186 protein-coding genes, 5 tRNA genes and 2 pseudogenes (1 of these 193 cut by a window edge) are annotated in these 230,686 nt (G+C 41.9%); 107 read left to right on the top strand and 86 right to left on the bottom strand.

Features of this window, described 5'->3' with window-relative positions; all coding sequences use genetic code 11:
• A protein-coding gene (locus D0S24_RS11710; RefSeq protein ID WP_251795779.1) for a TonB-dependent receptor crosses the window boundary here: on the top strand, positions 1–492 show its 3' portion. The gene continues 1,572 nt to the left of window position 1, outside the view; only the last 492 of its 2,064 coding nucleotides appear in the window; the start codon falls outside the window, past its left edge; the stop codon is at positions 490–492.
• A gap of 13 nt (positions 493–505) precedes the next feature.
• Positions 506–1,369, top strand: coding sequence for a hypothetical protein (locus tag D0S24_RS11705; RefSeq protein ID WP_117020050.1), 864 nt, complete (start codon positions 506–508; stop codon positions 1,367–1,369).
• 69 nt (positions 1,370–1,438) lie between these two features.
• Here D0S24_RS11705 and nagB read toward each other — a convergent pair whose 3' ends face one another.
• Entirely contained in the window at positions 1,439–3,367 is a 1,929-nt protein-coding gene (gene nagB / locus D0S24_RS11700; RefSeq protein WP_117020049.1) for a glucosamine-6-phosphate deaminase, read from the bottom strand.
• 318 nt (positions 3,368–3,685) lie between these two features.
• Between nagB and uxuA the strand changes: the two genes are divergently transcribed.
• Positions 3,686–4,879 (top strand): mannonate dehydratase, encoded by a 1,194-nt coding sequence (gene uxuA, locus D0S24_RS11695; protein ID WP_220377756.1) that lies wholly within the window; start codon positions 3,686–3,688, stop codon positions 4,877–4,879.
• A gap of 111 nt (positions 4,880–4,990) precedes the next feature.
• Here the strand turns inward: uxuA and D0S24_RS11690 are convergent, their stop codons facing one another.
• Entirely contained in the window at positions 4,991–5,659 is a 669-nt protein-coding gene (locus D0S24_RS11690) for a bifunctional 4-hydroxy-2-oxoglutarate aldolase/2-dehydro-3-deoxy-phosphogluconate aldolase (protein WP_117020048.1), read from the bottom strand.
• Between the two features lie 14 nt (positions 5,660–5,673).
• On the bottom strand, positions 5,674–6,696 hold the full coding sequence (locus tag D0S24_RS11685; protein ID WP_117020047.1) for a sugar kinase: 1,023 nt from the start codon (positions 6,694–6,696) through the stop codon (positions 5,674–5,676).
• 445 nt (positions 6,697–7,141) lie between these two features.
• Between D0S24_RS11685 and D0S24_RS11680 the strand changes: the two genes are divergently transcribed.
• From D0S24_RS11680 to D0S24_RS11645, 8 genes are all read left to right on the top strand, one after another.
• A complete protein-coding gene (locus D0S24_RS11680; protein ID WP_251795778.1) occupies positions 7,142–7,873 on the top strand; it encodes a prolyl oligopeptidase family serine peptidase in 732 nt (243 codons plus the stop codon).
• A gap of 300 nt (positions 7,874–8,173) precedes the next feature.
• Positions 8,174–10,228 (top strand): thioredoxin domain-containing protein, encoded by a 2,055-nt coding sequence (locus D0S24_RS11675; RefSeq protein ID WP_251795777.1) that lies wholly within the window; start codon positions 8,174–8,176, stop codon positions 10,226–10,228.
• A 196-nt stretch (positions 10,229–10,424) separates the two neighbouring features.
• Positions 10,425–12,143, top strand: coding sequence for a GMC family oxidoreductase (locus D0S24_RS11670; protein ID WP_117020044.1), 1,719 nt, complete (start codon positions 10,425–10,427; stop codon positions 12,141–12,143).
• A 4-nt stretch (positions 12,144–12,147) separates the two neighbouring features.
• The gene (locus D0S24_RS11665; protein WP_117020043.1) at positions 12,148–12,855 is read left to right on the top strand and encodes a gluconate 2-dehydrogenase subunit 3 family protein; all 708 of its coding nucleotides are present in this window, start codon (positions 12,148–12,150) and stop codon (positions 12,853–12,855) included.
• 40 nt (positions 12,856–12,895) lie between these two features.
• Complete coding sequence (locus D0S24_RS11660) at positions 12,896–13,729, top strand: sugar phosphate isomerase/epimerase (RefSeq protein ID WP_117020042.1); 834 nt, start codon at positions 12,896–12,898, stop codon at positions 13,727–13,729.
• A gap of 314 nt (positions 13,730–14,043) precedes the next feature.
• A complete protein-coding gene (locus D0S24_RS11655) occupies positions 14,044–15,765 on the top strand; it encodes a GMC family oxidoreductase (RefSeq protein WP_117020041.1) in 1,722 nt (573 codons plus the stop codon).
• Positions 15,766–15,768: 3 nt separating this feature from the next.
• Positions 15,769–16,488: a gluconate 2-dehydrogenase subunit 3 family protein gene (locus D0S24_RS11650; RefSeq protein WP_117020040.1), complete on the top strand. Its 720-nt coding sequence runs from the start codon at positions 15,769–15,771 to the stop codon at positions 16,486–16,488.
• 331 nt (positions 16,489–16,819) lie between these two features.
• Positions 16,820–17,566, top strand: a complete 747-nt coding sequence (locus tag D0S24_RS11645; RefSeq protein ID WP_251795776.1) for a M15 family metallopeptidase — start codon at positions 16,820–16,822, stop codon at positions 17,564–17,566.
• A 103-nt stretch (positions 17,567–17,669) separates the two neighbouring features.
• On the opposite strand, the gene D0S24_RS11640 is transcribed toward D0S24_RS11645, so the two are convergent.
• The 5 genes and pseudogenes from D0S24_RS11640 to tsaD all read right to left on the bottom strand — a co-directional run bounded on the left by D0S24_RS11640 (position 17,670) and on the right by tsaD (position 21,838).
• The gene (locus tag D0S24_RS11640; RefSeq protein WP_117020039.1) at positions 17,670–18,848 is read right to left on the bottom strand and encodes a THUMP-like domain-containing protein; all 1,179 of its coding nucleotides are present in this window, start codon (positions 18,846–18,848) and stop codon (positions 17,670–17,672) included.
• Positions 18,849–18,855: 7 nt separating this feature from the next.
• A pseudogene (locus D0S24_RS21350) lies at positions 18,856–19,017 on the bottom strand (AI-2E family transporter); the annotation flags it as partial.
• A 38-nt stretch (positions 19,018–19,055) separates the two neighbouring features.
• Positions 19,056–19,706, bottom strand: a complete 651-nt coding sequence (locus tag D0S24_RS11630; protein WP_117020038.1) for a DUF4159 domain-containing protein — start codon at positions 19,704–19,706, stop codon at positions 19,056–19,058.
• Positions 19,707–20,017: 311 nt separating this feature from the next.
• A complete protein-coding gene (locus tag D0S24_RS11625; protein WP_117020037.1) occupies positions 20,018–20,722 on the bottom strand; it encodes a 16S rRNA (uracil(1498)-N(3))-methyltransferase in 705 nt (234 codons plus the stop codon).
• 90 nt (positions 20,723–20,812) lie between these two features.
• Complete coding sequence (gene tsaD, locus D0S24_RS11620; protein WP_117020036.1) at positions 20,813–21,838, bottom strand: tRNA (adenosine(37)-N6)-threonylcarbamoyltransferase complex transferase subunit TsaD; 1,026 nt, start codon at positions 21,836–21,838, stop codon at positions 20,813–20,815.
• A 108-nt stretch (positions 21,839–21,946) separates the two neighbouring features.
• Here tsaD and D0S24_RS11615 point away from each other — a divergent pair, with 108 nt between their 5' ends.
• The 4 genes from D0S24_RS11615 to D0S24_RS11600 all read left to right on the top strand — a co-directional run bounded on the left by D0S24_RS11615 (position 21,947) and on the right by D0S24_RS11600 (position 29,386).
• Positions 21,947–26,251, top strand: a complete 4,305-nt coding sequence (locus D0S24_RS11615) for a translocation/assembly module TamB domain-containing protein (protein ID WP_251795775.1) — start codon at positions 21,947–21,949, stop codon at positions 26,249–26,251.
• 184 nt (positions 26,252–26,435) lie between these two features.
• On the top strand, positions 26,436–27,422 hold the full coding sequence (pfkA, locus tag D0S24_RS11610) for a 6-phosphofructokinase (RefSeq protein ID WP_117020035.1): 987 nt from the start codon (positions 26,436–26,438) through the stop codon (positions 27,420–27,422).
• A 23-nt stretch (positions 27,423–27,445) separates the two neighbouring features.
• Complete coding sequence (gene gap / locus D0S24_RS11605; RefSeq protein ID WP_117020034.1) at positions 27,446–28,447, top strand: type I glyceraldehyde-3-phosphate dehydrogenase; 1,002 nt, start codon at positions 27,446–27,448, stop codon at positions 28,445–28,447.
• A gap of 84 nt (positions 28,448–28,531) precedes the next feature.
• On the top strand, positions 28,532–29,386 hold the full coding sequence (locus D0S24_RS11600) for an N-acetylglucosamine kinase (RefSeq protein WP_117020033.1): 855 nt from the start codon (positions 28,532–28,534) through the stop codon (positions 29,384–29,386).
• Here the strand turns inward: D0S24_RS11600 and D0S24_RS11595 are convergent.
• The 3 genes from D0S24_RS11595 to D0S24_RS11585 are packed head-to-tail and all read right to left on the bottom strand — an operon-like array spanning position 29,376 to position 31,328.
• Positions 29,376–29,756: a RidA family protein gene (locus D0S24_RS11595; protein WP_117020032.1), complete on the bottom strand. Its 381-nt coding sequence runs from the start codon at positions 29,754–29,756 to the stop codon at positions 29,376–29,378. The genes D0S24_RS11600 and D0S24_RS11595 overlap by 11 nt on opposite strands.
• Before the next feature lie 18 nt (positions 29,757–29,774).
• The gene (locus D0S24_RS11590) at positions 29,775–30,554 is read right to left on the bottom strand and encodes a hypothetical protein (protein WP_117020031.1); all 780 of its coding nucleotides are present in this window, start codon (positions 30,552–30,554) and stop codon (positions 29,775–29,777) included.
• A 60-nt stretch (positions 30,555–30,614) separates the two neighbouring features.
• Positions 30,615–31,328 carry a bifunctional 2-polyprenyl-6-hydroxyphenol methylase/3-demethylubiquinol 3-O-methyltransferase UbiG gene (locus D0S24_RS11585; RefSeq protein WP_117020030.1) on the bottom strand — a complete coding sequence of 238 codons (714 nt, stop codon included), beginning with the start codon at positions 31,326–31,328 and terminating at the stop codon, positions 30,615–30,617.
• Between the two features lie 63 nt (positions 31,329–31,391).
• On the opposite strand from D0S24_RS11585, the gene D0S24_RS11580 reads away from it, so the two are divergent.
• Together D0S24_RS11580 and D0S24_RS11575 are read left to right on the top strand one after the other, a co-directional pair.
• Entirely contained in the window at positions 31,392–31,883 is a 492-nt protein-coding gene (locus tag D0S24_RS11580) for a YkgJ family cysteine cluster protein (protein WP_117020029.1), read from the top strand.
• A 224-nt stretch (positions 31,884–32,107) separates the two neighbouring features.
• Positions 32,108–32,959 (top strand): sterol desaturase family protein, encoded by an 852-nt coding sequence (locus D0S24_RS11575; protein ID WP_117020028.1) that lies wholly within the window; start codon positions 32,108–32,110, stop codon positions 32,957–32,959.
• Here D0S24_RS11575 and D0S24_RS11570 read toward each other — a convergent pair.
• A complete protein-coding gene (locus D0S24_RS11570; protein ID WP_117020027.1) occupies positions 32,950–34,197 on the bottom strand; it encodes an exo-beta-N-acetylmuramidase NamZ domain-containing protein in 1,248 nt (415 codons plus the stop codon). The genes D0S24_RS11575 and D0S24_RS11570 overlap by 10 nt on opposite strands.
• Positions 34,198–34,200: 3 nt before the next feature.
• Here D0S24_RS11570 and D0S24_RS11565 point away from each other — a divergent pair, with 3 nt between their 5' ends.
• The 4 genes from D0S24_RS11565 (at position 34,201) to D0S24_RS11550 (ending at position 38,267) form a co-directional block, all read left to right on the top strand.
• Entirely contained in the window at positions 34,201–35,442 is a 1,242-nt protein-coding gene (locus tag D0S24_RS11565) for an ABC transporter permease (RefSeq protein WP_117020026.1), read from the top strand.
• A 71-nt stretch (positions 35,443–35,513) separates the two neighbouring features.
• Complete coding sequence (locus D0S24_RS11560) at positions 35,514–36,293, top strand: aldose 1-epimerase (RefSeq protein WP_117020025.1); 780 nt, start codon at positions 35,514–35,516, stop codon at positions 36,291–36,293.
• A 10-nt stretch (positions 36,294–36,303) separates the two neighbouring features.
• Positions 36,304–36,936 carry a Crp/Fnr family transcriptional regulator gene (locus D0S24_RS11555; protein WP_117020024.1) on the top strand — a complete coding sequence of 211 codons (633 nt, stop codon included), beginning with the start codon at positions 36,304–36,306 and terminating at the stop codon, positions 36,934–36,936.
• A 152-nt stretch (positions 36,937–37,088) separates the two neighbouring features.
• Positions 37,089–38,267, top strand: a complete 1,179-nt coding sequence (locus D0S24_RS11550) for a cytochrome-c peroxidase (protein WP_251795774.1) — start codon at positions 37,089–37,091, stop codon at positions 38,265–38,267.
• A gap of 18 nt (positions 38,268–38,285) precedes the next feature.
• Here D0S24_RS11550 and D0S24_RS11545 read toward each other — a convergent pair whose 3' ends face one another.
• Entirely contained in the window at positions 38,286–39,164 is an 879-nt protein-coding gene (locus D0S24_RS11545) for a DUF1080 domain-containing protein (RefSeq protein WP_117020022.1), read from the bottom strand.
• 305 nt (positions 39,165–39,469) lie between these two features.
• Between D0S24_RS11545 and D0S24_RS11540 the strand changes: the two genes are divergently transcribed.
• The 3 genes from D0S24_RS11540 to D0S24_RS21345 all read left to right on the top strand — a co-directional run bounded on the left by D0S24_RS11540 (position 39,470) and on the right by D0S24_RS21345 (position 43,010).
• Positions 39,470–41,194 (top strand): SulP family inorganic anion transporter, encoded by a 1,725-nt coding sequence (locus D0S24_RS11540; protein WP_117020021.1) that lies wholly within the window; start codon positions 39,470–39,472, stop codon positions 41,192–41,194.
• 206 nt (positions 41,195–41,400) lie between these two features.
• Complete coding sequence (locus D0S24_RS11535; RefSeq protein ID WP_117020020.1) at positions 41,401–42,810, top strand: rhodanese-like domain-containing protein; 1,410 nt, start codon at positions 41,401–41,403, stop codon at positions 42,808–42,810.
• A 71-nt stretch (positions 42,811–42,881) separates the two neighbouring features.
• The gene (locus D0S24_RS21345; RefSeq protein ID WP_258922833.1) at positions 42,882–43,010 is read left to right on the top strand and encodes a hypothetical protein; all 129 of its coding nucleotides are present in this window, start codon (positions 42,882–42,884) and stop codon (positions 43,008–43,010) included.
• Between the two features lie 215 nt (positions 43,011–43,225).
• Here the strand turns inward: D0S24_RS21345 and D0S24_RS11530 are convergent, their stop codons facing one another.
• The 12 genes from D0S24_RS11530 to D0S24_RS11475 form a co-directional block, all read right to left on the bottom strand.
• A complete protein-coding gene (locus tag D0S24_RS11530; protein WP_117020019.1) occupies positions 43,226–44,605 on the bottom strand; it encodes an exonuclease domain-containing protein in 1,380 nt (459 codons plus the stop codon).
• A 396-nt stretch (positions 44,606–45,001) separates the two neighbouring features.
• The gene (locus D0S24_RS11525; RefSeq protein ID WP_220377755.1) at positions 45,002–46,567 is read right to left on the bottom strand and encodes a hypothetical protein; all 1,566 of its coding nucleotides are present in this window, start codon (positions 46,565–46,567) and stop codon (positions 45,002–45,004) included.
• Between the two features lie 11 nt (positions 46,568–46,578).
• Complete coding sequence (locus D0S24_RS11520) at positions 46,579–47,979, bottom strand: neutral/alkaline non-lysosomal ceramidase N-terminal domain-containing protein (protein ID WP_117020018.1); 1,401 nt, start codon at positions 47,977–47,979, stop codon at positions 46,579–46,581.
• 8 nt (positions 47,980–47,987) lie between these two features.
• Positions 47,988–49,067 (bottom strand): exo-alpha-sialidase, encoded by a 1,080-nt coding sequence (locus tag D0S24_RS11515; protein ID WP_220377754.1) that lies wholly within the window; start codon positions 49,065–49,067, stop codon positions 47,988–47,990.
• A 45-nt stretch (positions 49,068–49,112) separates the two neighbouring features.
• Complete coding sequence (locus tag D0S24_RS11510) at positions 49,113–50,069, bottom strand: alpha/beta hydrolase (protein ID WP_117020016.1); 957 nt, start codon at positions 50,067–50,069, stop codon at positions 49,113–49,115.
• Positions 50,070–50,073: 4 nt separating this feature from the next.
• Positions 50,074–50,499: a carboxylesterase family protein gene (locus D0S24_RS11505; protein WP_181938076.1), complete on the bottom strand. Its 426-nt coding sequence runs from the start codon at positions 50,497–50,499 to the stop codon at positions 50,074–50,076.
• Between the two features lie 12 nt (positions 50,500–50,511).
• On the bottom strand, positions 50,512–51,792 hold the full coding sequence (locus D0S24_RS11500) for an MFS transporter (protein WP_117020239.1): 1,281 nt from the start codon (positions 51,790–51,792) through the stop codon (positions 50,512–50,514).
• A 16-nt stretch (positions 51,793–51,808) separates the two neighbouring features.
• On the bottom strand, positions 51,809–52,699 hold the full coding sequence (locus D0S24_RS11495; protein ID WP_117020015.1) for a bile acid:sodium symporter family protein: 891 nt from the start codon (positions 52,697–52,699) through the stop codon (positions 51,809–51,811).
• A gap of 823 nt (positions 52,700–53,522) precedes the next feature.
• Positions 53,523–54,554 carry a polysaccharide deacetylase family protein gene (locus D0S24_RS11490; protein WP_220377753.1) on the bottom strand — a complete coding sequence of 344 codons (1,032 nt, stop codon included), beginning with the start codon at positions 54,552–54,554 and terminating at the stop codon, positions 53,523–53,525.
• Between the two features lie 16 nt (positions 54,555–54,570).
• A complete protein-coding gene (locus tag D0S24_RS11485; protein WP_117020013.1) occupies positions 54,571–55,488 on the bottom strand; it encodes an alpha/beta hydrolase in 918 nt (305 codons plus the stop codon).
• Positions 55,475–56,860 carry a PhoPQ-activated pathogenicity-related family protein gene (locus tag D0S24_RS11480; RefSeq protein WP_117020012.1) on the bottom strand — a complete coding sequence of 462 codons (1,386 nt, stop codon included), beginning with the start codon at positions 56,858–56,860 and terminating at the stop codon, positions 55,475–55,477. The genes D0S24_RS11485 and D0S24_RS11480 overlap by 14 nt, the downstream gene beginning before the upstream one ends.
• A 32-nt stretch (positions 56,861–56,892) precedes the next feature.
• Complete coding sequence (locus D0S24_RS11475) at positions 56,893–58,179, bottom strand: hypothetical protein (RefSeq protein WP_220377752.1); 1,287 nt, start codon at positions 58,177–58,179, stop codon at positions 56,893–56,895.
• A 304-nt stretch (positions 58,180–58,483) separates the two neighbouring features.
• Here D0S24_RS11475 and D0S24_RS11465 point away from each other — a divergent pair, with 304 nt between their 5' ends.
• The 7 genes from D0S24_RS11465 (at position 58,484) to D0S24_RS11435 (ending at position 75,595) form a co-directional block, all read left to right on the top strand.
• A complete protein-coding gene (locus D0S24_RS11465) occupies positions 58,484–59,434 on the top strand; it encodes a PKD domain-containing protein (protein ID WP_117020010.1) in 951 nt (316 codons plus the stop codon).
• Between the two features lie 51 nt (positions 59,435–59,485).
• Positions 59,486–62,884: a SusC/RagA family TonB-linked outer membrane protein gene (locus D0S24_RS11460; protein ID WP_117020009.1), complete on the top strand. Its 3,399-nt coding sequence runs from the start codon at positions 59,486–59,488 to the stop codon at positions 62,882–62,884.
• A gap of 15 nt (positions 62,885–62,899) precedes the next feature.
• Entirely contained in the window at positions 62,900–64,555 is a 1,656-nt protein-coding gene (locus D0S24_RS11455) for a SusD/RagB family nutrient-binding outer membrane lipoprotein (RefSeq protein WP_220377751.1), read from the top strand.
• 647 nt (positions 64,556–65,202) lie between these two features.
• Positions 65,203–66,474, top strand: a complete 1,272-nt coding sequence (locus D0S24_RS11450; RefSeq protein WP_117020007.1) for a hypothetical protein — start codon at positions 65,203–65,205, stop codon at positions 66,472–66,474.
• 537 nt (positions 66,475–67,011) lie between these two features.
• Complete coding sequence (locus tag D0S24_RS11445) at positions 67,012–70,137, top strand: TonB-dependent receptor (protein WP_117020006.1); 3,126 nt, start codon at positions 67,012–67,014, stop codon at positions 70,135–70,137.
• Positions 70,138–70,182: 45 nt separating this feature from the next.
• On the top strand, positions 70,183–71,628 hold the full coding sequence (locus D0S24_RS11440) for a RagB/SusD family nutrient uptake outer membrane protein (RefSeq protein WP_117020005.1): 1,446 nt from the start codon (positions 70,183–70,185) through the stop codon (positions 71,626–71,628).
• 556 nt (positions 71,629–72,184) lie between these two features.
• A complete protein-coding gene (locus D0S24_RS11435) occupies positions 72,185–75,595 on the top strand; it encodes a VCBS repeat-containing protein (protein ID WP_117020004.1) in 3,411 nt (1,136 codons plus the stop codon).
• Between the two features lie 216 nt (positions 75,596–75,811).
• On the opposite strand, the gene D0S24_RS11430 is transcribed toward D0S24_RS11435, so the two are convergent.
• Positions 75,812–76,660: an AraC family transcriptional regulator gene (locus D0S24_RS11430; protein WP_117020003.1), complete on the bottom strand. Its 849-nt coding sequence runs from the start codon at positions 76,658–76,660 to the stop codon at positions 75,812–75,814.
• A gap of 299 nt (positions 76,661–76,959) precedes the next feature.
• Between D0S24_RS11430 and D0S24_RS21340 the strand changes: the two genes are divergently transcribed.
• The 4 genes from D0S24_RS21340 (at position 76,960) to D0S24_RS11415 (ending at position 81,603) form a co-directional block, all read left to right on the top strand.
• Positions 76,960–77,094: a hypothetical protein gene (locus tag D0S24_RS21340; protein WP_258922832.1), complete on the top strand. Its 135-nt coding sequence runs from the start codon at positions 76,960–76,962 to the stop codon at positions 77,092–77,094.
• 27 nt (positions 77,095–77,121) lie between these two features.
• A complete protein-coding gene (locus D0S24_RS11425; protein WP_117020002.1) occupies positions 77,122–78,045 on the top strand; it encodes a dihydrodipicolinate synthase family protein in 924 nt (307 codons plus the stop codon).
• Between the two features lie 352 nt (positions 78,046–78,397).
• Positions 78,398–79,831 carry a PHP domain-containing protein gene (locus D0S24_RS11420; protein WP_117020001.1) on the top strand — a complete coding sequence of 478 codons (1,434 nt, stop codon included), beginning with the start codon at positions 78,398–78,400 and terminating at the stop codon, positions 79,829–79,831.
• Positions 79,828–81,603, top strand: coding sequence for a TIM-barrel domain-containing protein (locus tag D0S24_RS11415; protein WP_220377750.1), 1,776 nt, complete (start codon positions 79,828–79,830; stop codon positions 81,601–81,603). Before D0S24_RS11420 ends, D0S24_RS11415 begins: the two co-directional genes overlap by 4 nt.
• Before the next feature lie 40 nt (positions 81,604–81,643).
• Here D0S24_RS11415 and D0S24_RS11410 read toward each other — a convergent pair whose 3' ends face one another.
• Both D0S24_RS11410 and D0S24_RS11405 read right to left on the bottom strand, forming a co-directional pair.
• A complete protein-coding gene (locus D0S24_RS11410; protein ID WP_117019999.1) occupies positions 81,644–82,519 on the bottom strand; it encodes a glycerophosphodiester phosphodiesterase family protein in 876 nt (291 codons plus the stop codon).
• 462 nt (positions 82,520–82,981) lie between these two features.
• Entirely contained in the window at positions 82,982–84,226 is a 1,245-nt protein-coding gene (locus D0S24_RS11405) for a DUF5103 domain-containing protein (protein ID WP_117019998.1), read from the bottom strand.
• A gap of 149 nt (positions 84,227–84,375) precedes the next feature.
• On the opposite strand from D0S24_RS11405, the gene D0S24_RS11400 reads away from it, so the two are divergent.
• From D0S24_RS11400 to D0S24_RS11365, 8 genes are all read left to right on the top strand, one after another.
• Positions 84,376–85,728, top strand: coding sequence for a Na(+)-translocating NADH-quinone reductase subunit A (locus tag D0S24_RS11400; protein ID WP_117019997.1), 1,353 nt, complete (start codon positions 84,376–84,378; stop codon positions 85,726–85,728).
• Positions 85,729–85,731: 3 nt separating this feature from the next.
• Positions 85,732–87,000, top strand: coding sequence for an NADH:ubiquinone reductase (Na(+)-transporting) subunit B (locus D0S24_RS11395; RefSeq protein ID WP_117019996.1), 1,269 nt, complete (start codon positions 85,732–85,734; stop codon positions 86,998–87,000).
• Positions 87,001–87,002: 2 nt separating this feature from the next.
• Entirely contained in the window at positions 87,003–87,755 is a 753-nt protein-coding gene (locus D0S24_RS11390; RefSeq protein ID WP_117019995.1) for a Na(+)-translocating NADH-quinone reductase subunit C, read from the top strand.
• 3 nt (positions 87,756–87,758) lie between these two features.
• Positions 87,759–88,406, top strand: a complete 648-nt coding sequence (locus D0S24_RS11385) for an NADH:ubiquinone reductase (Na(+)-transporting) subunit D (RefSeq protein ID WP_072863479.1) — start codon at positions 87,759–87,761, stop codon at positions 88,404–88,406.
• Positions 88,407–88,430: 24 nt separating this feature from the next.
• Positions 88,431–89,177 carry an NADH:ubiquinone reductase (Na(+)-transporting) subunit E gene (nqrE, locus tag D0S24_RS11380; RefSeq protein ID WP_117019994.1) on the top strand — a complete coding sequence of 249 codons (747 nt, stop codon included), beginning with the start codon at positions 88,431–88,433 and terminating at the stop codon, positions 89,175–89,177.
• 2 nt (positions 89,178–89,179) lie between these two features.
• Complete coding sequence (gene nqrF / locus D0S24_RS11375; RefSeq protein WP_117019993.1) at positions 89,180–90,487, top strand: NADH:ubiquinone reductase (Na(+)-transporting) subunit F; 1,308 nt, start codon at positions 89,180–89,182, stop codon at positions 90,485–90,487.
• 109 nt (positions 90,488–90,596) lie between these two features.
• The gene (locus D0S24_RS11370; RefSeq protein WP_117019992.1) at positions 90,597–90,956 is read left to right on the top strand and encodes a Na(+)-translocating NADH-quinone reductase subunit F; all 360 of its coding nucleotides are present in this window, start codon (positions 90,597–90,599) and stop codon (positions 90,954–90,956) included.
• Positions 90,934–91,965, top strand: a complete 1,032-nt coding sequence (locus tag D0S24_RS11365) for an FAD:protein FMN transferase (RefSeq protein WP_117019991.1) — start codon at positions 90,934–90,936, stop codon at positions 91,963–91,965. The genes D0S24_RS11370 and D0S24_RS11365 overlap by 23 nt, the downstream gene beginning before the upstream one ends.
• Position 91,966: 1 nt before the next feature.
• Here D0S24_RS11365 and D0S24_RS11360 read toward each other — a convergent pair whose 3' ends face one another.
• The 3 genes from D0S24_RS11360 to gpmI form a co-directional block, all read right to left on the bottom strand.
• Positions 91,967–92,731, bottom strand: a complete 765-nt coding sequence (locus D0S24_RS11360; protein WP_117019990.1) for a class I SAM-dependent methyltransferase — start codon at positions 92,729–92,731, stop codon at positions 91,967–91,969.
• A gap of 166 nt (positions 92,732–92,897) precedes the next feature.
• Complete coding sequence (gene map / locus D0S24_RS11355) at positions 92,898–93,716, bottom strand: type I methionyl aminopeptidase (protein ID WP_117019989.1); 819 nt, start codon at positions 93,714–93,716, stop codon at positions 92,898–92,900.
• Positions 93,717–93,793: 77 nt separating this feature from the next.
• Complete coding sequence (gpmI, locus tag D0S24_RS11350) at positions 93,794–95,311, bottom strand: 2,3-bisphosphoglycerate-independent phosphoglycerate mutase (protein WP_117019988.1); 1,518 nt, start codon at positions 95,309–95,311, stop codon at positions 93,794–93,796.
• A 366-nt stretch (positions 95,312–95,677) separates the two neighbouring features.
• On the opposite strand from gpmI, the gene D0S24_RS11345 reads away from it, so the two are divergent.
• Positions 95,678–96,073 carry an ankyrin repeat domain-containing protein gene (locus D0S24_RS11345; protein ID WP_117019987.1) on the top strand — a complete coding sequence of 132 codons (396 nt, stop codon included), beginning with the start codon at positions 95,678–95,680 and terminating at the stop codon, positions 96,071–96,073.
• A 108-nt stretch (positions 96,074–96,181) separates the two neighbouring features.
• Here the strand turns inward: D0S24_RS11345 and D0S24_RS21090 are convergent, their stop codons facing one another.
• The 8 genes from D0S24_RS21090 to pepE all read right to left on the bottom strand — a co-directional run bounded on the left by D0S24_RS21090 (position 96,182) and on the right by pepE (position 110,293).
• Positions 96,182–96,349, bottom strand: coding sequence for a DUF6747 family protein (locus tag D0S24_RS21090; protein ID WP_181938075.1), 168 nt, complete (start codon positions 96,347–96,349; stop codon positions 96,182–96,184).
• 124 nt (positions 96,350–96,473) lie between these two features.
• Positions 96,474–97,241 carry a M48 family metalloprotease gene (locus D0S24_RS11340; protein ID WP_117019986.1) on the bottom strand — a complete coding sequence of 256 codons (768 nt, stop codon included), beginning with the start codon at positions 97,239–97,241 and terminating at the stop codon, positions 96,474–96,476.
• Between the two features lie 987 nt (positions 97,242–98,228).
• Positions 98,229–98,963 carry a M15 family metallopeptidase gene (locus D0S24_RS11335; protein ID WP_117019985.1) on the bottom strand — a complete coding sequence of 245 codons (735 nt, stop codon included), beginning with the start codon at positions 98,961–98,963 and terminating at the stop codon, positions 98,229–98,231.
• 417 nt (positions 98,964–99,380) lie between these two features.
• Positions 99,381–100,550, bottom strand: coding sequence for a gliding motility-associated C-terminal domain-containing protein (locus tag D0S24_RS11330; RefSeq protein ID WP_251795773.1), 1,170 nt, complete (start codon positions 100,548–100,550; stop codon positions 99,381–99,383).
• A gap of 9 nt (positions 100,551–100,559) precedes the next feature.
• A complete protein-coding gene (locus D0S24_RS20925; protein ID WP_220377749.1) occupies positions 100,560–105,164 on the bottom strand; it encodes a hypothetical protein in 4,605 nt (1,534 codons plus the stop codon).
• A gap of 374 nt (positions 105,165–105,538) precedes the next feature.
• Positions 105,539–106,687, bottom strand: coding sequence for a gliding motility-associated C-terminal domain-containing protein (locus D0S24_RS11310; RefSeq protein WP_117019984.1), 1,149 nt, complete (start codon positions 106,685–106,687; stop codon positions 105,539–105,541).
• Between the two features lies 1 nt (position 106,688).
• The gene (locus D0S24_RS11305) at positions 106,689–109,412 is read right to left on the bottom strand and encodes a hypothetical protein (protein ID WP_117019983.1); all 2,724 of its coding nucleotides are present in this window, start codon (positions 109,410–109,412) and stop codon (positions 106,689–106,691) included.
• Positions 109,413–109,600: 188 nt separating this feature from the next.
• Positions 109,601–110,293 carry a dipeptidase PepE gene (gene pepE, locus D0S24_RS11300; RefSeq protein WP_117019982.1) on the bottom strand — a complete coding sequence of 231 codons (693 nt, stop codon included), beginning with the start codon at positions 110,291–110,293 and terminating at the stop codon, positions 109,601–109,603.
• A gap of 486 nt (positions 110,294–110,779) precedes the next feature.
• Here pepE and D0S24_RS11290 point away from each other — a divergent pair, with 486 nt between their 5' ends.
• The 6 genes from D0S24_RS11290 to D0S24_RS11265 all read left to right on the top strand — a co-directional run bounded on the left by D0S24_RS11290 (position 110,780) and on the right by D0S24_RS11265 (position 118,348).
• Entirely contained in the window at positions 110,780–111,541 is a 762-nt protein-coding gene (locus tag D0S24_RS11290; RefSeq protein ID WP_117019980.1) for a carboxypeptidase-like regulatory domain-containing protein, read from the top strand.
• Between the two features lie 467 nt (positions 111,542–112,008).
• Positions 112,009–112,809: a carboxypeptidase-like regulatory domain-containing protein gene (locus D0S24_RS11285; RefSeq protein WP_251795772.1), complete on the top strand. Its 801-nt coding sequence runs from the start codon at positions 112,009–112,011 to the stop codon at positions 112,807–112,809.
• 713 nt (positions 112,810–113,522) lie between these two features.
• Positions 113,523–114,032 (top strand): DUF6702 family protein, encoded by a 510-nt coding sequence (locus tag D0S24_RS11280; RefSeq protein WP_117019978.1) that lies wholly within the window; start codon positions 113,523–113,525, stop codon positions 114,030–114,032.
• A gap of 67 nt (positions 114,033–114,099) precedes the next feature.
• A complete protein-coding gene (locus D0S24_RS11275; protein ID WP_408912546.1) occupies positions 114,100–116,400 on the top strand; it encodes a M1 family metallopeptidase in 2,301 nt (766 codons plus the stop codon).
• 1,110 nt (positions 116,401–117,510) lie between these two features.
• On the top strand, positions 117,511–117,792 hold the full coding sequence (locus D0S24_RS11270) for a twin-arginine translocase TatA/TatE family subunit (protein WP_072863443.1): 282 nt from the start codon (positions 117,511–117,513) through the stop codon (positions 117,790–117,792).
• Between the two features lies 1 nt (position 117,793).
• A complete protein-coding gene (locus tag D0S24_RS11265) occupies positions 117,794–118,348 on the top strand; it encodes a phosphatase PAP2 family protein (RefSeq protein ID WP_117019976.1) in 555 nt (184 codons plus the stop codon).
• Positions 118,349–118,481: 133 nt separating this feature from the next.
• Here the strand turns inward: D0S24_RS11265 and D0S24_RS11260 are convergent, their stop codons facing one another.
• The gene (locus D0S24_RS11260; RefSeq protein ID WP_117019975.1) at positions 118,482–119,123 is read right to left on the bottom strand and encodes an O-methyltransferase; all 642 of its coding nucleotides are present in this window, start codon (positions 119,121–119,123) and stop codon (positions 118,482–118,484) included.
• A gap of 304 nt (positions 119,124–119,427) precedes the next feature.
• Here D0S24_RS11260 and kynU point away from each other — a divergent pair, with 304 nt between their 5' ends.
• Both kynU and D0S24_RS11250 read left to right on the top strand, forming a co-directional pair.
• Positions 119,428–120,699: a kynureninase gene (gene kynU / locus D0S24_RS11255; RefSeq protein WP_117019974.1), complete on the top strand. Its 1,272-nt coding sequence runs from the start codon at positions 119,428–119,430 to the stop codon at positions 120,697–120,699.
• 90 nt (positions 120,700–120,789) lie between these two features.
• On the top strand, positions 120,790–121,938 hold the full coding sequence (locus tag D0S24_RS11250; RefSeq protein WP_117019973.1) for an MFS transporter: 1,149 nt from the start codon (positions 120,790–120,792) through the stop codon (positions 121,936–121,938).
• Between the two features lie 26 nt (positions 121,939–121,964).
• Here D0S24_RS11250 and D0S24_RS11245 read toward each other — a convergent pair whose 3' ends face one another.
• Positions 121,965–122,651 (bottom strand): hypothetical protein, encoded by a 687-nt coding sequence (locus tag D0S24_RS11245; protein ID WP_117019972.1) that lies wholly within the window; start codon positions 122,649–122,651, stop codon positions 121,965–121,967.
• Between the two features lie 389 nt (positions 122,652–123,040).
• Between D0S24_RS11245 and D0S24_RS11240 the strand changes: the two genes are divergently transcribed.
• Both D0S24_RS11240 and D0S24_RS11230 read left to right on the top strand, forming a co-directional pair.
• Entirely contained in the window at positions 123,041–123,589 is a 549-nt protein-coding gene (locus D0S24_RS11240; protein ID WP_117019971.1) for a ClpP family protease, read from the top strand.
• Positions 123,590–123,895: 306 nt separating this feature from the next.
• Positions 123,896–125,260 carry an NAD(P)/FAD-dependent oxidoreductase gene (locus D0S24_RS11230; RefSeq protein WP_117019969.1) on the top strand — a complete coding sequence of 455 codons (1,365 nt, stop codon included), beginning with the start codon at positions 123,896–123,898 and terminating at the stop codon, positions 125,258–125,260.
• A gap of 58 nt (positions 125,261–125,318) precedes the next feature.
• Here the strand turns inward: D0S24_RS11230 and D0S24_RS11225 are convergent, their stop codons facing one another.
• Together D0S24_RS11225 and D0S24_RS11220 are read right to left on the bottom strand one after the other, a co-directional pair.
• On the bottom strand, positions 125,319–126,098 hold the full coding sequence (locus D0S24_RS11225; RefSeq protein ID WP_117019968.1) for a zinc ribbon domain-containing protein: 780 nt from the start codon (positions 126,096–126,098) through the stop codon (positions 125,319–125,321).
• A gap of 2 nt (positions 126,099–126,100) precedes the next feature.
• Positions 126,101–127,195 carry a Nif3-like dinuclear metal center hexameric protein gene (locus D0S24_RS11220; RefSeq protein WP_117019967.1) on the bottom strand — a complete coding sequence of 365 codons (1,095 nt, stop codon included), beginning with the start codon at positions 127,193–127,195 and terminating at the stop codon, positions 126,101–126,103.
• Positions 127,196–127,244: 49 nt separating this feature from the next.
• On the opposite strand from D0S24_RS11220, the gene lpxK reads away from it, so the two are divergent.
• Positions 127,245–128,246, top strand: coding sequence for a tetraacyldisaccharide 4'-kinase (gene lpxK / locus D0S24_RS11215; protein ID WP_117020235.1), 1,002 nt, complete (start codon positions 127,245–127,247; stop codon positions 128,244–128,246).
• Here the strand turns inward: lpxK and D0S24_RS11210 are convergent.
• From D0S24_RS11210 to D0S24_RS11165, 10 genes are all read right to left on the bottom strand, one after another.
• A complete protein-coding gene (locus D0S24_RS11210; protein ID WP_251795771.1) occupies positions 128,243–130,441 on the bottom strand; it encodes a response regulator in 2,199 nt (732 codons plus the stop codon). The genes lpxK and D0S24_RS11210 overlap by 4 nt on opposite strands.
• Before the next feature lie 23 nt (positions 130,442–130,464).
• Positions 130,465–131,475: a type I glyceraldehyde-3-phosphate dehydrogenase gene (gene gap, locus D0S24_RS11205; protein ID WP_117019965.1), complete on the bottom strand. Its 1,011-nt coding sequence runs from the start codon at positions 131,473–131,475 to the stop codon at positions 130,465–130,467.
• 69 nt (positions 131,476–131,544) lie between these two features.
• Positions 131,545–132,420: a lipoyl synthase gene (lipA, locus tag D0S24_RS11200; protein WP_117019964.1), complete on the bottom strand. Its 876-nt coding sequence runs from the start codon at positions 132,418–132,420 to the stop codon at positions 131,545–131,547.
• A 152-nt stretch (positions 132,421–132,572) separates the two neighbouring features.
• Complete coding sequence (locus D0S24_RS11195; protein WP_117019963.1) at positions 132,573–133,139, bottom strand: RNA polymerase sigma factor; 567 nt, start codon at positions 133,137–133,139, stop codon at positions 132,573–132,575.
• 36 nt (positions 133,140–133,175) lie between these two features.
• Positions 133,176–133,379, bottom strand: coding sequence for a membrane or secreted protein (locus D0S24_RS11190; protein ID WP_117020234.1), 204 nt, complete (start codon positions 133,377–133,379; stop codon positions 133,176–133,178).
• Between the two features lie 77 nt (positions 133,380–133,456).
• The gene (locus D0S24_RS11185) at positions 133,457–134,215 is read right to left on the bottom strand and encodes an anti-sigma factor domain-containing protein (RefSeq protein WP_117019962.1); all 759 of its coding nucleotides are present in this window, start codon (positions 134,213–134,215) and stop codon (positions 133,457–133,459) included.
• 84 nt (positions 134,216–134,299) lie between these two features.
• Complete coding sequence (locus D0S24_RS11180; protein WP_117019961.1) at positions 134,300–134,869, bottom strand: RNA polymerase sigma factor; 570 nt, start codon at positions 134,867–134,869, stop codon at positions 134,300–134,302.
• Between the two features lie 198 nt (positions 134,870–135,067).
• Positions 135,068–136,084 carry a UDP-N-acetylmuramate dehydrogenase gene (gene murB / locus D0S24_RS11175; protein ID WP_117019960.1) on the bottom strand — a complete coding sequence of 339 codons (1,017 nt, stop codon included), beginning with the start codon at positions 136,082–136,084 and terminating at the stop codon, positions 135,068–135,070.
• Entirely contained in the window at positions 136,084–137,274 is a 1,191-nt protein-coding gene (locus D0S24_RS11170) for a pyridoxal phosphate-dependent aminotransferase (RefSeq protein ID WP_117019959.1), read from the bottom strand. Before D0S24_RS11170 ends, murB begins: the two co-directional genes overlap by 1 nt.
• A gap of 256 nt (positions 137,275–137,530) precedes the next feature.
• Positions 137,531–137,917 carry a DUF1573 domain-containing protein gene (locus tag D0S24_RS11165; protein ID WP_117019958.1) on the bottom strand — a complete coding sequence of 129 codons (387 nt, stop codon included), beginning with the start codon at positions 137,915–137,917 and terminating at the stop codon, positions 137,531–137,533.
• A 198-nt stretch (positions 137,918–138,115) separates the two neighbouring features.
• On the opposite strand from D0S24_RS11165, the gene D0S24_RS11160 reads away from it, so the two are divergent.
• From D0S24_RS11160 to D0S24_RS11110, 11 genes are all read left to right on the top strand, one after another.
• The gene (locus D0S24_RS11160) at positions 138,116–140,746 is read left to right on the top strand and encodes a valine--tRNA ligase (protein WP_117020233.1); all 2,631 of its coding nucleotides are present in this window, start codon (positions 138,116–138,118) and stop codon (positions 140,744–140,746) included.
• A gap of 436 nt (positions 140,747–141,182) precedes the next feature.
• Positions 141,183–142,199 carry a Gfo/Idh/MocA family oxidoreductase gene (locus D0S24_RS11155; RefSeq protein WP_117019957.1) on the top strand — a complete coding sequence of 339 codons (1,017 nt, stop codon included), beginning with the start codon at positions 141,183–141,185 and terminating at the stop codon, positions 142,197–142,199.
• A 199-nt stretch (positions 142,200–142,398) separates the two neighbouring features.
• Positions 142,399–143,160, top strand: a complete 762-nt coding sequence (locus D0S24_RS11150) for a CDP-alcohol phosphatidyltransferase family protein (protein WP_117019956.1) — start codon at positions 142,399–142,401, stop codon at positions 143,158–143,160.
• 342 nt (positions 143,161–143,502) lie between these two features.
• A complete protein-coding gene (locus D0S24_RS11145) occupies positions 143,503–144,570 on the top strand; it encodes a substrate-binding domain-containing protein (protein ID WP_117019955.1) in 1,068 nt (355 codons plus the stop codon).
• A gap of 66 nt (positions 144,571–144,636) precedes the next feature.
• Positions 144,637–145,710: a PmoA family protein gene (locus D0S24_RS11140; RefSeq protein WP_117019954.1), complete on the top strand. Its 1,074-nt coding sequence runs from the start codon at positions 144,637–144,639 to the stop codon at positions 145,708–145,710.
• Between the two features lie 58 nt (positions 145,711–145,768).
• Positions 145,769–147,121, top strand: coding sequence for a Gfo/Idh/MocA family protein (locus tag D0S24_RS11135; RefSeq protein ID WP_117019953.1), 1,353 nt, complete (start codon positions 145,769–145,771; stop codon positions 147,119–147,121).
• A 10-nt stretch (positions 147,122–147,131) separates the two neighbouring features.
• Positions 147,132–148,124: a Gfo/Idh/MocA family oxidoreductase gene (locus D0S24_RS11130; RefSeq protein WP_117019952.1), complete on the top strand. Its 993-nt coding sequence runs from the start codon at positions 147,132–147,134 to the stop codon at positions 148,122–148,124.
• Positions 148,124–148,951, top strand: coding sequence for a DUF1080 domain-containing protein (locus tag D0S24_RS11125; protein ID WP_117019951.1), 828 nt, complete (start codon positions 148,124–148,126; stop codon positions 148,949–148,951). Before D0S24_RS11130 ends, D0S24_RS11125 begins: the two co-directional genes overlap by 1 nt.
• Positions 148,952–149,050: 99 nt before the next feature.
• Positions 149,051–150,220 carry an N-acetylglucosamine-6-phosphate deacetylase gene (locus tag D0S24_RS11120; protein ID WP_181938074.1) on the top strand — a complete coding sequence of 390 codons (1,170 nt, stop codon included), beginning with the start codon at positions 149,051–149,053 and terminating at the stop codon, positions 150,218–150,220.
• Positions 150,221–150,300: 80 nt separating this feature from the next.
• Positions 150,301–151,542 (top strand): Nramp family divalent metal transporter, encoded by a 1,242-nt coding sequence (locus D0S24_RS11115; RefSeq protein ID WP_117019949.1) that lies wholly within the window; start codon positions 150,301–150,303, stop codon positions 151,540–151,542.
• A 9-nt stretch (positions 151,543–151,551) separates the two neighbouring features.
• The gene (locus tag D0S24_RS11110; protein ID WP_220377748.1) at positions 151,552–152,319 is read left to right on the top strand and encodes a glucosamine-6-phosphate deaminase; all 768 of its coding nucleotides are present in this window, start codon (positions 151,552–151,554) and stop codon (positions 152,317–152,319) included.
• Positions 152,320–152,335: 16 nt separating this feature from the next.
• Here D0S24_RS11110 and D0S24_RS11105 read toward each other — a convergent pair whose 3' ends face one another.
• On the bottom strand, positions 152,336–152,680 hold the full coding sequence (locus D0S24_RS11105) for a HopJ type III effector protein (RefSeq protein ID WP_117019948.1): 345 nt from the start codon (positions 152,678–152,680) through the stop codon (positions 152,336–152,338).
• Between the two features lie 144 nt (positions 152,681–152,824).
• Here D0S24_RS11105 and D0S24_RS11100 point away from each other — a divergent pair, with 144 nt between their 5' ends.
• On the top strand, positions 152,825–153,412 hold the full coding sequence (locus tag D0S24_RS11100) for a hypothetical protein (protein ID WP_181938073.1): 588 nt from the start codon (positions 152,825–152,827) through the stop codon (positions 153,410–153,412).
• A 109-nt stretch (positions 153,413–153,521) separates the two neighbouring features.
• A complete protein-coding gene (locus D0S24_RS11095) occupies positions 153,522–155,093 on the top strand; it encodes an SDR family oxidoreductase (RefSeq protein WP_117019947.1) in 1,572 nt (523 codons plus the stop codon).
• A 9-nt stretch (positions 155,094–155,102) separates the two neighbouring features.
• On the opposite strand, the gene D0S24_RS11090 is transcribed toward D0S24_RS11095, so the two are convergent.
• Positions 155,103–156,251 (bottom strand): hypothetical protein, encoded by a 1,149-nt coding sequence (locus tag D0S24_RS11090; protein ID WP_117019946.1) that lies wholly within the window; start codon positions 156,249–156,251, stop codon positions 155,103–155,105.
• A 128-nt stretch (positions 156,252–156,379) separates the two neighbouring features.
• The gene (locus D0S24_RS11085) at positions 156,380–157,921 is read right to left on the bottom strand and encodes a vanadium-dependent haloperoxidase (protein ID WP_251795770.1); all 1,542 of its coding nucleotides are present in this window, start codon (positions 157,919–157,921) and stop codon (positions 156,380–156,382) included.
• Between the two features lie 42 nt (positions 157,922–157,963).
• On the opposite strand from D0S24_RS11085, the gene D0S24_RS11080 reads away from it, so the two are divergent.
• Positions 157,964–158,695, top strand: a complete 732-nt coding sequence (locus D0S24_RS11080; protein WP_117019944.1) for a LytTR family DNA-binding domain-containing protein — start codon at positions 157,964–157,966, stop codon at positions 158,693–158,695.
• On the opposite strand, the gene D0S24_RS11075 is transcribed toward D0S24_RS11080, so the two are convergent.
• From D0S24_RS11075 to rsfS, 7 genes are all read right to left on the bottom strand, one after another.
• Positions 158,670–161,312 carry an ATP-binding protein gene (locus D0S24_RS11075; RefSeq protein ID WP_117019943.1) on the bottom strand — a complete coding sequence of 881 codons (2,643 nt, stop codon included), beginning with the start codon at positions 161,310–161,312 and terminating at the stop codon, positions 158,670–158,672. The two genes, D0S24_RS11080 and D0S24_RS11075, sit on opposite strands and share 26 nt — an antisense overlap.
• A gap of 153 nt (positions 161,313–161,465) precedes the next feature.
• Positions 161,466–161,735: an acyl-CoA-binding protein gene (locus D0S24_RS11070; RefSeq protein ID WP_117019942.1), complete on the bottom strand. Its 270-nt coding sequence runs from the start codon at positions 161,733–161,735 to the stop codon at positions 161,466–161,468.
• Positions 161,725–162,399, bottom strand: a complete 675-nt coding sequence (locus D0S24_RS11065; RefSeq protein WP_117019941.1) for a phosphatidylserine decarboxylase family protein — start codon at positions 162,397–162,399, stop codon at positions 161,725–161,727. Before D0S24_RS11065 ends, D0S24_RS11070 begins: the two co-directional genes overlap by 11 nt.
• Positions 162,389–163,192 (bottom strand): phosphatidate cytidylyltransferase, encoded by an 804-nt coding sequence (locus tag D0S24_RS11060; RefSeq protein WP_117019940.1) that lies wholly within the window; start codon positions 163,190–163,192, stop codon positions 162,389–162,391. The genes D0S24_RS11065 and D0S24_RS11060 overlap by 11 nt, the downstream gene beginning before the upstream one ends.
• A gap of 1 nt (position 163,193) precedes the next feature.
• Entirely contained in the window at positions 163,194–163,805 is a 612-nt protein-coding gene (locus D0S24_RS11055) for an LUD domain-containing protein (protein ID WP_117019939.1), read from the bottom strand.
• A gap of 60 nt (positions 163,806–163,865) precedes the next feature.
• Positions 163,866–165,863 (bottom strand): ATP-dependent zinc metalloprotease FtsH, encoded by a 1,998-nt coding sequence (gene ftsH / locus D0S24_RS11050; protein WP_117019938.1) that lies wholly within the window; start codon positions 165,861–165,863, stop codon positions 163,866–163,868.
• Between the two features lie 126 nt (positions 165,864–165,989).
• Entirely contained in the window at positions 165,990–166,367 is a 378-nt protein-coding gene (rsfS, locus tag D0S24_RS11045; RefSeq protein WP_117019937.1) for a ribosome silencing factor, read from the bottom strand.
• 93 nt (positions 166,368–166,460) lie between these two features.
• On the opposite strand from rsfS, the gene D0S24_RS11040 reads away from it, so the two are divergent.
• On the top strand, positions 166,461–167,192 hold the full coding sequence (locus tag D0S24_RS11040; RefSeq protein WP_117019936.1) for a biotin--[acetyl-CoA-carboxylase] ligase: 732 nt from the start codon (positions 166,461–166,463) through the stop codon (positions 167,190–167,192).
• Between the two features lie 36 nt (positions 167,193–167,228).
• On the opposite strand, the gene D0S24_RS11035 is transcribed toward D0S24_RS11040, so the two are convergent.
• Both D0S24_RS11035 and pyrE read right to left on the bottom strand, forming a co-directional pair.
• Entirely contained in the window at positions 167,229–167,621 is a 393-nt protein-coding gene (locus tag D0S24_RS11035) for an SRPBCC family protein (RefSeq protein WP_117019935.1), read from the bottom strand.
• A 3-nt stretch (positions 167,622–167,624) separates the two neighbouring features.
• Entirely contained in the window at positions 167,625–168,266 is a 642-nt protein-coding gene (gene pyrE, locus D0S24_RS11030) for an orotate phosphoribosyltransferase (RefSeq protein WP_117019934.1), read from the bottom strand.
• A gap of 7 nt (positions 168,267–168,273) precedes the next feature.
• Between pyrE and D0S24_RS11025 the strand changes: the two genes are divergently transcribed.
• On the top strand, positions 168,274–168,861 hold the full coding sequence (locus tag D0S24_RS11025; RefSeq protein ID WP_117020230.1) for an NUDIX hydrolase: 588 nt from the start codon (positions 168,274–168,276) through the stop codon (positions 168,859–168,861).
• A gap of 7 nt (positions 168,862–168,868) precedes the next feature.
• On the opposite strand, the gene D0S24_RS11020 is transcribed toward D0S24_RS11025, so the two are convergent.
• The 5 genes from D0S24_RS11020 to D0S24_RS11000 all read right to left on the bottom strand — a co-directional run bounded on the left by D0S24_RS11020 (position 168,869) and on the right by D0S24_RS11000 (position 175,128).
• Positions 168,869–170,614 (bottom strand): M14 family metallopeptidase, encoded by a 1,746-nt coding sequence (locus D0S24_RS11020; protein ID WP_117019933.1) that lies wholly within the window; start codon positions 170,612–170,614, stop codon positions 168,869–168,871.
• 141 nt (positions 170,615–170,755) lie between these two features.
• Positions 170,756–171,166, bottom strand: a complete 411-nt coding sequence (locus D0S24_RS11015) for a two-component system response regulator (RefSeq protein ID WP_117019932.1) — start codon at positions 171,164–171,166, stop codon at positions 170,756–170,758.
• Positions 171,153–173,003 (bottom strand): PAS domain-containing protein, encoded by a 1,851-nt coding sequence (locus D0S24_RS11010; protein ID WP_117019931.1) that lies wholly within the window; start codon positions 173,001–173,003, stop codon positions 171,153–171,155. Before D0S24_RS11010 ends, D0S24_RS11015 begins: the two co-directional genes overlap by 14 nt.
• A gap of 574 nt (positions 173,004–173,577) precedes the next feature.
• Positions 173,578–174,039 carry a pantetheine-phosphate adenylyltransferase gene (coaD, locus tag D0S24_RS11005; protein ID WP_117019930.1) on the bottom strand — a complete coding sequence of 154 codons (462 nt, stop codon included), beginning with the start codon at positions 174,037–174,039 and terminating at the stop codon, positions 173,578–173,580.
• Between the two features lie 105 nt (positions 174,040–174,144).
• Positions 174,145–175,128: a D-alanine--D-alanine ligase gene (locus D0S24_RS11000; RefSeq protein ID WP_117019929.1), complete on the bottom strand. Its 984-nt coding sequence runs from the start codon at positions 175,126–175,128 to the stop codon at positions 174,145–174,147.
• Positions 175,129–175,328: 200 nt separating this feature from the next.
• Here D0S24_RS11000 and D0S24_RS10995 point away from each other — a divergent pair, with 200 nt between their 5' ends.
• The 4 genes from D0S24_RS10995 (at position 175,329) to D0S24_RS10980 (ending at position 178,502) form a co-directional block, all read left to right on the top strand.
• Positions 175,329–175,916: a PASTA domain-containing protein gene (locus tag D0S24_RS10995; RefSeq protein WP_117019928.1), complete on the top strand. Its 588-nt coding sequence runs from the start codon at positions 175,329–175,331 to the stop codon at positions 175,914–175,916.
• Positions 175,917–175,918: 2 nt separating this feature from the next.
• Positions 175,919–176,950 (top strand): RluA family pseudouridine synthase, encoded by a 1,032-nt coding sequence (locus tag D0S24_RS10990; RefSeq protein WP_117019927.1) that lies wholly within the window; start codon positions 175,919–175,921, stop codon positions 176,948–176,950.
• A 356-nt stretch (positions 176,951–177,306) separates the two neighbouring features.
• Entirely contained in the window at positions 177,307–178,068 is a 762-nt protein-coding gene (gene yaaA / locus D0S24_RS10985) for a peroxide stress protein YaaA (protein ID WP_117020229.1), read from the top strand.
• Between the two features lie 71 nt (positions 178,069–178,139).
• Positions 178,140–178,502, top strand: coding sequence for a hypothetical protein (locus D0S24_RS10980; RefSeq protein ID WP_117019926.1), 363 nt, complete (start codon positions 178,140–178,142; stop codon positions 178,500–178,502).
• Between the two features lie 57 nt (positions 178,503–178,559).
• Here the strand turns inward: D0S24_RS10980 and D0S24_RS10975 are convergent, their stop codons facing one another.
• On the bottom strand, positions 178,560–178,688 hold the full coding sequence (locus D0S24_RS10975; RefSeq protein ID WP_117019925.1) for a 30S ribosomal protein THX: 129 nt from the start codon (positions 178,686–178,688) through the stop codon (positions 178,560–178,562).
• 222 nt (positions 178,689–178,910) lie between these two features.
• On the opposite strand from D0S24_RS10975, the gene D0S24_RS10970 reads away from it, so the two are divergent.
• Complete coding sequence (locus tag D0S24_RS10970; RefSeq protein ID WP_117019924.1) at positions 178,911–182,363, top strand: pyruvate carboxylase; 3,453 nt, start codon at positions 178,911–178,913, stop codon at positions 182,361–182,363.
• A gap of 113 nt (positions 182,364–182,476) precedes the next feature.
• Positions 182,477–183,199, top strand: a complete 723-nt coding sequence (locus D0S24_RS10965) for a uracil-DNA glycosylase family protein (RefSeq protein WP_117019923.1) — start codon at positions 182,477–182,479, stop codon at positions 183,197–183,199.
• Positions 183,200–183,244: 45 nt separating this feature from the next.
• Here D0S24_RS10965 and D0S24_RS21085 read toward each other — a convergent pair whose 3' ends face one another.
• The 13 genes from D0S24_RS21085 to D0S24_RS10905 form a co-directional block, all read right to left on the bottom strand.
• Positions 183,245–183,388: a hypothetical protein gene (locus D0S24_RS21085; protein WP_170126368.1), complete on the bottom strand. Its 144-nt coding sequence runs from the start codon at positions 183,386–183,388 to the stop codon at positions 183,245–183,247.
• Positions 183,389–183,483: 95 nt separating this feature from the next.
• Positions 183,484–183,885 (bottom strand): hypothetical protein, encoded by a 402-nt coding sequence (locus tag D0S24_RS10960; RefSeq protein WP_117019922.1) that lies wholly within the window; start codon positions 183,883–183,885, stop codon positions 183,484–183,486.
• Positions 183,886–184,254: 369 nt separating this feature from the next.
• Complete coding sequence (locus D0S24_RS10955) at positions 184,255–184,470, bottom strand: hypothetical protein (RefSeq protein WP_117019921.1); 216 nt, start codon at positions 184,468–184,470, stop codon at positions 184,255–184,257.
• Positions 184,471–184,475: 5 nt separating this feature from the next.
• Entirely contained in the window at positions 184,476–185,240 is a 765-nt protein-coding gene (trpA, locus tag D0S24_RS10950; RefSeq protein ID WP_117019920.1) for a tryptophan synthase subunit alpha, read from the bottom strand.
• A 112-nt stretch (positions 185,241–185,352) separates the two neighbouring features.
• Positions 185,353–186,534, bottom strand: coding sequence for a tryptophan synthase subunit beta (gene trpB, locus D0S24_RS10945; RefSeq protein ID WP_117019919.1), 1,182 nt, complete (start codon positions 186,532–186,534; stop codon positions 185,353–185,355).
• A 165-nt stretch (positions 186,535–186,699) separates the two neighbouring features.
• Positions 186,700–187,350, bottom strand: coding sequence for a phosphoribosylanthranilate isomerase (locus D0S24_RS10940; protein ID WP_117019918.1), 651 nt, complete (start codon positions 187,348–187,350; stop codon positions 186,700–186,702).
• Positions 187,351–187,360: 10 nt separating this feature from the next.
• The gene (gene trpC / locus D0S24_RS10935) at positions 187,361–188,143 is read right to left on the bottom strand and encodes an indole-3-glycerol phosphate synthase TrpC (protein ID WP_117019917.1); all 783 of its coding nucleotides are present in this window, start codon (positions 188,141–188,143) and stop codon (positions 187,361–187,363) included.
• A gap of 37 nt (positions 188,144–188,180) precedes the next feature.
• The gene (trpD, locus tag D0S24_RS10930) at positions 188,181–189,173 is read right to left on the bottom strand and encodes an anthranilate phosphoribosyltransferase (protein WP_117019916.1); all 993 of its coding nucleotides are present in this window, start codon (positions 189,171–189,173) and stop codon (positions 188,181–188,183) included.
• Positions 189,174–189,312: 139 nt separating this feature from the next.
• Positions 189,313–189,942 (bottom strand): aminodeoxychorismate/anthranilate synthase component II, encoded by a 630-nt coding sequence (locus D0S24_RS10925; protein WP_117020228.1) that lies wholly within the window; start codon positions 189,940–189,942, stop codon positions 189,313–189,315.
• 87 nt (positions 189,943–190,029) lie between these two features.
• Entirely contained in the window at positions 190,030–191,427 is a 1,398-nt protein-coding gene (locus D0S24_RS10920; protein WP_117019915.1) for an anthranilate synthase component I family protein, read from the bottom strand.
• 280 nt (positions 191,428–191,707) lie between these two features.
• Positions 191,708–192,286, bottom strand: coding sequence for a YceI family protein (locus D0S24_RS10915; protein WP_117019914.1), 579 nt, complete (start codon positions 192,284–192,286; stop codon positions 191,708–191,710).
• A 38-nt stretch (positions 192,287–192,324) separates the two neighbouring features.
• Entirely contained in the window at positions 192,325–192,957 is a 633-nt protein-coding gene (locus D0S24_RS10910; RefSeq protein ID WP_117019913.1) for an NAD(P)H-dependent oxidoreductase, read from the bottom strand.
• 43 nt (positions 192,958–193,000) lie between these two features.
• The gene (locus tag D0S24_RS10905) at positions 193,001–193,447 is read right to left on the bottom strand and encodes a MarR family winged helix-turn-helix transcriptional regulator (protein ID WP_117019912.1); all 447 of its coding nucleotides are present in this window, start codon (positions 193,445–193,447) and stop codon (positions 193,001–193,003) included.
• Between the two features lie 210 nt (positions 193,448–193,657).
• Here D0S24_RS10905 and D0S24_RS10900 point away from each other — a divergent pair, with 210 nt between their 5' ends.
• The 8 genes and pseudogenes from D0S24_RS10900 to rpsU all read left to right on the top strand — a co-directional run bounded on the left by D0S24_RS10900 (position 193,658) and on the right by rpsU (position 201,124).
• Positions 193,658–193,969, top strand: coding sequence for a rhodanese-like domain-containing protein (locus D0S24_RS10900; protein ID WP_117019911.1), 312 nt, complete (start codon positions 193,658–193,660; stop codon positions 193,967–193,969).
• Positions 193,970–194,071: 102 nt separating this feature from the next.
• A complete protein-coding gene (locus tag D0S24_RS10895; RefSeq protein WP_117019910.1) occupies positions 194,072–195,355 on the top strand; it encodes a DUF2851 family protein in 1,284 nt (427 codons plus the stop codon).
• Between the two features lie 9 nt (positions 195,356–195,364).
• Positions 195,365–195,592 carry a PspC domain-containing protein gene (locus tag D0S24_RS10890; RefSeq protein ID WP_117019909.1) on the top strand — a complete coding sequence of 76 codons (228 nt, stop codon included), beginning with the start codon at positions 195,365–195,367 and terminating at the stop codon, positions 195,590–195,592.
• Between the two features lie 2 nt (positions 195,593–195,594).
• Positions 195,595–196,598 (top strand): annotated as a pseudogene (locus tag D0S24_RS10885) (potassium channel family protein).
• A 97-nt stretch (positions 196,599–196,695) separates the two neighbouring features.
• On the top strand, positions 196,696–198,762 hold the full coding sequence (locus D0S24_RS10880; RefSeq protein WP_117019908.1) for an amino acid carrier protein: 2,067 nt from the start codon (positions 196,696–196,698) through the stop codon (positions 198,760–198,762).
• Between the two features lie 10 nt (positions 198,763–198,772).
• Positions 198,773–199,684, top strand: coding sequence for a helix-hairpin-helix domain-containing protein (locus tag D0S24_RS10875; RefSeq protein WP_117019907.1), 912 nt, complete (start codon positions 198,773–198,775; stop codon positions 199,682–199,684).
• Positions 199,685–199,721: 37 nt separating this feature from the next.
• Positions 199,722–200,861 (top strand): acyl-CoA dehydrogenase family protein, encoded by a 1,140-nt coding sequence (locus D0S24_RS10870; protein ID WP_117020227.1) that lies wholly within the window; start codon positions 199,722–199,724, stop codon positions 200,859–200,861.
• A 68-nt stretch (positions 200,862–200,929) separates the two neighbouring features.
• On the top strand, positions 200,930–201,124 hold the full coding sequence (gene rpsU / locus D0S24_RS10865) for a 30S ribosomal protein S21 (RefSeq protein WP_031444836.1): 195 nt from the start codon (positions 200,930–200,932) through the stop codon (positions 201,122–201,124).
• A gap of 142 nt (positions 201,125–201,266) precedes the next feature.
• On the opposite strand, the gene D0S24_RS21335 is transcribed toward rpsU, so the two are convergent.
• A complete protein-coding gene (locus D0S24_RS21335) occupies positions 201,267–201,389 on the bottom strand; it encodes a hypothetical protein (RefSeq protein ID WP_258922830.1) in 123 nt (40 codons plus the stop codon).
• A gap of 230 nt (positions 201,390–201,619) precedes the next feature.
• Here D0S24_RS21335 and D0S24_RS10860 point away from each other — a divergent pair, with 230 nt between their 5' ends.
• The 17 genes from D0S24_RS10860 (at position 201,620) to D0S24_RS10780 (ending at position 216,828) form a co-directional block, all read left to right on the top strand.
• Entirely contained in the window at positions 201,620–202,513 is an 894-nt protein-coding gene (locus tag D0S24_RS10860) for a tyrosine-type recombinase/integrase (RefSeq protein ID WP_117019906.1), read from the top strand.
• A gap of 40 nt (positions 202,514–202,553) precedes the next feature.
• Entirely contained in the window at positions 202,554–202,856 is a 303-nt protein-coding gene (gene hpf / locus D0S24_RS10855; RefSeq protein ID WP_031444834.1) for a ribosome hibernation-promoting factor, HPF/YfiA family, read from the top strand.
• A 98-nt stretch (positions 202,857–202,954) separates the two neighbouring features.
• A tRNA-Thr gene (locus tag D0S24_RS10850) sits at positions 202,955–203,031 on the top strand.
• A gap of 162 nt (positions 203,032–203,193) precedes the next feature.
• A tRNA-Tyr gene (locus D0S24_RS10845) sits at positions 203,194–203,275 on the top strand.
• Between the two features lie 90 nt (positions 203,276–203,365).
• Positions 203,366–203,438 (top strand) — tRNA-Gly (locus D0S24_RS10840).
• 177 nt (positions 203,439–203,615) lie between these two features.
• Positions 203,616–203,687: transfer RNA gene (locus D0S24_RS10835), tRNA-Thr, on the top strand.
• Positions 203,688–203,741: 54 nt separating this feature from the next.
• On the top strand, positions 203,742–204,929 hold the full coding sequence (gene tuf, locus D0S24_RS10830; protein WP_117019905.1) for an elongation factor Tu: 1,188 nt from the start codon (positions 203,742–203,744) through the stop codon (positions 204,927–204,929).
• Between the two features lie 70 nt (positions 204,930–204,999).
• Positions 205,000–205,072, top strand: a tRNA-Trp gene (locus D0S24_RS10825).
• A gap of 92 nt (positions 205,073–205,164) precedes the next feature.
• Positions 205,165–205,353 carry a preprotein translocase subunit SecE gene (secE, locus tag D0S24_RS10820; RefSeq protein WP_117019904.1) on the top strand — a complete coding sequence of 63 codons (189 nt, stop codon included), beginning with the start codon at positions 205,165–205,167 and terminating at the stop codon, positions 205,351–205,353.
• A gap of 10 nt (positions 205,354–205,363) precedes the next feature.
• Positions 205,364–205,915, top strand: coding sequence for a transcription termination/antitermination protein NusG (nusG, locus tag D0S24_RS10815; RefSeq protein WP_072863294.1), 552 nt, complete (start codon positions 205,364–205,366; stop codon positions 205,913–205,915).
• A gap of 69 nt (positions 205,916–205,984) precedes the next feature.
• Positions 205,985–206,422 carry a 50S ribosomal protein L11 gene (gene rplK, locus D0S24_RS10810; RefSeq protein WP_031444830.1) on the top strand — a complete coding sequence of 146 codons (438 nt, stop codon included), beginning with the start codon at positions 205,985–205,987 and terminating at the stop codon, positions 206,420–206,422.
• Positions 206,423–206,442: 20 nt separating this feature from the next.
• Complete coding sequence (gene rplA, locus D0S24_RS10805; protein ID WP_117019903.1) at positions 206,443–207,132, top strand: 50S ribosomal protein L1; 690 nt, start codon at positions 206,443–206,445, stop codon at positions 207,130–207,132.
• 22 nt (positions 207,133–207,154) lie between these two features.
• Positions 207,155–207,670, top strand: a complete 516-nt coding sequence (rplJ, locus tag D0S24_RS10800; protein ID WP_117019902.1) for a 50S ribosomal protein L10 — start codon at positions 207,155–207,157, stop codon at positions 207,668–207,670.
• Positions 207,671–207,723: 53 nt separating this feature from the next.
• Entirely contained in the window at positions 207,724–208,104 is a 381-nt protein-coding gene (gene rplL / locus D0S24_RS10795; RefSeq protein ID WP_117019901.1) for a 50S ribosomal protein L7/L12, read from the top strand.
• 136 nt (positions 208,105–208,240) lie between these two features.
• Complete coding sequence (gene rpoB, locus D0S24_RS10790) at positions 208,241–212,050, top strand: DNA-directed RNA polymerase subunit beta (protein WP_117019900.1); 3,810 nt, start codon at positions 208,241–208,243, stop codon at positions 212,048–212,050.
• Between the two features lie 62 nt (positions 212,051–212,112).
• Complete coding sequence (rpoC, locus tag D0S24_RS10785; RefSeq protein WP_117019899.1) at positions 212,113–216,411, top strand: DNA-directed RNA polymerase subunit beta'; 4,299 nt, start codon at positions 212,113–212,115, stop codon at positions 216,409–216,411.
• 105 nt (positions 216,412–216,516) lie between these two features.
• Entirely contained in the window at positions 216,517–216,828 is a 312-nt protein-coding gene (locus tag D0S24_RS10780; protein ID WP_031444824.1) for a DUF3467 domain-containing protein, read from the top strand.
• 306 nt (positions 216,829–217,134) lie between these two features.
• On the opposite strand, the gene D0S24_RS10775 is transcribed toward D0S24_RS10780, so the two are convergent.
• Positions 217,135–218,724 (bottom strand): peptide chain release factor 3, encoded by a 1,590-nt coding sequence (locus tag D0S24_RS10775; RefSeq protein WP_117019898.1) that lies wholly within the window; start codon positions 218,722–218,724, stop codon positions 217,135–217,137.
• Positions 218,725–219,226: 502 nt separating this feature from the next.
• On the opposite strand from D0S24_RS10775, the gene D0S24_RS10770 reads away from it, so the two are divergent.
• From D0S24_RS10770 to D0S24_RS10750, 5 genes are all read left to right on the top strand, one after another.
• Entirely contained in the window at positions 219,227–222,883 is a 3,657-nt protein-coding gene (locus D0S24_RS10770) for a gliding motility-associated C-terminal domain-containing protein (RefSeq protein ID WP_117019897.1), read from the top strand.
• A 181-nt stretch (positions 222,884–223,064) separates the two neighbouring features.
• Positions 223,065–224,015, top strand: coding sequence for a type IX secretion system membrane protein PorP/SprF (locus D0S24_RS10765; RefSeq protein ID WP_117020226.1), 951 nt, complete (start codon positions 223,065–223,067; stop codon positions 224,013–224,015).
• 11 nt (positions 224,016–224,026) lie between these two features.
• On the top strand, positions 224,027–225,964 hold the full coding sequence (locus D0S24_RS10760; protein WP_117019896.1) for an OmpA family protein: 1,938 nt from the start codon (positions 224,027–224,029) through the stop codon (positions 225,962–225,964).
• 329 nt (positions 225,965–226,293) lie between these two features.
• Positions 226,294–229,674: a PA14 domain-containing protein gene (locus tag D0S24_RS10755; protein WP_117019895.1), complete on the top strand. Its 3,381-nt coding sequence runs from the start codon at positions 226,294–226,296 to the stop codon at positions 229,672–229,674.
• Between the two features lie 492 nt (positions 229,675–230,166).
• Positions 230,167–230,686, top strand: a 520-nt coding sequence (locus tag D0S24_RS10750) for a hypothetical protein (RefSeq protein WP_147321448.1), incomplete at its 3' end; no start/stop codon positions are given.

The raw sequence follows: 230,686 nt of genomic DNA, 5'->3' as shown, positions 1-230,686 counted from the left end.
ATTGATCCTTCCCTTAGTGTAATGACCATAGGGGCAGAGGGAGTAAAGATCTACAAGAACCTGGAGTATGCCAATTTGCTCAACTCTTCCTTGGATATAGAGTACGCCATTCTACCGGAACTGAAATGGTCCGGATTGATCTCCTATCATCGTGGTACCGACAACAATGGTATCAACATACCCTTTATAAGTCCATTTTCTTACCGATCCGGTCTTCAATTTGATAATAGGTCATTTTCGGTTGCTTTAAGGTTAACCGGAGCTGGAAAACAAATGAATTACAACCCCGAATTCGGGGAAGATCAAACACAGGCCTATACGGTTTGTTCCTTAACCTTTGGCAAGACTTTTAAATTTAACAACGATTCCATGTACGTGAAGTTCGGGGTAGAGAATATTTTTGACGAAAACTACTCCACCTATACCGATTGGAAAAATATCCCAAGAATGGGGCGAAACTTCTTTTTAACACTTTCTTATTCAATTAATTAATAACAATAATCATATGAAAACAATAAATTTTTTTCTAATAATATTTATAGCCGTCATAGGATTGTCATCCTGTTCATCCGATGGGGACGATTCATCAAAAATCGAAGAAAATCCTATGGACGGATATAATTTGTTAACCAATATTGAGGCCAACGGCCATAGTTTGGAACTGTATTCCGAAGGGAGAACCGGTTTTACCACCGGATACAACGAAATTTTTATCCGTATAAAAAATAATGCCGATAATAATTATTATGCCCATCCGGAAATTACATGGATGCCCGTAATGCATATGATGGGTATGAACCATTCCTGTCCCATATCAGAACTAAGTATTTCGGATGGTTACAACACCGTGGCCAAGGGCTATATTGTATTTCAGATGCCTGGCAATGCCGATGAATTTTGGGACATAACCTTTACCTATAAGGTAGGGGGACAGGAATTTTCAGTAACGGAAACCATAGACGTTACAGCACCCAGCAATGGTAAACAAACCGTTGCTACATTTATGGGAAGTGATGATGTTAGGTATGTTCTGGCAATGGTTGAGCCAACGTATCCAGAGGTTGCCGTTAATGATATACGGGCCCAGCTGTTTAAAATGGAAAGTATGGTGAACTTTACGCTTGTGGAAGATTATACGGTAACATTGGATCCACGAATGCCCGGTATGGGCAATCACAGTTCCCCGAACAATGAAGATTTAACCTTCGATGCCGCATCCAAATCCTATAAAGGTAAATTGTCCTTGACCATGACGGGGTATTGGAAACTTAATCTAAAACTGTTGAACAGTACGGGAGAAGTCTTGAAAGGAGAAGATGTTACCGAAGAAAACGACGCCAGTAGTCTATACTTTGAACTGGAATTATAGAAAGGACTGTAAGGACATAAAAAAGGCTACCTATTTGGCAGCCTTTTTTGTATTATAATCTCTTGGTGCTTAAAAATGGTACCTCACAAATGCTTCCATGGCAGCGTAATGTGCCAATCCCAATTCATCGTATTTGGTTGCCGTTTCCTTGTTCCTGTCTTCTGCTCGTTGCCAGAATTCGCGCGAATCCGACCCTTGGAACACCACTCCGTCTTTTTGGGATTGGTGTTTAAAAATTCCGTATCGCTTGGCCAAAACCTGACTTGGGCTCATGGGTACGGCCATTTCAATATCCTCTATATCCCACTCTTGCCATGCTCCACGGTACAGCCATAACCAACAATCCTTCATGTAAGATTTGGTCTTTAATCGTTTTAGGGCCTCAAAAATAATGTCCAGACACACCTTATGGGTACCATGTGGATCTGCCAAATCGCCCGCTGCATAAATTTGGTGCGGTTTAATTTTTTCTATTAGATCCATAGTGATTTTGATATCTTCCTCTCCTGGAGGATTTTTCTCAATGGTACCGGTTTCATAGAAGGGCAGATCGTTAAAATGTATCTGCTCATCGGTAAGTCCAACGTAATAACTCGTGGCCCTGGCCTCACTTCTTCTAATTAGGCCCTTTATGTTCCTTACTTCTTCTATGTCTATTTCACTGGTTTTTTTGTTCTTGATGAACTCGGTAGCCTTTTGGTATATCTCAATGGATTTTTTGTTGTCCAGACCAAAGGAACGGTTATAATCGATCACGAAATCCGAGAAGCGCAGGGCTTCGTCATCTGCCACCGCTATATTTCCGGAAGTCTGATAGGCAACGTGTACTTCATGGCCTTGGTTTTGCAGGCGCATGAACGTACCTCCCATACTAATGATATCATCGTCCGGGTGCGGACTAAAAATAAGTACGCGTTTTTTGGCCGGATTTGCCCTTTCCGGTCTATTGCTATCATCGGCGTTGGGCTTTCCTCCTGGCCAACCGGTAATGGTGTGCTGTAGTTTGTTGAAAATTCTAATGTTGATATCGTAGGCATCCCCAACCTCGGTCAACAGATCGCTCATACCGTTTTCAATATAGTCGGCCTCTGTCAGCATTAATACCGGTTTCTCCAATCTTAGCGCCAGTCCAACAACGGCTTTCTTGATCATTTTCTCATCCCAATCGACCTTTTCAACGATCCACGGGGTATTTACCCTGGTAAGTTTTGAGCAAGATCCTTTGTCAAGGATAAATACACTGTTGGGGTGGTCCTGTAAGTAGGACGCCGGCACCTGCTCTGTTATAGGGCCCTCTACAGAAGCCTTGATGATGGAAGATTTTCCTTCCCCCCAGGCCATGAGGATAACTTGCTTGGCCTGCATTATTTGCTTTATACCAAGAGTGATCGCTGTTTTTGGGGTATTGTTCAGGCCTTGGAAATCTTTACTGGCCGCCACTCTTGTAATATGATCCAAGGTAACGAGTCTGGTTTTGGAATTGGGCAGGGAGCCTGATTCGTTAAAACCTATATGCCCGTTGCCGCCAATTCCCAAAATTTGTAGATCGATGCCGCCCAACGCATCTATTTTGGCCTCGTACTCCTTACAGTAATTGGCAATATCCTTTTTGGATAGGGTTCCGTCCGGAATATGAAAGTTTTCAGGTTCTATATCCACATGATTAAAGAGCAATTCTTTCATGAAGCGCACATAACTTTGTATGGCATCCGGCTCCATAGGATAATACTCGTCCAAATTGAAGGCGATCACATTTTTAAAACTAAGACCTTCTTCCCTGTGCAGGCGGACCAGTTCGGCATACAGCCTTTTTGGCGTGGAACCAGTGGCCAGTCCAAGAATGCACATCTCCTTTGCCTTTTGTTTTTTCTTAATTAACAACCCTATTTCAGCAGCTGCTGCCTTGGACGCAACCTCTGAAGATTCGAAGATGACCGTATTGATTTTTTCAAACCGTTTTTCAAAACTGGTAACCTTGTCGATTTTACTTTTAATCATGGAGAGTTAGATTTTTTTGTTCATTTTTGGTTGAATCGATAAAAGTAGTACAAAGTATTTAAATGCCTAAAAAAGATAAGGAATTTTACGCAAGTTTAAGAATAAAATAGATTTATTGATACAATTTTAATCTTTTCCAAAATGGGCTGTACAATACTTTTAAAATTAATATCTTGGCAAATTATTTGTCCATTAAGTGGAATTTGAATAATCCGTTGCGGGCGGGCATTCCCCGGGGTAGATTTACTATGGGGGGAAGGTGGATTAAAATAATATGGCCGCCATTGGAGTAATGTTTTATGTATAAAAATAATAGTAATGAGTTTGACTTTAGAAAATACGTGGAGATGGTACGGGCCAAAAGACCCTGTTTCCTTATGGGACATTAAGCAGTCCGGGGCAACCGGTGTGGTTACGGCCCTACATCATATTTCCAATGGGGAAATTTGGCCAGTGGACGAAATTAAAAAGAGAAAAGCGGAAATAGAGGCGGTGGGCCTTAGCTGGTCTGTAGTAGAAAGTGTTCCCATACATGAAAATATTAAGACGCGACAAGGCAATTTTCAGAAGTATATTGAAAATTATAAGACCACCATTACCAATTTGGGTTCCTCTGGGATCGATACTATTTGTTATAATTTTATGCCCGTACTGGATTGGACGCGAACCAATCTTGATTTTGAGCTGGAGGACGGATCTACGGCTTTGAGGTTTGAAAAGGACGCTTTTGCGGCCTTTGAACTTTTTTTATTGAAACGTCCCGGGGCAGAAAAATCATATACAATGGAAGAGCGCAAAGCGGCCAAGGCGTACTATGATAAAACTTCGGAAAAGGATAGGAAGAAATTGGTGCAGAATATTATAGCAGGGCTTCCAGGTGCCGAAGAAGGCTATAGTTTAAAGGAGTTCAATGAGATTTTGGCAACCTATGACAATATTGGTGCAAAGGAACTAAAGCAACATCTGTTCTCCTTTTTGCAGAGCATAATTCCAATTGCGGAAAAAGCAGGGGTGCGTATGTGCGTACATCCCGATGATCCTCCATATCCAATTTTGGGATTGCCAAGGGTAGTAAGTACGGAGCAGGATATTCTTGATCTATATAAGGCGGTAGATAGTCCCAACAATGGTCTTACTTTTTGTACCGGATCTTTTGGCGTTAGGGCGGACAATGATTTGGTGGGTATGGTAAAGCGTCTGGGCCACCGGATACATTTCATGCACCTTAGAAGTACGCAGCGCGATGACAAAGGTAATTTTCACGAGGCAGATCATTTGGCCGGGGACGTGGATATGTTCGGAGTGCTAAAGGCCTTGGTGGAAGAACAGCAAAAGAGAAGTGCCGCAGGTAGAAAAGATCTGAGGATGCCCATGCGGCCGGATCACGGCCATAAAATGTTGGACGATCTTAGGAAAAGGACAAACCCGGGATATTCCGCCATAGGAAGGCTTAGGGGGCTGGCAGAGTTGAGGGGACTGGAATTGGGAATAAGGAAATCCCTGTCCCTCTAGGGCCTGTTAAGAGGATCCGAAAAAGATGGGTTCATTAAAAAAACCTCCGATTTTCTCAAAATCGGAGGTTTTTACTATTATAATACGAAACGGATAGGTAAATGAAGGATTCTAGTTCCGTATTCTTTGGATAAGGGCCAGGGTTTCCCTTACGGATTTCTCCAGGCCACTGTAATCCCTGTTCTCCAATATCGTTTTGCTGATGAGGTTGGAACCCATACCTACACAGCTAACCCCTGCATTGAACCATCCCTTTAAATTGGATTCCTCCAGGGTTACGCCACCGGTCGGCATAACACTTGTCCACGGTTGTGGCCCTTTGATGGCCTTTACAAAGTCCGGCCCAAAATTGGCGCCAGGGAATAATTTTATGATTTCACAGCCCAATTCTTCCGCCCTGTTTATTTCCGTTAGCGAGCCGCATCCTGGACTCCATAATACTTTTCTTCTGTTGCAGACCATGGCAATATCTTCGCGCAAGGAAGGGGTTACAATGAAATTGGCACCCATTTGCATATAGAGCGATGCCGCTGCAGCATCGGTTACAGATCCCACGCCAACGGCCATTTCAGGTAATTCCTTAATGACAAATTTGTTCAGTTCGGCAAAGACCTCATGGGCAAAATCCCCACGGGCCGTAAATTCGATTAATCGCGCACCACCATCATAGCAGGCTTTTAATATTTTCTTTCCCAAGTCCACATCCGGATGATAGAACAGGGGCACAAGCCCTGTTTCGTTCATTAATGCGGCTACTTCAATTCTTGAAAATTGTGACATAGAGTGTATTTGTTTTATCTGCTTACTTTTCCTGAGGAATTTCCTCCTGCCAACTGCTCAATTTCTTCAAGGGTAGCCAAGTTGAAATCGCCCGTAATCGTATGTTTAAAACAGCAGGCGGCCGCAGCAAAATCGATTGTTTTTTGATGGTCTATTTTATCTTGTAGGAGCCCGTAAATCAATCCGCCCATAAAGGCATCGCCACTCCCTACCCGGTCCACCACAGGGGTTACCTCCCTGATTTTTGCATAGTGTATTTTTTTGCCGTCATAGAGGATTCCACCTATTTTTTGATGCGATGCATTTACCGAATATCGCAGGGTGGTGGCCACATAACTTAGATTGGGGGAGCCCTTATAAAGCAGGTCGTATAGTTCGGGTAAGGAGTCCATATCCTGATAATCCGGATCTTTCCGATCTAGCCCGGTCATAAAAAAAGCGGTATCCAGATCCCCTAAAATAATATTGCTGTACTTTAATAGTTCGGGCATGATATCTTTTGGCTCTTTCCCGTATTTCCATAATTTGGAACGATAGTTCAAATCGGATGAAATGGTAATTCCCATTTGATGGGCTGCCTTGACCGCTTCCAGGCAAACAGCCGCAGCTTTAGCGGAAATTGCAGGGGTAACCCCGCTCCAATGAAACCAATCGGCATCCGTAAACACGGCTTTCCAATCTATGGTGTTCGGCTCTATTTCTGCAATGGCACTGTTGGCCCTATCATAAACAACCTTGCTTCCCCTGGTACCGGCACCTGTTTCCAAAAAATAAATGCCCAGACGGTTTCCCCCAAACTGTATATTGGTAGTGGCCACCTTGTGCTTTCTAATTTCCTGTAGGGCACATTCACCAATGTCGTTCTTTGGCAAACGGGTAACGAATTCCGCATCAAACCCGTAATTGGCCAGGGATACCGCCACGTTAAACTCTCCACCCCCATAGGTGGCATTAAAATTGGTAGCCTGTGAAAACCTAAGGTGTCTTTCGGTAGATAATCTTAGGAGGATCTCCCCGAAAGTGATCACTTTCTTCATACTTAATTTATTGTTTGCCCGATAAAAGTACCAAAGTAAAACGAAAACCCGAAATGAAAACACTTTTGGATATTTATAACTTTTATTTTATTTTTTGTTTAAGGAATGAGTTCTGACCTTGAATGTTAAATAAAAGTATAAACTGGGGATAAGTTAAATAAAAATGCATCAATTTGCGGCTTTTCACCCAATTTGGAATACGGATTGATATTAAAGATATTTCTGGGATAAGGCCTTTGATGAAGATAGGAAATCCCACCCAAAAACTTAATTGAGAAAATGAAACGAACATTAAGAAATTTATAAATTACTTCACAAAAGGGAATGTTTAAATTTCTTAATGTGGGAACGGAGTGGTTACACACGTTCTCAACCTGCCCGAACAGTCGTTCAGGCGGGTTTTTTAATTAATTTATTGATGAATCGATTACAAAAATTTAAACGTGTGAAAACAATAGTAATACTATTTTGCTGCCTATTTATATTTGAAGGCTGCGCTTCCCAGTCCTCACCGGAACTTATCAATTCCGAAATGGAGGTGGTTACTTCCGAAACCTTGAAATATTATCTGTATTACCCGATGAATTATGAGGTAGATACTGAGGAAAAGTTCCCTCTGTTACTTTTTTTACATGGCGGGGGAGAATCTGGGGGGAATTTAAAATCAGTAAAGCGAAACGGACCTCCTAAATTAATTTCCGGGGGCAAAAAATTTCCATTTCTGATTTTGGCCCCACAGAATCCGGAAGAAAAAATGTGGTGGAATACCAGGGCCGTAAATCAGCTTTTGGATAGCGTTATTGCCACCAACAAGGTGGATCCAAATAGAATATACCTTACAGGTCTTAGCAGGGGTGGGGGTGCGGCTTGGGAAATGGCGGTGCAATATCCCGATAAATTTGCCGCTTTGGCCGTGGTATGTGGAATGACCCCAGTGCCCTATGCCTCATGGATAAATAAAAATATGCCCATTAAGGTCTTTCATGGCGATCAGGATAAGTCGATCCCCATATCGGAATCCATAGAAATGGTGGCCAAATTAAGGGAGATGGGATACCAGGTGGATTTTACTGTTTACGAGGGAGTAGGCCATAATTCTTGGGACAGGGCCTACGGAAATAATGAGCTATACGATTGGTTTTTAGCACAGAAAAAGCAGGATCCGACTAAAAATTAACAGTTTTAAGGGCGTAGAACTTTATTTATTGCTACGATTATTGAAATCAATTGTTGTATTTTTCAAAACTGAACAATGAAGTGATTTAAATTTTTCCGAATTGGCTAAAAAATCGCCGTTTTGTACCCCTATTTTGTCTTTTTTTTGCTCCGTAGCCTAGCTATGCAGCTCAAAAAAACCTTCATATGGGTTCAAAACCATCAATTTTCGCATCAATCCTAAAAGTTTAAATCACTTCAATATTTGTACTTTATGACCCGAAGTATGTGTCTTAGACTTTCTTTTTGCAATCTATTTTTTATGATCTTGTTTTCCTGCTCCGATATAAAAGGCCAGAAAAGCGGGCATAAATATACCAATGACCTGATTAATGAAACCAGTCCTTATTTATTGCAACATGCCCATAATCCTGTAAATTGGAGGCCATGGAGCCCTAGTGCTTTGGAAGAAGCCAAAAAGGAGGATAAGTTGGTATTGGTGAGTGTTGGGTATTCTTCCTGCCATTGGTGCCACGTAATGGAAGAAGAGACCTTCGAGGATGTGGAAGTGGCCAAATTGATGAATGAAAACTTCATAAATATAAAGGTAGATAGGGAGGAAAGACCGGATGTGGACCATGTGTATATGACGGCCCTGCAGTTAATAAAAGGGAGTGGAGGCTGGCCCTTAAATATAATTGCCCTGCCCAACGGTAAGCCAATTTATGGGGGTACTTACCACACCAAGGAACAATGGAGCAAAGTGCTGTCCCAAGTTAGCAAATTATATAAGGATGATCCCAAAAAAGCCAATGACTATGCCGATATGGTGGCCCAAGGAATACAGGAAGTAAATATAATACAGCCAGTCTCCGATTTGGGGAGGTTGACTCCGGAGGCCCTAAAGACCAGTGTTGAAAAATGGAAGGATAATTGGGACCTAAAATGGGGCGGAAACCAAGGGTCTGAGAAATTTATGATCCCCGTTAATCTGGATTTTCTTTTGGATTATGCCGTATTGACCGAGGATGAAGAAGCCCGTGATTTTGTTAAAACCACCTTGGACAGAATGGCCTGGGGAGGTGTGTACGATCATATTGCCGGCGGATTCTATAGGTATAGTACCGATGCGCAATGGAAGGTACCGCATTTTGAAAAAATGCTGTATGACAATGCGCAATTATTGAGCCTTTATTCCAAGGCCTATAAAGTTTATAAGGAACCGATGTATAAAAAAGTGGTGGAAGGGACCATTGCTTTTTTGGATAGGGAGATGAAGCATCCGGATGGCGGCTATTATGCGGCCATTGATGCCGATAGTGATGGTGGGGAAGGTAAATTTTACGTTTGGAAGGAAGAGGAATTAAGGTCCGTTTTGGGATCCGATTTCGATATTTTTGCCAAATATTACAATATTGATCGGTCCAACATTTGGGAAAATGATTCCTATATTCTTTTTAGGACCAGCGGGGACGAAGCATTTATTAAGGAGAATGATATCTCCCAAGAAGAATGGGCGGAGTATCAGGCACAGTGGCATAGGAAAATTTTAAAGGCCCGGGACAAAAGAACCAGGCCCAATACGGACGATAAGATCATTACCTCATGGAACGCCCTGTTGATCAACGGATTTGTGGATGCCTATAATGTTTTTAAGGAAGCTGCCTATTTGGAAAAAGCAGAGGAAGTGTTTCGTTTTATTGAAAAAAATAGTCTGGACAAGGATCAGTTGGTACATACCTACAAAACGGACAGTAAAAAAAGCGATGGATTTTTGGAGGATTATTCCTTTTTGACCAGTGCCTCCTTAAAACTGTACAGTACAACAATGTCCAATTCCTATTTGGACTTTGCCAAGAAAATGAACAAAATGGCACAGTATAAATTTTCGGATGAAAATTCCGGGATGTACAGTTTTAACTCCACCGACGAATTAATTGCAAAAATAATCAAGACCGATGATGGGGTATTGCCTTCGCCCAATTCGGTTATGGCGGAAAATCTGTTTCTTTTGGGACATATAGATTATGATAAGGCGGCCATGTTAAAGTCCAGGTCCATGCTTTCTTCCATGATTTCCGTTTTGGAGGAAAATGCCTATAATTATTCCAAATGGAATTCCCTGTTGTTGAAAACGGCATACCCCTTTTATGAAATTGCTGTCGTAGGCAATGATGCCGGGCAATTATTGGCAGAACTACAATATCATAATTTGCCCAATACGTTAATCGTAGGCAGTAATAAAGATAGTGGAATGCCTTTGTTTAAAGGGCGCTATTCGGATGATGGGACTTATATTTATGTTTGCCAGGACCATACTTGTAAGCTTCCGGTGTCCACTGTCGAAGAGGTTTTGGAACAATTGGAGAATTTTTAAGAAGACCCTCTGTATCCAAGTTTATAGGGAATGGTTTCTATAAACTTTGGGTATCCCGTGTCATTCCCTAAAAATATTTATCAATTACTCCTGATTTTGTGTCAAATTACATGAATTTTCAGGTTGTTCGAATAAAAAATTTTAATTTAATATCATTTTAAACTTATATTGAGCGTCAAAATAAATTCTTTAAAGTATGCAGATAAAAGAAACATCAACTATTTATGATGTGATCATAGTTGGGTCCGGTGCCGGTGGCGGTATGGCCACAAAAGTACTGTCCGAAGCAGGGCTTAAAGTGGCCGTGGTAGAAGCGGGCCCGTTTTTCGACCCTAAAAATCCGGAACAGATTACCCAATTGAAATGGCCATACGAATCTCCTGGGAGAGGAGCAAGTACCACTAGGGCCTTTGGGGAATTTGATGCTGCATATGGCGGTTGGGAAATTGAGGGAGAACCCTATACCCAAAAAAATGGATCAAAATTTTCATGGTTCAGGTCACGTATGCTGGGGGGTAGGACAAATCACTGGGGACGTATTTCCCTACGTTTTAGTCAACGCGATTTTAAACATAAGGATATTGATGGTCTTGGGGAAAACTGGCCTATTGGATACGAAGATGTAAAGCCATATTATGACAAGGTAGACAAGCTTATCGGTGTTTTTGGGTCAAAAGAAGGTTTGGAAAACGAACCGGACGGATTTTTCCTTCCTGCGCCAAAACCTAGATTGCATGAATTGTACTATATAGACGGGGCCAAGAAATCTAATATTCCGGTCATTCCCTCAAGGATGTCCATGGTTACCAAAAAAATAAACAACGATCGAGGGGTGTGTTTTTACTGCGGACAATGCGGTAGGTCTTGTCAGATATATGCCGATTTTTCGGCAGGTAGCTGTTTGATCTTCCCTGCCCAAAAGAACGGGGGCCAGATAGACCTTTTTGTAAACGCCATGGTACGGGAGGTCACTACCAATGAGGAAGGTAAGGCCACGGGGGTGCTTTATATAAACAAGGAGGATCGTAAGGAATATGGGCTAAAGGGAAAAATTGTTGTTCTGGCGGCATCGGCCTGTAGTACCGCAAGAATTCTTTTAAATTCCAAAAGTAAGCAACATCCGGCCGGATTGGGCAACAGCAGTGGTGTGGTAGGGAAGTACCTGCACGATTCCACAGGGGGTGGAATGACAGGGTTTGTCCCTGACCTTATGAACAGAAAGACATACAATGAAGATGGTGTAGGGGGGATGCATGTCTATACGCCTTGGTGGTTGGACAATAAAAATCTCGATTTTGCAAGAGGATATCATATAGAAGTATGGGGAGGAATGGGAATGCCGAGCTACGGGTTCGGATTTAACGCAAATGCCCTCAATGAGTTCTTTGGTGAAAAAGTTGGAGGCTATGGCAATGTACTAAGGGAGGATGTAAAGAAATATTATGGGGCAATGATCGGTTTTGCCGGTCGTGGCGAATCTATTGCTCTGGAAAGCAACTATTGTGAAATTGACCCGGGAAAGGTGGACGAATTTGGGATTCCGATATTGCGCTTTAATTACCAATGGTCCGATCACGAACGTCTACAGGCCAAACATATGCAAGACACCTTTGAGGAAATAATACACAATATGGGGGGACAGGTCTTGGGTAGAAAGGCAGGAGAAGATAGGGATTATGGCCTGCTCAACCCTGGGGAAATAATCCATGAGGTGGGTACCACAAGGATGGGGGACAATCCCAGAACATCGGTGGTCAACAAGTGGGAACAAATGCACGATGTGGACAATGTTTTTATTGTGGATGCGGGACCCTTTGTTTCCCAAGCGGATAAGAACCCTACTTGGACCATCTTGGCCTTGGCCTGGAGAACATCGGATTATATAGTGGAGCAATTGAAAAAACAAAATATCTAGAATTATGGATAGAAGAAAAAGTATAAAATCCATTATCCTTGGTGGTGTAGCAGGAGGATTGGCAATAAATGGATGTAAGCCCGGAACGGAAGGGGAGGCTGGAACCGCAGAGGCCCTGGTACAGGAAGAAAAACATTTTGGGAGGACCCCGGAGGAAAAGGAGTTACTTAAAAAACTTTATGCCGAACAGTTTTTTGATGAACATCAAATGGTTACTCTAGGAGTATTATGTGCCCTGATATTACCTTCCAATGGCACCTATGGTAGTGCTACCGATGCCGGGGTACCCGATTTTATCGAATTCATGGCCAAGGATATCCCTGCTTACCAAACCCCGTTACAAGGCGGTCTCATGTGGTTGGATCACAAGAGCAATAAGGATTACGGAACGGAATTTAAAACGGCTACCGAGGCACAGCAAAAAGAGATTTTGGATGCCATTGCCTTTCCGGACAAGGAAAATCCAACTTACGAGCAACAATTCTTTTCCCTGATCCGCAATTTAACCGTAACGGGATATTATACCTCCAAGGAAGGTATTGAAGATTTGGGCTATAAAGGTAATTCCCCCAACGTTTGGGATGGTGTTCCGGAAGATGTTTTGGCAAAGCACGGCAAATCCTATGACCCCAAATGGTTGGCCAAATGCGTGGATCAAAGCAAACGTAACGACATGGCGGAATGGGATGCCGAAGGAAATTTGTTGACCTAAATTTGTTAAGTTGTAGCCGTTAAAAATAACTTTGGACAAGATGAAAAAATTACAACTACTATGGCTATTTTTAATTGCCTTTATTTTTCTCGAAACCACAAAGGTAACTGCCCAAGAGGTAGGGCTACAACTGTACAGTCTTAGAAATCAGTTTAAGGAAGATATCCCCGGTACCTTAAAATTAATACAGGACTGGGGTATTACCGTTTTGGAGGGAGGCGATTCCTATGGGATGCCAGAGGAGAAGTTTAAGGAATTGCTCGCCAAAAACAAATTGAACGTTGTTAGTGTTGGGGCAGGCTTCGAGGACTTGGCCAATTCCCCCCAAGAGGTGGTGAAGAAGGCCAAAAGTTACGGTGCTTCCTATGTAATGTGTGCATGGATCCCACATGACGGCAACAATTTTGATATCGTGGATACCCAAAAGGCGGTTGCCGTTTTTAATAAGGCGGGTAAGCTATTAAGGGAAAATGGAATACAATTGGCCTATCATGCCCATGGATTTGAGTTTAGGCCCTATAAGGACGGTACCCTATTTGATTATATGGCACAGAATGCCAAATATTTCGATTTTGAAATGGATGTCTATTGGGTACACCATGGAGGGGAGGACCCCTTGAAATTGCTAAGAAAGTATCCATCCAAATTCATTTTATTGCATTTAAAGGATATGGAAAAAGGCACTAAAAAAGATAATACCGGCCATGCAGATGTGGAGACCAATGTGGTTTTGGGAACCGGGGAAGTGGATATAGCCGGTGTTGTGGCCGAAGCCAAAAAATTGGGGATCAAGTATATGTTCATAGAGGACGAGTGTTCCAGGGTTGTAAAACAAGTACCCGAAAGTTTAAAGTATCTGGAAAGTTTAAAATAATCCGGATACCATTTATGGAAATGTATCGTAAAGGCTTCCGAAAGGAGGCCTTTTTGATTTTTTGGCCTAAGTAGGTAGACCTGCCGGCATAACCATCCAACCTATACTGTTCCATGGAATTTTTAACCGCGGATCTGAAGCACTTGTCCGATTGTTTATTATTATGGATTTACCTCTTCTAATAGGATATTATCATTTATTAATGGTTTCATATCAAAATACATGAATTTTAAGGTTGTTTGGACAAAAAATTCTAATTTGACTTCGTTTTAAATATATATTGAAGTTTATAATTAAAATTAATTTATTCCATTATGCAGATAAAAGAATCTTCAGAAATTTATGATGTAATAATTGTTGGTTCGGGCGCAGGTGGCGGTATGGCCACAAAGCAATTGGCAGACGCCGGCCTTAATGTTGCGGTGGTAGAGGCGGGCCCATTTTTTGATCCGGCAGACCCGAAAACCATGAATCAGCTAAAATGGAATTACGAATCTCCCAGAAGGGGAGCCAATACTACTAGGGCATTTGGGGAGTTTGATGCTGCATATGGCGGTTGGGAGATTGAAGGGGAACCTTATACCCGTGAGCCCGGCACCGAGTTTGATTGGTTTCGATCCCATATGCTGGGGGGACGCACAAACCACTGGGGAAGGATTTCCCTGCGTTTTGGACCAAAGGATTTTAAGGGGAAGACCCGGGACGGCCATGGTGAGGACTGGCCTATAGGTTATGAGGATGTAAAGCCGTATTACGACAAGGTAGATAAGCTTATCGGGGTGTTTGGCACCAATGAAGGCTTGGAAAACGATCCGGATGGTTTTTTTCTTCCTCCCCCAAAACCGAGACTGCATGAGCTATTTTATATTAATGGGGCAAAAAAGGCAGGAATACCTACTATTCCGGGTAGACTTTCCATGCTCACCAAAAGAATCAATACGGAACGGGGGGTGTGTTTTTACTGCGGACAATGTTCGCGTTCCTGTTCCGTTTATGCCGATTTCTCATCTGGAAGTTGTCTTATTTTCCCTGCACAAAAAAATGGGGGGCGGATCAAATTGTTCGTCAACTGCGTAGTCAGGGAGGTAACCACCAATGAAGAGGGCAAGGCAACAGGAGTGTCCTACATTAGTAAGGACGATAGAAAGGAGTACCAATTAAAGGCGAGGGTGGTGGTTTTGGCGGCTTCCGCCTGCAGTTCCGCCCGTATTCTTTTGAATTCGAAAAGTAAACAACATCCTAACGGATTGGGAAATAGCAGTGATGTGGTGGGCAAATATCTGCACGACTCCACCGGGGCAAGCAGGGCCGCTTTTGTGCCTGCATTGATGAACAGAAAAGTATCCTATAATGAGGACGGCGTAGGCAGTAACCATGTCTATTCTCCTTGGTGGGGAGATAATTCCAAGTTGGATTTCCCAAGGGGGTATCATATCGAAGTAGGTGGGGGAATGAGGATGCCGGGTTATGGATTTAGTTTTAACCCCAATGAGTTCAATAAGTTCTTTGGGCTCAAGGTGGGTGGTTACGGCGACAGCTTGAGGGATGATGTAAAGAAGTACTACGGTTCCGTATTAGGGGTTGCTGGAAGGGGAGAGGGTATTGCCCGCAAGGAGAATTATTGTGAAATAGACCCTACCACCGTAGATCAATTTGGCATCCCGGTATTGAAGTTTAATTATAAATGGTCCGATTTTGAGAAAAATCAGGCCAAGCATATGCAGGATACCTTTGAGGAAATCTTTCATAATATAGGGGCGGAGCCTTTAGGGGAGAAGCCGGGCAAAGATCGCGATTATGGGCTGGAAGCTCCTGGACGTATTATCCATGAAGTGGGGACCACCAGAATGGGCAATGACCCCAAAACATCGGTCACCAATAAATTCAATCAATTGCACGATGTGGACAATGTCTTTATTGTAGATGCCGGACCATTTACCTCCCAAGCGGACAAGAACTGTACTTGGACCATTTTGGCATTGTCTTGGCGCGCAAGCGATTATATCATTGAACAGTTAAAACAGCAAAATATCTAGACCATGGATAGAAGAAAGAGTATACAGACAATAATTTTTGGTGCGGGCGCATCCGCTCTGGCCTTTCACGGCTGCAAGACAGATGGACCCGATACAGCAAAGGAAGCCATAGCCACTGCGGAAAACACCCCTTATTTTGGACGTACCCCTGAGGAGTTGGAGCTGATTGAAAAACTGAATGCCGAACAGCTCTTTACGGAACATGAAATGGAGACCATAGCGGTATTGAGTACCATTATACTCCCTCCCAAAGAACCTAATGGAGGCCCAATAGAGGCGGAAGTTCCTGAATTTATAGAATTTATGGGCAAGGATATCCCAGAGCTACAGCTGACACTTAAAGGAGGGTTAATGTGGCTGGACCATAGGAGCAATACCGATTTTGGGACCGAATTTAAATTGGCTGCCCTGGATCAGCAAAAACAGATATTGGATGCCATTTGTTATCATGATATAGAAAAACCGTTGGACACGCAACCGCTCGAAATACAATTTTTTTATTTGATGCGCGGATTAACGGTATGTGGCTATTATTCCTCCAAAGTAGGAGTTGCCGAACTGGGCTATAAGGGAAATACCCCCAACGTTTGGGATGGCGTTCCGCAGGATGTTTTGGATCAGCACGGCGTGGCCTACGATCCGGAATGGGTGGCCAAATGCATCGATCAGAGCACTAGAAACGAAATCGCCACCTGGGACGAAAAGGGCAACCTTTTAACTTAAGGACTATAACAATAAACAATGAACAATTAGCAGTGAGCAATGAGCAATGGTCATTGCTTTACTTATTAAAAGTTTAAAGAAGTCCCTATTTCGGGGCTTTTTTGTTTATTAGTGAAACTCAATTTTGAGAAGTCGGTAAGACGCGCTCAAAATTGAAAGTTGAACTAATCCCGCCTTTTTCGGCGGGATCTAGGCTGAATACCTCGACCCTTGGGTCGAATCCTATTATCGGGTTCAGGTCTTGCCCTGAGGTTTAATACCTTTTATTTGGTTTCAATGAAATGAATAGCTTTGTATAACCTATTGTAATATAGTATTAGTGCGGAATAAAATGAATAAAAGTATAGTTGTATGTAGGGGAATGGCCATTTTGGCAATGGCCGTTCTTTTTGGTTGTAAGGAGGTAGCCGTAACCAAGAAAGCAAAGAATACCGTTGAAAAGGAAATAGGGGCAGGGGATTCCTTAAAGATCAATATTGTTAATAAAAATGGGGTGCCAGAACCCAAGTTTAAATCCCTGGACGGTCTGGCCGATACTTTGTTCGTGCGCCTGGCCGATTATAGCGAAGATTTTGAATACGACCTACGTTATGCTACCGAAAATAATTTTTTAAAGGCCAAGGTGTACGATTGCGCCGAATGCTATACGCGGGTCAAAACCGCCAGAGCATTGCTGTTGGCCAATAAAGAATTTATGGACAAAGGATTTAAAATAAAGTTCTTCGATTGTTATCGTCCCAATGATGTACAGTATAAAATGTGGGCCATAGTCCCCAACCCCCAATATGTGGCAAATCCTGTTAAAGGATCCATACATAACAAGGGCGGTGCGGTTGATATTACTTTGGTAACTTTGAACGGGGAGGAGTTGGATATGGGAACCGATTTTGATTTTTTTGGAAAAAGGGCCTATCATGACAATTTGCAGCTGCCCAAACCTATTTTGGATAATAGGTCGTTGCTAAAGGAAACGATGGAAAAATACGGCTTCTGGTCCATTAGAACGGAGTGGTGGCATTACAATTTAGGTACAGCGTCCAATGACAAAGTGGCCAATTTTAAATGGGATTGTGATTAAAGGTGTTTCAATGCTTTCCGGATCTTTTGCGTAATTCTAGGAGTAGTCACTTCGACAGAGCGAAGCATGGGCTCCCGATGGCTAAAGTAGGGTTGACAGGACACTAGATCTTGATGCATTGAACCACTATTTTTTCGCCATCGGGATTGGTGGTGAAAAATAAATAGTCATCCCCCCCATCCTTAATTTTATACTTTTTCCTTATTTCCGATACGCTTATCGGAAAATTTCGAACGGTAATATTTGCTTTTTTAAGCGCTAGTTGTTGTATTCTTTTTTTATTGAAGGGAATGGTCCTGACCACCTTAAATCTCCTGCCCGGAAATTCCGATAGTTGGTTATTTGTGTATAAATGTGAGTGATCATGTAACTTGTACATCTTGAATGTATCCCCCACGGTTTTAAAGCCCCCCGATTTTAGGATGGCCGAATTGGGTTCGTATAAGTATTCCAAGGGATCCGAGTAGGTGGAGAGGACCAATTTTTCATCATTTAGGGAAAAGCTGAACTTTTCCATTGATGATTCACTTAGGTTTACCGTTTTTACCAATACTTCATTTTCATAATCCCGTTCCAATAACCAAAGGATTTCCTTTACCTCATTTTTAACGGCAACAATATGGATTTCCTTAACGAAGCGCAATTCCCTTTGGCCGGCCGACAGGTCTAGAAGCGGAGCGGTTTTTATCATAATTTTTTTCGTCTTTCCCAAAATAATTTCTAGATGATCAGGGACATTCGGCATACAATCAGACAGTAAAAAAACCTTTCCCTTGGCATCATGCCTACGGGAAGGATCTATGAATACCCAATCGAAATCAATGTCCGAGGTTCTTAGAAAATCCATGCCGTCCATGGCATGGCAATATATATTGTCCTTCCCCATAATTTTATAATTATGGGCAGCGATTTCCGAAAGATCCCTGTTTATTTCACAATGGTGTACCTGTTCCATTTTGCTGCTGAAAAAATAACTGTCCACCCCAAAGCCACCGGTCATGTCCAATAATACATTCCCATTTATTAGCCCTGCTTTATACTGGGCAGCGTTTTCAGAGGAAGTCTGTTCTATGTTCAATTTGTTGGGGTAGTAAATATAGGAGGTGCCGTACCAAGTGGGAAGCTTGTCCCTGCACCTGTTCCTAGCTTCTATTTGTTCCACGATCTCCTTGCTGGTTACACCATCAAAATTTAATGGCCTTAACAAAAGGGCCATAAGATCGGTTCTTAAATTTTGAATTATAAAATCTTGAATTTCAGATGTTAGAATATTCTTGTTCAAGGGAGGGTTATAAATTTTTTGTAAGGGACTTTACAATTTTATTCTTGTTAAAAAATTCTTTTAAGACTACTTTTATGGCCGTATTGCAAGGTACCGCTATAATCATTCCCGTAACCCCTAGGAGCAAACCTCCGATAATGATGATCAGAAAAATCTCCAAGGGGTGCGTTTAATATACCTTCCGCAATGGTCTTTGATGTCATACTATTAGCTTTTAAAAGCGTAGGAGATGATATTGGCCCCCATTTGTAAGGCCTTTAAACGGACTTCTTGGGGGTCGTTGTGCACTTCAGGGTCTTCCCATCCGTCCCCGAGATCGCTTTCAAAGGTAAAAAGAAGGATCAGCCGGTTTTGTTCGAAGATACCAAAGGCCTGGGGCCGTTTGCCATCATGTTCATGTATCTTGGGCAAACCATTTGGAAATTGGAATTGTTCCCGAAAAATGGGATGGTCTGCACCCAATTCCGTAAGCTCCTTGTCCGGAAATACTTTGGCGAGTTCTTTGCGCAGATAGGGTTCCATCCCGTAATTATCATCTATGTGCAGAAATCCTCCTGCCAGTAAATAGGTCCTTAGGTTGGCCGCTTCCTCCGCTGAAAAAAAAATATTTCCATGCCCGGTCATATGTACAAATGGGAATTGATAAATATTTGGGCTGCCTACCTCTACTGTTTGCGGCTTGGGGTCCAAGGTAGTCCTAAGTTGTTGATTACAGAATTTTATTAGGTTGGGAAGCCCGGTAGGGTTGGCGTACCAATCGCCTCCGCCCCCGTATTTTAAAACGGCGATTTCCTGCCCCTGTACATTTTCGGTCAAATGAAAATGGAATATCAATAGTATTACAACTAGCTGCTTCATATACACTTGGATAATGGCGGTATTCAAATGTAAGAATATTAACGGGTTCTTAGTACATGACAAAATTCAATTCCGCAAAATTTTCCTCAATTTTCGGCCCCAACCCTAAAGGGTGAAATCGAGGAAAATCAGGCTCCCTTTAGGGCTTGGGGTATAGCTGATTTTCAGAGAAGCCTTGAAAAGACGATTTTTGTCATGTACTAAATAACGGATTCTATAACTAAAATGGCCATGTGTTCCCCTGGAATGTTAAACATGGCCATTCAAAGATTTATTAAAGTCTATATTAACAAGATATGCCCAATGGAGTATTATACATTAAGCATGGCCATGGTGGTACAGGCCACAATGGCCGCAGTTTCCGTACGCAACCTTGTATTTCCCAAGGCAACCGCCCTAAAGCCTTTGTCCATTGCCAATTGGATCTCTTCAGGGGAGAAATCCCCCTCCGGACCAATTAATATGGTGGTATTTTTTTTGGCAGTGGCACAATGGTAAAGTTCTGTTTTATGATCTTCCTCGCAATGTGCAATGTACAGTCCCCCACTCTGGGGTTGGGCCATGTATTCCTTAAAGGAAATGGCAGGATGTAATTGTGGCAGATAGGATTGTAGGGATTGCTTCATGGCAGCATGGACAACCTTTTCCATTCTATCCATTTTAATTACCCTTCTTTCGGAACGTTCACAAATTATGGGTGTAATCTGATGGACCCCTATTTCTGTGGCCTTCTCCAAAAACCACTCGAAACGGTCGTTAAGTTTTGTTGGTGCCACCACCATATGGAGTTGATACGGTTTTTGCGGGACTTGGGTCAGCGAAATTATTTTTGCCCTACATTTTTTATGGTCCGGGATCAAAATCTCGGCTTCAATCCAGAGCCCTTTTCCGTTGGTGACCTGCAAAATATCGCCCGAACTTTTCCGCAATACTTTGGAAATGTGCCGACTTTCATCTGGAGGAAAAATAAATTGGTCCGTTTGCTTATCCAATTCGGGATGGTAGAAAAGTTGCATGCGCTGGTTATGAAATTTACAATTCGTTTATTTTTTTTGGTGTTTACCTATCCCAAACCCATGATTGTCCCTCTTAAACTTTGAACCCTGTTATCGGATCACATATCTCGCCTTGGCGGTAATACTTTGATCTACAAAGTCCAATTCCCTATATTTCAAATAGCCTACAATACCTATCATGGCTGCATTGTCCGTACAATATTCAAATTTAGGGATATAGGTATTCCATCCCCATTTTTCCTCAGCTTTTTTAAGGGCCAATCTAATGCCCGAGTTTGCCGAGACGCCACCACCAATAGCTATTTGTGTTATCCCTGTCTGCTTTACGGCCCTCTTTATTTTATCCATTAGAATATTGATAATGGTATCTTGGATGGAAGCACAGATATCGTTCAGGTTTTCAGCAATAAAATTGGGGTTGTTTTTGGTTTCCCGTTGTATAAAATACAGAATACTGGTCTTTAGACCGCTAAAGCTAAAATTCAATCCGTCCACCTTGGGCTTGGGAAATGGAAAGGCTTTGGGATTTCCCAATTGGGCATATTTGTCTACCAAGGGTCCACCAGGATACGGAAGTCCCAAGATTTTTGCGCTTTTGTCATAGGCTTCCCCCACCGCATCATCCAGGGACTCCCCTAAAATTTCCATATCAAAGAAATCCTTGACCAGTACTATTTGCGTATGTCCTCCACTAATGGTCATTGCTAAAAAGGGGAAGGAGGGCATGCTGTAATTTTCTTCCTCAATAAAGTGCGATAAAATATGGGCCTGCATGTGGTTTACCTCAATTAAGGGAATGTCCAATCCCAAGGACAGGGATTTGGCAAAGGAGGTTCCTACCAATAAAGATCCCATAAGTCCCGGTCCACGTGTAAAAGCTATGGCGGATAACTGTTTTTTATCGATATTTGCTTTGGCTAATGCTTGGTGTACCACAGGGACAATATTTTGTTGGTGCGCCCTTGAGGCGAGTTCGGGAACAACCCCGCCATACTCCTCATGTATTTTTTGCGTGGCCACAATATTGCTTAGTGTCCTATTGCCACACAATACGGCGGCAGAAGTGTCATCGCACGAGGACTCAATGGCTAAAATATAAATAGTTTTATTATCCACTTTGTTTGGAATAAAATTTGAATGTACAAAGGTAAAACATAAAGCCCTATCAAAAAATTAAGAAAAATTCTGGTCAGAGTATTTTTGGTACTCGTTCTTATTTGTGTTTTGGGCAGTGTAATACTTTCATTGCCATTTGTCCAAACCCGTTTTGCCAAGTATGCCACAACCGAGATCAATAAGGAGTTTGGTACCAATATTAATATAGATCGCCTAAGGGTTTCCCTGATTTCCTGGGATACCTCCCTTAAGGGCGTTTATATTGAAGATTACAGAAAGGACACCCTGTTCTATATAGATAATTTAAGTACCTCTATCTTAAACGTACGCAATTTGGTGAACGGTAAACTGGAGTTTGGGGACATTGCCATTGAGCGACTCAATTTTAAGCTTAGTACCTATAAGGATGACAAGAGTACTAACCTTGAGGTGTTTATTGACAAGTTGGACAATAAAAAACCACGTGCGCCCGGGACACCGCCTTTTTATTTTTCTTCGTCCGATGTGGAAATTAGCGATAGTAAATTTAAGCTCATAGACAAGAATAGAGAGACAGAGGAGGTATTGAATTTTGTGGACCTTAATATTTCCGCTTCCGATTTTACCATTGTTGGTCCGGACGTTTCGGCCAATATCCAGAAGATGTCCTTTGGCAGTACTAGGGGAGTGGAGGTAAATGAAATGGCCACTGAGTTCAAATATACCAAACAGCAGATGCGTTTTGATTCCCTGAGCATCAGGACCCCCCAATCCCATATATTGGGCAAAGTGGTATTTGATTACGAACGGGAAGATTTTAAGGATTTTTTGAACAAGGTAAAAATTGATGCCGAGTTTATTGAATCTACCGTGGCCTTGAACGAAGTCAACCTACTTTACAATCAGTTTGGGAGTGATATAATTGTTTCGTTCTCCACTGTTGTTGATGGTGTCCTGAACGATTTGAATACGAACGATTTGTTTTTGACAACCGACAATACGGGGATTCGTGGGGATTTCAATTTCAAGAACCTTTTTACCAAGGACCTCGGTTTTGTTCTAGAGGCAAATATGAAGAATGTTACCTCCAGCTACTATGAACTTCGGGCCTTGCTGCCCAATATCCTGGATGTTCTGCCCTCTTCGATACAGAAATTGGGCCAGTTTACGATTAGGGGCGATGCCCTTATCACCGAATCTTCAATAGATACCAAAGCCAATATTAATACCCTCATTGGAAGTAGTTATGTGGACTTGGAACTTACCGATATTGATCATATAGACGATGCCTCCTACAAAGGTTTTGTCTCCCTTATTAATTTTGACCTAGGAAATTTAATCGAATCCGATAAGGTAGGTATAACAAATCTGGATTTTAATGTGGAGGGCAAGGGAGTGGTCATGGAATATTTAAATACCGAGGTAATAGGGCAGGTGTATTCCATAAATTTCAATGGCTATGACTATAAGGATATCAGCGTATCGGGGATAATCAAGGAACAGCTTTTTGATGGTTCCCTGTTGTGCAGTGACGAAAATATTCAGTTTAGCTTTAAGGGCTTGGCGGATTTTGCGGAAAACAGAAATAATTTCAATTTTATCGCTTCGGTAGATTATGCCGACCTTAAAAAGATACATTTTATAAATGATAGCGTATCCATTTTTAAAGGGGATATCAATATGGATATCACTGGGAATTCCTTGGATAATATTGTAGGGGATATAAAATTCACCAAAACCAATTATCAGAACAAGAACGAAACCTACTACTTTGAAGATTTTAAGGTCTCTTCTTCCTTTGAAAATGACAGCACACGGATTATTGATATTAATTCACCGGATATTATTACGGGTTATTTGAAGGGCAATTTTAAAGTCAGGGAACTCGGCAGGTTGCTGCAAAATTCCTTGGGGAGTATCTACACCAATTACAGACCGTTCAATATATCGGAAAATCAGAGATTGGCATTTAATTTCAAAATTTACAACAAGATTGTGGACGTGTTTTTTCCGGAAGTGAAGTTTGACCCCAATACCTTTATTAGGGGCAATATCATTGCCGATGAAGGGGATTTTAAGTTAACTTTTAAGTCGCCCAGTATTGTGGCCTATGGCAATGAATTGGATAGTATAGACATTAAGATAGATAATAAGAACCCATTGTTCAATACCTACGTCTCCATAGGGGATCTAGCAACGCCCTACTATGATGTAAAGGATTTTAATCTGATCAACACTACCTTAAAGGATACCCTGTTTTTTAGAACGGAATTTAAAGGTGGAAGTGAATATAATGATAGTTACAATCTCAATTTCTACCACACCTTTAACAAGGAGAATAAATCCGTTATTGGTCTAAAAACATCCGATGTAAATTTTAAAGGAAATAAATGGATACTCAACAAGGACGGGAATAACAAGAACAAGGTAATCCTCAATAAAACATTGGATAGTATTACTATTGAGGAAGTGGTAATGAACAATAATGAACAGGAACAAATTAGGTTACGGGGACAGCTGGCGGATTCGACCTATAAGGATATTGAACTTCAGTTCAAGATTGTTACCTTGGGCAAGATTACGCCCTCTATAGATAGTCTTAAGCTGCATGGGGAGGTGAACGGAACTTTGAACGTTTTGCAAAAGGACAACGTTTATCTACCGTCCTCCAATTTGAATATTAAAAATTTTGGGATCAATAATATAACATTGGGGGATTTGGCCATTGGTATAGTGGGCAATAGGGATTTGACAGATTTTGTGGTGAACACCACCTTGGAAGATAATGGTTTCGAGAAGCTCAGTGTGGTAGGGAATATCTCCAATAGGGAAAAGATTCCCCAGGCAAATCTCATAGTAGATTTCAATAAGTTTAATTTAGAGCCCTTCAGTCCTTTGGGAGAGGGGGTAATAACCAATATACGGGGCCTGCTACAGGGAAGCGCCATTATAAAGGGGCCCGTGAACAATCCCAATTGGAGCGGGGTACTGTCTTTGAATGATGCTGGTATTGCCATTCCCTATTTAAATGTGGATTATAGTTTTGCACCGTATTCCAGAGTAAAATTAATGGACCAGACCTTTGATTTTCAGAAGATCAATCTAACCGATGTGGCCATGAATACCAAGGCAACCTTGGATGGTACCATAACCCATAAGTTATTTACGGATTGGAGCCTGGACTTGAATGTAGATACCAATAATGATCGTTTCTTAATACTCAATACCCCATTTAAGGAAGAAGTGTTGTACTACGGTGCCGGGTATTTAAATGGCACTGGAAGGATTTTCGGACCTACCAATGCCCTTACGATCAATGTGGATGGGGAAACCGCTAGGGGGACCTCCTTAAAGATCCCGATAAGTGATGTGGTCAGTGTTGGGGATTTTTCCTTTATCAATTTTGTGGGAAAGAAAGTGGAGGATTTGGATAGGGAACAACGGGTATTAAAAGAGGTAGAAGGCCTGGAGTTGGCCTTTAACCTGGATGTTACCCCGGATGCCGAAGTTGAAATTGTTGTCGATACCAAAACAGGCAGTTCCTTAAAAGGGACAGGTGCGGGAATTTTGTTTATTGAAATCAATACCAACGGAAAATTTAATATGTACGGGGATTTCGTAGTAGTGACGGGGCAGTTTCGCTATAAGTTTGGCGGTATTGTGGATAAGACCTTTAAGGTAAAACCTGGAGGTAATATTACCTGGGAGCGGGAGCCCCTGGCGGCGCAATTGAATATGGAAGCCGTCTATTCCTTAAATGCAAACCCGGCTCCGCTCTTGGACAATCCCGGGTATACCAGACGCATTCCCACCGATGTAGTGGTAAGGTTGACCGGAGAGTTGGAAAGCCCGGTCATAGATTGGAGAATAGAGTTTCCCGGCACCAATTCCATTGTGAAGTCCGAATTGGAATATAGGTTGCAAGATCCTACCATTGCCGAAAAAAATGCTCTTTTTCTTCTGGCACAAGGCTCTTTTGTAAATGAACAGACAGGCATTAACCAACAGGCGGTTACCGGTAACCTCCTTCAATCCGCTTCCGGACTCCTCAACTCCTTATTGTCCGGAGACAATGACAAATTAAATTTTGGATTGTCCTATGAACAAGGTATTCTGGATAGAAGTACGGATATACAGACCGAAAATAGATTGGGGGTAACCCTGTCCACACAGATCAGTGAAAGGGTCCTTTTGAACGGAAGGGTAGGGGTTCCTGTAGGGGGCGTATCGGAAACCGTAGTGGCCGGGGATGTGGAAGTTCAGATTTTGCTGAATGAAGAAGGCACCCTAAGTGCCAAAATATTCAATCGGGAAAATGAAATCCAACAATTTCTGGCAGATCGCCAGGGATATACCCAGGGGGTCGGACTTTCCTATCAAGTGGACTTTGATAGTTTTAAACAGCTCCTACGTAAAATTTTAGGGAAAAATTAAGGTTTTTTTGGTAGTTTCGGATAATCCCGAAACAATCGCTTTTCCTGAGGAATTAATTACGAATTTAACAATTTCCAAGAAATTATTTAACGAAAACGTTGGAGTGCTCCGTTGTTGTCAAATTAAAGCCAAAGTGGGGTATTTATTGAAATAAGTTTGCTAGTTTTGTTTTTTTAAAATTTTTATGGCTTCAGCAATAAAAAAAATTGGTGTATTTACATCAGGGGGAGACTCTCCGGGAATGAATGCTGCCATTAGGGCAGTAGTGCGTACATGTGCCTATTTAAAGGTAGAATGTGTTGGTATCTATAGGGGATATGAAGGCATGATGGAAGGTGATTTTAAGGTAATGGATGCACGTAGTGTCAACAACATTATCAACAAGGGGGGCACCATCCTTAAATCTGCCCGTTGCTTACCTTTTAAGACCAAGGAAGGCCGTCAAATAGCATACGATCAATTGAAGAAGGCAGGTATAGATGCATTCGTAGTTATTGGGGGCGATGGCAGCTTTACAGGTGCTCTGACCTTTAACAAGGAATTTGATTTTCCGGTCATCGGAATCCCGGGAACCATAGACAACGATATATTCGGTACTACCTATACCTTAGGTTTTGATACGGCTTTGAATACAGCCGTAGAGTGCATCGATAAAATTAGGGATACGGCCAGTTCCCACAATAGGCTCTTCTTTGTTGAGGTAATGGGACGGGACGTGGGCCATATTGCCTTGAATGCAGGTGTTGGTGCCGGTGCGGAAGAGATTTTGATCCCAGAGGAAAATCTGGGACTGGAACGATTGTTGGAATCTTTGAAGCGTAGTAAGCAATCCGGTAAATCATCCAGTATTGTGGTGGTGGCTGAAGGCGACAAGACCGGTAAAAATGTATTCGAACTAAAGGAGTACGTGGAAGAGCACCTGCCTATTTATGATGTGCGTGTTTCCGTTTTGGGACATATGCAGAGAGGGGGGGCACCATCCTGTTTTGATCGTGTTTTGGCAAGTAGAATGGGTGTTAAGGCCGTGGAAGCATTATTGGAAGGAAAAACGAACCTGATGGTGGGTATACAGGATAATACGATTACCCTGACACCTATCAGTAAGGCTATAAAAGGACATACAAAAATTGATAAGGAGCTTATGAGGGTTTCCGATATCATGACAACGTAATTTAAACATTAAAATCAATAGAAATGTCAAATTTGAAAATAGGGATTAACGGTTTCGGTAGAATTGGGAGATTGGTCTTCAGGGCTACTGTAGAAAGGGATAATGTAGATGTAGTTGCTATTAACGATTTGCTGGATGTGGAACATCTTGCTTATTTGTTGGAGTATGACTCGGTACATGGTAAATTCAATGGTACCGTTGAGGTAAAGGATGGTAATTTGGTAGTAAATGGCAAAACGGTCAGGATTACTGCCGAAAGGGATCCAAAGAATTTGAAGTGGGATGAGGTTGGTGCCGATATCGTTGCCGAATGTACCGGTATTTTCACTACTTTGGAAACTGCACAATATCATATAGATGGGGGTGCCAAAAAAGTGGTTATATCAGCTCCATCCAGCAATGCCCCTATGTTTGTAATGGGCGTTAACCATAAGGAAGTCAAAGCATCGGACAAGATTGTTTCAAATGCTTCCTGTACTACAAACTGTTTGGCCCCAATGGCAAAAGTATTGAACGATAGCTTTGGTATTGAAGAGGCTTTGATGACTACAGTACACGCTACAACAGCTACCCAAATGACCGTTGATGGTCCTTCCAGAAAGGATTGGAGAGGTGGCAGAAGTGCTCTTTTGAACATTATTCCAGCTTCAACAGGTGCCGCCAAGGCGGTTACCAAGGTAATTCCCGCCTTAGAGGGGAAATTAACGGGAATGGCTTTCCGAGTACCAACTGCCGATGTTTCCGTAGTGGATCTTACGGTGCGTTTGGAGAAGGAGACTTCTTATGATGAGATCAAGAAGGCGTTTAAGAAAGCTTCTGAAGGAGAATTGAAAGGAATTTTAGGATATACGGATGAGGCCGTTGTTTCCCAAGATTTTATTGGGGACGCCAGAACCAGTATTTTTGATGCTGAGGCCGGAATTGAATTGAATTCAAAATTCTTTAAAGTGGTTTCTTGGTATGATAATGAGTCCGGGTATTCCAATAAATTGGTAGACTTAGCGCAATACATCCATAAATTATAGTCTATTAGGGTAATAATAAAAAGAATCCTGAGATTAAGCAATATTTTGTTTATTTTCAGGATTCTTTATTAATAATCTTGTTATATGATATTGATTGTAGATAGTGGTGCAACCAAATCGGATTGGATTGCCTTGGATGGGAAGGGAAAGCAGTTGTTCATGACCCAAACTTTGGGATTAAGTCCTGAAGTATTGACTCGCCCAGTAATCGAAGACCGATTGGCCAATAATTTTGAGCTTTCCAAGAACAGGAAGGATGTTACCCACTTGTACTTTTATGGTGCCGGTTGTGGTACCGATAGGATGAAAAAGTTTTTAACCGAGATTTTTAATGAATTTTTTCCCAATGCCAAGGCAGAGGTAAAGGAAGATACCTATGCGGCCATATTTGCTACCACAAAAGTAGGGCAGCACGCAATTGTCTGTATTTTGGGTACGGGCTCCAATTGCAGCTATTACGACGGTGAGATATTGCACCAAAAGGTTACGTCTTTGGGATATATTCCTATGGATGATGGCAGTGGTAACTTTTTTGGAAGGAAGTTGATAAGGGATTATTACTTTAATAAAATCCCGATGGACCTGGCAACCAAGTTTGCCAAGGAATACAATTTGGATGCCGATGTCATCAAGGAAAATTTGTACAAACAACCCAATCCAAATACCTATTTGGCCACTTTTGCCAGATTCATTGTTGAGAATAAAAATCACCCCTATTGCAGAGGGGTTATAGACAAGGGCTTTCAGCAGTTTGTGAACAACTACATTATGCAGTTTGAATTGGCAACAAAGGTACCCGTAAGCTTTGTGGGCAGTATCGCCTATTACCTACGCGAGGAACTGGCTACCGTAGTAGAAAGAAACGATCTGATTCTAGGCGTTATAAGGCAAAGACCCATTGAAGGCCTGGTGGAATTTCATAAAGCCGCTATTGAATAGCAATCATAGATATTTCAACATTTACAAATTTGGGAAGATTGGCGACTTCTACGGTTTCCCTGGCCGGAGCGGTATCCGCATCAAAATAGGCACCATATACTTCGTTAATTTGTGAAAATTGGTGCATATCCTTTACGAAAATTGATGATTTAACAACATTTTCAAAAGTCATTCCTGCCTCTGCAAGAATGGCTTTTAGATTTTGCATGGACTGTTCGGTTTCTTTTTTGATATCCCCGGACACCAAATCCCCGGTTTTTGGATCAATAGGAATTTGCCCTGAGATATACAAGGTGTTTCCTGCGAGTATGGCTTGGTTGTACGGTCCTATTGGTGCAGGTGCGTTTGTAGTGGTGATTATTTTTTTCATACGTATAAATTTTTGTAATTATTTTCCTCCATTGGCCTTTAGATCAAGGAGGCACTCCGTGCCAAACCCGGGTATCGCCCCATTTTTGGCCGTTAACATTTTGGCCATCCCCCATCCAAATTGGAGTTCTGCCCGCATTAGGCAACTCTGTTCGTTACAATGGCTTTTGGCATCTGGGTCTTCGTGTGCGTTTACAGACGGCGTTCCCAAGTTTACCAATCCAAATAAATGCCCTGCCTCGTGGCTTAAGGTAGCCGCTTCCACGGTTGATGTACTGATCAACGAACTCCTCGAAGCCAAATTTCTAATAGTAGCCTCGTAAATGACCATAGAGGTATTGCGGTATACGGCACCCAGGGTTACCAGATCTTCATTGGGCTTATCGCTACCGGAAGTGGCATCGGTAAAATAGATGTACAGTCCCAGCGTGTCCCCATTATTGTATACGGTCCTATGCTCTTTTTCCAATTCAAATACTTCTTGGATCGAAAGGCTATCCTTTTTGGGAGAGGCCAATTCCTTGTATATAATGCTTATATTATCTTTATGGGAACGCTCGTTCAAAAGGGCTACAAAATTGGAAACGGCTGTTTCAGTAGGGGCAAAATTGGTTACATAGGCAATTTCGATGGCCAAGTTTTTAAAACTGGAGTCGGACAGTAGATCGTTTGCGGAATCGCCCGGACCTTTAAGATTGGCCGTTTTATCTACCTTTAGGACATCACTGTCGTTGGAGTCCTTGGAACAGCCTAGGAACAAGGCCATGATCACCAAAAGTACTACGGATATTTTCTTCATTCTTGTCAGTTTTTATTAAAGGACCCTTACTGTTATGATAACGACAAATATAGCATGGTATTACCCAATTGCGGTAAGTTTGGCCAAATAGTCATAATGCTTTCCTTTGCTTACAAGCTCACAAGTTAAGTTATTTGCATTTGCCGCACGTTGCAAAGTGTTATAATCCAAATACAACCAATCCAAGGGTTCACTTTTCTCGCCTTTATATTCCATTACAAAGGTTACCTCCCCGTAGTAATTCTGGTCATCCGGAATCCAATAGCCCCCGTCCTCATCCTCCTCGAACATGTAAATAATATCGCTGGAATCCAGGAGTATCTGGCCGTTTGGTTTTAAGAGCGATTTTAAATGGGAGAAAAAGGGGTCTATGTTCCTTAATTTCCCCACTATCCCAATGCCGTTCATGAGCATCAGGAGGGTATCGTACTTTTGAAGATTAAAATGCTTAACATCTTGTAATACAGTGTTTTTAATGCCCCTTAGTTTGCAGGTTTCAATAGCTCCGGGAGATTGGTCCAGGGCGGTAACAGGGAAGCCTTTTTTTTGCAAATAGAGGCTGTGGCTGCCCGCTCCGCAGCCAATATCCAGGATATTGCCCTTGCATAGCTTTAGCGCTTTTTGTTCCAAGGGCGGCATTTTCCTAAAGTCCCTAAAGAGGTAGGGGATAGGTATAATATCTTCCTCATCCAATGAGGAATAGGTCTTGATATCTTCGGAATATTTACCGGATTGGTAATCCAAAAGCGCCCTGCCCAAAATGTCCTTAGCCATTTAAATTTGTTATTTACATGCAAATGTGGGACTTTTAACCAACTTTTAAAAGTTTATTCCATAATGGATGAGGTAATTAGGCAACTTCCAAAGTTAGCGCAGGAAAAGCATAATGAAAATAAGAAATTCTTTGGCAGGCTTCGGAAAAAACCGCCAAAGGATCTGGATTATATAATGCAGGACCTGCACGGGGCGGAATTTAGGAGAACCGATTGTTTAAAATGTGCCAATTGTTGCAAGACTACCGGCCCCCTTTTTACCAATGCGGATATAGAGCGTATTGCCAAACATCTCCGTATGAAGCCCCAGAAATTTATAGATCAATTTTTGAGGGTGGACGAGGAGAACGATTATGTACTGCAAAGTGTTCCCTGTACCTTTTTAGGTCCTGATAATTATTGTTCCATTTATGGGGTAAGGCCTAAGGCCTGCCGTGAATTTCCACATACCGATAGGAAAAAGTTCCAGCAAATAAGTAATCTGACCCTACAGAATGTCGCCATTTGTCCGGCTGCATACAATATAGTGGAGGAAATGAAAAAATTAATAAAGTAGGCCAAGGTAAAAATATAGCCTGATGGTCAACGGCCAACTGCATATCGAATCAGTTCATTTTTTTTCACACATAATTACTTAGTTTAAAGATTCTCCAACGCATGTGGTGGGACCCGCCCGTTCCTTAGACAAGGCTTCCAATCTGCCTTTTCGGCAGTCCCGGGTGAGGTAAAATGTAAAATTTCTCGAGATTTTATGTTAAAACTATTTTGTAAATTTAGGCTATGGAAGCCATTTACAACTATTTTGAAACTATCCCTCCCGCGCACCGGAGTATCATATTGGTGTCCGGGATTGCCTTTTTTTGGATATTGGAGTTCATAATTCCCCTGTTTCAATTACAATATAACAAGCTGAGACATGCGGGTACCAATATTTTTTTTACCCTAACGACCATCCTTGTAAATTTTCCTTTGGCCTTTTTGTTGCTGAAAACCAGTGATTGGACCTTGGCCAATAATTTTGGGGTCCTTCAGTGGCTGCCGGTAATCCCATTATGGCTCAAGCTGTTGTTGGGGGTAATGATGCTCGACTTTTTTAGCGCATGGTTGGCCCACTGGGTAGAGCATAAGGTGAAGGTGCTCTGGGGCTTCCACCTGGTCCATCATACCGATCATGAAGTGGATACTACCACTGCCAATAGGCACCATCCGGTAGAAAGCGTGGTCCGATTTGTCTTTACGTGTTTTGGAACCTTTGTGGTAGGTGCGCCGGTAGCCATAATTATGATATATCAGGCCCTATCGGTGGTGCTGTCACAATTTAACCATGCCAATATTTCCTTGCCAAAAAGGATGGATGACATATTGGGTTGGGTCATTGTCTCACCGGATATGCACAAAGTGCACCACCATTATAAATTACCCTATACGGACAGTAATTATGGGAATATATTTTCTATATGGGATCGACTCCTTGGAACCTATATGAAATTGCCCAATAATGAAATTGTATACGGTGTGGATACCTGTCCCAATGCAAAGGAAAATTCCAATATCGGGGCTTTATTGAAAATTCCGTTTAAGCCTTATAAATCGCCAGAAAAAATGGATATAAAATCCACTGGTCAATTGTAGATTAGATATTTGGCCCTTATTTCTTTGAATTGGGCTATATCATTTTGCCAGGTCTTCCTTATTTCTTCTTGGGAAAGTCCGGCCTCGATCTGTTTTTGTAATTCTGTGGTGCCGGCATGTTTGGTAAAGCCACTTGTATTAAAAAATAGGCTCTTGTCCTTGGTGTTCTTGTAGGCATCCAATAGGTAATCCAAATTCACGGTATTCATTTTGGGCGTTTTGGACAAGTCCTTTCCATAACATATTTTATCTTTCTGCTTTGGGTCCTTCGATCCAAAATTAGGAGCAGGGGTATATTTAAAATCATATTGGGTACTGTCCAAAAAGGAGGCGCCATAACGTTGAAACTGAAACTCTGTTCCACGACCTGCATTTACATTGGTACCTTCAAATAATCCCAGGCTGGGATACAGATAAATAGAAGTGATATTGGGAAGGTTGGGGGAGGGCCTGATAGGCAATATGTAATCTTTAGAGTGGTTATAATTTTCCATCGGGATTACCGTCAGGTCCGCTACAACTTTGTTTTCCAGCCAGCCCTCTTTGTTGATCATATTGGCATATTCCCCAATGGTCATCCCATAGACCAAGGGAATATTGGTCATTCCCAAAAAGCCCCTATGTTGGGTCTCCATGCTAGGACCATCCACGTAATGTCCGTTCGGGTTGGGTCTGTCCAAGACAATTATAGGAATATTGTTTTCCGCACACGCCTCCATGACCAATTGCATGGTAGCTATATAGGTGTAGAAACGTACCCCCACATCCTGTATGTCGAACAGAATTACATCTAGATCGCGTAATTGTTCTTTGGAAGGCTTACGGTTTTTTCCATAGAGGGAAATTATGGGGAGTCCTGTTTTATGGTCCTTTCCATCACTTACCTTTTCCCCGGCATCGGCATCACCCCGAAACCCGTGTTCAGGGGCAAATACTTGTTTAATATTGATGTGCTTGGCCAAAAGGGAATCCACAATATGGGTGTAGGACAAGGGTTGGGTATCCTTAAAGAGGACACTGGTCTGATTGGCTACTATTCCAACCCGCTTCCCCTCAAGTAAAGGAAGGTAAGTGGCAATTCTGTTGGCCGCTATGGTTATAGGCAGATCGTTGTCAAGGGTATCCCGCACTACTACCTTGTTGAGTGCTTTATTCTGTGATTTGCCATGGTTTCCACAAGAAGAAAGTGTAAAAACCAATAATAAAACTGTATTTTTGAAAATGGAAAAAACTGCCATAAATTGAATTTAGAATTTTTTATCGCCAAACGCCTTGTTACAGGTAAGGAGCATAAAATTAGTATATCTGCACCAATAATAAAAATAGCTATTGCGGCAATTACATTGGGTGTAATAATGATGTTGGTAGCCATTTCTACGGGAGTGGGTCTTAAGCACAAAATACGGGAAAAGATCGCTGCCTTTAACGGCCACATCCAGATATATAACTATGACAACAACACTTCCGAGGTGTCCATGGTCCCTGTTTCCCTTGATCAGGAATTTTATCCGGAATTTAAATCGGTCAACGGTATAAGGCATATTCAGGGGGTAGCTACCAAGGCAGGGATAATAAGGACCGAAGAGACTTTTGAAGGTATTTTGGCCAAAGGTGTCGGGCCGGATTATAATTGGGCTGTTTTTAAAGAGTTTTTAACGGATGGCGCCCTGCCCAATTTTGGAGGGGAAATCAATGATGGAACATTGATATCCCAGGTGTTGTCCAATCGTTTAAATTTAAAGACGGGCGACTCCTTTATTGCCATTTTTTTTAAGGAGAATGATGCATCCAAAATGCCCAATCAACGTAAATTTACCATAACGGGCATTTACGACAGTGGCTTTGAGGAGTTGGATGGTTCCTATATTTTCATTGACCTTCGGCACATTCAGCACATGAATAAATGGGCCGATAATGAAGTGGGAAACTTTGAAATCTTTGTTGATGATTTTGATGACATGGACAACAAGGCCAAGGAAATTTATGGGAATACCTTATCCAATCTGGATACACAGACCATAAAGGACAAGTATTACAGGATTTTTGAATGGCTTGGTCTTTTCGATTTTAATATAGCATTGATTATAGGTATAATGATCATTGTAGGGGGCATCAATATGATCACCGCCCTGCTCGTTTTAATATTGGAACGGACCCAAATGATCGGTATCTTAAAGGCCTTGGGGTCCTCCAATTGGAGCATACGCAAGATATTCCTGTATAATGCCGCCTATTTGATAGGTGTTGGATTGTTACTGGGCAATATCATTGGATTGGGCATTATTGGGTTGCAGTATAAATTCCGAATGTTCAAATTTCCCAATCCCAAGGAGTATTATATAGATTATATTCCTGTGCACCTGGATGTAGTTACCGTGGTCTTGCTCAACATCGGGGTTTTAATATTATGTCTGTTGATGCTGCTTCTGCCTTCCTATATCATTACTAAAATTTCCCCGGTAAAGGCCATACAGTTCGAATAGAATTTTGTAATTTTTTTAAAATCTGGAATCATTGGAAAAGAGATAACGCTATTCCATAAAAGTAAAAGTAAATGGTACATCTGGAATTACATGATCAAATAGTGAAAATAGATGAAGGGGAATTGGTAGGCTACTCGGTCCTCGGACAGGAGTATATCCACCAAAAAGGTAGTCCGGGATGGCGAAACTCGGACACTGAAATGTTTCCGATTATAGGGCCTACGAACGAAGCCGATTTTAGGGTTACCACCCCAAAAGGTACTGCGGTACAGGATCAACATGGCCTATTGCGGGAAATGGCCTACCAATTGGTTTCCGAATCCAAGACAAAGCTTGTCTTTAATAAAAAATACACTTCGGGCACCCCTATAAAAAACTCCAAATTTCCTGCGAAATCCACCCAAGAATATTTATCATGGCCCTATAGCTTTGAATTTACAAAGTCTTTCGAAATTTTGGAAAACGGTCTAAGAATTCAATTCAAAATTAAGGCAGAAGAAGGAATGCCCTTTATGTTGGGATATCATCCGGCCTTTAAACTAAATTATGATAAAGCCTCCATAAGGACTCCGGATCGTACCATTGGCCTTCAAGAAGTGCTCAATGCGGGCAATAGGGCCTTGCCGGTGATGGACTGTAATTTCCTTACCCTAAGGGATGTTGGAGAGCTTAGTCTAAAAACCGAAGGCTTCGGAAATTTTATGTTGTGGACAGAGGTGCCCAATATGATATGTATAGAACCAATTTCCTTTTATCCCTATGCTGTAGGCCAGAAAGATTTGCACAACGGATTTCAGACTGTAAATGGGTCTGAAAGGATTTTTTCGGTAACAGTTCAACCTAATATTTGAAACGATAGGCATGACGGAAGCATTACAATTACATTATGGTTATCTTTTTGAACCGGAGTTGTTAGAGGAAATAAGGAAAGTAGGTAGTTATAAAAAAGTTAGCCAAGGCCAAACCCTAATGGAAATAGGTGACAATATCAAGTCCATGCCCTTGTTGCTGAGCGGTGCCATTAAGGTTTTAAGGGAAGATGATGAGGGCAATGAACTGTTGTTGTACTTCGTGGAAAAAGGGGATACCTGCGCCATGACTTTTTCTTGTTGTATGGGGAATAGGACTAGTGGAATTAGGGCCGTGGCCGAAACGGATACCGACTTATTGATGATCCCTGTGGCATATCTGGAGATATGGATGGGAAAATACAAATCATGGCAAAAGTTTATATTGGACAGTTATAATGCCCGTATGATGGAGCTTATGGAAACCATAGATACGCTTGCTTTTCTAAGAATGGATGAACGGTTGTTGAAACACTTGCAGGACAAGGCCAAAGTAACCCAGGATGATGTACTATATGCTACCCATCAGGAAATAGCCTACGATCTTCACACTTCGCGAGTGGTGGTATCCCGGTTATTGAAAAAAATGGAAAATGAAGGTAAGATAGCACTTTATCGAAATCAGATAAAGGTGTTGGATCTTTAGTTTTTTATTTTTGCTAATTGCTAATTGCTAATTGCTAATTGCTAATTGCTAATTGCTAATTGCTAATTGCTAATTGCTAATTGCTAATTGCTAATTGCTAATTGCTAATTGGAAGTTTATGTGCTGCACTGGTCTTGATAAATTGAATGTCTATGAAGATTGATTTTTGTAAGTATCTCATGGTGACATCCGTATTTTTGGCGGGTTGTGGTCATGCTCCCGAAAAGAAGGAATTGGATAGGCCCCGGGTTAAGGAGATTGCCAAAGTATCCGCCCTGCCCAAGATTGTAAAAACTCCAATAGGAAATCCAAATTCCGAAGAGAAGGAACTTTTGGGGAAACTGCTTTTCTATGACCCTATCCTTTCCGGTGGCAAGGACATTGCTTGTGCCAGTTGTCACCACCCCACCACCGGGTATGCCGAATTCTTGGACCTGTCCATAGGTGCAAATGGTAAGGGCCTTGGAAGTAAAAGGACATTTAAGGAACCCAATGATATTCCCCAAATGAAAAGGAATTCCCCCACTATTTTAAACACGGCATATAATGGGATACACGGGAAGGATGATTATGAACCGGAAAATGCTCCCATGTTTTGGGACGATCGTGTAAAGAGTCTGGAAAAACAGGCACTCGAACCCATAAAGACTTTGGAGGAAATGAAAGGTTTACATTTTTCAAAGTCCCAAATTTTAGGGGAGGTGGCAGCAAGACTTCAATCCATTCCAGAATACAAAAATCTTTTTGCGGAAGCCTTCGGTGCGGATGCCCCCATAGACAGTATTCATATCGGGATGGCCATTGCCTCTTTTGAAAGAACTTTAGTGGCCAACAATTCCCGGTTCGATCAATATATGGCCGGAGATATAAACGCCATATCCCATTCGGAAAAGGAAGGAATGGAGCTTTTTAAATCCGTTGGTTGCATCAATTGCCATAATGGTCCTATGTTTTCCGATTATAAGTTGCACGTTCTGGGAGTGCCGGAGAACAAGAAGGTTCCGGAACCGGATAGTGGATTCCAGGAAAGTTTCGCATTTAGGACAGCCTCACTTAGAAACCTCCGTTTTACAGCACCTTATATGCACAATGGCAGCTTCCAAAATTTAAAGCAGGTGCTGGAATTCTACGAGGATATTTCCTTTGGGAAAACACGAAATCCCTCCGTATCCAAGGAAATGTTCGATCCCTTGGTAAGGGAACTTCAGCTCAGTGTTAAGGATATGTCCTTGATCATTTCTTTTTTGAATACCCTTAACGATGAAGATTTTGATAAGGAAATTCCCAAAAGAGTTCCCAGTGGGTTGCCAGTGGGTGGAAATATCCAATAGAGGGTTTACGCCTTGTAATTAGTTGTAGTTACAAGCCTCTGGATCGGATTTTATATAATACTTGCTATAGTTGGAAGCTTTGGGGTCCGTACAGCCCTTAAGGTTTTTTAATTCCACTTTTCTAAAGTCTATCGGCTGTCCTTCCGCTTGTAAGGCTATAAAACCTTCCTTTAACAATTTACCGTCGATCTTGATGGCCGGATCATATCGGTTAGCTACACCGCCCCCTATTTGTGGCTTGGTGTATTGCAGTACCTCCTCACCGTTAACTATATGGGTCACAAGGGAATCTCCCAAAACAATGGCCTCGGCGCGTACCCATTGTTCCCCAAAATAGGTCTTGGACGTAGAATTGATACAATGCCTTGGATCTATTTTACCTTCATAAACTACATCTGTTCCCGGGGAACACATGTTTCCGGTGGGCCGTGATTTTCCCTCTTCCAATCCGGCCAAAAATTGCATTTCCACAGAAATGGGCCAATCCTGTTCCTTGGGCATGGTCCTTGGGTCCTGGGAATGGAACATTACCCCACTGTTTTTTATGGTATAACTTGGGGCTCCAGGGTGCAATTCCCCTACAAATCGATACTCTACCACCAAATGATAATAGGAATAGGGAGTGTTGTAATATAGGTGTCCATAACGCTCATTAAAATCGCCCTCATAGTTGTCATAGCGCACTTTTATAATACTGTCTTCCACCCTAAAGGTGTCGCCATAATTGTCCCCAACTTCATAATGGTGAATTTTAGTGGTCCAATCATTTATATCCGTTCCATTGAACAAGGAGATCCATCCTTCGTTTTTTTCTTCTGAAACGGATTTTACCGTGCTGCATTGCCAAAGAAGTAAAGCCGTTATAAGGGCACTTAGGATAGAGCGGATTTTTTGCATGTTCCAGGGTTTTTTGATTTATGGGCACAAGATAAAATATTAAATGATTATTAATACCAACTTATCTAAGTACATGACAAAAATCGTCTTAACAAGGTTTCTCGGAAAATCCGTTTTACCCCAAACCCTAAAGGGAGCCTGATTTTCCTTAATTTCTCCCTTTAGGGTCGGGGTCAAAAATTGAGGAAAATCTTGCGAGATGGAATTTTGTCATGTACTAAACCAACATATATAAAATCTGTAAAGGTTGAAATTCTGTAACCTTCGTTACATAGGAATAAGGTATTTAATACTAAATTTGGTAAATGAGGAGATTTTTACCATTCTTGGACTGGTTTCCACAATATAACAAAAATCTTTTTGGCAAAGATTTGATGGCGGGGATAACCGTGGGTATCATTTTAATTCCCCAAGGTATGGCCTATGCTATGATTGCCGGACTGCCACCGGTATATGGTCTATATGCTTCCTTGTTACCCGTTTTGGTTTACGCTTTGCTGGGGACTTCCAGGAAAATAGCCGTAGGTCCTGTGGCCATGGATTCTTTATTGGTGGCTGCGGGATTGGGGACCCTGGCCATATCAGGTGTGCAAAATTATATTGTAATGGCGTTGCTCCTGTCCTTTATGGTGGGGGCATTTCAGTTGATATTTGGGTTTTTGCGCATGGGCTTTCTGGTAAACTTTATGTCCAGGCCTGTAATTAGTGGATTTACCTCCGCTGCTGCCGTAATCATTATATTTAGTCAATTAAAACACTTGTTGGGAGCGGATATTATTAATAGCAATAAATTTCACCAGTTGGTCATAAATGCTTTTCAACATTTATCGGAAACCAATATGTATGATTTCTCGATCGGGATAACAGGAATTCTGATCATTGCTTCCTTCAAAAAATGGTTCCAAAGATTTCCTGCCATATTATTGGTTGTTGTGCTAAGTACCTTGGTGGTTTACTTTTTTAATTTGGAAGCCTATGACGTCCAGGTGGTAGGAGAAGTACCGGCAGGCCTGCCATCTTTTAACATCCATAATTTTACCATGGAAAAGGTTAGGGAAATATGGCCTATTGCCCTAACATTGGCTTTGGTCGGATATTTGGAAGCTATTTCCATTGGCCGGGCATTTGAAGAAAAAGATAAGGTAGAAACCATAGACCCCAATCAGGAGTTGATAGCTTTGGGGGCCTCAAATATGATAGGTTCATTTTTTCAGTCCTACTCCGTAACCGCAAGTTTTTCCCGTTCGGCCATAAATTACGAGGCAGGTGCCAAAACTACCGTTGCCTCGGTGATCAGTGTTGTTATGGTGGCCATTACGCTATTGTTTCTTACCCCATTATTCTACAATTTGCCAAAGGCGGCACTGGCTTCCATTATTATGGTTTCTGTTTTTGGGTTGATAGACCTTTCCTATCCCAAAAAATTATGGAACCAAAGTAAGGACGAATTTTTTGTATTGTTGGTTACCTTCATAATTACGCTTGGGCTGGGAATTGTAGATGGCATCCTTATCGGGGTGTTAATGTCGTTATTATTGATGGTTTACAGGACCTCCAAACCTCATTTTGCGGTTTTGGGAAATATAAAAGGGTCCGATTATTACAAAAATGTGGATCGTTTTGGGGATGAGGTCCAGATCCGTCCGGACATTCTGATAGTGAGATTCGATTCTGAGCTATATTTTGGGAATTCGGCTTATTTTAAGAGTCAACTATTTAATTTTATCAATGCCAAAGGCCCTTCCTTGAAAGCTGTGATTTTAAATGCTGAGGCCATTAATTATATAGACGCCAGTGCATCGGCCATGTTGATCAAGGTTATTGGAGAAATCCACAATAGGAATATCGGGTTCTATATTTCGGGTGCTACGGGCCCTATTCGAGATATCATATTCAGGAGCGGAATTATCAACTGTCTTCATAAAGAGTATCTTTTTGTAAAGATAAAGGAGGCAGTGGCCTACCATGACGATCCCAATACCATTCCCATGCTTAGGGAAAGGGTAGCGTATCAGAATCAAAGTAACTAAAGTTGCATTCGGGGAGCGCCATATTATTTACCTTTGTCCAAGGGATTTTTAGTTTAAAAATATTTTGATTAATTTTTAATTTGCCTACAAAGAAAAAGGAGTAGGCAATGGGCCCTAACAGTTTAAGGGCCTAACTAAATATCGTTAGGGGAATTGTTCCCTATACCTATTGGGACGGTTAATTTATAACCCATAAAATTAAATAAATGAAAATAGAACAGATTTACACAGGATGTTTGGCGCAGGGGGCGTATTATATAGAAAGTAAGGGAGAGGTTGCCATTATCGACCCCTTGCGCGAGGTGGAACCTTATATAAAGCGGGCCAAAACCGATAAAGCGGATATTAAATATATTTTTGAAACCCATTTTCATGCAGATTTTGTGAGTGGGCACATTACCCTGTCCAAAAAAACGGCTGCGCCCATAGTATATGGTCCCACGGCCAAACCTTCTTTCGATGCCATAATAGCCGAAGATGGTCAGGAATTTAAGCTTGGGGATATCACTATTAAAGCCCTGCATACCCCGGGACATACCATGGAAAGTACCACTTATTTGTTGAGGGATGAAGAGGGGAAGGATTTTGCCATATTTTCTGGGGATACCCTGTTTTTAGGTGACGTAGGCAGGCCGGATTTGGCGCAGAAGGCGGCCAATATGTCCCAAGAAGATCTGGCGGGATTATTGTTCCACAGTCTGAGAAACAAAATTATGCCTTTGGCCGATGATGTGGTGGTTTATCCCGCGCATGGAGCCGGTTCCGCCTGTGGAAAGAATATGATGAAGGAAACCGTCGATACTTTGGGCAATCAAAAGAGAATGAATTATGCGCTACGTGCCAATATGACCAAGGAGGAGTTTGTTAAGGAGGTTACGGAGGGACTATTGCCACCTCCAAAGTATTTTCCTCTAAACGTAAGGATGAACAAAGAAGGTTATGAGGATATTGGGGAAGTATTGGAAAGGGGTACTACCGCTTTATCCCCGGATGCATTTGAAGAGGCGGCCAATGCTACTAACGCGGTAATTTTGGATGTTAGGCATCAGGACGAGTTTGTAAAGGGGTTTGTTCCCCGATCTATCTTTATAGGCTTGGATGGGAGTTTTGCCCCTTGGGTCGGGGCCCTCATTGCCGATACCAAGCAGTCTATTTTACTGGTAGCTCCCGAAGGAAGGGAGGAGGAGGCCATTATAAGGTTGTCCAGGGTTGGTTTTGATGCCACAATAGGATATCTAAAGGGAAGTTTCAAGGCCTGGAAGGATTCGGGAAAGGAATATGATAGCATTACCTCAATTTCCGCCAAGGATTTGAAAGAGACCCTGGATAACAAAGAAGTTCCTGTTTTTGATGTTAGGAAGGAAACCGAATACCTTTCGGAGCATATGGAAAATGCCAACAATACCCCTTTGGATTTTTTAAACGACCATATGGCCCAATTTCCTAAGGAGGATACTTTTTATGTGCATTGTGCAGGAGGATATAGATCGGTTATAGCGGCATCCATTTTAAAAAGTAGGGGCCTTCATAACTTGGTGGATATAGGAGGTGGCTTTGAACAAATAAAGGCTTCGGGATATAAGGTAACCGACTACGTTTGTCCTACTACGCTTTAAAAGTGATATTTATCATATTTTATAGTCCTCTTTGTATATATTTTAGCCTACTATACTTAAAATTAGTACCTATGATATTACAATATTTACCATTAGTAAATTGGAGCAATGGGATTATAATGATTTCCGTTTTTGGCGCTGTTTGTGTTGGTCTGGTTACCGCCGTGTTGATGTTGATGAACAGTGGTAACAAAAAATAGGCCGTAAATATCACTTTTTTTAAACTAAATAATTCCCCGATGCCCGCCCGTATGCCGTTCGGACGGGAATCTGCCTCTGGCTCACCAATCCGCCCGTGCCGGGGACGGGTTCACCTCTCCTTGGGAGAGTCCGCCCGGATCGTTCGGACGGGCCTGCCTTTGCCGGTAGGCAGGGTCAGAACTGCCTTTTCGGGCAGTTCTGGGGGAGGTTAAATTCAAATAGAAAGCGGGGAGAATTGAATGGCCTTGTTCGGGTATTTTCTTAAATACCACGATAAAATCCGTTTGGTATCCATATTTTCCTTTTGTAGTTCCAAAAAATTTTCCAGAGCGTCAATACTATTTATTTGCTCCTGCCGTGGTAGGAATCCATAGCCTTTGTATTTGTTGTCAATAATCAGAACAAAGGCCTCTTCCTTGGGGTTTCGGCCCTTTTCCCTGATTATTAAATTCCGGTATTTGTCCTTCAGGGCATCAATAGCGTTTTGTACTTTAATATTATATTCCATTGGCGATTCCGTTCCCCTGCATATACCATTGCAGTTGGCAATGGTATAATGGGAACAGCTAACAATATTTTCCTGTAAATGACAGAATTTAGGACATAGTCCGAAGTTTTTGCACAGTTCCTCCAAAAGCAATCTACAATCCGTTATGGTATTATAAGTGGATAAGGGGTTCGGGGTCAATTTTAATTTGTTGTATGCCAGATGTCGTATTCCGTTCCTGTCCTCATAGGTAAAAATGCCATATTCCGTTGGCATACGTTTCTGACTCTGATTGTATATAGGAAAATGCTGTTTAATAGCTGCGGATTCCATTAAAAGGGCAATTAGTTCGTTCCCCGATAATTCATAATCAATGTCGTGCGTGGCCTTGCACATTAAAATTTCCTTGTCGGCCTTGTCATAGAAATGGCCTAGTACCCTCTTTTTGATATCAATGGCTTTGCCCACATATATAATGCTTCCCTTTGCGTCTTTAAAATAATAAATACCTGGGGAATTGGGCAGACTTTCAAAAATTTCCTTGGGCAACAAAGGTGGCAAAGTGGCTTCTTGTGAACGCGAATTTAGAAAGGTTTTAAACACTTTTTCAGCGCCTTCGGTCCTCAGTAGTTTTTTGAATAAAATAACTGTGGCTTGGGCGTCTCCCTTGGCCCTATGGCGATCCGTTAGGGGAATATTCAGGGATGTACATAATTTTCCCAAGCTATAGGAGTTTAGGCCGGGGATAAGTTTTCTGGACAGTCGTACCGTACATAATTTTTTGCGGGAAAAATGAATCCCTATATTTTGAAATTCATTTTTGATGACGTTGTAATCAAAATTTACACTGTGGGCCACAAATATGGTGTCCTGCGTTATTTCCAATACCTTTGCAGCTATTTGTGTCCAGGTAGGGGAATGGCGCACCAAATCATTGTCGATACCCGTCAATCCCGTTATAAAGTAGGGAATTTCACATTCCGGGTTTACTAGTGAAGTATATTCATCAATTATTTCATGACCGTCGAATTTGAAAATGGAGATTTCTGTAATCTTATTTCCTTTTATCCCGTTTCCGGTTGTTTCAATGTCAATAATGGTGTACATGTAATCAGGTGCTGGAGGTAACAGAACCATAAAGTTATGGGAAATTGATTAAAAAATGTGATCTCTTTTATTAATTCAATGAAGTGTGGTTTATTGCCCACTCCTGCATGCGGGGTTTTAACTAATTTTGGGACCACTAAAAAACTCCTTCCCCAGAAAGGGGAAGGAACTTTGTATTTGCAACTAAGCCACTTTGGACTAAAAGTACATAGGTTTTGAAAAGCAATAAAATTCCTTGGTAAATTATATTATGGTTAAGCAATTGGCGAATGCTATTCGCTGCGATTATAACTTCTTATTTCTATATTTATTGCCTATTGCCCATTGGCTACAACCTTGGTATAGTATTGTCAAGAACTGTCCGCTTGAGGAGACTTTAGGGGTGTTCTTGCCTGATCAGTCCAATTCCTTAATGACTTCCGCCAGTGCTTTATAAATTATGGGCCCTGTTTCCGGTCCCAAAGAATTTTCTTCCCCATAGGTATCGCTCTCATCATTATAGAGGTAAGGTTTTCCCGTATCCCATTCACTTTTTGGTATGATGTATCCAATTTCATCATTGGAAAGACCTAAATAAAATTTATACTTGTCCTTGATCAAATTTTGGAGTGGCGGTATCTCCATAGGCTGGATGTTAAACTCCCGCCCTTCTGGAGCCTCTATGCCACCATATACAATTTCGGGATATATTTCCCCAGGGATACTTAAGAATAGGGCAGGGCCTATGCGAATGGCGCCCACTTCCGTTCTGGATTTAAAATATTCCGGCATGCCCATTTTTATTAGGCCCATACCACTGGCAATCTTAAAGGTGGTATTGTTCAAAGGTGCATATATGGTTTTGGCCCTCAACGAAATATTGGAATTGGTCAAAGTATCGCCATTTTGTTTTAGGGCCTTAAGGGACATTAGGGCAATTTGATCCCCCAATGCCTTGGCCTTGTCAAAAGTGGGTTCAAAATATTCTTCTCCGGTAAAGGGATCTGGAATGCCCAAGGAGGGGTGCGGTGCCATTAGTCCACCAATGGCTCCCGAAAAATAAATGGTCACCCCGCCCAGTCCTTCATCCATCAATTCCTCTCCATTGTAGACACCATTTTCCATGGCTTCCCGTATATAATGTGGAAAATCCGAGCTGATCAATAAATTCTGGGCCCATAAGGTTTCCGGGTGGTTGGCCCAATTGATAATGGTTCCCATGGTGGTATCGTTTTCGGCATCAAGGACCTGCATTAGATGTATCCCGGTAGCCTTAACAATTGGTTTTCGGGTGTCTTTGATGAGTTTGCCATCTTCCCCGGAAAGATCCTCGGCAAAAACCAATTTGGCCGGACGTAAATTATTGGCGGCCTCGGTAATGGCGGCGACGGTTTGAGATTTGACGTATTCCATCATTTCCGGATTTACTCCCGAATTAAATATGTTTTCACCCCAAATGCCTACAAGATCATTGCTCTCGTGGGTATGTGTGGAGGACAATAGGGTGTAATCTATTCCCAGTTCGGCAGGGATTCGTTTTCTGATGTCGATTACATCGCCATGTAAAAAACCAATGGCGTCCATGGAAATCATGGCTATCCTGCTATTGCCATCATCGATCACCATTACCCGAGACCAAACATCGTCATGCACCCCCTGTGCAGGTTTGGCATTGCTCATTCCTGCTATCCAGTAGGCATCAAATTTCCCATTGTTATTGTTGTCGTTATAGGTGTCGCCTTCATCCATGCTATATTTATTGTTTCCATTGGCATCGTTCCAGGTATCCACAATGGTAGGGGTAATGGGTTTCTTGGAAAATCCGGCCGTAATGGGTTGCGGCGTTTTGTTTTCTATTTTAAGATCGATGGAATAATCTGGATGGCGATCGCGCCAATTGTACATCACAATCGATGCCCCGACCAATAAGACCAAAAGGATAACGATCCCAAATATTTTCAATCCCTTTTTCACAGTTTTCATTGTTAATGGTTTTATAGCTTGGTATGCGTTAGTTCATTGGCCATTTTAAAATTGAGCTCCATTAGGTAATCGCCCATACTTGGCCCGTACCATCCCATTAAGCGCGCTTCATAGGTGTCGTAATAATAATATTTTTGAGGTACGATATAGCCTAAATACTGCCCGTTAAAACTGCTGAGAACGGAATTGTACCCCTGAAGTTCCAGGGCATTTTTTAAATCCAGACCGTATTCCCCACTCAATTCATATGGCAGGGCCAACCAAATGAGATTACTTAGTTTAAGACCTTGTATATGGATAGGGTTCGTCTTAGGCATCAGTTTACTTCCAAGGTAGGGGGAAAGACGTAGGCGGTCCGATATGTACAGGAATTGCAATTTCGGGATTTCTATTTTCGAAGATATAGTGGTCAGATCCATATCTGTCCTATATTCCATTTTGTTCAAGGCCGATAGTGCCGAGTCGGCAAGGGTTTCCCCAATAAATTTGGCTTTTTCGAATTTCTCGCCCAATCCTTGGTTACTGTGGCTTCCTACGGTACCGGCAAAGAAGAGGGCCAGGTCAACACCATTTTCTTCCAAATGGCGCTGAAAGTAGCCTGGATAGTCCCCGGTATATTGTTCGTTGTCGGTGCCAATTACGGTAGCATGGGCTGAAAAAGCGCCAATGGTAGCTTTTTTACCGTTTTCCTGTGTAAATGCTATTAAATCCAGTTTGTCATTGAGCCTACCGGACTCGCCTATGATCCTATTGCGTACCAAATTGGGGACTTTAATATAGCCCGAAGAAAATTGTGAGGGCTGTTTGTCTGCCAAAGCCTGTATAATAAGGGCAGAAAATTTTTGCCCAAGCCACTCCACTACTTCTGGCCGATATTCCCCACCGAAACTTTTGCCCACATACCCGGGCATACAATTGCCAATACTGGAATGGGTGTGGGTAGCCCCAAAAAAAAGCTGTTTTCTGGATATTTTGCCCCTTAGGTTGTCAGTTACTTTTTTAACGACCTCTTCCGGTATTGCCACCAGATCGGCATTGATAAAAACAACGGTTTCATTATTCACTTCAATTGCGATGGCTTTGGCGAAAATGGAATCATGAACAGCCGTTGCTATTTTGCCACTACCATAACCGGCCATTTTAATATTGTTGAATTCGCCTTTGGTGGGGTCCGAAGTACCGCTTATGATCTTTGGGGTTATATTGGTCCTTGCGAATCCGGCAAGCATAGGGCCTTTTGCCTCGGTTTTATTTTTAAAGGCTTCCTCAATATTTTCAATAGTATTCCTGTAATATTCGGTCTCAAAATAGGGTGTGGTATCAATAGTGCTGGTTGCAAAAAAGAAAAGAACCACCAGTAGTAGGATCAGCACCCCTATAACTCTAAGCAATCTGCGAAACCATTTTCCCATTGTAGTTCTCAATTAAGTTTTTGTGGATCCAAAACAATGTATTTCACTGTTTTTCTGTTCCAAGTATATACAATATGGACTTTCCCGTCCGGAGCTTGTATCATGGTTGGGTATGAATATTCTTCCCCTTCCTTATCCGTATTTTCCCTTAAGGGTTCCAGATCCAGGACGCGTTTCCATTTTACACCGTCATTGGACAGGGCCAGGCTCAAAGGTACCCGATCCCCCCAGTTTTTACCGGTAGGATTGTATACCAATAATTGGCGACCATCCTTTAAGCTTACCCCGTCAATACCGGAATTTGGGTTGGGCAATGCCGTGGCCTTCATTTTGCTCCAGCTGCTACCGTAGTCGTTGGACCAATTCTCGGCAATAACCTCATTTTCGGTTCTGCTCAAAAGCTGTAATTTTCCGTTGCCATAATTCAGGACTACAGGCTGTATGGCACCTAATTCTTTGCCATCGTTAAGGGGCGGGGTCTTGGACCAGGTTTTTCCGTTATCCGAACTCAGTTCCAAATGTATCTGCCAACCTGCCCCTTCATCTTCGGTGCTGGATGGGGAAAGTATTTCACCACTTGCCAATTGTATAGGTTGATTTTTTATAGGTCCTAGAATCCCATCTGGAAGTTTTATAGGGTTGGACCAGGTTTTTCCATCGTCCTCAGAGGTCATGTACAGCCCCCACCATTCCGTTGGACTTGGCCCTACCTTGTAAAATAAAAATAGGGGCTGGTCTTTTGGTTTAAAGAGGACCGGGTTCCAACAAGGGTATCTGGAACCATCTTCCTGCACGCCATTTACTACTTCGATAGGGGTAGACCATGAACCAGCTGTTTTGCGGGATACCCATATCCCCACATCGTCGTTCTTTTCTTCGGTACCGCCAAACCAAGAGGAGATAACGGTCCCATTACTTACTTCTACTGTAGAGGCATGGCATTCCGGGGTAAGCGCATCTTCCAATTCATAAATAAATTCCTGCTCTAGAATGGCGGGATGGTTCAAGGGAACCACATCGGGCAGTTTTTCCATTTTTCCTTTACACGATACTACCAACAGGGTACACAATAAAAAAATAAGTCTCATAATGTAGATTTAGATGATTGTTGAACAATTGAAAATTCTGGCCTTTTAGTTTAATGGGATATACTTTTCAAAAAAACGATCCATGTGATATTGGCAGTACGCATTCACTTTTACCGAGGCATCCATAGTATGTGGCCATCCTTTTAGTTTGTGGTAATAGGAAATGGCACCTGCCTTTTGTAAAGTTGCATGCAATATATCCGATTGTTCATAAGGCACCAACTCGTCCAAGGTACCTTGGAAGGTAAGGGTTGGGGGTACTTTTTTGGAGATCAGAAATAAGGGCGAGGCCTTTTTGTACATTTCTGGGGCCTCTTCATAAGATTTGCCTATTAAATATTGGACCGAAGAGGCATTGATGGCCGTTTCATCGGTGAGGTTGGAAGGGCCATAAAAATTTACAACGGCCTGTACATTTGCAGAAATCCCGTTGGTATCCACTTCTTCCGGAGTGTTGGAATAGGCGTTCAGCATGGCCAAATGACCGCCTGCGGATCCCCCTACCAAGGCCACTTTACTGGCATCTATATGGTAATTGGCCGCATTGAGCTTGAGCCACCGAACAGCGTCTTCCACATCGTGGAGCTGTGCAGGAAATTTTGCCACATCCGTTAATCTATATTGAATGGTAGCGGTTACAAAACCCTTTTTTGCGTAACTGCTTAAGTACACCAAATAATCGTGCTTATTTCCTTTTTTCCATGCCCCGCCATGGATGAAAATGATTAGGGGCATAGTTTTTTGTATGTCCTTGGAATGGTAAATATCCAATTTAAGTTGCATGGAGTCCACGGTTTTGTAGACCACATCTTTGTATTCCTGTATATCCTCGGGAAGAGGGAAGTCTTTTTCAATTAACTTTAATGCTCCGGTGGTATAGGCCAACTTTAAAGTGGTATTGCTGGAGTATCCCTTTGGGGGTTCGGATTCATCGTATTGTTTCGCTTTACAGCCCAGCACCAAGATCAGTGTAAATAAGGAAATAAATATATTTTTGATCATGATTTTAAATGTTTTTCAAGGAATATATCTGTATGATATTGAATATATGAGAACACCTTGCCGTAATATATCCTTTATTGGCATAGCTGATCAAATAGTGTAAAACATTGCTTTTCTTTCCTTTTTCCCAAGCACCTCCATGAATAAAAATAATAAGGGGGGCTTCATTTTTTAAGGCCTTAGGGCTATATATATCCAGTTTTAATGCTGTGGTGTCTATGATCTTGTAAACGATATCCTTGTGTACTTCTATGTTTTTCGGTATAGTTACCTTGGTAAGGGTCGGTTCAATGGTCCCTAGGGTATAGGCTACTTTAAGGCCCATGTTATTTGCAAAACCTTCCGGCGGTCGTGAAGGGTCATATTCATTTGTTTTACAGTCAACAAATAATAAAACCATGCATAGGGCAAGTACTGTTCTAATGACCATAATTTACTAACATTAAGCTTCAGATCCCATATTGTTCCCTAAAAACCGTTTAAGTTTTATTGTTTTGTTGTTTACCAGGGGGCTGGCCCAAAATCCGATACTAAAAATAAAACCTAGGGTGATGTACAAAAAGAGCATACCACCTTTTAGGCCAATCAAATCACCCAATGCCCCAACAATGAGGGGTACTACAGCGCCCCCTACAATTCCCGAGCATAATATGCCGGAGAGGGCTCCGTGGTTTTCCCTGACAGAATTTAATGCAAGGGAAAAAATAACGGACCACATGACCGACGCAAAAAAACCTACCAAGGGGAAGGCAAAAACAGCTGTTTGTACAGTGCCGAACAGTGCAGCTGTCAAGCTTAAAATAGCGGCACCAGAGAATATTTTAAGGACCAATTTACTATCCATAAATTTTAATAGGAGCAGTCCTAATATGCAGCCCACCGTCAATAGTCCCCAAAATAATGAAATGGCATTGGCTCCTTCTATTCTGGGATCCAACCCATGGTATTCAGAAAGAAATTGGGACATCCAGTTGGCTACACCTTGTTCTGTACCAACATAGGCGAATAGGCCCATAAAGTATAGGATTACCTTTTTGTTTTTTAGCAGTTCTTTGTTCGTGGCCCAAGTGCCGGCTTTTTCATCTTCATTTTTTTCAACCTTGGGCAATTTTATGGGATATATGAGGATGACCATGATCAATGAGATAATTGCGAATGTCCAGTAAAGGGAAACCCAAGGCAGATTCTCTGGAACTATATTGTGAAATGTATTGATAATTAAATTGGCATTGCCGGGGCCGGAGTAATTTTCCAAGTTAAGTACGAGATAGGAAAATAGGAAGGGACTAATAAAGGAGGCCATTCCAAATGCCAATTGGCCCATTACGGAATTAAAAGCAAAATGATCTTCACCTCCAGCTACTCTAAGTAAGGGGTTTATGGCCACTTGCAACATGGCCATCCCTGAACCAATTAAAAATAAGGACACTAGGGCAATGGGGAAGTTTGGAAAAACAGAAAACAAAATGGCTCCAAAAAAAGACACTAAAAACGCGGCCAAGATTACCCGTTTTTCGCCGTAGCTCTCTACGGCAAGGCCGGAGGGAATGGAAAATACGCCATAAGCGACAAAAAACGCGAACGGCAATAGGGCGGCCATAGTAAGGCTAACCTTGAAATCCGAGATAATATCCGGAATTAAGGGGCCCAATATATTGGTAAGGAACGAAATGACAAAAAAGATAAATAAAATAAGGACAACAATAAATTGATTTCTTCCCATCTTATGTTTATCAGGATTAATTGGTCGAGTCTTTTTCAAGGCCCATTTCATCTTTCACCCCAAGTGGTTTTCTAATAAAAATAATTACAGTGGCCGTAATAAACATCAACAGGCCATATATGGCCGGCACAATGGAGTATTCTGCATTGTTTAGGGCAATGGTTGCCAATGTTATGGCCAGGGTTCCATTTTGGATCCCTGTTTCAATGGATATACTAATGGCCTGTGGCCTGGTTAGCTTAAAAAGTACTGCCATTAAAAACCCTATGGTCATGGTACTCACATTGAGTAATAATGCCGGCAGCCCCGCTTCGCTTAAATAGCTCATAAAAACATCCTTGATACTAATGGTCACTCCAATGATCACCAATACAAATATGAAGGCGGAAGCTATTTTTACAGGCTTCTCCATCTTGTCCGCAAAGGCTTCATATTTATTTTTTATTAGCATGCCAATTCCTACCGGTATAATAACAATTACCAATAATTGTTTTATCATGGTAATGGCATCGACCGAAATGGCCATACTTTCATTCGAAAATTCTTCCAGTGCAAATTGTACAATGAAAGGGATGGTCAAAATCGAAATTATACTGGATACCGCCGTGAGGGAAACGGATAGGGCCAAATCGCCTTTGGCCAAATAGGTCAGCATATTGGATGTTGGTCCCCCGGGGCAGGCGGCCAATAACATAATACCTATGGCGGTAGTTGGGGACAGGCTTAGGGTAATGGCAATAAGGTATCCTATAGTCGGTAACAACAACATCTGGCATACAAGGCCAATAACCATAGCCTTGGGATAGGTAACCACCCGCTTAAAATCCGAAAGGGTCAATGATAGGCCCATTCCGAACATGATAATGATCAATGAAACGGCTAGGATAATTCCAGAGGTAGAATTCATGACAAAAAGGGTTTAAAGTAAATCACTATCATTCTCCCATCATTGGCAGATACACAAATAAAACTTTTTAATAATTATTTTCCTTATTATATTTTATTGGATTTGCATTATAATTTACCAAAAACAAAATATCTGATAATATTTTTGTTAAATAACGTGAGTTCAATATATATTTTGTGTAAAATCAGTTATTTATTTCACACCCGTCCGGTCGAGCGCCCGCCCGCACCGAACGGTCCGTTCGGGCGGGGATCGAGACCTCATTGTAAAGGCATTACAATAAAATAACCTCTCAACTCCTAAATTCTCAATATTAATGATATGAACTGGGCAACGATCGTCACTTCGACAGAGTCCCTTTTCGGGACTCCCGATAATTATCGGGAGAGAAGTCACATATACTGGCCGGGAGCTAGATGTGCGATTTAGCTCATGCTGTATTATTTTAGGGGTATTCGTGAACCTTCGGTTTAGCTTCGCTGAACCTTCGGTTTCTCATATGCATTCGAAATGACCACCTGGATACCTTCGATTTATAACTGAAACCTTTAACTATCCTTCAACCAGTATCATATTTGTTATGTACTTTAAAATCAAATTTTTAAAATTATGTCATTTTATCCGCTTGAAAAATAAAATTCCTAGGGCCTCTAGGAGACAGTAGCAATTTTTTAGTTTACACGAAATCAATGTCTTGCAGTTGTTTTTATGTCGAGCTCACGTTAAATTATGGTGTTGTCAAGTACGTTATTTCTGTTATGGATAAAAGGGGAATACCCTTATTTTTGGGTTGGTTGCCTGTGTTTAACCAGGGCCTTCCCAATTATTTCATGGCATTGAATCGGGTCATAATTTCTTTCCAATTGGTAAAAATTATTTCCTCTTCCTTAAAGAAATTGATGAGATCGGGATCGGCAAAGATTTGTGATTCCCAAACCCTTTGTTGCCATGAACCAGTAATGTCCCTTAGGTTATCGGTTTCTACGGAGGGGTGAAAAATGATCTCTGTAAGTCCGGGTGGCAGCGATTTTATCAAGCTTTTAAAACTTTCCACTTTTTCTTCGTAGGTATCCGCCTTTGGTGCACTGGAAAAAAAGTCCAATTTGGGCAAGGTGTACTCTTCCGACATTTTCACCACGGAATCATCCATAGGATAGCCCTGTGCCCTAAATTCCGCCAGAACGGATGGTACGGATATATCGATAATATTTGCCGGAATGCCGTATTCCTGGGCCACTTTCATGTAGGCCTTTACATAGCTGGGATCGCCGAACAGGGTACCCATATGGGTGTCTATATGGTCTGGCCTATAGCCCCAGGCTATGGATTGTTCAATTTGCGCCCGTATTTCTTTTTCCACCTCCTCGGCAGAGGCATGCTGCACTACTTCGGGAACGCTCCTCCAAAGTTTGTTTTCCGGATCCAATAGTCCAGGGACTTCTGCATCCGGGGTAATGGGACCCCAACGGTGTTTTTTCCATTCACTGGTTAGTGTAAGGTGCAGGCCAATATCCATGGCAGGATTTTCCTTGGCCCAATTGATGAATTCTTCTGCGTTGGCACAGGGAATCATTACGGCAGCGGATTGTATTTCCCCTTTGGTCAACTGTTCCTTGGCGGCAATGTTCGCCTCGGGACACATCCCTATGTCATCTGCATGCAACATGATTACCTTTTTACCGGCAGGCCAGCCCAGTTTTTCGGCCCAGTTTTTTGGATTTACCGGTGCCTCCATTTCCAGGGAGGTGTTGTTAATGGCCTCATCCGCATTTTTTTTCTTTTCCCCACAGCTACTACTTAATAATAGGGTCATACAGAAGCTCAGTGATAATGTGATCGGATAGGATTTTTTCATTTTGATTAAGTTTTATTTATAAATATTTTTTAAACCAGTTAAGTCCATCTCCAAATATGGTATCCAACGGGGCATCCCTATGTTTTGAATCGTACCAGATTATCTCTTTGGGCTCCTTTGCCGCCTTATAGAGCAGGGTACTCATTAATGGAGGTACTATTTCATCATTTTTTGCATTTAACATGAGCAGCGGCCGGGGGGCGATCTGTTTTACAAAGTTCAAAGGCTCAATGAGGCTAACAAAATCTTTTGCTTCCTTGGTAATGGCTTCTCTTTCATACAATAAATTTAGTTGTCCGCCTGCCAATGCCACTATAGGCACTTTTATACGGTCCTCTATTCCACAAAATATAGTACCGGTAATTCCACCTAAACTTATGCCGTAGTATCCAATTCTTTGGGCATCCAGTTCCTTCCTTGTCTCAATAAAGTCGACCGCCCTCCTAAGGTCGAATACGGTCTGGCCAATAATGTCCCTGCTCCAGTGTTTGTATTTTCCGGTAAGGCTAAAGTCGTAAAAATCCCCTTTTCGTTCCCCATGTTGGCTAAAATCGAGCCTGAGCACGGCATACCCATTTTTAAGGAAGAGGTCGTTGCCATAGCTTACGTAATCCACATTTTTGTTGTCCCCCAAGCCGTGCATTAAGATAATTACGGGATGGGGAACGTCCTTATTTTTTGGGATACTTAACAGGCCGGTCACCTTTTGGTCATGGACACTGGTATAGGAAACATGGTAAAGTTTAAAATCTGTAGTATCCTTTAACAGGCTTAGGGAATCTTTAAGCGATATGGCCCTGTCATAGGCGTAATATTCATTTACGGGAAAAGTCGTATTGGTATCATTGGCGTAAATGAACGCAAATAGCAATAATAAAAGCGAGGCGATAATGCCGATAAACCAATATTTACCTTTTTTGTTAAAGAATTTCATCGTCGTCCGCTACATACATTCTGGTACTCTTGGTATATTTTCCTCCGTTGGGATCTGTGTACTCCAAATCGATATAAAAAGCCTTGAAGCCACTTTGAGGAAATGGTACCTGTTGTAAAATATGGTCATGATCTTTGGAATCCAATTGTTTGGAGGTCCATTCTTCATCCCTAAAATCCCTGTCCGAGGAATCTGCGGACCATATGTAGGCGTTTTGAAGCTCATCGGAAGAGGTTTTGACCCTTAGGGTGGCCGATGTCTTATCAGTTGTAAGATCATAGGACAGGGAAGCCTGGGGCGCCTTGTTCAACGCCTTGCCCCAGAATGCACTTAAGGCCCTTAAAGCCTGTTCGCCATCTCCCAGATCATGGCCGGCATTGGGTACATAGTGAATGTAGTTTTCACCGGGAATGTCATCGATATAATTTTTAATGGCATCCACAGGCCAATATTCATCATTGGTCCCTATAAATATTAATTTGGGCATGGTTAAATTGGCCCTGTAGGAATAGGGATCCACCATTTGCGTTATGGCCTTTCCATCCTCTGTACCCACCGTTTGGGGAATTTCCAGTTTAATGTAGTCATTGATCTGTATACTGTATTCGTTCCAGGCCGTAATTTGGTAATCCAGGCTAACGGGCATATTTAAAACATCGATTACCATTGGAGCGATCGTTTCCACTCTCTTGTCGTTTGCACCGGTCAGCCATGTGGTCCACCCTCTTTTGGACGCTCCGGTAACCGTAAATCGAGTAACCTCTTTCTGAAGATTTTTGCTGGTGAATTCCTGTACGGCATCCATGGCCCTTACGGCACTTTTTACCATGGGAAACAATAGGGGCCAGGTGGGGTCTTTATCATTTTTGTAATTGTGCAGGGTGAAGGATATGAGTGCATCTTCCGTAAGGCCATCATATAGCGGTTGGTTGGGCACCTGTCTTACAATGGCCACTATGGCCCTGTTCTTTTGGGCCACCTGGGCAAAACTGATGGATTTTTTATCTTCTTCATTGGAAGACCAATTGGGGATCCCTTCTTTTATACTTCCTCCGGTTATCAAAAGTAGGGCCCCGTCATGGGCAACTTCCTTGGGCACCAAAACGGTAAGTTCGTGTGTCCAGACATCTTCCCTCCATTTTTGGGAGGTAAGCAATAGCTCATAGGCCGTTACATCGCCAATGGGATAATCCTCCTTAAGTTCCCACTTAAAGGTTTGGTCCTCATTGTTCAAGTAACTTTGCAGGGCGTTGGTGGGAGTTATTTCAGCTACGGCCGGGGCAACGTTTTCCACTAGTTTCTTTGGGCTGTCCTTGCAGGAGAATATAAATAGCAAGGAAATGGATAAAAAAATAGAAGCCAATTTTTCCATATGTAGATATTTATTGTTTTTTTGTTATTGTATTATTTATTGGGTTTTGGACTGTTCTGGATTAGGGTCAATAAATCCTTGATTAGGATTTCAGCTGTTCTTTCCCCTAGGCTGGTTTTACTTACATAGGTATATTTTTTAAAACTGTTAAAATCTTCTTTGGTCAATATATACCCAAAGGCGTCGTTGGTCAATCCAAAAAGGAATGGATGTTCCGTGGGCATGTTTCTTTTTAAATAATATCCTATATTGGGCAAGGCTTCCCCTGGTATGGTCAGGATTTGCGCCGTTCCAATATTTATTAGGTTAAGGGTGGTATTGATAAAGCGATCCGAATCGCTCATTTTTAAAGGCGAATTATTTAAAATGTAGCGCATCATTTCCGAATCTATCGGGAATTGGGCCTGGGCGGAGGTACAAAAGAGTACCGGGTCTTCTTGGATTTCGGCCTCCGATAAAATCCTCAGGGCCTCATCTGCCAGAAGGTTTCCTATGCGTTTACATTCCTCCCAATCATTGGCCTCCTTATTATTGTCCTTTCTATTGTCTGCCGTTACCATGCCCCCTTGGGCACCGTTCATGAAAAGGGCCATCCCACCTGCCTTGGTTTCAATCCTATCATAAAGTGGGCCTATAAGGTCAGGACTAAGTATTCCTTGATCGTTGCCAATTACCTCTGGATGAATGGCATAGTTTACCAATGTTACTATGGGCAGGTCTTTATTTTTTCCTTTGGTACCAAGGGCCTGTATGATACCGCACCTTGGATCGTACAGATCCGGGGCGTAATAATTGTAGGCTATTTTTCCTTTTGCTTCGCCTACCGCAATCTTTAATTTGGCGGGTTCCAAATTGGCGGAGGCTTCGTTTACAGCATCCGCAATTTGGGTAACGCACCAGTCAAGATATTTTAAATCTGCCGCATAATTGCCCTTTTCGTCCGGGAAGGCATAGGCGTCGGGAGCGCTATGGGTATGTGTGGCCCCTATGAGTATATTGTTGAACGGAATGTCCCTGATCAATTTTCTGGCCCTATTGCCTAGTGCCGCAGGCCATCCTAAATTATCGATATTGACAATGGCTATTTTTTCCGTCCCTTTTTCCAGTACCATGGCCCTAACATAAAGTTCCCCTTTTTTTTCAGTAGCGGGTTTGGGGGTCCCTACGCCGCCGGAAACCAAAATAAGCGGGTGAGGGGTAATAATTCTTTTGGCCGCGCCGGCCTTTAGTTGCTGCGAATGGATACTTATGGAAACTAAAAAGAAAAGGATTTGCAGTAGCAACTTTGGCTTACAAAAATTGTAAGAAATATGTTCCATAAATTTTCACATTTAAATGTTAAAAAATGCTCCTATTATGCATGCATAAAACTTAATAAGAATATTGACTTGTTTTACAAAAATATATTTATTTTCTTAAATCGAGGGTTAATATTTAATGTATATTTAATAATATATCTGAATTGTTTTGAAAAATTTAAACATATTTTTGGTAATAGTGCATTCAAAAGGTTCTAATATTAACATATCGTTAACTGGAGGTTATCAAGTTGGTAACAAGATATTGGTAAATGGTAATTTTTGATCTTTGACTGCAAAAAAAACTAACTAAAAACTGTTGTTTATGACTAAAAAGAATCTAATACTGTTGTATGGAGTTTTATTTTCGATGCTGCTATCCCTGTCTTCCTGTAGCTCAGATGATAGTTCCAGTACGGAAGATATTCCTTTTACCGCTGATATTTTTCAGAGTACGGTAGGAAAAAAAGTAGCCTTCCAGGGGTTGACCAATAATGCCGTTTCATGGACATGGGATTTTGGGGATGGCACTACAAGTACAGAAAAGAATCCTGTTCATAACTACGCGGCAGCCGGGTATTATGAAACAAAATTAACAGCTACTGCCGAGGATGGGACAACCTTAACCAAGGAGATGAGGATTGGAATCGAGATAACACCTTATGTATTGCTAACCGGTGGACCTTTGGCGGAAAATGGTAAAACATGGAGGATTTCCAGTATCCATTCATCGGGGGATTATTTTGCCAATGCCGATGCGGAACTGACCGCCTATGAAGAAGCGCCAAAACCGCTTCCTTCCGGTATATTTGGCTCAGGATTGGGATTGGGCGAGGTCTATCAGGATGAGTATACCTTTCATTATGATGGGGGCTATTCTATGGATATAAAAGATGGGGCGGCCTTTAGTGGCTTGGTGTATCAATTCTTGACGACAGGAGGGGCTGGAATTAAAAATCCAAGTATCAACCAAGATTTTGGCCTTTGTACAGGTCTGTATACTCCTGAGGAGGATGCCACTTTTACTTATGAAGAAGGTGCTGATTTAACTGTTGGATCCGTATATGGTCCTGGAGGGGCTTTAACCTACAATGGAGTTACTACGCTAAGCTTTTCTGGAACCATGTTTTTTGGTATTATAGATTATGAGAGAAGGGTAATTGTCCAAGAGGTTAAGGAAAATACAATGAGAGCGGTCATGTTTGTATCTGCCTCCCCAGATTATGCGCCACTCAATACCCACGCACTTGTGCTGACCTTTGAAGTGGTTCAATAGTCTTTATAATGGATAATCAATCATAAAAATAACTAACTACAATATAATTTTATGAACACATATTTAAAAAACAACATACGGATTGTAGGGCAATTGTTCCTGATGCTGCTAGTTTTGGGAACTACCTCCGCAACGGCACAATCCGCACAACATACGGTATCGGGGAATGTAACGTCCTCTGAAGACGGAATGCCTTTGCCAGGGGTAAGTATAGTATTACAAGGTACTACCCAAGGGGTGTCTGCGGATTTTGATGGCAATTACAGTATTAATGTCCCCAATGGAAATGGAGTATTGGTCTATTCCTATTTAGGTTTTGAGACACAGGAAGTGGCGGTCAATGGAAGAACTTCCATTAGCATTGCCCTAGTGCCCGGTGCCCAGGCCCTGGATGAGGTGGTGGTAACGGCCCTGGGTATTAAAAGGGAGGATAAATCCTTAGGATATTCGGTAGAAAATGTAGCTGGGGAGGAGCTGACCAGGGTGGCCCAGGAGAACGTCTTAAATTCCTTGTCCGGTAAGGTGGCCGGTGTTACCCTAAACTCTACGGGAGGTACAGGTTCTTCCGTGAGTATGGTGATACGTGGTGCCATTTCCCTGAGTTCCGACAACCAGCCATTATTTGTGATAGATGGGGTTCCGGTATCCAATTCCTTGAACAATATAGGGGGGTTTGGTAATGATAACCGTGTGGATTATGGAAATGCCGTGTCGGATTTGGATCCCAATAGTATTGAGGATGTCAGTATCCTAAAAGGACCCAGTGCTGCAGCTTTGTACGGTTCCCGAGCAGGTAATGGGGTGGTGTTGATTACTACCAAAAAGGCAAAGGATAATGAAAAGATGAAAGTTTCCTTTACCACCAATACGGTATTTGATGTTCCCTATAGGTTTTTGGATCAACAAACTAGGTTTGCGTCCGGGTATTTTTCCTTCTCCCCTGAATCGCAGGGGGGTAGTTACCTCATGCCGGATGTAGCGCTGACCGGGGGCAATGGAGGTCCGGAATTGGATAAGGGCTATTTTGCGGTACAATGGAATGCGCCTTTGGATGCCAATGGCGTTCCAATTCCTACCGAATTGAAATCCTATCCCAATAACGTTAAGAATTTTGTGCAGACCGGAATTACAACAACCAACAGTCTGGAGATCAGCAATAGTACCAAGGTTATGAATTACAGAATGGGGGTGACCAATATGCAAAATACGGGCTTGGTACCCAATTCCGACGTCAACAGGAATAGCTTTTCCCTGTCGGCCTCCTCTAACTTGAACGACAAATTAATTTTCAGTACCAATGTAAATGTGGTACATAGTTTTGCCGATAACCGGCCTGCTTCCAACAGGGGTGCCAATCCCCTGCAATGGGCATATTCCACTCCTGGCAATATTGATCTGGGCCTGTTGAGGGATTATGATCTACCTGGAACGGACGTATTGACCTTGGCCCCGGGCTATAATAACCCTTATTTTCTGGCCTATGGGGTAAACAACAGCTACTCCCGTTATAGGATCTATGGAAATATGGTAATGGACTGGAATATTTCGCCTTCCTTTAAAATAAGGAGCAGTTATAACTTAAATACGTATAATCAGACCCAGGAGACCAAAATGTCGCCCGGATACAGTGGGGAAACGAACAATGGTACCTATGGTATTTCCAAGACCGATGGGGTGGAGACCAACGTAGACCTATTGGCTACCTTTACCAAGGATCTGGGCGCTTTCGATTTCAGTATTTCCGGGGGCGGGAACTTGATGTACCAAAAGAATACGGGGCTTAATAATTCGGCCGCATCCAGGGTCGGACTTGTGGTTCCGGATCTTTTTACGGTTTCCAATATTGCCCCAACGGCGCTTAATTATTCCAGTTTTATGAGTGAAAGGGGAATTAATAGTGTCTATGCCCTAGGGAATTTTGGGTTTATGGATATGCTGTATCTGGATGTTTCCGCAAGGAACGACTGGTCCAGTACCCTGCCGGTGGACAATAGATCTTATTTCTATCCCTCTGCCTCTTTAAGTTTTCTCCTAAGTGAGGTAATAGATATTCCCAAGGTAGACCTATTTAAACTGAGAGGTGGTTGGGCAAGAGTGGGTAACGATACAAATCCTTATCAGTTAGGGGCCTATTACAACAATGCCGGTCAATGGGAAAATGCAGTATTATATTCGGCTCCCGGGAGCTTGAGTACACCCACCCTGGAGCCGGAAGAGGCCACTTCACAGGAGTTGGGATTGGATTTGACCATGTTCAATAATAGATTCCGGTTTGAAGGCACCTATTATACAGTGGAAAACAAAAATCAGATTGTACCCAGTATCCCCATTCCGGGGTCTTCTGGATACAATAGCGTGAGCATTAATGCAGGGGTATTGGAAAGTAAGGGTTATGAACTGTCCTTGGGCATTACGCCCATTAGAACTGAAAATTGGAACTGGGATCTAAATTTGAATTATACCACCAATGAATCCAAAGTTATTGCCCTGGCCCCAGGGGTAGATTATATTGAATTATGGAGCGAGAACAAAAGTGTGTCCAGAGCATATGTGGCCAATCCGGCTACGGGCGAGGACGGTTTGGTAGGAAATATTTATTCTCCAAGAAAACTTAGGGTAACCGATACCAATTCTCCTTATTTTGGATATCCATTGATTGATGGGGATGAAGGGGAGTTTCTTCCACAGGAGGAACGTGTAAAAGTTGGAAATTATAATCCCGATTTTGTTATGGGTCTGCAATCCAGTCTTACCTATAAAAACTTTTCCTTAAACCTTACCTTCGATTGGCGTTCGGGAGGAGAATATATGTCACAGACTTCCAGGTACATGGTGGAGGATGGCTATGGTCAACAGCTTTTGGATAATTTGGTGAATCCCGGAATAGCCGAGGCCGGACCCGAATTGAAGCAATGGGTTTTGGATAATGCCGATCAATTGATGTTCGGGGATGATTTTTACCCCGTGGGCGGAACTCCCGGAGAAGGTGGGTTTCCTGAAACTTTTGGCGGAAGTGTTGTCTATGATGGTGCATTTTATCCCGGAGTGTTGGGATATCATGATGAGAACGGTAATTTTATATTGGAAAGTGAGAATTTGGGAGAAGACGGAACTATATTTTTCCCTTTTGCAGCGTCACATCCATGGGAATTTGGAACCCAACATATGTTCGAAGCAGATTATATTAAGTTAAGGGAAATCTCCTTAAGCTATAGTTTGCCCAGTAAACTTCTGGATAGAACAGGATTGGACAATATTAGCTTGTCCGTATATAGCCGTAATATTATGTTGTGGACCAAGGATTCTGCTTTTGGTGTTGATCCGGAAAGGGCATTTCAGGCAGAATCGGGAAGGGATAAACGCGGAACACAATTTAAGCAAGGCATAGAGCGCTATAATGTGGACCCCTGGGTAGTTCCCGTCGGATTTAAAATTGGTATAACATTTTAATAAAAAACTAAGATCATGATGTATCAGATAAAAAGTAAAATGGCCATAATGGTTTTGGGGCTTACCGTATTGGTTTCTTGCCATGGCCTAGAGGATTTGAACGAAAATCCCAATCAAATTGGTTCGGAAAATGTGGATCCCAATCTGTTGGTGGGGACAGTAATCTCAGGCACGGCCAAGAATGTGGTAGGTTTGGGATTTGGGGACATTGCGGGGGTGATGCAACATACCCAAAAAGATGGTTGGTCCAGTGGCCACAATGCCTATGATTGGAACAATCGTTCCCACAGTTGGAACGGATATTATAGCTTGTTGACCAACAACAAAACTTTGATAGAAAAGGCGGAAGCCGATAATCTGGAATTCCATATTGGTGTTGGGTTGGTGATGAAGGCTTATTTGTTCGGCATGATTACGGATCTATGGGGGGATGCTCCTTATTCCGAAGCCCTTAGGGGAGATGAGGGAGCTGAATTTTTTGATGCGGCCTTTGATGACCAGAAAGATATTTATTTGGGGATTTTGACCGACTTGGGCAGGGCCAATACCCTTCTGTCCAAGAACCAGAGTGAATACTTTAGCATACAAGCCGATCAGGACGTGCTTTTTGGTGGGGATGTTGCCAAATGGAGAAAATTTGCCAATTCTTTGGCCCTTAGGTACTATATGCGCATATCGGACAAAGAACCCGGTCTGGCAGCGGATGGCATTGGCAGGATAACCTCCAATCCGGGACAGTACCCTTTAATCTTAAATGCTGCCGATGATGCGGCAATGGCTTATGTAGGCAATACCGTAAATGATTCCTGGCCTACCAATACAGCTTTCGATGACGATCCCCAGGGAGCATATTTCAGGATAAAAATGGCCAAGACCTTGGTGGATGCCTTACAGGATTTGGACGATCCCAGATTAGGGGTATGGGCCAATAAAATTGAAACACCCTTGGTTTTGGCCGTAGGCGAACCGGAGGATACCGATGAGATTAGGGATGGGGAACGATATGTGGGCCAAAAATTGGTAGACGACCACTTGGAAATTGTAGGTGTTCCGGTGGATTTCGATAAGGAATATGTGGGAATACCAACAGCTATTCCTTTTGGACCAGCCTTTAATTTAAAAAAGGATGCTACACAGGCTTTGTACAATGCCAGTGTTTCACAACTTAATGATATTTACAAGGCCGCCAATGGGCCTTTATTAAAGGCCCGTTTGATTTCTGCCGCCGAGGTTCATTTTATCTTGGCGGAAGCAGCTCTCAAAGGTTGGGCTGGCGGAGGTCCGGAGAGCCATTATAACCAAGGAATTAGGCAGTCTATGGAAGCCTGGGGAGTTGGGGACCAGTATGATGATTATATTTTGGGTGCTCCTTATGGGGGGCTGGAAGATATTATGGAGCAAAAGTGGATCGCCAGTTGGTCCGCGGCTACCGAAGCTTGGTTCGATTATAGAAGAACCGGGCTGCCCGATCTTCAAACAGGTCCGTCATCAAAACGTGCCGCATTGCCCCTGCGTTTCTATTATCACATAGATGAAATAGACAACAATACACAAAATGCCGAGGCCGCTATAAGTAAATTGGAAACCACCCCATTTAAAGGGGAAGATGTTAGCAATAACAGCGCCTGGTCTAAAATGTGGTTGCTTCAGGGTACAGGAAAACCGTATTAGTGTTAAGTTAACCGTGAAATGACTTCTCAACTCCTCGCCCGAACGGGCGCTCGAAGAGACGATAGATTGTCCGGTCGAGCGGAGTCGAGACCTATATTCAATTACAAAACATACGTAACATAACATTAGTTAATTTTTATTCGAGTTAGTTTAGCAATTTTATAGGAGGCATTCCATAAGGTCTGCCTCTTATTATTAGGTATATATTTTAATGCATGATAGAAATCGACCTTTCTAGGTTTCTCTGAAAATCAGCTTTTCCCCCAGCCCTAAAGCCTGCCTGTCCGGTAGGCAGGGGAGCCTGATTTTCCTCGATTTCTCCCCTGCCCGACTATTTCGTTCCCGTCCGTACCGGAACGGGCGGACAGGCGGGCTTTAGGGTCGGGGCCGAAAATTGAGGAAAATCATGCGGAATTAAATTTTGTCATGTACTAAGATATTTTTTAATTAATTTTTTATTGAACTCATCTTGACTTTTTGTTTTCAACCGAAAAGTTATGCTTTTGTGCCCTAATAAAGGCTTTTTGGATCAGCATAGCAGCGCTACGGTGAGAGAAAAAGACAAAATTAGGGTGCAAAATGATGATTTTGCAGGTAATAGAAAAAGTCAAGATGAGTTCATCGGATAACTACAAAATTTTAAAGGTGTGAAAACTAAAAAAATAGGAATTCAAGTATTGATAGTAGCCATGTCTCTGGCCACTGCCTGGGCCATTCGGGGCCAGTTTGGACATGAACAGGGTGCCGCTTGGGCAGGAGCAATAGGGGGGCTGGCCTTGGTAATCGTTTCCGGCAGAAAAGACTGGTACAACAAAATGATGTTGGTGGCTTTGGCATCCGCCATAGGTTGGGGAGCCGGGGGAATGATCAGTTATGGCAGGGTAGTAGGCTATGGTTTCGCGGATAACTTTGTCAATGCATATTACGGCCTGGGAATGCTCTTCGTTATTGGAGGTTTATTTGGTTTATTGGGTGGCGGCCTGGTAGGGCTTACCTTGGATTCTACAAAAGAAAATAGGGTAAGGTGGGGTGCGTTGCTTTCGCAAATGACGGTAGGGGGAATTATAAGTTATTACTTCCTAATAGAGCAGATCGGCTTTAAAATGACACCTCCGAGATCGGAGGCCTGGGCACTTTGTTTTGGTGCCGGATTGGCCATGTTATGGTATATGGCCAGGGAAAAGAGAAATTCAGCCATTAGGGTGGCCTTTTACGCTATGTTGGGCGGGGGTATTGGTTTTAGCTTTGGTAATTTTTTACAGGTACTTGGAAATACTTGGCAGATTCCTTTTAATATGTGGAATGTTATGGAATATTGTATCGGTTTTTGTGGCGGTACGGGAATGGCCTATGGAGTGTTCAGTTCCAAGTGGCCTAAAGAAATTCCAAGGGCAACAAAGTGGGAAAACTGGTCCGCCCTATTCATTGTGGTGCTTTTTATTCCCTTGATCGTTTACAGGGAATCCTTGACCTACGCCCATATTGCCAAACGTTTGGAGAAACTGCCCAATATAGAATCCATTGCCTCCACAAGCACTATAATGGTCCTTTTGGTATTGTTGGCAATGGTGCTATCCATCCTTTTTAGATTTAAAAAAGAAGAATTCTCCCAAAAGGATGTTATGGCTACCTTTTTTATCATGCTCATAGCATACACCTTTATGAGTTATGCTGTTACAGGGATTTTTGGAGGGGAAATGCACCTTAACCATCATCTTTATGTATTGAACATAATATTGATTTTTGCTTTGCTGCATGCCAATGGTTTCCAGTTCCCTTATGTGGAAATGGATAAGGTAACTCCTAAAAGATGGCTTGCCTATTTGTTTATCGTGCTTGGGGTACTGGCAATTCTGGCGTTGATTGCCATAAGCGTACATGGCGACATGGGGGATAGGGATAGATTTCCAATGGATTAGGACTTGTACGGTCCGGTCTTAGGATATAATAGGTTGGGAACTCTTCCCTTAAAAGCTATACCAATATAATTTCTAGTTAAAGCTTAAAATCAGCCTAGCGTTTTTTGGTTCGTTTTTTATTCATCAGTTTGGCTATGTTTTTTATTGGTATTCATGAATGCTCTGCATTTGGGCGATGCAAAAAATGAACAGAAGATGATTTTGGGCTGGCAAATTCTATCTTTTTCCAATTCACACACAACTTTTGAGATTGATCCTTAAAAACACCAAACCGGGGCAGGATTCGGAAAAATTCTTCTATGGGCACAGCCTTGGAAGGATAAAAAAATATTTATATGCACTGGTGCAACCAATGTTTCTTTTTACTACCTTAGATTTATACTATTTGTACAACTGTTGTAATATACCTCAATGTAAATTTTGTGTTATTAATATGTAAAATCATCATTGTTCGATGATATTTTTAATGATGCGCTTAAACGTTTTACTACATTAGTATACTTGAAAAATGAAACCAACTAACGAATTAAACTGTAGATGAAAAAACAAGAACACTTGGTATTTTCCTTCTATTTGCAAAAATGGAGGAATGTAAGTTTTTTACCAAAAAATGCAATGAAGCACTTTTTGTTGCTTAGCACCCTTCTCTTTGGTTTGGGTGCCCACGAAGGATGGGCCAATGCATCCAATTCCTTGGATGCCGAAGTACAGGATCCCATTACGGTGAGTGGAAATATCACCGATTCCGAAGGTACCCCACTGTCCGGGGCCTCCATACAGGAAAAGAATACCAGTAATGGTGCCATTGCCGATTTTGATGGCAATTACACTATAGAGGTAAGTTCCAGTAATGCCATATTGGTGTTTTCCTACTTAGGGATGCAGACAATGGAAAGGTCCGTTGGACAAGATACCAATATTGACATCCAGCTGCAGGAGGATGCCAATTTTCTGGATGAGGTAGTCGTTGTTGGTTATGGTACAACGGCCAAGAAGGATCTTACCGGAGCTATTTCTTCCGTTAAAGGGGACGATTTTAGGAATTTACCGGTCTCAGGGGTTGATGAGGCCTTGCAGGGAAGAATGGCCGGTGTTCAGGTAGTGCCCAATGGTGGTGCTCCTGGAGGGTCTGTGGCCGTAAGGATTCGCGGTACCGGTACGGTGAACAATGCAGATCCCCTATATGTTGTTGATGGAATCGCTACTGCAAATATCAATGGGATCAATCCCAACGATATTGAGTCCATCGAAGTTTTAAAGGATGCTTCCGCCTCGGCCATTTATGGTACAAGGGCAGCTAACGGGGTTGTCATCGTAACTACACGAAAAGGAAAATCGGGAAAGTTGAATATGAATGTTGATGTGTATTCCGGTTTTTCCAATGTGGTTAAGACCCTAGATGTATTGGATGCACCCACTTTGGCGGAAATAAAGAGGGAGCGTTACGCCAATGACGATATTCCGGTAAACCCCATTTGGCAGGATCCACAATACCAAACACAACTTACCGATTGGCAGGATGCCGTTTTTTCAACGGGCATGACCCAGAATGTGGACCTCAATATTAGTGGGGGGAACGAAAATTCAACTTTTTTGTTTGGCTTGGGTTATTATAATGAGGAAGGGATCATTGAAAGATCTGCTGCCGATAGGATCAGCCTAAGGATCAATTCGGACCATACGGTAAAGAAGTGGTTAAAAATAGGGCAGACCATGTCCTTGTCCTCAAGGACCACCACTGGTTTCAATACAACTTCCGCACAAAATGGATTAATTTGGAGCGCCATACGTTTTCACCCAGGATTACCTATCAAGGATAGCGATGGTAAGTATAGTTCCAATCAAATAAGTGGCGAATTCGGAGATATCAACAATCCCATTTTTGAGATCGAAAGATTGGATGCCGATGATCGTACAACGCGTTTGCTTACCAGTATTTCCCCTGAAGTTTCATTGACCAGCGACTTAAAATTAAAGGCGAATTTTGCAGTGGATGCCTCGGTTAGGGACAGGAGAAGTTTTAATTCGCAAGTGCTGGATCAGATCAGGACCACCACCGAAAACAATGCCAGTAGAAACTACGACGAGGAATTTTCGTTTTTAATGGAATATTTCCTGACCTATGATAAAATATTTGGGGATCATAGAGTAGGAGTTGTTGCGGGGTATACCCAGCAATCATTTGATTATCAAGGATTTTTTGCGAGTTCCAAAAATTTACCGGACGAAGATCCCAGCCAGCGCCTTCTTGGATCAGGGGAATTGAACGGAAATGGGGAATATAAGGCACATGACGGACTGGAATCTATTTTCGGTCGACTTAATTACTCTTATTTGGATAGATACATACTTACGGCAACAGTAAGGTCCGACGAATCCTCAAAATTTGCTGAAGGAAACAGGACCGGTGTTTTTCCCGCCTTTTCTTTGGGCTGGAGGGTATCCGAGGAACCCTTTTTTGATGTTTCTTTTATGGATAATTTAAAAGTAACCGGTGGCTGGGGAGAATTGGGAAATCAGAATATAGATAGACTACAATACTTGGCAAGAATTGGCCGTGGACAAAGATATTCCCTTGGTTTGGACGGTAGCGTTGATGTAGTAGGGGCCAACCAGGTAAGTTATGCCAATGAGGACATTAGCTGGGAAACGGTAAGGATGACCAACTTCGGTATCGATATGGGCTTTTTGGGCAATAGATTGACCTCCAATTTTAATTATTTCATAAAGGATACGGAGGATATGTTGCTTAGACCTCCTGTAATCGGTTCCCAAGGTAGTAACCCTTCCCCTTTTCTAAATATTGGACAGGTAAGGAACAAAGGTCTGGAAATGGAATTGAACTGGCAAGATTCCAAGGGAGATTTTGGATATAGCATAGGGGCCAATGCTTCCTTTGTTAAAAATGAAGTAGTAAGATTGGTCAGTGGTACTTTTTTGGGATCCCCATTATACGGAAGGCCCAATCAGGAAATTGTGCGCACCTATGAAGGAAATCCAATTGGTACTTTTTTTGGATGGCGGGCAGATGGCCTTTTTCAGACCCAAGCAGAAATTGATAGCCACGCGACACAACCTGGAGCCGTTCCTGGCGACGTTCGTTTTATCGATATAAATAATGATAATGTAATAGATGATAAGGATAGGGAAATTATTGGAAGTCCACATCCCAAAATGACCTATGGTATAAATGCCAGTGCAAATTACAAAGGTTTTGATCTTACCATGTTCTTTTTAGGCGTTGCCGGAGTGGAAATTTATAATGCCGACAGAATGCAGGGCTTGGATGCCAGTTATCCCTTTAATCTTTACTCGGACATTACCGGTAGATGGACAGGGCCGGGTACGAGCAATGAGATCCCAAGGGTTTCTACTTTACGCACCAATTTAAATCATAGGACATCCGATCTGTTTATTGAAAAAGGAGATTTTTTAAGGTTGAAAAACCTTACCGTGGGCTATACCATACCCTCGGATATTACCGATAAAATTGGATTATCCCGATTGAGGTTCTATGTCACCGGACAAAATGTCTTTACCATCACCGGCTACTCAGGCTTTGATCCCGAATTGGGTATAACGGAAGGGAATCAATTAAATGTGGATTATGCCCAGTACCCGCAGGCTAGAACATATTTATTGGGAGCCAATATTGGTTTTTAACCCATTGTTAAATATTCAATTTAATAAATAGAAAATATAGAAATCATGATAAAGATTATAAAAACCAGATACATACTTCCTTTGGCGTGTTTGTCGCTCTTGGTTATTGGCTGTGATAGGGATATTCTAGATACCACTGCCTATGGGGAATCCACGTCGGCAACCTTTTGGCGCAATGCGGAAGATGCGGTAGCAGCGGCAAATGCTATGTACACACTCTTGCGTGAGGAAGATTCCTATGGCCATAACGAAAATGTATTCGACAATTGTGCCGATGATATTTTTAGGGCCGGGGACCACGGTTATGAAGAAGCCATGGAGAACTTTACTCTGGATGCCAGTAACAATGGTGTAAGGGCAGGCTGGAAAAATAAATATGAGATGATCAACAGGGCCAATGCGGTCCTTATTAATGTTCCCGGAATTGAAGGCATGGACGAGGCCTTAAAAAATAGGGTGTTGGGTGAGGCACATTTTATAAGGGCATTCGGGTACTGGAGATTTTCAGTGATCTATGGTGGAGTTCCACTTATACTTGAGGATAATATTATTGAGAGTAATTTTAATGTTCCAAAAGCGACCCTTGCCGAGGTACAGGCCCAGATAGAATCGGATCTTATTGCTGCGGTAGGTCTGTTACCGCCCACACATACCAGTGAAAATCTGGGAAGGCCAAATAAAGGGTCCGCCAATGGGCTTTTGGCAAAGCTGTATTTATATCAGGAAAATTTTGAGGGCACCATTACAGCAGGAACTGAGGTCATTAACGGACCTTATCCGCTGGCACCAAATTTCAGGGATAATTTTACCCCGGCAACAGAGAACAATCCCGAGATGCTCTTCGCGGCACAGGGCTCGGATTGGGTAGATAATCCCCAATATTTTGTAACTCCAAGGCCATGGGGCGGTTGGGATTTCCATAACCCGGTACAAAACGTAGTGGATGAGTTTGAAGACGGGGACCCACGCTTGGAGTATTCAATTTTTAAACCGGGCGATATGGTGCAAAGAGGCCCTGAATTAACGGAATTTACGGCAGATTTGACCCAGACCGGATTTAGTCTGTCCAAATTTACCACCTTTAACGAGGACGGAAGTTTAAGTAACCAGGCCAATGTGCCTATCCTAAGATCTGCAGATGTCTATTTATTGGTGGCGGAAGCAAAGATCAGAAAAGATGGCCCAGGCGCAGGGGATGATGAAATCAATGCGGTTCGCGATAGGGTTGGTTTATTGCCCGTGGATAATGCCGGAATGCCGGAATTGATCCATGAGCGGCGGGTAGAGTTGCTCGGTGAAAACCAACGGCATCAAGACCTTATGAGATGGGATAAGGCCGGAATTGTGGATATAGTGGAGATTTATGGGGAAGATAGGGGGCAATTTGATCCACCAAGAGTCTTTGTTAGGCCCAAACATTACTACTTTCCAATCCCACAGAACGAAATAGATCTTAGTAATGGGGTGTTGATACAGAATCCAGGTTATTGAGATAGAGGTAATGCTTTGTGCAAGTAGATGATGCCCGTATTTGTATATTAGGAAGGGCGCAACTTGTTAATTGGAACCATACCTGTACTGACAGATTTTCTTTTAAGGGGTGTTCCCTTTCAAGATTGTCTGTCAGTATTTTTTAATAGGAATAGGTAGAATAAAGGGGAAATGACAGCCTATATCCTTGGACCGATGGTTTTGTTCATTTCGATTCCTGGATATAATCTTTGACCTTAGATATAATATATCCAGAGTTTGATTATTGTTTAAGTGCTCATAACAAGCATAATCAATTGTGAATAAGATGATTGTCATTTCGACAGAGTGAGGAACGAACGACGAGAAATCCCATTGTAGTGGGATTCCTCCTCGTACCTCGTTCGGAATGAAGGATCTTTTATGATATTATTTTAGAACTATTTGAAAACAATATTTATAAAATCGAACTTAGCATAATTTAAGTACATTGTAGTTTTTATTGGTTGAAGCCGAGTGTCGTGCCAAAACGGTAATTGTAAGGACTACCACATTTTTAAAATAATATTAGTAGATAATGAAAAGGATTAGTGTCATTTTAGGTTTTAGCTTTTTACTTTTTGGCTGTGGGGATAAAAAAGGGAAACCGGAATCGGATAATGGAGGCCAAAAAGATACCGAAGCCCTATTTACGCTTTTGGGCCCCAATGAGACCAATGTAAATTTTATTAATGTCATTAACGAAAGCCCTACCGTAAATGGGGTGCTTTATGAATATCTTTATAATGGGGGCGGAGTGGCCGTAGGGGATTTGAACAATGATGAACTTCCCGATATTTATTTTATTTCCAACCTATATTCCAACAAACTTTTTATAAATAAGGGGAATCTGTCTTTTGAGGAAACCACCGTGGTATCGCAAGTGAAGGGGGCAAACGGTTTTCCTACCGGAGTTACCATGGTAGATATAAATGCGGATGGACTTTTGGATATCTATGTCTGTAAGTCTGGAGACTATAAAAACTTGGATCAAAGGCGGAACGAGCTTTATGTGAACAAGGGAAATAATGGGGATGGCATACCAGTGTTTGAGGAAGAAGCCCACAAATATGGATTGGACCTTCCACATTATTCTACCCAGGCCGCTTTTTTTGATTATGACAGGGACGGGGATTTGGATATGTTCCTTATCAATCATGGCATTGAGCCCGCCGATGTTGAGCCCAATATTGGCACCTTGTTGAATAGAAAATCGGATTACAGTAGTGAACGCTTATTTAGAAATGACAATGGTAAATATATAGATGTCTCCGAGGACAGTGGTATTGTAAACAACTCCATAGGTTTTGGTCTGGGAATTGCCATAGGGGATCTAAACAATGACCAATGGCCGGATATATTGGTCGGCCACGATTACTCGGAAAAGGACCACCTGTATCTAAACCGGAAGGATGGTACTTTTGAGGAGGTCATCCTACAGGCCACCAACCATATTTCCAATTTCTCTATGGGCAACGATATAGGGGATATAAACAATGATGGTCTGCTCGATTTTATTTCGGTGGATATGGTGTCCAACAACAATTATGACCTCAAGACCAGTATGAGCGGCATGAGCATTAAAAGGTTTCAGGACATAGTGGACCAAGGCCTGCACCATCAATATATGTTCAATTCCTTGCAGTTGAACAATGGAAATTTTAAGGAAAATGGTGTTCCCGCATATTCGGAAATAGGCCAGTATGCCGGAATATCGAACACCAACTGGAGTTGGGCCCCTCTTTTATTTGATATGGATAACGATGGTTGGCAAGACGTTTTTGTATCCAATGGCATATTACGGTCCTTTAGAAACAACGATTTTGTGATTTATAAACGGAAAAGGGTAGATCAGCTTTATAAGGACCTTGAAATCCATAAGAATAGGGATTCCCTAATTAAGACCTATTATGACGATGTTTTGGCCAGAATGCCGGAAAAGAAGGAGGTAAACCTGTTATATCTCAACAACAGGGATTTTACATTTTCCTTAATGAACGAGGCATGGCAATTAAATGCTCCTAGCTGTACTAATGGAGCTGTTTATGTAGATCTTGATAACGATGGCGACATGGATATCATTGGAAATAATATTAATGATCCCGCCTTTGTTTACAGGAACAATGCCCGGGAGTTGGCATCCAAAAACAATTATCTAAAGATAAAATTAAAAGGGCCGGAAAAAAATACGTTTGGGATCGGTGCCAGGGTAACCGTTGGGACCAACCAGGAAGAGCAGACCAAAGAACAGTATCTGACCAGGGGGTTTCAATCCTCGGTAAGCGAAATTTTACATTTTGGAGTGGGGTCGGCGGAAAACATCAAAAATTTGATTGTTCTCTGGCCCGATGGAAAAACCCAGTCGCTTAGCGGGGTACCTGTCAATCAGCAATTGATTTTGAATTATACGGATGCCTCCGTTCCCACTAGTCCGATAAAGGAGGAAGTTGCCAAGCCTATTTTTCATGATGTCGCAAATAGGGTACAGCCCAATTATAAGCATATGGAGAATAAATTTGACGATTTTGGGAGGGAAAGTCTGTTGCCCCACAAATTTTCGGAAAGCGGTCCATCCCTTGCTATCGGCGATGTTAATAAAGACGGATTGGACGATTTTTATGTTGGCGGGGCAAAGGGCCAAGCGGGAGAATTATTTTTTCAACAACAAAATGGAAGCTTTACCTCTGTTCAACAGACCCTTTGGGCAAAGGATAGGGACCATGAGGATGTTTCCTCGATCTTCTTCGATGCCGATGGGGATGGGGATCTGGACCTATATGTGGTTTCGGGAGGTAATGAAGAAATGGAACAAGATGGGTATTATAGGGACCGCCTCTATGAAAATACGGGTAATGGCGAATTTGTTAACAATGACAATGCCCTGCCCAATGATCTTGTCAGTGGATCCTGCGTTAAAGCCGCGGATTTCGACAATGATGGGGATTTGGACCTCTTTATAGGCGGGAAACTGGTTCCAGGCAAATATCCGCTCCCTGCCAACAGTTATCTCTTGAGAAATGAGAGTAGTGACGGAAATGTAAAGTTCGTCAACGTAACCGAGGAACTGGCTCCTTTTATGAATCAATTGGGAATGGTTTCGGATGCGGAATGGTTGGATTTGGACAATGACAAGAATTTGGATCTCGTTATTGTAGGGGAATGGACGCCCATAATGATCATTAAAAATACGGGAAAGAAGTTTTTGGACCTTACCGGCCAGTCTGGATTGGAAAACAATATCGGTTGGTGGTTTAGTGTAGCTTCGGCCGATTTTGACCAAGATGGCGATAGGGATTTTATAGTGGGAAATTTAGGGTTGAACTATAAATATAAGGCTTCTCCGGAAGCACCTTTTGAGGTGTACGCCAGGGATTTTGATAAGAACGGCAGTTTGGATATTGTGCTTAGTTATCAGGAAAAGGGAGTGGCCTACCCCTTGCGGGGAAGGGAATGTACCTCAAATCAGATGCCTTTTATCAAAGAAAAATTCCCTAGCTACCATGATTTTGGAATGGCGGATCTGTCTACGGTATATGGGGCTGCAGAGTTAAAGAAGGCTACCCACTATAAGGCCACGACCTTTGGGACGACCTATGTTGAGAATTTGGGAAATTTTAAGTTCAAAACGCATGATCTGAAGGGATTGGCACAATTTTCCTCCGTTAATAGTATTTTGATCGAGGATTTTGATAGGGATGGTCATTTGGATGCCCTATTATCGGGCAATTTGTATCAGTCCGAAGTGGAAACCCCAAGGAACGATGCCGGTTACGGCGCTTTTCTAAAAGGCAATGGAAAGGGGCAGTTTACAACACTTCATCCAAATGAAAGCGGTTTATTGATAAGGGGAGACGTGAAAAACGCAGGATTGCTCAACTCCAAAACAGGAACCGGCAAATGGATAGTATTTGCAAAAAATGGAGAGGAATTGCAGTTCCTTGGTTATTAAAGTAGATGCTAGATATTAGATGCTAGATATTGGATTGAGACATTTCAACATTCAAACTTTCAACTTTATAACATTGAACATTGAACTTTTTCCCTGCCTATTCGTTAGATAAGGTTTCCATTTTACCTCTCCTTTGGAGAGGTCGGGACTGCCTTTTCGGCAGTTCCGGGTGAGGCCGAACAATTAGGATTCCTGGAACGTTTGTGGGGCAAGGTACTACCTAAAGGTCTTTCTGTAATCAGAAGGGGTTTTGCCCATGATGTGCTTAAAGTAGTGGTTAAAATTGGCCAGATTGTTGTACCCGCTTTCAAAACAGATCTGGGTTATCTGTTTATCGGTTTCCGCCAGCAATTTCGCCGCTATGCCTACCCTGACACTTTTTACATATTCCATAAAGGTAAGATCGGTCTTCTTTTTGAAATACCTGCAAAATGAACTGGGAGCCATATTCAATACGGCAGCGGCTTCTTCCAATTTAACGCCTTCCTGTATGTTTTGAAAGACATATTCGTAGACCTTGTTTATTTTATCTAGGTTTTTGGAGAAGACGGCAGAACTGTTATTGGGATTGGAAAGGTTTTCCCGCTCATCCACCTGTAATAGAAAATTAAATATTTTGAGCATTTCAATATAATATTCCAAACCCTCCAATTGTGTCATGCGCTCTAGGCTTTGCCTAATATGGCTGTCATTTTCCAGCTTAAAACGCAGTCCTGTGCTCGACTGTTTCAAAAGATCTACAACGAGTTCCAGCTCGGGCATCTTAAAAAAGTCGGAGTTAATAATGTCTTCCGAAAAGTGGGTAACAATACAAAATGGATCATTTCCTTTTTCAAAATCCAAAGCCTCCCAACAGTGGGGCAAATTGGGTCCAAGGAGCACCAGATCGCCTTTTTCGAATCCGGAGATGTTGTCGCCAACAATTCTCCTACCAGATCCCGAGGTAATAAAGTTTAATTCAAAGTTCCTGTGCGAATGTATTCTGGCATTAGATGCCAAGGGTAATTTTCTTGATATAAATGAATGCTTATTGGGTACAAATATTTTTTCAAAAATAAATTCCATGGCTTGGTATATTGACAATATTGGACTAATATAATTAAATTATTCAGAATTAAGGTTAAAATATAATGTAATTAAAACAATATTATAGTGGCATGGGTTTTTAAATTGGGTTTATTTTGTTAGAGTGTCAAACTGAGGCAGCAGTAGGACCAATTACCGGATCAACAGATTTGTTGATCAAATATAAATTCATGAACAACCTAATAACCAACCATTATGAAATTAATGATTACAACTTTTGGTCCCTTGGTAGGTATTGCCATTGTTTAATGTTGATCCCTTAAATATACAATTATGAAATGAGCATGACAAAATTTGGTCGCCAGCCCGAAAGATTCATTCTGGCGGGCAGACCCAAATGCAGATATGCGAATTACACCCGCCTGTCCGCCCGTTCCGGTACGGACGGGAACGATTTAGTCGGGCAGGTATGACTGCTAAAAAACAATATATATCTACATATGAAATTGGCTATAAAAGGAATAATACCTCCCATGGTTACCCCCTTGCTCGAGAATAAGGAACTGGACCTTTTGGGTTTAAAAAATTTAATACATCATCTAATACATGGCGGTGTACATGGCATTTTTATTTTGGGGACTACAGGGGAAGGCCCTAGTCTTGGTTACGCCCTTAGGAAACAGCTCATATCCGAAACCTGTAAATTGGTAAATAAAAAAGTGCCGGTATTGGTAGGGATTACCGATACCTCTTTTGACGGGACTATGGAAATAGCGGACCATGCCAAAAAAGAGGGTGCGGACGCCCTCGTAGTGGCCCCTCCCTATTACTTCCCGATAGCCCAGGAAGAAATGGCGGATTATCTGGAAAGTTTGGTACCAAAGCTGCCACTGCCGTTTATGCTGTACAATATGCCGAGTTGTACAAAACTTCATTTGTCCATAGCCGTTGTTAAGAGGGCAAAGGAATTAGGGGCCATTGGCATAAAGGATAGCTCGGGAGACCTTACCTATCTGTATATGCTCATCGATGAATTTAAGAACGATCCTTCCTTTTCCATAATTGCAGGAACCGAGCTGTTTTTGCCAGAGACTATAATGAACGGTGGCCATGGTTCGGTAGCAGGGGGAGCCAACTTTTTTCCAAGGCTATTTGTAGATTTGTACGAGGCCGCATTGGATCAAAACTTGGAGAAAATAAAATTGTTAAGGGAAAAATTGATTATGGTACACCAGACCATTTATGAGGTAGGGGAGTATTCCTCTAGACATATAAAGGGTACCAAAGCGGCTTTGATGGCCCTGGGCATTTGTCAAGACCATATTGCCGAGCCATTGGAACGGTTCACCGAGGAGCAAAGGAATAAGGTAAAAGGGTATGTAGCCTTATTTAATTATAAGAATGAGTATAATACGGTGCATTAAAAGTTCTACATGGAGCTATTATCATACCGCTTTAGCTTATAAAAGTATTTTTGCCAATAGCCAATAGCCAATAGCCAATAGCCAATAGCCAATAGCCAATAGCCAATAGCCAATAGCCAATAGCCATGAGTAAAAAAAAATTTAGCTAACTGCTTACAGCATATGGCCTAAAGCATTCTGAGAGCAATAAGCCAATAGCCAATCAGCAAGAGGTATTGAATTAAGGGTTTTGATTGTGGCCAATTGCTTTCCCCCAATATCGTTTGTCAAGGAATAAAATTCCTTTCCGAAACGTATGTACTAATAGTAATTAGTGGCTTGGTAAAAGGGTTTATATAGAAATCCCCAAATAATGGATAAAACTAAAATTTTTGTTGCAGTTCCGATTTTGATTATCGCTTTTCTGGCACTTTTTTTCCATTTGGATATACATATTATTGATGCCCTTAGCCTGAAACCCATTCCCGAATACGATGTCCATATCCCAATAGTGAGACTGCTTTTTGAGCCTTTATTGGGGTTGTTGCTCTATTTTAATAGGGCTATTTACCCCCTTCAGGAATTGCCAATTGCCTTAATATGGATATTGGGTCTGTATACTTGCTTGGGTATGACCAGGATATTTATAGTGGCAGCTCCTTTCCGAAGGCAGGCCGCATTGAGGTTTTTGGGAAACCTCCCTTTGTTGATCGGTATTTGTTTTTCAATTTTTATAGTTATCCTCTTCATTCCATTGCCCAATAATACCATTGTAAACAATACTTCCAATGAAATACTGCTAACCACCCACGCCCATACCGAATACAGTCATGACGGCCTAATCTCACAAGAAGAAATGTGGGCATGGCACAAAAGGAATGGATTTGATGCCTTTTTTATAACGGATCATGCCAATCATAAAAAAACATTGGACTTCGCCACCCTACAAAGAAATGGGCAATTTCCCATAGCACCTTTAATCATGGTGGGCCAAGAACATTCGGGATCCAATCATATGAGCCTGTTGGGGCTCAAAGGAACATTTGGGACCAAGGATAAGGAGGATTCCCTTATAGTGGATCTAACGCATAGATACGGAGGGGCCGTAATAATAAATCATTGGTTTGACGGGAAGGGAAATGATAAGGAGTTTTATAAGGATCTGGGGGCCGATGGTTTTGAAATTGAAAATGTGGGCAAGGAGCTTTATTACGACAGGACCCTGTTTAAGGAGCTTAAAAAATTCTGTGAGGACCATAAGCTCCTAATGCTCGGCGGACTCGATTTTCACGGTTACGGTAGGGCCTGTGGCATTTGGAATGCCTTCCAAATTCCCCATTGGCATCAAATGGATCCGGAAGAAAAGGAAAAATCCATTTTAGGGATAATAAGGGATAGGGACCAAACTAAGGTAAGGGTTCTTATGTACCAAGATAGACCCTTTTATACAGAAGATAATTTGTGGTTCCAACCCTTTCTTACTTTGATGAATTATTTTAGGACGCTGAATTCCTGGCAAGTATTATCTTGGACTTTATGGTTGGTCTTGTTCCAATTACTTTGGAATTACAGAAAGGAACATTTTATTACATTCCATAAAGGAATGGCCTTGGCAGGAATGCTAGGGGCCCTGTTTTTACTTGCCCTGGGCCTCTATTATAGGTTTCGGGGAAATGCGGTGAGGGGCTATAGTGAGGTGTTTGCAGAATATAGTTCCCTATTACTTGCCATAGGTGCTATTTTTATGGCCTACTCGCTTTTGGCGATTTATTTTAGATACTTTCTAAAAAGGAAGCAAATAAATTGAAAAGAAAGGGGCTAAAGATCGTTGTTTGGATGTTGGCCACCTTAGGTATCGCCTCCTATTTTTATTGGATTTTACCTGTTTGGGGAATACCTTTCAATGGTCAGCGCCACGGAAATCCGCCTTTGACCCCGCCCTGGGCCTTGGAATGTTGGCTTTGGGAAGATGATATCAATACTTCGGATTATGTGGACGAATTATTGGCCGGGTATAGGGAAAATGATATTCCGGTGAGAACCATTATTTTGGATAGTCCCTGGTCTTTGCGCTATAATGATTTTGAAATTGATACCAATCTTTATAAAAAACCGGACCAATGGTTTAAAAAGCTTCAGGACAATGGGTATAGGGTAGTGCTTTGGATGACCTCTATGGTGAATAGTTCAAGTAAGGATACGCATCTAAAGGATTCCAAGGATTGGTATAAGGAGGCAATGGGCAAGGGTTTCCTGGCAAAATCCGATAAGCCCAATAAATGGTGGAAAGGTGAGGGCGGTTTTATAGATTATACCAATGACAATGCTATGGAATGGTGGCGGGGGCTGCAGCAAAATGTTTTTGATCTGGGCATAGATGGCTGGAAACTGGACGGCACCGCAACCCTATTTTGGAACCAACTTGGCCCAATACCAATATTTTACAAGAGGACATCTAAGGGAATTATGACCACCAGAACCTATATGGACCACTATTACAGGGACGAATACAAGCATGGGCTTGCCCAAAACCCGGAGTTCGTTACACTCTCCCGTTCCATAGACCGTGGGTTCCATCCTGAGGGCTTTTCGCCCATTGACGCCTCCCCCATAAATTGGGTGGGCGATCAGGAACACAAATGGGTTACGGATGAAATGATTTTGGAGGAAGGGGATGAAAAAATGGACATCGCTTTGGAAGGCATCCAAGGTTTTGAATCGGCCATACGGAATATCCTAAAAAGTGCCGATCTGGGCTACAATATAATAGGATCTGACGTAGCAGGATTCTCAGGAAAAACAATTCCTCCGCGACTTTATATGCGTTGGACGCAATTCTCCACTTTTTGTGGCCTGTTTATGAACGGTGGGCATGGGGAAAGGCGACTTTGGAAGCGAACAGCCGAGGAACTGGAGGTGATACGAAAGTTTTCCTGGTTGCATACGGAGCTGGTACCCTATATGTACCACTATGTGGTAACGGCCCATAACGGAGGCAGAAGATTGCAGACCCCTTTAAAAAAAGGGAAGTACCACTATATGTTCGGGGACGATTTTCTGGTGGCCCCAATATATAGGGATTCCAAAACCAGGACCATTGCCCTGCCCAAAGGTCAGTGGAGGTATTTTTTTAACGATAAGGAACTTATTGATGGTGAGGATGATATTGTAAAGGAATTTCCAATGGATGAATTTCCGGTCTATATAAAGGAAGGAGCCATTGTTCCTATGGATATTAAGCGCTCCTATACCGGATTGGGAAATGGGGGGTCGGAGGGTTTTACCACCATCTTAATGTATCCCAAAGGGGAAAATAGCTTTGTCTATCACCATGTGGATACTGTGGGGGAGACTGCCATTTCTTATGAAACAACGGAGGGTGTTTTGAGGCTTTCCCTAGAGGGGACAAAATTCTCGCATCTATTTAGAATCCATGCCAATAGGGCCCCGGAAAAAATCACCTTGGATGGACATCTATTGGAAAAAGGACGTCAATGGGAGTTTAATTCCCAAAAGAACAAGCTTATCATCAAAAGCGGAAAGGAATATGCGAAAGGGAATTATGAGATTATTTTCTGATTTTTTTCCAAGCAAATCCAAAAACCTTCGCGACATTAAATTATCGGTGTAATTTTTTGGCCCTAAGATAGTTTAGAAGCTCCTCCGGTAAATCGGTTTGTACTACGTTTACGTATTTATGGGACATAAGGGCATCAAAACCTGAATTTTTCTCCTGGCCTTCCATGCTATCATATTTGCCCAAAGCATTGATCCATACCCTATATCCGGATTTTATCAGTCGGCGCATGGTTCGGTCCTTATAATAGCTTTCATCGATATGTATAATGGAAATATCATCTAATTTCCTTATAGCCCTGATATCCTTTCTGGAATAGGCCCTGGGCATTATTTTAATGTCCTTGTTCAATTTTTGGTACTGGGTAGTCTCCGGATAATCATAGAGGAAGAACAAGATCTGGTCTTCCATTCCGTATTTTTCTATTAAGGCGAAAGTTTGTCTTACGGATGCCTCGCCCTCCAATTTAAAATCTACATCCAATAACATCTTGCCTTTGGTCAACTGCAGCACCTCTTCAAAAGTAGGTATTTGTTCATCTGTAATATCATTGCCGAACTGAAGTCTGAACGCTTTGAGCTCTGCAAGGGTAAAATCATCAATTTTTCCTGTACCATTGGTCGTTCTGTCAATTGTCCTGTCGTGCATAATCACCAGTTCGCCGTCCTTACTTTTTCGAATATCAATTTCTACGATATCTACCCCTATACGGATACTTTCGGCTATGGCCGCCAAAGAATTTTCAGGGTAGTTGGGATTGGTGGCCCTATGGGCGGCAACGAGGACCCTTTCCGGATGGTTGGTGTAATCATTAAGAATATGTTCAAGTTTGGTCTCTTGGGCCAGGGAGCTTAGCCCTAAGAGAAGAAAAAGGATGCAAATGGTTTTGTTCCAAGTGGGGTAAAGACTACTTTTCATTACAAATTATAAGTTAGGGATTGCTGTAATCAATGGGAGTGCAATATAATAAGATTTTTTGTTTACACGTTTAAGCTAATGTTAATATCTGTTTTACGTGAGTTCGATCTATATTTAATTATTAATTGGTTATTCATGATAATTTTGTCCGGTCGAGCGCAGTCGAGACCTCATTGTAAAAGCATTACAGTAAAATAACCTCTCGACTCCCCGCTACCATTGACACCTTTTTCAAGAATATTAATGATATGAATTCGGTAACGGTAGTCACTTCGACAGAGTCCCTTTTCGGGACGACGAGAAGTCACACATACTGGCCGAGTGCTTGATTTTCCTCAATTTCCCCCCTTTAGGGTCGGGGTCTGAAATTGAGGAAAATCTTGCGGAATAGAATTTTGTAATGCCCTAAGCCAAAGGATTATGAAGTTAATGCGGGGTTTAAGGAAAGGGGTTGAACAATGTTCAATTGGTAATGGAACGCGAGTTTGTGGAACCAACTCCAATAATGCTATCGTAGATATCTCCAAAATTCCGATAATATACTAAGATGAGGTAGTTGTTTTCCGTAAAATGAAAATTCCCTGAAATAGTGTTCAGGTCAATAATACCTTCATTATTTTTCAGTACATATTTGTAGTTATAAAACCCTTGTTTCATTTTTATAACGGCCTCCAAATTTCCTGTGCCCTCATTATAGGTCATTTTATTCTCCCCGTCCAGGGCATAATTATTGTATTTTCCAAATATATATACATCGTTCAGGCCAATTTTTTCAGTGTAGGGCAAGGTAAAATGGATATAACTGTATTCGGCCTCCCTGGAACTGTCCTCTCCCTGCAGGGTTCTGACCACAAAATCGCCATTAACATCGGGGTAATAGGTATAGGGCCGGTCGTCCCTGAAATAATCCGTAAATAAATAATGGTGGTATAGATCTGTAAGTTCTATTCTGGAAATTGAGGAACTTGGCGCCCTAAGGTCTTTGGTGTCAAAATTAAAATACTCATTGCCACCAAAAAAACTGGTTTCCTTATCATATTTGTACACGAGTTCCGATCCAAGTATGAACTGTGGGCTTATATTGGTAATTGTTGTGGGCCACAGGTGGTTTTGTATGATGGCAACCTTTACTTCCTTATTGGGGTTAACCAATTTTATCTGATTGGCATTTATGGTAAACTGCACGACTTGTTTTTCATTTAGGTAGTTGAAATCCCTGGAACGTTTTACTACGGCCCCTACGGTTACCCTATCCTCATATACAATAAATCTTCTGGAAAATTGAAGCTCATTATAGCCATTGTAAATTTCCAGTACATAATTGCCACTGACTTTTAAACCGGTATTATCATTGGGTATGGAAAGTTTATAATTGGAATAGGGTTGCAGTGTGGAGTAACTGTTTGAATAATCCACTATCCGTTCATTGTCCATTCCGTCTAGATATTGCGATTTTAAAAGGGAAGAGGGCGTCCAGTCATAGTCGCAATGCACAATCTTGTAATAGTAGTCCTGTTCGTTGGCCAAAAGGTCATCAAACTCCAAATAAATAGGACTTCCCAAGTTTACGACCGGAAATTGGTCATCTGTACCACCCTTAAATATGATGGTTTTGATATTTGTTGGAGGATTTATTTCCATCTGCACCTGGGCAGAGGCAAAATGACAGGAAATGAACAGTATAAGGGAATAAAGATTCAATCTCATTTGGCAATATTTTCACGTAAAGATAGGCAAAAACCAGGCCTAAATAGTTAAGCTTGGTTTAATCTCTAAATTTATAAGGATTAATTATGAAAACTTTTTATTAAGTAGTAAATTTGCTCGAAATTTTGATAACCTAAGGTCTACTAAATATGTCTAAAGACATCCGAATTAAAAAAGGCTTGAACATTAATCTTATTGGTGACGCGGAAAAGACTACTTCCAAAGCTGTTTTAAGTAATGTTTATGCAATTAATCTTCAGGATTTTCACGGAATTACACCTAAATTATTAGTTAAGCAAGGCGCAGAAGTAAAGGCGGGAGAGCCACTTTTTTACAACAAAAATGTGGAGGATATGCTTTTTGTTTCTCCGGTAAGCGGAGAATTGATCGAGGTAGTGAGAGGGGCGAGAAGAAAAATTTTAACCTTGAAAATATTGGCGGACAAAAGCCAGGAATTTGTGTCGCATACGCCCTTATCCCCCAAAAGTGCCAAAGCAGGGGAGGTTATAGCCTTGCTTTTAAAATCGGGCTGCTGGCCTTTTATCAAGCAAAGGCCCTATGATATTATCGCAAACCCGAGCGTTACGCCCAAGTCCATCTTCATTTCGGCATATGTTACCAGCCCCTTGGCAGCCGATCTGGATTATGCGTTAAAGGGAAAGGAAAATGAAATACAGGCGGCAATTACGGCCCTGGGCAAGTTAACGCCCGGAAAGGTACATGTCTCCATAGCTAAAGGTGGACAGTCTATTTTTTCCAAGGTGGAAGGTGCGGAAATCCATAAGGTTTCCGGTCCCCATCCGGCAGGTTTGGTAGGTACCCAGATCAATAAAATAGACCCTATCAATAAAGGTGAGGTGGTTTGGACCATTGCACCGCAAGATCTTGTTGTAATAGGGGAGCTTTTGCTAACGGGAAGGTACAATCCCGAAAGGGTCGTGGCCCTGGTAGGTTCCAGTGTCAAGGCCCCAAAATATTACACCACCAAAATAGGTTCCGAAATTGCTACCTTTCTTTATGCCAGCGGTGTGAATGCCGAAAATTTCAGGGTGATCAACGGGGATGTCCTTACGGGTTCCAAAACAAGGCCGGACGGCTATTTAGGGTATTATAACAATACCGTGTCGGTAATTCCAGAAGGGGATGATTATGAATTTTTTGGATGGAACAAACCGGTATTCAACAAGGTATCCTCTACCAGGGCCTTGACCTTTTCTTGGTTGCAGCCTAAAAAGAAATACGATTTGGATACCAATACCAATGGGGAACACAGGGCATTTGTGGTAACCGGATTGTATGAAGAGGTTTTTCCAATGGATATTTACCCTTTACAACTTCTAAAGGCATGTATGGTGAAGGACTTGGATGAAATGGAACAGTTGGGTCTGTACGAAGTGGCACCCGAAGATTTTTCCCTTACGGAATTTATTTGCATCTCTAAACAACCCCATCAACAGATTATAAGGGAAGGGTTGGATTTATTATATAAAGAAATAGGATAAAAGATGAGCTTAAAAAGTAATTTACATAATCTAAAGGAGAAGTACAAGGGTAAAAAAATGGCCCCGGCATTCAATGCCATCCATACTTTTTTGTATGCTCCCAATGAAACTACACATTCCGGTTCCCATGTACGTGCAGTGGACGATTTAAAGCGTACGATGAACACAGTGATCATGGCTTTGGTGCCCGTGCTTATTTTCGGGATATTCAATGCCGGTTATCAGCACTATGCAGCCGTAGATGCGGCCAACGGTGTAGTGAGGCAAGTTTCCCTTTTTGGAAACTTCCTAACTTGGGAGAACTTTATAATGGGGGCATGGACCGTGCTGCCATTGGTAATCGTATCCTATGCCGTTGGACTGGCCGTGGAATTTTTGTTTGCCGTAATCAAGGGCCATGAGGTAGAGGAAGGCTATTTGGTTACCGGTATGTTGGTGCCCTTGATAGTGCCTATTGATACCCCCTTGTGGATGTTGGCTGTGGCCGTAGTATTTGGAGTGGTGATCGGGAAGGAAGTTTTTGGAGGTACGGGAATGAATATTTTGAACCCGGCACTTACCATTAGGGCATTTTTATTCTTTGCCTACCCTACCTGGATGAGTGGGGATAAGGTTTGGGTGCATCAGGCGGTAGACTTGGCCGGTGGTCCCGATGCCATTTCCGGGGAAACCATTTTGGGTTATTTGGCACAAAACAAGGGGGCCGAAATGTCCTATTCCGTCTCGGATATGTTTTTTGGGTTTATCCCGGGATCCGTGGGGGAGACCTCTACAATTCTTATTCTGTTGGGCGGACTTTTCCTGATCTTTAGTAAGATAGCCAGCTGGAGGATCATGGTGAGTGCCGTAATAGGGGCCCTTGTAATGGGACTTATCTTTAATGGAGTGGTCGATGCGGGCTGGATAACCGAGACAAGCAAATTCTACGGATTGATGAGTTTTGCCTTTTGGCAACATTTGATCGTTGGTGGTCTGGCCTTTGGTATTGTGTACATGGCAACCGACCCGGTTACAGGTGCCCAGACCAATAGGGGGAAATGGTTTTATGGATTTTTTATAGGATTTATTTCAGTATTGATCAGAGTGTTCAACCCTGCTTATCCGGAAGGCGTATTCTTGGCAATTTTGTTGATGAACGTTTTTGCCCCAACAATAGATCACTATGTGGTTAGGGGAAATATAAATAAGAGAATGAAACGTGCTAAGAACGCTACTATTTTGCCTAGTGACGGTGAAGGAAAAGCACAGGAATTAAAAGCAGAAACAGTATAATCATGGCAGTTAATACAGATAAAAATAGTTACACCGTTATTTTTGCCGCCGTTATGGTGGTCATAGTAGGGTCTCTTTTGGCATTTTTTGCCTCCTCCCTTAGTGAAAAGATCCAGGAGAACGAGCGACTGGAAAAACAGCAGAATATTCTTTATGCCATGGGTGTAAATGATAATGTGGACGAAGGAAGCGTAAATTTTGTTTCTACCGATAAGGTGGCCGATGAATTCAAAAAATATATCAAGGAACAATTGGTTATCGAAGGGGATAAGATTACAAAGGATGACAATGCTTACCTCATCGATCTTAAGAAGCAGGAAACAGAGGCAAAAGCCGGTAAAACAAGAAAGTTACCTTTATTTATTGGTGAAAAGGACGGATCCAAGTATTATATCATCCCCATGAGGGGCAAAGGTCTTTGGGATGCCATATGGGGATTTGTTGCCCTGGATAATAATTTGGTGGTAAAAGGCGTGTATTTTGACCATAAGGGGGAGACCCCAGGTTTGGGGGCAAATATCAAGCAACGTTACTTTATGGACGATTTTACGGGAGAATCCATTCTTAATGGTACGGAATATGCCGGAATTGAGGTTGCCAAGGGAAATAACGATCCCACCAATGAAATTAAGGATGATAATGAGGTCGATGCCTTGGCAGGAGCAACCATTACCGGTAATGGGCTGTCCACTATGATAAAAGAAAGCGTAAAATTATATAAGTCCTATTTGGAATCAATAAGAGCTAAAAATTAAACTATGGCACTACTTTCAAAAAAAGATACAAGTCTAATATTAGACCCTTTGGCCGATAATAACCCGATTACCATTCAGGTATTGGGAATTTGTTCGGCATTGGCAATTACAGCGGAACTTAAGGCTTCCATAGTAATGGCCCTATCGGTTATGTTCGTATTGGGGATGGGAAATGTCGTTATTTCCTTAATGCGGAACATTATACCGTCCAAAATTAGAATTATTGTACAATTGGTAGTTGTTGCCGCCCTTGTAATAATGGTAGATCAGGTGCTCAAGGCCTTTGCCTATGAATTGAGCAAAACCCTTTCCGTGTTTGTAGGACTGATCATCACCAACTGTATTATTATGGGACGTTTTGAGGCCTTTGCCTTGGCCAACGGACCTTGGAGGTCCTTCTTGGACGGAATAGGGAATTCTGCCGGATACGGTCTAATATTGATCATAATAGGATTTTTCAGGGAGCTTTTGGGTTCAGGTACCTTACTTGGGTTCAAGGTCTTGGGAGACCCTATTGAAAAAACCGGCCTATATGCCATCGGCTATGAAAACAACGGATTTATGTTGTTGTCCCCCATGGCCTTGATCGTGGTTGGACTCATTATCTGGGTACAGCGTTCGCGCAACAAAGCGTTAATAGAGGAAAACTAGTAGTCATCATAAGAATAGAATGTTATGTTAGAACATGTAGAATTATTTTTTAAATCCATATTTATAGATAATATGGTATTTGCCACCTTCCTAGGAATGTGTTCCTACCTTGCCGTTTCTAAAAAAGTGACTACTGCAGTTGGTCTTGGAGCAGCTGTTATCTTTGTATTGGCAGTAACGGTACCCCTTAACTGGTTGTTGGACCAATATCTTTTAAGGGATGGGGCCTTGGCCTGGCTGGGACCTGAGTACGCGGATTATAACCTGAGCTTTTTATCTTTTATTCTCTTTATAGCTACCATTGCAACCATGGTGCAATTGGTAGAGATCGTTGTTGAAAAATTTTCACCTGCACTTTATAATTCCCTAGGGATATTCTTACCGCTTATTGCAGTGAACTGTGCCATCTTGGGAGGGTCCTTATTTATGCAGTCCAGGGATATCCAAACTCTTGGATTGGCCTTTAACTACGGACTTAGTTCCGGAATTGGGTGGTTCCTGGCCATTTTGGCCATTGCTGCCATACGGGAGAAAATTAGATACTCCAATGTTCCGGCACCCCTTAGGGGCCTAGGGATTACCTTTATAATTACCGGACTTATGGCGATTGGTTTTATGAGTTTTGGCGGTATGTTGACCGGGGGCGATGAAGCTCCAAATGAAGTTGAGCAGAATACTGCACAAAAGAAAGAAAAAGTAGGGGAAGATAAAATAATTAAGGAAACCAAGGAAAATACGGTTTCTTACAACAACGCTATAATAAACGAGTAAAAATGATCTTAGCTACAAGTACAATTGGAACAATACTGATAACGGTAGTTGCTTTTTTAATACTATTGTTATTGTTGGTGGCACTATTACTGTTTACCAAAGAAAAATTATCTCCATCTGGTCCGGTAACCATAACCATCAACGGGGAAAAGAAAATTGAAGTAGGCTCAGGGGGATCTTTATTGTCCACCTTGGGAAACCAGAAAATATTTCTTCCTTCTGCCTGTGGAGGTGGGGGGACCTGTATCCAATGTGAATGCCATGTGCTGTCCGGCGGCGGGGAAGCCTTACCGACCGAAACACCCCATTTCTCCAAAAAGGAATTGAACCATGGCGCTCGTTTGGCCTGTCAGGTAAAGGTGAAGCAGGATATGGAAATTACCATTCCGGAAGAGGTTTTTGGAATTAAAAAATGGCAGGGAACCGTTGTCCGTAATTATAATGTGGCATCATTTATTAAGGAATTTGTAGTTGAAATTCCTGAAGATATGGGATATAAGGCCGGAGGCTATATACAGATCGAGATTCCTCCCTGTGAAGTGAAGTTCTCGGACATGGATATCACGGCGCATCCCGAAGAGCACGAAACCCCTGATAAGTTTCAGGCAGAATGGGATAAGTTTAACCTATGGCCCTTGGTCATGAAGAACCCTGAAATAGTGGAAAGGGCCTATTCCATGGCCTCTTATCCTGCTGAAGGAAGGGAAATTATGTTGAATGTCCGTATTGCTACCCCACCATGGGATAGGGCCAAAAATGGGTGGATGGATGTGAATCCCGGAATTGCATCTTCTTATATCTTCAATTTGAAAAAGGGAGATCCCGTTGTAATTTCCGGACCTTACGGCGAGTTCTTTATCAACGAATCGGATTCGGAAATGTTATATGTGGGTGGTGGTGCAGGAATGGCCCCAATGCGCTCGCATCTCTACCATCTGTTCAATACCTTGAAGACCAACCGAAAAGTTACCTATTGGTATGGGGGTAGGTCCAAGCGGGAATTGTTTTATTTGGACCATTTTTATAGATTGGAAAAAGAATTTCCAAACTTCAAATTCTATTTGGCACTATCCGAGCCTTTGCCAGAGGATAACTGGAAAGTAAAGGAGAATATTGATGCTCCCGGAGATGGTTTCGTAGGATTTATACACAACTGTGTAATAGAAAATTATTTGAACCATCACGAATCACCGGAAGATATTGAGTTATACTTCTGTGGACCGCCATTGATGAACAAGGCCGTTCAAAAAATGGGAGAGGATTTCGGTATCCCCGATGAGCATATTAGATTTGATGATTTTGGAGGTTAATATATAGCCTTTGAAAGTATAGACCTGTCAGGTTCCGAAAACCTGACAGGTCTTTTTTTTTTGAACGATGCGATTAAGATGTCCGGATTTATTTTTTAAACTATAATCAATGAGTACGCCCTTAACGGAACAGGAACTGCACAATCTGGCCATGAACATTGTAGGGAAACAATTGGAGGCCGAGGGATATGAGTTTATGGGGGTTAATAGCAAGCCCAAAAAAAATCCTCAATTTGTATGCCTAAAGGATAAAAAATTATATTTTATAGTGGTACGGAGTGTTCCGCACCCGCTGGACCCAAAGGAATACGATAGGCCCCTGATGCAGAAAATTAAGGAGCATGCCCAGACCCAAAAGGGAGAGGCCTACTATGCCGGTGTTGGTCTTTACAATGCAGCGGATAGGAATCTACCGGTTTATCTTAATGAAGCTTATATTTTGGAATATGACGGACTTATTAAAGTATAGTGGCATGCGTTTAGGATTGGTTTTTTTTATTCTGGTCTTTACAGGTTGTAGGACCAACGAGTCCAAATGGGTGAAGAACATAAGTTCCGGATCTGCCTTGGGAACTACCTATAATATTACGTATTTGGCTACGTCCGAATTGAATTTTGAAAGGGAAATAGATTCCCTCTTTCAGGTTTTAAATCAGTCCATGTCTACCTATATTCCTACTTCCGATATCTCAAGAATCAATGCAGGGGATTCCACCATTGTTGTGGACAGGATGTTTAGGGAGGTCTTTGAGCTTTCAGGAAAGGTTTATGAAGCTACGGATGGTTATTTTGACCCTACCGTTGGTGTTTTGGTGAACGCTTGGGGCTTTGGACCCGGAACAGAGTTGGAGATGGACAGTATTAAGGTAGATAGCCTTCTGGATTACGTTGGGTTTAACAAAGTGGCCATTAATTCGGATAACAGGATTAAAAAAGCAGATCCGGCCATCTATTTCGATTTTAACGCCATAGCCAAAGGATATGCCGTAGACCGCCTGGCCGTTTTGCTAAGGAATAAGGGGATTACCGATTTTTTAATTGAAGTAGGCGGGGAGTTGGTGGCCCAAGGAGAAAACAGGCTCAAGGAGAAAAAATGGGTAGTGGCCATTGACGATCCCATGATGGAGGAAAGCAGAACCTACAAAAGAACCTTGTTTATGAAAGATATCGCTATGGCCTCCTCCGGGAATTATAGGAAATTCAAAATTGATCCCGAAACCGGTAACAGGTATGTCCATACCATAGATCCCATAACGGGTTATACCAAGAATTCAAATATCTTGGCCACAAGTGTTATGGCGCAGGATTGTGCCACTGCCGATGCTTTTGCCACCTCTTTTATGGCCATGGATTTGGAGAAAACAAAGACCATATTGGCCCAGCACGCAGCATTGGAAGGCTATATTATTTATTTGGATCCGGAGGGCAACGTAATGGAGTATATGACAAACGGATTTAAGGAGAATGTCATAGAGTAGTTTATTTTGTCACCAAGGGAATCACCTCCCCTTTGGCCAAACGATAATGGTCCACTTCCATATCGGATAGTTTTTTGGTATAATCTACTTCCTCTACCTTAAAGCCGATAGCCCTGAGCTTTGTAAAATAATCCCGTCCGTAAATACGGACATGGTCGTACTGCCCAAATATTTTGGCCCTTTCCTTTTTGTCCGTAATGCTATTGTCCTCGTAGGTTATGGCCCTGCCAAGGTCTTGGGGTATTTGAAAAATGCCCCATCCCCCGGGTTTTAATACTCTGTACAATTCCTGCATGGCTTTGGTATCGTCCGGAATGTGTTCCAGTACATGGTTGCAGAATATGACGTCAAAGGAATTTTCGGCGAAGGGGAGCTGGCATATATCCGCACGTACATCCGCTAGGGGCGAATTTAGATCGGTAGTGGTATAATCCAGATTTTTTTGGCTTCTAAACCTTTTGTAAAAGGCCTGTTCGGGAGCAAAATGTAAGACCTTGAGATGGGCCGTAAAAAAATTGGTCTCATTCTTTAAATAAAGCCACAATAATCGGTGGCGCTCCAAGGATAGGGTAGAGGGCGACAAAACATTTTCCCTAGGATGTTCGTAACCATAGGGGAGAAATCGCTTAAATTTTTTTCCATCTATGGGGTCGGTAAATTGTTGGCCCCGCATGACAAGTGCCATAAGCGGACGCACCCAATAGCTTAGTTGAATAAGGATCGGCCTGGGAATGGTATTTAAGATGTATTTAAATAATCTTTTCAAAACGCTTTACCGGATTTGTACATAGGATACAGGAAATTCACCAAGGGTTTTAAGAGGTAATTTTTTATTGCTTTAAAAGTGTGCGACAGATGGGCCTACCTTGATCTGAAATGGGATAAAGGCAATTAACCTTATAATAATACAGGTTGGATAGACCAAGTTAATGTTATAGTACCAACGCTTTTTGACGAAACTCCACTTCTTCGTCACTTTCTATTCCCAATGCCTCGTATATATAGGCAAAAGTGGACAATATTTCGGGTTTTCCGCCTATGATGGCAACATCATGCTCAAAATGGGCACTAGGTTTATTATCTGCAGTCAGAATCGTCCAACCATCCTTTAACTGTTTAATCCTTCTGGTGCCTAAATTGATCATAGGCTCTATGGCTACCACCATACCTTCCACAAATTTTTTCCCGCGTCCCCGTTTGCCGTAGTTGGGCATTTCCGGATCTTCGTGCATTTCCCTGCCCAAACCGTGCCCTACCAATTCCCTGACCACCCCATAGCCTTGGCTTTCGGTATATTGTTGTATGGCATAACCTACATCGCCTACTCGATTCCCGACCTTAAATTCACGAATGCCCGCATAGAGGGACTCTTTGGTGACCTGCAATAATTTCTTTGTTTCGGCATCGACCTCCCCGACCTCAAAAGTATAGGCATGATCCCCGTAAAATCCGTTTTTAAGTACTCCACAATCTATAGAGATAATATCCCCTTCCACAAGAGGGGTGTTATTGGGAATTCCATGTACTACTTGGGCGTTGGGACTCATGCACAGGGAATTGGGAAAATCGTACAATCCCAAAAAGCCCGGAACACCGCCATGATCCCTTATAAACGTTTCCGCAAGGCGGTCTAGCGCTAAGGTGGTTGCCCCCGGCTTTACCTCCCTGGCCAACATTCCCAAGGTCTTGCTCACGATCAGTGCACTTTCGCGCATCAATTCGATCTCTTCTAAAGTCTTGATTTTTATCATAGAATGCAAATGTAAAACAATACTTTGAAAATTAACAGTTTATGGAGGTTCGCAAATATATTGAAGGGGAACAATAACTATACCAAGGGTTTTCTTGTCATCAATGCAGGCTGTGCAATTCCCATAAGTTTTAGTATGGTTGGTGCAATATCACCTAAAACGCCATCCTTTATATGCTTCAATTCGCTATCTACCAAAATTAGAGGGACCGGATTTGTGGTATGCGCCGTATTTGGGCTACCGTCCGGGTTTATCATGGTCTCGCAATTTCCGTGATCGGCAATGACCAAAGTAGTATATCCGTTCTCCAAACCGGCTTTAATAACGGATTCCGCACAACTATCCACCGTTTCACAGGCCTTTATTGCCGCCTGCATATCTCCGGTATGGCCTACCATATCCGGATTGGCAAAATTGAGACAAACAAAATCCACCTCTCCTTTTTTCAATTCGGGAATTATGGCATCCCTAATCTCGTAGGCGCTCATTTCCGGCATAAGGTCGTAGGTAGCTACCTTGGGCGACGGACATAGTATACGCTCTTCCCCCTCAAAAGGAATTTCCCTGCCGCCGTTAAAAAAGAAGGTAACATGGGGATATTTTTCGGTCTCGGCAATTCTAATTTGTTTTTTGTGGGCCTTGGCCAAGGTTTCCCCCAAGGTTTCGCTAATATTGTCCTTATCATAAACAACCTTCACACCCTTGTACGAATCATCGTAGTTGGTCATGGTTACATAATAGAGGTTCAATTTGTGCATATTGAGTTCATGCATGTCCTCTTGGGAAAGAACTTGGGTAAGCTCCCTGCCACGGTCTGTCCTGAAATTGAAAAAAATAACAACATCCCCTTCCTTGATAACGGATAGGGGAGACCCCTGCGCATCAGTGACCAATAAAGGTTTTAGGAATTCATCCGTTATACCGGATTCATAACTGGACAATATGGATTCTTCAACATGGTCTGTTTTTTCACCTTCACCATTTACAAGGAGATCATAGGCCAATTTTACCCGTTCCCATCTTTTGTCCCTGTCCATGGCGTAATAACGGCCTATAACACTGGCCAGTTTGGCATTCTTATCGGCACAGTATTTATTTAACGCGCTAACATATCCTATGCCACTTTTAGGATCCACGTCCCTACCGTCGGTGAAGGCATGGATATAGGTGTTCTTAAGCCCGTAACTTTCACTGGCATCAATAAGTCCTCTCAGGTGTGAGGTGTGGCTATGTACGCCTCCGTCACTTAACAATCCCAGAAAGTGGACCGGTTTCCCATTATTTTTGGCGTAGAGCAGTGCATCTTTTAACACCTGCTCATCCTTTAAGGTATCCTGTTCAATGGCCAGGTTTATTTTTGCCAAATCTTGGTATACGATTCGGCCGGCCCCAAGGTTCATATGGCCTACCTCACTATTGCCCATTTGTCCTTCCGGTAAGCCCACATTCATTCCATCGGTCAATAGATTGGAATTGGCATATTTTTTATATAGTGAATCTATAAATGGGGTATTGGCGTTTTCTATTGCGGAGACCTTGGGGTCCGGGGATTTGCCCCAACCGTCCAAAATCATCAGAATTACTTTCTTGTTCATAGTATGTTTGTTATTGACCTCAAAAATAAAACTATTGTATTTGGATTACTAGGATTTAAGACACCTTTTTTTAAAATTTCAAATTCACTTAAAGGGACCATTGTAGATACAATCCGAAAGCGGTTTGTTCCGAAAATTTCCCCAGGCAAAGCTAGGGGTTTCTTATCCGTCCGGTACGGACGGGCCGGTTTACCTCTCCTTTGGAGAGGTCGGAACTGCTTTTTTGCAGTTTCGGGTGAGGTGAAATAAAAAATTCAAAAATTTTTGATTGTTAAAATTTTGTTATTTACCGCCAAGAAGTGAAACAAATTTGAGCGAATGGAGTCTGTTAGGGTAATCAATATTCACTAATTAATCTTATTCATCATGAGAAAAACAATTTTAACAGTCGCCATCGCATTATTGTGCATGGTCACAGGCGTTCGTGCCGAGAGTAACAACAACATGTACACCCTAAGTGAATCCGTATTAATGGCCAAGCCCGCAGAATTAAACTCTTTCTGCAAGGCAATTGTAAAAGGGGATTTGGCAACCGTTAAACGGTTAATTGAGCTAGGGGAGGATGTTAATCAAAAATCTCTTGGAAAAACACCTGCCATTTATGCAGCCCGTTACAACAAAGTTGAAATTTTGGAACTCCTTATCGCCAACGGTGCCAATCTTAAAATTAAGTGCGATAATGGTCGCAGTGTACAAAAACATGCAGAACTATCCAATGCCACCGAGGCCTTGGAAGTAATCAAAGCCCATCTTAAGAAGTAGCGGTTGGGCATGCATAAAAAAAAGCTATCGATAGTTTCGATAGGTTTTTTTATTGAAGTGATTTCATTTGCTTTTATAGTGTTCAAGTAAAAGAGCAAATACAATTATTTAGAATTCAAATCCGGTAAAGGCCCTAAATACGAAGGCATAAAGTGCCATGAATAACATTGCCACACAGAAAACGGAGTAAATTTTTAACAATACTACTACATATTCCGGTTTACAATTTTCGAATGCTGCTAAATAAATGTTCTTAAAATGTAATAATGTTCCCATATAGTCTCATTTAAATGATTGTAAATCAAAGCTATAAGGGTTAAATTTTTGTGGGTATAAGATTTGGATCCGGTGCAATATACCAATAATACCCTGAAATACTAATCTTGGAAAGGGAAATCCGTTATTGTTGCCCTTTAAATCGGTCAATGGCCGCTTTTATACGTTCAATTCTATTCTCAGGGTCTGGATGTGTACTCTGAAATTCAGGGACTCTATTGGGTCCGGCGGCCGACTTTAATATTTCCATTACCTTGATCATTTCATAGGGGTCGTAATCGGATTGCATCATAAAAAGCACTCCAAGCTCATCGCTTTCCAATTCATCGTCCCTGCCATTGGTCAAAAGAGTGTTTTGGCCAATGCTACTGACAATGCCACCGGCATCGGCGCCAACGGAAGCCCCCATGCTTATGGTCTGCCAAAAGTTGCTGTCGGCTATCCTTTCTGCAGAGTGCCTGCCGATTACATGCCCAATCTCATGTCCCAACACCCCTGCAAGTTGCGCTTCGTTCAATTTGGAGAAAAGGGCATAGGTTATAAAAATGGGTCCGCCCGGCAGGGCAAAGGCATTGATGGTCTGCTCATCTGCCAATAAATGAAAATCATATTTATAGGGGGTTTCCCTGGCAATACTGTTATTCACCAATTTATGGCCCAACTGATCAACAAAAGACTGTAATCGTTCATCAGGATATAGTCCGCCATATTGCTGTGCCACTTCGGGAGCACTCTGTAGGCCAATGGCAACTTCTTGTTCCGTACTCATATTAATGTTCTGGACCCTGCCGGTATAAGGGTTTTCCTCCTTGTTATTGCAGCGCTGGACAAAGGCAAAGGCCACAATTGCCAAGCCTATGAATATTCTGATTTTCCAACTACCTCTTCTCATTATATTGTGTTGTTTGCAATACTTAATGTACAAAAAATCATTCTATCTTATGGTTGTCCCATAAAATTTTTATAAATCATCATAATTCAATTTTTAACAATGATTTAGAGTTGTTGATGTCTGTTGTAACGGATCAATCTCAAAAGTTGTGTATGGATTGGATAATGATAGAATAAACCTTCCCGGAGTTTTTGTCCCGTTTATTTTTTGCATCGCCCAAATGCAGAGCATTCATGAATACCAATAAAAAACGATGGAAAAACTATCAAAATTACAACAATCCTAAAATGACTGTACAGTCATTTTAGGATTAAGAAAAAGAGTTGTATAACTATATCAGGATTTATTTAATAACCTGTATAGCTATTTCTGTACGGGATTCCTTAAAAGGATCACCAAATTATTCGTCAAATGTCTCAACTAAAAAGTGTAGACTTTATGTATCTGCACCAGATTTTAGGAAGGACTAAAAATAAGTGCCATTTAGTATTCCGGTTTCGTTCTGAAGTTATATCCTAATTTACAAAATGATCAATCTAGTTGTCTTCTATATTCGATTTTAGGACGGGTCGCCTCCCCTCCTTGGAGGGGATTGAGGGGTGGGTAATCCATAGATACTCCATAGATACTCCATAGATACTCCATAGATACTCCATAGATACTCCATAGATACTCCATAGATACTCCATAGTTAGTCCATAGATAGGCCGTATATGCAAATAGGCTAGGTCCACCCCTTTTTGGTGCGCTAAAATAACTCCGTTCCAATATATTAATTTGGTTATTTACAGTTAATGGAACTGACAATCAAAAAGCAATTCCAATCCTTTAATTCTAATTTTTGCATAAACACAATACAATAAGTTGTAATCTGCTTTTTGATTCGATATATCGTAATTAAAAGATATGGTTTAAATCAGCTGGTTGTTATCGGATTTTTAGTCTTAAGTCTTGCAACGAAGTGGTCTTTTGTCTTTAATCGGGCCATTATAAAAGATCGGGGTTAATGTCCAAAATGTTATTTTGTATATATGCTTTTAGAAATCCTGAGGTAAAGTTTTCGCTCCCTATGATGTTTTCCTCCAATAGCAGCTTAAATATATTCTTTCGTCTAAAGGCCTTTAACATAGGGATGGAAATAGGGGCATAGCTATAATGCCAGGGTTCGTATTTAAATCCCTTTCTTTTGGGATCATCGGTATATACCAAATAGAAGCCATACTTGTTGGCATTGTCGTCCATCCATTTTTTTAGAAGGGCGAAAGGGCCGCCTTCTTCAAATTTTTCGGGCACCAGCACATCCCCTGTTGTTTTTGGATAGCCGTCAATGATGTCTATATCCGTTCCCCAGTGATGTCTACTGCTGCCAGGGATGGTAGAATATTCAATAATTTTTTCAATGGCACCTAATTTGGTCATCCCTTTTTCTTCGGTATACTGCAGATATTTACGTTCCCAAATAGCTTCCTGACGATAAAAATTACGATAGCTGGATACAATTTTTAGATCCATACCATCACTGTAGGCCGCTTTTTTCATCTCCATAAAGGCGTCATGGGCTTCCTTTCTCAGGTTGATATCCTTGCCATATAATTCAATATCCACCTTGCCCATTAGTTCGGCCACCGAATATTCGGTTTCCTGGGATATGGTGAGGCCCGGTAGTAATGAAAGGGCCAGACCGGTATAGCTACTTTTTTTAATAAATGATCTTCTTTGCATAGGGTACTAATTATATGTTTACGAACAATCCATTAAATCCTAATTGCCCCAAAAATACTGCCAAGTTTTAAATTCTATTGGTATTGATCCAAATAACTTGGGAAATATGAATAAAATTTAAACTATAAAGTTACTTAATTTCTGAAAGATTTGGTGCGGACCTGAGCAATGATTTTTTTGCCTACTGCCTACTGCCTACTGCCTACTGCCTACTGCTCACTGCTCACTGCTCACTGCTCACTGCCTACTGTCCACCTTGCCAAGGAATTCCATTCCGTTCCAAAACCTCCGCCCATGCCGGTACGGAAGGGTTTACCTCTCCTTGGGAGAGCCTGCCTTTGCCGGTAGGCAGGGTCGGGACTGCTTTTTCGGCAGTTCCGGGTGAGGTAAAATATAAAATTTCTTGAAATTTTATATTTAGTTCTCCGAATTTTGGGAGAGGTACAAATAGCCCTGATGCTTCACTTTAATATCGTTTAGGGTTATAATGTAAAAGTAGACCCCAGAGGGCATGCCTATATCCCCTTTGACCAACATATTTCTGTTGGAGATGCCTTCAAATCCATCCCTATAATTTTCCTTGTAGTATACCAGAACACCGTACCTATTGAAGATTTGCAGTAGGTTGTTGGGCGATTCCCCAATACCGTCTATCACCAGATAATCGTTGGTGCCATCGCCGTTCGGGGTAAGAAAGTAATTGCCCAAATCTATGGTGGTGAGGGTTTCATTAAGATCTAGGGCCCCGCCGATCGTTATGATCTCATAATCATTTGGAACAAAGGTATCCGAACTTATGGATCCAAAGGAAAATTCCCCTTCCAATGCAGAATTCCCTAGGTTTACCCATTGCTGTTGCTCCTTGCTCCAGCCTACCACTACCAGGTCGCTAATGTATTCCCCAAGAATACCTATATTGCTTAAGTTATCCCAGCTAAGTGTTACTATGCTGGGGGAATCTCCCTCCAAACGCCAAAATTCCCGGTTGCTTACGGCGCCTACATTAAAATCCTTGGCATCCGCATTAAAATTTTCTACATAACTGGAGAGGTTGTCGGGACCTACAAAGAAATAGGCACATTTGGCCTGTGCATTAACACTTTCCGAAGTAATGGTCAATGGGCGAATACGGTCATCGTCCCCAACCGGAAAAGTAAAGGTATCCTTATTTGTAATAGCTCCATACCCATCTATTTTGGTCTGGATTCCCTCGCCGACATAAAACGAATCATCGGAATAGTTAAAGAAAACATCGGAGCTATTCCTGGGTGTAAATATGTTACCGTGTATAAAGTTGAAATTATTTAGTATCCCAACGCTGGTCTCCAGATAAAGTCCGTCGTTTACAGCTACCTCGGAATCATAAAAAACAGGGGCAAAGGCCCCGGAAATGGTCAAAGGGGCGTTGGTACTGTAAAAGCCGACCAATCCTAAGTTTTCATCAAAGGTACCATCGTTGATAACGTTCATATGGAAGCCTACCATGGCCGATTCGTGGATCTGTATATTGCCGTAATTGTGTACGGCATCCTGGCCAATAATGACATGCAAAGTAAAAAGGAACACTATTAAGGCCTTGATTTTCACGTGCTTATTTTATTTTATTTTATTGATTGTAAAGCTAGATGTTCCGCTACCAGATAAATATACTCCTCCCGAATCGGCTTCCCTTTCTGTAATAATAGTGATATTATCATTGGCATTTAATTGTAATATCTCGTTAAGTGTAACTGTGGGCATAAATCTCTCTTTTTCCCTTAAATAACCAGTTGCCCCAATGGCCCCAACTGGAGATCCGTTGACCTCAATTCTCATGGTTACGCTAGTCTTGTCCTCATCTGCCCATAAGGTTAAATTGGCCCTAATATCATATCTGCCCGCTTCCTTGACCCTTAGGGTATTTCCTGTTACCTGATACAAATTGTTGCCATCGTCCTTATAATTTTCATTTCCAAAAATAGGTACCGATGTACCATCGTTATTTAAATTGGTATATGTATTGGTGTTTGTCCATCGTCCCCCAAAATTGATTTTGGACTGATGTAGTACACCATTGGTACTAGCTGTTATTATTTTGTCGGACGTACTTGCGTCCGGTAAGGATCTAATTCTTGTAGTACCGTTCACATCCAATTTTTCTGTGGGATCGTTGGTGTCGATACCTACGTTCCCGCCATTTTCCAAAAACAAGCGATAATCGGCTATATTACTTTCAACAAAATTCAAACCATTGGACAAAAGGTTCCAATGCCATTTAGGAGTTCCTGTATTGTCTTCAAAGGCCAGCACATCTACCCCGTTGGCCCTAACGACCAAAGGATGATTGTTGAATGTTGTTGCTTGGTTTATTAAAACCTGGCCTTTGTTTCTTACGAGCCGCAATTTCTCGGTGTTGTTGGCTTTTAGTACAAAATCCTGGGAATCGGTGGTTCCTGCAAAATTGGTGTTGGAGTTGGTCCCTGAGTTGCCCGATAACTCCCATGACGGATTGCCGGCATCCCCTTTATCCCCTTTAGGACCGGCTGCTCCTGTGGCTCCAGCAGCACCAGTGTCTCCTTTGTCGCCTTTGGCTCCTGTTGGGCCTTGAGCTCCGGTCGCACCAGTATCCCCTTTGGGACCTATGGCACCATCAATGCCATCCGATCCTGCGGGACCGGCGGATCCTGTGGCCCCGGTATCGCCTTTGTCTCCTTTAATCCCCTGTATACCTGTGGCACCGGTAGCCCCCGTATTTCCTTGTACACCTTGCGTGCCAGTAGCACCTGTATCACCTTTGTCGCCCTGGTCTCCCTTGGTACCAGTTGCGCCAGTGGCTCCTGTTTCACCTGTATCTCCTTTATCACCCTGGTCACCCTTGTCTCCTTTTTCACCTTGAATTCCTTGCGCTCCTGTAGCTCCAGTATCGCCTTGGTCACCTTTCTCACCCTGTATTCCTTGCGCTCCAGTTGCGCCAGTAGCTCCGGTCGCACCAGTATCGCCTTGGTCGCCCTTGTCGCCTTTCTCACCCTGTATTCCTTGCGCTCCGGTTGCTCCAGTATTCCCTTGGTCGCCTTTGGCACCAGTATCCCCTTTTTCACCTTGTATTCCCTGTGCTCCTGTGTCACCTGTGTCCCCTTTGTCTCCCTGGTCCCCTTTTGCTCCGGTTGCTCCAGTATTCCCTTGGTCGCCCTTGGCCCCGGTTGCACCAGTATCTCCTTGTATTCCTTGCGCTCCGGTATCACCTTGTTCACCTTTTTCACCTTGAATTCCCTGTGCACCTGTATCTCCTTTGTCGCCTTGGTCACCCTTGGCCCCAGTTGCTCCAGTTGCGCCAGTGGCTCCTGTTTCACCTGTATCGCCTTTTTCACCTTGGATTCCTTGAGCTCCTGTGTCACCTTTGGCACCAGTAGCTCCTGTTTCACCTTGTATTCCTTGCGCTCCGGTATCTCCTTGGTCACCCTTGGCTCCGGTCGCACCAGTAGCTCCGGTATCCCCTTGTATTCCTTGTGCTCCAGTTGCACCTGTATCTCCTTGGTCACCCTTGGCACCTGTTTCACCTTTGTCGCCTTTCTCACCTTGTATTCCCTGTGCTCCGGTTGCTCCAGTATCGCCTTGGTCGCCCTTGTCTCCTTTGGCTCCGGTATCGCCTTGGTCACCCTTGGCTCCTGTATCACCTGTATCTCCTTTGTCGCCTTTTTCACCTTGTATACCTTGCGCTCCTGTGTCACCTTTGGCGCCAGTGGCCCCTGTTTCACCTGTGTCTCCTTTGTCGCCCTGGTCCCCTTTGGCTCCAGTAGCTCCTGTTTCACCTTTATCTCCTTGGTCGCCCTTGGCTCCGGTCGCACCAGTAGCTCCGGTATCCCCTTGTATTCCTTGTGCTCCGGTTGCACCCGTTTCACCTTTGTCGCCCTGGTCACCTTTGGCACCAGTTGCGCCTGTGGTTCCTGTTTCACCTGTATCTCCTTTGGTACCAGTGGCTCCAGTATCGCCTTGGTCCCCCTTGGCACCAGTTGCTCCAGTGTCTCCTTGGTCGCCCTTGTCACCTTTCTCACCCTGTATTCCTTGCGCTCCTGTTTCACCTGTATCTCCTTGGTCGCCTTTGGCACCAGTATCACCTTTTTCACCTTGTATTCCCTGTGCTCCTGTGTCACCTTTGTCTCCTTGGTCTCCCTTGGCCCCGGTTGCTCCAGTAGCACCTGTATCACCTTTGTCGCCCTGGTCACCTTTGGCTCCTGTCGCACCAGTTTCACCTTTATCTCCCTGGTCTCCCTTGGCACCAGTAGCACCTGTATCTCCTTGGTCTCCCTTGGTACCAGTTGCACCAGTGGCACCTGTTTCACCTGTATCTCCTTTGGCACCAGTGGCTCCAGTAGCTCCGGTATCGCCTTGGTCACCCTTGGCACCAGTATCGCCTTTTTCACCTTGTATTCCTTGTGCTCCTGTGTCACCTTTGGCGCCGGTATCTCCTTGGTCACCCTTGGCCCCAGTTGCTCCAGTTGCGCCAGTGGCTCCTGTATCTCCTTTGTCGCCTTGGCCGCCCTTGGCCCCAGTTGCGCCTGTGGTTCCTGTTTCACCTGTATCTCCTTTGTCGCCCTGGTCTCCCTTGGCCCCAGTAGCTCCGGTATCCCCTTGTATTCCTTGTGCTCCAGTTGCACCTGTATCTCCTTGGTCTCCCTTGGCACCAGTATCGCCTTTTTCACCTTGTATTCCTTGTGCTCCGGTATCACCTTGGTCGCCCTTGTCACCTTTCTCGCCCTGTATTCCTTGCGCTCCTGTTTCACCTGTATCTCCTGTGTCGCCTTTGGCACCAGTATCACCTTTTTCACCTTGTATTCCCTGTGCTCCTGTGTCACCTTTGTCTCCTTGGTCTCCCTTGGCCCCGGTTGCTCCAGTGGCTCCTGTTTCACCTGTATCTCCTTTATCACCCTGGTCACCTTTGGCTCCAGTAGCTCCTGTTTCACCTTTATCTCCCTGGTCGCCCTTGGCTCCGGTCGCACCAGTTGCACCAGTTACACCCTGTATTCCTTGTGCTCCGGTTGCACCCGTTTCACCTTTGTCGCCCTGGTCACCTTTGGCTCCGGTCGCACCAGTAGCTCCGGTATCCCCTTGTATTCCTTGTGCTCCGGTTGCTCCAATATCGCCTTGGTCGCCCTTGGCACCAGTTGCTCCTGTTGCTCCGGTATCGCCTTGATCACCTTTTGCACCAGTAGCACCTGTATCACCTTTGTCTCCCTGGTCACCTTTGGCACCAGTTGCGCCTGTGGTTCCTGTTTCACCTGTATCTCCTTTATCACCCTGGTCACCTTTGGTTCCAGTAGCTCCAGTATCTCCTTTGTCTCCCTTGGCTCCAGTAGCCCCTGTTGCTCCGGTATCTCCTTGTGTTCCTTGTGCTCCAATATCGCCTTGGTCGCCCTTGTCACCTTTGGCTCCTGTCGCACCAGTTTCACCTTTATCTCCCTGTTCTCCCTTGGCGCCAGTTGCGCCAGTGGCACCTTTTTCACCTGTATCTCCTTTTGCACCAGTTGCCCCAGTGGCTCCTATTTCACCTGTGTCTCCTTTATCACCCTGGTCCCCTTTTGCACCAGTTGCCCCGGTATCTCCTTTATCGCCCTTGGCACCAGTTGCGCCAGTGGCTCCTGTATCTCCTTTGTCGCCTTGGCCGCCCTTGGCCCCAGTTGCGCCAGTTGTCCCTGTTTCACCTGTATCTCCTTGGTCACCCCTGGCACCTTTTTCACCCTGAATTCCTTGCGCTCCGGTCGCTCCGGTAGCCCCGGTATCACCTTTGGGCCCAATGGCACCATTGGCTCCATCAGTACCATCAACACCCGCAGGACCTTGCGGTCCCCTTAGGTTGGATGTCGTAAATTTTGTTCCGTCGGTATAATTGAAAGTAATTGTCCCGTTGCCATTATCCAAGGTTGATTGAATGCCGACACCCCCCGTAGCAGTGGATCCCCCTGTACATAGGTTGTTCCATTGGGTTCCATTGTAGAAGAAAATACACTGCGCATCCGTGTTAAAGACCATTGCCCCACGAAGGGGTTTAATGGCCTGCATTTGGGTATTGGAAACCCGGGTAAGTACAAATGCTTTGGTACTGCTTTCCAATTCAACTATGGAAGCCGCATCGATACTGTTCGGATTTTCACCAATTTTTACTTGGGCGGTTGCAAAGGTGCAACCCATCAAAGTTAATAATAGGAGTAATTTTTTAAAGTCCATTGAAAGGTATTTGGGGTGCAATGACCTATATGGATCCAAATTTAACCTACTTATAAAGTAATGTTAAATTTATGTTGTGAACAGGATGAAAGCTGTTGCGTACCGGTAGTTAGGAAAATTTGGGCTATGGAATGTGCCGTTTATCGATGGGGCGTTTGTAGGTGAATACGTACAGGATAGTGGATGCGAGATGTTAGAATTGAGAAATGAGATGCTAGATAATAGAAATGAGATACTTGATAGACTTTGAACCTTGATCATTGAACTTTTTTTGCCTACTGAATACTATCCAATTTCAATACTCAATACTATGTACTGAATACTAAGCATTACTTTCAACGTTCCCTCCCCTTGGGGGAGGGTTAGGGAGGGGCCTAGTTTTCCAAATACAGAAACCCCTGGTAATTCAACTTTAGGTCCTTCATGGCAATGACATAGAAATAGACCCCATTGGGCAATCCGGCGGCGCGGTTGATGACCAAATTGTCCACATTGGAATAGCCCGTAAAGCCGTTGGTGTAATTGTCCTCCTCATATACTTTTTGTCCCTGACGGTTAAAAATGCTGATGGTATCGTCATTGGAGAGTTCCAGTTCGGCTATATAGAGCGCATCGTTTACGCCATCCCCATTGGGAGTTACCAGGTAGTTGTCCAGCGTAAGCAGTTCCTTGGCCGTGGCTTCCGAAGCAAAGGTGATAACGGCATAATCGTCCGGGATAAAATTTTCCGAAATCAAAAATCCCTGGCTTAGGTCGCCCACCACGGAGGCGGCGCCCAGATTTACCCAGGATCTGCCCGCAATGCTCCAGCCTACGGGGATGATCTTTTCCACCTCCTCGGTCAGGGCGGCCATATTGCTGCGTGGGTTCCAGCTGATCTGTATGTTGGAGGAAACACCGCCTTCCAAATGCCAAAATTCCACCTCACTGATACTTCCCATGGTCCTGGGCTTTTTGGTGGGATCGAAACTTTCGGGAAAGGTGGTGGGGTTGGTGGGACTCTCCAGGTAATAGGCGCATTTGGCAAAGCTGTTGGTGCCGCTGCTATTCAGGGTCAGGGAACGCAATTGCTCTGAATCGCCCACCGGAAAAGTAAAATTTTGTTCGTTGTTGATGGAGACATAGCCATCTACCTTGGAGGGGTCGCTTTCGCCCACATAAAAGGCATTTTGCAGAAAATTGAAATAAATGTCCTGTTGTTGCCTTGGGGTAATAAAGTTGCCCGCCACAAAATTAGTGTTCGAGGCAACACTCATCCCGGTGTTGAGCAGTACCCCCTGGTCGTTGGCAATCTCAGCATCGAAGAACACCGGCATAAAGGCGCCGGAAACATTTATCATACTACTGCCATAAAAACCGGCCAGGCCCAAGTTCTGGTCGAAGGCCGCATTGTTGATTAGATCGGTATGGAACCCTATCTGTCCCTCATCGTGGATACGGATGTTGCCGCTATTGTACAGGGCCGTTTGGGCGTTAACAAAAACACCTAATAAGAAGAACGATAAGAAAAGAAAATTCTTCATTTTAATTTATTTGTTGCCAAACACTTCCGTCACTTTGAAGTTGTATAACTCCTAAAGCAATTGCGTTAGTTGGAGCTCCATCTGAATCTAAATATGTTGAAATAGTTGGGGTAAAGGCTGTATTATTTTTGATGATATAAATTCTACCAGTGAATAAAGTTGCTGATGGTAAAGTAATATTGTGATTATCTCCAAGGATTATTGTATGATGAGAGTTATCTAAAGTAAGATCCGAATTTGTTATTAAAATTGCAGTAGAAAAGGAACCTCCAGTATGTAATGTAGAATTAGGTGCAATTGTTCCTACTCCAACGTTTTGGCTGGCATCTATTCTTATAGCTTCTTGACCATTTGTTGAAAAACCTATTTGATCCTCATCGGCTCTGAACATTCCAGTATTTGTATCTCCATCCGTGTAAAAGCCGTAAGACGGTTGTCCAGCTGTTCCTTCTGTAGCTGCAAAACCATCACTTGCTTGTATTTGTCCATTTACATCTAATTGACTTTGGGGCGCGCCTGGTAAATTTCCAATACCTACATTTCCTGTAGTAGGTAGTCCGGAATTATCTCTAAATATTAAATCAGAACCATTTAGGTCATAAGTTCTGACTTGACCTGTGGTTTGTGTAAGGTCAGTGTTTGATAGGTTTTCTTCGCCAGATGCTGCCGCGAGTTCGTCAATTGCTGCCTGTGTATCGGTTGCGGTTAGCAGTGATGTGGTATTGTCGTATGTCACCTCTGCGGCGGTCTGGTCGTCGGTGCCGAGCAGGGCGGCCAGATTTACGGTCTGAGCGGTTCCATCCTCGATCCCTACGGTAAGGGTGGTCCCGACCAATCCCAGGCTTTCAATATTCTGGTCATCCGTGGCTGGGCTTGCCGCAAGTTCGTCAATTGCTGCCTGCGTATCGGTTGCGGTTAGCAGTGACGTGGTATTGTCGTATGTCACCTCTGCTGCGGTCTGGTCGTCGGTGCCGAGTAGGGCGGCCAGATTTACGGTCTGAGCGGTTCCATCCTCGATCCCTACGGTAAGGGTGGTCCCGACCAATCCCAGGCTTTCAATATTCTGGTCGTCGGTCCCTCCGTTTGCCGCGAGTTCATCAATTGCTGCCTGTGTATCGGTTGCGGTTAGCAGTGACGTGGTATTGTCATATGTAACCTCTGCTGCGGTCTGGTCGTCGGTGCCTCCGCTTGCTGCGAGTTCATCAATTGCAGCTTGGGTATCTGTTGCGCTGAGCAGTGAAGTAGTATTGTCGTATGTCACCTCTGCTGCGGTCTGGTCATCGGTGCCTCCGGCAAGACTACTTAAATTAACACTGCCACCCAAGACAGTTGCTGGATTGGTTAATGAGAGAATGTTGGTAGTGGTATTAAATGCGATGTCAGTAAGTTCATTGCTTAAACTCCCATCCACTTCCGTAAACGTATTATTGATAACATAAGGGCTTGCAGCCGTCCCTGCCCCTGTGATGTTAATAAAGGTACCTCCGTTAGGGTCAATAATACTACCATCTGCTCCATTACTTCCGCTTAAACTTGCCAAGGGTACGGTCCACGGATTACCGGCTTCCGTAATTACCAAATCGGTGCCAGTTAAAACGGCATTGGTGATAAGTTCATTGTCCTCGGCCTTGTCGTTATCCGCATTTTCTGAAGTGGTAATGGCATTCGCCATTTCGGTATCCGTTGCAAAGGCACTTAAATTTGCCGTAGTAGGATTTCCATTTTGAATGTTAATGGTCAGGTTTTGTCCCGTTAAATTCGCTGGGCCCAAATTTTGGTTATCGGAACCAGTATTATTAAAAGCTCCCAAGTCTACTCTGGTTTCATTTCCAGATTCAGTAATGACCAATTCATTTCCTTGGATTTCAGCTCCAGTTAGGATTTCATTTTGGTCATCCAAATCCCCATCAGCAGTAATATGATCGTTGATCGAAGTAGTGTTGGCCCCAATGTCGTTACTGTTCTGAGCAATATTGTTGGAGTTTACGGTTATGGCATTGGCATTGGCCAGAATGTCGCCTATGACCGTATCGGCCACCTTAATGGGGTCTGCAGCCGTACCGGCCCCCGTAATGGTGGTCTGGTCCGCCTGGGTGGCGCCCAGTTCGTTCTTGTTGACCCATACCACATTGCCGGCAGCATCGGTGGTCAATAGCTGGTCAAAGGCACCCGGCTGCATGTCGCTCGGCTGAATAGTACCATCAATAATTTCAAGGGTGCCCACAGCAGCTTCCTGTATTTCGTCTTTCCCTACGGTATTGTCCTGTAATTCCGAGGCACTTACCGAATTGGGGGCCAATTGCCGCTCCCCAATGGTGGCAGTGGCAATATCGGCACCAAAGATAGTTTCGTTAACAATGTTCATCCCTGTAATCTGCCCTACTTTTAGGTCGAAGTTATTGCCGCCGGTGGAAGTAATGACCACCGTGGCATCGTCCGAAGTAAAGGTGATGGAACCGGCTACGGCATCGCAGATATCCTTCCATTCCGTTCCCGTATAGTAATGGATGCATTCTATGTCCGTATTGTACACCAAGGCGCCTGAGGAAGGCGTTATGGCGTTCATTTGTGCGGTGTTTACACGGGTTATGACCAATACCCTGGAACTGCTTTCCAGCTCCAGCACCGAACTGGGGTCTATATTTTGCGGGTTGTCGCCTATCTTGATCTGCGCCTGCACGGCCATTCCCAATAGCAGGCAAAAAAAGAAGTGGATATATTTCATTTTCAATTTTTTTAGTGTTCCCCCTATTGTTCAAGGTTCAAAGTTGAAAGTTCAAAGTTCAAAGTTCAAAGTTTGACCTTGAATCCAAACTTAAAAAAATGGGCTATCAAATGTAAAATTATCCCAAGATATTCACAGTTTAATCGGGTAAAATACCTTACTACTAGGTGAACTGAAATGTATCCCCGTTAAAAGGGAATATTCCTGCTTTCATAGGGTTTTTTCCCAGCTTCAAAGATGCGGGCAGTACCCTCTCCCTTAAGAATTGTACGGTCCCCGTCTACCAAGATATAGTTGCCCTCCCGGAGGCCTACTACGGGGGTATTGTTTAAGCAATGGAACTCACGGATCCTGGTCTCCCTGGTTTCCCCTTTGTGCTGGCTATTGGGGTCAGGGTCCAGATAATGGGGGTTAAGATTAAATTTGACCACGCCCAAGGTATCAAAACTGGGAGGGTACGTTATGGGCATATCGTTGGTGGTCTTCATACTGGGGCCCGCTATATTACTGCCTGCGCTGCTTCCCAGATAGGGGGTGCCGGAAGCAATTTTTTCCCTTAAGGGATCCATAAGCCGTATTTGGTGCAATTGCTGCACCAGGAGAAAGGTATTCCCCCCACCCGTAAAAAAGCCTTCCGCACGGGCAAGTCCGTCCAGAGGGTCGGTAAAGGTATGGAGTCCCGCCACTTTTTTGTTTATTTTGGAAAAGGCCTTGGCCGCCAGGGCCGTATAATCATCATGGGAAATTCCACCGGGCCTGGCGTAGGGGATAAAGGTAATGGTAGTGCAGCCCTCAAAAAAGGACTGTAATTCTTCTAGGAGATACTCCAAATAACCCTGTCCGTATAGGGTAGAGGTACTGGCCAATAGTATTTTTTTCATGTGTTGGTGTTTATATCTAGCTATAAGGATTAGTACATGACAAAAATCATCCTTTAAAAGTTTATCTGAAAATCCGCTTTCCCCTCCAGATAATTATCGGCATTAGTACCCAGTAACTTCGGGGCGTACATAGTTGGCAGTGGCAGTTTACAGTTGGCAAAAAATGGATTTCACTGTCAACTACTTATTGCTTACTGCTTACTGAAAACTGTTTACTGAAAACTGTTTACCGTTTACTGCCTACTGCCTACTGCTTACTGTCCACTTCCGGGTGAGGTAAACACAAATTAACAAAAGTTTAAAGGTCTTTATCTTTTTTATAAACCCAACTTGCTTTTTCTTTATCCCATCTTGGGATAAAGGCAGCACCTAGGTTTATTTCTTTGAAGTGATTTAAATTTTTGGACAATTCGCAAAAGTTAAAATCACTTATTTGGGAAAAATAGGATATTTGACGCTTAATTTCTCTAATTTTAAATAAAAAAAATGCAAAATAGAATTCTTTTCCTGCTTTTCTTCCTATGCGTCGCAATCTCTTATTCACAGGACGATGATCGCCAATATTTAAGGGGACAGGTACTGTATAGAAATGTAAACGTTCCCAATGAGAATGTCATTAACGTAACTACGGAAAGGGCTACGATTACCAATGAGAAGGGGGAATTCGGAATTATGGTAAAAGCGGGGGACCAATTGGTATTTACGGCCATAAATTACCAGTTGATGGTAGTCGATATTACCGATGAAATATTGGAAAAGAACAGGTTGGTAGTGGAGGTGACCGAAAAAGTGACCGAATTGGACGAGGTAGTGGTAAGCCCGGAGAATCAGGAAAAATTTCTTCAGGCCCAAAACAAGGAATTCCTGGATAGGGAATACAATTACGAAACGGACCGCTTAACGGCAGTGGAAAATATAGCTCTGTCCGATGCGGACAAGGGCATGAAGGACGGACTTAATTTCGTGAATATATTTAAGGCCCTGATGCTGGCCGCCAAAGGAAACAGTACCGAGGTGGAGCGCGAACCGTTGAAGGTAAGTGAGGTATTGCGACAGGTTTACGACGACGAGTTTTTTGTGCTGGACCTGAAACTGCCACAAGATAAGATAGACGATTTTTTACTGTATTGCGATACCCAATTGCCGGAAAGGTCATTGTTGCAAAAGCGCAATGAATTTCAGCTCATCGATTTCCTGGTTACCCATAGCAAGACCTATCTGGAGCAAATGGAAGAGGGAAAAAAGTGAACAGAGGGCAGTGAACAGTTTTCAGGTTTAAAGTTCAATGTTCAATGTTCAATGTTCAAAGTTCAATGTTCAAAGTTCAATGTTGTCCGGTCGAGCGCCCGCCCGTACCGAACGGTCCGTTCGGGCGGGGATCGAGACCTATTTAAGTGGAGTGGGCAGTGAACAGTGGGCAGTTTTCAGGTTTAAAGTTCAATGTTCAATGTTCAATGTTCAAAGTTCAATGTTCAAAGTTCAATGTTGTCCGGTCGAGCGCCCGCCCGTACCGAACGGTCCGTTCGGGCGGGGATCGAGACCTAAATAAAGTGGAGTTGGCAGTGACAGTGGGCAGTTTTCAGGTTTAAAGTTCAATGTTCAATGTTCAAAGTCTAACGTCTTGAATCTAACATCTAACGTCTTGAATCTAACATCTAACATCTAATATCTAAATTCTAACATCTAACTTCCCACATCCAAATAAACAGAACCTAGTGCGTACTATCCCCATACATGTGGTCTTCATCCTATTTGGTGTATTTGCCCAGACACTAATGGCACAGGATCTTTCCAAGACTATGGAGGGAAAGGTGTATAGTGAGGATGGGGATGTGGCGGCCACCCATGTGCTCAATACCACCACCAAAAAAGCCGCTATTACCGATATTAATGGGTATTTCTCCATTGTTGTAAGCCTAAACGATACCTTGGTCTTTTCTGCCGTACAATATAAGCGCAAAGAAATAGTGGTCCATGCCGGTATCCTGGAGAGTACATTTTTATCGGTTCCCTTGGAGGAATCCAATATTGCTTTGGACGAGGTGATCGTGATGCCCTATAACCTAACGGGGGAGTTGGGAAGGGACATGAACAATATGGATGTGGGTCCTGTAATTTCCGCCAGCAGTTTGGGGCTTCCCAACGCCCATGTTAAGCCCTTGATGCAGAGTGAAAGATTGCTAAGGGAAGCTTCTATGGGTCCTTTCAATTTAGGAATGCTCACCACTATCCCTTTTAATCCCATGATCAATGCCATAACCGGCCGCACCAAGATGTTGAAGAAACGGGTGGCACGGGATATTAAATACAACAAATCCCAACAGTTGCGCACCCAATTTGCCGATAGTCTTTTTGTGCTGCAACTTAAGATTCCCTTGGGAAAAATAGACGATTTCCTCTATTTCTGTGAGGTCGATGCCAATTTCAACACTATAGTGGATAGCCAGGACCTATTCGCCATTTGGGAATTTATAAAACAAAAAAGTGTCGTTTACAGAAAGAACAATGAACAATGAACAATGAACAATGAACAATGTGTCAATTTATAATGTTCAAAGTTTAAAGTTTGGCTTAGTATTTAGTATTGAGGTTGGATAGTTTTCAGTGGGCAGGGAGAAAGTTCAATGTTTAATATTCAAAGTGCTTAATTTTGAAGAATAACATTCCCCTCTTGAGAGGGGTTAGGGGTGTGTATTGAGCGGATCCTGGTAGCTATCGGGAGAGGCCTTATTAAGTGGAGTTGGCAGTGACAGTTGGCAGGGAAAAGTTTCTGGATCAATTAACAATAAACAATGATCAATTTATAATGTTCAAAGTTTAAAGTTTGGCTTAGAATTGAGTACATAGTATTGAGTATTGAGATTGAATAGTTTTCAGGGGGCAGTAGCCGGGTTGAAAGTTAGAATGTTGAAAGTTATAAAGTTGAAAGTTGAAAGTTGTCCGGTCGAGCGCCCGCCCGTACCGAACGGTCCGTTCGGGCGGGGATCGAGACCTAATTAAGTGGAGTTGGCAGTGACAGTTTTCAGTCGGCAGTAGCAGTGGGCAGGAAAAAGTTCAAAGTTATAAAGTTTAAAGTTATAAAGTTTAAAGTTGAATGTTCAAAAGTCTGATGTCTATGTCTAATGTCTAAAATCTAGTATCTCAATTCTAACATCTAACATCTATTTTTCACATTAATAGTCATGCAAATGGCACAGTCATTGCTTATTTTTGACGGATAAAGAAAATCATGCAACCAATAAAGAAGACTCTTTTAATACTATTGTTGCCGCTGCTGGCGTTCACGGTGGCCCATAAATTCTACCTCAGTGTAACCAGTGTGGAATACTCGGACCGGTATAGGGCAATTCAACTTACGACCAGGATATTTATAGACGATTTTGAAAAGGTTTTACTGGAGAGGTATGGCATTGAGGGCAATTTGGCCAGCAAAGAGGAGTCTGCAATGGCCGATACCTATATAGAAAAGTATTTAAAGGAAAAGTTTATTGTTGAAATCAACGGTAAGCAGGTGGATTATGATTTCTTGGGGAAAGTGTATGACAACGACATTATGATCTGTTATGTGGAGGTTCCTGAAATTAGTTTGGAAACCACCTCCACCATTTCCTTAAGGAACGAGGTACTCATGGATATTTTTGAGGAACAGAAAAATGTGGTCCACTTTAGACTAGGGAATCAGAAGAAGAGCTTTGTACTTATCCGTGGGAATAATAAAGGAATGTTAAAGTTAAAATAATTTAAAACAATCCATTATATAATTGTTAAATTTCTGCGCTAAAAAATCAATATCAAATATGATTGGAATGAAACATGTTTTTGCTTCACTATTATTCCTTTGTGCGGCCGTGACGGTGGCCCAGGAAGAAGTAAAGAACGAACGGGAACCCGGACATCTAAACCAGAGTAAATTTAAGCAGCTTTATGAAGAGTTTGCTACCCCGAACACCTATAGGTCGGCCTCAGGGGCTCCAGGGCCGGATTATTATCAGCAGCAGGCAGATTATAAAATGGATATTGAGCTGGATGATAAAAATGCCAGGATTTACGGTTCGGAAACCATAACCTATACCAACAATTCGCCCGATGACCTTTCGTTTTTGTGGGTGCAATTGGATCAGAACGTACGTTCCAAAACTTCCAAATCGCCCTTGCGCGATGATGAGGGCGTGCCGGTGGCCGAGCCGGTGGCCAGTTTTGCCAATAAATATATGACAGCGCCTTTTGATGGCGGATTCAATATAGAATATGTTAGGGACGCCAACGGAAAGGCCTTGCCCTATACCATTAACCAGACCATGATGCGGATAGACCTGCCCGAAGTTTTAAAAAGTAAGGGGCAGGTATCTTTTTCCATAAAGTGGTGGTACAATATTCCGGACCATACCGTTAATAGGGCACGTTCCGGATATGAATATTTTCCAAAGGACGGTAACAGGGCCTATGTAATTGCACAGTTCTTCCCGAGAATGGCGGTCTATAGCGATATAGAAGGCTGGCAGAACCATCAGTTCTGGGGCAGTGGGGAGTTTGCCCTTCCCTTCGGTAATTACGAGGTAAATATTACCGTTCCGGCCGATCATATTTTGGACGGTACGGGAGAGCTTCAGAACATGAAGGAAGTATTTTCCAAAGAAATGCTAAGTCGGTACGAGAAGGCAAAAAAGTCCTATGACAAACCTGTAATCATAGTGAGTCAGGCCGAGGCCGAAGAAGCGGAGAAAGGGTTTTCGGACAAGAAGAAAACATGGAAGCTTAAGGCTGAAAATGTAAGGGATTTTGGTTTTGCCAGTTCCCGTAAGTTTATTTATGATATGCAGGCCGTTAAAATAGGCAATAGGGATGTCATGGCCATTTCCATGTATCCAAAGGAAGGCAATCCGTTATGGGAGGAGTATTCTACCAAGGCGGTTGTGCATACGTTGAAATCCTATTCGGCCCATACTTTTGATTATCCCTATCCCAAGGCCATATCGGTCCACGCCAAGAATCAGGGAATGGAATATCCTATGATCTGCTGGAACTACGGGAGGCCCAATGAGGACGGTACCTACTCGGATAGGGTGAAATATGGTATGATTTCGGTAATTATCCACGAGGTGGGGCACAACTTTTTCCCTATGATCGTTAATTCCGATGAGCGCCAATGGGGTTGGATGGATGAAGGCTTGGATACCTTTATGCAGTATATGGCAGAGCAGGAATTTGGCGTTGCCTTTCCCGAGGCCATTGCCCCAAATAGCAAATACCCTTCCGGGAGGGGGGAGGCATCCAAGATAATACCCTATATGTCCGGCGATCAAAGTACCATAGCGCCAATTATGTCCAATCCGGAGAATGTATATCAATTGGGGAACAATGCCTATGCAAAACCTGCCACCGCCTTAAATATTCTTAGGGAGACCGTAATGGGAAGGGAATTGTTCGATCACGCCTTTAAAACCTATGCAAAACGATGGATGTTTAAGCATCCGTCCCCGGAAGATTTCTTTAGGACCATGGAGGATGCCTCTGCCGTAGATTTGGATTGGTATTGGAGAAGTTGGTTCTATACTACGGATTATGTGGATATTGGGGTTAAGGGAGTAAAGAAATATTATGTGTCGGACAAGCCTTCCAAACAAATGCGGGAAATAATGGCGGCAAGGAATATTAAGGAAGAGGATTTGCCTCCCTTGGTCTATTTGGAGGAAGAGGAATCGGAGGATGCCGATGCCAACTTAAAGGGAAAGGCCCCATCGGAAAATTCCAAAACCCTAAAAGAGTTTATGATGGACAATTTGTCCGTGGCCGAGAGAAATGCGATTAAGGAACCCAAATATTTCTATGAGGTTACTTTTAACAAACCGGGAGGTATACCTATGCCATTGATCGTAGAATATACCTATGCCGATGGTACTAAGGAAAATGTTACCTACCCACCGGAAATATGGAGGAAAAATGACCAGGAGGTAAAAAGGGTGGTTGCTTCTGCCAAGGAATTGGTAGGAATTATGGTAGATCCGAAAGCGGAAACAGCAGATATAGATACTACCAATAATTCATGGCCCGCCCAAGAGGTGAAATCCGACTTTGAGATCTTTAAGGAGAATATAAAGGGGAAATAAGGTTTTTCTTAGTACATGACAAAATTCAATTCCGCATGATTTTCCTCGATTTTAGACCCCGACCCTAAAGGGGGGAATCGAGGAAAATCAAGCACCCCTGCCTACCGGACAGGCGGGCTTTAGGGTTTGGGGTAAAACGGATTTTCCGAGATACCTTGTTATGACGATTTTTGTCTTGTACTATAAAGTTTATACAATTTGTTTTGACCTTAAATTGGAATTGGCCCTAAATTAATTCTACGTCACAAATGTTATCCAAAATAATGCTCCGATACCGGATTGCCTAACGGTCTATTTGGTATCGGGGTTTTGGTTTTTGCAGGTTTTTCTGTTGAAGTCCTAATCAAAAGGAAACGTGAGTTCGATATATATTTTATTAAAAATCAGATGTTTATATGACATCTGTCCGGTCGAGCGCCCGCCCGTACCGAACGGTCCGTTCGGGCGGGGATCAAGGCCTCACTGTAAATAGGTTACAGTCCAATAACCTCTCGACTCCGCCCGCCTGAACGGCAAGGGCAGGCTACCATTGACGTGTTTATTAAGAGCCTCAATATGAATGATATGAATTCGGTAACGTTAGTCACTTCGACAGAGTCCCTTTTCGGGACGACGAGAAGTCACAAATACTGGCCGGGAGCTGGAGGTGCGATTTAGCTCATGCAATATTATTTTAGGGGTATTTGTGAACCTTCGGTTTAGCTTCGCTGAACCTTCGGTTTCTCATATGCATTCGAAATGACGACCTTGAAATCTTCAATTTTTAACAGAAACCTATAAATATCTCTCTCTACCTATACCATATTTAATATGTAACCCAAAATAAACTTTTTGAAATTATGTCATTTTATCCGCTTGAAAAATGAAATTTCTTGGGTCTCGAGGGGACCGTAGCATTTATTTTAATTTACGCTAAATCAATGTGTTGATAATTTTTTTATTTCGAACTCACGATAAGGAAGTATCCTGTTATTCCGAAATTTAATGGTATTTGGCTTGTTTTGATGGGTTTAGCTACTGTTTTAGTTTTGTTCTATGGGGTATGCGAAGGCTATAAAAAGTTAACCATATTTTTTATGTCCCTGTCAAACTTCTCATTATATTTGTGTTATGTTAAGTACGATAATTCTATTCATTAGCGGGGGGGAAATCTTTTTTATCATGTTTATCGTGGTAATGGTTTTTGGCGCCGATAAAATTCCTGGCATAGCCAAGGGATTGGGAAAGGGCATGCGACAACTGAAGGATGCCACAGAGGATATTAAGAAGGAGATACAGAAAAGTGCCGAAAAACAGGGTATAGACACCAGCTTTACGGATGATATCAAGAACGAGATCAATAAAGTAAAGCAGAACGTTGATGAGGTAACCGGCGTAGTCAAAAGAAAGTAATATGCTGGACCAACTGTTACAGTGGGACCGTGATACCTTTATCTATTTGAACAGTTTGGGCATCGAAAATCATGATGTCTTTTGGTCTTACGTTACCAATTTCAGTACTTGGATCCCCTTATTTATTTTATTTATAGTGCTTATTTTTAAGGCATATCCTAAAAAGGAAGCCTTTTGGGTGTTGGGAACGGTGCTGATCACCTTGATCGTTGTGGGGATGACCACCTATTTGGTCAAGGAATGGGTGGCCCGTTTAAGACCAAACAATACGGAGGAAATCAATACCTTGATCCGGATCCTTAAAAGTCCGGACGGATATAGTTTTTTTTCTGGCCATTCTTCCAGTTCGTTTAGTATTACTACCAGTGTTTTTCTATTTCTTAAGAATAAATGGAAATGGTCCTGGCTCTTCTATATTTGGCCCTTATTATTTGCCTTAAGTCGCATTTATGTGGGCGTACATTATCCGTTGGACCTGATCGTAGGTGCTTTGGCGGGAATTTTCTTCGCGATTTTTTTCCACCGATTGTACCATAAAATGGAACGGACAAATTAGGGGAAAGGGTCTCCTCCCTAACCCTCCCTCAAGGGGAGGTGATGTTGTTCCTTAGGATTGTATTGGTGCAAAAAACAATTCCCCCTCCTTGGGAGGGGGTTAGGGGGAGGTCCAAATGGGCAAGGGGGAGGTATTACAACACCCTGCTCAGTGTTAGTCCGTCCCTAATGGGCAACAATACGGTTTCTACCCTGGGGTCGTTCCTCAATTTTTTATTGTATTCGAGCAATATTCTGGTAGCCCTGTCCTTGGGTTCCAAGGGCTCCACAACCTTCCCGGACCACAGAACATTGTCCGATAGGATTACACTGCCGGAGCGACATTTTTTTAAGGCAGTCTCAAAGTAGTGGTCGTAACTTGTTTTTTCTGCATCAATAAAAACAATATCAAAAACTTCTTCCAGCTGAGGTATTATTTCCAGGGCATCACCGGTATGCTGTACAATTTGTGGCCCATAACCACTTTCGTCAAAATACCGCCGTTGCATGGCATGGAGTTCTGCATTAATATCAATAGTGTGCAGTGTTCCCTTCTTTTGCAGGCCTTCGGCAAGGCAAAGGGCAGAGTAACCGGTATAGGTGCCTATTTCCAAAATATGTTTTGGGGAAATTATTTTGGATAAAAGGCTCAATACCCTACCTTGGAAATGCCCGGTAATCATCCTAGGTTGAAGTACCTTTAAATGGGTTTCCCGAGTAAGTCTTTGAAGTAGTTCGGGTTCCGATTGGGAGTGGTCGCTAATATATTGTTCCAGGATGGGAGATAAAAAGTGCATTGGTATTACTTTGTATATTTAAGCGTTCAAATATAATCATCATGCAACAATATACTGTTAGAAAGGTCACTTTGGCCGATTTAAATTTTCTGTTGTCCTTTGAAAAGGAAACTACGGTTAGGCTATATTTAGGATGCGTCTAACGTTTTTCAGCAGTTCCGGCTGAGGTCTAAAAAATGAAATCCGTTTTTTTGCCTATTGCCTATTGCCTATTGCCTATTGCCTATTGCCTATTGCCTATTGCCTATTGCCTATTGCCTAAAAGTTTGGTTCGTAAATTGTATTTTTGCATAAATTTTTTGATATGGAATTTAAAAATTCGTTAGCGTTCGCCCAGGAATTGGATAAAGTGGATCCTCTAAGGAAATATCGCGACGAATTCCATTTTCCCAAAACAAAGGGCAAGGATGTTATTTATTTTACAGGGAATTCCCTCGGATTACAGCCTAAACGTACCCAAAAGTTTGTGGACGCCATAATGAAGGATTGGAAGGATATGGCCGTAGAAGGCCATTTCCATGCTGAAAAACCTTGGTGGGATTATCATGAGCGGTTGGCAGCACCCTTGGCCAAAGTGGTAGGGGCCAAGACCCAAGAAGTTTCCGTAATGAATACCTTGACCGTAAACCTTCACATGCTCATGGTCTCCTTTTACAGGCCTACCCAAAGGAGATTTAAGATTATTTGTGAGGAAAAAGCGTTTCCTTCCGATCAATATATGTTGGCCAGTCAGGTTAAATTTCATGGTTTTGACCCCAATACCGCCATAGTGGAAGTCAGGAAAAGACCGGGAGAAAATTTTTGGCATACCCAGGATATTATCGATAAAATTAATGAGGTTGGGGAGGAACTGGCGGTAGTGCTCATAGGCGGAGTTAATTACTACAATGGGCAGGTCTTTAATATGGAGGCCATTACCAGGGCGGCCAAGGCACAGGGGGCATTCGTAGGATGGGATTTGGCACATGCAGTGGGCAATGTTGCCCTAAATCTACACGATTGGGGGGCTGATTTTGCCGCTTGGTGCAGTTATAAATATATGAACAGTGGTCCCGGCAACGCTTCTGGGATTTTTGTTCATGAGATACATCTAAATAACAACCATATTCCTAGGTTTGAAGGTTGGTGGGGCGCTAAAAAAGAGACCAGATTTTTAATGAAGCCAGAGTTTGAACCTATGGAAAATGCGGATGCATGGCAGGTGAGCAATCCTTCCGTGCTGTCCTTGGCACCTTACCTGGCTTCTTTGGAAATGTTCGAGGAAGTAGGCATGGAGGCTCTGATTTCCAAAAGAAATTTCATTGTGGCCTATTTGGAATTTATTCTTCAGGAGATAGATAAGGAGACCGAAGGATCCTTCCAAATTATTACCCCACCGGATAGGGGCTGCCAACTCTCCGTATTTTTGCACGGTCAGGGAAAGGACCTGTTCCACTTTCTAATGGAAAACGGAGTAATTACCGATTGGCGCGAACCCAATGTAATTCGTCTGGCTCCCGCGCCTTTTTATTGTTCCTTTGCCGATATGTACAATTTTGGCCAGATTCTTAAATCGGGAATTTTGGCCAAGGGTTAAGTTTAGTTGCACGAACCTCCTACGTTTTTCATTTTAATTGCTAAATTTCCGGTCTCAAACCTTAATGCACTATAACCGCCAGACCCCTTTATGAAGTCACTTCGTCTTATTCTTTCCAACCCTAGATATTTTGCGCCTTCATGGGTATTTGCCAGTATTAATATTTTGTTCGGTACCTGGGCTATTTATATTCCTGCTGTCAAGGAAAAATTGGGCATCAACAAGGCCGATTTGGGAATCGCCCTATTTTTCCTGTCTTTGGGCGTATTCATCGTCTTTCCCGTGGCTGCCAAAATCATTAACCGGCTAGGGGTGGGCAGGGCTACCTGGTATGGAATAATCTGTAGCAGCTTGGCGGCTTTGTTCCCCTTGTTGGCGCCCAATTATTATTCTTTAATGGGCGGACTTTTTTTATTGGGGGCCGGCAATGGCTTTACCGATATTGCCATGAATACCTTGGTCACAGAAATTGAAAAGGAAGACCGACAAAATTTTATGTCGGCCTCCCATGGTTTTTTTAGCTTGGGAGGCGTAATTGCCGGCCTGGGCAGTTTTTTGATATTTACGATCAATAATCCGGCTTTACATATGCTATATGCCGTTATTTTGGTACTTCTGATCAATTTTATTTTCCATAGGCATTATATTCATATTATAGCGTCCCCGGTTGAAAAAGAACCTTTTAGCCTTAAACTATTTAGACCGCTCTTGGTCCTGGGTATCATTTCCTTTGTGGTAATGGGAGGGGAGGGGGCCATCGTGGATTGGAGTGGATTGTTTCTCCAGGAAATAAGTATGGCCCCGGAATCATTGATAGGTACCGGGTTTTTGGCCTTTTCCGTAATGATGACCTTGGGGCGGTTCTTGGGAGATAGTATTAGTGCGGCCATAGGACCTGTTAAAATAGTGGCCTTGGGGGCCTCTATTGCCATTGTAGGTTTTGTTTTTGTCCTTACTACCTATATCTATATGGCCATTCTTGGATTTGCGCTGATAGGACTTGGCTTTTCCGTAATTGTTCCGGAGCTTTTTAGGATCGGGGGAACCGTAAAGGGGGTGGATTCTTCCCAAGGGGTATCCTTTATAGCCGGTACGGGCTATTCCGGCTTCTTGATCGGTCCGGTAGTGCTGGGATTTGTAGCCGAGAGCTATTCCCTGAAGTACACCTTTATAATTCTTTTGCTATGCACCATAATAGTACTTATGGCCATTTTAAGGATGCATAGAAAAAAAGGGTAATAGTGGGCTTGGACAGTCTCTAAATTTTACGGGGTTTTTGAAGTGACTTTAATGTTGGTAAAATACAGCTTAAAACTCCCGTCCCCATTCTGGTGCATCTCCGCAATTTTTAAGCCGTTGATATCCACATAATTTTCCCAGGTCGTGATAAGGGAAGGCTCTGGCTGATTGGACCTTCTAAATACCCATTCCTTTATCATATAGTCGTTCCCAAAATAAAAATCATAGGCATCGCCGGGAGTATAGCCCCCTTCGTTTCCATAAACAATGGTCAGTTTTTGCATGGGGTTATTGCTGATGGGGGCGGGCACGTCACTTTTATGGTCGTAGGTAATATTGTTTTTGTCCCAGACCAGATTAAATGGGGCCATCAACCAATATTTATCGTTAATAAAACCACCGTTCAGTTTTGTGGCCGTACTGTCCATTGTATTACGGTTGTACGTAATGGTATCCCCTTTGTTGATGGAGGTTATGTTATTGGTAATGGTGTTCCACACCCAACTGCGCTCAGAATGACTGTCTGCGCGATCCACATTGAAAGTAAAGGCAATTTCCTTAACATTTCGGAATTTTTCAAAGCCATGTGCATTGGCCACCTTGTCCAATATGGAAAGTTCCGCCTTTGGAGCGGCCACTTCTGTTTTTTTATCCGTTTTACAGCCGGTAAGGAGAAGCGTAAAGCAAATAACGGCCAGTACTGATTTTTTCATGTTCGGTTTTTATCAAAGATAAAAGGTTTTTGGCAAAATCCTTATACTTACAACAGTTTAAAGTTCGAGGTTCAACTTAGAATGGAGTACATAGTATTGAGTATTGAGGTTTGGATAGTTTTCAGTTGGCAGGGAAAAAGTTCAAAGTTGAAAGTTCAAGGTTCAAAGTCTAACGTCTAGCATCTAGCATCCAGTATCACATTTCTAAATATCTCAATTCTAAAATCTAGTATCCAAAGTCTAATGTCTAGAATCTAATATCCAGCATCCATTGCTCATTGCTCATTGTTAATTGTTCATTGTTTGAAGCCATCCGTACGGGCCAATAATTTAGCTGCCATAATTCGCAATAAATTCATTATTTTTGAAACTTAATAAGAAATTAAAAAATGAGTTCAAAAAAAGGAAAGATACAAGAGGCCATAGACGAAAAATTGTTGGGCGAAAGAAAAGTATTTCTATGGGGAATGGTAGATGATAATACCGCTAAGCATGTAATCGATCGTTTGTTGTATTTGGATATGCAAAACAACAAAGAAATTCAATTGTACATTAATAGTCCTGGAGGTTATGTTACTTCCGGTTTTGCCATATACGATACCATTAAGGCATTAAAGAGTCCGGTATCTACCATATGCTCCGGTTTGGCAGCTTCAATGGGGTCCATTTTGTTATCGGTAGGGGAAAAGGGAAGACGTTTTATTCAGCCCCATGCCCAGGTAATGATACATCAGCCTAGCGGCGGCGCAAGGGGGCAGGCATCTAACATAGAGATTCAGGCCAAAGAAATTATTAAGACCCGTGAACTAAGTGCCAAAATATTGGCGGAAAACTGTGGTCAGGATTTTGAAAAGGTCATGAAGGATTTTGATAGGGATTATTGGATGAACGCAGAGGAGTCCCTTACCTATGGTATTGTAGACGGAATTCTGAAATAATTCCATACTAGCTTGTTTAAAATTGTGAATAATTGGCATATTAAAGAAAGGGAAAAGTCCTTCACAATCTTAATGTGAAGGACTTTTTTATATATGGACGCCTAAGCGGTATGTGTTATATATACGAGATAAATGTATTGTTTGGATGTTCTGGAAAGAATTTTTTAAAAAAAAAGGTGTTTTTGCCAAAGCTTAGGTCCGGTGCCTGGATAAGGGCATTGCCGATATGCGGTGTTGTAATTGTCCCCTTATTATACAAGTTACTTTATTTTATTACATTTATTACTTTTCCCTATTTAAATCAGTATGATACAAACTCCTAAAAAAATTGCTATTATCGGTTCAGGATTGGTAGGATCCCTATTGGCAATTTACCTTCGGAAGTTAGGTCACGGGATAACGGTATACGATCGCCGGCCCGATATCCGAAATGTCGAGTTTTCCGGAAGATCCATCAATTTGGCAATGAGCAATAGGGGCTGGACAGCTCTGAGGGAGGTAGGTGTTGAGGATGAAGTAAAGAAAATTGCCATTCCTTTGGACAAACGTGCCATTCATGTTGCCGGAAAACCGGAGTATTACCAAAAATATGGGAAGGAAGGGGAGGCCATATGGTCTATTTCCCGTGGAATATTGAATCGTAGGATGATAGATCTGGCCGAAGATGCAGGGGTAGTTTTTCGTTTTAACGAAAAGGTGTGGGATGTAGACCTTCCCGAAGGAAAAATATATACCGGCGCAACGGAGAAAGGGAATTGGAAGGAATATCGGTACGATATTGTATTTGGCTGTGACGGTGCTTTTTCCCGGGTGAGGCACAAAATGCAACGTAGAAGTAGGTTTGATTATGTTCAGGAGTTTATAGATGTAGCCTACAAGGAACTTACCATACCGGCCAATGGGGATGGGACCCATAAATTGGACAAACATTCCTTTCACATTTGGCCAAGGGGGAAGTTTATGTTTATTGCCATGCCCAATATAGATGGTAGTTTTACCTGTACCCTCTTCCTGCCCTTTGAAGGGGAGGTTTCCTTTGAGGCGATACAGAGTAAAGAAGAGGCAAAAAGCTTCTTTAACACCTATTTCCCGGATGTTGCCCCAGTTATTGAAGACCTGACTACGGATTTTTTCAACAACCCTACCAGCGCTTTGGTGACCATTAAGTGCTACCCATGGACGCATAGTGATAAAGTGGCTTTGGTAGGTGATTCCGCCCATGCCATTGTACCATTTTATGGCCAGGGAATGAATGCCGGTTTTGAGGATATCTATGCCCTTAATAAGATTATTGCCAAATATGGGGACAATTGGGAGCAAATTTTTAGTACCTACCAAGAAGAACGTAAGCCCAATGCCGATGCCATAGCAGAGCTTAGTTATAGGAACTTTGTGGAGATGAGCAGTATGACGGCCGACCCCAAATTTATCCTACAGAAAAAGATAGAAAAACGTTTTGCCAAAAAATATCCCGACAAATGGATCCCTGCCTACTCGCGGGTTACGTTTTCCAATAAGCCCTATGTGGAAGCTTTGGCCAATGGGGATGCCCAGGAAGAGATAATGAAGCAAATAATGCGGATGCCCAATATTGAAGGGATTTGGGATAGTGAAGAGGTAGACCAAAGGATCCTAAGTCTGCTGGGGGGGAGAAAAAATGACGAAGTATAGAAAAACAAAAGCCATCTTAACTTAAAAAGATGGCTTTTGTTTTTATGGGTAGGTTTTTCTATAATTTAGAAAAAAGCTTTTGCATTTTCTCTTGTTCCTCTTCGGCCAAGATAGGGTCTACCAAAATTCTTCCACTGTGTTCGTCGCTAATTATTTTTTTGCGGGAAGCAATCTCGACCTGAACCTGTGGCGGAATGGTAAAGAAAGATCCACCTGAAGCGCCTCTTTCAATAGGAACAACTGCTAAACCGTTTTTTACATTGTTTCGGATTCTATTGTAGGCCTTTACCAAACGGTCTTCAATTTGGGATTGGTATTCTTCCGATTTTTTCAAAAGCGCCTTTTCTTCCTTTTCCGTTTCGGCCAGAATAGCGTTCAATTCACTTTTCTTGTGCTTAAGGTGCAGTTCCCTTTCTGTCAATCGTTCTTTGGTAGAAGCAATAACCTCCTTTTTCTGTTCTATTTGGGCTTTGAATTCTTTGATGTTCTTATCGGCCAATTGAATTTCAAGTTCCTGAAATTCCACCTCTTTGGTCAAAGAATTGAACTCCCTGCTATTACGGACGTTCTTTTGTTGTTCCGCATATTTTTTGATCAAGACCTTGGCCTCGTCAATAAGATTTTTCTTGGCGCCTATTTCGTAGTTAATGGTTTCAACATCGGTTTTAAGCTTGTCCATTCTAGTTTTAAGGCCCAGAACCTCGTCTTCCAAATCTTCTACTTCTAGAGGAAGTTCCCCTCTAACATTTCTTATCTCATCAACTCTAGAATCAATTAATTGCAGATCGTATAGTGCTCTTAACTTTTCTTCTACTGTTGTTTCTGTCTTTGTTGCCATATTTAAAAATACTTGATGGGATTTGTTTTGCTCTCCGATAAAGAGACTGCAAAATTAGGAATTTTTTTCGTAAGATAATCAACTAAGAGATTTTTTGTAAACTGCTCTGTTTCATAGTGCCCAATATCTGCCAAAAGTATTCTGCCTTCCGCTTCATAGAATTGATGGTATTTTAAATCCGATGTTACATAAACATCAGCATTTACGGCAATTGCGGCCGATATTGCAAACGAGCCGCTTCCTCCCAAAAGTGCCACTTTTTTTATTTTTTTTCCAAGAAAATCGGAGTGTCTTATACAGGAAACGTTCATTTTTTTCTTCAAAAACTCAAAAAAATCCTCTTCGCCCATAGGTTTTTCCAGATTTCCTACCATGCCCATACCAATATTTTGATTTTTATTTTCCAAAGTTTGTAGCTCGTAGGCAATCTCCTCATAGGGATGGTTGCTAAAAAGGGCTTTTAAAATTTTTTGTTCATCCGCCCTGGCATAGGTAATGCTTATCTGGGATTCGGCCTCATAATGTGTTTCCCCAATTTTTCCCAAATAGGGATTGGCCTCCTCATTGGCCTGATAACTTCCAGTGCCATCTACCGTAAAACTGCAATGGCTATAATTGCCTATATTCCCTGCCCCGGCATGGAACAGGGCGGTTTTAAGGGTCTTGGCGTTCTCTTTGGGCACATAGGTCGTCAACTTTTTAATGGTGCCTTTCTGTGGGATTAGGATACTTGTATTTTCCAGCCCCAAGACCTCACAGATTTTGGCGTTGACCCCTTTATTGCTATTGTCCAGGGCGGTATGCATACTGTATATTGCTATATCGTGCTTTATGGCCTTTATGACCACCCTTTGTACATAATTGGAACCGGTTACTTTCTTTAATCCGCCAAAAATAATAGGGTGGAAACTAACTATTAGGTTGCATTTTTTGGCTATGGCTTCCTCTACTACATTTTCCAAAGTGTCCAGCGTTACCAGGATACCGCTTACCGTATTATCTTCATTCCCCACCAAAAGTCCAACATTGTCAAAATCCTCGGCATAATCAAGTGGTGCCAAATCCTCCAGGGTATCTATAACTTGTTTTATGATCATTTTTAAAAATTATGGTCTTCCAAAGATAAAATATTATATTTTCGTTCTAATGCAGCTACTAAGAAAATTAGGTTTTCCCATTTCCCTGATATACGCCATGGTGGTATACCTGCGCAACTATCTATATGATTTAGGGCTATTGCCTTCCAAGTCCTTTAGGACCAAGACCATTTGTGTGGGGAATCTAAGTGTGGGGGGTACCGGGAAAACGCCTATGATAGAGTTTTTTTTATCCAAGGTAAATGAACAAAATAAAATAGCGGTCCTAAGTAGGGGGTACGGTCGAAAATCGAAAGGGTATTTGTTGGCCAGGCCCGGTATAGGTGTAGAGGATCTGGGGGACGAACCCTTCCAGATCTATAAAAAATTCCCCGATGCCCTTATCGCGGTAGATGCGGACAGGCAGCATGGCATTTCCACATTGGTGGAAACCTTCCGCCCGAGTATTATTTTGTTGGATGATGCCTTTCAGCATAGAAAAGTAAGATGTGACCAATATGTGCTATTGACCGCCCATTCCAAATTATATGTGGATGATTGGTATTTACCTAGCGGGAATTTAAGGGATAGCAAGCGCGAAGCAAAGCGTGCCAATGTAATTGTAGTTACCAAGTGTCCTCCCCAATTAAGCGTGGAAGAACAACAAATAATCCGGAGAAAATTGAATCCCGGCCCAAATCAGCAAGTGGTCTTTAGTTTTTTGGAGTATGAAACATGGCTAAAGGGTAGCATGGGGAAGATGGATTTGGCCGAACTAAAAAATAAAAAAGTGACCTTGGTGACCGGGATAGCCGATCCGAAACAGTTGGTGGGCTTCCTAAGCGCCCAAGGAATCGTGTTTGAACATTTGGCCTATCCGGACCACCATTTTTTTACGCAGAAGGAAATTGATTTGTTCAATAATAGGGAGATAGTGCTTACTACCGAAAAAGATTATGTAAGGTTGGAGGGCAAGGGGGAGAACTTTTATTATATAGGGGTAAGGCATCAGTTTATGAACAGGGGAGAAGAGGTGCTGTTAAATTTGTTGGGTGATAGCCCTATTCCTTAGGCCTCAATTTTTTTTTTCACATTAAAGATGTTCTCGCCTATTTTTTGATAGAATATCTCCGGTTTAAAAGGTTTGGTAACTACGTCGTTACACCCGGCGGCATAAAAACTTTCCAAACTGTCATCCAAGGAAATTGCCGTAAGGGCTATGATCGGTACCAGCCTATTGAACTTTCTTATTTCTATAGTAGCCTCTTCACCGCTTATTCCCGGCATATGGATATCCATTAGGATACAGTCGTAATCCGTTTTTCTGACCATGGCCACGGCTTCAAGTCCGTTGTTGGCAATATCACAGGTTATTTCCTTTTTGTTCAACATTTTCTTTGTAATTACCTGGTTGATTTTGTTGTCCTCCACAATCAATATATGGAGTCCTGCAAAATCGTATTCCACTTCGGTAATTTCAAAGGGGATATCATCAATAAGATCGTCCTTGCTCTTTAGGTCCAACTCAAAGAAAAAGGAACTCCCTACGCCTATTTCGCTCTTAAGTCCAATTTTACTGCCAAATAGGCCCAACAGGCTTTTTACAATGGTCAGCCCCAGACCGGTACCTCCATATTCCCTATTAATTTGGATGGAGCCCTGTTCAAAGCTGTCAAAAATGGTAAGCTGTCTTTCTTTATCAATACCGATACCATTGTCCTTTACTTCAAAATAAATGGTTAGGTTCTCCTCCACTTTTTTTGCCAACTTGACTATGACCGTAACCTGTCCTCCCCTGGTGAATTTTATTCCGTTGCCGATAAGGTTTATAAAAATTTGCGAAAGCTTAAGGGGATCGCCCAATAGGTGGGACGGAATTTCCTCATCAAATTCCAGTACAATTTTTGTCTTGTTGGCCTTTGCGCTTTGATGTAGGGAATTAATGACCTCGGAAAGTATCTTTTTAAGATTGAAATCAATTTGCAGGGCTTCCAGTTTATCGGCGTCTATTTTGTTGATCTGAAGAATGTCATTGATAAAATTTAATAGGTAGTCCCCTGAAAACTTCAAGGATTTTAGGTGTTCCTTCTGATTTTCACTCGGGTTCTCCTCCAGCAATAAATGGGTTAGACCGGTAACCGCATAAAGTGGTGTTCGCAATTCGTGGCTTACCGTGGATAGGAAATTGGTTTTGGCCTCCATAGCCATTACCGCAGCGTCCCTTGCCGCCTGTAATTCATTGTTTTTGGTGTGCAGTAGATCGTTTGTTTTTAACTTGATCTGGTTGTTACGGTAAAGTGAAATGGCCAATATGGAGATTACTATTAAAAAGGCGGCCGTCAATATAGCCGTTATTTCCGTTCTATTTTTGGATTGGTTAAGTTCTTCTATCTTGGCTTCCTGCCGACCAATTTCATCCTTCATAAATTTGGTTTGGATATTCTCTGCCGTTTTGGTTTCCGCTAAACTTTTTTCGAGGGTAAATATAGAGTCCTTGATGTTTACTATACTTCTGTTATAGGATAGGGCAGCTTCAAATAGGCCAAGTTTTTCGTTGGTCTCCGAAAGTAGTTTATTGGCCTCCATAACTTCTAAATAAAAGTTGTTCGTTTTGGCCAATTTTAGGGCACTCTGTGCACTTTTAATGCTCTCTTCGTAATTTTCGGTGTCATTGTAGATCTCCGCCAATTTTATATGGGCTTTGGAGGCCAGATAGTCCTTTTCGTAGATGTCCGTATTTACGGCCAGGGCATTGAAATTTTTTATGGCACTTTCGTATTTTTCCAGGTTTTGGAAAATAGTTCCCTCCACAAAAAGAATGTTGTTCAGTAGATTTCTGTCATTATTGATCTGTTTTGCCTCGTTCAGTATGGAGATGGCCAAGAAATTCTTGCCGTCCCTATAGGCAATAATGGCATCTATATATCTGTGGGTAGCTTCTCCATAAGGATAGGAAATATCCTTTAAAAGGGCTTTGGATCTGTCTGCATAATATTCCGCGCTATCATCCTTTTGCAGGCGTAAATATAATATGGCAAATTTGTGATAGGTATCAATTAGGGCCTTTTGGTCATTGTTCTTAAAGGCAATCTCCATTGCAATGTTCAAGTCCACTAGGGCGGGTTCTATTTTATTCCTATTGCCCAATTCCCTCGCACTTTCAAAATAATATGCTATATCCTTATCAGCAGCTTTGTTTTCCTGTGTATATGAAAGACTAAAGTAAAAAAATAAAAGGACCGTTGGGAGCCACAGTCTTTTGTTCAAATTTATATGTAAGAATATAGGTTTCAAACGTATCGTTTACTTATAATATAGTTAATCAAATCCACAATTCTACTGCTGTATCCGGTTTCGTTGTCATACCATCCGATAATTTTGACCATTTTGCCGATTACGGATGTCATCAGAGAATCAAACGTACAAGAGTAATAAGTATTGTTTATATCAATAGAAACTATAGGGTCTTTTGTGTAATATAGAATGTTTTTGAGTTCTTTTTGCGATATTTCTAAAAAAGCATCGTTAATTTCCTCTATGGTAGTTTGTCTTTTTACGTTAAAAGTGATGTCGGTCAAGGAGCCATTGGGTACTGGGACCCGTATGCCACAGCCTCCGATAACCTCCGATAGTTCGGGAAATATTCTGGTCAAGGCCTTGGCCGCTCCGGTGGTGGTCGGGACAATGGATTGGGAGGCCGCCCTTGCCCTCCTTAGGTCCTTATGCGGCTGGTCGTGTAGACTTTGATCCGAGGTGTAGGAATGGATGGTGGTTATATAGGCCTGCTCTATCCCGCAAAGATCCTGAATTACCTTGATCATGGGTGCGGCATTGTTCGTGGTACAGGAAGCATTGGAAATGATGTCATCTGTTGGGACAAGGGTCTCGTGGTTTATTCCATATACCACCATAGGAATGTCCTCTTCGTTGGGGGGTACACATAGAATAACTTTTTTTGCCCCATTTTTAAGGTGATGCTCCAAGATGGCCCTGTCCTTGAACTTCCCGGTGGCCTCAACAACAATATCGACCTTATGATCGGACCATGGGATGTTTACGGGGGAACTGTAATTTAATAGGGCGATCTTTTTATTGTCGACCATTATATGATCTCCGCTGTGGGATATTTCTTTTTGAAATACCCCATGGATACTATCGTATTTTAATAAATGGGACAATGTGGCTGCATCCGCCAAATCGTTTATGGCCACCACTTTTAAATGGGTTTGCTCGCTAAGAAGTCTAAATAGGGTACGGCCTATTCTACCAAAGCCGTTTATACCAATATGGATTTGTTTCATAAATAGGGTAAAGCCAATTTATCCGCCCAATTACGGATCTATATCCTAATTTTGGGGCGTAAGGGATGCTTACTTAATATGTTTGTGCGCCTTGTACGAGGAACGGACCAAAGCGCCGCTCTCTACATGTCTAAAGCCCAGTTGAAGGCCTATTTCCTCATATTTCTTAAATTGGTCCGGCAAAATAAACTCCTTTACAGGTAAATGCTTTTTGGAAGGCTGCAGATACTGGCCAATGGTGACCACATCTACATTGGCCGTCCTAAGATCTTCCATGGTCCTGATTACTTCTTCTTCCCTTTCTCCAAGTCCCAACATTATTCCCGACTTGGTGCGGTTGGCGCCATTCTCTTTTAAATAGGAAAGGACACCAAGACTTCTTTCGTATTTTGCCTGTATGCGAACCTCCCTTGTTAATCGTTTTACGGTTTCCATATTATGGGAAACTACTTCAGGCCCAACGGTTAGGATTCGATCCAAATGGGTAGTGATGCCTTGAAAATCGGGGATCAATGTCTCCAGCGTTGTTGTGGGGTTCATTCTTCGAATGGCCTTCACTGTTTCGGCCCATATTATGGAACCCATATCCTTTAGGTCGTCACGATCTACCGAAGTAATTACGGCATGCTTAATTTCCATTATTTTAATGGATCTGGCCACTTTTTCAGGCTCTTCCCAATCTACATCTTCCGGCCTCCCCGTTTTTACACCGCAAAAGCCACAGGAACGGGTGCAAATATTGCCTAAAATCATGAAGGTGGCCGTACCTTCCCCCCAACATTCGCCCATATTGGGGCAACTGCCCGAGGTGCATATGGTATGAAGGTTGTATTTATCCACCAATCCCCTTAACTGGGTGTATTTTTTGCCCGTCGGAAGTTTGACCCGTAACCATTTGGGTTTGCCTTTTGGCGGGATGACACTGTCTATAGTTTCGATACTCATACTATGATTTTGTACAAATATACGAAATGGGAGATTGTTAAAATACCAAATGACGGCAAAGAATTGGTATGCAATGATCTATCTGGAACGCCCTTCAAAATAATGTTAGTTTATAAGGCGTAGTGCATGGAGGACCGGCCGAAGTATATGCCCTAATTATTGTTTTTAATAATTTCCGCAAGTAATCTTTTTGCCCTTAGTAGTTTTACTTTAACGTTATTTACCGGTTCACCCAATTTTTCGGCGATTTCGGTATAGGGAAGCTCCTGGAAATACCTTAGATTTATTACTTCCTGGTAATGTGGTTTAAGTCTTTTTATGTAGCCCAATAAAGCGGCTAAATTTTGTTCCGTAATTAAACTGTCCTCAGGGGAAGGGGCATCGTCCAAGACCTTTTTAATGGCTTCGCTGCTATTTTCAGCGTTGCCTTGCAGGACGTTTCTTTTGCTTTTACGGATGAGGTCTATGTGCAAATTTTTTGAAATGGCTATCAACCATGTCTTAAATTCATACTCCTTGTTAAAGGTGTGTATTTTGTCAAAAGCCTTCGAAAAAGTCTGGATGGTAATGTCTTCGGCATCGTTCTCATTTCGGGTTCTGATCAATTGAAATCCGTAGACGTCGTTCCAAAAGCTATCCAATAACGCACTGAAGGCGATCTGATTGCCTAATTTGGCCTTTTCAATAAGGTTGGGAAGTGGTTCTTCGGTTTTGTCCAAGATGAGCGTTTGTAAAGGGTGATAATAGGCAGGTTTCTATTGGGTAAGGGAATCCTTCCTACAGTCCTGTTCTGTGGGAAGTTTTCCGCAGTAGCCGCATGCTTCCCCGTCCTTATTTAAAAACGGACTCTGGCTAGCACATGTCCCCGCAAATTTACCGTCCTTTTTAGACCAGATCTTTATTGCTATACCCACAAAGGCAAGTGCCAATAGACCTATTGTTAAAAATAATAATTTCATATCCTGCATTATTTAGTGCAAAGATATGAAATTTATATCCTTCCCAATAAGGATTGGGATTACTTTAAGTCTTCGGTTTAATAGGCGATATTGGCCACTATATTCTCTACGGTAGGCTTGGAATTACCTCCTGTTGGTTCTATGGTAATATATCCAATGGCATTTTCGCCATAGGGCAGGGCCATTAGTTTTTCACTATTGCTGGCCTCTTCTATTATACCTAGGTTTAGCATTTGCCCGTTGACCTCCGCCCACATTTGGTAGCATTGGTTTTCCGGTAGGTTGGGTAATTTGCTTACGTTGATATAGGAAAGCTTTTTTACTGGATTAACATAGGCCACAGCCTTAAGTTCCTTGGCCTTATTATTGCCCTTGACCATAAGTCGCTTCGTTTTTGGATTGTTAAGGACAATAAACTGGTTCCTAACATCCTCCAACTGCAAACGCATATTGTTTTCCAAGTTTTGGATCTTATTGTTGACAATAACATTTTCCTCTTGCAAGTTTTGGTTCTGGTTCCAAAAGAAATACGATGCTCCTGCAAAGAGCAGGGCGGCAAAACTGGCTGCAATGGCATACCTAAAGAATTTTGTTCTTCCGGAATTTTCCTTTTTGATCCTAGTTTGAATTCTTTCCTTGAGGCCTTCCGGAGTTTTAATGGCATGTAACTTGGCAAATATTTCCAGGTTTTCCTGAAGCTCAATATAGGTATTCCTAACTTCGGGATACATGGCAATATATCTCTCTACCTGTAGGTTTTCCTCTTTGGAGGTTGTGCCCACAAGATAGTTTTCCAAGAGGTCCGTTTCCAAAAATATTTTAATCTTTTCTTTCATGGCTTTATTGTTTGTAGCACAATTTGGGAAGGCTATGCCGCAACCTAAATTTCATAGTTGGGTCCAAGTCTTAATCGAGGTGCTCTAATTCATAAATAAATTTAAAAAACACGCAAGGACCATTGTTGGACCGTATATCTTCTTTAATTCCCTAAGTCCGATCTTTAATCTGGATTTAATGGTGCCTAACGGTATGTCCAATTCTTCGCTTGCCTCCTGCTGGGTCATTCCTTGAAAAAATAGGGCGTCCAATACAATTTGATATTTGGAATCTATTTTGTCCAAATTATCCTGAACGTCCATCAGGTCAGGGATTATACCTTCGGTTCCTAGCTTATATACGTCCGAAACGTCCATTTGGATTTCCTTGTCGGATTTGTTGTTTACACTTCTTAATTTGTCTATGGCCGTATTACGTGTGATCCTAAAAAGCCAAGTGAACAATTTAGCTTTTGATGGGTCGTAAGAATCCGATTTCTTCCAAATTTTAATGAAACTTTCCTGTACAACATCCTGGGCCAATTCCTCATCGCGCACTACTTTGTAGGCAACCCCGTACAAGGTATCCCCGTAGTGTTCATAAAGGAGGGAAATGGCCTTGTCATTTCGCTCTTGAAGAAGCTCAACAATATGATTTTCCAGTAATATGCTCATACAATTAGTGTGTTCTCAAAAAAAAGTGGTTCGGCAATCATCCAAGACCTTCTTTTTACTCGTATATAAACAAACGCTAAATTATAAAATTGATTGTTATGCTTAGCGTTTTAATTGGATAAATGGACAGCTGGTAACTGTGCATTTAATTTTTGGTTAGTTTGGTTTGGTATAGCCCCTGGCATTATGTGTCGGGGGTTATTTTATGATGTTTACTTCAGGGCCGATCACGATTCCGAACCTTTGTTGTACACTGTCCATGATGTTTTCGGCCAGGGCAATGATATCCCTTCCCGTTGCATCACCGTAATTGACCAGTACCAGGGCCTGGTCCTTGTGTACTCCGGCATCCCCAAATCGCTTTCCTTTATATCCGCATTGCTCTATTAGCCAACCTGCCGGAATTTTGAATTCATTTTCGGAAACCTTATAAAAGGGTGCCGACGGGTGCAACTTGACGAAGTTATCAAACTGCTGCTTGTCCACTACCGGGTTTTTGAAGAAACTTCCACTATTGCCCAGTTCCTTCGGATCTGGCAACTTGCTTTTTCTAATGGAAATCACCGCATTGGAGACGTCCCTGATGCCGGGGTCGGAAATGCCACCGTTCCGCAATTCGGAAACAATGGCCCCGTAGTCTACATTTAACCTGTGATTTTTTTTGGTCAATTTAAAATTTACCGAGGTGATGATGTACTTTCCCAGCCCTTCATTTTTAAAATAGGAATCGCGGTAGCCAAACTGGCATTCGTCCTTGGAAAAAGTTTTTAGCTTCCGTGTATCAATTTCCATGGCTTCACAACTTTCAAAGCGGTCCTTTAGTTCAACACCATAGGCACCTATGTTCTGAATTGGCGCGGTACCCGTATTTCCTGGAATAAGGGATAAATTCTCCAATCCGCCATAGTCGTGATCCAAGGTCCACAATACCATATTGTGCCAATTTTCACCGGCACTTACCTTTATCATGGCCTCCTCATTATTTTCCGATACTACTTCAATTCCCTTTAAGTTAATGTGCAGTACCAGGTTTTCCAGATCCTTTGTGATAAGTAGATTGCTACCGCCCCCAAGAACAAATAGATCGGGGTAGCCCTTAAGTGCGAGTACCTTTTTTAGCGCTGTGATCGAATTGATTTCGCAAAAGAATTTGGCCTTGGCATCAATTCCAAAAGTATTGTACCCTTTAAGGGATATGTCTTTCAGTATTTCCATTAATGTGCATATGCCTTTAAGGCCACTTTTAAAATGTGTACCGCCCTTCTTAGATCTTCCTTGTCCAATACATAGGCAATTCGGATCTGGTTTGTTCCCAATCCATTGGTGGCATAGAATCCAGCAGCAGGTGCTACCATTACGGTCTCCCCGTCCAGATTGAAATCTTCCAATAGCCATTGGGCAAATGTATCTGCATTTTCAATGGGCAGTTGGGCAATACAGTAAAACGCACCCTGGGGCCGGCCTACTACCACACCTTCCAATTTGTTCAATTCTGAGATAAGTAAGTTTCTGCGTTCGCCGTATTCCTTTTTTACATCGTCAAAATAAGACTGTGGGGTGTCCAAGGCGGCCTCACTTGCAATCTGTGCATAGGTTGGAGGGGAAAGACGTGCCTGGGCAAACTTTAGGGCTGTGCGGATCACCTCCTTATTTTTGGAGACCAAATATCCAATTCTTGCCCCGCACATACTGTATCTTTTGGAAACCGAGTCTATAACAATGGCATGTTCTTCCAAGCCTATTTCCTGAAGAATGGAACAATGTTCCCGGCCGTCATAGATAAATTCGCGGTATACCTCATCGGCCACTAGGAACAGGTTATGTTTTTTTATTATGGTCGCAAGCTTTTTAATTTCTTCCCTTGTATATAGATAGCCTGTTGGGTTGCCCGGATTGCAAATAAGGATTGCCTTTGTCCTGGGTGTTATCAGTTTTTCAAATTCATCAATGGGAGGTAGTGCAAAATTATTTTCAATACTGGAGACTACAGGTACTACCTTTATTCCACAGGCGTTGGCAAATCCGTTGTAATTGGCATAAAAGGGCTCGGGGATAATAATTTCATCCTCAGTGTCCGCTATACTTCCCATTGCAAAGGACAATGCTTCGGAACCACCTGTAGTGACAATAATATGGTCCGCATCAACATCTATGTTATTTTTTGCGTAATATTTGGCAATCTTTTCCCTGTAAGGTTCGGAACCTTCCGTTCTGGTATAGGCCAAGACCTCCAAAGTATTGTTCCTAACCGCTTCCAAAGCAACTTTGGGTGTTTTTATGTCTGGCTGGCCAATGTTAAGATGGATGATCTTTATACCTCTCTTTATGGCAGCTTCGGCAAAAGGCACTAACTTTCTTATTGGGGATTCCGGCATTGTTTCGCCTCTCCGTGAAATTGATGGCATATGGATAATAATTTTAGGCAAAAATGGGAAATCAATACGGACAAAACAATAAAACTGCCTTATTTGATTCCTTATTAATGTGTTAATTGATGTTGCAGATAGAGAATTGTACTTAATGTATCGGATAAGGTTTCCATTTCAATTTAGGTAAAGGTTCCAAGGAAGGGCCAGTAATTTACCAATGTGGACCCAAAAAAAAAGCTTGTTAAATACCGTATTAAGGTCTTAACAAGCTTAGGTGTTCCTTATGGGATATTTACTTGCCTTCTGCCGGCAATACCTTTCCTTTGATCTTCAATACTTTTGTTGGGGTGTCAGCGTTGGAAATTACGGTAATCGCCTTTGCGATGGGTCCAACTCTGTTAGTATCATATTTTACTTGTATCTGTCCAGTTTTACCAGGTAAAATTGGACCTTCCGGTTTTTTGGGAATGGTACAACCACAGCTGGAGCTTACTTTGCTGATAACAAGTGGCGCATTGCCGGTATTGGTAAATTCAAATACCCTTACACCATCACTGCCTTTAGCAATTTCACCATAATCCACGGTTTCCGTCTTGAAATTAATTTTCGCTGCATTTTCTTGAGCGGTTAGGCCAAAACCTAAGAGACCAACAAATAGAATCAGTACTATTTTTTTCATTATTTTTAGTTTTTGGTGAATTTCAAAAGTAAATGTTTTTAGTGAACCTCCAAAATTCTTTTGTTATGTAAGAACGTTACTTATTTTTGTTTCGTATTTCTAAAGGGACAAAAACCTTAGAATTATTTCAAGTTAAACCTTAATATTGCACTCAATTAGTAATTGCCCGTAAAGGGAAAGCAAAAACTGTTCCAAATAATGGAAATTCCTTCAAAATATGAGCCTAACAGGGTGGAGCGCCAATGGTACGACTATTGGATTCAACATAATTATTTTAATTCCACACCAGATGATAGGGAACCTTATACCATAGTTATACCGCCACCCAATGTAACTGGGGTATTGCATATGGGCCATATGCTGAACAATACCATTCAGGACGTCCTTATCCGTAGGGCGCGCTTAATGGGCAAAAATGCCTGTTGGGTACCGGGTACCGATCACGCTTCCATAGCTACGGAGGCCAAAGTGGTTGCCAAACTGAAGGAACAGGGCATAGATAAAAAGGATATTAGCCGTGAAGAATTTTTGAAGCATGCGTGGGATTGGACCTATGAATATGGTGGGGTGATCTTGGAACAGTTAAAGAAACTGGGCTGTTCATGCGATTGGGAACGAACCAAGTTCACTATGGATGACAATATGTCCGCTTCCGTTATCAGGGTCTTCGTGGATCTTTACAATAAGGGGTTGATATACAGGGGCTACCGTATGGTAAATTGGGATCCGGAAGCAAAAACCACCTTGTCCGATGAAGAAGTTATCTATGAGGAAAGACAGGGCCTATTGTACTATTTGGCCTATAAAATAGAGGGGTCCAACGAGACCGTGACCATTGCCACCACTAGGCCTGAAACCATTTTAGGGGATACCGCTATCTGTATAAACCCCAAGGATGAACGCTATGCCCATTTAAGGGGTAAAAATGCCATAGTTCCCATATGCAACAGGGTAATTCCTATCATTGAGGATGATTATGTTGATGTTGAATTTGGAACAGGTTGTCTAAAGGTAACCCCTGCTCACGATATTAATGATAAGGCCCTAGGGGAGAAACACAATTTGGAAACCATTGATATCTTTAATGAGGATGCCAGTCTTAATAGTTTTGGTCTGCATTATGAGGGTAAGGACCGTTTTGAGGTAAGAAAGGCCATTGCAAGGGAATTGGAGGAAAAGGGATATCTGGTGAAGACAGAACAGCATATCAATAAAATTGGTACATCGGAGAGGACCAAAGCCGTCATTGAGCCAAGATTGTCCGACCAGTGGTTTTTAAGTATGGAAGATCTGGCCAAACCTGCCATTAAGTCGGTTCTTGAAGACGGGGATATTAAGTTGTTTCCCAAAAAATTCGAAAATACTTATCGCCATTGGATGGAAAACATACGCGATTGGAACATATCAAGACAATTGTGGTGGGGACAACAAATCCCGGCCTATTATTTTGGGGATGGGCAGGACGATTTTGTAGTAGCCGAAACCAGGGAAGTGGCATTGGATTTGGCCAGAAAAAAATCGGGGAATGCCGATTTAAAATTGGACGATCTAAAGCAGGATGCAGATGCCCTGGATACTTGGTTCTCTTCCTGGATTTGGCCAATAAGTGTCTTTAATGGGATATTGGAGCCCCATAATGAGGAAATTGAGTATTATTATCCTACCAATGATTTGGTGACCGGGCCGGATATCCTGTTCTTTTGGGTTGCCCGAATGATTATTTCCGGTTATGAATACCGCAATGAAAGGCCTTTTGAGAACGTTTATCTCACCGGATTGGTTCGGGACAAACAGCGGCGCAAGATGTCCAAGTCGCTCGGAAATTCGCCGGATGCCCTGCAATTGATCGAAGATTACGGGGCCGATGGGGTTCGTGTAGGGCTTTTGCTGAGTTCTGCCGCAGGTAACGATCTTATGTTCGATGAAGCATTATGCCAACAGGGAAAGAACTTCGCCAATAAAATATGGAACGGTTTCCGCCTGGTCAAAGGATGGGAAGTAGCCGATCTTCCGCAGCCGGAGGCTTCCAGGTTGGGCATTGAATGGTATACTTCAAAATTCAACAAAACACTGACCGAGATAGAGGATCATTTTGGCAAGTACCGTATTTCGGATGCCTTAATGGCCATTTATAAATTGGTCTGGGACGATTATAGTTCTTGGTTATTGGAAATTATCAAACCGGCTTACCAACAGCCTATAGATAGAATCACATTTGATGCGGTAATCCATATTTTTGAGGAAAACCTAAAATTATTGCATCCGTTTATGCCCTTTCTTACCGAAGAGGTCTGGCAACACATTGCCGAGCGTAGTCCGGAGCAGGCATTGGTCATTGCAAAATGGCCCAACTTACAGTCTATAAACGGGGATCTAATTGAAGGTTTTGACTTTGCTTCGGATGTAATTGCCGGAATACGGACCATTCGCAAGGAAAAGAATATTCCAATGAAGGATGCCCTTCAATTGGCCGTATTAAACGATGGTGGCAGTTCCGGGGATTGGGATGTGGTTATCGCCAAACTTACCAACTTGTCGGCCATTGACTATGTTGACCGTGCGGTGGATGGGGCATTGACCTTTAGGGTGAAGTCCAACGAATATTTTGTTCCTATGGCAGGAGCTATTGATATCGATGCAGAAATTAATAAGTTGGAAGACGAACTGGAATATATAAAAGGCTTTTTGGTGTCCGTGCGAAGGAAACTTTCCAATGAACGTTTTGTGGCCAACGCACCTGCACAGGTAATTGACTTGGAACGGCAAAAGGAGGCGGATGCCATTGCTAAGATTGATACCCTGGAGAAGAGTTTGGCCAGTCTAAAATAGGAACTGGGGCTCTGTTCCTATTGGCCTCAAAATGTCCGGTTTTTATTATTGTTGTCCGATAAAATTATATATATCATCATAAGTCTATTGATAACAATGATTTAGAGTTATTGGCGTCTTTTGTACCCTGTTTTTTGATTTGATATATCTTGATAAAGAGGGATACTTTAAATCAGCTGGTTGTAATCGGATCTTTAGTCTTAAGTCTTGTAACGAAGTGGTCTTTTGTCTTTAATCGGGCAATAATGATTTTTTATAAAAGAAGCCTAAGTACATGACAAAAATCGTCTTAACAAGGTTTCTCGGAAAATCCGTTTTACCCCAAACCCTAAAGGGAGCCTGATTTTCCTTAATTTCACCCTTTAGGGCAGGGGTCCAAAATTGAGGAAAATCTTGAGAAATTGAATTTTGTCATGTACTAAAAAAAGCTTAAAATATGTCCAAGAAGATGATAAAAACAGGTATTCTTTCATACGGCATGTCGGGTACTTTGTTCCATGCCCCATTTTTGAACAAACATTCTGGTTTCCGGTTAACCGCGGTTGTAGAGCGGAGTAAAAAAACAGCGGGCAAACGTTATCCCGACATAAAAAGTTACGACAGCGTTGATCAGCTTATAGCCGATAGGGACTTGGATCTAATAGTGGTGAATACGCCCAATTACACGCATTTCGAATTTGCGTTAAAGTCGCTTAAAGCAGGGAAGCATGTTTTGGTGGAGAAACCTTTTTGTGTAAGTAGTGCTGAGGCCAAAGAACTTTTTGCCGAGGCAAAAAAACTGAACCGTTGTATTCTACCTTATCAGAATAGAAGGTACGATAGTGATTTTCTGGCGGTAAAACAGGTGTTGGATTCCGGTAAATTGGGAGCAATGGTGGAAGCCCATATGCGTTATGATAGATATCGGTATCATATAGGCCCTAAAATAGCCAAGGAGACCCCTTTGCCGGGCAGCGGTCTTTTATATGATCTGGGCCCCCATTTGTTGGACGCCGCCATTGCACTTTTTGGATACCCATTGGAATGGAAAAAGTACACCGGCAAGTTTAGGCCTAAAACCCAGGTAGATGACTATGCCCATATACATTTAGTGTATCCGAAGGGAGTTCAGCTGTTTATAACAATGAGTATGTTGGTGGTGCAGCCGCAGGCCGCTTTTATCCTTAATGGTACCAAGGGGACCTTTATTAAACAAAGAACGGACATTCAGGAGCAGCAGTTATTGGAGGGAATGTGCCCGGGAAATCCTTTGTTTGGAATTGAGGATGCCGATAAATATGGGGTACTCACTACTATTGACGGGAATGGGGAAAGGCATCTTGAAAAAGTAAAGTCGGTAAGATCGTCCTACATGAATTTGTTCGAAGATGTTTATAGATCCATTGCAGAGGGAATCCCGTATCCCGTAACTGAAAAGGACATTGTTCGGCAGCTTGAGATTTTGGAAGGGTAAGGCTGGGCCGTCTGTATAGGTTCATTTTATTTTGTTGTGGCCCTTCCTATTTCCTCCCAAGATCCTTAGGTCATCCGTTTGTATGGCAGGCCTAACCAATTTCCTTTTTTTTAGTTGTATATTTGGTGGGAATAACGAAGTGTGCTGTTTTAATTTTAGGTAGCTAAGTCATTAAAAATGCTCCAAAAAAAAGCTGGAAATGTCTAAATTGCCTGAAGATCATAAATTCCTGGATCTTTCAGATTATGGGAGGCCAATGGCCAGTGTAATTGCAAACGGATTAAAGGAAACTGCCGTTACCCCCGTTCAAGTTACTATTGGCTTTCTTTGCTCTGGTGTAATTGCGGTGGTCTGCATGTACTATGGCTATAATTGGTATGCGGCCTTTTTTTTTATTTTAAAATCTATCTTGGATGCTGCCGATGGGGAGTTGGCACGGGTCAAGGATGCGCCCTCCTATACCGGGAGGTATTTCGATTCCCTTTCTGATTTTGTGTTGAATATCCTGATATTTTTAGTGTTATGGCGTATAACCCATGTGGGTTTTGGTTATGCCCTGTTGGCATTTCTTGGGCTGCAACTACAGGGTACCCTGTATAACTATTACTATGTAATTTTGAGAAATAAGTTTCATGGCGATGTTACAAGTCGAGTTTTTGAATCTGGGACTCCGGTAGCAATGGCAGGGGAGCAGCAGCGAAACGTGAATGTACTTTTTTGGTGGTATAGAGTACTTTACGGCAGTTTTGACCAAATTATTTATAAGTTGGATGCCGAGGCTGCCAACGGCAGACATCTGCCCAATTGGCTTATGACGGCCGTATCTACTTTTGGCCTTGGGTTTCAACTACTACTTATAAGTGTGATGCTGATTTTGGGGTGGGCAGAATACATAATTCCTTTTTTTATAATATACTCTTTATTCATTTTTTTGTTTATCGCCATTAGAAGGTCATTGTAGGTTATCGGGATTGGTTTCCATGAAACTTTGGGTATTTTCAGTTGCCAATGGCAGTTTACGACCGGCAAAAAAATGGATTTCACTGCCCACTTATCGAACGGTTATTGTCAAGGAATTTAATTCCGTTCCAAAAACCCTTCCTACGGGCCTTTCCCGGTCAGGTAAAATGTAATTATATTGTTTTATTAAAAGTGTGTGCTTACACATTTATATAAATAAACACTGTAACAGAATCTAAAATTTCCATAATAACTCGCTCATATCGCAATTATTTTTATATTTGTGTGCGCACACACTTTTTTAATTTATTTAAGCACATATAATTAGGTAAGTTTATTTTCTATGGCAAAAAACAAAAAGACCACCATTCAGGACCTGGCAAACTATGCCAATGTTTCCATAGGAACCATAGACAGGGTTTTGCACAATAGGGGTAAGGTGTCCCATGCCAAAAGAAAAAAAGTGGAAGAGGCCATAGACAAATTGGATTTTAATCCCAATCTCCTGGCTAGAACCTTGGCTTTGGGAAGGCAGTTTACGGTGTGCAGCCTGTTTCCGGAAGCGGTTACCACGGAAAGTTATTGGTCATTACCAAAAATAGGGGTAGATCAGGGAGTGGAGGGATTTAGGGATTTTGGTATGGAGCTATACACTTACCAGTACAGTTTGTTCGACGAATCCAGTTTTGTTAAAAATGCCAGTGCCATTCTGGACAAGAATCCAAGTGGCGTAATTTTGGCACCGCTGTTTGAAAAGGAAAGTCTGGAATTCATAACGAAATTGGAAGAAAGGAATATTCCTTATGTCTTTATAGATGCCAACATCAAAAACAAAAAAAATCTAAGCTACATTGGGCCCGATCTAAAGGGCAGCGGATACATAGCCGGAAAATTGTTGAATTCGGTCTTGGGTCCTTCAGACGACATCCTAATAGTGAATATGGTCAAGGGGTTTGAGAATAGCGCCCATACCGCCGTTGTGGAAAACGGTTTCAGGGATTATTTCAAGCAAAATGAACCCCAGACAGGGAGAAATATAAATTCCATTACGATCCCCTCCACCACGGAGATCGAGGTGAACAGGGAACTGACCACCTATTATATTAAGAATCCCGGGACCAAAGGTGTTTTTGTTTCCAACTCCAGGGCCCACATTATTTCTAGGTACCACGCCTTTCACAGGTTGGAACTAAAGGTGGTCGGATTTGATCTTGTTCCAGGGAATGTGGCCGAGTTAAAAAATGGAAATATCGATTATATTATTTCACAAAGACCCGTATTTCAGGGAGTAACCGCTGTAAAGGTGCTGTTCGATTTTTTTGTTTACAAGAAGTCGCCCAACCCCATTCAGTATGTGCCTTTGGATATAATTATAAAAGAGAACGTGGATTATTATATTAATTTTCAATAAGGGTCTTGCCAAATAGCATAAATTGGGAAGGGTCAAGTAACTTTCTTTAAACTGGAAACAAATATTATGGGAATACGAAAACTTGGTTATTTGGTGTTATTGTTCTTTTTCGCTTCTTGTGGAAATGGCAAGTCCAAAAAGAAGGATGTAAGTGGCCTGCAGGAAACCGAAAAACCTGGTGTTAGGGTAGAAAATAAGGTGTCGGAACAAAAAGTGAATGTCTACTTTGGGGATGAATTATTTACTTCTTACATCTATCCCGACAATATTATGAAACCGTGTTTATGGCCCATAACGACTTCGGAAGGCACGGAGATAACACGCAAATATCCTTTGAAGACAGTGGCCGGAGAACGTGCGGACCATCCGCACCACATAGGGATGTGGATGAATTATGGAGATGTGAACGGAATTGATTATTGGGGGCATTCAGAAGCCACCCCGGAAGAGCGCAAGCCATTTAGTGGTGTTATCAGGCATCAGGAGGTTGTTGAGGCCCATGCCAAGGATGCCCAGGGAACGATACGGGTCCGGACCCATTGGGAAGCGCAGGGGCGTACCCAGATAAAGGAAGAAATTGAACTTCAATTTATAGACCAGGGGAGGATAAGGATTATAGATTGGATCAGTATCTTAACGGCCCAGGAGGATATCCTGTTCAAGGATACCAAAGAGGGGATGTTTGCCATTAGGCTAAGTCGTGAACTGGAATTGCCATCCGATGATCCGCTAACGCTAACCGATACGCACGGAAATCCGGAGACGATCAAAGTCATTAACAACGATGCGGTTTCCGGGGATTATTTAAGTAGTGAAGGTATTAGAGGTGAAGATGTATGGGGAACCAGGGCCAAATGGATGAAACTCTTTGGAAACTATAAGGAGGGGAAAGTTGCCGTGGTGATTCTGGACCATAAAGAGAATCCGGGATATCCGGCCTATTGGCACGCGAGGGGCTACGGTCTATTTGCCATAAATCCACTGGGTCAAAATGTATTTTCGGAAGGCAAGGAAACTATGGATCTGAGTTTGAAGAAAGGGGAGTCGGTTCGTTTTGCTTTTCGGACATTGGTGTGCTCGGGAGAAATCTCCGATGAGGAGATCAATGCCCTAGGGATGGAGTTTTCGGGCCTATATTAGCCCCATTTTAAATGACATACGAAATAAATAAAGTTAATAACGATCAAATCTGGATAGCATGAAATCAAATTCAAGTTCAAGAAGAAGTTTTATTAAAAAAACCGCAGCCAGTTCCGCCTTCATAGCTACGGCCGGAATCCTTCCCCAATTTAGTGCCAAAAGTTATGCCCGTATTCTAGGGGCCAATGATCGTATCAATGTCTCCATGATGGGGGTCAATAGTAGGGGAAATGCCCTGGCCCAAAATTTTGCAAGTCAGAAGAATTCCGAGGTGATCCATCTTTGTGATGTGGACAGCAGAGTTGTCCTTAAATGTTTGGATTCCTTAAAGGATAGGCAGGATAGGAAGCCGAAGACCTATGCGGATTTTCGAAAATCCTTGGAAAGCAGGGACGTAGACGCCATAGTGATCGCCGCACCGGATCATTGGCATGCCCCTGCATCGCTCCTGGCCATGGAAGCAGGCAAACACGTTTATGTGGAAAAACCATGTAGCCACAACCCCAATGAAGGGGAAATTTTGGTACAGGCCGCTAAAAAATACGGGAAGGTAATACAAATGGGAAACCAGCGAAGATCATGGCCCAATGTGGTAGAAGGGATAAAGGCCTTGAAGTCCGGTGCCATTGGTAGGGTGTATTTTGGTAAAGGATGGTACACCAATAACCGTCAGTCCATAGGGGTCGGGAAGGAAGTTGGGGTACCCGATTGGTTGGATTGGGAACTTTGGCAAGGTCCGGCACCTAGGATGAGGTATAAGGACAATATCGTACATTATAATTGGCATTGGTTATGGCATTGGGGAACAGGGGAAGCCCTTAACAATGGTACCCATATGATAGACCTGCTGCGTTGGGGCATGCAGGTGGACTATCCCATAAGGGTTAGCTCCAATGGCGGTAGGTATAGATATCAGGACGATTGGGAGACACCGGATACCCAAGTGATCAATTTGGATTTTGCCGAAGGCTTGTCCATGTCCTGGGAAGGTAGGAGCTGTAATGGCAAGCCTATTGAAGGGAATGCGGTCGGCGTTATGTTCTATGGGGAAAACGGAAGTATGCTAATACCAGGTGGCAATAGCTATACCATTTTTGATTTGGAGGGTAAAATGGTGAAAGAAGTTAAGAATACCCAGGAAATAGATCCCAGGAATAAATCCAATCCGGCCGAACTCTTGGATGCCCTGCACATACAAAATATGTTCGATGCCATCCTAAACGGGGCCAGCCTTAATGCGGACATAGACTCCGGTCATAAAAGTACCTTGTTGGTGCAATTGGGGAATATTGCGCAGCGTACGGGGAGGTCTTTGAATATAGATGCCGATAACGGGCATATTTTGCAGGATAGCGATGCACAGAAATTATGGAGCCGGTCTTATGAAAACGGCTGGGAAATGAAATTATAATAAAAAATATATGACGAACAGAAGATCATTTTTAGAGAAAATAGGAAAAGGGGCGGCACTTTCAACCTTGGCCCTGTCCATACCATCTACTTTGTTTTCCCAATTAAAGCCTGGAAAATCCCCGGGGCTAAAAAATAAGATAATTGGTATCATTGGTGCCGAAAATTCACATACCATAGGTTTCGGGAAAATGTTCAATGTGGATAAAAAATTTCCGGGTTGGGAGGTTAAATATGTTTGGGGGGAAAAAGAGGAATTTGCCCAAAATGCCAAGACCAAGGGTAGTATTCCCGTTATTGTAAAAGATCCATCGGAAATGATGGGAAAGATAGATGCATTGATCGTTGATCATCGGTATGGCGACCTACACTTGGATGCCGCCCTCCCCTTTGTCAAAAAGGGGATACCTACTTTTATAGACAAACCATTTTGTTATAGTAGTGCGGCTGCAAGAACATTTCTGGAAATGGCAAGGACCCTTGGTACCCCGGTAACATCCTATAGTTCCATAGCCCATAGCTACGCTACGGACGATATGCGTAGCCAATTGGCGGGAATGAAAGAGGTAAATCAAATAACCAGTTACGGCAAGGCCGATATCAATTCCATTTATGGAGGCTTTTTTTTCTATGGAGTGCATTTGGTAGAGCCTCTGATCTATCTTTTTGACGAAAAAATTGTTTCCGCCAGATTCAACCTGAATGAAAAGGAGAATTTGAACAGTAGCGCCAGTTTAATATTTGAAAATGGAAGAATGGCCACCTTGGTGATTACTACCAAAAAGTACGGCTGGCAAAATTTTGTGGAGACCGATGAGGGGGTGGTGGAATTAAAGTCGCGTATAAAGCCCGTTGATCCCGATAAGAATTATGTGGATATGGTAAATATGTTCAGCACCGGAAAGGAACCGCGAAGCCACGAGAGCATTATTCATGGTATTGCGGTATTGGAAGCCATTCAAAAATCAATAGTTTCAGGGAATTGGGAATCCGTTGTATTATAATGATGGGGAATAACAAGAATAGCCTGCGTAGTGTATTTGCCATTGTCTACATAATGGGATTGTTATGTATTGGTTGTAGAAATAAAGAGGAAAGTAGGCAGGAACCAATGAAGATTGGGGAGCAATTGCACAATAACTTAACTTTTTTGGAGCAACAGCAGGGTTGGGAACTACTATTTGATGGAGAATCGTTTAAAGGTTGGCGGGGTTTGGGCAGGAATGATGTTCAGACCGAGTTGTGGACAATTGAAGATGGTGCCATACATAAATTGAATAGCGGAGAGGTGCCTTCCCTACCTGATGGCCAACCCGTGGAAGGGGGAGATCTAATGACAGTAGATACCTTTGATAATTATGAATTGTACTTTGAGTGGAAAATACTAAAAGCGGGCAACACAGGTTTAAAGTACAATGTTTCCGAAGAGATGTCCAAAAAGTTCGGTTCCCCATATTCGGCCCTTGGATTTGAATACCAGTTATTGGATGATGCCGATACACTTTACGCGGGAAAATTAAAGCCTTCCCAATATACAGCTAGTCTTTATGATATGATTGCTGCGGAAAATGTAAAGGTCAGGCCGGCCGGAATGTTCAATTCCAGTCGCATTGTGGTAAATAATAATAGGGTAGAGCACTGGCTCAACGGGAAAATGGCGGTTACCTATGAATTTGGTTCCCAACATTTGGATTCCCTTTTCCAAAAAAGCAAGTTTGTGGACTATCCAGGATTTTTGGATAAGAAAAAGGGACATATTGTCCTTCAAAACCATAAGGACGATGCCTGGTTTCGGAACATTAAGATTCGCAAAATTGAATCTGGAAGTTAGTTTCCGATGGAATTGACAAGGATCCGATAATTATTAATTCAACATATTGTTATGATAATTAAATATATATCAATTTTAGCACTTTTCTTTTTTTATAATATGGGAATATCACAGTCTATTGCTCCAAAAGGTATGGAGGGTATTTTGTATTCCGATGGGGGCTGGGTCTCCCTATCGGTTACGGACGGAAAAATTTCGGGAATCGACCGCTTGGCCAATGGGGACAGGGATTCCAAAGTATATGTAGCGCCCGGTCTGGTCGATGTCCAGATCAACGGCTATATGGGAGTGGATTTTTCAGGTCCGGATCTTACGGTGGAGGGGGTAAGGAAGGCTACAAAAGCCTTGTGGAAGGCAGGCGTAACTACTTATTTCCCGACCATTATTACCAGCGATTTCAATAGGATGAAAATGAATTTTACAATTCTTGCCGAGGCACAAAAGGATCCTGAGATAGGAAAATCCATTCCCGGGTTCCATTTAGAAGGCCCCTATATATCGCCAATTTCAGGGTTTAGGGGGGCACATTTGGAGAAATATATTAAAAACCCGGACTGGGAGGAATTTAAGGAGTTGCAGAAAGCAGCGAACAATGGTATAAAAATAATAACCCTAGCTCCCGAATTGGAGGGGGCCATACCCTTTATCCGCAATTGTGTGGCCAATGGTATTGTAGTAGCACTCGGACATCACAATGGTAGTGCAGAGGATATAAAACGCGCCATAGATGCCGGGGCAAAAATGGCCACCCACTTGGGCAATGGCTGTGCCAACGAGATCAATAGGCACCATAACCCGATCTGGCCGCAATTGGCCGATGATCGTATCGCTCCCAGTCTAATAGCGGACGGATTTCATTTGACCAAGGAAGAGGTACGGAGTTTTTATAAGGTAAAAGGCCCCGATAAAACCATTTTGGTCTCCGATGCCCTGGATCTGGCGGGCCTGCCTCCGGGAGAGTATACCCGTGGGGAACGTACATTATTACTGACCCCCAACGTGGTGAAATTACCCAAGGAAAATGTTCTGGCCGGGGCAGCGTCACCAATAAGTGCTTGCGTAGGGGTAATTATGGATTTTACACAATGTACCCTGGCCGATGCCATACAAATGGCAAGTACCAATCCCGCCAAGATGTTTTCTTTGGACGGACTGGGGGAAATAGGACAGGGTAAACGTGCAGACCTTATTCTCTTTCAGATGGAGGATAATCAAATGGTCATCCTAAAGACATTTGTAGCCGGACAGTTGGTGCATTCCATAGATTAACATGTTGCGAATTTCTATAGTGTTGAATGTTAGGGTACTTGGTTGAAAATTAAATGGGTTCATTATATAAATAGCAGACTATGGGCAATACATCGATAATTAAAAAAATCCTTTTGGGACTAAGTGCCGTAGGTCCCGGCTTATTCCTCATCGGGTACAATATTGGAACGGGAAGCGTTACCACCATGGCCAAGACCGGCGCGGAGTTTGGCATGGGCCTTTTTTGGGCCGTAGTGCTTTCCTGCATTTTTACCTATGTTCTAATGATCGCCTATGGCAAAGTAACCTTGGTGACGGGTAGGACTGCGCTATTTAATTTTAAACAGGAGTTTAAATGGGGCTGGATACTTTCGCTCTATATCATTCTTGTATTGATCATAGGGGAATTATTGGCCCTTATGGGCGTAATGGGCATAGTGGCCGATCTGGTGCAGGAAGGGGTGCGCTTGGCGTATAACGGGACTATAATACACCGGGCATGGATCATCTTGTTTTTTGTAACAATACTGACATTTTTTTTATGGTTCGGACGTTATAAAGCTTTTGAAAAAGTGTTGACCGTTCTGGTCATCTTGATGGGACTTTCCTTTATGGTGGTCTTTATCATGGTCCGTCCGGACATGACAGATATCCTATCGGGCATGATTCCTAGTATTCCCAACACTCCCGGGGCATTGGGGCTCATTGCGGCCATTACCGGTACCACCTGTTCTGCAGCTGTTTTTGTTATGAGAAGTACCGTTGTTGCAGAAAAGGGGTGGGGTTTAAACGATTTAAAAAAGGAAAAGACGGATGCCTTTGTGTCCGCTTTTATGATGCTTTTCTTGAGCGGTATCATCATGGCGGTTGCTGCAGGAACCCTTCATATTTCCGGGATGAAACTGGACAATACCGTAGAAATGATATCCCTGTTTGAGCCGTTGGGAGGTAAATTGGCGGCTTTTGTACTGATTATAGGGATTACAGGAGCCGGACTTTCCACTATCTTTCCCATTGTGCTCATAGCCCCCTGGTTGTTGGCAGACTATAGGGGAACTCCGAGAAATATTCATTCCAAATCTTCCAGAGCTTTAATGCTCGGAGCCATGGTATTTGCCTTTGGAACTGTCTTTCTGGAGGAAAGGCCACCGGCACTAATGGTTTTCTCCCAGGCTTTTCAAGCCTGTATCCTGCCGGCAGTAGCGGTTCCAATGTTTGTATTGATCAATAGACAAAAATTAATGGGGAATAACAGGGCAGGTCTTAAGCTCAATCTAGGGCTAATAGCGGTTATCCTATTTTCACTGCTGACCACCTGGTTTGCTATATCCGAATTTATATAAAACTATACAATGGAAAAGTCGTTTCAAATGGATAATCTGTTCATACATGTTTATGGACAAACAAAGGAAATGGGTGCAGCGGCGGCTGATTATGTTCAAGGAAAATTAAGTGCTGCGATCCTTAATAGGGGTGCGGCCAATCTTATATTGGCCACGGGAGCATCCCAGTTTGCATTTTTAGAGGCATTGCAGAACAAGGAAATCGATTGGGGAAAAATAACCGTATTTCACCTGGATGAATACAAGGGCATATCCGAAGCCCATCCCGCTAGTTTTAGAAGATATCTCAAGGAGCGGATTTTAAATAGGGTGGCCCCTAAAAAGATATTCTTCCTAAATGGAGATGCAGCCAATTTGCAAATGGAGATCAAAAATTATGAAAAAGCGTTAGAAACAAATCCAATAGATATTGCCTGCATTGGAATAGGGGAAAATGGACATATAGCCTTCAATGATCCGGCGGTTGCCGACTTTAAAGATCCCAAATTGGTGAAGGTGGTGGAGTTGGATGAGGCATGCAGAAATCAGCAGCTAGGGGAAGGCTGGTTTCCAACCTATGCCGATGTACCCAAAGAAGCCGTTACGCTGACCATTACCGCCATAATGAACTGTAAGGCCATTAGTTGTGTGGTGCCAGATCAAAGAAAGGCCCAGGCCGTTTATAATACCCTTTACGGTGACATTGGCACCTTTTGCCCGGCTTCAATACTCAGGACCCATCCAGAAACGGTCCTCTTTTTGGACAAGGAATCGGCCTCCATGATTAAATCCCGATAACTATCGGGATTTAATCTCACTTTATGCCAAGGGCTTCATTGTCGAAAGAAATACCTTCCCAACCACTGATCATAAAATTACGAATGTTTTGGTGGTCCGTACCTTTGGGATTTTCCAGAACGTCTTTGGTGTAATAGGAACCAAAGCAGGCCAAGGTTTCCTCCTTGCCCAACTTGTGATGTTGCGCAAAAGAGAATACTTTACAGGAACCTAAATTTTGGCCGGCCTCATAAATAATTGCTCCATTGGTAAATCTTGAGGGCGTAAAACTATAATAGGTGTCAATAATACCTATAGTGTCGCCAAAGGTAATCTCTTCCGGAGTCCTTCTAAGTTTGTCGAGAAATTCATAAACCGTCATTGTTCCAAAGGTTTTAGTTCTGCCGGTAAATTTAGATCATCCTATCATGAATTAGGTTGGATTTTAGAAGTTAATTATTAATAGGTTGGGTCTATATTTTTTATCTTTAGGAAAATAATTAATCGGAACATAAAATAACTTCATATGAAACAACTAATGCTGGGTATGTCGCTATTGTCCTTTTTTTCTTTTATGGCGCAAGGAATTAAAATGGAAGTTCCACCAAACGAAATACAGATCAAAACTGCTGTTTTGCCCATCCCTAATGAGAAAAGGGAGGGCGCTATGGTCTATGGATATAATAGCTCTGGAGCGTTGGTAGTGTTGAGAAAGGGAACCAATAATTTGGTGTGTATAGGCGATAATCCGGATAAGGACGGAATAAATGTGGCATGTTATTCCAAAAAATTGGAACCCTTTATGGCCCGTGGAAGGGAACTCTCCGCGAAAGAACTTTCTGGGGAGGAGCGGGAAAAAATCCGTGCCAAGGAGGTAGCATCCGGTAAAATAAAAATGCCCAAGGAACCTAGTATGATGTATGTGTACTATGGAAAATCCGAGGATTATGATATTTCCACCGGAGAGTTGCAGAATGGAAAATTCAGATATGTTATTTACACCCCTTTTGCAACCACGGAATCTACGGGATTACCGGACAAGCCCCATGCCCCGGGGATGCCCTGGTTAATGGATCCGGGCACGCATAGGGCTCATATCATGGTGGGCCCGTAAACAACTATGGTGGTGTTTTACCATGGCCGCTATGGCAAATACTGCTGTTTGTGCAATCTAATTTAAACCTTACATTTGCACGGTTTTAATTTTCTGAAAATATTTGGAAATGGGGGGTAATAATCTGGTGGACAGGCAAGGGAATATTGCGGAGACAATAAGTTCGGACGAGATAGATCAGTGTATTTTTCTACTTAATAAGTTGGTAGGGAACGGGCATAGGATCTTTGAACTTCCCGAGGAGAAAAGAGTGGCCTTGCTAAAAGCGGCGGGCCATTTGTCCAGACCGGCCAAGAGTGAATTTAAACAGCGTAAAAAGGACGCGGCCAAGGCGGCCAAACGCAAGATGATAGAGCGCGATAAGCATGCGCGCAAGGAAACAGGTATTAGAAGTGCCAGGGAGGCCGCCGTATTCGTTGCCCCCAAATTGTTGACTGCCCCCATCAACAAGACCTTGGAAGAGCTGGAATTGGAATCACCGAGGAATTGCTATGTCTGTAAAACGGTATATACCAAGCTACATCATTTTTATGATGCCATGTGTCCCGAATGTGGGGATTTCAATTATGCAAAGCGCTTTCAGACGGCCGACCTTGAGGGGCAGGTGGCCATAGTGACGGGATCACGATTGAAAATAGGATATCATATTACCCTCATCATGTTGAGGGCGGGGGCTACGGTGGTGGCCACTACCAGGTTTCCTGTAGATGCGGCACTTCGCTTCTCCAAGGAAGAGGATTTTAATGAATGGGGGCATAGACTAAAAATACATGGATTGGATTTAAGGCATATCCCGAGCGTAGAGATTTTTTGCAATTTTATAGAACAGCAATATGACCGATTGGATATCCTTATCAATAATGCCGCCCAAACGGTAAGAAGGCCGGCAGGTTTTTACCAACACCTAATGAAGAATGAGGAGGTGGCCTTCCCTGATCTGCCCCCACGGGTACGGGAGGTATTGATGGATCACAATTTTTGCCTACAGGAGCTGAACGGCCTTACCAAGGGCACGGCGAGTGCCCAAAATAATGCCTTGCCCGTTAATTGGCATGCCCCGGAACCCGGTATCGGTATTAGGGCCTCCGCAAAACTATCCCAGATCCCCTACAGTTTTGATAGTTCCCTTTCTGCCAAGGAAGTTTTTCCAGAAGGCGAATTGGATGCCGATCTACAACAGGTAGATCTAAGGAAAACCAATAGCTGGCGACTTAAATTAGGGGAAATTGAGACCCCGGAAATGATAGAAGTGCAATTGGTGAACGCCATAGCCCCCTTTGTACTCTGCAACCGTTTGTCAAAACTTATGCGGCAGGAGAATACAGGCAAGAAACATATTATCAATGTATCGGCCATGGAAGGGAAATTTCATAGGTTTTACAAAGAGGATCGGCACCCCCATACCAATATGGCCAAGGCAGCGCTTAATATGTTGACACATACTTCTGCCCTGGATTTTGCCAAAGATGGGGTCTATATGAACGCTGTGGATACCGGTTGGGTAACGGACGAGGACCCTATTGAATTGTCCAAAAGAAAGGAGGAAATCCATGATTTTCAACCTCCATTGGACATTGTTGACGGTGCCGCAAGGGTGTTGGATCCATTGATAGACGGGATTAACTCCGGCAAACATTGGTGCGGTAAGTTTCTTAAGGACTATAGGCCAATAGATTGGTAAGCAACAATTCTAATTAAAAGTGTTCTTGATCGACGGGTCTATTTCCATTGTTTTGTTTTTGGCGAAGCGATAGGATATACCAAAATTTATTAGATAATCCGCAAAGGCGGCATCTCCATTTCTAGGAGTTCCAGTGCTAATTTCCGTTTGCCTATCCGTTACACTCTGAGGTCTATCCCTTCTAAGGGCAATAGGTACATTTAAATTTAAGGTGAAATTCTGATGCATATAGGCTATGCCCGGTTCCAAGGATAGGACATTTCCTGGCCTACGAAAACCTTCATTACCTCCAATAAGATCTTTTACAGGTACGGCATCAAATCTGGCTCCCAAGGAAGTGGAAATAACATTGGACAAGCTATAACTAAGACCTGTGCGCACCGAATATTGGTCCGGTACGGCCATAATGGCCTCATTTTCCAAAATAGGACTCAATGTTTCCCTAAAGGTTCTGATGCCATTGGTCTCCCTAGGGTTAAAAAGGTAGAAGCCACCACCATAGGCAAATAGACCTGTAGCTATTTTTTGGTAGAATTGAAAATCGACCGTAAAGCCAAAACCGCCATCGCCGGGTTGAATGGACTGATCGACCGGTCTTGTCTCCGGGCTTCCTTCCGGGCCTACATTATAAAATATATCGCTGGCATTATAATTTCCCGTTGGTAGTTTGATTCCCAGACCAACGGCAATATTAGTATTGGGGTTTATGGACGGGTCAAATAACCAATACCCTACACCTGCCCTTATATCTGCCAAACCTCTGGAAAAAGTACTGTACCTTTCTTCCCTGCCGTGCTCATAAAGGGAAGATCTGGCATTGATTACCGTGGGGATGGTGATACTGGTATACAACCTATTGGAGATGCCGTAGGTAAGAAAGAAGTCCCATGCATGGGAATGATTTATAACTTCGGTATTATTGGCAACCCTATCGGCCTCTTCCTCAGTACCCTTAAAATGTCTAAAGGATTTGAAATACCTGTAATTCATGCCTACCTGAAGGTCGCCCTTGCCCAAAAGATTACTTTCCAAGCTATTTCCTACACAGGAAGAAAAGTGTCTAATGGCCACACATCCTTGGGCATTTAACCTTTCCGAATTCATGGCAAGGATAACTAAAAGAGTACTCAATAATGGAATTAAATGAAATTTCTTCATGGGAATAAATTTAAGTATGGTTAGTTTTAATATTGCTAATTGATAAAATTTAATTATGGTACCCTTTTTAATTGGGATTTGTTTTTTGATGATTCACCTATTGTGTAAAGAATTCTTATAGGATAGCACTATTGGTCCATCGTTTTTTTTCCTTCATCCTCACCAATGAGCTGAAGGTATTTTTTATAATGGTATCTTGCTACCTGTCTGCCCAATTCCAGGCCTGCCACATTATCGGCCTGAATATGATAGCCTCCCATAACCCTTGAAATACCGGCCATTTCTGCAGTTTCCGTAAAAGTTGGAAATTTTAGGACAACGGGGTCACCCAGGTTATTGGGCTCTGTAAGCGCTCCAGGAACCAGTTCCACTTCTACACCAAAATGGTCATCCCCAGTAAATAATCGCAATGCCTCTGCACATCCTGCGCTTACGGTACTGTGGCCGGAAACGTAGCTTGGGAAAGGTGGGCAAAGAAAGGCATCGGGGGAATATGGCCTCCAATCCTTTCCCTTCATTTCAACCATACCTTTATCAGGACCTCCCCAAGCCTTAATTACCTGGTCTTGATAGTAGTCGTGCACCAAGGCATATGGGCGTGTGTAATCATAATACATTTTGGAATCCCAACAGGAGATAAAGGCATCCATGGCTACGGATTCTACCAAAAAATACATCTTTATATCCTGGTCCAAAGTATTGTTGTCCCGGGCAGATACGTCTTGCGCAAATTTCAACCAATGTCCTGCCTGTTGCACAGATTTGGGTCCATCTCGCATAAATTCTACCAAGGCCTTATTTTCCGGGGTTAAATTGGCCTGAAGGTCAATTACTTCCTTAACTTCCAATGCCAATTGTTCGGAACCCACCATAGGAGGCGGCCCGGGTCTAAATTGATCGGCAGTTTCCAAAAGTAAAGGTTTTACCTTCTGCCAATAGGGGGTAAGGCATCCTGGATTGTATTTATTGCCCTTCCCGTCCAAGAAATATTTTGGTTGCCATCTGTTAAGATCAATATTTTTATCAATATCGTTTACGGGCACATAATGGGTATAATCAAAATAGGGCTGCCCATTGGAACCTTCCACTTCCCCATATTGATTGGCCCCGTCATTTTTACGGGCCGCAATCACCATATCCGCGGCCAGGTTGCCAATTCCCTCCGGAGTACCGGGGTCTTTCGATTTATTTTGTGGATCAAGGCCCAATGCGATCATCTTCTTCTTAAAAAGTGTGCTATCGGAATAATAATATTCATTAAGGGCCCTATAAGCCGCATAACTCACCGCTATTTCCTTATTTTTTAAGGATCTTTCATTTTCCGGGAATCGTTCCAAATTTTTCAGGTATACCGGTTGGGCCTTATTGTCAAAGCGCGTCCAGGCATCGAACATGGCAGTAAAGATTAATCCCAGATATCTGGAGGTAACGGTTGGCCTAGGCTTAAAGCGATCCGTGTCGTTGGCAGTTGCCTCCAAGGCCACATGGGCCCATTGGTAGGCAATATTGTCCTCTCCACGGGGTTCATTGGCCATAGCTACCTGATGGTCTGCTATGGTATTGGACTCTTTGGATTGGTCTTTACAGCCCATTAAACCTAAAAACAAAATGGATAGTAATGGTATAAAAAAAGACTTAGGGCACATGGTAGTTGGTTTTCTATAGAACAATAGTATAAATTTAGATGGTGTAAAAATAGTTTTTTATTTGAATTGATTATATTGCTTGATGAAATAGGCAATTTATTGGATAAGATCATGAAATGTTTAATTGTAGATGATGATCCGTTGATTTGTGATTTACTTGAGCACTTTTGTAGTAAGGTCAGTGAAATTAAAAGTGTAACTACAACAGTGTCCGGTTTCGAATCTATTAACCTAATTAACAGCTCAACTTTTGACCTAATATTGTTGGACTATAATTTGCCGGATATAACCGGTAAGGATATCCTGGATCTGAATCCCAATTCCGCAGTGATTATGGTTACCTCGAACAAGGATTTTGCCTTGGATTCCTATAACTATCCCAAAATTGTCGATTATTTAGTGAAGCCTCTTGATTTTCCTAGATTTTATAAAGGGTTTTTAAGGGCGAAGGAATATATTTCCACTAGTCTGAAAGTACCGGAAAAGCAGGCACGATTGTTTATCAAGGAAGGGGGGAAACTGGTAAAAATAAAATTGCGGGAAGTAGCCTATTTTAAGTCGGAGGCGAATTACATTTCCATTGTTTTTAAAAACAAGAAAATATTGACATTAATGGCCCTTAAGGACCTTGAACCGAAACTTCCCGATTTTTTTCAACGGGTGCATCGCTCTTACATCATTAACCTTAATATGATAGACGTTATACAGACCGGTGCCGTGGAGATAAATAAGGACCATGTTCCCGTGAGTCAAGGTTATGTCCCGGATCTGCTCAGGAAGATCGAACTTTTGAATTAAGGTGTCTTTCCACTCTGATACAGCACAAATAATAAGAAAAAACAGTATTTATTTTATTGGAGTGATCCGCATTTAGGGTCGATATTTTAGCTGGGAGCACCTCTTTAAGATCGGTCAATTTAAGATTGTTGATATGGGCTATTAGTTTATGGATTACAGCTTCCCATTTAATTTGATCCTTACTCCTGGCAATTTTGTTTATTTCCTTGAGGTAGTTTTCAAATTCTTTCTCCAGTAGTTCTAGGACCTTGTTTATTTTAGGGATGTCGTGATCATAGCTATTGTGGATATTTGAAAAATCCGGTGCCTGCAATTCATTACTTCCCAAAACTTTATAGACGGTATCTTTTAAATGGTCTATTTCAAAGGGCTTCTGAAAATACTCGTAGCACCGGGTGTTGGCTTCCGAGGCATCCGAGGCTGAAATAATAATAAGCGGACAGTTTATTTTTTTGGTACTTATCCAGTGTTCCAATCTGGAGTTTATTTTTTCGGTTTCCAGCAATAGATCACTGATAATTAAATCTGGGGTACCCGAATTTAAACGTTTCGAAACAGTGTCGATAGAGTTGGTCTGGTACAAGGTGATGTTGTCAAAATTAAGGATATGCCTTATCAGCTCCATAGTGGGGGCATCGTCCTCTATGTGCAGGATATTATAGTTGCCACTTAGTTTTGGAAAGGGCAGGATTGAAGAGGGAAGAGGTTTTGTAAGTTTTGGGATAGATGAGGATCGGGTAGGAAGGCTGATCAAAAATTCGGAACCTTTACCTTTTTCCGAAGAAGCCTTTAAGCTTCCTCCAAATAGTGTAGTCAACTGTTTAACAATGGAGAGGCCCAGACCATAGCTGCCATACCTACCTGACAGATCATTTTTTTCCATAAAAAAACGGTCGTTTATTCTGTTGAGGTTTTTGGGGAGTACCCCCCCACCGGTATCGTTTACCTTTATGTTTAAGGTATGATTATTAGTGCCGTTGATAGAGGCGGAAAGACCTATAATACCCTTTTGGGTATATTTTAAGGCGTTTACCACGAGATTGGTAACTATTTGTGTCAGTCTTAATGCATCGGTCTGAAAGAGTGCAGTTTCCAGCTTTTTATCTATACTTATATTAAAAGTAAGGCCTTTTTGAACGGCTTCGTACAAATAGGTGGAGTGGATACCCTTTAAGAGCTCCGCAATATTGGTAGGTTCCCATTGAATTTGCAGTTTTCCCTCAACTAATTTTTGGTGGTCCAAAACATCGTATACGAGGCCTGCCAAGCTATTGGAGCTTCTTTCCAATGAATTGATAATTGGTAATTGCGGCTCCGAAGCATTTTTGTACAACAATTTTGTAAAGCCCAGAATGGCGTTTAGGGGAGTGCGCATTTCGTGGCTCATATTTTGTAAAAACTCGTCCCTTTGTTGTCTTGCGAGCTGTTCCTTCTCCAAAGCGGTATTCAATTCATGGACGTTCTGATCAATTTTGACCTTCATTTTGTTGAAGGTATTGGCCAAGATCCCTATTTCGTCCTTTCTATTGGTAGGTAGGGCCTGATCATCTGGAATTCCCTGGTCATAGTTACTTATGGCTTTGGTAATTTTAGTGATTTTTTTTGAAAATAAATTGGTGAAAAACCATGACAATAGAATGGAAAATAAGCACACCCATAGCAATGTCTGAATACTTTCCGAACGTACGTTAAGGGCATTTTTCAATAATACATTTTGATCCATATTGGAAATCAGAAATATTTTTCGCTTACCATCAAAATAGGGCAATTCTTTAAAATAACTTAAATAACTACTGCCATTCTGCCCTGTTAGTTGTTGGAAACCATTTTTTTGGGGTTCTTGGGGCCTGTTTTCAATATTGAAATCGGAATAAAAATTATAAAATTCACCTGTCTGTTGGCCAAACTGACGGGATCTGTCACCTGAGTATAAATACTGGCCATGGGCATCTATTAAATAGAACTGACTGTCATTACCGGCAATTTGATCGAGATCCAGATATAGTAGATTTAAATTTATATTAATGATCAAGATGCCTACTTTTTTGTTCTTATTATCAAATATGGGACTGGCAACGCGTAGGGTAGGGGTATAAGGGGTACTGATAACACCGTATTCCTCATTTAAATTGATATTCGAAAAATAATGTTCGCCTTTTTTTATTTGGTTGGCCTCTTTAAAATATCTACGATCCCCTTTTTGCTGTAGATTGGTCGACTTTATTACTTGGTCTTCCAATTTGTCGAAACGAATGATCTCTTTGCCGTTCTCATCCGCGTCGAGTAATCTTATCTGAAAATAGGCTTCTTTATTTTCCAATATAATTCGGAAGAGTTGGTCCACCTCTTGAGCGGTTTTTTCAGAGGGATCAAATATGTGCTGTTGTAAGGTGGGACTCAAAGTTATTACGGCAATGTCATTGGTCACCTCGTTCAATAAGGCGTAAAAGGACTGTTGTGCCAATTCGGTGGCGTGGATAATACGTTCTTTTGAATGCGCCGTAATTACTTGGGAAGCTTTTCTAAAAACCAAATATCCGGACAAAAGAATGGAGAAAATAATCAGACCGGTGAAGAAAAGCGCAAATCGGGTAACTATGGAATGTCTTAAGTTCATATAAGGGCGCAAACCTATTTGATGATATAAAATAGCTAAGGACTATGCCAGGCGGCAGTGACATCTATTTTTTTGAAACCTTGAACCTTGAACTTTCTCCCTGCCAACTGTCCTCCCTTTCAAAAATCCCTGTCTTTGCCGGAGGTATGTAATTTATTTATTGGTATTTCTGATTTCTTTTTCTACCAATTCTATATAGCGTTCCATGGCTTCCTCAATGCTTACATTTTTTGCTTGGATCAGGGCATTGGCCTTAAAGGCATTTATTAAGGGCGTCCTGCTACCTGGATGGCTAAAATTGCGGTTGGCAATTTTAAAATAGGCATATAGTTTTAATAGAAGATCGGCAGGCAGGGGTTCTGTATAATCATTAACAAAATCGACCGCTGCTATAAAATCTTTATTTAGTTTATCAGTCTTCATTTTCCTTTTTAACCCTTGTAGTTGCAATACATGTTTTTGCCCCTGTCACCTTTTGGTGCAATTTTACAGTAATTGCACTATCCAAAGGTAAGAACAAATCTACTCTAGAGCCAAATTTTATAAACCCTGCATCTTCCCCTTGTTGAACGCTTTCACCTACTTCCGCATAATTAACGATACGGCGTGCCATGGCACCGGCTATTTGGCGGTAGAGAATATCCCCGAACTTGGGCGTATTTATAACAACGGTAGTTCTTTCATTTTCCTCACTGGATTTGGGATGCCAGGCCACGAGGTACTTGCCGGCATGATACTTTGAAAATTTAACAAGTCCACTTGCAGGGAATCTGGTTACATGCACATTTATTGGGGACATAAAGATGGATACTTGGATCCTTTTTGCCCTAAAATATTCCGTTTCCTCCACTTCCTCAATAACAACCACCCTGCCATCTACCGGTGCCAATATTTCATCAAAATTCTTGGAAACCCTTCTTTTGGGATTTCTAAAGAACTGTAGAATTGAAACTAGGATAACCAAGGAAATTATTTGTAGTCCATATCTCAGCCAAATTATATCTACAAAATAATTGGCCAATACTATAAGGGAACAAGCTATAATAAAGGTGGTTATAATAATTTTTTGTCCTTCTTTATGAAACATGTGAAAAAATAATTAAAGTTAAATATGCGAAAGGTGCGGCAAAGACCAAACTGTCCAATCTGTCCAACATACCCCCATGTCCCGGTAAAATGGCCCCACTATCCTTTACCCCGGCGGCTCTTTTAAACTTGGATTCTATAAGATCGCCCAAGCTTCCCGTAATTACGATTACAGTTGCCAGGATGAGCCATTGTATCAATGAAATATTGGTCTCATACTTTGATAAAAAATAGGATGCGGCCAGGGCAAAAACAAAACCTCCAATTGTTCCCTCTATAGTTTTTTTAGGGGAAATGGACGGGAATAATTTATTGCGGCCAATACTTTTTCCTACCAAATAGGCAAAAGTATCGTTTACCCAAATGAGGGTAAACACCCCCATGATCAAAAATTTGGCAAATTCATTGTCTTTATACGGTATCATAGTAAGGAATATGCAGCCTCCGCCTATATAAAACAGGCCAATAATAAATTTTTGCAAATTGTTGAACAATTTTTCTTTTCCGGAAAAGAGGTAGTACAACAATATAAAATTAACCGATATTGTAATGAACATCAAAATATTGATGGGAATCTTATCATTGATCAGATAGATAAATGCCCACCAAAGTGCCAAATAGGCGATAAAAATATGGTAGCCTGGGAGTTTAATCATTCTTTTGTACTCGTAAAGGCAGGCGAGCCCGAAGGTCATAAACAAAAAGTCAAATGCATCGGAGCTTAGGAATACAGCGGAAAGTAGCAGAATTACATATACCGCACCTGTAAGTAAGCGCCTTAAAATTTCTCTCATGTTATAAGTCTTCCAGAAGTAAAAGATAAAGATTTTTAGAACTACTTCCGTAAGTTAAGAAATCGTCTGAATTTTCAGCCGTAGGTTGGAAATGTTTAATGGTAGTAATATTGGCCGGAATTACATTTTTATACTTCTTTTTTATAGTCTTTAATCCCTCTCCAATAGATTCGACCATTTGGCTGGTAGTGGCAAAAACGATAACGTTTGATGGTAGTTCGTGAAGTTTTCTCTCTTTCAACTGGTTGGAGCAGACCAAAATGGAACCATTTTGGGCAATTAAATGCTCACAGGTGGTGAAAAATATTTCACTATTATTGGGTAGGTTGGTAAAATTTATTTCCTGCTTGGCAAACCTTTCCTCCAATCTTTTGTCCATTGAAAAAAAGGTTTGATCCTGCCATTCATTTTCTATGATTATATTGTCCAAATTGCTGAACACTTCATGAATGGAATCACAATAAAGGAATTTGCCGCCATTGTGTTTAAAATTAATGGTGAACTTTTCATCTACAGGGATGTTTAAATCGGGCATATGTTGCCCTCTTGTTTCCGCAGTTTCCTTGGAAACCTTTCTTTTTCCTCCCCCGAAAAGTTTATCAAATAGTCCCATTAATTTTTAAATGGAGCCTTGGGCCCCCAGTTGTTTAGGAACAACGAATTATTTGTTGTTTTATTTTTCCGTTTCCGTCTTAGGAAGATTTTTGTTCGCTTTTTCTTCCTTTTCCGCCGCTTCCTCAGCTTCAAGTCGTAGATCCTTTTCAAAAGGGCGCTTACCAAAAATCTTTTCCAAATCGTCCTTAAATATAACTTCTTTTTCCAATAAACGTTGCGCTAATTCGGTTAGTTTATCTTTGTTGTTGGACAATAATTCAACGGCTCTTTTATACTGCTCTTCAATAAGCTTGGAAATCTCCTTGTCTATGGTCAATGCCGTATGTTCACTGTAAGGTTTGGAAAAACCATATTCATTTTGGCCAGATGAGTCGTAATAGGTAATGTTCCCAATTTCATCGTTCAGTCCGTATATGGTTACCATGGCCCTGGCCTGTTTGGTTACCTTCTCCAAATCACTGAGTGCTCCCGTTGATATCTTGTTGAAAATTACTTTTTCGGCAGCCCTACCGCCCAAGGTAGCGCACATTTCATCCTTCATTTGTTCCGGGCGAACAATTAAGCGTTCTTCGGGTAAATACCATGCTGCACCTAAGGATTGTCCTCTGGGTACTATGGTTACCTTGACCAGGGGTGCGGCATGTTCCAGCATCCAACTTACGGTGGCATGTCCGGCTTCGTGATATGCAATTGTTTCCTTTTCCCCAGGCGTAATTATTTTGTTCTTTTTCTCAAGTCCCCCAACAATTCTGTCTACAGCATCCAGGAAGTCTTGTTTGGTGACGGCTTTTTTCTCTTTACGTGCAGCTATCAATGCCGCCTCATTACATACATTGGCGATATCGGCACCCGAAAAACCGGGAGTTTGTTTGGCCAGAAAATCCAAATCCAATGTTTCCGCCGTTTTTATAGGCCTTAGGTGCACTTCGAAAATTTCTTTCCTTTCCCTAATGTCGGGAAGATCTACATATATCTGTCTATCAAATCGGCCTGCCCTCATTAATGCCTTGTCCAAAACATCTGCACGGTTGGTCGCTGCCAAAACAATAACGTTGGTATTAGTTCCAAAACCATCCATTTCGGTCAGTAATTGGTTCAAGGTGTTTTCCCTTTCGTCATTGGATCCCGTGAAATTGTTCTTGCCCCTTGCCCTACCAATGGCATCGATTTCATCGATAAAAATAATGGCAGGTGATTTATCCTTGGCCTGTTTAAATAGGTCCCGTACCCTAGAGGCACCTACGCCTACGAACATCTCCACGAAATCTGAACCGGAAAGTGAAAAGAAAGGTACCTTTGCCTCACCGGCAACGGCTTTGGCCAATAAGGTCTTACCGGTTCCCGGAGGTCCTACCAATAGGGCTCCTTTGGGGATTTTACCCCCTAAGGAAGTATATTTGTCCGGATTTCTTAAGAATTCCACAATCTCCTCAACTTCTTCCTTGGCGCCTTCCAATCCTGCAACGTCCTTGAACGAGGTTCTCGTGTCCGTTTTTTCATCGAACAATTTGGCTTTGGACTTTCCAATATTGAAAATCTGACCACCGGCCCCACCACCGGCCCCGCCGGACATACGACGCATTAAATAGATCCAAATGCCTATGATCAGTACAAACGGTAATAAGGTTAAAAGGAGTTCGGTCAGTACATTCGATTCTTGGTCGTAGGTAAGCTCCGTGTCTAAATTATTTTCCTTTTTAATGTCATTGATCTCATTTTCAAAGTTCTGCTGATCTCCATAGTTTACTACATACTGTGGAGTAGCAGTGGCCGTCAACGAAAAGGGTTGATCGGATACATCCTTGTGTACGTCCTTCTTTAAGGCTTCTTCCGTGAGGAAAATTTTTGCCTGTCTGGTATTGGTAATGACCAATATTTTTCTGATGTCCCCATTTCTTAGATATTCTTGAAGCTCTGAAGTGCTCGCTTTTTTGGTATTCGCGAAGTTTCCACTTCCAAAAAATTGAAAGCCAATTAATAATATAGCTATAACGCCATATATCCACCAAGTATTGAATTTGGGTTTTTTGGGACCTGAATTATTTTCTTTTGCCATTATTTTTTTTTACTCGATAATCGAGATTTAAATGCTCCGACACTTGCCTGCCCGTTCCGTTCAGGCGGGCGTCGAAATCAAACTTGAATTTCCTTTCAATGCCTCGCGGGCTTGCCCCGAGGTAGTTTACTGATTGAAGCTACTTTCAACTGGGGTTACTTTGGCGTCTCCCCAAAGTCCTTCTAAATCATAATATTCCCTAACTTGTTTTTGAAATACATGTACGACTACGTTTACGTAGTCCATTAAAATCCATTCTCCGTTATCCGAACCTTCTACATGCCAAGGTTTGTCTTGAATTGCTTTGCTGACAGTTTTTTGGATGGAGCCCACAATGGCATTTACATGTGTGTTGGAAGTACCATTACAAATAATAAAGTAATCACAAACAGTATTCTCAATATCTCTAAGATCAAGTAAATTTATGTCATGTCCTTTAACCTCTTCTATTCCACTTAAAATTAAGGCAATTAACTCATCTGCGCTACTTTTCCTTTTCTGCATTCAAAAATTTTAAATTTTTACAAAGTTATTATTTTTTTGTTTTTTTAACTATTGTTTTTAACAATACATTATATATTAATCATAAGATTGTAAATGCAAATAATCAAACTTAGTGCCACGGACTCAACAAATGCCTATTTAAAAGATTTGATCTTCCAAAATAAGATCGAGGATTTTACGGTAGTGATGGCCCATACCCAATTGAAGGGGCGGGGACAAATGGGGACAAACTGGCTTTCTGAACCGGGTAAAAACTTGACTTTTAGTGTTTTAGTAAATTCATTGAAGAGTCCGGTTACCGATCAGTTTCTTTTGAATATATATGTTTCCCTTGCCATTTACGATACATTGACCCAACTTCATGTACCTGATTTAAAGATTAAATGGCCTAACGACATTATGTCAGGACACTCCAAAATTTGTGGAATTCTGATTGAAAATATTTTATCCGGACAGCTAATTCAAGCCTCCGTTGTCGGAATAGGTCTAAATGTAAACCAAATGGCCTTCAATAAGCTTCCCAATGTGTCCTCTCTTAAATTGCTTTTGGGAAGATCATTGGATCTGGAAGAATTACTTTTGAACATTGTTGAAAATTTAAAAAGTTTGCTGGGGAAGAATGGTAAATTGGACAGGAGCCACCTTGTTGAACGTTATGAGACGGCCCTTTTTAGAAAGGATAAACCGTCCACATTTACAAACCCGGACGACGAAATGTTCATGGGGTTTATAAAAGGTGTTTCCGATTCGGGAAAACTAAAGATTTTATTGGAGGACAACATATTGAAGGAATTCAACCTAAAAGAGGTGAAATTGCTGTATTGAACCTGGATTTCAAAAATAAGTCCTTAAATAAAAGCGTTATATTTTGGAAAGGTTCTCGGACAAGGTAGCTATGAAATTATTGATAGGCGATTTTATCATCATGGCCATCATGGCATTGAATTCCCCTTCAAAACTGAGGGTCACCTCACTTTCATGTTCATTTATTGTTGCAATATCGACGGTAAGGGTAAAGGGCAATTTATCACTTGCTGCCCCCAGGACCAATTGTGAATAAGGTGTTTGCTGTTTTTTTTGCAATATAATTTCTGGCATTCCTTTAAGGGCAAACAAAAACCTATTTTCATTTATAAGTTCGAACTTGCTAATGTTTTCGGGCATCAAGATCTCAAAATTCTTCACATCGCTCAGAAAATCGAAAACTTCCCTGCTACTTTTATTTACTTTTTTTTTGGGTGTTTCTAAATGCATAATTTAAGATTGCCAGGTAGATGGGCTACTTTTCCACTCCAATAAGGTTTTTAATTGATTTTCCTTAATATAATTGGTATCCGAAGCCTGTTGGATTAAAAAATCATAATTGCTCAAAGTATGTAGATCCAAGCCGTATTTCTTAAAGTTTTCATTGGCAACATCAAATCCATAGGTAAAAATGGCCAACATGCCCTTTACATTTGCACCATTGTTCTTTAAAGCGTCTACAGCATTTAAGCTACTTTTACCGGTACTGATAAGGTCTTCTATAACAACAACGCTCTGATTGGCCTCCAAACGACCTTCTATTTGGTTTTGGCGACCATGGGATTTGGCTTCCGGCCGTACATAGATAAAAGGTAGACCCAAATACTCGGCTACCAGCATCCCAATGCCAATGGCACCTGTAGCCACTCCGGCAATTACATCGGGCTTCCCGTACAGGCTTTCTACTTGCTTTCCCATTTGTTCTCGGACATAATTTCTAATGCTCGGATAGGATAGGATTATCCTATTATCGCAATAAATTGGAGATTTCCACCCTGAAGCCCATATAAATGGATTTTCAGGTTTCAACTTAATTGCATTAATTTGCAGCAGAAGCTCTGCAGTTTTTTTTGCAGTGTCTTTGTCTAAAACCATGACGCAAATGTATAAAGTTTTTGTTAATGAGTCACCTCTGATTTTAACAAATAAATTATCAGATATGGCAAATAATAAATATTTTTTGTTGAACGGGTCCGCTATTAATGAAGCTATAGACTCCTTGGCCAGTAAAAAACTTGATGAAGCTTTTATTTATCATCCGAACAATGAGGAAATTTTAAAGAAATTTTCAAAGAAAATACCTTTGGTTGTCGCTGCTGGAGGAGTGGTGACCAACAAGGAAGGGAAAGTACTTTTCATTTACCGTAACGATAAATGGGACCTTCCCAAAGGGAAATTGGACAAGGGCGAGAGCATTGAGGAATGCGCATTGCGGGAAGTGGAAGAGGAGACCGGGGTAAAGGGCTTGAAAATTGAGAATTTCCTAAGGACCACCTATCACCTCTTTAAGAGAAATGGGGACTATAAATTAAAGGAAGTACATTGGTTTGCCATGAAGACCAATTATAAAGGCCCTTTGGTGGGCGAAACCTCCGAGGGTATAGAAAAAGTAAAATGGAAAGGCCCGGAAAAAATAAAAAAAGCCTTGGAAAACTCTTACGCCAATATAAGAATCCTGTTTGAGGATTAATGGATTGTTATTCCTTTAAAATTCTATAAATGGGATATTGCATATGTTCCGGTTCATGGTATTTGGACCGTTTGTATATCCAGTCCAGTTGAGCGTACCAGTCGCTTGCAAAAATGCTGTCCAATTCCTTTTTCAGGAGGAATTGGGTTTCCATTTCCGGATTCCCTTGTAATATTTCCAAAGCAATATCTTCGAAAACATAAGGGGAAAAACCTTCTTTTTGTTGTAAAATGGCATCAAAGAAATTCCAGTTAAAGAAAGAGTCGGTCGCTTCCGGTTCCAAGGTTTCCAATAAATAGCGCAACCCTTTCTGATTGGTAGGGACCAGGATATCACCGGCCGTAAAAGTAACTTTTTGCTCGCTGCGCAGTACCTTGGTATCGTAATGTGGGTAGTGCCCTTCATATGAATGGGCAACAGTATTGTAACTATCTATCTTATAGGATTCTACCACTATGGAGGTATCTTGTTTTAAGGTCTTAAAGCTTATCTGGTTTACCGTTAATAGATCCATTACCTTGTCCCAACCTTTCTTGATAACATATGCCTTGGGAATTTCCACCTCATGGGTTGCGCTATAAAAGTTTTGGTACACAACTTCTTTTATAAAGGGTCTATTTCTATCATATTTAAGCCTTGGGAAGCCTGTAACTTCACTATTGGATTCATCGGCCTCATACCCCTTGAAATCCAGAATAGTGCTTTGGGTGGTATCTATGGCCCATTGCACCGGATAGTTTTGTTTCTCTAAATATACTTCAAAAGCATTTTCCCTTAGCTCCTTGATTTTCTTGTAATCCTTCTCCGAAATTTCCAAGATTTTTGTCATCAAGGTATAGACGCCATCTACCCTTTGCTTGTAAGGTTTGAGCATATGGGTTTCCACCATTAGTCCCAAGGTGTTCCATAGTGTGGTATATCCTGTAGAATATCTGGGATAGTCCATAAATTGTGAAAAGCCTTTTTCGGGTACTTGGTTAAAAACATTCACATACGGCGTAATGTCCCAAGCGGTCTCCCTTAACATATTTTCAAGCGTGGGAACCATCTCTTTGTGCAGGTAGTTCCCCAATTCGCCCCCTAGTTTGTTATGTTGGGTAAATAGATGGGTCAGTGTGTATTGATAGTCGGCCCCATTGCTCACATGGTTGTCTATAAAGATATCCGGTTTTACCAAGTGGAAAATTTTGGCAAACGTATGGGCGTTTTTTGTATCGCCCTTTATAAAATCGCGATTAAGGTCGTAATTTTTGGCATTGCCCCTAAAGCCATAGGATTTGGGGCCATTTTGATTTACTCTGGAAGTAGAATTTCTATTTAATGCGCCCCCAACATTGTAGACGGGTATCGTAACCACTACGGTATTTTTGGGCACATCCATTTTGTTGAGTGCCAGATCCCTGAATAAAAGCATGGTTGCATCAATGCCATCGCTCTCACCGGGATGTATTCCGTTATTTATGAATAGGATACTTTTATCCCTCCCAATTTTTTGAAAATTAAAATCGGCATCCGGGTTGTATGTTACCACATGAAGGGGGTTGCCGCTATCGGTATTGCCAATGATCTGAATATTTATTTCGGGAAACTCCTTGGCAAGTTGAATATAGAAATCTATGATTTGGAGATAAGTAGCCGTTTCTTCTCCGTTACTGCGCTCAAAAACGGTTTTAATATTTTCAATTTTTCTTTCTTTTTTGGTCTCACAAGAAATAAGACAAAGCAGTAAAAAAAGTCTTAACAGAAGTTTCATGCTACGTTATAATTTGGTTAAAACTCAGAAAAAGACGTTGAAGTTCAATTGGAAAATTAGGTAATTTATCGGGTATCCATCTTTAAACAAAAGAGGTCCAAAACAATCTTCAAGAAATCAAAGTTAGCTAAAACTTGGGTATTAATCGGAAATGCCCGCGGTAATTTTTTCTATGTCGGCCTTCCTGATAGGTTTACTGTTGTAAACAACGGTGTGGTGTGTCAAGGAGCTAAAATTTTCGGCCTTGTCCATATCAAATTGGTCAATGGAGGAGGTTACGATATTTATATTGACTTTTTTGGTTATGGGCAATTTTATGAACTCTTCCAAAAATTCCCAACCATCCATTATGGGCATATTGATATCCAAGAAAATTAAATCGGGCAGTTCCGATTTTTCGATAATCATTTTCTTTATGCGGTTTATTGCCATTTGTCCATTTTTGAATTCAAAAATGTCCTTGCATATGGCAACGGAGGTTAAGATCTTTTTAATTCCATAAATGGTTATGGTGTCATCATCTACAATGAAAATCGAATTAATTTTTATCATTAAAATATAAATTAAATGTGCTTCCAATACCAACTTGACTTGTAGCACTTATTTTACCCTGCATCGCCTCAATTTGATTTTTGGTAATGTATAGGCCAAGCCCCTTTGCGTCCGAATTGCCATGAAAGGTTTTGTACATTCCAAATAATTTGGATCCATATTTTTTTAAATCCAATCCAAGCCCGTTGTCTTCAATACTTATGACCGTATAGTTTTGAACGTAAGTAACGCTCAACTTTATTATTGGGTCAACTTTTGGTTTTTTATATTTTAGGGCGTTGGTAATGATATTGGTTAAAATGTTTTTCAGATATTCCGGTACTACATTTATGTTGACATCATCCGATACCTCACTTATTACAGTGGCCTTGGTCTTGTTGAGCTGGGCATTGATTTGTTTGAGAACCGCGTTTAAATTATTATTAAAGTTGATCTCTTTCTTAATGATGTTGGACTCCGTATTAATGGCAACAATATCATTTAAATTATGAAGTGTTTCCATAAGGTTTTGAGAGGAGTCCATGAGCATTTCCATTATTTTATGCCTTTCCTTATCATCTTCCTCATTGGCCAAGAAATCCAAAAGCATGGCAAAATTGGCAGAATGGGACCTTAAATTATGCGAAACAATATGTGCAAAGTTAATTAGTTTTTTGTTTTGAGACGAGGTTACCGATATTAGGTTTTTAAGTTCTATTTGTTTTTGCTTTTGTTCCGAAATATCCATACTTATTCCTACGAGTCCTGTAACTTCGCCATTTTCGCCTATTAATGGAATTTTGGAAGATAGGGAGGTAACAATCGAACCATCTGGGCTGTTACGCGTTAATTCCTTGTTCAACATAGGGATTTGCGAAATCATCACTTCTATATCTTCATCCCTGAATTTTTGTGCCGTGGCCCTGTCATAAAGATCAAAATCATCTTTACCTATGATATCGCTCTCATTTTCGATTCCTAGAAATTGCAGCTCGGATTTATTTGCCAACAATTTCTTGGATTGGGTATCCTTTATGTAAACCTGTAACGGTAGGTTGTTTATCAGTGTTTTTAATAAATGTTCATTGTCTTTGGTTTTTTGTTCTTTTTGGACAAAATCCGTTATGTCCTGTACAATTCCAATGAGTCCTACGTATTCACCATTTTTGTACAATGGTTTTCCGGAAACGTTCACCCACTTTTCATTGCCTTTGGCGGTAATGATCTGCAATTTTTCGTTCCAAGGGGTTCTTTTCTGGTTGGCGGAATAAATTGCCATGGAAATAGTGTTCCGACTATAACCGGTCTTATAAAAATTTACGGAGTTGTCTATATTGAATTCAAAATCATCATCGACTTCAAAAATACGTCTTATCATTTCGCAGCATGTAAAACGGTCCTTTGATTTTTGGTATTCCCAATTTCCAATTTTTCCATGCTCTCCGGTTTCCTTTTGAAGGAATTCCAGTTTTTCTATCCTCAATTCGTTTTTAACCTTATCGGTAACATCCGAAGTTTGGACAATTGCCCCAATTATGTTTTCATGTTCATCGTACCAGGGAGTATTTGTCCACTCCAACCAACTTTCCTTAGAGGCATCGTCCCGATAAACCTCCAATTCCGATTCTGGAAACTTCCCGTCCAAACATGCCAACAAATTGTTGGACCATTTCTTGCTCGTATTGCCCAACAGGTCATAAATGGATTTTCCAAGATAGTCCTTGTTTTGGAAACCAAAATATTCAGCCCACTTATCCGATGCGTATACAATCTTAAATTCCTTATTGATAAAGGCAGTTGGTATTGGCAACTGTTTTATTAGGAACTGATTTGATACGATGGGGGTATTCATAATCATCTGTCGCATTTTCCTACAATAGTAGTCCGATTATTTAATAGAGCGAATAGATTGTTGTGAATTGGACAATATTAGTTGTGTAATGGTACTATGATGAAATTTTAGGTCATTTACAGTTTGGTTCAGTACCATTGAATTCTACAAAAAATGTAGTTGTCCATTTAGGACTGTGCCATAATGGGATTTAGTCCTTTGGCGGATTATGACAAGGGAATTATTATCTGGTTAAAAGCAAAAATTCTGCACAGAAAGAGACATCTTTATTTGTTTTCAGTTGGCATGGAGAAAGTTCAAGGTTCAAGGTTTCAGGTTCAAGGTTGTTTTTATGTAGAGTCCTAAATGGGGTTGACCGTTTTATGCAGTTGGTTAATCCCTATTAATTTTAAATTTAGTAATTCCTGATTTATTTTTTGTTCATAATCAACTGGAGTAAAATGCATAAGGCTAATGGTTTACGGCATACAGAATACAGCTTAAAGCATAAAGCGTACAGCATACTGCTCTTCTGTCCATGTCAAGGAATTTTGTTCCGTTCCAGAACCCTTCTTTTGCCGGCAGGTATTTAATTTATAGTTTAGTTTGTCCTGACGGAATCGGGTACCAGACCAGAGTAGTCGCCCCCATTTCTAATGACATCCCTAACTATGGAGGAACTAATGTATGATTTGCCCGAAGAGGTAAGCAAAAATACGGTTTCTATTTCAGAAAGCTTACGATTGGTATGGGCAATTGCCTTTTCAAATTCAAAATCCCCTGGATTTCTAAGTCCCCTTAAAATAAAACCCGCATTCACTTTTTTGCAAAAATCGACCGTTAGCCCCTGATAGGTTAAAACGGTTATTTGTGGTTCATCCTTGAAGGCCTCGGAAATAAATTTTTTGCGTTGTTCTAGGGAGAACATGTATTTTTTATCGGTATTTACCCCTATGGCTATGATCAATTCATCAAAAAGGGTTATACCCCTTTTAATGATGTCATAATGCCCTAAGGTCAATGGGTCAAATGAACCTGGAAAAATGGCACGTCTTTTTTTCATTATCGCAAAATTAATATTTAAATCCCCGATGGCTTAGTATATATCTACGGAAATAAATGTTTTACCATGATATCTGTACACTTGTAAGTGGGCATAATATCAAAATTACTTATTTTCTCGCAAAGCTTCCCAAATGGCACTTTCAAATAGCTCTGAAAGGGAAATACCTGCAATTTTCGCTTGCTGGGGCAAAATACTTTCTGTGGTAAGGCCGGGCGTGGTATTCATTTCGAGCATAAAAGGCTCGTCGTCCACAAAAATGAATTCACTTCTGGAATACCCCTTCATTTTTAGCACTTCATAGGCTTTTTGCGCTGCTTGGACCACCTTTTTCTCTTGTTCCTTCGTTATTCTTGCCGGCGTTATTTCTTGGGATTTACCTTCATACTTGGCTTCATAATCAAAAAAATCGTTCTCCGACACTATTTCGGTGATCGGCAACACTTTAGTCCTCCCTTTGTATTTGATTACCCCTACCGAAACCTCGGTCCCATTTAAAAAAGCTTCTATAAGTATTTCATTGTCCTCTTTAAAGGCATTATCTATTGCCTTGGGCAATTCTTCCTTTTTATAGACCTTTGAAATACCAAAACTGCTTCCCGCCTTATTGGCTTTAACGAAACAGGGCAATCCTACTTTTGCTATTATACTATCCTCATCTATAGGGTCTCCCAAATTTATGTAAAATGAAGGGGCAGATTTTATGCCATAGGGTTTTAGGACACTCAGTAGATCGCGCTTATTGAAGGTCAAAGAGGCCTGGTAGTAATCGCAGGCGGTTTGCGGAATTCCAAGGAGTTCAAAATAGGCCTGCATAAGCCCATCCTCCCCGGGCGAGCCGTGAATTGCATTAAATACACAGTCGAATTGTATGACTTTAGAGATCAGGTCAACCGTAAAATTATGCCGGTTAACAGGATATTCCTTTTGGTCCGTATCTACATAGACCCATTTGTCCTTGAAAATATGTATTCTGTAGGCGTTGAATTTTTCCTTGTCCAAATAATCGTATACTACACCACCGCTAATTAGGGAAATTTTATACTCGCTGGAGAAGCCCCCCATTATAATTGCAATATTTTTTTTCATTGTATACACCTAAGTTTTATAATTTATAATAACAGATTGTTATTGAGAGTCCTTGCCATATGGCATCCTTTAAAACGCGCATAATCTATCAGGCTAGTTTTAAACCAGTTCGGGGGTTAAAATCAATAATCAAATAACCTGCGTTCAAAGTAAAGAAAAAGCGTCCGGTTTTCTATCTTTGTGGCACAAGAAAATATACGATGCGAAATTTTTTTAATTTTTTAAGGAGTAAATCTTTTGTGATACAGTTGGTGTTGGCCTTGGTGGTTTCTGTTTTGTTGGTAGTCGCCACCTTACAGTATTTAAAGGCCACTACCAATCACGGCAAGTTTGTGGAGGTTCCCGATCTATCCAAATTATCGGTGACGGAGATGAGGTCGCTAATAGATGAATCCCGGTTGAGATATGAGGTATTGGATTCGGCCAACTATAACCCAACCTATCCCAGGTTTTCCATAATAGATCAAACGCCCCGTGCCGGAAGCAAGGTGAAGGAGAACAGGAAAATTTACATTACCGTTAATCCGTCCGGATATAAAAAAGTTACTATCCCCAATATTATTCAGGTTACCCAAAGAAATGCCAGCTCTATGCTCAAAGCAGTTGGTTTGGAAGTGGAAAGGGTTACCTATGTGGACGAATTGGGCAAGGATATGGTCTATAATATTAAGCATAAAGGGAAATATATTGTTCCTGGAGACAAGTTGCCAAAAACCTCAAAGATAGAATTGATATGCGGTAACGGTCATATTACCTCAAGGGCAGAAGTAAAGGCGGAGTCCGAATAATTATGGAAGCACAGGATGAGTTTGAATTAAATGAGGAGGAACTTTTTGAGCATCACAGTTTTAAGGCTTCCAAAGGTCAGGACCCATTAAGGATCGATAAGTTTTTAATGAATTTCATTGAGAACGCCACACGCAATAAGATTCAGCAGGCGGCTAGGGATGGAAATGTCTGGGTAAACGGTACTACGGTAAAACAGAATTATAAGGTAAAGGCAGGGGACCATATCAGGGTCATGTTTGCCCACCCGCCCCATGAAAACCTGCTTACACCGGAGAACATACCATTGGATATTGTCTACGAGGACGATGTTCTTTTAGTGGTGAATAAACCGGCAGGAATGGTAGTGCATCCCGGGCACGGCAATTATTCGGGAACCTTGATCAATGCCCTGATCTATCATTTCGATAATTTACCGAAGAACAGTGATGAGCGGCCCGGATTGGTGCATAGAATAGATAAGGATACCTCGGGACTATTGGTTGTGGCAAAAACCGAAGCGGCTATGACGCATTTGGCCAAGCAGTTTTTTGAAAAATCCAGCGAACGCGAGTATATAGCCTTGGTCTGGGGAAATGTGGAAGAGGAAGAGGGAACTATAGAGGGGCATATTGGGCGCAATCCCAAGAACAGGTTACAGATGCATGTCTTTCCGGAAGGAGAGCAGGGCAAGGAGGCCGTTACCCATTACAAGGTTTTGGAACGTTTTGGATACGTAACCCTGCTTTCCTGTACCTTGGAAACAGGAAGAACACATCAGATCAGAGTGCATTTGAGACATATTGGCCATACCTTGTTCAACGATGAGCGGTATGGTGGGGAAAAAGTTCTAAAGGGGACCACCTTCACGAAATACAAGCAATTTGTGGATAATGCGTTCAAGATTTTACCTAGGCAGGCCCTGCATGCAAAGACCTTGGGCTTTGTACATCCCGTTTCCGGTAAATTTATGAGGTTCAACTCCGAAATTCCGGAGGATATGGCCAATTGCATTGAAAAATGGAAGCAATACGCCAAACATAGCCAGGCCGAATAGGTTTCGTTTATACCAATATCGACAACAAGATTTTAAAGGCTTAGGTTATTACAAGCTGAGCCATTATTTTTGGTCTATTCTTAAAATGTTCCAATACGTATGAAATGAGCCATAACAAATCTTGGTACCAACCGATATGTTCAATGGCTAATTCCACCCGCCAGAACGAGGCAGTCGGGCTGGCCCGCCCGTCCGCCCGTTCCGGTACGGACGGGAACGAAGAAGTCGGGCAGGTCCGACCTTTAAAAAACAATAAATTTGAACAGATGAAACATCCATGACTAAAGGTTTTGTCACACGGCGGAATGATTATTAGGATGTTACATGTGACATTTGAAAACAATAAATATAAACACATGAAAATTGTAATATCACCTGCAAAATCCTTGGATTTTGAAAGCAAACTGCCCACAAAGGAATATTCCCAACCCTTATTTTTAAAGGAGGCGGAACAGTTGAACAAAGTTTTGGCGAAGAAAAAGCCCAAGGCCTTATCTGCCTTAATGGGTATTTCGGACAATCTTGCAGAACTGAATTGGGAAAGGAACCAGCAGTTTACACTACCCTTCACCCAGGCAAACGCCAGACCGGCCATATATGCGTTTAACGGGGATGTCTACCACGGCTTGGACGCCTATACCCTTGAAACGGATAAACTGGAAAGTCTCCAGGAGAAACTGAGAATCTTATCGGGCCTGTACGGTGTTTTAAAACCTTTGGATCTAATGCAGCCCTATAGATTGGAAATGGGGACACAATTAAAACTGGGACGAAAAAAGAATTTATACGAGTTTTGGAAAAAACGGATTACCGATCAACTAAATTCTGAACTGCAGGACAAAGAGCTTTTTCTTAATCTGGCCAGCAATGAGTATTTTGGGGCCGTAGATGAAAAACTTCTTAAAGTGCCGGTAATTACCCCAATTTTCAAGGATTGGAAGAACGATAATTTAAAAATCATCAGTTTTTTTGCCAAAAAAGCCAGAGGGACCATGGTGCGGTACATTTTGGATACCGACGCCAAAACAAGGGAGGATATTTTGGGATTTGACAGGGACGGCTATCAGTACAGCAAGGAACATACCCTAAAGGAAAATCAACCAGTGTTTATCCGATAGAATATTTTCGAAAAAATAGCGTTATTTTCATGTAAGTGCTATTTAATTGGATTAACTGGATTTGAATTGATATGAAAAGACTGGCTTTATTTTTTTTGATAACTACTTTGTTTATTGGTTGTTCGGATAGGGATGACGATCTGGATGGGGTGAACATCAGGATTAAAAATGAAAGCAATGTTATTTTCGACACAGTTCAGGTGGGCAGTGACGAAATGATTCATGAAAATATAGGTCCTGACGAATATTCGGGATATCTGGAATATGAATCGGCCTATTCCTATGGCTATATACATATAACGGTTGGTGAGGAGAGCTACGTTTTGCAACCTACTGATTATGTAGATGAAACCCAATTGGAATATGGGTTTTACACCTATGCACTTAGTATCTCAGAGGAAGGGAATGTTCTCTTGGATTTTGTTGTGGACTAGCGCGGTCATCTTTCTTTCAAAGCACCAAAAATTCAACCAATATAATATCCTTGGCCTTTATTTTTTCTTACCGGGATTTATTTTTTCTTCTACAGTAGGTCTTTTTTTTATTTTTCGTTTGCGCCTGGTGCCATAGGTGCCGTTAACAATTTTTCCTCTTTTCGACTTTTTATCACCTTTTCCCATTTTCGACTGTATTTTATCTTCTTTAAAACTCAAGACGAGTTCTTAAAGTTAAAATATTAATACCTTATCGGCAAGTTTTATAAATAGAAACACTTTTGGCCCATAATTTTGATTTGTAACAAATTTCTTTAAAGATATACTTTTAACATATTGGCGGCCTAGCCCTAATATGCTAAGTTTGTAAAATTATGTTAAATTGGGGAATTCCAAAAAAGTAATAGGTTGAAAATAAAAAAGGTATTAGTAGCAAATAGGGGCGAGATCGCCATTCGTATATTTAGGGCATGTGTAGAAATAGGTATTAAGACAGTTGGGGTATATACTTACGAAGACCGCTATTCCCTGCACCGCTACAAGGCAGATGAAAGTTATCAGATAGGGGAGGACAACGATCCCTTAAAGCCCTATTTGGATATGGATGCCCTCATCAAGGTTGCCAAGGACAATAATGTGGACGCCATACATCCCGGATATGGCTTCCTGTCGGAAAATGCCAAATTTGCACAAAAATGCGATGACCACGGTATTATTTTCGTTGGTCCAAAAGTATCGGTACTAAAGGCTCTGGGAGATAAGATTACGGCAAAGGAAGTTGCCGTAGCCAATAATATTCCAATTATAAGAAGTAGTGATAAGGACCTTACCGATATAGATACGGCCCTGGCCGAGGCAAAGAAGATTGGTTATCCCCTAATGCTTAAAGCGGCTTCAGGTGGTGGCGGTCGCGGTATGAGGGTAATCCGAACTGAGGAGGAACTTAAAAAAGGATTTCCGGAAGCAAGAAGGGAATCCCTAAACGCATTTGGAGACGATACGGTTTTCCTGGAAAAATTTGTGGAAAACCCCAAACATATAGAAATTCAGATCGTTGCGGATACCCATGGCAATATAGTGCACTTATTTGAGCGCGATTGTTCCGTACAAAGGCGCTACCAGAAGGTGATAGAATTTGCCCCTTCCATTGGCCTGCCACAGGAAACAAAGGACAAGCTGTACAAGTATGCCATAGACATTTGCCGGGCCGTGGACTATAACAATATAGGTACGGTAGAATTTTTGGTAGATGATGACGGAAGTATTTATTTTATTGAAGTAAACCCAAGGATCCAGGTAGAGCATACAGTGACCGAAATGATCACTAATATAGACCTGGTCAAGGCCCAACTGTTCATAGCCGGAGGGTATAAACTTTCCGATACGCAAATTAAGATTCAGGATCAGGCCTCCGTAATTGTTACAGGCTATGCGCTACAATGTAGGATAACTACCGAGGATCCCGGGAACGATTTTAAACCGGATTATGGGGTGGTCACTACTTATAGGAGTGCCTCTGGATTGGGGATTAGGTTGGATGCAGGAAGTATTTATCAAGGGGTGGCTATATCTCCATTTTTCGATTCTATGCTAGTAAAGGTGTCCGCCATCAGTAGAACTTTGGACGGATCGTGCAGAAAAATGCGCAGGGCATTGGCAGAATTCCGTATCCGTGGGGTTAAGACCAATATGGCCTTTTTGGACAATATCTTAAAGCATCCTACTTTTAGGGAGGGCAAGGTTACCGTAAATTTTATAAAGAACGAACCCGAACTATTCCAATTTGTGGAACCAAGGAACCGTGCCAATAAATTAGTAGAGTTTTTGGGAGAGGTTATTGTAAACGGGAATCCCGATGTGAAGAAATTGGATAGGGACCATATCTTTTCCAAACCAAAAGTCCCTTCATTCCCTAAGTTCGAAGGTTATCCAAAAGGCACAAAGGACCTGTTGACAGAATTGGGTCCGGAGCAGTTTGCACAGTGGCTTTCGAATGAAAAAAAGGTACATTTTACGGATACTACTATGCGTGATGCACATCAAAGTTTGTTGGCCACGCGCATGCGGACAGTGGATATGTTGAAAGTGGCCGAGGGCTACGCCAAGAACCATCCGGAAGTTTTTAGTATGGAGGTCTGGGGAGGGGCCACCTTTGATGTCTGCCTTCGGTTTTTACAGGAAAACCCATGGGAGCGTTTGGAGCTATTGCGCAAAGCGATGCCCAATATCCTGTTGCAGATGTTGATAAGGGGCTCCAACGGGGTTGGTTATACCGCTTATCCCGATAATTTGATAGAACGGTTTGTTGAGGAATCCTACACATCCGGAGTAGATGTATTTCGGATATTCGATTCGCTCAACTGGATGAAATCGCTTGCTCCATGTATTGAATATGTACGTACCAAGACCAAGGGTCTGGCCGAAGGTTCCCTTTGCTATACAGGGGACATTTTGGATCCCTCCAAAACAAAGTACGACCTAAAATATTATGTGCAATTGGCCAAGGACATAGAAAATGCAGGCGCACATATTTTAGGAGTCAAGGATATGGCAGGCCTTTTAAAGCCATATGCCGCCTACGAATTGATTTCTGCCTTAAAATCAGAAATTAAAATCCCGATACATTTGCATACCCATGATACCGCTTCTACCCAATCTGCCATGTATCTAAAGGCGATCGAGGCCGGAGTGGATGTGGTTGATGTAGCCCTGGGCGGTTTGTCCGGACTTACTTCCCAACCCAATTTCAATTCAGTGGTAGAGATGTTGCGTTTTAATGAGCGCCAGAATATTTTGAATACGGAGAAATTGGCCGAATATTCCAATTATTGGGAAACTGTCCGTAATTACTACTATACCTTTGAGTCTGGATTAAAATCGGGTACCGGAGAGGTATACGGTCATGAAATACCGGGCGGGCAGTATTCCAATCTTAAGGGGCAGGCCATAGCTTTGGGATTGGAGAATAAATTTCCGGAGGTTACCAAAATGTACGGGGAAGTAAATAAACTTTTCGGGGATATTGTAAAGGTTACCCCCAGTTCCAAAGTGGTAGGGGATATGGCACAATATATGATCAGTAACGGACTTACGGTAGAGGATGTTCTTGAAAGAGGGGAAAGTATTTCCTTTCCCCAATCCGTAATAGGGTTCTTTAAAGGGGATTTGGGCCAACCCGTTGGTGGTTTCCCCGCTAAGCTACAGAAGATTGTACTGAAGGATGAAAAACCTTTTACGGACAGGCCCAATGCGCATTTGGAACCTATCGATTTCGATAAGGAATTTACTGCCTTTAAAAGAAAGTTCAGTTCCGGAATGGGACGTGAGCTACTTATAACCGATTTCCTTTCCTATAAACTATATCCAAAGGTTTTTACGGATGCCTATAACCACCATGTTAAATATGGCAATGTTATGAACATTCCCACCAAGAATTTCTTTTATGGGATGGATATTGGGGAAGAGATCATCGTGGAGTTGGACAGGGGCAAAAACATACTGGTTTCCCTTATGCTCAAGGGAGAACCTGATGAAGCTGGAAATGTCAGTATTTACTTTAAGGTAAACGGCCAATTGAGAAACGTAATTATTAAGGATAGATCCGTTAAGGTAGAGAAGCTTGAAAATGTTAAAGTAGATACTTCTGATCCAAAACAGATAGGTGCCCCGTTGCAGGGATTATTGTCCAGTGTTTTGGTAAAGAAGAACCAAGAGGTGAAAAAGAACCAACCCTTATTTGTTATTGAAGCCATGAAAATGGAAACAACCGTTACCGCCACGGAAGAAGGCGTTGTTGATAGGGTGCAACTAAGCGGGGGGTCACTAGTAAATTCGGAAGATTTGGTGCTGGTATTAAAGTAATTATCAAAGTTGGGTTAATACTCCAGTTACAGGGAGTTCCCAAATAATTGGGTGTTTCCCTGTTACCTTTTGTTTTGTCCCCTTACCTTTATAGGCCAAAGCCCGTGAAATAGATGAAGTCTTCCAATATATTCTTGCATACCCATCCCTATGAACCTATTTTGTTCGAGGAAGCCACCAAATTTATCGTAGGGACCCTACCACCTCCCAGGTTTACCACTGGAAACTTAAAAGAGGGGGATGTAAATTTTTGCTACGGTAGCCGGGATGGTCAGCTGTGGCCCATTTTAGATCGCATTTTTGGACTCAATTTAGATTTTGAAACTACGGAAAAGGCTATTGGCCAGCGTATGGATTTTTTAAGGGAGCAAAGAATAGGGATATGTGATATTGTTCAAAGTGCGGAACGTTCCAAGATCGATGCTTCGGATCTTGGGATGGAAAACATCGTATTGAGGGATATGTTGGGGTACTTGAAACAGTGTCCCAAGGTGGGTACCTTGCTGTTTACAGGGGGTAATAGTAAAAATGGTCCAGAATTTTTATTTAGAAAATACCTTAAAGAACATGGAGTTGGCCTGGAATCGGTTTCCAATGAGGTGCCCCGTATCCATCGGTTCTTTCTTCCAACTGCCAAATTGGATATTTCAAGGAACACAATGGAACAGACGAACCTTAATAGGCAGCGAATAATTAAAACGGTATCCTTGACCGCACCTTCCGGAGCCGCCAACAGGGCCGTGGGGAGCTTGGAAAAGTACAAAATGATGAAAAATGAAAACCCTGAATTCAATACGATCGATTTCAGGGTTTTACAGTATAAAGAATTCTTCTAAGAGTATTCCTTCATGTTTTAGTTCATGGAACTATTCAGCTATATATTAATGCTTGTTCTGTTGATCTTTTATAGTGTCTTTTTCAATGTCAAATTTATTGGTGTCAACATTGGTATTCCCGGTAGGATTGGTTGGATTGGATTGTTCCACTTTTCTCTTAAATTTTCTCTTATCATTTATAATTCCCATTCTTATTAAGTTTTAAGGTTCATACCCAACTTAACAAAACTATCCCTGAAATACCGTTAATGCCTTATTAAATCTTTGTTAGGGAATGTTAAGGCTCAAAGTTTAATTTTTAAAGTAAGCGTTGGATGCGCTTTTGTTGAAACCAAGTTGTCTCCGGATAAATAAATAGGCTTATAGTCAAATGTAATGGACATGGCAGTCTTCTTATTTTTGCCGGCACTTATAAAATAGGGAATACTGGATAAACCGGTCAAAAATCCGACAGTGCCGATAATGCCAGCTATGTCTGTGGTACTGGCGGATCCACTATCCCAGCTGGAATCAAAAATAGCGAATCCTCCAACAGCCATTGCCGTTCCACCCGCAAGTAATATCCAAGCGGTAGTTTTTTGTTTTTTGCTTTTCTGTAGAAAATAATCTTTGGAGAATTCTCTGGTCTGTCCCACCAAAACGGAGCTGACAAGTAGTAATGCAAGAAGTAAGCGAATTGTTTTCATGACATTTTTGTTAATGACAATTTAGAAATTCATCTAATTCAAGGGGCAACTACTTTTTTAAGGTATTCAAGGAGCAGATAATTAATGGTTTGATATATTAAAGGTAGACGTATAATTTGGATATTCAGTCTATCGGGTAGTTAAATGAAGAGAGGGGTCAAGAAAGTAATTAATGTAAGGTTTGTATCTGGCTGTCCAAAGTGTAATTCCTCCGCAGGCAGTGGGCATTAGGTCTATGGGTCAACACTGGATTTTCAGTGTTTGATTACCTTTTTCTGAGGATTTATACCCTGTTGCTGTTGCGTTCAGTCGGTGTGTCATTCCTGCGCAGGCAGGAATCCCGAAACGCGGTATAATTACAGTAGAAACTTACTTTTTAAGGACTTTAATGACCAATAACCTTAATAGCAGAACAAACGGAAATCCATGCAAAAGAACATCGAACCAGTCCATGGGTTTCATGCCGGTAGCACCTCCCAAAATCCATTTTACTTTACCAAGGATGTGGGGTTCCGGAAAATAAGGGGCCAGGCCAAGGGTTAGGCACAAAAGCAGCATTATTTTCCAGTTATTTATTACCTCCATGGCTGCTATTTTCGAATTCCCTTCACAAAATCCACAATTTTAGGTACACCGTTTTGTGTCAGAAATTTAATAAATGCCGATCCAATGATGGCTCCCTTTGCCTGTTTGGTAGCTTGTTGGAAGGTTTCCGAATTGCTTATGCCAAAGCCTACCACCTGAGGGTTTTTCAAGTTCATTTCCGCAATGCGCCCAAAGTAAGTTTCCTGACTGTTCCCAAAACCATCCTGGGAACCGGTAACGCTGGCGGAACTTACCATATAGATAAATCCATCGGAGGCCTCATCAATTTCCCGGATACGGGCATCACTGGTCTGTGGGGTTATCAAGAAAACATTCACTAGCCCATATTTTTTAAATATGGCTTCATAATCTTCTTGGTATACGTCCAAAGGCAGGTCGGGCAAAATAAGGCCGTCTATCCCAATTTCCTGACATTTTTTACAGAATTCCTCCACACCGTATTGTAGAACGGGATTGAAATATCCCATCAGGATCAAGGGTATGGAAACCGATTTTCGGATATCTTTTAACTGCTGAAATAACAGGGAGGTGGTCATGCCATTCTTCAGGGCTTGGGTAGAACTGGCCTGTATGGTAGGGCCATCTGCCAAGGGATCGCTGAAGGGCAATCCTATCTCGATCATATCCACACCATTGTTTTCAAGATCTTGGATAATTTTTACCGTATCGTTTAAGGAGGGGTAGCCCGCGGTAAAGTAAATGGACAATAGTTTTTTATCTTCCCGCAATTTTTGATGTATTCTGTTCATAATTATAGTACTGAGTATTGAGTAGGTAGTACCGAGTATTGCTGTCAATATCAGTATAGAGTCTTATTAATAGGGTTTCTCAATACTCAATACTGACTACTCCGTACTGTATTTATAACTTAAAATATTTTATATAGGTATCCAAATCCTTATCGCCCCGTCCCGAAAGATTAAAGACGACCACATCCTCTGGCCTGAATTTTCTGGTTTCCAGTATGGCAAATGCATGTGAGGACTCGATGGCCGGAATAATCCCTTCCAATTTGGACAGTTCCATCCCTGCCTGCATAGCTTCATCGTCCGTAATGGCAATAAATTCCGCCCTGCCCGTTTTGTAAAGGTGGGCGTGCATTGGCCCAACTCCCGGATAATCCAGTCCGGCAGAAATGGAATAGGGTTCGGTAATCTGCCCATCGGGGGTCTGCATCAATAAGGTTTTACAGCCATGGATGATACCCATTTTTCCAAGAACCGATGTTGCCGCACTTTCACCGCTATCTACGCCCAGTCCTGCAGCTTCCACCGCTATTATGCCCACTTCCTTTTCGTGGAGAAAATGATAGAAGGTACCGGCAGCATTACTACCGCCCCCAATACAGGCTACAACGTAATCTGGATTTTCCCTGCCTTCCTTTTCCTTCAATTGCCATTTTATTTCCTCGGAAATTATGGACTGGAACCGGGTTACCATATCCGGATAGGGATGGGGCCCTATGGCAGAACCAATAATATAATGGGTATCCACAGGATTGTTGATCCAATCCCTTATGGCCTCATTGGTAGCATCCTTTAAAGTCTTGCTTCCGGACAGTGCCGGCCGTACCTCTGCTCCGAGCATTTTCATGCGGGCAACATTGGGAGCTTGTCTGGCAATATCTATTTCTCCCATATAGACAATACACTCCATTCCCATAAGGGCACACACCGTTGCAGTAGCTACACCGTGTTGCCCGGCACCGGTTTCCGCAATGATCCTGGTCTTGCCCAGGCGTTTGGCCATTAAGATCTGACCAATGGTGTTGTTTACCTTATGGGCCCCGGTATGATTAAGGTCTTCACGCTTTAAATATACCTTGGTGTTGTACTTTTCCGATAAACGTTTGGCAAAATAAAGAGGCGAAGGCCTACCTACATAGTCTTTCAATAATTGGTCAAATTCCTTTTTAAAGGAGGGTTCCGCCATTATTTTTAAATATTGCCTTCTAAGGTTTTCAACATTCGGATAGAGCATTTCAGGAATAAAAGCTCCTCCAAACTCTCCGTAATATCCCTTTTCGTCTACGTTGTAATTCATATTTTATTAATTAGATGCTAGATGTTGCACGCTAGATACTAGACATTGTTAATTGTTAATTGTTAATTGTTAATTGAACATTGAACATTGAACATTGAACATTGAACATTGAATTTTCTCCCTATCAACTGCCAACTGTTTCTGCCAACTATAATTCCTTCCCATTTACTCACTACTCACTACTTCTTTAAATTCCTTCAATTTTTTAATATCTTTTAATCCCGGTTCCGATTCAAATTTACTATTGACATCAATGGCGTGGCAATATGTTGATTCCGGTCTTTGTTGAAATTCCCTTATTTTTTCAATCTCTTCCACTCCAATGCCACCACTTAGAAAATAGGGTTTATTGGAGGGATAGTTTTTTAACACCTCCCAATTGAAGGTGTATCCATTGCCCCCGGGCAATTTGCCCTTGGTGTCAAAAAGAAAAAAATCGCAAACATTTTCATAAGGAGCCAAAATATTAAAATCAAAATCCTCTTTTACGGAGAACACTTTAATGATTTCCAGGTCCATTATCCCTGTGGCCTTGGAGCGGTCATGTATTATTTTTTTTAGGTCGCTACAAAATTCCGGGCTTTCCTTTCCGTGCAATTGTACCGCCCCTAAGCCATATCTGTTAACTTTTTCCAGAATTTCATCGAGGGTTGCATCCACAAATACACCTACTTTTTTAATGGTGGCCGGCAATTCGGGAATAATTCCTTCAAAAAACCTTTTGGAGGGTTCCCAAAATATAAAGCCAAGATAATCAGGTTGAAGGGCGGCCACTTCCAGGGTATTCAATTTCATTCCACACACTTTCAGTTTCATGGCTCTTAAATTAGGATATCGATTTTATAAATTGTAACGCACTTAGTCCGGGATTATCGGTTTTCATAAAATTCTCGCCTATAAGGAAGCCTTTGTAGCCATATGGTTTTAACTCTTCTATAGCCTCTGTAGAACTTATACCGCTTTCGGAAACCTTCACAAAATCGTCCGGAATTAATTTGGACAGGGTTTTACTGGTGTCCAGGCTTACTTCAAAAGTCTTTAAATTCCTATTGTTCACGCCCAACATGTCCAAACTGGGCATAATGGATTTCCGTAATTCCTCTTCGTCATGTACCTCTAATAATACCTCCAAGTCCAATTGTTTCGCAAATTCGGAAAATGCCTTTATCCCATCACGGGGCAAGATGGCGGCTATCAATAAAATAACATCCGCTCCATGGGCCTTGGCCTCCAATATTTGATATTCGTCTATGATGAATTCCTTGCGGAGCAACGGCATCTGTACGGATGCCCTGGCCAACAAAAGGTCGTCCAAAGATCCTCCGAAATATTTTCCATCCGTTAAGACCGACATGCCGCAGGCACCTGCCTTTTCATAGCCTATTGCTACATCGGAGACGCTGTTGTTTTGGTTGATGACCGATTTGGACGGGGATCTTCGTTTGTGCTCGGCGATAATTCCGCTATTGCTATTTTTAAGGGCATTGGCCAGGGAAACCGTGGGTCTCTGAAACAATACGGAGGCTTCCAACTGGGAAACCGGGATAATGGATTTTTTTAAATCCACTTCCTTTCTTTTATCCAAAACTATTTTATCCAGTATATTCATGATACTATAATATTGACTTGGGCATGCCCATCCATATCTATTGGCTCAGTTGCTGTAATTTTTTTAATGCCGCCAGTCCCCTTCCGCTCAGCAGGGATTCCTTGGCCTCTTCAAAGCCCTCCTTCGGACTAACCCCTTTTACCGTAGCGATGGCGATTCCGGCATTGGCGCAGACCACATTGTTTTGTGGGGCAGTACCTTTTCCTTCCAGAACATTAAGAAAGACCTGTGCAGATTCCTCAATACTATCTCCGCCCACTATATCCGAGGCAGAAATGGCTTCAACTCCAAAATCCGAAGGTTTTAGCATTCCCTCGGATTTGTTGGTAATGGTCTTGGTGTTTCCGGTCAATGAAATTTCATCGTATCCGTCCAAGGCGTGCAATACGGTAAAATTCTTGTCGGTCTTTTGGTAAAGGTAACCGTACATTCTTGCCAGTTCCAAATTGAAAACTCCCACCATTTGGTTTTTGGGAAAGGCCGGGTTCACCATAGGGCCCAACATATTAAAGAAGGTTTTTACACCCAATTCCCTGCGTATGGGAGCCACATTTTTCATGGCCGGGTGAAATAACGGGGCATGCAATACGCAGATACCTGCCTCATCTATACATTTTTCAAGAAATCTGGCCTCATTACTGAATTTAATTCCCAAAAACTCCATAACATTGCTACTGCCGCACTTGGAGGATACACCATAGTTGCCATGTTTGGTAACCTTAACACCGGCCCCGGCCGTAACGAAACTGGCCAAAGTAGAGATGTTAAAAGTATCCTTGCCGTCGCCGCCCGTACCACAGAGATCTATGGGGTTGTAATGCGACAGGTCTACAGCCAAACAAAGCTCCAACAAGGCATCCCTGAAACCTTCCAATTCTTCTATGGTAACGCTACGCATCATATATACCGTTAAAAAGGCGGCAATCTGACTTGTATTGTAATCTCCCTTGGCTATATTTATCAAAACCTGTTTGGCAACCTCTTTAGGAAGTACATCGTGATTGATAAGTTGGTTTAAAATATCTTTCATGTGCTTATATTTATTGTTTTTTATCGACCAGATCTGCCCGACTTCTTCATTCCCGTCCGTACAGGAAGGGACGGACAGACGGGTCCAATATCCGAGTAATTATTTTCATTGTCCATAAGCCCTTAATAAGTCCCCTGACTTATGGCCGGTTGGGGGAGGCTACCCAGTTCTCCAATATTTTTTTGCCATGGGGAGTCAATACCGATTCGGGATGAAACTGTACGGCACTAACATTAAAGACCTTGTGGCGCAAGGACATCACCTGTCCGTTTTCATCAAAGGAGGTGGCTTCCAATACCTCTGGAAGTGCAGGGTCCACTACCCAGGAGTGATAACGGCCCACTTCGATTTCTTTGGGCAGTCCATGGAAAAGGATATCGTCCTTGACAATATTTATTTTGGTCGCTATGCCGTGGTAGACCTGGTCTATATTTGTCAACGACCCCCCAAAAACTTCTGCTATGGCCTGCTGTCCCAGGCATACTCCGAAAATACTTTTTGATGGGGCGTACATCGCTATAATTTCTTTAAGTAGACCTGCTTCGTCTGGGATGCCCGGGCCAGGGGAAAGAACGATCTTGTCAAAAGCCGCTATTTCTTCCAGACTAATTTGATCATTTCTTTTTACGGTTACGGTGCAATCCAGGTCCTCCAAATAATGGACAAGGTTGTAGGTGAAACTATCGTAATTGTCGATTACCAAAATGGATTTCCCTACTCCTTTGCCCACGGTATTGGTGTTTGTTCTATTATCTGTATTCTCTTTCATACTTCTGATGTCCTCTTTTTCAATATTTTGTATTGATCTCTCCATACGCCCACTATATAAAGCTACGGGGCAAATTAAAGGGGATTATTATATAGTTTCCGCTATTTCCAGGGCCTTGGTGAGGGCTCCCAATTTGTTGTAGGTTTCCTGAAGTTCGTTTTCAGGATTGGAAGCGGCCACCAGCCCTGCTCCTGCCTGATAATGCAATTGGTGGTTTTTACTTAAAAAGGTTCTGATCATAATGGCGTGGTTAAAGTTTCCGTTGAAATCCATAAACCCTATGGCCCCACCGTAATATCCCCTACTGGTTTTTTCATATTTCTCGATAAGCTGCATGGCCATGTGTTTGGGGGCACCGCTCAAGGTGCCGGCAGGAAAGGTATCGGCAACCACTTTCATGGTGGGGATGTCTTTTTTCTTCAACCCGGTTACTTTGGAGACCAGATGTATTACATGCGAAAAGAACTGTACTTCCCTATAGTTTTCCACTTTTACCATAGTGCCGTTTCTACTTAGGTCGTTTCTTGCAAGATCGACCAACATAACGTGTTCGCTATTTTCCTTATCGTCTATTTTTAATTTTTTGGCCAATTCCGCATCCTGTTCATCATTCCCCGTTCTCTTGAAGGTCCCGGCAATGGGGTGAATTTCCGCCTTGCCATCCTTTACTATTAATTGGGCTTCGGGAGAACTTCCAAAAATTTTGAAATCCCCGTAATCAAAATAAAACAGATAGGGAGATGGGTTTATGGATCGCAGTGCCCTGTATACGTTGAATTCGTCGCCCTTGAATTCTTGCGAGAACCTTCGGGACAATACCAATTGAAAAACGTCACCTCTGTTGCAATGTTTTTTTGCCAGTTCCACATGCTCCTTATATTCTTCGTCCTTTAAGTTGGACACTGGTTTTCCTTCTTGGGAGAAATTGTAGGAGGCAAAGTTTTTGGCGCTAAGAATCTGTTCTATTTCTCCAATATTATTTTCGGATTCATAGCAGTGCGCAAAAATATAGGCTTCGTTCTTAAAATGGTTTATGGCCACTATATTTTGATAAACGGCGTAATAGATGTCCGGGATGGAGATACTGTTATTTTTCTTGGAAATGTCTATGTCTTCAAAATACCGCACGGCATCATAGGCCATATATCCGAACATACCATTGTTTATAAATTTAAAGTCGTTGTTCTGGGAATCGAACTTTTGGCTAAAATCATGTAAAATGCCAGGGATGTCCGTTTCTTTCCCTACGCCAAATTCCACAATGGAACCGTCCGGGAATTGCTGGGTGACCGTTTCGTTTTCTACTTTTATGGAAGCTATTGGGTTGCAACATATATAAGAAAAACTATTGTCATTGGCATGATAGTCACTACTTTCCAATAGAATACTATTGGGGAAACGATCCCTGATTTTTAAATAAACACTTACAGGGGTGATGGTGTCCGCAAGAATTTTTTTGTGATGTGATATTAACTGGTATTTCATGATCATTCTTTTAATTGCTAAGCTCTGCCAATGGGTTCCTCGATTTTTATGATAAACGAAAAAAAGGCTTGTCGTGATGACAAGCCTTTTGTATAGTTATACTACAATGATGCTTTGCTCACGATGTTTTTCGTAAGTTGCTCCACCACCAAGTATTTGATACCATGTTTTTCATTGGAGGTCAAATATAAGAAGGAATTTCAAATTTACAAACCTGTGATGGGGAAAAAATAAAAAACCCCACAATTGTGAGGTTTTGAACATAACTGTTAGGGCATGATTAGAATACCAGATCCACTACTAGATCAAATTCGTCATATATGGTTTTGTCTCCTAGATTATCGAAAAAACTTCCAGATCCGTACTTAACGTCGTACTGGGAACGGTCTACCTTCATAGTGGCGGTAGCCTTGTTGCCGTAGATGGAGATGTCAAAAGTTACCGGATTGGTTTTTCCCTTTATGGTTAGGTCTCCAGTTACTTCGTAGGAGTTTTTCCCAGTAGATTTTACACTGGTAAAAACCAATTTGGAAGTAGGATGTGCGTCCACCCCAAAAAAATCATCGGATTTTAAGTGGGTCTCCAACTTTCCTTTGTATTCGCCTTCCAGGTCATTGGAAACCAAAGTGGGCATGTCCACCACAAATTCCCCTCCGGTCAATTTATCGCCTTCAAAAATCAGGGAACCCTCTTTTAGTGCGATTGTTCCGTGATGGGAACCGGTTACTTTGTAACCTTTCCAGGTCACTGTACTTTCAGAGGTTTTAATTTGTTTTACTTCGTTGTCCACTGGAGTGGATGCCATGGCTGTTAGACCAGTAAATACGGACAATACTAAACTTAATGTGTTTTTTTTCATGATTTCAATTTTAGGATAATGTTTGTTAAAGTTACTGTTTATATATAGGTAATAAGATTTTTCTTTTTTTTACGCACTTTTTTATAGTGTTGTGTTTCATCCTCCCGGGACCTATAGCCTATGGCTACAAGTACGGCCGTGTTAAGTCCTTTTTCCTTAAGCCCAAGGATTTCATTAAATTGGGCATTGTCAAAACCTTCCATAGGGCAGGTGTCAATCTTAAGATCGGCGGCTGCGGACAGTAAATTGCCCAGGGCTATATAGGTTTGTCTAGAGGTCCAGGTAGCTTTGGCCGATTCGGATAGCGGCATTAATTTGGACTTCATAAAATCTGCGTAACCTTGAAGATCATTGGAAGGAATGCCACGGGTTGCACTTACATTTTCCAAATAGTCGTCTACCAATTCTTCCCCAAAAGTAGCCTGGTTGGCCAGTACTATTAAATGGGAGGCTTCCGTTATTTGGGACTGTCCCCAAGCTGCTGGCTGCAAGGTACTTCTCAATACCGAATCTTCCACTACCAGTATTTTATACGGCTGCAATCCGTAGGAGGAGGCACTCAGAGCAGTGGCTTCCAATAAATATTCCAAATCCTTTTGGGACACCTTTTTGGATGTGTCGAACTTTTTGGTGGCATAGCGCCAATTTAAATTGTCTATATAAGAATTCATGTTTTGAATTTAATGATTATTTATAATTGTTTTTTTATTCATTTTAAAATTTATCCAATAATTCATTTAAGTTGGACAAATCCTCTTTGGAAAAATTTTCCAATAACTTTTCTTCAGCCTCCTTTATGGCCAAATCCATTAAGGTTAAGGCGGTTTCGCCTGCTGGAGTAATATTGATCTCCACTTTTCTCCGGTTACTGGGGCATACCATCCGATCCACATAACCCTTTAGGATCAACTTGTCCACCAATCTGGTGGTATTGCTCATCTTGGTGACCATTCTTTCGTTTAAGGTGGAAAGATTGGCAGGTTTCCCTTTTTGTCCCCTAAGTATCCTTAATACGTTAAATTGTTGTAATGAAACCCCTTGCGGTTTAAGTGCCACGGTCATCAACTCATTTATTTTGGTCTCAACAAGACTTAAATGTATGATGGTCCTACTTGCTATAGGAATCTGCTTATCGGTTTTTATAATTTTCTCTACATTCATGTCATTACAATAATTGTATATACAAATGTATGGATTTAATTAAATGTTCCAACAATGTTTGTGATAAAAATTTGTTAAATAATGTTGAACAAGTGTAAGTGCGGAAAATTGGGTGTTTAGTTTTGGGCAAGTACTTCCTTATATTTCCGCTTTAAATGTTGGATGATTTTTTTAAAAAACATTATTTTTGAGGAATAAAGAATAACACAAATGGCAGATTTATCACAAGAGGAGTGGAGCGAACAATTTGAAAACGACGGCAATGCCTTCTTGTTGGACGTTAGGACTCCGGAAGAAGTTGAGGAAGGATATATTCCCAACGCTACCAATATAGATATTCATTTAGGGCAAGAGTTCGTTGCCGAATTGGAAAAATTGGACAAGACAAAAAACTACTACGTGTATTGTAGGTCCGGACAACGAAGTGCACAGGCATGTGCCATCATGAACAAGTTGGGCTTTGAAAATGCATACAATTTGGTTGGCGGGTTTATGAATTGGGAAGGTGAGGTAGCGGAATAACCGGTTTAAGTCCCGTCCTTACCATAATTGGGTTCCGAAGGGTTTTCCGTTGCATGTATCTTATAAGCTTGAGGATTATCGGTTTGTGCTATACATTGAATTATGCGGGAAGATCTTTTGCATTTTATTTGGAAGTATAAAAAGCTACAATTGGGGAACCTTAAAGGCTCCAATAACGAGACCATTCAAATACTGGATGTAGGATCCCATAACCTTTTGTCCGGCCCCGACTTTTTTAATGCCAAGATTCGGATAGGTGGACAGTTGTGGGCCGGGACGGTGGAGATGCATATTAAATCTTCGGATTGGTATGCCCATAACCATGAAAAAGATCCCAATTATCAAAATGTAATACTTCATGTTGTTTGGGAAGACGATTGTGACGTTTTCAGGAGTGATAATACCGTGGTCGCCACTTTGGTCCTCAAGGATTATATTTCTTCCGACCTATTAATGGAGTACCAAAAAATGTTCTCCCGTAAAGAACGATTATTTATAAATTGTGGAAATGGGATTGGGGCCACCTCTGATTTTGTTTTGCAGAATTGGTTGGAGGTACTCTATTTTGAGCGTTTGGAAAGTAAAACCCAATTGGTGGCCAAACTTTTGGAAGTTACCAACAACGATTGGGAACAGGTGTTTTTTGTATTGCTTTTTAAAAATTTTGGACTTAAGATAAATGGGGGATCCTTTTTTGATATTGCCAAAAGGCTGCCCTTCGATGTGGTGCGCAAAATTCAGGGCAATATCCTACAAATGGAAAGTTTACTTTATGGTTTTGCAGGATTTTTGGACCATCCAATTATTGCGGATAATTATTATGATAGTCTACATAAGGAATTTGCTTTTCTTAAGGCCAAGTTCCATTTGCCGGACCAACCACAACAAAAACCGGAGTTTTTTAAACTGCGGCCATCCAATTTCCCCACTATAAGACTTTCCCAATTGGCCAATTTATATGGGTTGCATCAAAATCTATTTAGTAGGGTTGTCAATGCCAAAAGTGTAGGGGAAATTTATTCGGTCTTTAAGGTTACTGCCAGCGAATACTGGGACGACCATTATACTTTTGGAAAAGTCTCCAATAAACATTCCAAGAAACTTACCCGGAAGTTTGTGGATTTATTGATTGTCAATACCGTTCTTCCCATAAAACTGGCCTATGCAAAACATAGGGGAAGGGATGTGCCGGATGAGATATTGGATATTGTTTCGGATTTGGCATCAGAAAACAATACGGTTATTTCAAAGTTCAAGGCGCTAAATATACAATTCCCCTCAGCAAAGGAAAGTCAGGCCGTAATCCAGTTGTACAATGAATATTGTACCAAAAATAAATGTTTGCAATGTGCTGTGGGGCATCAATTATTGAATAGAAAACCCTAATTTTAAGGCATGAACATTTTCTATACGTTACTTTATTATTTTCAGAAAAGGGGATTTGAGGTCTGTAGGCGAATAGCCGAGCGGTTGGGCATTCGTACCAGGGTAGTTCGTACATCCTTTATATATCTGACTTTTGTTACCTTGGGCTTTGGTTTTGCCCTTTATTTGTTCATGGCTTTTTGGCTAAGGATAAAGGATTTGGTATACACCAAAAGAACTTCTGTTTTTGATCTTTAAGTATGATTGGACTTTTTCGCTCCAGAATGTTTTTGGCACTGGCTTTGTTGGTCGTGGTCCTGTTGTTCGGGGTTTTTGGATATAGATTCCTTTTGGACTATACTTGGATCGATACTTTTTATATGACCATTATTACGATTACCACCGTTGGTTTTTCCGAGGTGCGTCCTTTGGATTCGGAGGCCAAAATATTTACAGTCGTTTTAATTATAACTAGTGTATTTGTATTTGCATTCGCAATTTCGGTAATAACCGAATTTATCCTAAACCGAAATTCGCTACAACTTCTAAAGAAAAAAAAGGTGAAAAATAAAATCAGTAGTTTAAACAAACATGTAATTATTTGCGGTTTTGGCCGAAATGGTAATCAGGCTGCGGAAAGATTAAAGGCTTACAACCGACCCTTTGTGGTCATCGAAAAAAATAGGGAAGTCATAGAAAAGTTTGAGAAAGGGATCCTGTTTGTTGAGGGTGATGCCAATGAAGATGATACCCTGATTGAAGCTGGAATAGATCGGGCACAATACCTAATTACCTCATTGCCCGATGATGCTGCCAATCTTTTTGTGGTACTCTCTGCCAGACAATTGAACAAAAACCTGTTTATTATCAGTAGGGCTTCCCAATTAACGTCCCAAAAGAAATTAAGACTAGCGGGCGCGGACAAGGTAATTATGCCAGATAGGATAGGAGGGATATGGCCTCCTCGGTGGTCATACCAGACCTTATTACCTTTATGGACAAGCTTTCAACTGAAGGGGAGAATACTACCAATTTGGAAGAGGTAACCATAGAAAGTTATATGACCAGTATAAACAACCATTCCTTGCGCGATCTGGATTTGAGAAAGAAGACAGGTTGCACTATAATTGGCTATATAGAACCAGATGGCAATTATATAATTAATCCAGAGGCCGATCTAAAATTGCAACCGCAGGGAAAGGTAATAGTATTGGGAAGGCCGGAGCAAATAAAAAAATTAAATGGGATGTTCCACATAGATTGAGTTTATAAACAATTATATTTGATTCCAAGCATTATTTTTAGGATATTGCTGGCATATTAGAAGCCGAACCAACAAAAATTAACTTTTCTAGCTGCTTATGAAGAAATATATATCTTCCATTTTTTTACTTTTTTCGTTTGTATTATTTTCCCAGGAACTTGTTGTAAAAGAGTCCATTTACAATCCTTCGGACAACATCAATAATGGTGTTATTAAATTGGAGGTTGATGGCGGTACCCCGCCCTATCATTACAAGTGGAGCAATCAGAATACCCCAGTAACCGCCAATGAAGCCACTAATCTTACAGAAGGTCTTTCCTATACGGTTACCATTACCGATGCCAATGGGTTGCAGCTTACCAAGCAATACAAAGTGCCTACACAGGCCATTACCGAATTTTTCAATGGGGTCATGACACCTGCGGTAAGTGCCTTGGGATCCGTTCTTTTTTGGGATCCCTTTGCGGCCATTGGTATTTATGACCCCATTGTGTATGCGGATGTGAAGCGTATCGGCATCCCAGGCTGGTCTCCCGAAACAAAGGATAAGTTTATCTTAAAGGAATGGTTGCGGCCCGAAGGACAAAAAGTAAAAGAGGGGGATGATATAGCCATTATTGCCAAAAGTAACGGAACCACCGAAACAATAACGTCGCCCGTTAGTGGCAAATTAAAATATTTGGCCAAGGAAGGTGGGGTAATCTACAATTCCGAGAATTTGGAGCACATAATTGAACAGGGAGCCCATATTTTGGCAGAGATCAAGTACGATGAACCTGTTATTATTACCCATCCCAATGGAGATCCGCAGCAAAAGGCCATTCCATTTATAGTAATATGGTTGGTAATTGGAGCTATATTCTTTACCTTGAGAATGGGCTTTATCAATTTTAGGGGATTTAGGCACTCCATCGATTTGGCGAAAGGCAAATATGATGATCCCGATGCCCCGGGACAAGTAACCCATTTTCAAGCTTTGGCGACGGCCGTTTCCGGAACCGTTGGACTAGGGAATATTGCAGGGGTAGGCGTGGCCGTTTCCTTGGGAGGTGCCGGTGCTACATTTTGGATGATCGTTTGTGGCCTCCTTGGAATGTCCTCTAAATTTGTGGAGTGTACCTTAGGGGTCAAATATCGTAATATACTTCCTGATGGCCGTGTTTTTGGAGGCCCAATGAACTATTTGCGCTATGGCCTGGAGAAAAGGAATTTAAAAGGTTTGGGGAAAGTACTTGCCGGGGTATTTGCCGTATTGGCAGTGGGAGCCTCTTTTGGAGGTGGAAATATGTTTCAGGCCAATCAATCTTTTGAGCAACTTTCCGGCCAATTCCCTGCCTTACAGGGCAATGGGTTTTGGTTTGGAATAATTACTGCAGTGCTGGTAGGGGTTGTAATCATTGGAGGGATCAATAGTATAGCCAACGTAACCGGAAAGGTAGTTCCCATTATGGCTTCTATTTACATTCTGGCGGCCTTAACGGTAATCATCATCAATATCGAAAATATTGGCCCTGCATTTGCGGCCATAGTGGATGGCGCCTTTAGCCCTAGTGCGCTTAAAGGCGGTGTTATTGGGGTTTTGATCGTTGGTTTTCAGAGGGCCGCGTTCTCCAATGAGGCCGGAGTTGGTTCCGCTGCCATAGCACATAGTACGGCCAAGACAAACCATCCGCCTTCGGAAGGATTTGTAGCGCTCTTGGAACCATTTATAGATACGGTGGTGGTATGTACTTTAACAGCCTTGGTATTAATATTTACAGGAATGCACGAAGTGGAGGGAATGGCTGGTGCCCAATTAACCTCTGATGCCTTTGGAAGTGTGCTTTCCTGGTTTCCATATGTACTGGCCTTAGCAGTGTTCCTTTTTGCCTTTTCAACCATGATTTCATGGTCCTACTATGGGATGCGGGCCTGGACCTATCTTTTTGGTAAAAGTAAAAAGGTTGAATTTGTCTATAAAATGTTGTTCCTGGTTTTTGTGGTAGTAGGTGCTTCGGTGAGTTTGGGGGCAGTATTGGATTTTTCGGATATGATGATTTTGGCCATGTCCTTTCCAAATATAATTGGACTATATTTAATGTCCGGGGAGGTTAAAAGAGATCTTGATGACTATCTGGTAAAACTTAAGGCCAATATGCTTTTCAAGAAAATGAAAAAGGCATAAAGTTTAACTCGTGAACAGAAAATTGTTTAAATCCCACTTTAAGTTCAATAAACAGGAGCGAAGTGGGATTTTCTTTTTATTGCTTCCCATAGTTGTTTTTCAGATCGTGTATTTTGTCGTTAAATCTTATCCAGTGGTGGAAACGGCCAATTCCCTAACTGTAGATGGGGAATACCAAGCCGAAATAGATGCCCTAAGAAGCCGTAAAAAACAAAAGGATTCGATTGCCCTGTATCCGTTCAACCCCAATTTTATAACTGATTATAAAGGGTACATTTTGGGGATGTCCCCTGCCGAAATAGACCGTTTGCATGTCTTTAGGGCGGATAACCAATTTGTTAATTCCGTTGAGGAATTTCAAAAGGTAACCTTGGTATCGGACTCCCTATTAAAAAGTCTGAAGCCCTATTTTAAATTTCCCGAATGGACGAAAAATGGGAAAACCGGGTCAACAGTTGGTGTTGGGTCCCATGCTTTAAGGCCTTTGGCGTCCGGGTCCCTTTCAGAAACCAATAATAGTTTTAGGGTCAAGGATCTTAATAGCGCTACCCCGGAAGAATTAAGGGCCGTGAAGGGAATAGGGGATGTTCTGTCCCAACGCATTGTAAAGTTTAGGGACCTTTTGGGAGGTTTTTTGGTGGAGGAACAATTGGGCCACGTCTATGGTCTGGAGCCCGAGGTGGTAGAAAGGGTCCTTCAAGACTTTAGGATTCTGGAAAGCGTGTCCGTAGTAAAAATCAATATTAACCAAGCTTCTCCAAGGGATATCTCAAAACTGGTTTACATAAAATATGAATTGGCAGCACGTATTGTGGCCTATAGGGAAGCCAACGGGGGTATAGCTTCATTTGATGAATTAAAGGAAATCGAAGATTTCCCTTCGGAAAGATTAGATATAATTAAGTTATATTTGCAATTATAAAAAATTGCTAATAATGGTTATCGACACCTTTTCTAAAATGAGTTTTGATTACTCTGAAACTCAACAAATGGTGGCTGCCTCTGCCAAGGAGTTTGCTGAACAATCTATTAGGCCCTATGTAATGGAATGGGATGAAGCACAAACTTTTCCTGTTGAGGTTTTTAAGAAAGCTGGGGAAATGGGTTTTATGGGAGTTTTGGTTCCGGTGGAACTGGGGGGTTCCGGCTTGGGCTATCATGAATATGTGGCCATTATTGAAGAGATCTCCAAAGTAGATCCTTCCATTGGGTTATCATTGGCGGCACATAATTCCTTATGCACCAATCATATCCTTAGTTTTGGAACAGAGGACCAGAAGAAAAAATGGATCCCAAAATTGGCTACTGCCGAATGGATCGGCGCCTGGGGCCTTACGGAACACGATACCGGTTCGGATGCAGGGGGCATGAGCACCACTGCGGTCCGGGAAGGCGGATCCTGGGTTTTAAATGGAGCCAAGAATTTTATCACCCATGGGAAGAGCGGGGATATTGCCGTGGTAATAGTAAGAACAGGGGAGAAAGGGGATAGTCGCGGTATGACCGCCTTTGTAGTGGAAAAGGGAACCCCTGGTTTTAGCAGTGGAAAAAAAGAAAACAAACTCGGAATGAGGGCCAGTGAAACTGCCGAAATGATATTTGATAATTGTAAAATTCCGGACTCAAATAGATTGGGAGGGGTAGGGGAAGGATTTGTACAGTCGATGGTGATATTGGACGGGGGAAGAATTTCCATAGGAGCATTGTCCTTGGGGATTTCCAAGGGTGCTTATGAAGCTGCCTTGAAATATTCAAAAGAGCGGGTACAGTTTGGGAAGCCAATTAGCCAATTTCAAGGTATTTCCTTTAAACTGGCGGACATGGCCACCGAAATTGAAGCTTCGGAATTGCTTTTGCACAAAGCCGCCTATCTTAAAAATGAAGGGCGTAATGTTACCAAATTAGGGGCTATGGCCAAAATGTACGCTTCGGAAGTATGTGTAAAAGTGGCCAATGAGGCAGTGCAAATTCATGGTGGCTATGGGTTTACCAAAGATTTTCCCGTAGAAAAATTCTATAGGGATTCCAAGTTGTGTACTATTGGGGAAGGTACTACCGAGATACAGAAAGTGGTCATTGCAAGAAAAATTTTGGAATAATTATTTGTAATTCATTTTTAAGGCATATATTTGCAGCCTTAATCACAAAAGAGAGGAGGTTATTGCCCATGTTAATAATACCAATAAAAGAAGGAGAAAACATCGATAGAGCTTTAAAGCGTTTCAAGCGTAAGTTCGACAAGACAGGTACAATGAGACAGTTGAGAAAGCGTCAGCAGTTTACCAAGCCATCTGTAGAGAACAGAGCGAAGATTCAAAAAGCTCAATATATTCAAGGTTTAAGGGATAAGGAGGAAATCTAGACCCACTTGAATGTATACAGGATTGAAAAGTTCCACTTGATAGTGGGACTTTTTTGTTTTCTATTCTTATCGTAGGGGTCGTAGGGGTATCTTTTGGATCAGCATCAAAAGTTGTGTGTGAATTGGAAAAAGATAGAATTTTCTATCCCGGATTCATGTCCTGTTCATTTTTTGCATCGCCCAAATGCACGCATTCATGAATACCAAAACCTGTTGGACGGGTCAAAGCCATAGATACTCCATAGATACTCCATAGATAGTCCATAGATAGTCCATAGATAGTCCATAGTTAGTCCGTATATGAAACGGGCATGACCAAAATAGGGGAAAACAGGCTGGACCCACCCCTTTTTGGCGCGCTAAAATAGCTCCGGGATCCCTTGCGGAAAACGGAGCCAAAAAGCAGTGGTTTTATGAAGCTGTTTTTTTTCCATAAGAATATTTGCATAAACATAGTAATTGTTCCTGTTCCTATCTTTTTTGTAACTTTGGAATATGTCCGTAGAAGCATTTATTTCATATTTATCTTTGGAGAAGAACTATTCTCCGCATACTTCAAAAGCCTATCATAACGATATAGTTGAATTTAAGAATTTTTGTGGCCAGCAGTATAACCTTGGGGATATTACCCAAGTATCTTATAACTTGATCAGGAGCTGGATAGTTTCACTGGTAGAAACAGGGGTTTCCAACAGGTCTGTAAATCGCAAAATTGCATCTTTAAAGGCGTATTATAAGTTTCTTCTTGGAGTTGGAATTTTGACAATTAACCCTTTGGCAAAACATAAGGCACTTAAAACTTCAAAGAAAATTGAGATTCCTTTTTCGGAATTGGAAATGGACATCCTCCTTTCCCAAATTCCTTTCGAGAACAATTTTGAAGGTAAGCGGGACAAGTTGATTATAGAATTGTTATATACTACCGGAATTAGACGTGCAGAGCTCATCGGCCTTAAGGTCAAGGATGTGGATTATGGGGCCATGACGATAAAAGTGTTGGGAAAGAGAAATAAGGAAAGGATCGTTCCCCTCTTACAGGCAACTAAGGAATTGTTTTTGGACTATCTTCCTGAACGCAATGCGTTGAAAACAATTGAGGATGAAGCGTATATTTTTCTCTCGGGCAAGGGCAATAAAATGTACGAAACGCTTGTTTATAGAATTATAAATAGGTACCTTAGTTTAGTGTCGGCCAAGGTAAAAAGGAGTCCGCATATTTTAAGGCACACCTTTGCCACCCATTTGCTAAACCAGGGGGCGGATTTAAATTCCGTAAAGGAGCTATTGGGGCATTCCAGTTTGGCATCAACGCAGGTGTATACCCACAATAGTATTGCGGAATTAAAGAAGGTACATTTCTCCGCCCATCCTAGAAGTAAGAAATACTAAGTTCTTTATCCAAATGTTTAACTTTTTAAAACTTCATTCTATGAAAGTAAATGCACAATCGGTGAATTTCACTGCAGACGGAAAGCTTATTGACTTTATTCAGGCAAGATTGAATAAAATGGAACTGTTTTATGACAAGGTAATTAGTTCCGATGTATATCTAAAGGTAGAAAACACAAGTGCCAAAGAAAATAAAATCGTGGAAATCAAGGTATTGGTACCGAAAGACAAGTTTGTAGTAAAAAAACAATGCAAGTCCTTTGAAGAAGCTGTGGACACGGCATGTAGTTCCTTGGAAAGAAAGTTGGTTAAGCGAAAGGAAAAAATAAGATTAAATGCTTAAAAAAATTATCAAAAAATGTTTTGATTAAATAAATAAATATCTACATTTGCAGTCCGTTAGAAATAGCGGACTTTTTTTTGACGAAAAAAGTGGTAAAAGCCGATGTAGCTCAGCTGGCTAGAGCAGCTGATTTGTAATCAGCAGGTCGTGGGTTCGAGTCCCTCTATCGGCTCCAAAAAACAGAAATAGGTTTTGTTTTTGTTTGTGTTTTGAAATAGGGTCGGAAAGCGTCAGGGACGAGAAGTTTATCCCGAGCGAAGTCGAGGGGAGTACCTCTATCGGCTCCAAAAAAAACAGGAAAATATTTATTTTTCTTAGGTTCTTTAAAATATGGATTGGGGAGATACTCAAGCGGCCAACGAGGGCAGACTGTAAATCTGCTGACTACGTCTTCGCAGGTTCGAATCCTGCTCTCCCCACAAAAGACTTTAATTGGTCTTTGTGTGAAATACAAAAGTTTTTTTTGAAATAATGAAATTAATTTTTAGGTTTGCCTAAAAATTATAAAAGCGGGAGTAGCTCAGTTGGTAGAGCGTCAGCCTTCCAAGCTGAATGTCGCCGGTTCGAACCCGGTCTCCCGCTCTAAATTTTAAAAGCAAAAGCTCCTTTGATGGGGCTTTGTGCGATTAGAATGAAATGGACAAGATCTGGTATCCTGTCCTGAGCGACGCCGAGGGTAAACTTCGTCAATGCTCTTAAACTTTGGGTATAGGGTTATAATTTTGGATTGGGCCTTGCCCAATACTTAAAATTAAAGATGCCGGTGTAGCTCAGGGGTAGAGCGTTTCCTTGGTAAGGAAGAGGTCATGAGTTCAAATCTCATCATTGGCTCAATTAAGGCATTATTTGTACACTAATATAAACTAAGAATTAAAATTAACAAACATGGCAAAGGCAACATTTGATCGTTCCAAACCGCATTTAAATATAGGTACTATTGGACACGTGGATCACGGTAAAACTACATTGACTGCTGCGATTACTACAGTATTGGCAAACGCAGGACTTTCTGAAATGAGAAGTTTCGATTCTATCGATAACGCTCCTGAGGAAAAGGAAAGAGGTATTACGATTAATACTTCACACGTAGAATATTCTACCGCGAACCGTCACTATGCTCACGTGGATTGTCCGGGTCACGCGGATTACGTTAAGAACATGGTAACAGGTGCTGCCCAAATGGACGGTGCTATATTAGTTGTTGCTGCTACTGATGGTCCTATGCCACAAACCCGCGAGCACATCCTATTGGGTCGTCAGGTAGGTATTCCAAGAATCGTTGTTTTCTTGAATAAAGTGGATATGGTTGATGATGAGGAGCTTTTGGAGCTTGTTGAAATGGAAGTAAGGGAATTGCTTTCTTTCTACGAATATGATGGTGACAATGGTCCCGTTATTTCCGGTTCGGCTTTGGGTGCCCTTAACGGGGAACAAAAATGGGTCGATACCGTAATGGAATTGATGGATGCCGTTGATAGCTGGATCGAATTGCCGACAAGGGATGTTGACAAGCCTTTCTTGATGCCTGTTGAAGATGTATTTACCATTACAGGTCGTGGAACCGTTGCTACTGGTCGTATTGAAACTGGAGTTGCAAATACAGGAGATCCTGTTGAGATCATTGGTATGGGTGCTGAGAAATTAAACTCTACCATTACCGGGGTTGAGATGTTCCGTAAGATATTGGATAGGGGAGAAGCTGGTGATAACGTTGGTATTCTTTTGAGAGGTATTGAAAAATCCCAAATAAAAAGAGGAATGGTAATCTGTAAGCCAGGTTCCGTTAAGCCGCACGCCAAATTTGAGGCCGAGGTATATATCCTTAAAAAAGAAGAAGGTGGGCGTCATACCCCGTTCCATAACAACTACCGTCCACAGTTCTATGTGAGAACTACGGATGTTACCGGAACTATCAATCTTCCTAGTGGGGTTGAGATGGTTATGCCTGGGGATAACCTTACTATTATTGTTGATTTGTTGTCTCCAATTGCACTAAGTGAAGGTTTGCGTTTTGCTATCCGTGAAGGTGGTAGAACAGTTGGTGCAGGTCAGGTTACAAAAATATTGGATTAATATTTAATATAGTATTTGTTTACATTGAGGGTGTCTTGCTAAAGCGGGATACCTTTCAATGTAAATATAAACGGGTGTAGCTCAGTTGGTAGAGCACTGGTCTCCAAAACCAGGTGTCGGGAGTTCGAGCCTCTCCGCCCGTGCAGATTACAATGGGTTCTTTTCTGATTGGGATAATGTCGTCAGTATTTTTTTAAGGCCTTTTTTATAGTTAAGAAAATAAATATTTCGCAGCATGATTACATATATTAGAGAATCTATTGACGAACTAAGGAATAACGTTACTTTACCTTCTAGGGCGGAGTCTTCCAACTTGATGGTGATCGTTGCGGTATTTTCCATAATTTTTGCGCTTGCGACCTGGGGTGTTGATAGTTTGTTTGGTAAGTTGATACAACTGTATTTCAATAACATAATCAATTAAGTAGCACTGTATGTCGGAAGTATTGGATAAGAAATGGTATGTTGTTAGGGCTGTAAGTGGTCAGGAGAACAAAATTAAGGGTTATATAGAGGCGGAAGTTGCCAGACTTGGTTTTGAGGACTACTTGGAAGAGGTTCTTGTTCCTACTGAAAAAGTGGTGCAAATAAGGAACGGTAAAAAGATCAATAAGGAGCGTGTTTACTTTCCCGGATATATTATGATCAAAGCCAACCTTGGAGGCGAAATGATTCATATTATCCGTTCCATTACCAATGTTATTGGGTTTTTGGGAGAGACCAAAGGCGGGGATCCCGTTCCCTTAAGGAAGTCCGAAGTGAACAGGATGTTGGGTAAAGTGGATGAATTGGCCGTTAAGACAGATAGTGTGGCCATACCTTTTGTGTTTGGGGAAACCGTAAAGGTTATAGACGGACCGTTCAATGGTTTTAATGGAACCGTAGAAAAGATCAATGAAGAAAAGCGTAAACTGGAAGTAATGGTGAAAATTTTCGGAAGAAAAACACCTTTGGAGCTTAGTTATATGCAAGTAGAAAAAGTTTAATAAGAACTGTTACATAGATAAAAGAAGTGTTGCTTCCAAATTAACACTCTTTAATTTTAATTTTAAACAATGGCAAAAGAAGTAAGTAAAGTAGTTAAACTACAGGTTAGGGGAGGTGCAGCGAATCCATCGCCACCGGTTGGACCCGCTTTAGGTGCTGCCGGGGTCAACATTATGGAGTTCTGTAAGCAATTCAATGCGCGTACGCAGGACAAACCGGGCAAAGTATTGCCAGTGGCGATCACGGTTTACAAAGACAAGTCGTTCGACTTCGTTGTAAAGACACCGCCGGCGGCAGTTCAATTGATGGAAGCGGCTAAGATTAAAAAGGGATCTGGCGAGCCTAACAGAAACAAGGTGGCAAGTGTATCTTGGGACCAGATCAAGTTGATCGCTGAAGACAAAATGGTAGATCTTAATGCCTTTACGGTAGAATCCGCAATGAGTATGGTTGCAGGTACGGCAAGATCTATGGGTTTAAAAGTGGCGGGCAATAGACCTTTTTAAAATCTTAAAAGCAATTTAGAATGGCAAAATTAACAAAGAAGCAAAAAGAGGCCCACAGCAAAATAGATAAAAACAAACTCTATTCTGTTGAAGAGGCATCTGCTTTAGTAAAAGAGATAACCAGTACAAAATTCGATGCATCCGTTGAATTGGCGGTGCGCTTGGGCGTCGATCCAAGAAAAGCCAATCAAATGGTCCGTGGTGTTGTTACACTTCCCCATGGTACCGGTAAAGATGTTAAGGTTTTGGCTTTGGTAACACCGGACAAAGAAGCCGAAGCTAAGGAAGCTGGAGCAGATTATGTGGGGTTGGACGAATATTTGGATAAAATTAAGAACGGTTGGACCGATGTTGATGTAATCATCACCATGCCAAGTGTTATGGGTAAGCTGGGTCCTTTAGGTAGGGTCTTGGGGCCAAGAGGTCTTATGCCGAACCCAAAAACAGGTACGGTTACTATGGATGTTGCCAAAGCTGTGGCCGAGGTAAAAGCCGGTAAGATCGATTTTAAAGTGGATAAAACAGGAATTGTGCATGCTGCTATCGGGAAAGTTTCTTTCTCAACGGATAAAATTGTGGATAATGCAAACGAACTGTTGGATACATTGATAAAATTAAAGCCAACTGCAGCCAAGGGAGTATATGTAAAAACTATCTATATGTCCAGTACCATGAGTCCTAGTGTTGCATTGGATCCAAAAGCAGTTTAACTGGTAGTTGAAAATTTTTATTATGACAAGAGAAGAAAAATTAAATGTTATACAAGATTTAACTGCGCAGTTAGGGGATAGCTCCACTATATATTTGGCCGACATTTCCGGAATGAATGCAGAAACCACTTCCGCATTGAGAAGGGCTTGTTACAAGGCCGATATAAAACTTGCAGTAGTTAAGAATACCTTGCTTGCAAAAGCAATGGAGGCCTCGGATAAGGATTTCGGTGAACTTCCAACAGTATTGAAGGGGAATACCTCTTTAATGTTTTCGGAAACCGGAAATGCCCCTGCAAAGCTGATCAAGACTTTTAGGAAAAAGTCGAACCAGCCTTTGTTGAAGGGAGCATATATTGCCGAAGCAATTTATGTTGGTGATGATCAATTGGATGCCTTGGAAAGCATTAAGTCTAAAGAAGAAATGGTTGGAGAAATTATCGGATTGTTACAATCCCCGGCCAAAAATGTTATTTCTGGACTTAAATCCGGTGGGGGTAAACTTGCTGGAATCCTTAAGACATTATCAGAAAGATAATATGTACGCACTAAAAACAATTATATTTTAAAATTTTATTAAACGATAGAAAAATGGCAGATTTAAAAGATTTCGCAGAACAATTGGTTAACCTTACAGTAAAGGAAGTAAATGAGTTGGCCAATATATTAAAAGAAGAATACGGTATAGAGCCTGCAGCTGCTGCAGTTGCTGTTGCTGCTGGTGGCGGTGCTGCCGATAGTGGTGAAGCTGTTGAGGAAAAATCAGAATTCGATGTTATATTGAAAGCAGCTGGTGCTTCCAAATTGGCAGTGGTTAAATTGGTTAAGGAATTAACCGGTTTAGGATTGAAAGATGCCAAGGACATCGTTGATAGTGCACCTAAGGCCGTTAAGGAAGGTGTTTCTAAAGACGAAGCTGAAGGAATCAAAAAATCTTTGGAAGAAGCAGGAGCGGAAGTTGAGCTTAAATAATAGCAACAACAACCATTATTATTTTGGTTTAGGTCTTTCCGCTTTTTGTGGCTAGACCTAAGCCTTTTTATACATACAGTGTATAATGGCGTACACTACCCAATTATAGTATTCACGATCAAAATTTTGTCCATAGATGTTCACAAATCAGACTGAAAGAATAAGTTTCGCATCCGCTAAGAACACGCCGAATTATCCGGATTTCTTGGACATTCAGATTAAATCATTTCAAGATTTTTTCCAGCTTGAAACCAAATCTGACGAAAGGGGCAATGAAGGGTTGTACAACACCTTCATGGAAAACTTTCCCATTACAGACACAAGGAACCAGTTCGTATTAGAATTTTTAGATTATTTCATTGATCCACCGAGATATTCCATTCAAGAATGTATAGAGCGTGGACTAACTTATAGTGTTCCATTAAAAGCAAGATTAAAATTATATTGTACGGATCCCGAGCATGAGGATTTCGAGACCATAGTACAGGATGTGTACTTGGGGACCATTCCTTATATGACCCCTAGCGGTACCTTTGTCATCAACGGTGCGGAACGTGTTGTTGTTTCCCAATTACACCGTTCTCCCGGGGTTTTCTTTGGTCAATCCTTCCACGCCAACGGAACTAAATTGTATTCTGCCAGGGTTATTCCATTTAAAGGTTCCTGGATAGAATTTGCAACGGATATCAATGGTGTAATGTACGCCTATATCGATAGAAAGAAAAAATTACCGGTTACTACCTTGTTCAGGGCTATTGGCTTTGAAAGGGATAAGGATATTTTGGAGATATTCGACCTCTCGGAAGAGGTCAAAGTTTCCAATACCGGTCTAAAAAAAGTATTGGGCCGTAAATTGGCGGCCAGGGTTTTGAATACATGGCATGAGGATTTTGTGGATGAGGATACTGGCGAAGTGGTATCTATTGAGAGAAATGAGATTATCCTGGACCGTGATACTATATTGGAAAAAGATCACATAAACGAGATTTTGGAAGCTGATGTGAAGACTATTCTTTTGCACAAAGAGAACAATGCACAAAGCGATTATGCCATTATCCATAACACCCTTCAAAAAGACCCAACAAACTCTGAAAAAGAGGCTGTTGAACATATTTATCGTCAATTGCGTAATGCCGAACCACCGGATGAGGAGACAGCGCGTGGTATTATAGATAAATTGTTCTTCTCCGATCAACGGTATAACCTTGGTGAGGTTGGACGTTATAGGATGAACAAAAAATTGGGCTTGGATATTGGAATGGACAAACAGGTCCTGACCAAGGAAGATATCATTACCATCATTAAATATTTGATCGAACTGATCAACTCAAAAGCTGAAATAGATGATATTGACCACCTTTCCAACCGTAGGGTAAGGACAGTGGGGGAACAATTGTCCCAGCAATTTGGTGTTGGTCTGGCACGTATGGCCAGAACAATTCGTGAACGTATGAACGTACGTGACAACGAAGTGTTTACCCCGATAGACTTGATCAACGCCAAGACTTTGTCTTCTGTGATCAACTCTTTCTTTGGTACCAACCAGTTATCACAGTTTATGGATCAAACAAATCCATTGGCCGAGATTACACATAAAAGAAGATTGTCGGCATTGGGACCAGGTGGACTTTCCAGGGAAAGGGCCGGGTTTGAGGTACGTGACGTGCATTATACGCACTACGGCAGACTTTGTCCTATAGAAACCCCGGAAGGACCTAATATTGGATTGATCTCATCACTTTCGGTATTTGCCAAGGTCAACCCAATGGGCTTCCTCGAAACACCATATCGCAAGGTGGATAACGGTACGGTAAATATCAATGATTTTACCTACTTGAGTGCGGAGGAAGAGGAAGGAATGAAAATTGCCCAGGCAAACATTCCCATGGATGAAAAAGGAACAATAACTGCAGAAAAGGTAATTGCAAGGGATGAAGGGGATTTTCCAGTAGTGGATCCCTCGGAAATTCATTATACGGATGTTGCGCCCAACCAGATAGCTTCCATTTCGGCATCTTTGATTCCATTTTTGGAACACGATGATGCCAACAGGGCCTTGATGGGATCTAACATGATGCGGCAGGCAGTTCCATTATTAAAACCGGAATCCCCGATTGTAGGTACAGGTTTGGAGCGTCAGGTAGCGTCAGATTCAAGGGTGTTGATCAATGCAGAAGGGGATGGTGTCATAGAATATGTGGACTCCCAAAAAATCACTATTAAATACGACCGTACCGAAGAGCAAAGATTGGTAAGTTTTGAAGAGGATTCCAAAACATATGAGTTGGTCAAGTTCAGAAAAACAAACCAAGGGACAAGTATTAATCTTAAACCAATTGTTAAAAAGGGATATAAGGTTAAAAAAGGACAGGTACTTTGTGAAGGGTACGCAACCGAGAATGGTGAATTGGCCCTTGGAAGAAACTTGGTAGTAGCATTTATGCCCTGGAAAGGATATAACTTTGAGGATGCGATCGTAATTTCTGAAAAAGTGGTTCGCGAGGATATTTTTACATCCATCCATGTTGATGAGTACGCCTTGGAGGTCAGGGATACCAAATTGGGAGCTGAGGAATTGACCAATGATATTCCCAATGTTTCCGAGGAAGCTACAAAAGATTTGGATGAATACGGAATGATCCGTATTGGTGCCGAAGTTAAACCTGGAGATATTCTGATAGGCAAGATCACACCAAAAGGAGAGTCCGATCCTACTCCTGAAGAGAAATTGTTACGCGCCATATTTGGAGACAAGGCCGGGGATGTAAAAGATGCATCCTTAAAGGCGTCCCCATCACTTAGAGGGGTCGTTATAGACAAGAAATTGTTCTCAAGATCTGTTAAGGATAAGCGTAAGCGTTCCGAGGACAAGGAAGAACTTTCCAAATTGGAATTGGAATACGAAGTAAAGTTCCAGCAGTTGAAAGATGTATTGGTTGAAAAACTATTTACATTGGTCAACGGCAAAACCTCCCAAGGGGTATTGAACGATCTTGGGGAAGAAGTGTTGCCAAAAGGGAAGAAGTACACCATGAAAATGTTGAACGCGGTTGATGATTTTGCCCATTTGGTTGGTGGAAGTTGGACAACTGACAAGGATAGCAATAGCATGGTAACCGATCTTTTGCATAATTATAAGATAAAGCTGAACGACCTTCAAGGTAACCTAAGAAGGGACAAGTTCACTATTTCTGTAGGGGATGAATTACCTGCCGGTATCATGAAATTGGCCAAAGTTTATATTGCTAAAAAGCGTAAACTCAAGGTGGGCGATAAAATGGCAGGTCGTCACGGAAACAAAGGTATCGTTTCCAGAATTGTGCGCCATGAGGACATGCCGTTCCTAGAGGATGGAACACCTGTGGATATCGTATTGAATCCGTTAGGGGTGCCTTCCCGTATGAACATCGGACAGATATATGAAACAGTTTTAGGATGGGCCGGATTAAAGTTAGGGAAGAAGTATGCGACCCCAATTTTTGATGGTGCTACCTTGGATGAAATCAATGCCTATACCGATGAAGCCGGTATTCCAAGATTTGGACATACCTATCTTTACGATGGCGGTACCGGTCAGCGTTTTGATCAGCCGGCGACCGTTGGGGTTATCTATATGTTGAAATTGGGACATATGGTGGACGATAAGATGCATGCCCGTTCCATTGGGCCGTACTCACTTATTACTCAGCAACCGTTGGGTGGTAAGGCTCAATTTGGAGGACAGCGATTTGGAGAGATGGAAGTTTGGGCACTGGAAGCATATGGTGCCTCTGCAACACTACGCGAAATATTGACCGTTAAATCGGATGATGTTATAGGTAGGGCCAAGACATATGAGTCTATCGTGAAGGGAGAGACCATGCCTGAACCTGGTTTGCCAGAATCTTTCAATGTATTAATGCACGAACTTAAGGGATTAGGTTTGGATATTAGATTGGAAGAATAACAAGGATTGGTTTTGAACACTATTCCTAATAACAAGAATTAAATTAGTATCAGAATATAGTTATGGCTAGACTAAAAGATAATAATACCATTAAAAGGTTCGATAAAATTTCAATCGGTTTGGCATCTCCAGAAGCTATTTTGGCAGAGTCAAGAGGTGAGGTTCTAAAACCTGAAACTATTAACTATAGAACGCACAAGCCTGAGCGGGACGGTCTATTCTGTGAGCGTATTTTTGGTCCTGTAAAGGATTATGAATGTGCCTGTGGAAAGTACAAAAGAATCCGTTACCGTGGTATTGTTTGTGATCGTTGCGGGGTAGAGGTTACAGAGAAAAAGGTACGTAGGGATAGGGTAGGACACATTAATTTGGTAGTTCCTGTTGCCCATATCTGGTATTTCCGTTCCCTGCCCAATAAAATTGGTTACCTATTAGGGTTGCCTTCCAAGAAATTGGATATGATCATTTACTACGAACGTTATGTAGTAATTCAGCCAGGCATCGCCAAGGGACCCGATGGTGAGGAAATCCAAAAAATGGATTTCTTGAGCGAAGAGGAGTATTTGAATATACTGGACTCCATTCCACAAGAAAATCAATACTTGGAAGATACGGACCCAAACAAGTTTATTGCTAAAATGGGTGCGGAATGTCTTATTGATCTTTTGGCAAGAATAGATTTGAGCCAATTGTCCTATGAATTGAGACATAAGGCCAATACTGAAACTTCCAAACAACGTAAGACCGAGGCCCTGAAAAGACTTCAAGTAGTTGAGGCTTTGAGGGAATCCCAAGAAAACAGGGAAAACAGACCGGATTGGATGATCATGAAGGTGATTCCTGTTATTCCACCCGAGCTGCGTCCATTGGTGCCATTGGATGGTGGCCGTTTTGCAACTTCGGATTTGAACGATCTATATAGAAGGGTCATCATAAGAAACAACCGTCTTAAGCGATTGGTCGAGATCAAGGCTCCTGAGGTGATTCTTAGAAATGAGAAACGTATGCTCCAGGAGGCAGTAGATTCCTTGTTCGATAATACCCGTAAGGCATCTGCAGTTAAAACGGAATCCAATAGGCCACTTAAGTCACTTTCAGATTCCTTGAAAGGAAAGCAAGGCCGTTTCCGTCAAAACCTTTTGGGTAAACGTGTGGATTATTCCGCTCGTTCGGTAATCGTCGTTGGACCTGAAATGCAGTTGTTCGAATGTGGTTTGCCCAAGGATATGGCAGCTGAACTGTACAAACCTTTTGTAATCCGTAAATTGATCGAGAGGGGAATTGTAAAAACAGTGAAGTCTGCGAAGAAGATCATAGACAAGAAAGAACCGGTTGTTTGGGATATTCTTGAAAATGTATTGAAAGGACATCCAGTTCTTTTAAACCGGGCTCCTACATTGCACAGACTGGGGATTCAAGCGTTCCAGCCAAAACTTATTGAAGGTAAGGCCATACGTTTGCACCCATTGGTATGTACTGCGTTTAATGCGGATTTTGATGGGGACCAAATGGCAGTTCATTTGCCTTTGGGACCGGAAGCCATTTTGGAGGCGCAACTTTTGATGCTTGCATCGCATAATATTTTGAACCCTGCAAACGGTTCACCTATTACCGTTCCATCACAGGATATGGTCTTGGGTCTATATTATATGACCAAAGAGAGAAAGTCTACTCCGGAACTAACGGTAAAAGGGGAAGGTTTGACCTTTTATTCCTATGAAGAGGTGGTTATCGCCTTTAATGAAGGGAAGTTGGATCTTAACGCGGGTATTAAGGTACGCGCCAAAGATTTTAATACGGCAGGGGAATTGGTTAACCAGATCATTCCAACAACAGTTGGTAGGGTTTTGTTCAACATGGTGGTTCCGGAGCAGGCAGGATACATTAATGAGGTACTGAACAAGAAGTCGCTTAGGGATATCATTGGTAATATTTTAAGTGTTACCGATGTTCCAACAACTGCGGAGTTCTTGGACAAGATAAAAACTATGGGGTACGAGTTCGCCTTTAAAGGTGGATTGTCCTTTAGTTTAGGAGATATTATTATTCCGCCGGAAAAGCATGAAATGATTGCGGATGCCAATACACAGGTAGATGGTATTATGGCCAACTATAACATGGGTCTTATTACCAATAACGAACGTTACAATCAGGTAATCGACGTTTGGACATCTACCAATGCTATGTTGACAGAATTGGCAATGAAGCGTATTCGTGAGGATCAACAAGGATTCAACTCGGTGTATATGATGTTGGATTCCGGTGCAAGGGGCTCCAAGGAGCAGATCCGTCAGTTGACCGGTATGCGAGGGTTAATGGCGAAGCCAAAGAAATCTACAGCTGGAGGTGGGGAAATTATTGAAAACCCCATTTTGTCCAACTTTAAAGAGGGACTATCCATTCTTGAATACTTTATATCTACCCACGGGGCCAGGAAGGGTCTTGCGGATACGGCTTTGAAAACTGCGGATGCCGGTTATCTAACACGTCGTTTGGTGGATGTTTCACAAGATGTAATCATCAATATTGAGGATTGCGAAACACTTAGAGGGGTTCAGGTAGAGGCACTTAAGAAAAATGAAGAGATCGTTGAAACTTTAGGGGAGCGTATCCTTGGTAGGGTTTCCTTGCATGATGTTTATGATCCTATTTCCGAGGAATTGCTTTTAAGGGCAGGTCAGGAAATAATGGAATCGGATGTTAAGAAAATAGAGGCATCCCCTGTTGAAAAAGTAGAGGTGCGTTCCGCCTTGACATGTGAGGCCCAAAAAGGTATCTGTGGTAAGTGTTATGGGCGAAACCTGTCTACCAATAAAATGGTTCAAAGGGGTGAGGCCGTTGGTGTAGTAGCTGCTCAGTCTATCGGGGAGCCGGGAACACAGTTAACATTGCGTACTTTCCACGTAGGAGGTATTGCAGGTAACATTTCCGAAGAAAATAAATTGGAAGCCAGATTTGGTGGAATTGCAGAAATTGAAGATTTAAGGATAGTTTCAAGTCAAGATGGGGAAGGTAAGAAATCGGATATTGTAATTTCCAGGACATCGGAGATTAAGGTCGTAGATGCTAAATCCGGGATAACCTTAAGTACCAATAACATTCCTTACGGTTCGCAGTTGTTCATTAAGAATGGTGAAAAAATAGAGAAAGGTCAAGTTATTTGTTCTTGGGATCCATACAATGGGGTTATTGTTTCAGAATTCCCTGGACAGATCGCCTATGAGAATATAGAGCAAGGGGTAACTTATCAAGTAGAGATCGATGAACAAACTGGATTCCAGGAGAAAGTGATTTCGGAATCCAGAAACAAGAAATTAATACCAACCCTATTGATCAAGAACAATAAGGATGAAGTTTTGCGTTCCTATAACCTTCCGGTTGGGTCGCATATTATGGTAGATGATGGAGATAAGATCAATGAAGGTAAAATTTTGGTCAAGATACCTCGTAAATCGGCCAAGGCCGGGGATATTACGGGTGGTCTTCCAAGAGTAACCGAATTGTTCGAAGCCCGTAACCCGTCTAACCCTGCCGTTGTCTCCGAGATTGATGGTGTTGTTTCCTTTGGTAAAATAAAGAGAGGTAACCGTGAAATAATCATCGAATCCAAATTGGGCGAGGTTAAGAAATACTTGGTTAAATTATCCAACCAAATCCTTGTTCAAGAAAATGATTATGTGCGTGCCGGGATGCCGTTGTCCGATGGATCAATTACTCCTGAGGATATATTGGCGATCAAGGGACCTTCTGCCGTGCAACAATATCTGGTGAACGAAGTTCAGGAAGTATATCGTTTGCAAGGGGTGAAGATCAATGATAAGCACTTTGAGGTAGTGGTTCGTCAAATGATGCGCAAAGTACGTATTGAAGATCCGGGAGATACTATTTTCTTGGAAAATCAATTGGTTCACAAGGATGATTTCATTCAAGAGAACGATGAGATTTTTGGACAGAAAGTGGTGGAAGATGCCGGTGATTCCGAAAACTTGAAACCGGGTCAGATTGTAAGCGCCCGTGAGTTAAGGGATGAAAACTCAATTCTTAAACGTAATGATAAGAATTTGGTTTCTGCCAGGGATGCTGTTGCTGCAACCGCAACACCAATCCTACAAGGAATTACACGTGCTTCCTTACAGACAAAATCGTTTATTTCGGCCGCTTCCTTCCAAGAAACGACCAAAGTACTTAACGAGGCCGCAGTAAGTGGTAAGGTGGATACTCTGGAAGGATTGAAAGAAAACGTAATTGTTGGACATAAAATACCAGCAGGTACGGGAATGAGGGATTATGAAAATATCATTGTAGGTTCCAAAGAGGAATACAATGAAATCATGGCCCGCAAAGAGGAATTGAAATTTTAAATAATTGGAACCTCGGTGTTATTCACCGAGGTTTTTTTTTGGACAATTTACAATTAGGTTGTTCTATGACATTTAATTAAATAGTAATAGGTAATCATTTTTATAATGAGTGATAAAGACCAAAACCAAAAACAGATCAATATAGAATTGGATGAAAAGACAGCTGAGGGAATCTATTCCAATTTGGCTATAATCAATCATTCGGTTTCTGAATTTGTCGTGGATTTTATTAGTATGATGCCAGGAGCTCCCAAGGCAAAGGTCAAAAGTAGAATTGTACTTACCCCACAACATGCCAAGAAATTTCTAAAGGCGCTTGGTGATAATGTAAATCGCTTCGAAAAGGCCCATGGAACCATTAAGGATTATGAGCAGCCGCCCATTCCATTAAATTTTGGACCAACGGGTGAGGCCTGAAGATTGGTTTGAAGTTCAAGGTTCCAGGAAAGTCAGAGGTTTGCAGTTGCAGTGGGCAAAAAAAGTGCCTAGAGCTGAAAAGGCGAAGGTTAAATGTTTAAGGTTTAAAGTTTTTTTTGATCAAGTGTTGCTATAATGGCTTATTTCATAACTCCATAACCACAACTATATTCTAGCGAGTACTTTGTCTTTCTTCTCTATTCTTTTCTCTCTTTTTTAAGGCAATTGGAAACTATATTGAAAAGTGTTCCGTTCAAGGCTGGTTTTTGTATAGCCTTTTTTCATAACAATATAACTTCATAACTTTTAATTAAATTCTGAAGTAAAATGAAGTTTTACATTGGGATATTTTTGCTGTGTCATTTGCAGTGAAAATTGGGAATCTGCAAGAAAAACGAGTTGTTTTCGCTTATCCTTGGCCAGAAACTTTTGTTTTACGCGTTTAAACTCCTTAAATTCCTCACTGTTTTTATCTTTAGGGTCTACCCAGCATGCCTTGTAAACCGGAAAATTTTCATAAGTACATTTGGCGGCATATTCGTGTTCCAAACGGTATTGTATTACTTCAAACTGTAGGGCGCCTACGGTTCCTATAACTTTTCTGTTATTCATTTCTAGGGTAAATAACTGGGCAACCCCTTCATCCATCAACTGATCTATTCCTTTATTAAGCTGTTTGGCTTTCATGGGATCGGCATTATTGATATACCTAAAATGTTCGGGCGAAAAACTGGGAATGCCTTTGTAATGTAGCACTTCACCTTCCGTTAGGGTGTCCCCAATTTTGAAATTTCCGGTATCATGTAATCCAACGATATCGCCTGGATAGGATATATCCACAATTTCTTTTTTCTCGGCGAAAAATGCATTGGGACTGGAGAATTTTAAATTTTTGTTCTGACGAACGTGTAAATAGGGTTTGTTTCTTTCAAAAGTGCCCGAAACTATTTTTATAAAGGCTAGACGATCCCTATGCTTGGGGTCCATATTGGCGTGTATTTTAAATACAAAGCCCGTTAATTCCTTTTCATTGGCTTGGACCAAGCGTTCTTCGGCCATTTTGGCCCGTGGTGAGGGAGCTATATCTATAAAACAGTCCAACAGTTCCCTTACCCCAAAATTATTCAGGGCAGAGCCAAAAAAGACAGGTTGCTGTGTTCCCTTAAGGTAATTTTCCTTGTTAAACGGAGGGTATACGCCGTTGACCAACTCTAAATTGTCCCTAAGTTCTGTGGCCGCCTTGGCACCTATGATTTTTTCGAGCTGTGGGTTGTTTATATCGTCGAAGGCTATGGTGTCCTCAATATTCTTTTTACTGTCCCCACTAAAAAGATTGATGTTTTTTTCGTAAATATTATAGATGCCCTTAAAATCATAACCCATACCTATTGGGAAACTTAAAGGGGTTACAGAAAGGCCCAATTTCTGTTCTACTTCGTCCAATAGATCAAAGGCATCTTTCCCTTCCCTGTCCAATTTGTTAATGAATACGATCATCGGGATGTTGCGCATTCTGCATACCTCTACCAATTTCTCGGTTTGTTCCTCCACACCCTTTGCAACATCTACAACAACGATTACACTGTCAACAGCAGTTAGGGTTCTAAATGTATCTTCCGCAAAATCCTTGTGACCGGGGGTATCCAGGATATTTATTTTTTTGTCCTTGTATAGAAAGGCAAGAACAGAGGTAGCTACCGAAATGCCCCTTTGTTTTTCAATTTCCATAAAGTCGCTGGTAGCAGTTTTCTTTATCTTATTGTTTTTCACAGCTCCCGCTTCCTGAATAGCACCTCCAAAAAGCAGTAGTTTTTCCGTAAGTGTTGTTTTTCCCGCATCGGGATGTGAAATTATACCGAAAGTCCTTCTTCTTTCAATTTGTTCCCTAAAACTCATTGATTATTTGATTTCGGCAAAAATAAGTCAAATTAATTTTTTTCAACCAGCAAATACGTGTAAATACGGTAAAGAAGTATAAAATGGCGGATATTCGAGAAATGTGGGGAATAATAATTTTTCCCCGACTTTGGACTAAATGGAAATCATGCTAATCTATTCTTAGGTTATCGGGCAGGCTGGTCTAAGAATAAAAGTCATCATTCAATGTAAAATGATTTACCATTACTTTATTTTTAGGAAAAAGTTTACATAACATTACTATTTAACCGACGATTTCTAGTGGATTAACAGAATATATCCACTGTCATTTTTATGATTAATCAACACTTTGTCGAGGATTACGGTTATTGGCAGATTTTATATAATTTATGGTTTGAAAAGCTTATGAGTATTGATTTTTTAAATATATCTTGCACCTAATTTTGGAGTTGGCCCCAACTTCTTACACTTGTTTTTGACTATTATGCCATGGTGATTAGTTGATATAAAACTATCATTTATGGAAAAAATTACTTTCTTTAATATTAAAGGAAAAGTAAGAGGTGTCTTGAGTTTAGCTTTGTTGGTTTTGGCATTTGTATATACTTCTTCCTTTGACAACATCCCTTCATTATTATCATATGGCCAAGTTTATTTGGATTCCGATGGAGATGGGGTTTCCGATTCTATTGATATTGATTCAGATGGTGACGGTATTATTGATTCAATTGAGGGGTCCATTGACCCGGATGGCGATGGTATTCCTAATTATTTGGATGTGGATTCTGATAATGATGGAATTTTAGATATTATCGAAGCACAGGCTTCCCTATATTATATTCCCCCTTCAAAAATTGATAGTGACAATAACGGATTGGACGACGCCTATGAACTTCCTCCTGGTAGCGGAGGTGGTCTAATTCCTGTGGATACGGATGGTGATGGTTTTCCAGATTATTTGGATTTAGACTCAGACAACGATGGAATCCTCGATAGTCTTGAGTCCAGTGTCCTGAGTAGGGATTTCGATTGTAAAACAGTACCTAATTTAAATTTTAGTAATACGCCAACTTTGGAATCTGGAATTGCCCTATCTGAAGGTGCGGTTTACAGATTTTCCAATGTTACAAGTGATTTGGATGCTTTGGTGACTATAGAGAAGGTGGTAAATGGCCGAATTAGCATCTTGGATCAAAATTCGGTTGATCCTGAGTTTTTTAAACCCGAGATCGAGTTTACAACAACCGATAATGTAAGAAGACCTTATGTGGATTTAAGGATTTCCATGGTTAAAAAGGGTACAATGGAAACGGCTGTTCTTGATGAGCTGATTGCCAATTTTATAGACGTAGATGGTAATAGTCAATATCAGGAATTCAATAGATTCGATACGCCGGTAAGTTACACATATGATGACCCTACAGAGGTTGAGGTGAACTATACTTCTGGGGGCTTATTGATAAATGGAGGAATTAAGGAATATGATGGGATATCCAATGCCCATCCGTCGGTTAATGTAGCTGTCGAATTTTTGGATATAAGTTCTTTTATATTCCGTTTTGGCATTCAAACGTCAACCAATGATAATTTTACAACTAATGTTCCAAGACAATCTGGAATTCAATTTTCTTGCTTGGATAATTTTGTTGACCCGCAAACAATTAGCTTTAGTAAGGATATAGATTCTGATGGTGATGGTTACCCTGATAGGGTGGATATAGATTCTGATAATGACGGTATTCCAGATAATATAGAGGCTCAAACAACAGACGGATATATACCCCCTACCGGAATGGATAATGACAATGATGGGCTGGATAATGCCTATGATGGGCCTGTCAACCAAGGTCTTGTTCCTGTGAATACGGATGGGGCCGATTTACCTGATTATTTGGACTTGGATACGGATAACGATCAGGTTCTGGATAATATTGAGGGGAATGACTTTAATTTTGATGGTATTCCAGATCAGATGTTTAGTGGGACCGATAGTGATGGGGATGGTTTGGATGATGGTTATGAAGGAGGCGAAATTAATGATGGCTTTGACGTAAATGATGAAATAGATGATCCGGCGGGGGATCTTCCAAATACTGACGGTGTAGATGATGTAAATTATCGTGACATTGACGATGATGGGGACGGGGTAACAACGGAACAGGAAAAGGAGGACCTCACTAATCCATATGACCCTTGTGATTATATTCCTGAAAGTGTAACCTTAAATCAAAATGGTGTCTATTTAACAGCCGACTGTGACGGCGATGGGGTAACCAATGAGAACGAGAAAGAAGATGGCACGGATCCGTTGGACCCCTGTGATTACAATCCTGAACATATCACCTTGGACCAGAGCGGCGACTATTTGGAAGCAGATTGTGACGGTGATGGGGTAACCAATGAAGACGAGAAGGAAGACGGTACGGATCCCTTGGATTCCTGTGATTTTGTTCTGGCCCATCAAACCGTAACACCATCCAACACTTGGAACGATACAGACTGTGATGGGGATGGGGTGACCAATGAGGACGAGAAAGAAGATGGCACGGATCCGTTGGACCCCTGTGATTATAATCCAGAAAGTGTTACCTTGACCCCTACCGTAGATTGGGAAGTGCTTGATTGTGATAATGACGGAAATCCAAACGGAACTGATCCTGATCCACTTGTTGCAACGGCAAGGGATGATTCAGGGTCAACCCCTGCGCTGACAGAAGTAGCGATCAATATTTTAGAGAACGATGATTACTTGCCCAATAATGACCCGGACAATTTGGGAATAACCACCTTGTCTACAATTGGTGGTAGCGCCTTGGGTACCATTTCCTTTAATGAAGAAACGGGCTTCTTGTCCTACGCTCCTGTAGCATCTGAATCTAATACAGTTGTTACGATTATTTATCAGGTTTGCAATGTTATCCCTAATCCTAATGTTTGTGCATCGGCCACGGTAACCATTCAGGTAGGCCCTAATTTGGACAATATGATCGATGCGGTGGACGACAGTTACAACTTGGATACCGATGCCAGTGGTGCGATACTTGATAGCAATGTACTTGCCAACGATACCTTAAAGGGAGATCCGATAGCTGCTGAGGATGTATTGCTTAGCTCAACACCAACGGACGCACTCACTATAAACGGGGATGGCAGTGTTAGTGTGGCACCCGGAACTGCAGATGGTACCTACACCATTGAATATACCATCTGTGAAGTGGCCAATACCAACAATTGTGATACGGCCACGGTAACGGTTCAGGTAGGTCCCGAAATGGATAATGTATTGGACGCTATGGATGATAGCTATACTGTAGCAACGGGTGTTAGCGGAGAAATCCCTGATAACAATGTACTTGCCAACGATACCTTAAACGGGGATCCGATAGCTGCTGAGGATGTATTGCTTAGCTCAACACCAACGGACGCACTCACTATAAACGGGGATGGCAGTATTAGTGTGGCACCCGGAACTGCAGATGGTACCTACACTATTGAATATACCATCTGTGAAGTAGCCAATACCGACAATTGTGATACGGCCACTGTGACCGTCCAGGTAGGCCCTGAAATGGGCAACATAATCGATGCCGTGGATGATACATATATTTCGGACACAAATAATACAAGTCTAATCCCTGACAGTAACGTACTTGACAATGATGCCCTTAACGGAAATCCGGTCGCAGCGGCAGATGTAGTGCTTAGCTCAACACCAACGGAGGAGCTCACTATAAACGGGGATGGCAGTGTTAGCGTGGCCCCTGGTACTGCCATTGGTACCTACACTATAGACTATATGATCTGCGAAGTGGCCAATCCGGAAAATTGCGATACTGCCACGGTAACAGTAGTCATAGAAGAAGGGGATGGGGATGAAATAATTGAAGTAAATCAACTAGTTACCCCTAATTCGGATGGAAAAAATGATTTCCTATTTATTAGAGGGGTTAGAAATGCCAATAACAATTCCTTGAAAATCTTCAATAGATGGGGTGTTTCCGTATATGAAGGAAAAGGGTATAATAACCAGAATAATGTATTTGACGGTAGGTCCAAGGCAAAATCCACTGTTGCAGGAAACAATTATTTACCTGCAGGAGTTTATTATTATATTTTCCAATATGAAAATAAACAGCAGAATATTACAGATAGTGGTTATATTTATGTGAGTAAGTAAACTACCTCGGGGCAAGCCTGTCTGCCGACAAAGGCAGGTCCACGAGACATTGAAAGGAAATTCAAGTTTGATTTCGACGCCCCGCCTGAACGGAACGGGCAGGCCCGTCCGAACGGCACGGGCGGGCAAGCGTCGGAGCATTTAAATCTCGATTATCGAGTAAAATATTTTATAGTAGATGATGTATAAAAAGAGTTGCCTCGTAACCGTGCTAATATTTTTTTTCATTTTTGTGGGATTATATGCCCAACAGGATGCACAGTATACCCAGTATATGTACAATACAATGAGTGTAAATCCTGCCTATGCAGGATCTAGGGGGCAATTAAGTGCAGCTGCGTTATACCGGTCCCAATGGGTCGGCTTGGAAGGCGCGCCCAAAACACAGACTTTAAACCTGCATTCACCCATTAGGAATAGCAGATTGGGTTACGGGATTTCAATTATCAATGACAATATTGGCGACGGTGTGGTTCAGGAAACCCAGTTGGATGCGGTATTATCCTATACCGTTGATGTTGCTTTGGATGCCAAATTATCCTTCGGATTAAAAGTTGGGGGAAATATGTTGAGTCTGGATTTTAATGGATTGAACAATTTTGATTCCGAGAATATACAAGGGGACAATATTGATAATAAATTTTCTCCTAACTTTGGAGTAGGCGTATATTATCATACCGATAAATTTTATGCAGGTCTATCCGCACCAAACTTAATGGAGACCCAATATTTTGATAATTCCCAAAGAGATCCCAATTCGGTACAATTTCTTTCAAAGGAAAGAATGAATTTTTACTTGATAACCGGTTACGTCCTTGACCTTAACAATAATTTTAAGTTTAAGCCGGCAGTGTTGACCAAAGTTGTGGGTGGGGCACCTTTACAAATCGACTTATCTGCCAGTTTTCTGTTCAATGACAAGTTTAGCTTTGGTGCCGCCTATAGATGGGATGCGGCATTAAGCGGTCTTGTGGGCTTTCAGCTGAGTGATCAGTTCATGATCGGTCTGGCATATGACAGGGAAACTACAGAGTTGGGAGGTACACAATTTAATGACGGTTCCTTTGAAGTGTTTTTAAGATTTGAATTGGTTAGGTCGTTCCGAAGAATGGTATCTCCGCGTTTCTTTTAAAAAAAAATAAAATGATAAAAAGATTTTTTTTGCTGATGGTATTATTTTCTGTCCTAGGAAATGCTCTCGTTGCCCAGGATAGACTGATAAATAAGGCAGATGAAAAATATAGCGACTATTCTTTTAGTCCGGCCATTGATATTTATAAACGTGTATTGGACAAGGGATACACCTCAGCGGATTTGTTGATGAAGCTGGGGAATTCCTATTATTTTAATGCTGAGTATAAAGAGGCAGCGGAAATTTACAAAAGACTTCTAAGTGAATACAAGGAGGGAGTTGGGCCGGAGTATTATTTTAGATATGCCCAGACTTTGAGATCTTTGGGGGAATATGATTTGTCCAAGGATGTAATGGCAGAGTTTTCCCAAATAACTTCGGCAGATGTTAGGGCCAACCTTTATATTAGTGAAAGGGATTATTTGGCGGAAATAGAGAGAAATTCCGGGAGGTATGATATTGGCAAATTTGCTTTTAATTCCAGATATTCGGATTTTGCCCCATCATTTTACGGAGAGGGATTATTGTTTTCTTCGGATAGGGATACTGGTAATTTGGCACGATATAGACATACATGGAATTCCAAGGACTTCTTGGATCTATACAAGATAAATGCCGACAGTCTTTCTGAAAACAAGGTGGTTAAATTTGGAGACGGAATAAATACCAGATATCACGAATCTACCTCGGTCTTTACCAAGGACGGTAACACCCTTTATTTTACCCGAAATAATCTCACTGATGGTAAAACCGTAAAAGACGGGAAAGGGGTTGTTAGGATAAAAATTTTTAAGGCGGTAAAGGAAAATGGAGTATGGGCCCAAATTGAGGAACTTCCCTTTAATAGTGAATCCTATTCCGTAGCCCACCCTACACTTAGTCCGGACGAAAAGCTGTTATATTTTGCGTCCGATATGCCCGGGTCTTATGGGGAATCCGATATTTTTAAAGTAGCCGTTAATAGTGATGGCACCTATGGAACTCCAGTAAATTTGGGAAATATTATTAATACGGAAGCTAGGGAAACCTTCCCCTACGTAACCAGTGAAAATGTACTTTATTTTTCGTCCGATGGGCACCCCGGACTGGGAGGCCTGGATGTATTTGCAACCAAAATTTCCAACAGCCAATATATAGGGACCGTTTTAAATGTTGGAAAACCAGTTAATAGTGGGTTGGATGATTTTACCTTCATTATAGACGAAGAAACCAGAAACGGCTATTTTGCTTCAAACCGGGAGAATGGAGTGGGCGATGACGATATATATAGCTTTGTAGAGACCAGAAAATTGGAATTTGACTGTATAAAGCCTATTACGGGTACAGTAAGGGATAAAATATCCAATGAGGTCTTGGTAGGGGCTACAGTGAAGGTTATTGATGAAAATAACGAAGAATTGGCATCGGTAATTACGGATTCAAATGGCGACTACAGTATCACCATAGACTGTAATAAAGGTAATTTTGTGAGGGCCACTATGCAAGGATATGTACCTTCCGAAGAATACCTTAATTTATCCGATAGTAAACCGTTGATAGTTGATTTTTACTTGGAAAGGGATACCGTAACGGCCGGCTACGGGGACGATTTGGCCAAATTGTTGCAGTTGAGTACTATTTATTTTGATTTTGACAGATATAAAGTTAGGCCAGACGCCGAAATAGAGATTCAAAAAGTAATTGCCGCAATGGAAAAGTATCCAAGCTTAAAACTTAAGGTTACTTCCCATACGGATAGTCAGGGGGATGATGCCTATAATTTGTGGTTGTCCCAAAAAAGGGCGGAATCCACTGTGTCCTATATGATTTCCAAAGGAATTGACAGTAATAGGCTGGAAGGCGAAGGATTTGGGGAAACCCGTTTGGTGAACTCATGTAGTAATGGGGTTAAATGCAGCAAGGATGAACATCAATTAAATCGCAGATCGGAATTTATTATATTGGAATAATAGAATCACTAAAATTTATATTAAAAATGCGGTCCGTTAAACGACCGCATTTTTTTAATTCCGGTCTGTCAATTTATTTACGGTACAACCAGATTGGTGCCAACCTGATAAACCAATATTTTAAACTAAGAATTTAGGACATACAAGGGTATTTAATGCTCTTGGCATATCATTCCTGCTGTTTTACAACATTTTTTTCTTAAAGGGCTAAGGGTAGATTAGTTTTATACCTTGTACATATCATGATTTTTTTGGCAACATAAAAAAGTCAGGATGTTTCCTTTATTGGAATGATATTTTTTACAAGGTAACAGCAAATCCAAACCATTATGACCAGCCATGGAAAAGGAATAGGTAATACAGTAACACGGCTATTTCTATATTTTGTTCTATTCACTTCCTCTACCTTATTCTCCCAGGCCACAATTTGGAGCGAGAATTTTACGTATTCCAATGATGTAGTTACTGGGACAGGAACGGGAATTTCCAGCTCCAATTGGTCGTCCGGTAATGGTGTCCGCATTCGATCCAACAGAATTGAAACAAGGTCTTCCAGTTCGTCCGGTTATTGGAGGACGGCTCCGATCAATATAATAGGTTTGAGCGACCTAAATGTTAGTTTTGATATGGCTACAAATAATATTGAGGGTGGGGATCGTTTTTCATTTAGATATCGTTTGGATGGTGGAACATGGGTAACCTTAGTGAGTCCAGTATTATTTCCAAGCAGTAATTATTCCTTTCCAATTCCCATAGGTTCTATTTTGGAATTGGAGGCTAATTTTTCAACCAATGAGAGCAACGACAGTTATCGGTTTGACAATTTACTTTTGGTAGGTACCCCGCCAATCTGTGCAAACACTTTGGATTATGAGTTTTATGATTTGGTACCTTCCGGAAATTCTGTAGATAATATTCCTTCTTCCGGGGCCCTGTCCACCGGACAAATTGGAAGTTTTAATGTTGGCACCCTTCAAAACACTGTGGATCCTGGTGACGCAGATTCCTTCGCCATTAGGTATACCGGATATATACAAATTGTAACCGAAGGGACATATACTTTTTTTACAACCTCGGATGACGGTTCAAAACTGTATATCGATGGGGTGCAGATTGTAAATAATGATGGTGATCATGGTTCCCAAGAAAGAAATGGTACTGTAAACTTAACCCCCGGTTTTCATCAAATAGAAGTGTTGTTTTATGAGAATGGAGGAGGTGAAGTACTCGAAGTAAGGTATCAGGGACCGTCTATTTCCAAGCAATTAATTCCATTCAGTGTTCTTTTCGGCGATTGTGCGGCACCTTTATTGGATACGGATGGCGATGGCATTCCGGATAGTTCGGATGTTGATGCCGATAATGACGGAATATTGAATATGAATGAATGTGGTACTGTTAGCGGGGGGGTTGCCGAAATCGCCTCCAATATCCAACATTTTACTAATGCTTCCAATGCCCAGGGAGTACCGGGAAATACATATGCCTATAACCCGATATCCGTGTATCCGGGGTCGAGTTCAAGACTCCTTTTACGGTTTCCGGAACTAGTTACAGTCGGTACCGAGATCACGGTTTTTTTGGGCGCGGATCCAGCAGTATCTACCTCGGATATGCAGATTCAACGTTCTACAGCGGCCGGGGGCAATAATGGATTTTTGGCCAATGCCAATGGAGTGCCCAGTGGTAGTATTTCCCAGTATACTTTTACGGTAAGCGGTAGTTCCTTGGAATATATTAGGATAGAGGCCTACCAAGTTGGTGCCAGGGTGTATGGCGCCAGTTATGGGGATGGAGGGTGTTATTCAATTGATACGGATTTGGACGGATTGCCAAATTATTTGGATCTGGACAGTGACGGGGACGGAATACCGGATAACGTAGAGGCCCAGACTACTACAGGAAATATCTCTCCAACGGGATCCGATTCCAATAATGATGGATTGGATAATGCATATGGAACAAATGGGTTGATCCCGATAGATACTGATGGGGATGGGGTACCCGATTTTAGGGATACCAATAGTGATGATCAGGGACCGGATGATAGGGCGGAAGCGGGCATAACCCTTTCCGGCAGTGATACGGATAATGATGGATTGGACAATGCCATAGATACAACCAACGGTTATGGGGATCCGGGAGGTAGGATAGACAACCCTTTAAATACGGATGGCGGTTCTATAGCCCTTCCAGATTTTGATAATGACGCTGTGACAGGAGGTGATGTTGATTTTAGGGATGATACAAACGATGCTATTAACTTGCCACCATCCATTGATGCAACGGGGAACCAAGTGTATTGTCCGGGAGTAGCAATTCCAATCGTAGAAACAGTTTCTATAACCGACCCGGACGATACCACTATTTGGTCGGTCTATATTCAAATAACGACAAATTACGATAACACGGGCGATGTGCTTGCCCTGACGGGATCACATCCGGATATTACAGCCACCTGGAATGTTTCGGAAGGAAAGCTCAGTTTGATAGGCCCTGCCACTTTAACACAGTTTGAAGCAGCGATTTCAGAAGTTCGGTTCAATACTACGGCCCCTTCGGTTTCCGCTACCATGAAGGAATTTTCGATTGTTTTGGCAGAGGCCAATTATTTGGAATCTACACAACATTATTATGAATATATCCCGGCACTTGGTATTACATGGACTGCAGCGCGGGATGCGGCAGCACTTAGGACTTTTTATGGACTGCAAGGGTACTTGGCTACATTGACGTTGCCGGAGGAAGCGGATTTGTTGGGAAAACAGTCAAGCGGTGCAGGTTGGATAGGTGCCAGTGATACTGTAGTTGAAGGTCAGTGGTTATGGGTAACCGGTCCTGAGGCAGGCACTCAGTTTTGGAATGGGGGGGCAGGTGGAAATACCACAATACCGTTTAATTATGCCAATTGGAACAATGGGGAACCCAATAATTCCGGAAATGAGGATTATGCCCATATCAACGCTCCAGGAACAGGATTCGATGGTTCTTGGAACGACTTGTCCAACACGGGGGCAGGCAGCGGGAATTATCAACCAAAAGGATATCTGGTAGAGTATGGCGGAATGGATGGCGATCCATCACCTCCCGATATCTCCGCGGTTACCAGAATTTGGGTAGACAATATTGACCCTACAGCCAGTAACCCCGCCCCGAGTACCGTCTTTTGTAGTGCTGAGGTTCCTACACCGAATATAAACGTTGTTACGGATGAGGCCGATAATTGTACAACAGATCCTGCCGTCGTCTTTGTAAGTGATACTAGCAATGGCGGTAGTAATCCGGAGATTATTACCCGAACTTATCGGATTACCGATGATGCAGGGAATAGTACGGACGTAACGCAAACGATAACGGTAAATCCTTTTACCATAAGCTCGCCACCAACGGATCAAAGCATTTTGGTAGGTGCATCGGCCAATTTTACGGTCACTGCAAATCATGTGGATACTTACCAATGGCATGTAAGTACCGATGGGGGAACTACCTTCAATAATATTGTGGACGGGGGGGAGTATTCAGGCACTCAATCTTCCACACTCAGCGTATTAACGGCAGAACTGGATAAAAATGGCTACAGGTACCGCGTCGTAGTTTCAAAGTCGGGCACAAGCTGTACGGGCTTGGCTTCTGATGCTGCTTTGTTATCGATTAGGGTGGGAACGGTTATTACCAATAGGAGAATTACCCATCGCGTTAGAAAGAATTAGTGGTTGTTTAACCTGGGTTATACGGATATTTAATGATTGGCTGTCCATTCGATACTCCTCCTAGCAGTGGTTTTTATATGCTTCTTTCAACTATCTAAAGCCGACTTTTTTTTGCCTTAGTATGTATAAAATTGGCAATAAATCTTTCAAATAATGGCCAACAGATCCATTTAAAATTCAGTGGACTACTTCCAATTTAATGCCTTTCAATCCATAAATTTTTGCTGTAATTGATATTTGTCAAGTGTTGCTATTATTGGGTTGATCGACGAGTGAAAACATTTGAAAATAGGTGTAGGGATATATCAAAACCTCAATTATCCATGTATAGACAGTACAAATGGAGTGTTACACAACATTTATTTCCCGCGGCCGGGTATACGGCTAATTTTGTATGGTGTTATACAACTGTTTACTTCAATTACAGCAATATTGAATATTTACGATTGTTAAACCACACCAATAAGGACCAACTTAAGTAAAGAATAAACCATGAAGAAGGGGATTGTTATAATCATGTTTCTAATTTCTGGATTTGCCTTGGCGCAAACAACAGTCAATTTAGAAGACCAGTGCAATTGCGAGGTGTTAAGCGGTACCGTTGTTACTACACCAGGAACAACAGCTCCCACTGGTGCCGATGCTGGGGATATATATGTAAATACGAATTCTGGAACAATATACTTTTGGGATGGGGACTCTTGGGAGTTGACATCTACGGACAGCCAACAACTTCAAGTTTTTAGCTTTAACCCAGTCAACAATCAATTGACACTTACCCTTGAGAACGGAGGAACTTTTAATGCAGATCTAAGTAGCCTTGCAGGTGATGGTAATATTACATCCAATACCATTGACGTGAACGGGGATGTAAATGCTTTGTTGGGCGATGTAATATTGGAAATTGGGGACGATGCGGTGACCAATGCGAAATTGGCGGACAACGCCGTGCAGACCGAAAATATTTTAAGCGGAGGCAACGATAAGGTTTTGGTTACGGATGCGGTAGGTA

Origin of the sequence: Arenibacter sp. P308M17 (assembly GCF_003426735.1) — a bacterium.
GTDB lineage: Bacteria > Bacteroidota > Bacteroidia > Flavobacteriales > Flavobacteriaceae > Arenibacter.
The sequence above is the reverse complement of the archived record's forward strand: the minus strand, read 5'-3'. Positions and strand labels throughout refer to the sequence as shown.

Excerpts from the sequence above, each read along its gene's own strand:
- D0S24_RS11705 (WP_117020050.1), top strand. The coding sequence starts at position 506 with ATGAAAACAATAAATTTTTTTCTAATAATATTTATAGCCGTCATAGGA.
- nagB (WP_117020049.1), bottom strand. The coding sequence starts at position 3,367 with ATGATTAAAAGTAAAATCGACAAGGTTACCAGTTTTGAAAAACGGTTT.
- uxuA (WP_220377756.1), top strand. The coding sequence starts at position 3,686 with ATGAGTTTGACTTTAGAAAATACGTGGAGATGGTACGGGCCAAAAGAC.
- D0S24_RS11690 (WP_117020048.1), bottom strand. The coding sequence starts at position 5,659 with ATGTCACAATTTTCAAGAATTGAAGTAGCCGCATTAATGAACGAAACA.
- D0S24_RS11685 (WP_117020047.1), bottom strand. The coding sequence starts at position 6,696 with ATGAAGAAAGTGATCACTTTCGGGGAGATCCTCCTAAGATTATCTACC.
- D0S24_RS11675 (WP_251795777.1), top strand. The coding sequence starts at position 8,174 with ATGATCTTGTTTTCCTGCTCCGATATAAAAGGCCAGAAAAGCGGGCAT.
- D0S24_RS11670 (WP_117020044.1), top strand. The coding sequence starts at position 10,425 with ATGCAGATAAAAGAAACATCAACTATTTATGATGTGATCATAGTTGGG.
- D0S24_RS11665 (WP_117020043.1), top strand. The coding sequence starts at position 12,148 with ATGGATAGAAGAAAAAGTATAAAATCCATTATCCTTGGTGGTGTAGCA.
- D0S24_RS11660 (WP_117020042.1), top strand. The coding sequence starts at position 12,896 with ATGAAAAAATTACAACTACTATGGCTATTTTTAATTGCCTTTATTTTT.
- D0S24_RS11655 (WP_117020041.1), top strand. The coding sequence starts at position 14,044 with ATGCAGATAAAAGAATCTTCAGAAATTTATGATGTAATAATTGTTGGT.
- D0S24_RS11650 (WP_117020040.1), top strand. The coding sequence starts at position 15,769 with ATGGATAGAAGAAAGAGTATACAGACAATAATTTTTGGTGCGGGCGCA.
- D0S24_RS11645 (WP_251795776.1), top strand. The coding sequence starts at position 16,820 with ATGAATAAAAGTATAGTTGTATGTAGGGGAATGGCCATTTTGGCAATG.
- D0S24_RS11630 (WP_117020038.1), bottom strand. The coding sequence starts at position 19,706 with ATGAAGCAGCTAGTTGTAATACTATTGATATTCCATTTTCATTTGACC.
- D0S24_RS11625 (WP_117020037.1), bottom strand. The coding sequence starts at position 20,722 with ATGCAACTTTTCTACCATCCCGAATTGGATAAGCAAACGGACCAATTT.
- pfkA (WP_117020035.1), top strand. The coding sequence starts at position 26,436 with ATGGCTTCAGCAATAAAAAAAATTGGTGTATTTACATCAGGGGGAGAC.
- gap (WP_117020034.1), top strand. The coding sequence starts at position 27,446 with ATGTCAAATTTGAAAATAGGGATTAACGGTTTCGGTAGAATTGGGAGA.
- D0S24_RS11600 (WP_117020033.1), top strand. The coding sequence starts at position 28,532 with ATGATATTGATTGTAGATAGTGGTGCAACCAAATCGGATTGGATTGCC.
- D0S24_RS11595 (WP_117020032.1), bottom strand. The coding sequence starts at position 29,756 with ATGAAAAAAATAATCACCACTACAAACGCACCTGCACCAATAGGACCG.
- D0S24_RS11590 (WP_117020031.1), bottom strand. The coding sequence starts at position 30,554 with ATGAAGAAAATATCCGTAGTACTTTTGGTGATCATGGCCTTGTTCCTA.
- D0S24_RS11585 (WP_117020030.1), bottom strand. The coding sequence starts at position 31,328 with ATGGCTAAGGACATTTTGGGCAGGGCGCTTTTGGATTACCAATCCGGT.
- D0S24_RS11580 (WP_117020029.1), top strand. The coding sequence starts at position 31,392 with ATGGATGAGGTAATTAGGCAACTTCCAAAGTTAGCGCAGGAAAAGCAT.
- D0S24_RS11575 (WP_117020028.1), top strand. The coding sequence starts at position 32,108 with ATGGAAGCCATTTACAACTATTTTGAAACTATCCCTCCCGCGCACCGG.
- D0S24_RS11570 (WP_117020027.1), bottom strand. The coding sequence starts at position 34,197 with ATGGCAGTTTTTTCCATTTTCAAAAATACAGTTTTATTATTGGTTTTT.
- D0S24_RS11560 (WP_117020025.1), top strand. The coding sequence starts at position 35,514 with ATGGTACATCTGGAATTACATGATCAAATAGTGAAAATAGATGAAGGG.
- D0S24_RS11555 (WP_117020024.1), top strand. The coding sequence starts at position 36,304 with ATGACGGAAGCATTACAATTACATTATGGTTATCTTTTTGAACCGGAG.
- D0S24_RS11550 (WP_251795774.1), top strand. The coding sequence starts at position 37,089 with ATGAAGATTGATTTTTGTAAGTATCTCATGGTGACATCCGTATTTTTG.
- D0S24_RS11545 (WP_117020022.1), bottom strand. The coding sequence starts at position 39,164 with ATGCAAAAAATCCGCTCTATCCTAAGTGCCCTTATAACGGCTTTACTT.
- D0S24_RS11540 (WP_117020021.1), top strand. The coding sequence starts at position 39,470 with ATGAGGAGATTTTTACCATTCTTGGACTGGTTTCCACAATATAACAAA.
- D0S24_RS11535 (WP_117020020.1), top strand. The coding sequence starts at position 41,401 with ATGAAAATAGAACAGATTTACACAGGATGTTTGGCGCAGGGGGCGTAT.
- D0S24_RS21345 (WP_258922833.1), top strand. The coding sequence starts at position 42,882 with ATGATATTACAATATTTACCATTAGTAAATTGGAGCAATGGGATTATA.
- D0S24_RS11530 (WP_117020019.1), bottom strand. The coding sequence starts at position 44,605 with ATGTACACCATTATTGACATTGAAACAACCGGAAACGGGATAAAAGGA.
- D0S24_RS11525 (WP_220377755.1), bottom strand. The coding sequence starts at position 46,567 with ATGAAAACTGTGAAAAAGGGATTGAAAATATTTGGGATCGTTATCCTT.
- D0S24_RS11520 (WP_117020018.1), bottom strand. The coding sequence starts at position 47,979 with ATGGGAAAATGGTTTCGCAGATTGCTTAGAGTTATAGGGGTGCTGATC.
- D0S24_RS11515 (WP_220377754.1), bottom strand. The coding sequence starts at position 49,067 with ATGAGACTTATTTTTTTATTGTGTACCCTGTTGGTAGTATCGTGTAAA.
- D0S24_RS11510 (WP_117020016.1), bottom strand. The coding sequence starts at position 50,069 with ATGATCAAAAATATATTTATTTCCTTATTTACACTGATCTTGGTGCTG.
- D0S24_RS11505 (WP_181938076.1), bottom strand. The coding sequence starts at position 50,499 with ATGGTCATTAGAACAGTACTTGCCCTATGCATGGTTTTATTATTTGTT.
- D0S24_RS11500 (WP_117020239.1), bottom strand. The coding sequence starts at position 51,792 with ATGGGAAGAAATCAATTTATTGTTGTCCTTATTTTATTTATCTTTTTT.
- D0S24_RS11495 (WP_117020015.1), bottom strand. The coding sequence starts at position 52,699 with ATGAATTCTACCTCTGGAATTATCCTAGCCGTTTCATTGATCATTATC.
- D0S24_RS11490 (WP_220377753.1), bottom strand. The coding sequence starts at position 54,554 with ATGAAAAAATCCTATCCGATCACATTATCACTGAGCTTCTGTATGACC.
- D0S24_RS11485 (WP_117020013.1), bottom strand. The coding sequence starts at position 55,488 with ATGAAATTCTTTAACAAAAAAGGTAAATATTGGTTTATCGGCATTATC.
- D0S24_RS11480 (WP_117020012.1), bottom strand. The coding sequence starts at position 56,860 with ATGGAAAAATTGGCTTCTATTTTTTTATCCATTTCCTTGCTATTTATA.
- D0S24_RS11475 (WP_220377752.1), bottom strand. The coding sequence starts at position 58,179 with ATGGAACATATTTCTTACAATTTTTGTAAGCCAAAGTTGCTACTGCAA.
- D0S24_RS11465 (WP_117020010.1), top strand. The coding sequence starts at position 58,484 with ATGACTAAAAAGAATCTAATACTGTTGTATGGAGTTTTATTTTCGATG.
- D0S24_RS11460 (WP_117020009.1), top strand. The coding sequence starts at position 59,486 with ATGAACACATATTTAAAAAACAACATACGGATTGTAGGGCAATTGTTC.
- D0S24_RS11455 (WP_220377751.1), top strand. The coding sequence starts at position 62,900 with ATGATGTATCAGATAAAAAGTAAAATGGCCATAATGGTTTTGGGGCTT.
- D0S24_RS11445 (WP_117020006.1), top strand. The coding sequence starts at position 67,012 with ATGAAAAAACAAGAACACTTGGTATTTTCCTTCTATTTGCAAAAATGG.
- D0S24_RS11440 (WP_117020005.1), top strand. The coding sequence starts at position 70,183 with ATGATAAAGATTATAAAAACCAGATACATACTTCCTTTGGCGTGTTTG.
- D0S24_RS11435 (WP_117020004.1), top strand. The coding sequence starts at position 72,185 with ATGAAAAGGATTAGTGTCATTTTAGGTTTTAGCTTTTTACTTTTTGGC.
- D0S24_RS11430 (WP_117020003.1), bottom strand. The coding sequence starts at position 76,660 with ATGGAATTTATTTTTGAAAAAATATTTGTACCCAATAAGCATTCATTT.
- D0S24_RS21340 (WP_258922832.1), top strand. The coding sequence starts at position 76,960 with ATGAGCATGACAAAATTTGGTCGCCAGCCCGAAAGATTCATTCTGGCG.
- D0S24_RS11425 (WP_117020002.1), top strand. The coding sequence starts at position 77,122 with ATGAAATTGGCTATAAAAGGAATAATACCTCCCATGGTTACCCCCTTG.
- D0S24_RS11420 (WP_117020001.1), top strand. The coding sequence starts at position 78,398 with ATGGATAAAACTAAAATTTTTGTTGCAGTTCCGATTTTGATTATCGCT.
- D0S24_RS11410 (WP_117019999.1), bottom strand. The coding sequence starts at position 82,519 with ATGAAAAGTAGTCTTTACCCCACTTGGAACAAAACCATTTGCATCCTT.
- D0S24_RS11405 (WP_117019998.1), bottom strand. The coding sequence starts at position 84,226 with ATGAGATTGAATCTTTATTCCCTTATACTGTTCATTTCCTGTCATTTT.
- D0S24_RS11400 (WP_117019997.1), top strand. The coding sequence starts at position 84,376 with ATGTCTAAAGACATCCGAATTAAAAAAGGCTTGAACATTAATCTTATT.
- D0S24_RS11395 (WP_117019996.1), top strand. The coding sequence starts at position 85,732 with ATGAGCTTAAAAAGTAATTTACATAATCTAAAGGAGAAGTACAAGGGT.
- D0S24_RS11390 (WP_117019995.1), top strand. The coding sequence starts at position 87,003 with ATGGCAGTTAATACAGATAAAAATAGTTACACCGTTATTTTTGCCGCC.
- D0S24_RS11385 (WP_072863479.1), top strand. The coding sequence starts at position 87,759 with ATGGCACTACTTTCAAAAAAAGATACAAGTCTAATATTAGACCCTTTG.
- nqrE (WP_117019994.1), top strand. The coding sequence starts at position 88,431 with ATGTTAGAACATGTAGAATTATTTTTTAAATCCATATTTATAGATAAT.
- nqrF (WP_117019993.1), top strand. The coding sequence starts at position 89,180 with ATGATCTTAGCTACAAGTACAATTGGAACAATACTGATAACGGTAGTT.
- D0S24_RS11370 (WP_117019992.1), top strand. The coding sequence starts at position 90,597 with ATGAGTACGCCCTTAACGGAACAGGAACTGCACAATCTGGCCATGAAC.
- D0S24_RS11365 (WP_117019991.1), top strand. The coding sequence starts at position 90,934 with ATGACGGACTTATTAAAGTATAGTGGCATGCGTTTAGGATTGGTTTTT.
- map (WP_117019989.1), bottom strand. The coding sequence starts at position 93,716 with ATGATAAAAATCAAGACTTTAGAAGAGATCGAATTGATGCGCGAAAGT.
- gpmI (WP_117019988.1), bottom strand. The coding sequence starts at position 95,311 with ATGAACAAGAAAGTAATTCTGATGATTTTGGACGGTTGGGGCAAATCC.
- D0S24_RS11345 (WP_117019987.1), top strand. The coding sequence starts at position 95,678 with ATGAGAAAAACAATTTTAACAGTCGCCATCGCATTATTGTGCATGGTC.
- D0S24_RS21090 (WP_181938075.1), bottom strand. The coding sequence starts at position 96,349 with ATGGGAACATTATTACATTTTAAGAACATTTATTTAGCAGCATTCGAA.
- D0S24_RS11340 (WP_117019986.1), bottom strand. The coding sequence starts at position 97,241 with ATGAGAAGAGGTAGTTGGAAAATCAGAATATTCATAGGCTTGGCAATT.
- D0S24_RS11335 (WP_117019985.1), bottom strand. The coding sequence starts at position 98,963 with ATGCAAAGAAGATCATTTATTAAAAAAAGTAGCTATACCGGTCTGGCC.
- D0S24_RS20925 (WP_220377749.1), bottom strand. The coding sequence starts at position 105,164 with ATGGACTTTAAAAAATTACTCCTATTATTAACTTTGATGGGTTGCACC.
- D0S24_RS11310 (WP_117019984.1), bottom strand. The coding sequence starts at position 106,687 with ATGAAGAATTTTCTTTTCTTATCGTTCTTCTTATTAGGTGTTTTTGTT.
- D0S24_RS11305 (WP_117019983.1), bottom strand. The coding sequence starts at position 109,412 with ATGAAATATATCCACTTCTTTTTTTGCCTGCTATTGGGAATGGCCGTG.
- pepE (WP_117019982.1), bottom strand. The coding sequence starts at position 110,293 with ATGAAAAAAATACTATTGGCCAGTACCTCTACCCTATACGGACAGGGT.
- D0S24_RS11290 (WP_117019980.1), top strand. The coding sequence starts at position 110,780 with ATGCAAAATAGAATTCTTTTCCTGCTTTTCTTCCTATGCGTCGCAATC.
- D0S24_RS11280 (WP_117019978.1), top strand. The coding sequence starts at position 113,523 with ATGCAACCAATAAAGAAGACTCTTTTAATACTATTGTTGCCGCTGCTG.
- D0S24_RS11275 (WP_408912546.1), top strand. The coding sequence starts at position 114,100 with ATGAAACATGTTTTTGCTTCACTATTATTCCTTTGTGCGGCCGTGACG.
- D0S24_RS11270 (WP_072863443.1), top strand. The coding sequence starts at position 117,511 with ATGTTAAGTACGATAATTCTATTCATTAGCGGGGGGGAAATCTTTTTT.
- D0S24_RS11265 (WP_117019976.1), top strand. The coding sequence starts at position 117,794 with ATGCTGGACCAACTGTTACAGTGGGACCGTGATACCTTTATCTATTTG.
- D0S24_RS11260 (WP_117019975.1), bottom strand. The coding sequence starts at position 119,123 with ATGCACTTTTTATCTCCCATCCTGGAACAATATATTAGCGACCACTCC.
- kynU (WP_117019974.1), top strand. The coding sequence starts at position 119,428 with ATGGAATTTAAAAATTCGTTAGCGTTCGCCCAGGAATTGGATAAAGTG.
- D0S24_RS11250 (WP_117019973.1), top strand. The coding sequence starts at position 120,790 with ATGAAGTCACTTCGTCTTATTCTTTCCAACCCTAGATATTTTGCGCCT.
- D0S24_RS11245 (WP_117019972.1), bottom strand. The coding sequence starts at position 122,651 with ATGAAAAAATCAGTACTGGCCGTTATTTGCTTTACGCTTCTCCTTACC.
- D0S24_RS11240 (WP_117019971.1), top strand. The coding sequence starts at position 123,041 with ATGAGTTCAAAAAAAGGAAAGATACAAGAGGCCATAGACGAAAAATTG.
- D0S24_RS11230 (WP_117019969.1), top strand. The coding sequence starts at position 123,896 with ATGATACAAACTCCTAAAAAAATTGCTATTATCGGTTCAGGATTGGTA.
- D0S24_RS11225 (WP_117019968.1), bottom strand. The coding sequence starts at position 126,098 with ATGGCAACAAAGACAGAAACAACAGTAGAAGAAAAGTTAAGAGCACTA.
- D0S24_RS11220 (WP_117019967.1), bottom strand. The coding sequence starts at position 127,195 with ATGATCATAAAACAAGTTATAGATACCCTGGAGGATTTGGCACCACTT.
- lpxK (WP_117020235.1), top strand. The coding sequence starts at position 127,245 with ATGCAGCTACTAAGAAAATTAGGTTTTCCCATTTCCCTGATATACGCC.
- gap (WP_117019965.1), bottom strand. The coding sequence starts at position 131,475 with ATGAAACAAATCCATATTGGTATAAACGGCTTTGGTAGAATAGGCCGT.
- lipA (WP_117019964.1), bottom strand. The coding sequence starts at position 132,420 with ATGAGTATCGAAACTATAGACAGTGTCATCCCGCCAAAAGGCAAACCC.
- D0S24_RS11190 (WP_117020234.1), bottom strand. The coding sequence starts at position 133,379 with ATGAAATTATTATTTTTAACAATAGGTCTATTGGCACTTGCCTTTGTG.
- D0S24_RS11185 (WP_117019962.1), bottom strand. The coding sequence starts at position 134,215 with ATGAAAGAAAAGATTAAAATATTTTTGGAAACGGACCTCTTGGAAAAC.
- D0S24_RS11180 (WP_117019961.1), bottom strand. The coding sequence starts at position 134,869 with ATGAGCATATTACTGGAAAATCATATTGTTGAGCTTCTTCAAGAGCGA.
- murB (WP_117019960.1), bottom strand. The coding sequence starts at position 136,084 with ATGGAAATACTGAAAGACATATCCCTTAAAGGGTACAATACTTTTGGA.
- D0S24_RS11170 (WP_117019959.1), bottom strand. The coding sequence starts at position 137,274 with ATGCCATCAATTTCACGGAGAGGCGAAACAATGCCGGAATCCCCAATA.
- D0S24_RS11165 (WP_117019958.1), bottom strand. The coding sequence starts at position 137,917 with ATGAAAAAAATAGTACTGATTCTATTTGTTGGTCTCTTAGGTTTTGGC.
- D0S24_RS11160 (WP_117020233.1), top strand. The coding sequence starts at position 138,116 with ATGGAAATTCCTTCAAAATATGAGCCTAACAGGGTGGAGCGCCAATGG.
- D0S24_RS11155 (WP_117019957.1), top strand. The coding sequence starts at position 141,183 with ATGTCCAAGAAGATGATAAAAACAGGTATTCTTTCATACGGCATGTCG.
- D0S24_RS11150 (WP_117019956.1), top strand. The coding sequence starts at position 142,399 with ATGTCTAAATTGCCTGAAGATCATAAATTCCTGGATCTTTCAGATTAT.
- D0S24_RS11145 (WP_117019955.1), top strand. The coding sequence starts at position 143,503 with ATGGCAAAAAACAAAAAGACCACCATTCAGGACCTGGCAAACTATGCC.
- D0S24_RS11140 (WP_117019954.1), top strand. The coding sequence starts at position 144,637 with ATGGGAATACGAAAACTTGGTTATTTGGTGTTATTGTTCTTTTTCGCT.
- D0S24_RS11135 (WP_117019953.1), top strand. The coding sequence starts at position 145,769 with ATGAAATCAAATTCAAGTTCAAGAAGAAGTTTTATTAAAAAAACCGCA.
- D0S24_RS11130 (WP_117019952.1), top strand. The coding sequence starts at position 147,132 with ATGACGAACAGAAGATCATTTTTAGAGAAAATAGGAAAAGGGGCGGCA.
- D0S24_RS11125 (WP_117019951.1), top strand. The coding sequence starts at position 148,124 with ATGATGGGGAATAACAAGAATAGCCTGCGTAGTGTATTTGCCATTGTC.
- D0S24_RS11120 (WP_181938074.1), top strand. The coding sequence starts at position 149,051 with ATGGGAATATCACAGTCTATTGCTCCAAAAGGTATGGAGGGTATTTTG.
- D0S24_RS11115 (WP_117019949.1), top strand. The coding sequence starts at position 150,301 with ATGGGCAATACATCGATAATTAAAAAAATCCTTTTGGGACTAAGTGCC.
- D0S24_RS11110 (WP_220377748.1), top strand. The coding sequence starts at position 151,552 with ATGGAAAAGTCGTTTCAAATGGATAATCTGTTCATACATGTTTATGGA.
- D0S24_RS11105 (WP_117019948.1), bottom strand. The coding sequence starts at position 152,680 with ATGACGGTTTATGAATTTCTCGACAAACTTAGAAGGACTCCGGAAGAG.
- D0S24_RS11100 (WP_181938073.1), top strand. The coding sequence starts at position 152,825 with ATGAAACAACTAATGCTGGGTATGTCGCTATTGTCCTTTTTTTCTTTT.
- D0S24_RS11095 (WP_117019947.1), top strand. The coding sequence starts at position 153,522 with ATGGGGGGTAATAATCTGGTGGACAGGCAAGGGAATATTGCGGAGACA.
- D0S24_RS11090 (WP_117019946.1), bottom strand. The coding sequence starts at position 156,251 with ATGAAGAAATTTCATTTAATTCCATTATTGAGTACTCTTTTAGTTATC.
- D0S24_RS11075 (WP_117019943.1), bottom strand. The coding sequence starts at position 161,312 with ATGAACTTAAGACATTCCATAGTTACCCGATTTGCGCTTTTCTTCACC.
- D0S24_RS11070 (WP_117019942.1), bottom strand. The coding sequence starts at position 161,735 with ATGAAGACTGATAAACTAAATAAAGATTTTATAGCAGCGGTCGATTTT.
- D0S24_RS11065 (WP_117019941.1), bottom strand. The coding sequence starts at position 162,399 with ATGTTTCATAAAGAAGGACAAAAAATTATTATAACCACCTTTATTATA.
- D0S24_RS11060 (WP_117019940.1), bottom strand. The coding sequence starts at position 163,192 with ATGAGAGAAATTTTAAGGCGCTTACTTACAGGTGCGGTATATGTAATT.
- D0S24_RS11055 (WP_117019939.1), bottom strand. The coding sequence starts at position 163,805 with ATGGGACTATTTGATAAACTTTTCGGGGGAGGAAAAAGAAAGGTTTCC.
- ftsH (WP_117019938.1), bottom strand. The coding sequence starts at position 165,863 with ATGGCAAAAGAAAATAATTCAGGTCCCAAAAAACCCAAATTCAATACT.
- rsfS (WP_117019937.1), bottom strand. The coding sequence starts at position 166,367 with ATGCAGAAAAGGAAAAGTAGCGCAGATGAGTTAATTGCCTTAATTTTA.
- D0S24_RS11040 (WP_117019936.1), top strand. The coding sequence starts at position 166,461 with ATGCAAATAATCAAACTTAGTGCCACGGACTCAACAAATGCCTATTTA.
- D0S24_RS11035 (WP_117019935.1), bottom strand. The coding sequence starts at position 167,621 with ATGCATTTAGAAACACCCAAAAAAAAAGTAAATAAAAGTAGCAGGGAA.
- pyrE (WP_117019934.1), bottom strand. The coding sequence starts at position 168,266 with ATGGTTTTAGACAAAGACACTGCAAAAAAAACTGCAGAGCTTCTGCTG.
- D0S24_RS11025 (WP_117020230.1), top strand. The coding sequence starts at position 168,274 with ATGTATAAAGTTTTTGTTAATGAGTCACCTCTGATTTTAACAAATAAA.
- D0S24_RS11020 (WP_117019933.1), bottom strand. The coding sequence starts at position 170,614 with ATGAAACTTCTGTTAAGACTTTTTTTACTGCTTTGTCTTATTTCTTGT.
- D0S24_RS11015 (WP_117019932.1), bottom strand. The coding sequence starts at position 171,166 with ATGATAAAAATTAATTCGATTTTCATTGTAGATGATGACACCATAACC.
- D0S24_RS11010 (WP_117019931.1), bottom strand. The coding sequence starts at position 173,003 with ATGATTATGAATACCCCCATCGTATCAAATCAGTTCCTAATAAAACAG.
- coaD (WP_117019930.1), bottom strand. The coding sequence starts at position 174,039 with ATGAAAAAAAGACGTGCCATTTTTCCAGGTTCATTTGACCCATTGACC.
- D0S24_RS11000 (WP_117019929.1), bottom strand. The coding sequence starts at position 175,128 with ATGAAAAAAAATATTGCAATTATAATGGGGGGCTTCTCCAGCGAGTAT.
- D0S24_RS10995 (WP_117019928.1), top strand. The coding sequence starts at position 175,329 with ATGCGAAATTTTTTTAATTTTTTAAGGAGTAAATCTTTTGTGATACAG.
- D0S24_RS10990 (WP_117019927.1), top strand. The coding sequence starts at position 175,919 with ATGGAAGCACAGGATGAGTTTGAATTAAATGAGGAGGAACTTTTTGAG.
- yaaA (WP_117020229.1), top strand. The coding sequence starts at position 177,307 with ATGAAAATTGTAATATCACCTGCAAAATCCTTGGATTTTGAAAGCAAA.
- D0S24_RS10980 (WP_117019926.1), top strand. The coding sequence starts at position 178,140 with ATGAAAAGACTGGCTTTATTTTTTTTGATAACTACTTTGTTTATTGGT.
- D0S24_RS10975 (WP_117019925.1), bottom strand. The coding sequence starts at position 178,688 with ATGGGAAAAGGTGATAAAAAGTCGAAAAGAGGAAAAATTGTTAACGGC.
- D0S24_RS10965 (WP_117019923.1), top strand. The coding sequence starts at position 182,477 with ATGAAGTCTTCCAATATATTCTTGCATACCCATCCCTATGAACCTATT.
- D0S24_RS21085 (WP_170126368.1), bottom strand. The coding sequence starts at position 183,388 with ATGGGAATTATAAATGATAAGAGAAAATTTAAGAGAAAAGTGGAACAA.
- D0S24_RS10960 (WP_117019922.1), bottom strand. The coding sequence starts at position 183,885 with ATGAAAACAATTCGCTTACTTCTTGCATTACTACTTGTCAGCTCCGTT.
- D0S24_RS10955 (WP_117019921.1), bottom strand. The coding sequence starts at position 184,470 with ATGGAGGTAATAAATAACTGGAAAATAATGCTGCTTTTGTGCCTAACC.
- trpA (WP_117019920.1), bottom strand. The coding sequence starts at position 185,240 with ATGAACAGAATACATCAAAAATTGCGGGAAGATAAAAAACTATTGTCC.
- trpB (WP_117019919.1), bottom strand. The coding sequence starts at position 186,534 with ATGAATTACAACGTAGACGAAAAGGGATATTACGGAGAGTTTGGAGGA.
- D0S24_RS10940 (WP_117019918.1), bottom strand. The coding sequence starts at position 187,350 with ATGAAACTGAAAGTGTGTGGAATGAAATTGAATACCCTGGAAGTGGCC.
- trpC (WP_117019917.1), bottom strand. The coding sequence starts at position 188,143 with ATGAATATACTGGATAAAATAGTTTTGGATAAAAGAAAGGAAGTGGAT.
- trpD (WP_117019916.1), bottom strand. The coding sequence starts at position 189,173 with ATGAAAGATATTTTAAACCAACTTATCAATCACGATGTACTTCCTAAA.
- D0S24_RS10925 (WP_117020228.1), bottom strand. The coding sequence starts at position 189,942 with ATGAAAGAGAATACAGATAATAGAACAAACACCAATACCGTGGGCAAA.
- D0S24_RS10920 (WP_117019915.1), bottom strand. The coding sequence starts at position 191,427 with ATGAAATACCAGTTAATATCACATCACAAAAAAATTCTTGCGGACACC.
- D0S24_RS10915 (WP_117019914.1), bottom strand. The coding sequence starts at position 192,286 with ATGAAAAAAAACACATTAAGTTTAGTATTGTCCGTATTTACTGGTCTA.
- D0S24_RS10910 (WP_117019913.1), bottom strand. The coding sequence starts at position 192,957 with ATGAATTCTTATATAGACAATTTAAATTGGCGCTATGCCACCAAAAAG.
- D0S24_RS10905 (WP_117019912.1), bottom strand. The coding sequence starts at position 193,447 with ATGAATGTAGAGAAAATTATAAAAACCGATAAGCAGATTCCTATAGCA.
- D0S24_RS10900 (WP_117019911.1), top strand. The coding sequence starts at position 193,658 with ATGGCAGATTTATCACAAGAGGAGTGGAGCGAACAATTTGAAAACGAC.
- D0S24_RS10895 (WP_117019910.1), top strand. The coding sequence starts at position 194,072 with ATGCGGGAAGATCTTTTGCATTTTATTTGGAAGTATAAAAAGCTACAA.
- D0S24_RS10890 (WP_117019909.1), top strand. The coding sequence starts at position 195,365 with ATGAACATTTTCTATACGTTACTTTATTATTTTCAGAAAAGGGGATTT.
- D0S24_RS10880 (WP_117019908.1), top strand. The coding sequence starts at position 196,696 with ATGAAGAAATATATATCTTCCATTTTTTTACTTTTTTCGTTTGTATTA.
- D0S24_RS10870 (WP_117020227.1), top strand. The coding sequence starts at position 199,722 with ATGAGTTTTGATTACTCTGAAACTCAACAAATGGTGGCTGCCTCTGCC.
- rpsU (WP_031444836.1), top strand. The coding sequence starts at position 200,930 with ATGTTAATAATACCAATAAAAGAAGGAGAAAACATCGATAGAGCTTTA.
- D0S24_RS21335 (WP_258922830.1), bottom strand. The coding sequence starts at position 201,389 with ATGGACTATCTATGGAGTATCTATGGAGTATCTATGGCTTTGACCCGT.
- D0S24_RS10860 (WP_117019906.1), top strand. The coding sequence starts at position 201,620 with ATGTCCGTAGAAGCATTTATTTCATATTTATCTTTGGAGAAGAACTAT.
- hpf (WP_031444834.1), top strand. The coding sequence starts at position 202,554 with ATGAAAGTAAATGCACAATCGGTGAATTTCACTGCAGACGGAAAGCTT.
- tuf (WP_117019905.1), top strand. The coding sequence starts at position 203,742 with ATGGCAAAGGCAACATTTGATCGTTCCAAACCGCATTTAAATATAGGT.
- secE (WP_117019904.1), top strand. The coding sequence starts at position 205,165 with ATGATTACATATATTAGAGAATCTATTGACGAACTAAGGAATAACGTT.
- nusG (WP_072863294.1), top strand. The coding sequence starts at position 205,364 with ATGTCGGAAGTATTGGATAAGAAATGGTATGTTGTTAGGGCTGTAAGT.
- rplK (WP_031444830.1), top strand. The coding sequence starts at position 205,985 with ATGGCAAAAGAAGTAAGTAAAGTAGTTAAACTACAGGTTAGGGGAGGT.
- rplA (WP_117019903.1), top strand. The coding sequence starts at position 206,443 with ATGGCAAAATTAACAAAGAAGCAAAAAGAGGCCCACAGCAAAATAGAT.
- rplJ (WP_117019902.1), top strand. The coding sequence starts at position 207,155 with ATGACAAGAGAAGAAAAATTAAATGTTATACAAGATTTAACTGCGCAG.
- rplL (WP_117019901.1), top strand. The coding sequence starts at position 207,724 with ATGGCAGATTTAAAAGATTTCGCAGAACAATTGGTTAACCTTACAGTA.
- rpoB (WP_117019900.1), top strand. The coding sequence starts at position 208,241 with ATGTTCACAAATCAGACTGAAAGAATAAGTTTCGCATCCGCTAAGAAC.
- rpoC (WP_117019899.1), top strand. The coding sequence starts at position 212,113 with ATGGCTAGACTAAAAGATAATAATACCATTAAAAGGTTCGATAAAATT.
- D0S24_RS10780 (WP_031444824.1), top strand. The coding sequence starts at position 216,517 with ATGAGTGATAAAGACCAAAACCAAAAACAGATCAATATAGAATTGGAT.
- D0S24_RS10775 (WP_117019898.1), bottom strand. The coding sequence starts at position 218,724 with ATGAGTTTTAGGGAACAAATTGAAAGAAGAAGGACTTTCGGTATAATT.
- D0S24_RS10770 (WP_117019897.1), top strand. The coding sequence starts at position 219,227 with ATGGAAAAAATTACTTTCTTTAATATTAAAGGAAAAGTAAGAGGTGTC.
- D0S24_RS10765 (WP_117020226.1), top strand. The coding sequence starts at position 223,065 with ATGTATAAAAAGAGTTGCCTCGTAACCGTGCTAATATTTTTTTTCATT.
- D0S24_RS10760 (WP_117019896.1), top strand. The coding sequence starts at position 224,027 with ATGATAAAAAGATTTTTTTTGCTGATGGTATTATTTTCTGTCCTAGGA.
- D0S24_RS10755 (WP_117019895.1), top strand. The coding sequence starts at position 226,294 with ATGACCAGCCATGGAAAAGGAATAGGTAATACAGTAACACGGCTATTT.